180 protein-coding genes, 1 tRNA gene, 2 pseudogenes and 3 riboswitches (1 of these 186 cut by a window edge) are annotated in these 212,608 nt (G+C 45.1%); of the genes and pseudogenes, 91 read left to right on the top strand and 92 right to left on the bottom strand.

From position 1 onward, the window contains the following. The first annotated feature begins 514 nt into the window (after positions 1-514). From rpmH to AC0VYI_RS25290, 5 genes are all read left to right on the top strand, one after another. Positions 515-649: a 50S ribosomal protein L34 gene (rpmH, locus tag AC0VYI_RS25310; RefSeq protein ID WP_013663328.1), complete on the top strand. Its 135-nt coding sequence runs from the start codon at positions 515-517 to the stop codon at positions 647-649. Between the two features lie 8 nt (positions 650-657). Continuing rightward, the gene (gene rnpA, locus AC0VYI_RS25305) at positions 658-1,056 is read left to right on the top strand and encodes a ribonuclease P protein component (RefSeq protein WP_199476574.1); all 399 of its coding nucleotides are present in this window, start codon (positions 658-660) and stop codon (positions 1,054-1,056) included. A 94-nt stretch (positions 1,057-1,150) separates the two neighbouring features. Further along, the gene (yidC, locus tag AC0VYI_RS25300) at positions 1,151-2,812 is read left to right on the top strand and encodes a membrane protein insertase YidC (RefSeq protein WP_475446392.1); all 1,662 of its coding nucleotides are present in this window, start codon (positions 1,151-1,153) and stop codon (positions 2,810-2,812) included. A 158-nt stretch (positions 2,813-2,970) separates the two neighbouring features. Then, positions 2,971-4,350: a tRNA uridine-5-carboxymethylaminomethyl(34) synthesis GTPase MnmE gene (mnmE, locus tag AC0VYI_RS25295; protein ID WP_475446390.1), complete on the top strand. Its 1,380-nt coding sequence runs from the start codon at positions 2,971-2,973 to the stop codon at positions 4,348-4,350. A 322-nt stretch (positions 4,351-4,672) separates the two neighbouring features. Beyond that, positions 4,673-5,377 carry an SDR family NAD(P)-dependent oxidoreductase gene (locus AC0VYI_RS25290; protein WP_475446388.1) on the top strand — a complete coding sequence of 235 codons (705 nt, stop codon included), beginning with the start codon at positions 4,673-4,675 and terminating at the stop codon, positions 5,375-5,377. Positions 5,378-5,641: 264 nt separating this feature from the next. Here AC0VYI_RS25290 and AC0VYI_RS25285 read toward each other — a convergent pair whose 3' ends face one another. Next, entirely contained in the window at positions 5,642-6,676 is a 1,035-nt protein-coding gene (locus tag AC0VYI_RS25285; protein WP_475446386.1) for a virulence RhuM family protein, read from the bottom strand. A gap of 75 nt (positions 6,677-6,751) precedes the next feature. Further along, complete coding sequence (locus AC0VYI_RS25280; RefSeq protein ID WP_475446384.1) at positions 6,752-7,660, bottom strand: AraC family transcriptional regulator; 909 nt, start codon at positions 7,658-7,660, stop codon at positions 6,752-6,754. Positions 7,661-7,872: 212 nt separating this feature from the next. Here AC0VYI_RS25280 and AC0VYI_RS25275 point away from each other — a divergent pair, with 212 nt between their 5' ends. Continuing rightward, positions 7,873-8,607 (top strand): SDR family oxidoreductase, encoded by a 735-nt coding sequence (locus AC0VYI_RS25275; protein ID WP_475446382.1) that lies wholly within the window; start codon positions 7,873-7,875, stop codon positions 8,605-8,607. 27 nt (positions 8,608-8,634) lie between these two features. Here the strand turns inward: AC0VYI_RS25275 and AC0VYI_RS25270 are convergent, their stop codons facing one another. The 4 genes from AC0VYI_RS25270 to AC0VYI_RS25255 form a co-directional block, all read right to left on the bottom strand. Then, positions 8,635-9,861: an MFS transporter gene (locus tag AC0VYI_RS25270; protein WP_475446380.1), complete on the bottom strand. Its 1,227-nt coding sequence runs from the start codon at positions 9,859-9,861 to the stop codon at positions 8,635-8,637. Between the two features lie 231 nt (positions 9,862-10,092). After that, a complete protein-coding gene (locus tag AC0VYI_RS25265) occupies positions 10,093-10,887 on the bottom strand; it encodes a metal ABC transporter permease (RefSeq protein WP_475446378.1) in 795 nt (264 codons plus the stop codon). Next, positions 10,880-11,647 carry an ATP-binding cassette domain-containing protein gene (locus AC0VYI_RS25260; protein ID WP_475446376.1) on the bottom strand — a complete coding sequence of 256 codons (768 nt, stop codon included), beginning with the start codon at positions 11,645-11,647 and terminating at the stop codon, positions 10,880-10,882. The genes AC0VYI_RS25265 and AC0VYI_RS25260 overlap by 8 nt, the downstream gene beginning before the upstream one ends. Beyond that, positions 11,648-12,511 (bottom strand): metal ABC transporter solute-binding protein, Zn/Mn family, encoded by an 864-nt coding sequence (locus AC0VYI_RS25255; RefSeq protein ID WP_199476565.1) that lies wholly within the window; start codon positions 12,509-12,511, stop codon positions 11,648-11,650. 396 nt (positions 12,512-12,907) lie between these two features. On the opposite strand from AC0VYI_RS25255, the gene AC0VYI_RS25250 reads away from it, so the two are divergent. The 4 genes from AC0VYI_RS25250 to AC0VYI_RS25235 are packed head-to-tail and all read left to right on the top strand — an operon-like array spanning position 12,908 to position 21,784. After that, positions 12,908-14,119 (top strand): MdtA/MuxA family multidrug efflux RND transporter periplasmic adaptor subunit, encoded by a 1,212-nt coding sequence (locus tag AC0VYI_RS25250; protein WP_475446374.1) that lies wholly within the window; start codon positions 12,908-12,910, stop codon positions 14,117-14,119. Continuing rightward, the gene (locus tag AC0VYI_RS25245) at positions 14,116-17,214 is read left to right on the top strand and encodes an efflux RND transporter permease subunit (protein WP_475446372.1); all 3,099 of its coding nucleotides are present in this window, start codon (positions 14,116-14,118) and stop codon (positions 17,212-17,214) included. The genes AC0VYI_RS25250 and AC0VYI_RS25245 overlap by 4 nt, the downstream gene beginning before the upstream one ends. Continuing rightward, positions 17,211-20,354, top strand: coding sequence for an efflux RND transporter permease subunit (locus tag AC0VYI_RS25240; RefSeq protein ID WP_475446370.1), 3,144 nt, complete (start codon positions 17,211-17,213; stop codon positions 20,352-20,354). The genes AC0VYI_RS25245 and AC0VYI_RS25240 overlap by 4 nt, the downstream gene beginning before the upstream one ends. After that, positions 20,351-21,784: an efflux transporter outer membrane subunit gene (locus tag AC0VYI_RS25235; protein ID WP_475446368.1), complete on the top strand. Its 1,434-nt coding sequence runs from the start codon at positions 20,351-20,353 to the stop codon at positions 21,782-21,784. The genes AC0VYI_RS25240 and AC0VYI_RS25235 overlap by 4 nt, the downstream gene beginning before the upstream one ends. 151 nt (positions 21,785-21,935) lie before the next feature. Here the strand turns inward: AC0VYI_RS25235 and AC0VYI_RS25230 are convergent, their stop codons facing one another. Beyond that, a complete protein-coding gene (locus AC0VYI_RS25230) occupies positions 21,936-22,337 on the bottom strand; it encodes a hypothetical protein (RefSeq protein WP_475446366.1) in 402 nt (133 codons plus the stop codon). Beyond that, on the bottom strand, positions 22,316-23,683 hold the full coding sequence (locus AC0VYI_RS25225) for an MFS transporter (RefSeq protein WP_475446364.1): 1,368 nt from the start codon (positions 23,681-23,683) through the stop codon (positions 22,316-22,318). Before AC0VYI_RS25225 ends, AC0VYI_RS25230 begins: the two co-directional genes overlap by 22 nt. A 104-nt stretch (positions 23,684-23,787) precedes the next feature. Here AC0VYI_RS25225 and AC0VYI_RS25220 point away from each other — a divergent pair, with 104 nt between their 5' ends. Next, complete coding sequence (locus AC0VYI_RS25220) at positions 23,788-24,678, top strand: LysR family transcriptional regulator (RefSeq protein ID WP_199476555.1); 891 nt, start codon at positions 23,788-23,790, stop codon at positions 24,676-24,678. Positions 24,679-24,985: 307 nt separating this feature from the next. On the opposite strand, the gene acuI is transcribed toward AC0VYI_RS25220, so the two are convergent. The 3 genes from acuI to AC0VYI_RS25205 form a co-directional block, all read right to left on the bottom strand. After that, positions 24,986-25,969 (bottom strand): acrylyl-CoA reductase (NADPH), encoded by a 984-nt coding sequence (acuI, locus tag AC0VYI_RS25215; protein WP_475446362.1) that lies wholly within the window; start codon positions 25,967-25,969, stop codon positions 24,986-24,988. Between the two features lie 73 nt (positions 25,970-26,042). Then, the gene (acuR, locus tag AC0VYI_RS25210; RefSeq protein WP_475446360.1) at positions 26,043-26,714 is read right to left on the bottom strand and encodes an acrylate utilization transcriptional regulator AcuR; all 672 of its coding nucleotides are present in this window, start codon (positions 26,712-26,714) and stop codon (positions 26,043-26,045) included. A 109-nt stretch (positions 26,715-26,823) separates the two neighbouring features. After that, positions 26,824-27,717, bottom strand: coding sequence for an AraC family transcriptional regulator (locus tag AC0VYI_RS25205; RefSeq protein WP_475446358.1), 894 nt, complete (start codon positions 27,715-27,717; stop codon positions 26,824-26,826). Between the two features lie 170 nt (positions 27,718-27,887). On the opposite strand from AC0VYI_RS25205, the gene AC0VYI_RS25200 reads away from it, so the two are divergent. The 14 genes from AC0VYI_RS25200 to AC0VYI_RS25135 all read left to right on the top strand — a co-directional run bounded on the left by AC0VYI_RS25200 (position 27,888) and on the right by AC0VYI_RS25135 (position 41,322). Further along, on the top strand, positions 27,888-28,943 hold the full coding sequence (locus AC0VYI_RS25200) for an NAD(P)-dependent alcohol dehydrogenase (RefSeq protein ID WP_475446357.1): 1,056 nt from the start codon (positions 27,888-27,890) through the stop codon (positions 28,941-28,943). Positions 28,944-29,719: 776 nt separating this feature from the next. Beyond that, entirely contained in the window at positions 29,720-31,609 is a 1,890-nt protein-coding gene (gene mnmG, locus AC0VYI_RS25195; protein WP_475446355.1) for a tRNA uridine-5-carboxymethylaminomethyl(34) synthesis enzyme MnmG, read from the top strand. A gap of 38 nt (positions 31,610-31,647) precedes the next feature. Next, on the top strand, positions 31,648-32,274 hold the full coding sequence (rsmG, locus tag AC0VYI_RS25190) for a 16S rRNA (guanine(527)-N(7))-methyltransferase RsmG (RefSeq protein WP_475446353.1): 627 nt from the start codon (positions 31,648-31,650) through the stop codon (positions 32,272-32,274). Between the two features lie 4 nt (positions 32,275-32,278). Then, on the top strand, positions 32,279-33,061 hold the full coding sequence (locus AC0VYI_RS25185) for a ParA family protein (RefSeq protein ID WP_199476549.1): 783 nt from the start codon (positions 32,279-32,281) through the stop codon (positions 33,059-33,061). A 46-nt stretch (positions 33,062-33,107) separates the two neighbouring features. Continuing rightward, positions 33,108-33,992 carry a ParB/RepB/Spo0J family partition protein gene (locus tag AC0VYI_RS25180; RefSeq protein ID WP_199476548.1) on the top strand — a complete coding sequence of 295 codons (885 nt, stop codon included), beginning with the start codon at positions 33,108-33,110 and terminating at the stop codon, positions 33,990-33,992. Between the two features lie 301 nt (positions 33,993-34,293). Beyond that, complete coding sequence (locus tag AC0VYI_RS25175) at positions 34,294-34,662, top strand: ATP synthase subunit I (protein WP_199476547.1); 369 nt, start codon at positions 34,294-34,296, stop codon at positions 34,660-34,662. A 32-nt stretch (positions 34,663-34,694) separates the two neighbouring features. Then, positions 34,695-35,564: a F0F1 ATP synthase subunit A gene (gene atpB / locus AC0VYI_RS25170; protein ID WP_199476546.1), complete on the top strand. Its 870-nt coding sequence runs from the start codon at positions 34,695-34,697 to the stop codon at positions 35,562-35,564. Between the two features lie 46 nt (positions 35,565-35,610). After that, positions 35,611-35,844 carry a F0F1 ATP synthase subunit C gene (gene atpE, locus AC0VYI_RS25165; RefSeq protein WP_067011741.1) on the top strand — a complete coding sequence of 78 codons (234 nt, stop codon included), beginning with the start codon at positions 35,611-35,613 and terminating at the stop codon, positions 35,842-35,844. 43 nt (positions 35,845-35,887) lie between these two features. Further along, a complete protein-coding gene (locus AC0VYI_RS25160) occupies positions 35,888-36,358 on the top strand; it encodes a F0F1 ATP synthase subunit B (protein WP_199476545.1) in 471 nt (156 codons plus the stop codon). 11 nt (positions 36,359-36,369) lie between these two features. Beyond that, positions 36,370-36,906 (top strand): F0F1 ATP synthase subunit delta, encoded by a 537-nt coding sequence (locus AC0VYI_RS25155; RefSeq protein ID WP_199476544.1) that lies wholly within the window; start codon positions 36,370-36,372, stop codon positions 36,904-36,906. Between the two features lie 37 nt (positions 36,907-36,943). Beyond that, the gene (gene atpA, locus AC0VYI_RS25150) at positions 36,944-38,488 is read left to right on the top strand and encodes a F0F1 ATP synthase subunit alpha (protein ID WP_199476543.1); all 1,545 of its coding nucleotides are present in this window, start codon (positions 36,944-36,946) and stop codon (positions 38,486-38,488) included. 88 nt (positions 38,489-38,576) lie between these two features. Further along, entirely contained in the window at positions 38,577-39,437 is an 861-nt protein-coding gene (atpG, locus tag AC0VYI_RS25145) for a F0F1 ATP synthase subunit gamma (protein WP_199476542.1), read from the top strand. A 28-nt stretch (positions 39,438-39,465) separates the two neighbouring features. Next, complete coding sequence (atpD, locus tag AC0VYI_RS25140; protein WP_067011731.1) at positions 39,466-40,842, top strand: F0F1 ATP synthase subunit beta; 1,377 nt, start codon at positions 39,466-39,468, stop codon at positions 40,840-40,842. 60 nt (positions 40,843-40,902) lie between these two features. Continuing rightward, positions 40,903-41,322 carry a F0F1 ATP synthase subunit epsilon gene (locus tag AC0VYI_RS25135; RefSeq protein WP_067340578.1) on the top strand — a complete coding sequence of 140 codons (420 nt, stop codon included), beginning with the start codon at positions 40,903-40,905 and terminating at the stop codon, positions 41,320-41,322. Between the two features lie 220 nt (positions 41,323-41,542). On the opposite strand, the gene AC0VYI_RS25130 is transcribed toward AC0VYI_RS25135, so the two are convergent. The 7 genes from AC0VYI_RS25130 to AC0VYI_RS25100 all read right to left on the bottom strand — a co-directional run bounded on the left by AC0VYI_RS25130 (position 41,543) and on the right by AC0VYI_RS25100 (position 46,161). After that, positions 41,543-42,886, bottom strand: a complete 1,344-nt coding sequence (locus tag AC0VYI_RS25130; RefSeq protein WP_475446348.1) for an IS1182 family transposase — start codon at positions 42,884-42,886, stop codon at positions 41,543-41,545. An 87-nt stretch (positions 42,887-42,973) separates the two neighbouring features. Then, positions 42,974-43,426: a hypothetical protein gene (locus tag AC0VYI_RS25125; protein ID WP_475446347.1), complete on the bottom strand. Its 453-nt coding sequence runs from the start codon at positions 43,424-43,426 to the stop codon at positions 42,974-42,976. 27 nt (positions 43,427-43,453) lie between these two features. Then, entirely contained in the window at positions 43,454-43,894 is a 441-nt protein-coding gene (locus AC0VYI_RS25120; protein ID WP_475446346.1) for a hypothetical protein, read from the bottom strand. A 249-nt stretch (positions 43,895-44,143) separates the two neighbouring features. Beyond that, on the bottom strand, positions 44,144-44,365 hold the full coding sequence (locus AC0VYI_RS25115; protein ID WP_475446345.1) for a hypothetical protein: 222 nt from the start codon (positions 44,363-44,365) through the stop codon (positions 44,144-44,146). A 15-nt stretch (positions 44,366-44,380) separates the two neighbouring features. Then, positions 44,381-44,806, bottom strand: a complete 426-nt coding sequence (locus AC0VYI_RS25110) for a hypothetical protein (RefSeq protein ID WP_475446343.1) — start codon at positions 44,804-44,806, stop codon at positions 44,381-44,383. Positions 44,807-45,145: 339 nt separating this feature from the next. After that, entirely contained in the window at positions 45,146-45,319 is a 174-nt protein-coding gene (locus AC0VYI_RS25105; protein WP_475446342.1) for a hypothetical protein, read from the bottom strand. A 101-nt stretch (positions 45,320-45,420) separates the two neighbouring features. Continuing rightward, positions 45,421-46,161, bottom strand: a complete 741-nt coding sequence (locus AC0VYI_RS25100) for a TrmB family transcriptional regulator (protein ID WP_067011727.1) — start codon at positions 46,159-46,161, stop codon at positions 45,421-45,423. A 114-nt stretch (positions 46,162-46,275) separates the two neighbouring features. Here AC0VYI_RS25100 and tcdA point away from each other — a divergent pair, with 114 nt between their 5' ends. Beyond that, on the top strand, positions 46,276-47,055 hold the full coding sequence (gene tcdA, locus AC0VYI_RS25095) for a tRNA cyclic N6-threonylcarbamoyladenosine(37) synthase TcdA (RefSeq protein WP_475446340.1): 780 nt from the start codon (positions 46,276-46,278) through the stop codon (positions 47,053-47,055). A 129-nt stretch (positions 47,056-47,184) separates the two neighbouring features. Then, positions 47,185-47,631, top strand: coding sequence for a hypothetical protein (locus AC0VYI_RS25090; RefSeq protein WP_475446338.1), 447 nt, complete (start codon positions 47,185-47,187; stop codon positions 47,629-47,631). 1,045 nt (positions 47,632-48,676) lie between these two features. Here AC0VYI_RS25090 and AC0VYI_RS25085 read toward each other — a convergent pair. Both AC0VYI_RS25085 and AC0VYI_RS25080 read right to left on the bottom strand, forming a co-directional pair. Further along, positions 48,677-49,072, bottom strand: a complete 396-nt coding sequence (locus AC0VYI_RS25085; RefSeq protein ID WP_475446336.1) for a SufE family protein — start codon at positions 49,070-49,072, stop codon at positions 48,677-48,679. A 2-nt stretch (positions 49,073-49,074) separates the two neighbouring features. Further along, positions 49,075-50,292 carry an aminotransferase class V-fold PLP-dependent enzyme gene (locus tag AC0VYI_RS25080; protein ID WP_475446334.1) on the bottom strand — a complete coding sequence of 406 codons (1,218 nt, stop codon included), beginning with the start codon at positions 50,290-50,292 and terminating at the stop codon, positions 49,075-49,077. Between the two features lie 184 nt (positions 50,293-50,476). On the opposite strand from AC0VYI_RS25080, the gene AC0VYI_RS25075 reads away from it, so the two are divergent. Then, on the top strand, positions 50,477-52,261 hold the full coding sequence (locus AC0VYI_RS25075) for a GntR family transcriptional regulator (protein WP_475446332.1): 1,785 nt from the start codon (positions 50,477-50,479) through the stop codon (positions 52,259-52,261). A gap of 157 nt (positions 52,262-52,418) precedes the next feature. Here AC0VYI_RS25075 and AC0VYI_RS25070 read toward each other — a convergent pair whose 3' ends face one another. Continuing rightward, on the bottom strand, positions 52,419-52,892 hold the full coding sequence (locus tag AC0VYI_RS25070) for an Lrp/AsnC family transcriptional regulator (protein WP_199476532.1): 474 nt from the start codon (positions 52,890-52,892) through the stop codon (positions 52,419-52,421). Positions 52,893-53,042: 150 nt separating this feature from the next. Between AC0VYI_RS25070 and AC0VYI_RS25065 the strand changes: the two genes are divergently transcribed. Continuing rightward, positions 53,043-54,272, top strand: coding sequence for an aminotransferase class V-fold PLP-dependent enzyme (locus AC0VYI_RS25065; protein WP_475446330.1), 1,230 nt, complete (start codon positions 53,043-53,045; stop codon positions 54,270-54,272). A 103-nt stretch (positions 54,273-54,375) separates the two neighbouring features. Here AC0VYI_RS25065 and eptA read toward each other — a convergent pair whose 3' ends face one another. Both eptA and AC0VYI_RS25055 read right to left on the bottom strand, forming a co-directional pair. Beyond that, positions 54,376-56,007: a phosphoethanolamine--lipid A transferase EptA gene (gene eptA, locus AC0VYI_RS25060; RefSeq protein ID WP_475446328.1), complete on the bottom strand. Its 1,632-nt coding sequence runs from the start codon at positions 56,005-56,007 to the stop codon at positions 54,376-54,378. 176 nt (positions 56,008-56,183) lie between these two features. Then, the gene (locus AC0VYI_RS25055; RefSeq protein WP_475446326.1) at positions 56,184-56,810 is read right to left on the bottom strand and encodes a DsbA family protein; all 627 of its coding nucleotides are present in this window, start codon (positions 56,808-56,810) and stop codon (positions 56,184-56,186) included. A 114-nt stretch (positions 56,811-56,924) separates the two neighbouring features. Continuing rightward, positions 56,925-56,996: riboswitch (Fluoride riboswitch) on the top strand. Between the two features lie 84 nt (positions 56,997-57,080). Here AC0VYI_RS25055 and crcB point away from each other — a divergent pair. Both crcB and AC0VYI_RS25045 read left to right on the top strand, forming a co-directional pair. Further along, the gene (crcB, locus tag AC0VYI_RS25050; RefSeq protein ID WP_199476528.1) at positions 57,081-57,464 is read left to right on the top strand and encodes a fluoride efflux transporter CrcB; all 384 of its coding nucleotides are present in this window, start codon (positions 57,081-57,083) and stop codon (positions 57,462-57,464) included. Between the two features lie 54 nt (positions 57,465-57,518). Beyond that, positions 57,519-57,836 carry a DUF190 domain-containing protein gene (locus tag AC0VYI_RS25045; RefSeq protein WP_199476527.1) on the top strand — a complete coding sequence of 106 codons (318 nt, stop codon included), beginning with the start codon at positions 57,519-57,521 and terminating at the stop codon, positions 57,834-57,836. Between the two features lie 54 nt (positions 57,837-57,890). Here AC0VYI_RS25045 and AC0VYI_RS25040 read toward each other — a convergent pair whose 3' ends face one another. Together AC0VYI_RS25040 and AC0VYI_RS25035 are read right to left on the bottom strand one after the other, a co-directional pair. Further along, the gene (locus tag AC0VYI_RS25040) at positions 57,891-59,087 is read right to left on the bottom strand and encodes an amino acid aminotransferase (RefSeq protein ID WP_475446323.1); all 1,197 of its coding nucleotides are present in this window, start codon (positions 59,085-59,087) and stop codon (positions 57,891-57,893) included. A 477-nt stretch (positions 59,088-59,564) separates the two neighbouring features. Next, a complete protein-coding gene (locus AC0VYI_RS25035) occupies positions 59,565-59,759 on the bottom strand; it encodes a PA3496 family putative envelope integrity protein (RefSeq protein WP_199476525.1) in 195 nt (64 codons plus the stop codon). A gap of 186 nt (positions 59,760-59,945) precedes the next feature. On the opposite strand from AC0VYI_RS25035, the gene uvrD reads away from it, so the two are divergent. From uvrD to AC0VYI_RS25015, 4 genes and pseudogenes are all read left to right on the top strand, one after another. Beyond that, the gene (uvrD, locus tag AC0VYI_RS25030) at positions 59,946-62,159 is read left to right on the top strand and encodes a DNA helicase II (protein WP_199476524.1); all 2,214 of its coding nucleotides are present in this window, start codon (positions 59,946-59,948) and stop codon (positions 62,157-62,159) included. Positions 62,160-62,308: 149 nt separating this feature from the next. Further along, positions 62,309-62,422 (top strand): annotated as a pseudogene (locus AC0VYI_RS25025) (helix-turn-helix domain-containing protein); the annotation flags it as partial. 75 nt (positions 62,423-62,497) lie between these two features. Beyond that, positions 62,498-62,818 (top strand): 2TM domain-containing protein, encoded by a 321-nt coding sequence (locus tag AC0VYI_RS25020; RefSeq protein WP_475449847.1) that lies wholly within the window; start codon positions 62,498-62,500, stop codon positions 62,816-62,818. A 165-nt stretch (positions 62,819-62,983) separates the two neighbouring features. Then, positions 62,984-64,042, top strand: coding sequence for a Gfo/Idh/MocA family oxidoreductase (locus AC0VYI_RS25015; protein WP_475446321.1), 1,059 nt, complete (start codon positions 62,984-62,986; stop codon positions 64,040-64,042). Between the two features lie 129 nt (positions 64,043-64,171). Here AC0VYI_RS25015 and AC0VYI_RS25010 read toward each other — a convergent pair whose 3' ends face one another. From AC0VYI_RS25010 to AC0VYI_RS25000, 3 genes are read right to left on the bottom strand one after another with little or no spacing between them, the layout of a single operon-like run. Then, a complete protein-coding gene (locus AC0VYI_RS25010; RefSeq protein ID WP_199476616.1) occupies positions 64,172-65,659 on the bottom strand; it encodes a tripartite tricarboxylate transporter permease in 1,488 nt (495 codons plus the stop codon). Between the two features lie 2 nt (positions 65,660-65,661). Next, the gene (locus AC0VYI_RS25005; protein WP_475446319.1) at positions 65,662-66,099 is read right to left on the bottom strand and encodes a tripartite tricarboxylate transporter TctB family protein; all 438 of its coding nucleotides are present in this window, start codon (positions 66,097-66,099) and stop codon (positions 65,662-65,664) included. 17 nt (positions 66,100-66,116) lie between these two features. Then, positions 66,117-67,094, bottom strand: coding sequence for a Bug family tripartite tricarboxylate transporter substrate binding protein (locus AC0VYI_RS25000; RefSeq protein WP_067340610.1), 978 nt, complete (start codon positions 67,092-67,094; stop codon positions 66,117-66,119). A gap of 131 nt (positions 67,095-67,225) precedes the next feature. Between AC0VYI_RS25000 and AC0VYI_RS24995 the strand changes: the two genes are divergently transcribed. The 4 genes from AC0VYI_RS24995 (at position 67,226) to AC0VYI_RS24980 (ending at position 76,879) form a co-directional block, all read left to right on the top strand. Further along, positions 67,226-67,894, top strand: a complete 669-nt coding sequence (locus tag AC0VYI_RS24995; protein ID WP_199476520.1) for a response regulator transcription factor — start codon at positions 67,226-67,228, stop codon at positions 67,892-67,894. Beyond that, positions 67,881-69,266: a sensor histidine kinase gene (locus AC0VYI_RS24990; protein ID WP_475446317.1), complete on the top strand. Its 1,386-nt coding sequence runs from the start codon at positions 67,881-67,883 to the stop codon at positions 69,264-69,266. Before AC0VYI_RS24995 ends, AC0VYI_RS24990 begins: the two co-directional genes overlap by 14 nt. After that, positions 69,266-70,303 carry an ABC transporter substrate-binding protein gene (locus AC0VYI_RS24985; RefSeq protein WP_475446315.1) on the top strand — a complete coding sequence of 346 codons (1,038 nt, stop codon included), beginning with the start codon at positions 69,266-69,268 and terminating at the stop codon, positions 70,301-70,303. Before AC0VYI_RS24990 ends, AC0VYI_RS24985 begins: the two co-directional genes overlap by 1 nt. Before the next feature lie 246 nt (positions 70,304-70,549). Then, complete coding sequence (locus AC0VYI_RS24980) at positions 70,550-76,879, top strand: AAA family ATPase (RefSeq protein WP_475446313.1); 6,330 nt, start codon at positions 70,550-70,552, stop codon at positions 76,877-76,879. A gap of 84 nt (positions 76,880-76,963) precedes the next feature. Here AC0VYI_RS24980 and AC0VYI_RS24975 read toward each other — a convergent pair whose 3' ends face one another. The 4 genes from AC0VYI_RS24975 to AC0VYI_RS24960 all read right to left on the bottom strand — a co-directional run bounded on the left by AC0VYI_RS24975 (position 76,964) and on the right by AC0VYI_RS24960 (position 83,094). Next, complete coding sequence (locus AC0VYI_RS24975; RefSeq protein ID WP_199476516.1) at positions 76,964-77,647, bottom strand: 1-pyrroline-5-carboxylate dehydrogenase; 684 nt, start codon at positions 77,645-77,647, stop codon at positions 76,964-76,966. Positions 77,648-77,671: 24 nt separating this feature from the next. Beyond that, positions 77,672-80,794 carry a bifunctional proline dehydrogenase/L-glutamate gamma-semialdehyde dehydrogenase PutA gene (gene putA, locus AC0VYI_RS24970; protein WP_475446312.1) on the bottom strand — a complete coding sequence of 1,041 codons (3,123 nt, stop codon included), beginning with the start codon at positions 80,792-80,794 and terminating at the stop codon, positions 77,672-77,674. Between the two features lie 309 nt (positions 80,795-81,103). Then, positions 81,104-81,874: an AraC family transcriptional regulator gene (locus AC0VYI_RS24965; protein WP_475446310.1), complete on the bottom strand. Its 771-nt coding sequence runs from the start codon at positions 81,872-81,874 to the stop codon at positions 81,104-81,106. Between the two features lie 245 nt (positions 81,875-82,119). Next, positions 82,120-83,094 (bottom strand): NADPH:quinone reductase, encoded by a 975-nt coding sequence (locus AC0VYI_RS24960; RefSeq protein ID WP_475446308.1) that lies wholly within the window; start codon positions 83,092-83,094, stop codon positions 82,120-82,122. A gap of 470 nt (positions 83,095-83,564) precedes the next feature. On the opposite strand from AC0VYI_RS24960, the gene phoU reads away from it, so the two are divergent. Together phoU and AC0VYI_RS24950 are read left to right on the top strand one after the other, a co-directional pair. Then, on the top strand, positions 83,565-84,284 hold the full coding sequence (phoU, locus tag AC0VYI_RS24955; RefSeq protein WP_475446306.1) for a phosphate signaling complex protein PhoU: 720 nt from the start codon (positions 83,565-83,567) through the stop codon (positions 84,282-84,284). Positions 84,285-84,418: 134 nt separating this feature from the next. Then, entirely contained in the window at positions 84,419-84,919 is a 501-nt protein-coding gene (locus AC0VYI_RS24950; protein WP_199476511.1) for a GAF domain-containing protein, read from the top strand. Between the two features lie 22 nt (positions 84,920-84,941). Here AC0VYI_RS24950 and AC0VYI_RS24945 read toward each other — a convergent pair whose 3' ends face one another. The 8 genes from AC0VYI_RS24945 to AC0VYI_RS24910 all read right to left on the bottom strand — a co-directional run bounded on the left by AC0VYI_RS24945 (position 84,942) and on the right by AC0VYI_RS24910 (position 93,562). After that, the gene (locus AC0VYI_RS24945; protein WP_475446304.1) at positions 84,942-85,295 is read right to left on the bottom strand and encodes an Hpt domain-containing protein; all 354 of its coding nucleotides are present in this window, start codon (positions 85,293-85,295) and stop codon (positions 84,942-84,944) included. Between the two features lie 47 nt (positions 85,296-85,342). Next, a complete protein-coding gene (locus AC0VYI_RS24940; protein ID WP_475446302.1) occupies positions 85,343-87,115 on the bottom strand; it encodes a sensor histidine kinase in 1,773 nt (590 codons plus the stop codon). Positions 87,116-87,121: 6 nt separating this feature from the next. Beyond that, the gene (locus AC0VYI_RS24935; RefSeq protein ID WP_199476508.1) at positions 87,122-87,634 is read right to left on the bottom strand and encodes a putative pterin-binding protein; all 513 of its coding nucleotides are present in this window, start codon (positions 87,632-87,634) and stop codon (positions 87,122-87,124) included. 340 nt (positions 87,635-87,974) lie between these two features. Further along, on the bottom strand, positions 87,975-88,979 hold the full coding sequence (oppF, locus tag AC0VYI_RS24930) for a murein tripeptide/oligopeptide ABC transporter ATP binding protein OppF (protein ID WP_475446300.1): 1,005 nt from the start codon (positions 88,977-88,979) through the stop codon (positions 87,975-87,977). Further along, positions 88,976-89,968 carry an oligopeptide ABC transporter ATP-binding protein OppD gene (gene oppD, locus AC0VYI_RS24925; RefSeq protein WP_475446298.1) on the bottom strand — a complete coding sequence of 331 codons (993 nt, stop codon included), beginning with the start codon at positions 89,966-89,968 and terminating at the stop codon, positions 88,976-88,978. The genes oppF and oppD overlap by 4 nt, the downstream gene beginning before the upstream one ends. Before the next feature lie 9 nt (positions 89,969-89,977). Further along, complete coding sequence (gene oppC / locus AC0VYI_RS24920) at positions 89,978-90,904, bottom strand: oligopeptide ABC transporter permease OppC (RefSeq protein WP_199476505.1); 927 nt, start codon at positions 90,902-90,904, stop codon at positions 89,978-89,980. Positions 90,905-90,915: 11 nt separating this feature from the next. After that, a complete protein-coding gene (oppB, locus tag AC0VYI_RS24915) occupies positions 90,916-91,836 on the bottom strand; it encodes an oligopeptide ABC transporter permease OppB (RefSeq protein ID WP_199476504.1) in 921 nt (306 codons plus the stop codon). A 103-nt stretch (positions 91,837-91,939) separates the two neighbouring features. Further along, positions 91,940-93,562 carry an ABC transporter substrate-binding protein gene (locus tag AC0VYI_RS24910; protein ID WP_475446296.1) on the bottom strand — a complete coding sequence of 541 codons (1,623 nt, stop codon included), beginning with the start codon at positions 93,560-93,562 and terminating at the stop codon, positions 91,940-91,942. 323 nt (positions 93,563-93,885) lie between these two features. Between AC0VYI_RS24910 and cysZ the strand changes: the two genes are divergently transcribed. Beyond that, on the top strand, positions 93,886-94,641 hold the full coding sequence (gene cysZ / locus AC0VYI_RS24905) for a sulfate transporter CysZ (protein ID WP_199476502.1): 756 nt from the start codon (positions 93,886-93,888) through the stop codon (positions 94,639-94,641). 25 nt (positions 94,642-94,666) lie between these two features. Beyond that, positions 94,667-95,509 carry a response regulator gene (locus AC0VYI_RS24900; protein WP_475446294.1) on the top strand — a complete coding sequence of 281 codons (843 nt, stop codon included), beginning with the start codon at positions 94,667-94,669 and terminating at the stop codon, positions 95,507-95,509. 156 nt (positions 95,510-95,665) lie between these two features. Here the strand turns inward: AC0VYI_RS24900 and phoR are convergent, their stop codons facing one another. The 8 genes from phoR to AC0VYI_RS24860 all read right to left on the bottom strand — a co-directional run bounded on the left by phoR (position 95,666) and on the right by AC0VYI_RS24860 (position 103,675). Next, positions 95,666-97,027: a phosphate regulon sensor histidine kinase PhoR gene (phoR, locus tag AC0VYI_RS24895; RefSeq protein ID WP_475446292.1), complete on the bottom strand. Its 1,362-nt coding sequence runs from the start codon at positions 97,025-97,027 to the stop codon at positions 95,666-95,668. A 9-nt stretch (positions 97,028-97,036) separates the two neighbouring features. Continuing rightward, the gene (gene phoB, locus AC0VYI_RS24890) at positions 97,037-97,729 is read right to left on the bottom strand and encodes a phosphate regulon transcriptional regulator PhoB (RefSeq protein WP_067012923.1); all 693 of its coding nucleotides are present in this window, start codon (positions 97,727-97,729) and stop codon (positions 97,037-97,039) included. Between the two features lie 84 nt (positions 97,730-97,813). Then, positions 97,814-98,671 (bottom strand): 4-hydroxybenzoate octaprenyltransferase, encoded by an 858-nt coding sequence (gene ubiA, locus AC0VYI_RS24885; protein WP_475446290.1) that lies wholly within the window; start codon positions 98,669-98,671, stop codon positions 97,814-97,816. 48 nt (positions 98,672-98,719) lie between these two features. Then, entirely contained in the window at positions 98,720-99,250 is a 531-nt protein-coding gene (locus AC0VYI_RS24880) for a chorismate--pyruvate lyase family protein (protein ID WP_475446289.1), read from the bottom strand. A 212-nt stretch (positions 99,251-99,462) separates the two neighbouring features. Continuing rightward, positions 99,463-100,242 carry an amino acid ABC transporter ATP-binding protein gene (locus AC0VYI_RS24875; protein ID WP_475446288.1) on the bottom strand — a complete coding sequence of 260 codons (780 nt, stop codon included), beginning with the start codon at positions 100,240-100,242 and terminating at the stop codon, positions 99,463-99,465. Between the two features lie 22 nt (positions 100,243-100,264). Next, positions 100,265-101,365: an amino acid ABC transporter permease gene (locus AC0VYI_RS24870; RefSeq protein ID WP_475446286.1), complete on the bottom strand. Its 1,101-nt coding sequence runs from the start codon at positions 101,363-101,365 to the stop codon at positions 100,265-100,267. A gap of 11 nt (positions 101,366-101,376) precedes the next feature. After that, a complete protein-coding gene (locus AC0VYI_RS24865; RefSeq protein WP_475446284.1) occupies positions 101,377-102,552 on the bottom strand; it encodes an amino acid ABC transporter permease in 1,176 nt (391 codons plus the stop codon). Positions 102,553-102,652: 100 nt separating this feature from the next. Next, positions 102,653-103,675, bottom strand: coding sequence for an amino acid ABC transporter substrate-binding protein (locus AC0VYI_RS24860; protein ID WP_199476495.1), 1,023 nt, complete (start codon positions 103,673-103,675; stop codon positions 102,653-102,655). 514 nt (positions 103,676-104,189) lie between these two features. Here AC0VYI_RS24860 and lrp point away from each other — a divergent pair. After that, positions 104,190-104,666 carry a leucine-responsive transcriptional regulator Lrp gene (gene lrp, locus AC0VYI_RS24855; RefSeq protein ID WP_199476494.1) on the top strand — a complete coding sequence of 159 codons (477 nt, stop codon included), beginning with the start codon at positions 104,190-104,192 and terminating at the stop codon, positions 104,664-104,666. Here lrp and recG read toward each other — a convergent pair. Beyond that, positions 104,663-106,744, bottom strand: a complete 2,082-nt coding sequence (gene recG, locus AC0VYI_RS24850) for an ATP-dependent DNA helicase RecG (RefSeq protein ID WP_475446282.1) — start codon at positions 106,742-106,744, stop codon at positions 104,663-104,665. The genes lrp and recG overlap by 4 nt on opposite strands. A gap of 8 nt (positions 106,745-106,752) precedes the next feature. Beyond that, positions 106,753-107,658, bottom strand: a complete 906-nt coding sequence (locus tag AC0VYI_RS24845; RefSeq protein ID WP_199476492.1) for a hydrogen peroxide-inducible genes activator — start codon at positions 107,656-107,658, stop codon at positions 106,753-106,755. Between the two features lie 122 nt (positions 107,659-107,780). Between AC0VYI_RS24845 and AC0VYI_RS24840 the strand changes: the two genes are divergently transcribed. From AC0VYI_RS24840 to AC0VYI_RS24805, 8 genes are all read left to right on the top strand, one after another. Beyond that, positions 107,781-108,635 carry an NAD-dependent epimerase/dehydratase family protein gene (locus AC0VYI_RS24840; protein ID WP_475446280.1) on the top strand — a complete coding sequence of 285 codons (855 nt, stop codon included), beginning with the start codon at positions 107,781-107,783 and terminating at the stop codon, positions 108,633-108,635. Positions 108,636-108,909: 274 nt separating this feature from the next. After that, positions 108,910-110,055, top strand: coding sequence for a UDP-4-amino-4-deoxy-L-arabinose aminotransferase (gene arnB / locus AC0VYI_RS24835; RefSeq protein ID WP_199477675.1), 1,146 nt, complete (start codon positions 108,910-108,912; stop codon positions 110,053-110,055). Between the two features lie 5 nt (positions 110,056-110,060). Continuing rightward, complete coding sequence (gene arnC, locus AC0VYI_RS24830; protein WP_067011633.1) at positions 110,061-111,047, top strand: undecaprenyl-phosphate 4-deoxy-4-formamido-L-arabinose transferase; 987 nt, start codon at positions 110,061-110,063, stop codon at positions 111,045-111,047. 1 nt (position 111,048) lies between these two features. Beyond that, the gene (gene arnA, locus AC0VYI_RS24825) at positions 111,049-113,028 is read left to right on the top strand and encodes a bifunctional UDP-4-amino-4-deoxy-L-arabinose formyltransferase/UDP-glucuronic acid oxidase ArnA (RefSeq protein WP_475446278.1); all 1,980 of its coding nucleotides are present in this window, start codon (positions 111,049-111,051) and stop codon (positions 113,026-113,028) included. 6 nt (positions 113,029-113,034) lie between these two features. Further along, positions 113,035-113,952: a 4-deoxy-4-formamido-L-arabinose-phosphoundecaprenol deformylase gene (gene arnD, locus AC0VYI_RS24820; protein ID WP_475446277.1), complete on the top strand. Its 918-nt coding sequence runs from the start codon at positions 113,035-113,037 to the stop codon at positions 113,950-113,952. Further along, complete coding sequence (gene arnT, locus AC0VYI_RS24815) at positions 113,933-115,588, top strand: lipid IV(A) 4-amino-4-deoxy-L-arabinosyltransferase (protein WP_199477678.1); 1,656 nt, start codon at positions 113,933-113,935, stop codon at positions 115,586-115,588. Before arnD ends, arnT begins: the two co-directional genes overlap by 20 nt. Continuing rightward, positions 115,585-115,908: an SMR family transporter gene (locus AC0VYI_RS24810; protein ID WP_475446276.1), complete on the top strand. Its 324-nt coding sequence runs from the start codon at positions 115,585-115,587 to the stop codon at positions 115,906-115,908. The genes arnT and AC0VYI_RS24810 overlap by 4 nt, the downstream gene beginning before the upstream one ends. Beyond that, a complete protein-coding gene (locus tag AC0VYI_RS24805; RefSeq protein ID WP_199477680.1) occupies positions 115,905-116,303 on the top strand; it encodes an EamA family transporter in 399 nt (132 codons plus the stop codon). The genes AC0VYI_RS24810 and AC0VYI_RS24805 overlap by 4 nt, the downstream gene beginning before the upstream one ends. A 116-nt stretch (positions 116,304-116,419) precedes the next feature. Here the strand turns inward: AC0VYI_RS24805 and AC0VYI_RS24800 are convergent, their stop codons facing one another. The 4 genes from AC0VYI_RS24800 to gmk all read right to left on the bottom strand — a co-directional run bounded on the left by AC0VYI_RS24800 (position 116,420) and on the right by gmk (position 120,018). Beyond that, positions 116,420-116,806 carry a RidA family protein gene (locus AC0VYI_RS24800; protein ID WP_475430230.1) on the bottom strand — a complete coding sequence of 129 codons (387 nt, stop codon included), beginning with the start codon at positions 116,804-116,806 and terminating at the stop codon, positions 116,420-116,422. Positions 116,807-116,934: 128 nt separating this feature from the next. Then, on the bottom strand, positions 116,935-119,049 hold the full coding sequence (locus AC0VYI_RS24795) for a RelA/SpoT family protein (protein WP_199477682.1): 2,115 nt from the start codon (positions 119,047-119,049) through the stop codon (positions 116,935-116,937). A gap of 62 nt (positions 119,050-119,111) precedes the next feature. Then, on the bottom strand, positions 119,112-119,336 hold the full coding sequence (gene rpoZ, locus AC0VYI_RS24790) for a DNA-directed RNA polymerase subunit omega (RefSeq protein WP_199477683.1): 225 nt from the start codon (positions 119,334-119,336) through the stop codon (positions 119,112-119,114). A gap of 58 nt (positions 119,337-119,394) precedes the next feature. Beyond that, the gene (gene gmk / locus AC0VYI_RS24785; protein ID WP_199477684.1) at positions 119,395-120,018 is read right to left on the bottom strand and encodes a guanylate kinase; all 624 of its coding nucleotides are present in this window, start codon (positions 120,016-120,018) and stop codon (positions 119,395-119,397) included. A gap of 449 nt (positions 120,019-120,467) precedes the next feature. On the opposite strand from gmk, the gene AC0VYI_RS24780 reads away from it, so the two are divergent. The 3 genes from AC0VYI_RS24780 to AC0VYI_RS24770 all read left to right on the top strand — a co-directional run bounded on the left by AC0VYI_RS24780 (position 120,468) and on the right by AC0VYI_RS24770 (position 126,306). Beyond that, complete coding sequence (locus AC0VYI_RS24780; RefSeq protein WP_475446273.1) at positions 120,468-122,681, top strand: bifunctional diguanylate cyclase/phosphodiesterase; 2,214 nt, start codon at positions 120,468-120,470, stop codon at positions 122,679-122,681. A 30-nt stretch (positions 122,682-122,711) separates the two neighbouring features. Then, on the top strand, positions 122,712-124,547 hold the full coding sequence (locus AC0VYI_RS24775; RefSeq protein ID WP_475446271.1) for a sensor histidine kinase: 1,836 nt from the start codon (positions 122,712-122,714) through the stop codon (positions 124,545-124,547). 127 nt (positions 124,548-124,674) lie between these two features. Beyond that, on the top strand, positions 124,675-126,306 hold the full coding sequence (locus tag AC0VYI_RS24770) for a methyl-accepting chemotaxis protein (protein WP_475446269.1): 1,632 nt from the start codon (positions 124,675-124,677) through the stop codon (positions 126,304-126,306). 145 nt (positions 126,307-126,451) lie between these two features. Here AC0VYI_RS24770 and AC0VYI_RS24765 read toward each other — a convergent pair whose 3' ends face one another. Then, a complete protein-coding gene (locus AC0VYI_RS24765; RefSeq protein ID WP_475446266.1) occupies positions 126,452-128,464 on the bottom strand; it encodes an LTA synthase family protein in 2,013 nt (670 codons plus the stop codon). A 240-nt stretch (positions 128,465-128,704) separates the two neighbouring features. Here AC0VYI_RS24765 and AC0VYI_RS24760 point away from each other — a divergent pair, with 240 nt between their 5' ends. Next, positions 128,705-129,565 carry an AraC family transcriptional regulator gene (locus AC0VYI_RS24760; RefSeq protein ID WP_475446264.1) on the top strand — a complete coding sequence of 287 codons (861 nt, stop codon included), beginning with the start codon at positions 128,705-128,707 and terminating at the stop codon, positions 129,563-129,565. A gap of 20 nt (positions 129,566-129,585) precedes the next feature. Here AC0VYI_RS24760 and AC0VYI_RS24755 read toward each other — a convergent pair whose 3' ends face one another. Continuing rightward, on the bottom strand, positions 129,586-130,788 hold the full coding sequence (locus tag AC0VYI_RS24755; RefSeq protein WP_475446262.1) for an MFS transporter: 1,203 nt from the start codon (positions 130,786-130,788) through the stop codon (positions 129,586-129,588). Positions 130,789-130,824: 36 nt separating this feature from the next. Here AC0VYI_RS24755 and AC0VYI_RS24750 point away from each other — a divergent pair, with 36 nt between their 5' ends. After that, positions 130,825-131,688, top strand: a complete 864-nt coding sequence (locus AC0VYI_RS24750) for an AraC family transcriptional regulator (RefSeq protein ID WP_233407896.1) — start codon at positions 130,825-130,827, stop codon at positions 131,686-131,688. 95 nt (positions 131,689-131,783) lie between these two features. Here the strand turns inward: AC0VYI_RS24750 and AC0VYI_RS24745 are convergent, their stop codons facing one another. Next, positions 131,784-132,872, bottom strand: a complete 1,089-nt coding sequence (locus tag AC0VYI_RS24745; RefSeq protein ID WP_475446260.1) for a methyl-accepting chemotaxis protein — start codon at positions 132,870-132,872, stop codon at positions 131,784-131,786. Between the two features lie 586 nt (positions 132,873-133,458). Next, positions 133,459-133,635, bottom strand: coding sequence for a kynureninase/PvdN C-terminal domain-containing protein (locus AC0VYI_RS24740; RefSeq protein ID WP_475446258.1), 177 nt, complete (start codon positions 133,633-133,635; stop codon positions 133,459-133,461). A 137-nt stretch (positions 133,636-133,772) separates the two neighbouring features. On the opposite strand from AC0VYI_RS24740, the gene AC0VYI_RS24735 reads away from it, so the two are divergent. Further along, on the top strand, positions 133,773-136,913 hold the full coding sequence (locus AC0VYI_RS24735; protein WP_475446256.1) for a DEAD/DEAH box helicase: 3,141 nt from the start codon (positions 133,773-133,775) through the stop codon (positions 136,911-136,913). 184 nt (positions 136,914-137,097) lie between these two features. Here the strand turns inward: AC0VYI_RS24735 and AC0VYI_RS24730 are convergent, their stop codons facing one another. The 8 genes and pseudogenes from AC0VYI_RS24730 to AC0VYI_RS24695 all read right to left on the bottom strand — a co-directional run bounded on the left by AC0VYI_RS24730 (position 137,098) and on the right by AC0VYI_RS24695 (position 143,355). Next, the gene (locus AC0VYI_RS24730) at positions 137,098-137,610 is read right to left on the bottom strand and encodes a DUF6795 domain-containing protein (protein WP_475446254.1); all 513 of its coding nucleotides are present in this window, start codon (positions 137,608-137,610) and stop codon (positions 137,098-137,100) included. 340 nt (positions 137,611-137,950) lie between these two features. Continuing rightward, positions 137,951-139,096 carry a lipase family protein gene (locus AC0VYI_RS24725; RefSeq protein WP_475446252.1) on the bottom strand — a complete coding sequence of 382 codons (1,146 nt, stop codon included), beginning with the start codon at positions 139,094-139,096 and terminating at the stop codon, positions 137,951-137,953. A gap of 26 nt (positions 139,097-139,122) precedes the next feature. Further along, positions 139,123-139,635 carry a DUF6795 domain-containing protein gene (locus tag AC0VYI_RS24720; RefSeq protein ID WP_475446250.1) on the bottom strand — a complete coding sequence of 171 codons (513 nt, stop codon included), beginning with the start codon at positions 139,633-139,635 and terminating at the stop codon, positions 139,123-139,125. Positions 139,636-140,152: 517 nt separating this feature from the next. Continuing rightward, complete coding sequence (gene hepT, locus AC0VYI_RS24715) at positions 140,153-140,575, bottom strand: type VII toxin-antitoxin system HepT family RNase toxin (RefSeq protein ID WP_475446248.1); 423 nt, start codon at positions 140,573-140,575, stop codon at positions 140,153-140,155. Further along, a pseudogene (mntA, locus tag AC0VYI_RS24710) lies at positions 140,572-140,850 on the bottom strand (type VII toxin-antitoxin system MntA family adenylyltransferase antitoxin); the annotation flags it as partial. The gene hepT and the pseudogene mntA, both read right to left, overlap by 4 nt. Positions 140,851-141,023: 173 nt before the next feature. Further along, complete coding sequence (locus AC0VYI_RS24705; RefSeq protein WP_475446247.1) at positions 141,024-141,230, bottom strand: hypothetical protein; 207 nt, start codon at positions 141,228-141,230, stop codon at positions 141,024-141,026. Positions 141,231-141,662: 432 nt separating this feature from the next. After that, positions 141,663-142,577, bottom strand: a complete 915-nt coding sequence (locus AC0VYI_RS24700) for a nucleotidyl transferase AbiEii/AbiGii toxin family protein (protein ID WP_475446245.1) — start codon at positions 142,575-142,577, stop codon at positions 141,663-141,665. Between the two features lie 4 nt (positions 142,578-142,581). Beyond that, positions 142,582-143,355, bottom strand: coding sequence for a type IV toxin-antitoxin system AbiEi family antitoxin domain-containing protein (locus AC0VYI_RS24695; protein ID WP_475446243.1), 774 nt, complete (start codon positions 143,353-143,355; stop codon positions 142,582-142,584). Positions 143,356-143,955: 600 nt separating this feature from the next. Between AC0VYI_RS24695 and AC0VYI_RS24690 the strand changes: the two genes are divergently transcribed. The 5 genes from AC0VYI_RS24690 to AC0VYI_RS24670 all read left to right on the top strand — a co-directional run bounded on the left by AC0VYI_RS24690 (position 143,956) and on the right by AC0VYI_RS24670 (position 147,693). Then, positions 143,956-144,279 carry a helix-turn-helix domain-containing protein gene (locus AC0VYI_RS24690; protein WP_475446241.1) on the top strand — a complete coding sequence of 108 codons (324 nt, stop codon included), beginning with the start codon at positions 143,956-143,958 and terminating at the stop codon, positions 144,277-144,279. Next, positions 144,269-145,624, top strand: a complete 1,356-nt coding sequence (locus AC0VYI_RS24685) for a type II toxin-antitoxin system HipA family toxin (RefSeq protein WP_475446239.1) — start codon at positions 144,269-144,271, stop codon at positions 145,622-145,624. The genes AC0VYI_RS24690 and AC0VYI_RS24685 overlap by 11 nt, the downstream gene beginning before the upstream one ends. 12 nt (positions 145,625-145,636) lie before the next feature. Then, on the top strand, positions 145,637-146,641 hold the full coding sequence (locus AC0VYI_RS24680) for a YecA family protein (RefSeq protein WP_475446237.1): 1,005 nt from the start codon (positions 145,637-145,639) through the stop codon (positions 146,639-146,641). 216 nt (positions 146,642-146,857) lie between these two features. Next, entirely contained in the window at positions 146,858-147,163 is a 306-nt protein-coding gene (locus AC0VYI_RS24675) for a transcriptional regulator (RefSeq protein WP_475446235.1), read from the top strand. Further along, on the top strand, positions 147,160-147,693 hold the full coding sequence (locus AC0VYI_RS24670) for a HipA N-terminal domain-containing protein (protein WP_475446233.1): 534 nt from the start codon (positions 147,160-147,162) through the stop codon (positions 147,691-147,693). Before AC0VYI_RS24675 ends, AC0VYI_RS24670 begins: the two co-directional genes overlap by 4 nt. Positions 147,694-147,726: 33 nt before the next feature. Here AC0VYI_RS24670 and AC0VYI_RS24665 read toward each other — a convergent pair whose 3' ends face one another. After that, positions 147,727-148,593, bottom strand: coding sequence for a YicC/YloC family endoribonuclease (locus AC0VYI_RS24665; RefSeq protein WP_475446231.1), 867 nt, complete (start codon positions 148,591-148,593; stop codon positions 147,727-147,729). A 183-nt stretch (positions 148,594-148,776) separates the two neighbouring features. On the opposite strand from AC0VYI_RS24665, the gene rph reads away from it, so the two are divergent. Beyond that, the gene (gene rph, locus AC0VYI_RS24660) at positions 148,777-149,499 is read left to right on the top strand and encodes a ribonuclease PH (protein WP_475446229.1); all 723 of its coding nucleotides are present in this window, start codon (positions 148,777-148,779) and stop codon (positions 149,497-149,499) included. A gap of 83 nt (positions 149,500-149,582) precedes the next feature. Here the strand turns inward: rph and AC0VYI_RS24655 are convergent, their stop codons facing one another. The 6 genes from AC0VYI_RS24655 to AC0VYI_RS24630 all read right to left on the bottom strand — a co-directional run bounded on the left by AC0VYI_RS24655 (position 149,583) and on the right by AC0VYI_RS24630 (position 155,681). Continuing rightward, the gene (locus AC0VYI_RS24655) at positions 149,583-150,014 is read right to left on the bottom strand and encodes a 5'-nucleotidase C-terminal domain-containing protein (protein WP_475449846.1); all 432 of its coding nucleotides are present in this window, start codon (positions 150,012-150,014) and stop codon (positions 149,583-149,585) included. Between the two features lie 6 nt (positions 150,015-150,020). After that, a complete protein-coding gene (locus AC0VYI_RS24650; protein ID WP_475446227.1) occupies positions 150,021-151,199 on the bottom strand; it encodes a metallophosphoesterase in 1,179 nt (392 codons plus the stop codon). Between the two features lie 187 nt (positions 151,200-151,386). Next, complete coding sequence (locus AC0VYI_RS24645; RefSeq protein WP_475446225.1) at positions 151,387-152,496, bottom strand: ABC transporter ATP-binding protein; 1,110 nt, start codon at positions 152,494-152,496, stop codon at positions 151,387-151,389. Positions 152,497-152,563: 67 nt separating this feature from the next. Beyond that, positions 152,564-153,448, bottom strand: coding sequence for a carbohydrate ABC transporter permease (locus AC0VYI_RS24640; RefSeq protein WP_475446223.1), 885 nt, complete (start codon positions 153,446-153,448; stop codon positions 152,564-152,566). Continuing rightward, positions 153,438-154,361 (bottom strand): carbohydrate ABC transporter permease, encoded by a 924-nt coding sequence (locus AC0VYI_RS24635; protein WP_199477702.1) that lies wholly within the window; start codon positions 154,359-154,361, stop codon positions 153,438-153,440. The genes AC0VYI_RS24640 and AC0VYI_RS24635 overlap by 11 nt, the downstream gene beginning before the upstream one ends. A gap of 69 nt (positions 154,362-154,430) precedes the next feature. Next, the gene (locus AC0VYI_RS24630; RefSeq protein ID WP_475446221.1) at positions 154,431-155,681 is read right to left on the bottom strand and encodes an ABC transporter substrate-binding protein; all 1,251 of its coding nucleotides are present in this window, start codon (positions 155,679-155,681) and stop codon (positions 154,431-154,433) included. Positions 155,682-156,186: 505 nt separating this feature from the next. On the opposite strand from AC0VYI_RS24630, the gene AC0VYI_RS24625 reads away from it, so the two are divergent. Genes AC0VYI_RS24625 through AC0VYI_RS24615 form a run of 3 tightly spaced genes read left to right on the top strand, consistent with a single transcriptional unit; the run spans position 156,187 to position 159,800 of the window. Further along, on the top strand, positions 156,187-157,668 hold the full coding sequence (locus AC0VYI_RS24625; RefSeq protein WP_475446219.1) for a sensor histidine kinase: 1,482 nt from the start codon (positions 156,187-156,189) through the stop codon (positions 157,666-157,668). Further along, entirely contained in the window at positions 157,661-158,089 is a 429-nt protein-coding gene (locus tag AC0VYI_RS24620; RefSeq protein ID WP_475446217.1) for a response regulator, read from the top strand. Before AC0VYI_RS24625 ends, AC0VYI_RS24620 begins: the two co-directional genes overlap by 8 nt. A 25-nt stretch (positions 158,090-158,114) precedes the next feature. Beyond that, on the top strand, positions 158,115-159,800 hold the full coding sequence (locus tag AC0VYI_RS24615; RefSeq protein ID WP_475446215.1) for a putative bifunctional diguanylate cyclase/phosphodiesterase: 1,686 nt from the start codon (positions 158,115-158,117) through the stop codon (positions 159,798-159,800). Here the strand turns inward: AC0VYI_RS24615 and AC0VYI_RS24610 are convergent. Continuing rightward, a complete protein-coding gene (locus tag AC0VYI_RS24610) occupies positions 159,797-161,245 on the bottom strand; it encodes an ATP-binding protein (protein ID WP_475446213.1) in 1,449 nt (482 codons plus the stop codon). The genes AC0VYI_RS24615 and AC0VYI_RS24610 overlap by 4 nt on opposite strands. Then, the gene (locus AC0VYI_RS24605; protein WP_199477708.1) at positions 161,238-162,011 is read right to left on the bottom strand and encodes a response regulator; all 774 of its coding nucleotides are present in this window, start codon (positions 162,009-162,011) and stop codon (positions 161,238-161,240) included. Before AC0VYI_RS24605 ends, AC0VYI_RS24610 begins: the two co-directional genes overlap by 8 nt. A gap of 282 nt (positions 162,012-162,293) precedes the next feature. On the opposite strand from AC0VYI_RS24605, the gene AC0VYI_RS24600 reads away from it, so the two are divergent. The 7 genes from AC0VYI_RS24600 to AC0VYI_RS24570 all read left to right on the top strand — a co-directional run bounded on the left by AC0VYI_RS24600 (position 162,294) and on the right by AC0VYI_RS24570 (position 171,460). Beyond that, entirely contained in the window at positions 162,294-163,265 is a 972-nt protein-coding gene (locus AC0VYI_RS24600; protein ID WP_475446211.1) for a carbohydrate kinase family protein, read from the top strand. 415 nt (positions 163,266-163,680) lie between these two features. Next, positions 163,681-165,042, top strand: a complete 1,362-nt coding sequence (locus tag AC0VYI_RS24595) for an ABC transporter substrate-binding protein (protein ID WP_199477710.1) — start codon at positions 163,681-163,683, stop codon at positions 165,040-165,042. 106 nt (positions 165,043-165,148) lie between these two features. Then, positions 165,149-166,159, top strand: a complete 1,011-nt coding sequence (locus tag AC0VYI_RS24590) for a carbohydrate ABC transporter permease (protein WP_199477711.1) — start codon at positions 165,149-165,151, stop codon at positions 166,157-166,159. A gap of 1 nt (position 166,160) precedes the next feature. Then, the gene (locus AC0VYI_RS24585; RefSeq protein WP_475446209.1) at positions 166,161-167,303 is read left to right on the top strand and encodes a carbohydrate ABC transporter permease; all 1,143 of its coding nucleotides are present in this window, start codon (positions 166,161-166,163) and stop codon (positions 167,301-167,303) included. A 90-nt stretch (positions 167,304-167,393) separates the two neighbouring features. Beyond that, positions 167,394-168,494: an ABC transporter ATP-binding protein gene (locus tag AC0VYI_RS24580; RefSeq protein WP_199477713.1), complete on the top strand. Its 1,101-nt coding sequence runs from the start codon at positions 167,394-167,396 to the stop codon at positions 168,492-168,494. A 93-nt stretch (positions 168,495-168,587) separates the two neighbouring features. After that, positions 168,588-170,210, top strand: a complete 1,623-nt coding sequence (locus AC0VYI_RS24575; protein WP_475446207.1) for an alpha-glucosidase family protein — start codon at positions 168,588-168,590, stop codon at positions 170,208-170,210. Between the two features lie 167 nt (positions 170,211-170,377). Beyond that, positions 170,378-171,460, top strand: a complete 1,083-nt coding sequence (locus AC0VYI_RS24570) for a LacI family DNA-binding transcriptional regulator (protein WP_199477715.1) — start codon at positions 170,378-170,380, stop codon at positions 171,458-171,460. Positions 171,461-171,517: 57 nt separating this feature from the next. On the opposite strand, the gene AC0VYI_RS24565 is transcribed toward AC0VYI_RS24570, so the two are convergent. The 11 genes from AC0VYI_RS24565 to AC0VYI_RS24515 all read right to left on the bottom strand — a co-directional run bounded on the left by AC0VYI_RS24565 (position 171,518) and on the right by AC0VYI_RS24515 (position 184,881). Then, positions 171,518-172,255, bottom strand: a complete 738-nt coding sequence (locus tag AC0VYI_RS24565; RefSeq protein ID WP_233407898.1) for a 3'-5' exonuclease — start codon at positions 172,253-172,255, stop codon at positions 171,518-171,520. Beyond that, a complete protein-coding gene (locus AC0VYI_RS24560; protein ID WP_475446205.1) occupies positions 172,256-174,112 on the bottom strand; it encodes a DUF294 nucleotidyltransferase-like domain-containing protein in 1,857 nt (618 codons plus the stop codon). A gap of 28 nt (positions 174,113-174,140) precedes the next feature. Further along, a complete protein-coding gene (locus tag AC0VYI_RS24555) occupies positions 174,141-174,704 on the bottom strand; it encodes a TMEM165/GDT1 family protein (RefSeq protein WP_199477717.1) in 564 nt (187 codons plus the stop codon). A gap of 5 nt (positions 174,705-174,709) precedes the next feature. Then, a riboswitch (yybP-ykoY riboswitch) is annotated at positions 174,710-174,893 on the bottom strand. Between the two features lie 98 nt (positions 174,894-174,991). Next, positions 174,992-176,581 (bottom strand): BCCT family transporter, encoded by a 1,590-nt coding sequence (locus tag AC0VYI_RS24550; RefSeq protein ID WP_475430173.1) that lies wholly within the window; start codon positions 176,579-176,581, stop codon positions 174,992-174,994. A 315-nt stretch (positions 176,582-176,896) separates the two neighbouring features. Beyond that, positions 176,897-178,075, bottom strand: a complete 1,179-nt coding sequence (gene hemW, locus AC0VYI_RS24545) for a radical SAM family heme chaperone HemW (RefSeq protein ID WP_475446203.1) — start codon at positions 178,073-178,075, stop codon at positions 176,897-176,899. Further along, positions 178,072-178,680, bottom strand: coding sequence for an RdgB/HAM1 family non-canonical purine NTP pyrophosphatase (gene rdgB, locus AC0VYI_RS24540; protein WP_475446201.1), 609 nt, complete (start codon positions 178,678-178,680; stop codon positions 178,072-178,074). The genes hemW and rdgB overlap by 4 nt, the downstream gene beginning before the upstream one ends. A gap of 114 nt (positions 178,681-178,794) precedes the next feature. Beyond that, the gene (gene metW / locus AC0VYI_RS24535; protein ID WP_199477721.1) at positions 178,795-179,385 is read right to left on the bottom strand and encodes a methionine biosynthesis protein MetW; all 591 of its coding nucleotides are present in this window, start codon (positions 179,383-179,385) and stop codon (positions 178,795-178,797) included. Continuing rightward, complete coding sequence (gene metX, locus AC0VYI_RS24530; protein ID WP_475449845.1) at positions 179,386-180,543, bottom strand: homoserine O-succinyltransferase MetX; 1,158 nt, start codon at positions 180,541-180,543, stop codon at positions 179,386-179,388. A gap of 208 nt (positions 180,544-180,751) precedes the next feature. Beyond that, entirely contained in the window at positions 180,752-182,638 is a 1,887-nt protein-coding gene (locus tag AC0VYI_RS24525; RefSeq protein WP_475446199.1) for a methyl-accepting chemotaxis protein, read from the bottom strand. A gap of 324 nt (positions 182,639-182,962) precedes the next feature. After that, complete coding sequence (gene rsmD / locus AC0VYI_RS24520) at positions 182,963-183,568, bottom strand: 16S rRNA (guanine(966)-N(2))-methyltransferase RsmD (protein ID WP_199477723.1); 606 nt, start codon at positions 183,566-183,568, stop codon at positions 182,963-182,965. Then, the gene (locus tag AC0VYI_RS24515; protein ID WP_475446197.1) at positions 183,565-184,881 is read right to left on the bottom strand and encodes a peptidase M16 family protein; all 1,317 of its coding nucleotides are present in this window, start codon (positions 184,879-184,881) and stop codon (positions 183,565-183,567) included. The genes rsmD and AC0VYI_RS24515 overlap by 4 nt, the downstream gene beginning before the upstream one ends. A gap of 173 nt (positions 184,882-185,054) precedes the next feature. Between AC0VYI_RS24515 and ftsY the strand changes: the two genes are divergently transcribed. The 4 genes from ftsY to rpoH all read left to right on the top strand — a co-directional run bounded on the left by ftsY (position 185,055) and on the right by rpoH (position 189,156). Next, positions 185,055-186,344, top strand: coding sequence for a signal recognition particle-docking protein FtsY (gene ftsY / locus AC0VYI_RS24510; RefSeq protein ID WP_475446195.1), 1,290 nt, complete (start codon positions 185,055-185,057; stop codon positions 186,342-186,344). Between the two features lie 137 nt (positions 186,345-186,481). Next, entirely contained in the window at positions 186,482-187,153 is a 672-nt protein-coding gene (ftsE, locus tag AC0VYI_RS24505) for a cell division ATP-binding protein FtsE (protein ID WP_199477726.1), read from the top strand. Then, complete coding sequence (gene ftsX / locus AC0VYI_RS24500) at positions 187,154-188,158, top strand: permease-like cell division protein FtsX (RefSeq protein ID WP_199477727.1); 1,005 nt, start codon at positions 187,154-187,156, stop codon at positions 188,156-188,158. A gap of 131 nt (positions 188,159-188,289) precedes the next feature. Next, entirely contained in the window at positions 188,290-189,156 is an 867-nt protein-coding gene (gene rpoH / locus AC0VYI_RS24495; RefSeq protein ID WP_199477728.1) for an RNA polymerase sigma factor RpoH, read from the top strand. Between the two features lie 105 nt (positions 189,157-189,261). On the opposite strand, the gene AC0VYI_RS24490 is transcribed toward rpoH, so the two are convergent. The 6 genes from AC0VYI_RS24490 to metK all read right to left on the bottom strand — a co-directional run bounded on the left by AC0VYI_RS24490 (position 189,262) and on the right by metK (position 195,635). Next, a complete protein-coding gene (locus AC0VYI_RS24490) occupies positions 189,262-190,122 on the bottom strand; it encodes an energy transducer TonB (protein ID WP_475446192.1) in 861 nt (286 codons plus the stop codon). Positions 190,123-190,128: 6 nt separating this feature from the next. After that, positions 190,129-191,082 carry a glutathione synthase gene (gshB, locus tag AC0VYI_RS24485; RefSeq protein WP_475446190.1) on the bottom strand — a complete coding sequence of 318 codons (954 nt, stop codon included), beginning with the start codon at positions 191,080-191,082 and terminating at the stop codon, positions 190,129-190,131. Between the two features lie 296 nt (positions 191,083-191,378). Beyond that, positions 191,379-191,993 (bottom strand): OmpA family protein, encoded by a 615-nt coding sequence (locus tag AC0VYI_RS24480; RefSeq protein WP_475446189.1) that lies wholly within the window; start codon positions 191,991-191,993, stop codon positions 191,379-191,381. After that, complete coding sequence (locus tag AC0VYI_RS24475; RefSeq protein WP_475446187.1) at positions 191,984-193,513, bottom strand: TolC family outer membrane protein; 1,530 nt, start codon at positions 193,511-193,513, stop codon at positions 191,984-191,986. Before AC0VYI_RS24475 ends, AC0VYI_RS24480 begins: the two co-directional genes overlap by 10 nt. Before the next feature lie 128 nt (positions 193,514-193,641). Then, positions 193,642-194,373 carry a 16S rRNA (uracil(1498)-N(3))-methyltransferase gene (locus tag AC0VYI_RS24470; RefSeq protein WP_199477732.1) on the bottom strand — a complete coding sequence of 244 codons (732 nt, stop codon included), beginning with the start codon at positions 194,371-194,373 and terminating at the stop codon, positions 193,642-193,644. Between the two features lie 98 nt (positions 194,374-194,471). Continuing rightward, entirely contained in the window at positions 194,472-195,635 is a 1,164-nt protein-coding gene (metK, locus tag AC0VYI_RS24465; protein WP_199477733.1) for a methionine adenosyltransferase, read from the bottom strand. Positions 195,636-195,712: 77 nt separating this feature from the next. Further along, positions 195,713-195,788, bottom strand: a riboswitch (SAM riboswitch). A 218-nt stretch (positions 195,789-196,006) separates the two neighbouring features. Here metK and tkt point away from each other — a divergent pair. The 13 genes from tkt to AC0VYI_RS24400 form a co-directional block, all read left to right on the top strand. After that, a complete protein-coding gene (tkt, locus tag AC0VYI_RS24460) occupies positions 196,007-197,998 on the top strand; it encodes a transketolase (protein WP_475446184.1) in 1,992 nt (663 codons plus the stop codon). Positions 197,999-198,112: 114 nt separating this feature from the next. Further along, entirely contained in the window at positions 198,113-199,132 is a 1,020-nt protein-coding gene (locus AC0VYI_RS24455) for a type I glyceraldehyde-3-phosphate dehydrogenase (protein ID WP_475446183.1), read from the top strand. A gap of 47 nt (positions 199,133-199,179) precedes the next feature. Further along, the gene (locus AC0VYI_RS24450) at positions 199,180-200,343 is read left to right on the top strand and encodes a phosphoglycerate kinase (RefSeq protein ID WP_475446181.1); all 1,164 of its coding nucleotides are present in this window, start codon (positions 199,180-199,182) and stop codon (positions 200,341-200,343) included. A gap of 276 nt (positions 200,344-200,619) precedes the next feature. Further along, the gene (gene fba, locus AC0VYI_RS24445) at positions 200,620-201,687 is read left to right on the top strand and encodes a class II fructose-bisphosphate aldolase (protein ID WP_199477737.1); all 1,068 of its coding nucleotides are present in this window, start codon (positions 200,620-200,622) and stop codon (positions 201,685-201,687) included. A 121-nt stretch (positions 201,688-201,808) separates the two neighbouring features. Then, positions 201,809-201,893: transfer RNA gene (locus AC0VYI_RS24440), tRNA-Leu, on the top strand. Positions 201,894-202,118: 225 nt separating this feature from the next. After that, entirely contained in the window at positions 202,119-203,270 is a 1,152-nt protein-coding gene (locus AC0VYI_RS24435) for a substrate-binding domain-containing protein (protein WP_475446179.1), read from the top strand. After that, complete coding sequence (locus tag AC0VYI_RS24430; protein ID WP_475446177.1) at positions 203,264-205,852, top strand: hypothetical protein; 2,589 nt, start codon at positions 203,264-203,266, stop codon at positions 205,850-205,852. The genes AC0VYI_RS24435 and AC0VYI_RS24430 overlap by 7 nt, the downstream gene beginning before the upstream one ends. After that, complete coding sequence (gene mtnN, locus AC0VYI_RS24425) at positions 205,845-206,540, top strand: 5'-methylthioadenosine/S-adenosylhomocysteine nucleosidase (protein ID WP_475446175.1); 696 nt, start codon at positions 205,845-205,847, stop codon at positions 206,538-206,540. Before AC0VYI_RS24430 ends, mtnN begins: the two co-directional genes overlap by 8 nt. 125 nt (positions 206,541-206,665) lie before the next feature. Continuing rightward, the gene (gene trmA, locus AC0VYI_RS24420; protein ID WP_475446173.1) at positions 206,666-207,763 is read left to right on the top strand and encodes a tRNA (uridine(54)-C5)-methyltransferase TrmA; all 1,098 of its coding nucleotides are present in this window, start codon (positions 206,666-206,668) and stop codon (positions 207,761-207,763) included. 217 nt (positions 207,764-207,980) lie between these two features. Further along, positions 207,981-209,210, top strand: a complete 1,230-nt coding sequence (gene serA / locus AC0VYI_RS24415) for a phosphoglycerate dehydrogenase (protein ID WP_199477742.1) — start codon at positions 207,981-207,983, stop codon at positions 209,208-209,210. A 265-nt stretch (positions 209,211-209,475) separates the two neighbouring features. Further along, a complete protein-coding gene (locus AC0VYI_RS24410) occupies positions 209,476-210,585 on the top strand; it encodes a substrate-binding domain-containing protein (protein WP_475446171.1) in 1,110 nt (369 codons plus the stop codon). Between the two features lie 86 nt (positions 210,586-210,671). Continuing rightward, complete coding sequence (locus AC0VYI_RS24405) at positions 210,672-211,751, top strand: ABC transporter ATP-binding protein (RefSeq protein ID WP_475446169.1); 1,080 nt, start codon at positions 210,672-210,674, stop codon at positions 211,749-211,751. Next, positions 211,744-212,608 carry the 5' portion of an ABC transporter permease gene (locus tag AC0VYI_RS24400; protein ID WP_199477745.1) on the top strand. Its footprint extends 23 nt past the window's final position, so only the first 865 of its 888 coding nucleotides appear in the window; it begins with the start codon at positions 211,744-211,746; the stop codon falls past the right edge of the window. Before AC0VYI_RS24405 ends, AC0VYI_RS24400 begins: the two co-directional genes overlap by 8 nt.

Here is a 212,608-nt window from a genome sequence, read left to right as displayed (position 1 = left end):
TTTAGGCGTACTCCCTGATTGAGTGACAGATAAGAAGCGGATTTTACCTTTCTCACAGCAAGTTATCCACATATAAATAGACAAAAATCCAAAACGCTTCAAGATACGTCATGATTGTTGATAACAGTCAAGGTTATACACACCTGTAGGTAAACGACTCTTAATGTGCATAAAACAACTACTTATGCACATATTAACCGCACCTTGTCTGAAAGGTTTTGCACAACCTTAAATGTTAGTAACTATTTGATAGTTATACACATAATTAGATTTACTTTAGCTTATGTGTATAACTTTTTAAGGATAAAATATTTTTATCCACTAAAGATGTACAAGCTTGTGAGTAAAAGGTTAATCAAATGTGTGGTTAATTTTTTAACAATAGATGGTGGGTAATCATTGAATTCATTGGCGAAAGGCTCTAAAATCCGCGCCCTGATTTCGTATCAATTGTCGAGGCTTGGCGAATGCTAACCCTCAAAACTCAAACACTGCATTCAGTGAGAGAATTAACATGAAAAGAACTTTTCAACCTAGCGTTCTAAAACGCAAACGCAACCATGGCTTCCGTGCTCGTATGGCAACTAAAGGCGGACGCCAAGTGATCGCTCGTCGTCGTGCTCGCGGTCGTAAGGCTCTAAGCGCATAAGCACGCTGATGACCGAATATTGTTTTCCTCGGCATGTCAGATTACTGAATGCCGAGGATTATCAATCCGTCTTTAACGACACCTCCTCCAAAGTCTTCGCAGGCGAATTCCTTTTATTGGCACGTAAACGAGAAGATGATCAAGCTCGCTTGGGTCTGATTGTGGCCAAAAAAACGGACAAACGTGCGGTAGGCCGGAATCGTATCAAACGTTTGGTACGCGATTCCTTTCGCCATAACCAAACCTTATTAGCCGGTATGGATATCATCTTTTTATCTCGTCAGGGAATCAAAGAGTTAGATAACCCAACGCTGCATAAACGCTTAGCTAAAGCTTGGGATCAATTGGCGAAGAAGTCGAAAAAAACGACCTCAAACCAAAAACGCACGCACTCAACACAGAAATAAGCTGAAAAAACCGTCAAAGGCTGGTTTAATAGCGCGTGTTTTTTAAAAGGGTTCTGCGAACCCATTGTCCAACCAAACAAATTAGTTGAATACCATGGATTTCAGACGTTACTTTTTATGGGGTGCGCTTTTTATCACTGGCTATCTACTGTTTTTACAGTGGAACCACGATTATGGTCCTCAGTCCAAGCAAAGCGCAGCTCAAACAACTCAGCAAACCGCTGAAACAATCAAGCAATCAGAATCAGAAACTGATTTACCAGACGCTCATCACAATGCGAATACGGACAGTAGCAAGATACCAGACAATGCAACGAAAGTTGCACCCGGTAAGCTCATCCATGTGCAAACGGATACGCTAAGTGTCGATATTAACCCTGTTGGTGGTGATATAGTCGGTGCCGCTCTGCTGAAATACACAAAAGTACTGGGCAAACCAGCTCCTTTTGTAATTCTTGAAGACACGCCCGAACATGTCTACGTCACACAAAGTGGGTTGATCGGACCGGATGGTCCGGATGCCTCACCGAAAGGACGTCCTGTTTACACAACAGATAAAACGTCTTATACCCTTGAAAAAGGCCAAGACGCTTTAAATGTGAACCTTTATTACACAGGTGCGAACGGGGTGAAATACACCAAAACCTTCCGTTTCACCAAAGGTAATTATCGCATTAAAGAGATGATGACCATTGATAACACCACGGACAAAGTATGGCGTGGTAACCTATTTGGCCAAATCAAACGTGATAATTCACCGGATCCAAGTCAATCCACTAATATGGGCTTACATCCATATTTAGGCGGTGCCATTTCTGATAACGATACCAAATACAGCAAAGTCTCTTTCGAAAAAATGAAAGACGAGCCGGTCAAAGTCACAGCAGATAAAGGCTGGGTAGCGCTGTTACAACACTACTTTGTGACCGCATGGGTACCTGAACAAGGTCAGAATTTCACACTGCAAGCACGTACCAATGGTGACTTTAACCTAATCGGCTTTGTTGGCCCACAGGTCGTCGTCGAGCCAGGTAAAAAAGACACCTTAAGCTCCACCTTCTATGTTGGTCCAAAACTCGAGAAGCATCTTGAAGCAACCGCAGCAAACCTTGATCTAACGGTTGATTACGGCTGGTTATGGTTCTTGGCGAAACCGATCTTTAGCTTGTTGTCCTTTATCCATTCCGTTGTGGGCAACTGGGGCTTCTCGATCATTCTTATCGTATGCTGTGTAAAATTGGTGTTCTTCAAACTGTCAGCAGCAAGTTATCGCTCTATGGCGAAAATGCGCAAGTTTGCACCGGAAATCGCCAAACTAAAAGAGCAGTACGGAGACGATCGTCAGAAGATGTCGCAAGCCATGATGGCGCTGTACAAAAAAGAGAAGATCAACCCGCTGGGTGGTTGTTTGCCAATCTTAGTGCAAATGCCCGTTTTCTTGTCTTTGTACTGGGTATTGATGGAATCGGTACAGCTACGTCATGCTCCGTTTATCTTCTGGATTCATGACTTATCTGTCATGGACCCATACTTTATCCTGCCAATTTTGATGGGTCTAAGTATGTTCGGTCAGCAAATGTTGAACCCAACTCCGCCAGACCCAATGCAAGCGAAGATCATGAAGCTAATGCCAATTGCATTTACCTTCTTCTTCTTGTGGTTCCCAGCGGGTCTTGTCCTTTACTGGGTAACCAACAACAGCTTGTCGATCTTGCAACAGTACATTATTACCAAGCGAATCGAACGAGAGGGTTAATCGACCCATTCGAAAAGCAATTGCACAAAAATGAGACAAAAAAGGCTTCCCTCGGGAGGCCTTTTTTACGTTTAGATTGCCATCACTCTACGGCTAATGGACAATGGCACTATTCTTGTCTTTTCTATTTTCCGACGTAAACCGTACCGAGTTTTATTATGACCGACTTTCAATACGCCATTGACCAAGACACCATCGTAGCGCAAGCGACCGCACCAGGCCGTGGCGGCGTTGGCATCATTCGTTTATCAGGCCCCAAAAGCCTAACCATTGCGAAACAGATCGTCGGATTTGACCCAAAACCTCGCTACGCCCATTACGTCCCCTTTAAAGATGCGCAGAACGAGCAACTTGACGAAGGCATCGCCTTATACTTTCCAGGACCAAACTCCTTCACAGGTGAAGACGTTTTCGAATTACAAGGCCATGGCGGCCCTGTCATCATGGACATGTTATTAACTCACTGTGTCGCCTTGGGCGCTCGTCTTGCCCGCCCTGGTGAGTTCTCCGAACGTGCCTTTATGAACGACAAGATGGACTTAACCCAAGCCGAAGCCATTGCCGACCTAATCGACAGCTCCTCTAAACAAGCCGCTAAATGCGCGCTGCGTTCATTACAAGGCGCTTTCTCAAAACGCGTAGACGAACTGGTGGAATCCTTGATTCATCTGCGTATTTACGTGGAAGCCGCCATCGATTTTCCCGAAGAAGAAATAGACTTTATCGGTGACGGCAAAGTCGCCAGTGAACTGGCTGAGATTCAAGCCAAACTCAAAGCTGTGCTACAAGAAGCTAATCAAGGGGCTTTAATTCGTGAAGGCATGAGCGTGGTGATCGCAGGCCGTCCTAATGCAGGCAAATCCAGCTTACTTAACGCTTTGTCAGGCAAAGAATCTGCCATTGTAACCAGCATCGAAGGCACCACACGGGACGTACTAAGGGAGCATATTCATCTCGATGGCATGCCACTGCACATCATCGACACCGCCGGTCTTCGTGACAGCCCAGACGAAGTCGAGCGCATTGGTATTCAACGTGCTTGGGATGAAATCGCCAAAGCCGATCGCATCCTCATGATGGTCGATAGCCAATCTATCGATAGCAAAGATCCTAACGAAATCTGGCCCGAATTCATGGAAAAGCTTGGCGATACGAAACACCTGACTTTAGTACGTAATAAAGTCGACTTAACCAAAGAAGCCACAGGAATGGAAATCGTCTCAGATGTCCCTGTGATCTCTCTATCCGCGAAAACAGGTGAGGGTGTCAGTGATCTAACAAACCACTTAAAAGCCGTTATGGGCTTCGACAGCACCAATGAAGGCGGTTTTATCGCCCGTCGTCGTCACATCGAAGCGCTTAACAAAGCTAACCGCTTCCTAGACGCTGGCAACGAACAACTTAACGGTTATGGAGCAGGGGAATTGCTAGCAGAAGACCTCAAAGAAGCCCAACAAGCCCTTAGCGAAATCACTGGTGCCTTCACCAGCGACGATCTTTTAGGGCGTATTTTTGGGTCTTTCTGTATTGGGAAGTAGAATTGGTTATCCCCATTAGTGGCAGAAACATCCTCTAATTCAACGGGCTACAGCGAATAGACTTCAATAAGATTAATATAGTGAGACCTTTGCACGATGTCACGAGCGACGCCAAAACGCGGCAAAAACAGACGAGAAAGCGGAGTTTATAGCTATAAATGAGCATTTTGAGCCTGTTTTTAACTAAGTATTGGCAAGCGCAGTAGTCGTGCAAAAGTCTCATAGTGCATAGTATGCAGGTTATATGTGCAACCCATGCGTCTTCCGCAATGATCAATCGCCTCCTATAGTGATTCTTTCTGCCAAATAAAGGAAAATCACTATGAAAACTCAAGCAAAAACCCTTTTGATTATCGGTGCTTCCCGTGGCTTAGGTTATGCCATGGCCGAAGAGTTTGTATCCAAAAATTGGAACGTAATAGGTACAGTACGAGACAACAACAAGCCTAGTTTATTGCATGACCTAGCCAAACGATATCCGGACCAAGTTAGGATCGAAACTTTGGATATTACCTCCCAGGAACAAATCCGTACTCTGCATGAACGCCTTGCTGGGCAAAGATTAGACATGCTGTATTGCAATGCAGGCACAACCACTCAGGATCAGATGATTGCTATCGGCAAAGTCAGCACAGAAGAATTTAACCAAGTAATGTTGACCAATGCCCTAGGTCCCATGCGGGTTCTTGAGGCCTTTGAGGATCTAGTACTGACTGATGGCCTGATTGGCGTTATGTCTTCCGGACAAGGGAGTATCAGCAACAACCAAAAGGGTATGCGGGAAGTCTATCGAGCCAGTAAAGCCGCCCTTAATATGCTGGTGAAAAGCTTTTCCGTCCGAGAGCAGAACACAGCCAGATCCATAGTACTGATGGCCCCAGGCTGGATCCGTACAGGCCTGGGAGGCGATCAAGCCCCCTTTACCCTAGAGGAAACGGTGCCGGATATTGTCAATGTACTGCTCGCTCAGATCCATAAACCCGGACTAAAATATCTAGATAGATTTGGGAACAGTGTGCCCTGGTAAGGCCTTGACGACTTAGCCCAATAAGGCGGGTTTATCGCCCGCCGTCGTCATATCGAAGCACTTAACCAAGCCAGCCGATTCCTAAAAGCGAGTAATGTACAACTTCATGGCTAGGACGCAGGGGCACTACTAGTGCCTCCACCAGCGACGACTAGGACGAATTTTAGGCCTTTCTGCATTGGGAGTAATTTTAAGGGATTTGTCGATTCTTACGACACGTATGATCCAGAAAAGCATTTTGGATCGCATACCTTGATATGACAGCTATTTGTCTTTTTTCACCATCGTTTTAAGCGCGGCAATATTAGCTTTTTCACCTTCGACTTCTTTCAAACGACGACGCTGTTCTTCGAAATTATCAAACGCCAATTTTGCCTTATCATCTGCGTCCTTTTTGGAGATTTTTCCAGCACCACTTAAAACATTCCGATCATTAAAACTTAAAAACTGGTCCAGCTTATCGGCCCAGTCTTGCAAGAATACTTGCTTACGGCGCAGCGCTTGATCTTCGGCATAATCGAGCCACATATTGACAATGCGATTGAGCTCTTTAATTTCATCTTCATGCAAATAGTTCTTTGCTATGGTGACGTCTGTCTTGCGGACCTCATCGCCTTTATAGTTGGTCAGGCCCATGTCCGGTTTACTGGCATCCACACGACTGGCAATAAGCTCAGCGGCCGTCATATGCGTACAGGCGTAATGCAGTTTGTTCTGAATAATTTGGAAGAAGCGAGTAGTCTCTTGATTAGATGGCTCGTAATCAGCAGCCATGGTAAAGATTTCTTTCACCCGCAGATAAACACGCCGCTCACTGGCTCGAATATCGCGGATACGTTCCAGCATTTCGTCAAAGTAATCTGGAACTGCAGAGTGGCCAACAGGCGGGTTTTTTAGACGCTCGTCATCCATGGCAAAGCCCTTGATAAGATACTCTTTCAGGACTTGTGTCGCCCATTGGCGAAACTGTGTACCACGTTGCGAACGAACCCTGTAGCCAACCGCCAGAATTGCATCGATATTATAGTGGTCTATTTCACGAGAAACTTGGCGGGTTCCTTCTAATCGAACTATCCGGAATTTCCGGATGGTTGCGTTTTGTACAAGCTCACCTTCATTATATATGTTGACTAGATGCTCATTAATCGTGCGAACATCTTTATCATAGAGTTCAGCCATTACCGCTTGAGAAAGCCACAACGTATCGGACTCAAAACGACACTCAACGCGGGCTTGACCGTCCGCACTGGTAAAAAGAACAAACTCGCCTTGAGGAGCAAGGGGGATGTTATCAGTCATTCAATCAACCTCTCTGCGTTATTGGAAGTCGCTACTTCGCAGCTTCATCATGACAAAAAAATGGCAAGTAATCTCTCAACCATAGAATTCTTTAGGTAGTCCCCCTCGAGCATCTTGGCGAAGCGTTCTGATGTCGCGAGCAGGGGGCGCGCCAAACAGCCGAGAGTATTCACGACTGAATTGTGACAGGCTCTCATAACCAACCGATAAAGCGACAGCGGCGACACCTCCAAGTTCAGTGAAGAGCATTCTGCGAGCTTCATATAATCTAATCTGCTTTTGATACTGAAGAGGTGACAAGCCAACCGTCGCCTTGAAACGTCGATGAAAAGCGGAAGGACTCATATTCACTGTCGCCGCAAGCTCCTCCACTCGGAATGCCGTCGCGTAGTGTTTGCGAATCCATGTAATAGCATTCCTGATTTGGTAAAAACGATCATCGATACCGGCTATTTGTCTGAGCACCGCACCTTGTGGGCCGCGCAGCATTCGATACAGAATCTCACATTCGATTAGAGGTGCGATTAAGGCGATATCATCCGGGTGATCGCTAAGGCGAACCATCCTGAACCATGCATCAGCAAGATCCTCACTCACTTGGTCAATGCAGAAACCTCTCGTCTCAGACAGGCTCAAAGGGCTATCCATATTACACAAAATCTCTGTGACTAAAGCTCGGTCGAGAGATAGGCGTAAAGCCAGATAGGGAGAAGTCGGACTCGATTCTACGACTTCGCCAATCACGGGTAGCTCAACGGAGGTAATAAAGCTTTGTCCCGCACGATAGTTGACGACTTGATCGCCGATGACAATCCTTTTGCTCCCTTGCAGGATCAGGCTAATCAGGGGTTGATAGATCTCAGGAAAAAGCTCGGTCGGTTGGCAAACCCTGAGAATATCCAAACGAGGTATCTGTGTTTGGGTAAGAACGGATTTAGCACGTTTCTCGACAAGCGATTTTAGTTTTTCAAGGGGGTTATTCATATCATTCTTTCTAGCATAGCTTGTATTGAGTATCAACGTATTAAGCAGAAATGTGCATTTTATAGACTGAAATAGACACGCGATAGTGTAGGCACCTTGTTATAAATAGTGACGGTCCAGTTGGACTCTTCAATGGACACGTTAATGGACTCTCTAGAGTACATTTTTGTTTATTTTCACAACTTCACGTCTTTTCAGAAAGGAAATACGCTATGGACATTAAAAATTCAGTCGTCCTCATTACAGGAGCTTCATCCGGTATTGGTGAAGCAACAGCCCGTGCGGTCGTGCAAGCTGGTGCTCGTGCTGTGTTATTAGCGAGGCGCCAAGATCGGCTCGACGATTTAGCGAGAGAGCTGGGGGATGATGTTCTGGCTTTACCCTGCGACGTCACCAATCCAGTCGAGGTTCAAAAGGCAGTCCAAATCGCGCAAGAGAAATACGGTCGAATCGATGTTTTGATCAACAATGCTGGGCAGGGGCTATATGCCGCGATTGAAGACATCGGCATTGAAGATTTTCGAGAACTGCTAAATATAAATACAGTTGCGCCACTGATTATGATGCAAGCGGTGATCCCCCTTATGCGCAAACAAGGAGCCGGATGCATCATCAATGTTAGCTCGGGTGCGACCCTAGCGACTTACCCAGGTTCAGCCGCTTATACGAGCTCAAAGTCAGCACTCAACATGATCTCAAAAGTGGCACGGCTTGAGCTAGCGGATGCAGGCATCAGCGTATCTTTGCTACACCCCTTCATGACAGCGACCGAGTTCTATGGTGCGGTGAAATCCGGCCTAAACACCTCAAAAGAACAAGAAGCAGGAGCAGCATCCATCGCTCAACCACCATCATTGGCCGCGCAAATGATGGTCAACCTTATCCGCACTGGCGAAGAAGAGACGGATCTTGTTCCGAAAGAATACGGTGGAAGTTTTGAGGGCTAGTGTCGAGGGCTAAAAGAATAAGATATATCAAACCGACTGCCGTTGTTTTTCCCGATACAAGACATAAAGGGCCACGAAAGCCGCCGCAAAGCCTGAGGCAGCCCCGATGCCTAGGGCCCAACGCGGGCCAAAAATATGGGCTACAGACCCCACAAGAGGGCCGCCGACCACGGAGCTGCCAAGGGCAATACTGACTCGCAGAGCCATCATTCGCCCCCGCATACGGCGCTCTGTGCTCAGTTGTATTAAGCTCGTCACGGAGTTGGTGAAGGTGAGGGCGGAAATACCCGTAACGACTAACGCGGCGGCAAACAACCAGTAGTTCGGTGCCAGTGACGCAAGAAAGCAGCTAATGCCAAAGGCGAAGGCACTGCTTAATAACAGGGTAAAACGAGGTTTTTCTCGGCGTGCGCTAAGCAAGGCCCCCGATACGGTACCAATCGCCATAAAGGACATCAGCAGTCCATAGCCTTGTGCACTGGAATGAAACTCGCTCACCGCCATGGTGGAAATAAAGATCGGAAAATTGAGCCCAAATGTCGCCACTAATAACAGCATTAGGAGAATGGCTTTCAGGTCTGGACGCTGCCACATATAGCGTAATCCTTCGCTAAAGGTGCCTTTCACTCGCTTATCATCCGTCCCAGAATTCAATTCGCTCACCCGTAAAAAGAACAATGACACTAATACCGCAAAGAAGGACACGCCGTTGATCACAAACGCCCAGCCAGTATTGGTGGCGGCGATAATCAAACCAGAAATGGCAGGGCCAATCATACGCGCTGAGTTAAAGGAGGTGGAGTTAAGCGCTACGGCGTTGTGAAGATCCTCTTCATTGACCACGTCCCCAACAAAAGAATGCCGTGCAGGCGCATCGAATGCCGCCGCTGAACCAAACAAAACCGCAAAAATATACACTTGCCACAATGTGATCATCCCCGTTAACGTCAGAACGCCCAGCAGCAGGGATAAGGCGCCCATGGTTAACTGCGTTACCATCAATAACTTACGTTTATTAAAATAGTCAGCAGCTGAGCCTGTCCAAGGTAACAGCAAAATCTGAGGTCCGTACTGGCAGGCCATGACCCAACCAAGGGCCGATGCATCGTGTTTTGTCAGCTCCGTTAATACCAGCCAGTCTTGTGCCGTTCGCTGTATCCAAGTACCACTGTTGGAGATAAGAGCGCCAATGAACCAAATCCGATAATTTACATTGCGAAGAGACCGGAACATACCGGTAAAAGGCGATTTCATAAAAGGTCAATTACATCCTGACTAATGCCAGTGTCACTGATGCGGGGAAAGGTCTTGACGACCCAAAGGGGATATCCTGCGCCAGATCCGCACGGTTTGCTGTTTGATGAGGTTATCTGTCAAAGGCCGCTACACGATGTTGGAATAACGGCCTCTGGTAAATCAATATACAAAATAGACAGTGAAAGGATCAAGCGAAACTGTGTTTTAGCACACAAAAAAACGCAGCCGTTACTGGTGTTTTTTCGAGCGGTACAGTCGAGCTAATGCGTAACCCAAGCAACTCAAGGACGTAATCGTAAAGCTCACAGGCCAATCACTATAATAAGAAATAGTAATACCGCCTAGCCCATACACTAACGCCAATATGGCGCTCAGAATTAAGCCGCGCTTTAGATGACTGCTTAACTGCAATGCGGCGGCCCCTGGGGCGATCATTAGGGTAAATACCAACAATGCCCCAACAATTTGGCTACAGGCGGCCGTCACCAAAGCACAGATAATAAAGAATACAATGCTGTAACGACCAACAGAGTAACCTCGGCTTTCGGCGATATCAGGCTGTAAGGTGGTCAGCAACAAGGGACGCGATAACAGCAAAAAGGCCCCTCCACATAGCGCACTGAGGATTGCCAAGCGAATCACCATGCTATGACTAACAGCCAATATATTACCAAATAGCAGGCTATTGGCTTGGGTCGCGAATTGCGTATAAAAATGCAAGGCCAATAAACCAATCCCCAATGCCATCGTCAGGACGATACCAATGACAACATCGCGGTGTTCTAATCGATTGCCCAGATAACCAATGGCAACCCCTCCCATCACCGTGGCAATCAGCGCGCCTGAAAAAGGGGTGACACCCAAGAAAATAGACGCGCTAGCACCAGTGAAACCAAGGTGAGCCAGAGCGTGACCCGCAAAACTTTGACCTCGTAATACTAAAAAATAGCCGATAGGCCCAGCCAACAAAGAAATAACAATGGTGGCTAACCAAGCGTTTTGCATGAATGAATATTCAAACATATAAATCAGAATCCGGATGGGCAATTAAATGTTGACGACCATGGTGCATCACCACATCAAGGTGACAATGGTACAGCTCACTTAGAGTTTGGCTGGTAAGGAGTTCTGTGGCTTTTCCCTGTCGTAATTTCTGCTCATGAATCAACAAAACCTCAGTAAAATGATTAATAAAGGGGTTCAATTCATGGGTAGAACAAACGATGGTCATACCTAGATGTTGCTGTAAGTGGAGAATCAGTTCCACCAATTGGTATTGTCGACTCGGGTCAAGCCCCACCAGCGGCTCATCCAGTAATAACAACTTTGGCTCATTCAGTAGGGCTTGTGCCAGCATTAAACGCTGATATTCACCACCTGATAGGGTGTCCATAGGTTGCGAAGCAATCTTTTGCGCGTTGACTTGGACAATGGCATTGTCGATGCGGCGTTGCCATTCTTTAGCGCTTATGTTCCGTGGTCGCCAGGTTTCAAACAGGGACTGCGCACATAACGCAAGTCGGCTACTATGGGCTTTGAGCTGGGGTAGATAACTAATGGACGAGGAGCCTCGTTTACAGGGGGCATCCATAATATTCAAAGTGGTGTACTGTGCTTTTTGCAATCCTAGCAGGGTTCGTAAAAAAGTCGTCTTACCCACGCCATTACCGCCCAGTAAGCCGACAAAAGCACCTTGTTCTATGGCAAGCTCATCACATTCAAACAGCAAGCGAGGACCTAAGCTGACGCGTAGGTCCGTTGCAGAAATAATCAATTTTGTCATTTATTTCTCAAGTACGTTTTGCACCCCAGTCAACTCTTGATTAATCCAGTTTTGATAGTGAGTGCCTTTAGGCATTGTTTCAGTGGCCCCAACGATAGCAACTTTATGTTTTTCCGCAAGCGCCTTTAACTGATCTGTCATGGGGTCAGTCACTTGGTCATTATAAAGTAAGAAAGCCACTTTGTGCTCAGTCAGATCGTTGTGCAGAGCTTTTATTTGACTCGCCGATGGATCAGTATCGTTCATGACGGCCATTTGGAATCCGAGATTACGCACTTTAAAGCCCAGTTCTGCGAACATGTAGCCAAATACTGGCTCAGTCGCTGTCACTTCTGTTCCCGCGTATTTCTGACGCAAGGTATCAATACGCTGCCAAATAGGGTGTATGGATTTAACAAACGCTTGCCAGTTATGCTGATAGGCGGCTTTGTGAGCAGGATCCAGTTGGCTGAGCTCCTGTTTAATCGCTAAAGCCAGCAACAACATAGTGTGTGGATCATACCAGATATGTGGGTTATCCCCATCTTGATGGCCCGTCATACTGGCCACATCGATTTTGACTAAATTGTCATGGCCAGCCAGCAGTTTAGCCATCCAGTCATCGTAGCCAATGCCACTGTAAATTGCGATCTTCGCGTTGGAAATAGAACGAGCGACTTTCGGGCTGACTTCGAAAAGGTGTGGATTATCATCCGGATTGGACAGAATACTCGATACTTCTACATGATCGCCACCAACTTGCTTAGCGACATCCGCATAAAAGTTCTCTGCGGCAACAATATGAATAGGGGCAGCAAGCGCATAACTACTGACTAAGCAAACACTTAGCGCAAACACTCCCGATACAAGACGGCTCAGTGACATGAATCTCTCCTAACAAATAGTTTGTAAAAATATGACGTATTAAATAGTTGTTAGGTTATAACATAATATTTGAATTCAGAAAACTGTTTTAGTTACTAAAGAGTCACATGGTGTTACTAAATAGCAACAAACAGTTACTGAAGAGCAACACGACAAAGACTCAGAGCCTCATTCGTATGACCCTTCATATTTGCCCTTCATTACATGAAGGTTCCATCGATATATTGCTCATTCTTATGTAAATAAAGGTAAAAAATATTGTCGATATTTATATAATCCATACACTGCTTTCTTAAAGATAATTGGGATTGTCACGATAAGAACGAGACCCAGCTCAGTAATCTAACCTACCTTATAGTTAAGAATCATCACTCTAACATGGCTGTTTAATAGAAAATGACGACTCGTTCTAGCATCAAATTTCGACTCTTGTTAACGCTCCTGATTGCTATCGTGGTGGCAGGAGGTTGGTATGGCTGGCACTATCTGCAAACGCCGGAGAAAAAAACGTCTCAATCAGGCTCCCATGAGGGAGGCTCAGGAAAAAAGGCGGGCAAAGCAGGCCATCATTTTGGTGGTAATAGAACCACACCGGTTTACGCAGGCGTGGCAAAACAGGCGGATGTTGCCGTGTATTTGAATGCATTAGGTACTGTGAAAGCCAATGCGTCAGTAACGGTCACCAGTCGAGTCACTGGTGAATTAAAGAAGGTGTACTTTCAAGAAGGCCAGTACGTTAAACAAGGCGAACTCATTGCACAAATTGATGATCGCAGTTATCAGGCGACCTTAGCACAAAACGAAGGCGCCTTGGCACAGAACGAAGCCCTGCTACACAACGCAAAAACCACCTTGGCACGTTATCAAAAACTCGCTAAAGAAAATTCTATTTCGGTACAAGATGTACAAGAACAAATGGCCACGGTTGGTCAATATGAAGGCATTGTCGCCACCGCTAAAGCGCAAATAATGTCGGCAAAACTGAATATTGCATACGCAAAAATCAAAGCGCCTATTAGCGGCTATATTGGTCTGTTAGAAGTGGATCAAGGAAACTTGATCAGCAGTGATTCCACGGCCATCACCACCATCACGCAAACCAATCCAATCACCGCGACCTTCAGTATTCCCCAACAGCATCTGCAGGAAGTGTTGCAAGGGTTACGTCGTCACCAAGAGTTTCCCGTTACTTTGTTTGATCAAACAGGTGCCAAGACGCTGGCAACGGGCAAGCTGACCAACATCAGCAACAGCATTGATAGCGATACAGGGACAATCAAATTAAAAGCGCTTTTCAGCAATGACAATGAAGCCCTTTATCCTAATCAGTTTGTGAATGTTCGCTTACAGGTTAAGGAGCTAAAACACGCCATCGTTATACCTAAGGCAGCGTTGCAGCTTAATGACAATGGTGACTTTGTTTTTGTCATTGGACCTGATAATAAGGTGAAAAAGCACATGGTAGAGGCAGGCCCCGTTGATGGTGTCGATTGGGTAGTCATTTTATCCGGCGTCCAAGCAGGTGATAAATTGGTCACCACGGGCATCGATAATTTAAGCGATGGCAGCACGGTGAAAATTATCGCAGCAAACAAGGATGTTCAATGAACCCATCTCGTCTCTTTATTGAGCGACCGGTTGCCACCATCTTATTGATGGTTGGGGTATTATTGTCGGGCTTGTTCGCCTATACCTTATTGCCTGTTTCAGCATTGCCAGAAGTAGACTATCCCACTATTCAAGTCAAAACCTTGTACCCAGGTGCCAGTCCAGAGGTCATGGCGATTGCCGTGACGGCACCTTTAGAACGCCAACTGGGGGAAATGTCCGGTCTCAGCCAGATGTATTCCACCAGCTCAGGCGGGGCCTCGGTGATCACCCTGAAGTTCAACCTGTCGTTGTCCTTGGATATCGCCGAACAGGAAGTCCAAGCGGCCATTAACTCGGCTAACAGTCTCTTGCCCAAAGATTTACCCTATCCACCCACTTACAAGAAAGTGAACCCGGCAGACGGTTCCGTACTGACGATTGCTGCCACTTCCGACACTCTACCGTTAACCAAGGTACAGGATTGGATTAACTCCCGAGTGGCCCTTAAGTTGTCACAAGTCTCTGGGGTTGGATTGGTTACCTTGGCTGGTGGCCACCAAGCAGCAATTCGTATTCAGGCCAATTCTAAAGCTTTAGCCGCCCACCAGCTCACACTGGAAGATATCTATACACTGATTAACGCCAGCAATGTGAATGGCTCAAAAGGAGGCTTTAATGGTAAATACCACTCCATCAGCATTGATGCTAATGACCAATTACGAGATGCCAATGAATACGCTGACCTCATTTTAAAATACGAAAATGGCGCGCCCCTGCGCTTAAAAGACGTTGCCAAAGTTATTTCCGGCAGCGAAAACCAATATATATCGGCCACAGCAAATGGTAAGCCCGCCATCATCATCCAAGTGCAACGTCAGCCTGGGGCCAACGTCATTGAGGTGGTGGATAGTATTAAACGCCGCTTACCAGCACTGCAAGCATTGCTACCCGGCAGCATTAAACTATCGATTTTGTCTGATCGCACACAAACCATTCGCTCATCGATCCATGACGTTACATTTGAGTTAATACTGTCCATTGCTTTGGTGGTGATGGTGACATTTTTATTCTTGCGCAATATCGCGGCCACATTAATTCCCAGTATTGCGGTGCCATTGTCACTAATTGGTACCTTTGGCGTCATGTATTTAGCAGGCTTTAGCATTAACAATTTAAGCTTGATGGCCCTGACCATCGCAACAGGCTTTGTTATTGATGATGCTATTGTGGTGGTGGAGAACATTTCACGACACCTAGAAGAAGGTGAATCCCCCTTTCAAGCCGCGCTCAAAGGCTCAAAGCAAATCGCCTTTACGATTATTTCGCTGACCTTTTCGCTGATCGCCGTACTGATTCCGCTGCTTTTTATGAGCGATGTGGTCGGTCGACTGTTCCGTGAGTTTGCCATCACCTTGTCAGTCTCGATCTTGGTCTCGATGATCATTTCTTTGACCTTAACCCCCATGCTGTGTGCTTATTTGCTACGCCGCATACCAGAAGAGAAGCAAAGCCGCTTCTATAAAAAGGGAGGGCAAGTCTTCGATCAGGTTGTCTCCATTTACAATGGCTACTTAACCAAGGTATTGAATCATCAAACAACGGCTTTATTGGCAATCGTCGGTATCTTGCTGCTCACCATAGGACTCTACATTGCCCTCCCTAAGGGCTTTTTCCCCGATCAGGACACTGGCACGATACGTGGCATTACCATCGCCTCGGACAGTGTCTCTTTTACGGAAATGGGTAAGAGACAAGAGAGGGTCATCAAGCAGCTGTTAAAAGACCCTGATGTACAAAGCATTACCTCCAGTATTGGTGTAGATGGACAGAATGAAACCTTAAACCAAGGAAGGTTACAGATTAACTTAAAACCCTTTGATGAGCGTAGTGACCGCGCCCCAGCCATTATTAAACGACTGAATCAAGAAGTCGCTGATGTACCAGGTATAGAGCTGTATTTGCAATCACAACAAGATTTGACGGTGGACGATCAGGTCACCCCCAGCCAATATCAAATGACATTGGACGATACAGACAGCCGACAACTGGCCATTTGGACACCAAAATTGGTCAATGCCCTAAAAGAGCAGCCCGCTTTAACCAAAGTTGTCAGTAACTTACAAGATCAAGGTCTCGTGAGCTACGTCACGATTCATCGTGATGTGGCAGCACGCTATGGCATCACCGTCGCCGATGTAGACACGGCCTTATATAACGCGTTTGGACAGCGTTTGATCTCAACGATCTTTACCCAATCCAACCAATACCGTGTTGTCTTGGAGGTACCGGCCAATAAAGATCAAGCCGTCTCGACCTTAAATGATATTTATCTGGCCGGTAAATCTACCACCGGCTCAGGGGTTACCCCCATGGTGCGTTTAACCGACGTGGCCACGATCAGCCAAAGAACAGGCTCATTAATGAAAGCCCGACTTGATCAGATTCCGGCGGTGACACTGTCGTTTGATGTGGTCGACGGTTATTCCATAGAACAAGCACAACAAGCCATTAGCAACACCATTAGTAAGATAAACATGCCCGCCAGCATCACCTTAAAATACCAAGGTTCCGCTGCGGCTTTTAGTCACTCGACGAAAAACACCTTATGGCTGATTCTCGCGGCTTTGCTGACCATGTATGTGGTATTGGGCATTCTTTATGAGAGTTTTATCCATCCGATAACCATTCTATCCACACTACCAACCGCCGCCGTCGGTGCCTTTTTGGCTTTATTAATGAATGGCACGGAATTCAGTTTGATTGCCTTAATCGGCGTCATCTTGCTGATCGGTATTGTGAAGAAGAACGCCATTATGATGATCGATTTTGCCTTGGAAGCAGAAAAAACACAGCATCTGAGCCCTCGTGATGCCATTCATCAAGCCTGTTTGTTACGCTTTCGTCCCATTTTAATGACCACCATGGCCGCCTTATTTGGTGCCTTACCATTGATGTTAGCCCAGGGCTCTGGTGCAGAGCTACGCCAACCAATGGGGTTGGTTATCGTTGGAGGACTGATTTTAAGTCAATTGCTGACTTTATTTTCCACCCCCGTCATCTACCTGTTCTTTGATCGGCTCTTAAAACGTCGTCGACAACGAGCGCAACGATGAACCTATCAAAGACATTTATTTTTCGTCCGGTCGCAACATGGTTAATCACCATGGCATTGATGTTATTGGGCGTTTTAGGGTTTCAATGGTTGCCAGTCTCCAGCCTGCCCGCCATGTCGATTCCGGTCATTGTAGTCAGTGCGAATGTGTCCGGTGCCAGCCCAGAAACTATGGCCGCCACCGTCGCCACGCCACTGGAGCGAGCATTAGGGCAAATTTCAGGGGTCAATGAGATGACCTCATCCAGTACGTTAGGCTCTACCTCCATCGTGCTTGTGTTTGACGGTAAGCGTGATATTAATGGTGCCGCAAGGGATGTCCAAGCGGCCATCAATGCCTCGCAAAGCTTATTGCCCAGTGCCATGACCTCCTTGCCGACCTACCGTAAAATCAATCCAGCGGCGGCGCCTATTTTAATGATGTCACTGACCTCAAAGTCGATTCCCGCCAGTGTTTTGTATGATTTTGCCAGCAATCAGTTAGAGCCACGGATCGCACAAGTCAATGGGGTGGGGGACGTGACGCTATCAGGTAGCTCCTCACCAGCGGTACGCATCAACCTTCATCCTCAAGCCTTGACCCATTACGGCATTTCCTTGGATACCGTCCGTAAAGCCATTGTGGCCGCCACCAATCATGGACCCAAAGGGGTGATTCAAGGCGATAAAAACACCCTGATGGTCAACAGCAATGATCAATTACTGCACGCCAAAGCGTTTAAAAACATCGTCATTCTCTACCAAAATGGAGCGGCTATTCATTTATCCGATGTTGCTGAGGTCAAAGAAGGGGTGGAAAACCAGTACAACGTCGCCTACTACAATAATCAGCCCTCCGTTAATATTCGTGTCACGCTAGCTTCTGGCGAGAACATGCTGTCCACCATTGATGGCATAAAAGCGCAATTACCTGTATTTAAAAAGCTCCTACCAGGTGATGCGCAATTGCACATTACCCTAGACCGTTCTCCTACGGTGCGTTCCGCCTTACATGAAACAGAACGCACCTTATTGATTGCCATGGCTTTAGTCATTGCCGTGGTGTTCGTCTTTTTACGTAATGGCCGAGCTTTGTTTATTCCAGCAATGGCATTACCCGTTTCTTTATTAGGTACCTTTGCAGTGATGTATCTGCTTGGGTACAGTTTAGATAACTTCTCATTGATGGCTCTCATCGTCTCCACGGGCTTCGTCGTGGACGACGCCATTGTGGTACTGGAAAATATATCCCGCCACTTGGAAGAGGGCTATGGGCCTGTCAGAGCCTCGTTGCGAGGCGCGAAGGAAGTCGGCTTTACCGTGCTGGCGATGACCGTCTCTTTGGTGGCGGTGTTTATTCCATTGCTCTTTATGGGCGATATTATTGGTCAGCTACTACGAGAGTTCGCCGTCACCTTGACGGTGTCACTGTTGATCTCAATGTTAGTCTCCGTGACACTCACGCCCATGTTGTGCTCGCGCTTATTACGTCGTCAAGCACAAAACCGCCCTAAAAACCGCCTCTATATTGGGATTGAAAGCGCCTTCGACCTGCTCAATAAAGGTTACAAAGTGTCTTTGGATGTTGTACTAAGACACAAGCGCATCACCCTGTTGACGCTGATTGCGACCATTGCATTGAATGTCCACTTGTACGGCAGCATTCAAAAGGGCTTTTTTCCAGAACAGGACACTGGCATTCTCTACGGTGCCTTACGCGCGGATCAAAACACCTCCTTTGACGCCATGGAACCCAGGCTACGCCAATATACTAAGATGATTCTTTCCGATCCCGCTGTTGCCAGTGTGATGAGCTCCATCAGTAGTTCACGCCGTGGCGGTCAAAATTTAGGCCGCTTTTTCGTGCGACTCAAGCCACTTGATGAACGACAGGCAACCGCTGCGCAAGTCGCTAACCGTCTCTACCAAAAATCCCAAAGTATGGCTGGGGGAAGGCTATTTTTACGGGCCGCGAGTGACCTTCATATTAGTGGACGCAGTGCCAATGCCAGCTATCAATTAAGTCTCCAATCAGACGATTTAAACCTACTACGCAAATGGGCACCCAAAGTCCAAACGGCATTAAGTCATTTGCCAGAGCTTAGTGGGGTCGATTCGGATTTAGAAGAGGGTGGCCAAGAAGTACGCATCATTATTAACCGTGATGCCGCTAAGCGTTTAGGTGTCTCAGTCAAAGATTTAGATACTTTGTTAAGCAATGCGTTTAGCCAACGCCAAATTGCCACTATGTACCAAGACACAAACCAATATCATGTTGTCATGGGGTTAACCAAGGATTACACCAGCAACAGTAATGTTTTAAAATCCATGAGCATCGTGACGAATAAGGGCAATATTGTCCCTATCAGCGCATTTACCACGTTGGAAAGCGGAAACGCAGCTTTATCCGTCTCACACCAAGATCTCTCCGCTACGGTTACCATCGCGTTCAATACAGCCGATGGGGTCACGTTGGAAGAGGCCCAACAGGCCATTAAACTGGAAATAGCCAAATTAGCCATGCCAAGCAGCATTGTGGCGAACTACGCAGGGGATGCTAAATTTTCTATCAGTTTTGCGCACAATATTCCTTGGTTAATCTTGGCCGCCCTGATTACGGTGTATCTTGTCCTTGGTATGCTTTATGAAAGCTTTGCTCATCCACTCACCATTTTATCAACCTTACCCTCGGCAGGTCTTGGGGCCTTGCTACTCATGCAAATCACCAATACGCAGCTGACCATCGTCGCCCTGATTGGGATTTTGCTGTTGATCGGCATAGTGAAAAAGAACGCCATTATGATGATAGATTTTGCGTTGGATGCCCAACGAAAGCAAAATCTGTCATCAGAACAGGCCATTCGAGAAGCCTGCCTAAAGCGTTTTCGACCGATTTTAATGACATCGTTTGCTGCGTTTTTTGGTGCCTTACCAATGGCTGTTGGGCAGGGTGGTGATGCGGATTTACGCAGTCCGTTAGGCATTGCGATCTGTGGTGGTTTGGTGGTCAGCCAATTGCTGACGCTGTATACCACCCCTGTAGTTTATCTCTACATGGAAAAGATTAGCCAAGGGACTCGGCGGTTTTGGTCACGTCATATTCGCCAGGAAGATTGGTCGGCCAGCGACCCCTCTATAACCAATGATAAAAATGGATCATGATGAATAATCGAATCATTCAATACATGTGTATCAGTCTATTCGCTACGATACTCAGTGGGTGCGCGGTGGTTGGGCCAGATTATAAACGACCAAGCGCCCCACAAAGTCCACCATTTAAAGAAGCCAAAGGTTGGCAAAAGGCAACACCACTAGACCAAGAGCCCAAAGGTGCTTGGTGGAAAGTCTATCAAGACCCAGTGTTGTCTAAACTGCTCGCCCAAGTACAGATAAACAACCAAAACGTCGCCGAATATGCGGCTCAATATGAAAAGGCCAAAGCCGTTGCCGAACAAGCAGGCGCCAATCTATACCCATCAATCAGCGGCTCAGCGAGTGCTACACGCTCTGGTACACAAAGCCAAACCAGTAATAGCTTCTCTGCAAAGAGCAGTGCCAGCTGGGAACTGGATCTATGGGGAAAATTACGCCGTACTCGTGAAGAAGATCGCGCCAGTGCCATGGCAAGTGCCGCTCAACTCGCCAATGCGACCCTCAGTGCGCAATCCAGTTTGGCGCAAGATTATTTTCAATTGCGAGTGATGGACGAGCAAATAGCGCTTTACCAACGCAACATAAAAAACTATACCCAATATCTAAAAGTCGTTAACAATCAATACAAAGCAGGGAACATTTCTCGTTCCTCTTTGGCCCAAGCGCAAACCCAATTACACACCACTCAGGTTTCTATGATTAATCTCAAATGGCAACGGGCCCAGTATGAACACGCCATCGCGGTATTAATTGGCAAACCACCTGCAGCGTTTTCATTGCCTGCTGAGCCGTTGACCTATCATTTGCCCAAGATCCCTACTGAGCTTCCCTCTGCGTTGTTACAACGTCGACCCGATATTGCCTATGCAGAGCGTAATGTGGCCGCTGCGAACGCCGCCGTCGGCGTTGCCATTGCCGGGTATTATCCCGATTTAACCTTGTCAGCCAGCGCAGGGGTTGAAAACTCCACCTTGAGTGACCTGTTCGAATTGCCTTCAAGAGTTTGGTCGATTGGGCCTTCTCTGAGTGGTAATATCTTCGACTTCGGGGCCACGAAAGCGAAAGTTCGCCAAGCAAAAGCCGCTTATAACGCCAGTGTCGCCAATTATCGACAAACCGTACTGAGTGCCTTCCAAGAAGTGGAGGATTATCTGGTGGCCATACACGGGCTAAACGAGGAAATGGCCGTGCAAAAACAAGCCACCGCATCCGCCAGAGAGTCCGCGAGGGTAACCTATAATCAATTTAACTCCGGCATGATCGATTACTTAAACGTCGCCACAACAGAAGCCACCAGTTTGAGTCAACAACAGAATGAATTGAATATCATCAAATCCCAACTCATCAACAGTGTAAAATTGATCGTCGCTCTAGGCGGCGGCTGGAATGTGAGTGATTTACCCTCCGCAACGCCACCGAAAAAGAACACAGCAAAATAAGGCCCCCCTAAAACCCAATAGTGCAGTCTGTTAGACTGTACCTATTGGGTAGGTTACTTAGCCTACTGTTACTTTGTCTTTAGGACTGTCAAAACGACTGTTTTAGACGTGCGGCATACCTCCATTTTTGCATCTGGTATAGACTCAATCTTTACAACGCCTCAGCCGTTTCTTGTAGATATCGCCATAGCGGATTACCGCTATGCATATCAATAATCACTACGGACCAGCGAGAAGAACCTTTATCTTCTTCCTGATGTATTTCACGATAGCGTATAACAATGCTGTCTTGTGTTTCTAATAGCGTTTCACATTGCTCAATTGTAATGGACAAGGATGGGCGACTTCCTATGTTCTGCCGAAATAGCGCTTCAACCTGTTGTAGACCGACAAGATTCCCAGAAACTGGGACCATGGAAAAAGTCGGGCTGAAGCTATTCAGTAGTTTCTCTAGAGACATAGAGTGCTTTGAATCACCAGTAAATACATCTTGAATCCATTGATGAAGCTCGATAACGCTGTGATGCGCGACTAACTCTCTTTCGGATAACATAACGAGTCCTTTTTCTGGGTGAGTTTTTTAATCAGTAGCAAGGGGCTAAGCCCAACAACTGAGGCTATTAAAAATGTCAGTTGGTAGGCTGACATATCCGTGGTGTACTGTTGCAACAAGTTAAAAACTAATGTGAAAAAAGCAGCACCGATACTGAAGGACATCTGACGATTCAGATTCCAGATAGTACTGGCTCGAGTAAGTTGCTCTTCGTCAAAATCCATCATCGCCGTTGTCTGGGCTGTATTGGCACTTATTCCTCCTCCCATGCCCATCAATAGGTAGGCGATAATCAATAATGGCAGTGTGAGATTATTTCCCGCTAAAGAGAGAACCGCGATCCCAGAGGAGTGTAATAATAAACCAGATAGAAATAATGGCTGTGCACCAATACGATTATAGAGTCGGCCACCCATTACCATGGCAAAAAATGACCCTGTCGCATAAAGTATCATCAATGATCCAGTTTGCTCCGCCGACCAACCCAGCTCATCTTGAAGAAAAAATATACTCAATAGGTTCACTCCTGTGAAGACACCAGGAACCGCATGGTAAATCAGCACAGAAAATCGCATATGAATATTATGCAGCATTTTGAGATCAAGAATGGGGTCAGACTTATCCTGATAGTACTTCAAGTAAGCCATAGCAAAAACAAAGCCGATGATAAGAAACAATAATGACTTCAGTTTTGAACCAGCATCGGCGTAAAGAGAAAGCCCTATGAGTATTGTGGCCAATGAAATACTAACCAACATTAGCCCCTTTAGGTCAGGGCGTTTTACCATCGTTTCCTCAGAGCGAATCCATAGTAGGGCTAATAAAGCCGTTAATAAACTAAAGGGAATATTGCATAAAAATACCCAACGCCAAGAAGCATTGTCAACAATGATACCACCAATAGTCGGTGAGATAGCGGGAGCAATCAAAGCGACCGCCATAACAAGTGTTGATATTTTTGCTCGTTCTTTATTTTTAAATAAATTAAAGGTGAGAGCTTGACCAACGGGAATAAGCAGGCCACCACCCACGCCTTGAATAAAACGAAAAGTGACTAAAGAATAAAACTCATTTGTTGTACCAGCTAATAATGCACCCAATGAAAATATAAGCATGGATGCTACAATGGTTAATCGAGTGCCAAATTGACTGGCCAACCAATTACTAATAGGAATAATCAGTGTCAGGCCAAGAATATAACTATTTGCAACCCAAACAATACTAGACGCTGATACAGATAATTCTCTGGCAATATCAGGAAGAGAAATTGCTGACATAAATATATTTATACAGTCAATAAAAAAACCGATCAAAAAAATGAGAGCAATTCGGTAGCGATAAACCATGAGCAACCTCTGACAAAAATTTTATGGCCGGAATACTATAGAGTTTGACGGAGGGTGACGAGCTGTTTAGACTAAACACTAAGTTTAATGAGATTTAACAATGTATGTTTAACAATCTAAAACGTATCCATATTTTCATCACTGTCGTTGAAAGTGGCTCATTCTCCAAAGCGGCGGATCGACTATTCATCAGCAAAGCGATGGTCAGCATCCATATCAAATCCTTAGAAGACTCTCTGAAAGTTCCACTATTAATCAGAAACTCCAGAGGCTTTGTGATGACTGAAGCGGGTGAATTACTCTATAACGATTTTAAAGAGACATTTTCAAATATTCAGACATCATTAGAAAATGTTGTTGAGAAGCATCATTCTCTCACTGGAAATTTAAGAATTTCTTCCACTGTCGAATTTGGAGAGGTGTTCTTAATACCTATTATTGCTGATTTCTGTCAATCTCACCCAGATATTACAATTAGTTTTCATGCAGATTCTTCATTAAATAAATTAGTCAATGAGCAGATTGATTTAGCGGTTAGGTTGGGTACATTGCATGATTCGTCTTTAAAAAGTCGAAAGATCGCCCATTATAATATTATTATGGTGGCTTCTTCACAGTGGCTACTAAAAAACCCTCTTACTTCATTAGAGGATGTTAACTCAGCCCACTGGATTGCTAACAGTAATCTAAAAAATCCGACACAATGGACTTTTCATAATAAAGATAATCATGAGTTCAAAGTGAATGCTACCGCAAAATTTAGTACTAACTCATCAATATCTATAAAATCTATGGTGAAATCCAACCTGGGTATCGCCATATTACCCGAATGGATAATCAAAAAAGAATTAACAGACGGGGATTTTGTTCATTTATTTCCAGACTGGAGTCTTCCTAAACAGGATATCAGTGTTGTTTTTACAGGAGACCACCGTGTTCGTCTTAAATGCAGATCATTTATCGATCATCTAGTACAACATATAAATGATTTATAATAAATAAAAGCCATCTTCTAAATGAACCTAAAAATAGTGTGATACTCCCTATCCCACGGTCATTTTTGCTTTCGGGTAGGCCAAAAAGTCGGCTAATGTAAACGACCAATAAATATTAAAAAGAGGTAAAAGCACTAGCGAACTCTGGATAAGCAAAAACCACTCGTAAAAAAGCATTGGCTTGCGTCAGCTACCATACCTTGTGCGAGTTGTCCAAAACGGGAACAATGGGAACAATGGGAAGTATCCTACTATAAACCGCTCCAACTGGAACAATTTATAGTAGGGCAGGTAACAGCCATTAAATCTAGGGTTTCATATTCACAACAATACGGCCACGAACCTTGCCATTCATTAGAGCATGGGCCGTTTCAACCACCTCATCGAGGGTAATCTCATGGCTAATCGTCGCGAAGTCTTCCGATTTTAATAGTTCACCTAAACGTTCCCATGCCTCGATGCGGTCTTCAAGTGGACGCATGACACTATCAATACCAATTAATTTAATGCCGCGTAAAATAAACGGGGCAACCGAAGCCGGAAAATCCATACCTTGGGCAAGGCCACAGGCGGTTACCACACCACCATATTGGGTACTGGCACACACGTTTGCTAGCGTATGACTGCCAACACAATCGATAGCACCAGCCCAACGTTCTTTTTGCAGCGGCTTTCCTAGTTCAGACAGATAATCCCGATCAATGATTTCATTCGCACCTAAGCTTCTTAGATAATCACTTTCTGCCATTCGACCTGTGGAGGCTACCACGCGATACCCCAAACGACTTAATAGACGAATCGCAAAGCTGCCAACCCCGCCATTTGCACCAGTGACTAAAACTTCTCCAGACTCCGGCGTTACTCCCTGTTTTTCCAACGCGAGTACAGACAGCATGGCAGTGTAACCGGCCGTACCAATGGCCATAGCGTGTTTGGCTTCGATTGTTTTAGGAAGTGGGATTAGCCAATCACTTTTTAAACGGGCTTTTTCTGATAGACCTCCCCAGTGTTTTTCACCAACACCAAAACCATTGAGAATGACCAAATCCCCTTTGGAAAAGCGCGGAGAATCACTTTTCATGACTTGTCCAACCAGATCAATCCCCGGCACCATTGGAAAGGAACGGATAATGGGACCCTTTCCAGTGATCGCCATACCGTCTTTATAATTTATCGTACTGTAGTGAACATCGACTAGAACATCACCCTCGGGTAACTGATCTTCATTTAGCTCAACGATGGATGCCAAGTTTTTCTTGTCTTCTTGCGTGATCAATAAGCCTTTAAACATAAACCCTCCAAATTTAGACTGATCGTCTAATTAAATAACAAAAAAACCAAGTATTGATACTTGGTTGGTATTTTTAATACGTTTTAGATTGAATTGCTTTGATAAAAAATGCCATAAACAGGCTCAAGGGTTGAATGCTTTTTATCAACCTAGCCCGATGAACCGCACCTTCCCAACCAATCCAAAATGCTTGAGACGTCTGTTCAATACTGACTTGTAAATCCATTTCACCTTGCTTTTGACTTTCTAATAAACACTCTGCTACCCGCGCCTGCCAGCTTTGATAGGTCGCTTGCAATTGTTCTCGAAAAAATTCAGACAATAGGCTAGATTCTTGTTCTAAATTCCCCACTAAACAGCCACGCTTAAACTCATGACGGACAATGCCATCCTGAGCGTCCTTAGCGAAACGTTGTAATCGTTCCAGCGGAGAGAATGCCTCATCTAGTAAAAAGCCATCTAGTTTCGCTTCAAAATAGCGTCGGTAACGCTCTAAAACGGCCAATCCAAAGGCCTCTTTACTAGAGAAGTAGTGGTAAAAAGATCCCTTGGGTACGCCAATCGATTTTAGAATTGGCTCAATACCACTGCGGGTAAAACCAGATTCCGTCAATATCAACATACCAGCCCGTAACAAGGCTTCCCGAGTATCCTGAGAATCTGATGATGACTTTTTAGGCCTCCCGCGACGAGGCTTATTTACTAAGTCAGTACTGGATTTAGATTCATCTAGAGTGTGGAGCACATTCTTATTCCTAGTAATTGAGTGTCATAGGTATTAATTTAGACCACTCGTCTATTAAATTCAAGAAAGTTAATTCAACCATTAAGAATCCGATTGACCCATATCGCTTTTATAACACTGCATTTTCTCTTAATTTATCTTTGGTAGGAGACGCTCCAAAGTAGCGTTTATAGTCGCGACTAAATTGATGAACACTCTTATAGCCCACCTCGAAAGACACCTGTCCAACCCCCAATATCCCCTGATTTAGCAACATTTGCGCCTTGAGAAGGCGTAAACGTTTTAAATATTGCAAAGGGGAAGAACCCGTTATACTTTTAAAATGGTGGTGAAAGCTCGACGCACTCATATTGGCATTTTCTGCCAATTGCTCAACCCGTATTTCCTGATCCAGCTCGGTATGCATTTGCTTGAGCGCCAACACAATACGAGAGAACAATCCTTGATTGGCCACCAGCGCCCGAATGGCATCTCCTTGAGAGCTTTGTAATGCTTCAAAAATCACTTCTCGCACTCGGCTAGTCCCCATAATTTTTGCCGTGGTTTCATCATGTAGCGCACGTACAAGCCGTATAACGGCTTCTTGCATTCCACTACTCATGGCCACAGACGCCATAGGCGAACAAGAAGCATTTTTGTGAGGGTCGATTTCCACAGGATCCACTACCAGCTCTGCTAACATAGCAGGATCAATATGGATGGATAAGCCTAATAGGGGTTCATCTTCGGTAGCAAAGGTTTCGCATTCAAAAGGCAAAGGCAGGGTCTGTACCAAGTAGTGTCCCGAATTGTAATGAATCTCTCGCTCTCCTATATATCCTATTTTTTTTCCTTGCGCGATGATGGTCAAACTCGGTTGATACATCAGGGGGCTACGAGGAATCGTTCTAGAGCATTTTATCAAACGCACCTGATCAATAAGGCTGCTTCTAACGCCTTCCAAAGAGGCAATAGGTCGCAGTAAATCCACTAAACTGCTCTGTTTTTCTGGAGTTATCATCATTTCGGGTCACTTATATAAGATATCGGGCAAACATTGTGTAGGAAATAAAGAGTTCGGCCTTTTTGTAGGAATAGGCAAAATACTACCAGAATTGCATAACAATAATCTCCTCTATTTACCCTACACTGAGAGCACATTAAGACATTCACTAACAGATTAGGAGTTAAGTAATGAGTCAAGCAAAAGCTTATGCTGCGACATCCGCAACGACACCTTTAGCACCTTTTACTTTTGAACGACGCGCATTACGTGAAGATGATGTGAATATTGATATTCTTTACTGCGGTGTTTGTCACTCAGATATCCATACCGTTGAAAGTGATTGGGGACCAAGTGAATACCCTGTCGTACCAGGTCATGAAATCATCGGCAAAGTCACGGCAGTCGGCAATAAAGTGAGCCAATATAAAATAGGCGACATTGTCGGAGTAGGCTGTATGGTCGATTCTTGTCAGCATTGTGCCCATTGTGCCGCAGACCTGGAACAATATTGTGATAATGGCGCTGTGGGCACCTACGGTGGCCATGATTTAATTGATGGCACACTCACTTATGGCGGTTATTCTGACCACATTGTAGTACGAGAAAAGTTCGTTTTGTCCATTCCAGAAACCTTAGAGCTAAGTAAAGCAGCCCCTTTATTATGCGCAGGCATCACCACTTATTCACCACTTCGTCATAATGGCATCAAAGCAGGGGATAAAGTAGGGGTCTTGGGCATGGGTGGCTTGGGTCACATGGGGGTGAAATTTGCCAAAGCCTTCGGTGCTGAAGTCACCATTTTTACTCGCTCCGAAAGCAAAATCGCCGAAGCAAAAAAACAAGGTGCCGATCACGTCATTGTGTCAACCGATGAAGAACAAATGAAAGCCGCTGCGCTGACGTTTGACTATTTGTTGGATACCATCCCAGTACAGCACGATCTCAACCCTTATCTTAGTGTCTTAAAAGTCGACGGCACACACATTCTTGTCGGTCTTATTGAACCTGTTGAACCACCGGTTCACGCCGGAAACTTGGTCATGAAGCGCCGAATACTTACGGGGTCGTTAATCGGTGGTATCGCTGAAACACAAGAAATGTTGAATTTCTGTGCGGAACACCAGATTGAGTGTGATGCGGAGATGATCAACATCCAAGATATCAATGAAGCTTATCAACGTATGAAAAAAGGCGATGTGAAATATCGCTTTATCATTGATATGCAAAGCCTGAAAAGCGCTTAACATCTAGCTTTATAACGTCTTATAGTCAAAAAGCGCCTAGTTGGCGCTTTTTTTTGGCCTTGTTTCTTATTAATTGATGCTTCTCCTGCTTACCCTACCAGACAAGTCATTAACAGGCGCCTGCGAAAATGACGAAGTTACCCACAATTTCAATATTTTGGTCCGTGAAAAACTTTATACACAGCTCAAACTTATCCCATGTCAACCTGTTGACAGCAAAATTATTCACATTATTTTTTTGAGCAAATGTGAAAGTTAAAATTTTTTTCTTTTTTTCGCTTGTGGACTATTTTTTACTAACAGGCCAAAAACCCCCTGTGCACTACTATAAAAAAACCTTTAAAAACAAATAAAAACAAATAAAAAATACATTTTTTCCAACTGTTGATAACTATGGTGATAGATAAATAAGAAGTTTTGCACAGTTTTTAACAACTCAGAAAGAAAAAGACACTAGTGTATAAGTACTCAAGTTATTCACAAGTTCAGTCTGTTCATATCACAGGTAAGTAGACCATACATCAACAAGATGTGAATTCTATAACTAAATGAAATATAAGGATTTTTATTGGTTGTTAACAAAAATAGAGGTTCTACATAAACATAACTAACATAAAAACCCTATATACATAATGATTTTATTAATATTGATGACCGGGGAATAGTCGTTTATCTCTCTTTCTTTTTCAAAATTAGCCGATATACTAGGCCACCTTATCGAATCTGTTCGTTTTTTATTCATTAGTCATTTATTTATTAGCAATACCGAGGTTCCCGTGGATTTCCCAAGTCGCTTTGATGTGATTGTGGTTGGTGGTGGTCATGCCGGCACAGAAGCCGCTTTAGCAGCAGCTCGTATGGGTGTGAAAACACTTTTATTGTCACACAACATTGAAACATTAGGACAAATGTCCTGTAACCCAGCCATTGGTGGTATTGGGAAGTCGCACCTAGTAAAAGAAATTGATGCTTTGGATGGCGCGATGGCACTTGCTACTGATAAAGCGGGTATTCAGTTTCGTACATTGAACTCTCGCAAGGGGCCTGCTGTTCGAGCCACGCGTGCTCAAGCTGACCGTATTCTTTATAAAGCAGCCATTCGTTATCAATTGGAAAACCAAGAAAATCTTTGGTTATTCCAACAATCAGCCGAAGATCTGATTGTTGAAAATGGTGCGGCTCGGGGTGTCATTACGCAAACGGGCATTCGTTTTAATAGTAAAACCGTTGTGTTGACAGCGGGCACTTTTTTAGGTGGCGTGATTCATGTTGGTTTACAAAACCATTCTGGTGGTCGTGCTGGTGATCCTCCATCCATTGGCTTAGCAGAAAAATTGCGTGCTTTGCCATTTCGAGTAGACCGTCTTAAAACGGGGACACCCCCACGAATAGATGCGCGCTCGGTCGACTTTAACCAAATGCAAGAACAACCTGGTGATGATATAACGCCTGTGATGTCTTATATGGGCGATCGCTCAATGCATCCACGTCAAATCAATTGCTTTATTACCCATACCAATGAACGCACCCACGATATCATTCGTGCAGGTATGGATCGTTCGCCTATGTATACCGGAGTGATTGAAGGGGTTGGGCCACGTTACTGTCCCTCTATTGAAGATAAAATTGTGCGCTTTGCGGATAAAAACTCCCATCAGATTTTCATTGAACCGGAAGGCTTAACGACCCACGAACTGTATCCGAATGGCATTTCTACTTCTTTGCCATTTGACGTACAAATCGAATTGGTGCGTTCCATGAAAGGTATGGAGAATGCGCATATCATTCGCCCAGGTTATGCGATTGAATACGATTACTTCAATCCACAAGACTTGAAATATTCCTTAGAAACCAAGCACATGCCTGGTTTGTTCTTTGCTGGGCAGATTAATGGCACAACGGGTTACGAGGAAGCGGGCGCTCAAGGTTTATTGGCGGGCTTAAACGCTGCTTTATTAGCACAAGACAAAGAAGCTTGGACACCTCGTCGTGACGAAGCTTATTTAGGCGTGCTTGTTGATGATCTGATTTCAATGGGAACAAAAGAACCCTATCGTATGTTTACCAGCCGTGCGGAGTATCGTTTGATTCTTCGTGAAGACAACGCGGATATGCGTTTAACTGAAAAAGGTCGTGAACTTGGTTTGGTATCGGATGAGCGTTGGGCGGCTTTTTGTAAAAAACGTGAAGCCATCGAATTGGAAACTCAGCGTCTTAAATCCAACTGGATTGTACCCAATTCTCCTGAGGCTGAAGTTATTAATCCAAAATTGGAAACGCCAATTTCTCATGAGTACAGTTTGTTGGATTTATTGAAGCGTCCAGGGGTGGTGTATGCCGACATTGCTCATCTGAAAAATGCACCTGCCGATGCGGTTGATGAACAAGTGTCCGAACAAGTTCAGATTGCTGTGAAATACGCAGGTTATATTTCCCGTCAAGCGGAAGATATTGAACGTTTGCGTCGTCAAGAGAACACGCCGTTACCGGAAGATTTGGATTATTCTAGGATGGAAGGTCTGTCCAATGAAATTAAGCAAAAGCTGACTCAGGCACGACCTGCCACGCTTGCTGCGGCGTCACGCATCCAAGGTGTGACCCCCGCTGCGGTGTCCTTACTATTAATTCACTTGAAAAAACGTGCGATTACACGCAAAAGTGCCTAGAATCTACAGCCGATAACGCCGATTAATTGGATTCGACTGTGACACATTTTGCTGCCATTCAAAAAGGCGCCCAACAAATGGGCGCCCATTTATCTGATAAGACCATTCAGACTCTAGTAGACTACCTTGCCATGTTGCAAAAATGGAATAAGGCATACAACCTCACGGCAATCCGTGATGTTGATCAAATGATCTCATTGCATTTATTAGACAGTCTGGCCACACTGCCTTTTATTAAAGGTGAACGTATTATTGATGTGGGGACAGGACCAGGGTTACCTGGTATGGTGCTTGCTATTTGTTACCCTGAAAAACACTTTACTTTGCTAGATAGTAATGGCAAAAAAACCCGTTTTTTAACCCAGGTAAAAATGGAGCTAGGCATTAATAATGTTACGGTTGCAAATGAGCGGGTTGAAAAACATGCTCATCAAGGTGAGTACGATCATGTAATTTCACGGGCCTTTGCCTCATTGCAAGACATGATAAACTGGACCTTGCCACTACCAAAGGACACAGGTAATTTTTTAGCAATGAAAGGGGTACACCCAGAGAAAGAGCTTGCCGCTTTGCCTTCTGAAGTGGAAGTTGTTGATATTAAATCGCTGAATGTACCGAATATACAGGCTGAACGTCATATGGTCATTATGGTGCGTAAAGGATAATAGCATGGCGAGAATAATCGCAGTCACGAATCAAAAAGGGGGAGTGGGTAAAACCACGACCTGTGTAAACCTCGCCGCCTCATTGGCCGCGATGAAGCGACGTGTGCTTTTAATCGACCTTGATCCCCAGGGGAACGCCACGACAGGCAGCGGTCTCATTAAAGAAGAGCTTGATACGAGTGTCTTTGATGTTTTAGTGGGAACCCATGGCGTTAAAGAAGTGATGAAGCCCGTCATGGAAGAGACGGCTAATCCTGGTAAATATTGGGTGTTGCCCGCCAATGGGGATTTAACCGGGGCAGAAGTGGCTTTGTTGGACTTGCCCAGTAAGGAAACTCGTTTAAGAGCGGGGTTGTATGAAGTAGATAATGACTTTGATTTTATCCTGCTTGATTGCCCACCGGCGCTGAACATGTTAACCGTCAATGCGTTGGCCGCTTCCCAAGGGGTGTTAATTCCGGTTCAATGTGAATATTATGCCCTAGAAGGGTTGACGGCGTTATTGCAAACCATTGACCGTATTACCCATGCCTTAAATCCGTCACTAGAAATTGAGGGGATTCTGCGAACCATGTATGATCCTCGCCCTAGTTTGACCCATGATGTATCGGGTCAATTACAAAAACATTTCGGTTCTAAGGTGTATGATACGGTGATACCTCGTAATATACGCCTTGCTGAAGCGCCAAGTTATGGACTGCCTGTTTTACATTATGAAAAAGAGTCCCGTGGTGCCATTGCTTACCTTGCCTTAGCAGGTGAATTTATCCGTAAACGCTCTGCGTGATAATGCGCAAAGACAAGTAAGATCTGATTTCAATTAGGGTTAAAACATGACGATGAAAAAAAGAGGCTTAGGTCGTGGTCTGGACGCTTTACTGGCACCACAAAAAGCGCCGACCGATAGTGTTGAGTTATCTGAGCACAGCGAAGCCATCAAAGGCCTGACTTATTTACCGGTTGAGTGGCTTTCTAAGGGCAAATTCCAACCTCGTCGTGATATGAACCCTGCACACTTGGATGAATTGGCAATATCAATTCGTAACCAAGGCATTATGCAGCCTATTGTGGTACGCCCCAACGGTACTAACCAGTATGAAATTATCGCTGGTGAACGTCGCTGGCGTGCTGCCAAATTAGCTGAGTTAACTCAAGTCCCGGTCATTATTCGTCATGTAGAAGATTCCGATGCCGTGGTGCTTGCCCTCATTGAGAACATCCAACGTGAAGACCTCAACCCTGTTGAAGAAGCGTTAGCGTTGCAACGTTTGATTGAAGACTTTCATCTGACTCAGCAAGAAGTAGCTGATACAGTGGGCAAATCTCGCTCTACGGTCGCCAATTTACTCCGCTTACTTGGTTTGTCGCCAGAAGTTCGTCGCTTATTAGAGCATGGCGATATTGAAATGGGGCACGCTAGAGCGTTATTGCCTCTAGAGCAAGACAAACAAATTCAAGCCGCTTCACAAGTTGTTACAAAGTCCTTATCAGTGCGTGAAACCGAACGCTTAGTCAAAAATTATCAATCGCCTATTAAAGAAGATAACGCCGCTCCTGAGCTTCCTGACTTGAGTGCTGAAGCAGAAAGAATTAGCCAAAAAATCAATGCTTCCGTCAAAATTCAGCCTTCAGCAAAAGGAAAAGGTAAGGTGGTGATCGAATATCGTAACCCTGAACACCTTGAGTTATTGATAAGTGAACTGTTCTCGAAAAAATAAATTGGCCCGATTATCGTCCGCAAGATTGCCAGAACTTCTTAATCAGTGAGTGTTTTTTGACAGCGGTTTAAGTTGATCATCGTTTGTATTACCCATATAATGCGTCGGATTTTAATTGTGCATTTACTTATCCTTAATGTTTGTGACATGAATTCATATGTCTTAACGCTTTGGTACAAATGTAAGGTTAGTGTAAGCAATAATTAAAGATTGACCCTATTGGTTATCGAACTATAATGGCGCATGTTTGTCTCATCATGGTGCAATTGCAACGACTCACTGCGAATGGTGCTAAAGCCTGATGGATAGAAGATTAAATACGACGCTTATCAATAAGCTACTGGTTACTCAGGTATTAGTCTTAGCCGTATTGGCCGCATTGTTTTATGGGGTGCAAGGGACAGAAAACGCGCTGGCGGCGATTTTTGGCGGCTCAATTGCCATAGGAAATGCGCTGTTGCAGAAATGGCATCTTATTCGCGCTGCAAAAGCAGACAAATCGGATCCAAGAAAAGATTTAAATAAAGTATACCGCTGCATGATTGAGAGGTGGTGTTGGACCCTCGCCATGTTTGCATTAGGATTCGGGCTGTTGAAACTAACAGCCTTTACTTTATTGGCGAGCTTTGTAATAACACAAGCTGTGTTATTTTTTTTACATAAAAATTGAACAATTGCTTAGAAGAATTTGAGGTTTAGTAAATGGCGAGTGAAACAATTAGTTCTTCAGGTTACATCAAACATCACTTACAGAACCTGACTTTTGGGCAGCATGCTGATGGCTCTTGGGGCTTTGCTCACACTGCTCAGGAAGCTGCCAATATGGGATTTTGGGCAATCAATGTTGATACCATTGGGATGTCTGTTCTTCTTGGCGTATTGATGATGTGGTTTTTCCGTCGTGCTGCGAAGAAAGCAACATCTGGCGTGCCTTCTGGCTTAGTCAATTTTGCTGAATGGATTGTCGAATTTGTCGATGAGAACGTTCGTAGCTCCTTTACTGGCCGTAACCCTCTTGTTGCTCCTCTTGCATTGACCATTTTTGTCTGGGTTTTTCTGATGAACCTTGTAGACGATGTGATGGTTGATTTAATACCTCAAATTGCGGTGTTCGTTGGTGAACACGTATTTGGTGCGGATCCTCACCATGTTTTCTTTAAAGCGGTTCCGACAACGGATCCCAATGCGACGTCTGCTATGGCACTGGTTGTATTTGCTTTAATGGTCTTTTACGGCATCAAAGTAAAAGGATTGGGCGGGTTCTTAGGTGAGTTAGCGTTCCAGCCGTTCCCTAAATGGTTATTCCCAATTAACTTGGTATTGGAATTGGTATCCCTGATCTCCAAACCTGTTTCATTGTCATTACGTCTATTTGGTAACATCTATGCTGGCGAAATGATCTTTATCTTGCTTGCAATCATGTTCGGTGCTGGATGGATCCTTGGTCCTCTTAGCGGCCTGTTACAGATTGGCTGGGCTATTTTCCACATTTTAATTATTGCATTGCAAGCTTATGTCTTCATGATGTTGACCATTGTTTACTTGGATATGGCTCATCAGAAACATCACTAATTTAGGTTTTTATTTGTACTTTACGTTGAGTTTATAGGAGAGAAAAATGGAACAATCGTTGTTGTTTATTGCTGGTGCTCTAATGTTAGGCCTAGGTGCTCTAGGTGCGGCAATTGGTATCGGTATTCTAGGTGGTAAATATTTGGAAGGGGCTGCTCGTCAGCCAGAATTAATTCCTTTATTGCGTACACAGTTCTTCATCGTAATGAGTTTGGTTGACGCGGTTCCTATGATCGCAGTCGGCTTGGCTATGTACGTTCTGTTCGCCGTGGCTGGTTAAGATTTTAATCCCCCATTAGCGGACAAACATACGAGGTACAGGCATGAATATCAATGCAACCATTATAGGCCAAGCAATCGCTTTTGTGATTTTTATCGCCTTCTGCATGAAATATGTATGGCCACCTATAATGCAAGCGCTCGAAGAGCGTAAGAAAAAGATTGCGGATAGTTTTGAAGCAGCAAACCAAGCAGCACGTGAGTTAGAGTTGGCTGAAGAAAAAGCCGCTCAAACGTTACGCGAAAGCAAGGAACATGCCGCCCAGATTATCGAACAAGCTAACAAACGTGCTAACCAATTGATCGATGAGTCGAAAGAGCAAGCAATTGCTGATGGCAAGCGTCTTCGCGAAGCGGCTCAGGCTGAAATAGAGCAAGATGTTGTGCGTGCCAAAGAAGCATTGCGTGCACAAGTTTCTGCTCTTGCTTTTGCCGGTGCCGAGAAAATTTTAGGCGCCACTATTGACGAAAAAGCACACAGCGAGATCGTTGAACAGCTCGCCAAAGAGCTTTAAGCGAGGATCTAATGGCTGAACTTAAAACCGTCGCGCGGCCATACGCCAAAGCAGCTTTTGAAGTCGCTCGTGAGCAAGGTCATGTTACAGAATGGGCTAATATGCTGAGCATATTAGCTACTGTTACAAAACAACCGAAGCTTAAAACAGCACTTGGAAACCCTGCTTTTAGTGCGCAAGAGAAAGCGAGCGCTCTGGCACAGGTTTGTGAAGAAATAACCACTGAACAAGGTAAAGCATTTTTGCTTAACCTTGCAGAAAACAAGCGTTTACTCTTGTTACCTGCGATTTCTGAGTTATTTCAACAGTTCAAACTGAATTATGAAAAAGCCGTCGATGTTAAGTTGACGTCTGCTTTTGAGTTGTCAGCAGAACAAGCACAAACATTAGCCGATTCGTTAGCGAAGAAGTTGGATCGTAAGATCAACTTAACTAACGAAACAGACGCAAGCCTGATTGGTGGCGTGGTTATCCGTACCAGTGACTTAATCATCGACGGCTCAGTTCGTGGTAAATTGACGAAACTGGCCGAGGCGATAAACTCCTAGTGTTTCTTAAATTGAAACCAGGGTTGAGGAATGTAGCATGCAGCAACTGAATCCATCTGAGATCAGCGAGATTATCAAGAAGCGCATCGAGAACCTTGATGTCTCTTCAGATGCCCAAAATGAGGGCACAATTGTCAGCGTGGCAGACGGTATCGTTCTGATTCACGGTTTGGCAGATGTTATGTACGGGGAAATGATCGAATTCCCTGGTGGTATTTTCGGTATGGCCTTGAACCTAGAGCGTGACTCTGTAGGTGCGGTAGTACTGGGTCAATACCAAGACCTTGTAGAAGGTCAAAAAGTAAAATGTACAGGTCGTATTCTGGAAGTTCCAGTGGGTCCTGAATTGCTTGGTCGTGTTGTTGACGCGTTGGGTAGCCCAATCGACGGCAAAGGTGCGCTCAATGCAAAAATGACAGATAAAGTCGAAAAAGTCGCGCCAGGCGTTATCGCTCGTCAAGGTGTTGATCAGCCTATCCAAACAGGTTACAAGGCGGTTGACTCCATGGTTCCGGTTGGTCGTGGTCAGCGTGAGTTGATCATCGGTGACCGCCAAGTGGGTAAAACAGCACTGGCAATCGACACCATCATCGCGCAAAAAGACAGCGGCATTAAGTGTGTGTACGTTGCGATTGGTCAAAAACAATCGACTATCGCTAACGTTGTTCGCAAGCTTGAAGAAGCAGGCGCAATGGCATACACCACGGTAGTTGTGGCGGGAGCTTCTGATCCTGCAGCAATGTTGTATTTAGCACCGTACACAGGTTGTACTATGGGTGAATACTTCCGTGATCGCGGTGAAGACGCATTGATCGTATACGATGATTTGACGAAACAAGCTTGGGCTTACCGTCAGATTTCGTTGCTACTTCGTCGTCCACCAGGTCGTGAAGCGTACCCTGGTGACGTATTCTACCTCCACTCTCGTCTTCTAGAACGTGCATCTCGTGTTAGCGTTGATTACGTTGAAAAATTCACCAACGGTGAAGTAAAAGGTAAGACGGGTTCTTTGACGGCATTGCCTATCATTGAAACACAAGGTGGTGACGTATCTGCTTTCGTACCAACCAACGTAATCTCCATCACAGATGGTCAGATTTTCTTGGAAACGAACTTGTTTAATGCGGGTATTCGTCCAGCGATGAACGCGGGTATTTCCGTTTCTCGTGTTGGTGGTGCAGCACAGACTAAGATCGTTAAGAAACTAGGCGGTGGTATTCGTCTGGCCTTAGCTCAGTACCGTGAATTGGCAGCGTTTGCTCAGTTCGCATCTGACTTAGACGAAGCAACTCGTAAGCAGCTAGAACATGGTAAACAGGTTACTGAACTGATGAAGCAAAAGCAGTTCTCTCCTATGCCTGTAGCGGATATGGGTATTGTCCTTTACGCTGCCAATGATGGCTACCTTGTGGATGTTGAAACAAGCAAGATTGCGAGTTTTGAAAGTGCGTTGATTAGCTACATGAACAGCGAACATGCTGAACTAATGGCTGACATCAACAAAACAGGCAATTTTAACGGCGAGATTGAAGCGACATTTAAAGCGGCAATCGAGAAGTTTAAAGCGACACAAACTTGGTAATAAGCTTGGTGATAGGCTCTTCGCTTAGTCCATCACCAATGTTACTTTGCAGTTTGTGAAATAACATTCTCACAAGGGCAGTTCTATTATGGCAGTCGGAAAAGAGATACGTACTCAGATTTCGAGCATTAACAATACGCGTAAAATTACTCGTGCTATGGAAAAAGTAGCCGCCAGTAAGACGCGTAAAGCTCAGGATCGTATGGCCGCTTCTCGTCCGTATGCGGAACGAATTCGCCAAGTCGTTGGTCATTTGGCCAACGCGAATCCTGAGTATAAACACCGTTACCTTATCGAGCGTGAGGCGAAGCGTGTTGGTTATATCGTAGTCTCTTCTGATCGTGGTTTATGTGGTGGTTTGAACGTTAACGTGTTCAAAGCCGCACTAAAAGAAATGAAGCAGTTTTCTGATTCCGGTGTTCAGGTTGATATCTGTGCAATTGGTTCTAAAGCGGTTTCATTCTTCCGTAACTACGGCGGAAACGTAGCAGCCGCTTTTACTGGGTTAGGTGATACACCTAAAGCTGACGATCTAGTTGGTAGTGTAAAAGTAATGCTAGATGCATTTGACGAAGGTCGTCTTGACCGTTTGTATGTGGTTTCTAATGAGTTCGTGAATACCATGACTCAGAAACCCAAGGTTGATCAACTTTTGCCATTGCAACCAGAAGAGAATACAGAGTTAAAGCACCATTGGGATTACATTTATGAGCCGGAAGCCGTTGATATTTTGAACGAGTTATTGGTTCGTTACATAGAATCTCAGGTATATCAAGCGGTTGTTGAAAACATTGCGTGTGAACAGGCCGCTCGAATGATTGCCATGAAAAACGCAACCGACAACGCAGGCGATATCATTGATGAATTGCAGTTGGTGTACAACAAGGCTCGTCAAGCAGCGATTACTCAGGAAATTTCTGAGATAGTTGGCGGCGCGGCAGCGGTTTAAGGTATTTAGGTATTAAGAGGATCCGAACATGAGTAGCGGACAAATCGTACAGATTATCGGTGCGGTCATCGACGTGGAATTCCCACGTGACAATGTGCCAAAAGTATACGACGCCCTCACTATCGAGGGGAAAGAGTTGGTGTTAGAAGTTCAACAGCAACTAGGCGACGGTGTTGTTCGTACCATCGCCATGGGCTCTACAGATGGTATGAAACGTGGTTTGACAGTGGATAACACTGGTCATCCAGTATCGGTCCCTGTAGGTACCAAAACACTAGGACGTATTATGGACGTTCTAGGTAATCCTATTGATGAAAAAGGCCCTATCGGTGAAGAAGAGCGTTGGTCTATTCACCGTCAAGCACCTTCCTACGATGAACAGTCTGCTAGCAGCGAATTGTTAGAAACAGGTATCAAGGTAATCGACCTTGTCTGTCCGTTCGCGAAAGGTGGTAAAGTTGGTCTGTTCGGTGGTGCCGGTGTAGGTAAAACCGTAAACATGATGGAGCTTATCCGTAACATCGCCATCGAGCACAGTGGTTACTCTGTATTCGCCGGTGTAGGTGAGCGTACTCGTGAGGGTAACGACTTCTACCATGAGATGACTGACTCGAACGTAATCGATAAAGTATCTCTCGTATACGGCCAAATGAACGAGCCACCAGGTAACCGTCTACGTGTTGCTTTGACAGGCTTGACCATGGCGGAAAAATTCCGTGATGAAGGTCGTGACGTACTTTTCTTCGTCGATAACATCTACCGTTATACGCTTGCTGGTACCGAAGTATCTGCATTGCTAGGTCGTATGCCATCAGCGGTAGGTTATCAGCCGACGCTTGCGGAAGAAATGGGTGTTCTTCAAGAACGTATCACCTCTACTAAGACAGGGTCTATTACCTCTGTTCAAGCGGTATACGTTCCTGCGGATGACTTGACTGACCCATCGCCAGCAACAACCTTCTCTCACTTGGACGCAACGGTTGTATTGTCTCGTGACATCGCTTCTTTGGGTATCTACCCTGCGATCGATCCTCTAGACAGTACGTCTCGTCAGCTTGACCCATTAGTTATCGGTCAAGAGCACTACGACGTAGCACGTGGCGTACAGATGGTATTGCAACGTTATAAAGAATTGAAAGACATCATCGCGATCTTGGGTATGGACGAGCTATCTGAAGAAGATAAACAAACGGTTAACCGTTCTCGTAAAATCCAACGCTTCTTGTCTCAACCTTTCTTCGTTGCAGAAGTCTTTACCGGCGCACCAGGTAAATATGTTTCTTTGAAAGACACTATCCGTGGTTTCAAAGGCATTCTAGACGGTGAGTTTGATGACTTGCCAGAGCAAGCGTTCTACATGATTGGTAGCATCGACGAAGCCGTCGAGAAAGCTAAAAAACTTTAACCATCACGCATAGTAAGGGCGCGACGCGCTCTTACTGAGCCTGACTAAGAGAGGCAACTTATGGCTATCACAGCAGTACACTGCGATATCGTAAGCGCTGAGCAAGAGATCTTTAGCGGAGTCGTTAAGTCTCTTTCGGCTGCAGGCAGCTATGGTGGCCTAGGCATTATGCCAGGGCATTCTCCATTGCTGACAACGTTGCAACCAGGTCCTGTTCATGTGGTTAAAGAAAATGGTGATGAAGAGTTTATCTTCGTGTCTGGTGGCTTCTTAGAAGTTCAACCGAACAGCATTACCGTTTTGGCTAACACAGCTATTCGTGCAAGAGATCTTGACGAGGAAGCGGCACTAAAAGCGAAGCAACATGCGCAAGAGCTTTTAGCGAACCAAAAACCAGACGTCGATTATTCTCGTGCAACAGCGGAATTGGCAGAAGCCGTCGCGCGCTTGCGTACTATCCAGCAGTTCCGTCATAAATAAAAGGGACGTGCTGGAATCTGAAATCAAAAAAGCAGCCGAATGGCTGCTCAGGTTACTGATAAACCCCAGTTTTTTGCTGGGGTTTTATTTTTCTGAGTCTTTTGCTCACATTCCTTCCTAAGTGACTCAAGATATCTCATTAGTTACTTAGAGCTCTTTGAGGCCTTTTATTAAGGCTCTGACTATCGATTTCGTCATTTTTTTGAACAAATAAAAGCCTCTAGCTAAGCATTAAGGCTATCTTTTTCATATTTTGGGCGGCTGCCGTTAATAGACATTGAGAAGCTACTTTATCTGTTCCTCGAAATCGTGCATATCGATAGCCATGCAGCTCTTTTGCGTCGGCAAAACTTCGTTCCACGGTTTCCTTTCGTCTGGCATAAATGACTTTGCCTAATGGGGTTAGCCGATGGGCATTGATGCGTTCTTTGCTATCTTCCCAAACATGACGCGTAATGGTTTTGACCGATTTTTTGTTTGTGGTGCAGCGGTGCTTTTCTGGGCAGTTCGCGCAGATCAGGCTATCTGAGTCGTAGTGACGGTAACCTTCTCGAGAAGTGGTTTTGTAAATGAGTTTTTCACCTTGCGGACAGAAGTAGACATCTTGTTCCCTGTCGTACTTGTATTCGCGTTTATAGAAGAAGCCTTTCTTGTGATTAGGACGACGATAGCCCATCACGGCATAGATATGTCGTTCTTCTAACCCATGACAAACTGCTGAGGTAAAGTACCCCGCATCGACTCCGACCGATGTGATGAAAAGCTTAAAGCGTTCTTTGATTCGGTCCAATCGCTCTAAATAAGGGACAGCATCGTGGACATTGCCTGCGGTGACGTGTACGTCAGTAATAATGTTGCAACGTGCATCAACCGTTCGGTGATCTAAGTAGAAGAACCCTTTGGGCTTAGTATCTCGTACCATATAGCCACTCTCTGGATCCGTCGTACTCTGCTTGATTTCACGACTCTCCACCTTGTTTTTTTCAGGTGGTAAAGGCTTTTTTCCATGAACGAGTCGATCCTCCTCAACGGCCTTATCGAGCTCATCCATATACGCCTGTCGGGACTGTTCAACCACTACTTTTTCAAAATGCTTTTTGTTCGCATTGGCTTTAAGGTGTGTGGAGTCCGTATAAAAGGTGTTTCCGCCAACTAACTTGTTTTTTATAGCCTGGAGTACGATCTCATCAAAGATCTTTTGATAGATATCGGATTCCTTAAAACGACGTGTGCGGTTTGCACTCAAAGTGGAAGCATCGGGAATTTTGTCAGTCAGGCCTAAACCTAAGAACCAACGATAAGCGACATTAACTTGAACCTCTCTAATCAACTGACGTTCACTACGAATACCAAAAAGGTAGCCAATAAATAGCAACTTAAACATGAGAGTAGGATCGAGAGCGGGACGACCGTTATCCGCGCAATAAAAATCCTTCACAAGATCATGTAGAAAGGAAAAATCAATAATTCGATCAATCTTGCGAAGCAAGTGATCACTGGGGACGAGCTCGTCGATGGAAACAAACTCTAAAGTAGACTGGGTTTGAGGGCGTTCTTTAAGCATGCCGTTATTATAAAAAATCCCCGCCGAATGGCGAGGACTTTATCAGCAGTCTGAGCAGCCGAATGGCTGCTTTTTTTATGCTTCTTCCTAAGGGAAGACAAGTGTCTTATAGCATGCTTGGGGTGGATGAACATAAACGATTTTATGGATATAAAGCCAATTTCTGGATGCAGCTTCACAAATTTGATAGCCATTATTGACTAAATAATGGTTTGATAAGTAATAAATAATATGAGGAAGTGAAAAGGTCAAAATGATACTAGCAATCAACATGTAGCTAATTACTTTTCGCCATAAATCATTAATAGTTCTTTTAAACCATTGATCCCATATCAAAACAGATGAGAGGCTTAATAAACCTAATGATGCTCCGCACATATAATAAGAGCCTTGGTTAATTAACACTACCTTATTATGTATATTTTTTGATAAATAATATAGACTGTCAATAAAATAATATAAGCAAATCACTGTTATGGCTAAAAAGCATATAGGTCCAATGTATTTTTGTACAATAATATGGTCCATATCTATTTTCATCTTTTATTCCATTAAATTTTCTTAGCACTAAGGGTAAACAAGCGTTTTATAACATTCCTGAGGTGGATGTACATAAACGATTTTATGGATATAAAGCCAACTTCTGGATGCAGCTTCACAAATTTGATAGCCATTGTCTACTAGATAGCTGCTCACAAAATAATTAATAATATGGGGTAATATAAATAATAAAATAAAACCAAATAAAAATATTTTCTGTATTAAATTTGACCAATATTTACTGATAGATTTTTTAGACCATTGATCTAATATAAAAAGTGAAGAAAGACTTAATAATCCAATAGATGCTCCAAGCATATAATAAGAACCTAGATTAACTAAAACAATATTTTCATTTATTTCTCTTAATAGTTTGTAAATACTTTGAATAAAAAAATATAAAGAAATGATTCCCGAAGATAAAAAACAAAATGGGGTTATATATTTTTTAATTAGAGCACTTTTCATATCAATATTCTTTCAAAGCTATGGATAAACAAGCGTCTTATAGCATGCTTGAGGTTGATGAACGTATACTGTATTATGAATATATAACCAGTTTCTTGATGCTGATTCGCAAATGTTGTAGCCATTATTTATCAAAGAGTACTCTACATAATAATAAATAATATAAGGTAGAGAAAAGGTTAGAATAAAGCCGACAATAATTAATCTATTCCCTATTTTTATCCAATAATTATTAATAGGTTTCATTATCTATTGATCAAGTATTACCATAAAAGAAATACTAAAAAAAATAATAGATGCTCCTAAAGCATAATAAGCACCTTGATTTACTAGAATAACGCTTTTATTAAAATTAATGAATAGGGAAAATAAATTGCTTACGAACCAATAACCCCCGCCTATTCCTGCTATTAAAAAACAAAACGGACCAATATACTTTTGAACAATAACTGGATTTTCATGCTTATCCATATAATATAGTCTCGCCTAGATTTTTGGTAATATAGAAAGTGCATTATTTATACTTTTTCTTATAAACCTTAAAGTGATTTTTTCACCTTTATTTATAATATGATACATAGACTCATTAAAGTAATTTGCAAATTCTTCTTTTTCTCTATCTAATAAAAAATTGATATTATAAATCAAGTTTTTTCTATTTTCTTGTGCTAATTTAACTAAGTGATTTATTGACTCTATCACTTGATTTGTGATATTAAATTCACTATCAAACTTATCTAATAACGTAGATGTAAAGGCACCTATAGCAATAACAATAATCAGTAGCCCTATTGCAAAAGTAGTAAAAGATAAACCTGTCAAAAACATTGCAGCACTGATTGACACACCAGTTGCTATGCCAATTTTTACAATATCTTTTGCAAGTGTGCCGACTAACTGTGTTAATGTCATATTATCTGTCAGAAAGTAGTCTAATACCCTATAAGCGGTAACAAGATAAATCGTTAGTATCCCTCCATCTTTAATACCATTTATTAAAGGAGCGCGGCCTAAACCAAGTTTTACTATTCTCGCGTCTTTTAGTTTATAGACTCTTTTAGATAAGGTTTTTCGAAGCTCAGGATTGCCCTTAAATATAATATGAGGTTTACCTTTATAGTTTCTAATTTGTACTTTAGCCGCTATTCCGCCAAGTTCCCCAACAATTTTAGTGACAGTGATTATGTTTTCACTTGTGTCGTAGTAGTTTGCTGATTTTTCAGCAACCCATTTAATTTTTTTCCAAAGATCTTAGGAAATTTTTTTGCCTGATTTCATGGCTGATTCAACGATTTTATCCATTTCATATAATGAAATAATATATAGCTCATATTTATTTCGAAACATGGTGGATTGCAGTCTTTGAGCCTGTTGGCTGGATAGGGCTTGTGGGTAGGCAGCTCTTCGTTCACTTGGCGATAACATAAAAAATCCTTTTTCAGAAAGGTCCCTAGAGTAAGTGTTTTTGATTGTCTGATGGTAGCGGAAAATCACCTTTATGTAAAAGAGTGTAACTGACCAGATACCTAGAGCATCTTCCAAAGGGTATCAAAGATAATTTGTTGGGCGCTGGCGATGTCTTTAGATTCTAAAACTACGGCCGATGGAAAGTTTTTGCTGACAAGAGAGATGATGGCACATTTTGGTGGGTAGATAGCAATGTAGCTGGCATCCACGGAGCCTTCGGTTTTAATCCATTTTCGTTGTGATAGTTCCGCCTCTTCTCCCCCTTCTCCAAGGGCAATCACTTTTACGTTGATGCCTAGTTTCACTCGCTGTTTTGTGTAGTTAGGAAAGGGGCGATATAAGTAAGGTCGAATCGGTTTGGAGGAAAACACACAATATTCTTTGTGGTCTTGTTGCGACACGACGTTTAAAATATCGCGTAATACCCATTCGATGCCATCGTCCCCTTCATAATAGCGTACATTAGTGTGATGATACTCGGGCTGTTGCTGATGTAAGTTGGGAATGATGGTGGTTTTGAGAGTTTCAATGGTTTTGTCCAAACGATGACGCCGATCTTCCGCAAGACTGAGTAAAATCTCTGGGTTTTCTGCTGTAAAAAATCGCCTTTTCCCTTTCGGGAAATAACTGACGACTCCTTTGCTTTGCAATTGCTTAAGTGATTCGTAGGCGGTACCACGGTTAATGCCGCTGTGTTCAGCAATGTCGCGGATAGAAGAGGGGCCTAATTTTAATAGGGTTTGGTACAGTAGAGATTCTCTTGGGGTTAGGCCGAGTTGTTCAAAGGTTTGCTCGATCATATCGCTCACAGTTGGTTAATGTTGATGTTTATCACGACAGACGTCATATCGAGTTAAAGAATACACGTATTGAAAGAAAAAAGCGCAGAACGATCTGTCTGTGAGGAGTGAAAAGTGACAAATGATCAACGATTTGGGGGCATTCGCCGTTTGTATGGCGATGCCGCTTACGACGTTTTTTCTAAAGCGAAAGTGTGTGTCATTGGCATTGGTGGAGTGGGGTCCTGGGCAGCTGAAGCTTTGGCTCGCTCTGGCATTGGTCATATTACGCTGATCGATATGGACGATGTGTGTGTTACTAATACCAATCGTCAAATCCACGCTCTTGATGGCAATATAGGCAAGCCCAAAGTGGAGGCTATGGAAGAGCGTATAAAACTGATTAATCCTGAATGCCAGGTAACCTGCATTGAAGACTTTATCACGCCTGACAACATCCCTGAGCTACTGTCCGAGAAGTTTGACTATATTGTGGATGCGATTGATAGTTTAAAGCCTAAAGCAGCACTTATCGCTTGGTGTAAACGTAATAAGCACAAGATCATTACAGTGGGTGGAGCGGGTGGACAAACTGATCCAACGCAAATTCGTATTGCCGATTTATCCCGTACTGAGCAAGACCCACTGGCGGCCAAGCTGCGCAATTTTCTACGTCGCCACTATAACTTCTCTCGTAATCTTAAACGTCGCTTTGACATTGAGTGTGTGTATTCGTTGGAGCAACTGAAATACCCTCAGCTGGATGGTACTGTGTGCGAGCAGCGTCAAAAAGGCGATAGCGAAACCAAAATGAACTGCGATACGGGCTTTGGTGCCAGCACTGTGGTGACCGCAACTTTTGGCTTTGTGGCGGTGAGTCGGGTGTTGGAAAAACTGGCGCAGAAGGCGAATTGATAGTGGACTTAAGGAAAATAGCGGTGTCTGGCGAGTTACCCAAAGGAAGCAATTTGCGGCTTTTTGACGTTGAACATTAAGAGAATTTTTTAAGCACTATAAACAAGAGGAAATAAGGTGGTAGATTCAATGAATGCAGATCACAAAGAGACGATTATTTACGGCGAACGAGGCGCGAATATCTCATTTCGAATCCTTCGTTATGCGTTGATGTCTTGTATTCCTTTGCTAGCAGTTTGCGCTTACATGAACAATTACTTTGTATTGCTGCCAGTGCTATTTTTGTTGGTATCTCGTTATATGACGGCGAAATATTGGCAAAACACGCCCTATGTTGTGTTTAAGGATGATCTTTTTACGATTAAACCCTCTAAAATGGTGGCAGAAAAATCGATACCTTATGATAGTGTGGTGCGCATTGAAGAGCAGAAACGAGCTTGGGTCGTGAACTACTCTATTGATGGCAAAGAAAGACAGCTTGTTATTGTTCGCTTCTGGTTAACCCCAGCAGGTGAGGACACCATAAGAACCGAATTTAAACGTTATATGCCTTCTGTTGTGATTGATGCGGAGTGAGGAGAGCTTCTAAGTACGTTAGATAACAATGGTGGCGGCCCTGACTTGATAGGGTGAGTGTTATCCTCGTTTGGCTATTTACTTTTTACTACATATTTCTATTTAATTGATAATGTTTACTATATAACGATTAATTTTTCCTATTTTTTGAATAGGAAAAAATGGTTTGTTTACTTTTTATTACTAGTCTTATTTTTTACACAAAATGTTTTAATTACATACAATATTGCTTTGATGGTAAAATTTATTTGGAATAGTCATTTTATCTACATGAGTTTGAATAGAAAATTACTGTTTTACATTTCAATTAGTTATTTTGTATACAAGGCGATTGATTTTATACGTTTCTAGCAGAGTTTTTGTCTTGGCTGGAGTGATAAAAGTGTTACAGAGAAATCCTATTTTTTCTTTATTTTTCATTTGGTTAGTGGATTCATAAAGGTGCTAGTAGAAAGAAATTCATTGCTACTGTATCGGCTACTCTAATCAGTTTTTACTGAGTCTTACCTCTATTCCCACTGTATTATGCATAATGAAAATCATAATATAACAGTTAGTCCCCGTGTCTATAGAACAGAGTTTTTATATCAGAACTCTATAGTGACTTATTTTTAAATAATTGTAACAAAATGTTACAATTATTATAGCCATAGTCTCACTCTTGCGCTGTATTATTGTTTTCATAATGACATTCAGTTTTTGGCTTTTTAGCCATCTGGACATTATGGAGGAAGGTTATGTGGATCATTTGGATGGGTCTGTGTCTAAATTCACTGATAACTGGGTATGTTTTTTGGGCTTCTTCGGCACCATATTATATGGTGCCTAATGTGGTTTCTTGGATCATGCTGTTGCTGCTTTTCGTAGCCTTTATTGGTGCCGCTCTTCTTTATACCCCCAAAAAAATATTGGGCATGTACTTGATGATAGCAGGCTCCTTTGGGTGCTTTCCTATCGGACTAGTGATTGTCTTTGGGGCATTGAAGCTGAGAAAAAAACACTATCGGAAGGTATATCATTTTACGTGATAGCGCTAGGATGGCGCTCATTTCTTGATTTTTTCTATTATCGCTAATATCCCATTCGCTCTTGATTGAGTAAGATAGCTACCTAAGTTCAGCGATTCCAGTTCATCTTTCAAATCCATTTTTTGCCTTTCCGTCTTCGTTTTTCCTTGTACTAAACTCAGTATCGCTACCAGTACGCCGCGCATAAGTTTGGCGTCGCTGTCTGCTTTGATAGAGTAGGTATCATCCTTGTTATCAATAATCAGCCAGACGGCACTTTCGCAGCCTTTTACTCTATTCTCTTCGGTTTTCTCTTCAGCGGTTAAGCGGATTAAACGTTTACTCAGGGCGACCAAGGCTTTGAAGGTTTCTTCTTTACTGCGGCAGGCCTGCAGCTGCTGTTTTATGCTGTTGTAGGGAGGTAAGTCAGTCATTGCTATTCATCAGTTAGTAAGTCTATGGCTTCTAGGAGAACATCACAGAAGCGGTCTGCTTCTTCTAGGGTATTGTAACAGGCAAAGGAGGCGCGTAGCGTTCCTGCCACACCTAATTGTGACATAAGTGGATGGGCACAGTGGCTACCTGCACGTACGGCGATGCCTTGGCTATCTAGATAGGCATTTAAATCTAAAGTATGGATATTGGGCACACTTAACGAGACTAGAGTCGTGTGTTTTTCTGGAGAATAAATAGCTACGTGACTTTCTTTATGGAGGCGGGTGTAAACGCGATGGGCCAGAGATTGCTCCCAAGCAAGTAAGGCATGGCGATCTTGTTGAGTGAGAAACTCACAAGCGGCAGCCAGTCCTATGGCACCTTCAATGTGAGGGGTTCCGGCTTCCAATCGATAAGGGAGTGTATTGAATTGTGTTGATTGATAGGTTACATGTTGCACCATTTCCCCTCCCGTTTGATAGGGAATTAATACTTCTAGGGCATGAGACTTCCCATATAACACCCCAATGCCAGTTGGCCCATACATTTTGTGACCTGAGAACACATAGAAGTCGCAGTCTAGTGCTTGTACATCAATGGGATAATGCGCAACGGCTTGGGCACCATCAACCAAGGTAAAGGCGTTGTGCTGCTTAGCCTGCGTTAACATTGCTTTCAAGGGGGTGTGAACACCGATGGCATTAGACACTTGAGTGGTCGCAAAAATGCGTGTGCGATCGGTAAAATAGCTTGCGTATTCGTCTTCCCATTCGCCTTGCGATGTTAAAGGTAAAATTCGTAAACGGGCGCCTGTACGAAAGGCCAATTGCTGCCAAGGGACGAGGTTGGCGTGGTGTTCTAAGCTGGTAATAAGAATTTCATCGCCTTTTTCGAGCAGATGTTCAAGACCGTAGGCCACCATATTGATGGCTTCTGTGGTGCCTTTACTCCAGATGATGTGGCTTTGCTCTGGTGCATTTATAAAGTCCGCGACGGTATCACGCGCTTGTTCAAAACGCGTGGTGGCTTTGTCACTTAAATAATGCGCTCCCCGATGGACGTTCGCATTAAAAGAGCGATAGTAATCCTGAATGGCATCCAGCACGCTCAATGGTTTTTGTGTGGTCGCTGCGTTATCAAGATACACCAGTGGGTGGTCATAAGCCTGTTGTGACAAAATAGGAAAGTCTTGACGCAGGGAATGGGGATCAAAAGCCATAAAGGGTCTACTGTTTGTCGTTCGTTATCGTAAAGGGTGATATACCCAATGTGTTTAAATGCTTGAAAGCTAATCATAGCGTCTTAGCTGCTGAGAAAAAACGCCGTTTTGCTTGCCTTTTTCTCAATCCCGCTTACTCTTTGATAACAGATGATAAACAAATACACAGAGAAGGTACAAAGCGGTGGCGGATTTTTTATATAAAGGGGTAGTGGATTGGTTTTTGGATCAAATGTCACAGGATGTGCTATCACCTGGCGACCGTATGCCGTCTTTGCGAGCGTTATCAAAGCAATTAAAACTAAGTTTGAATACCATTATCCATGGCTATGAGTTATTAGCTGAGGACGGTTGGATCGAGTCACGGCCTAAATCAGGGTATTTTGTTTGTCATCGAAGTGAAGCGAAACCGGCCTTATTAATGCCTGGAGAGGCGCTGCGAAAGCTGGATAATCTTGGCGCCAAAATGGCTTGGTCTTGTCTGGCCCATCGTGGAGCTTTGGTCGATCAAAGTGATGCGTTTTTAGCCCCTAACACTCGTACGGAAGAGGTGGATTTTCCGGTATTGGGTAAAGGTCACCTAGCGGTAAGAGAGGCGGTAAGTACTTATCTTAAAGGGCTGGGTATCAAAAGCCATGCCTCACAATTATGGCTAGGTCGCTCCCCTTTGGCGATGTTTTCGAATACGGTGTTGTCGCTAACGCAGCGAGAGGATGCTGTATTGGTGATCACACCCTGTGACCCGCGCCTTCCTTCTACTTTGCAAAGCTTGGGCCGCAAGGTGATCAGCATTGCGTCGGGAGAGCGGGGTGTCGATTTGGATCTTGTTATTCGCTGTTTTAAAGAAGAAGCCATCAAGTTATTGGTACTGCCTGGTCAGTTTGCCTTTCCTGCAGGGCAAAGCATCAGTAATTTAAGCTTGCGTCGATGGTTAGCCATTATTGATGAACTGCAATTACCCACCATTGAATGGGATTTGTGTTCTCATTTGGCCCACCGTGCGGGATCGGTTATGACGTATAAATCCCTCGATTCATCGGATCACATTGTCTATATCGGAGGGGTAGAAACCAAGGGGGTGGATCGATCCGCCAGTTGGTGCCTGCCAGGTCGCCATAGCACTCTGTTGGAAGGGGGATTTTTATCAGTGGATATGGCGTTAAGTAATGTTCAGCAACAGGCGCTGAGTGATGCTTTAGAATCCACGGGTAAACGTTCTTTACGACGTCGAGCACGACAAGTTTGGGCGAATTCAGAACGAATTAAGGCGCATCTTGAGACCCATCTAAATGATCAAGCCTGTTTTGCGCCCAGTAAAGGGGGCATGGGGCTGTGGTTACGTTTGGAGACACCGTTGAGTCAAGATGATATGACGGCTTTATTGGCAAGCTTTCGTCATGCCATTGTACCGGGGGAGTTAGTGAGCCATGAGCCAGATGCCAATCATTGGTTAGCTATCAATACCACCTTGGATGATGTTGAGCCCTTAGCAAAAAAACTCGCCGAACGTTTATCTCTTAAGACAGTGGCGTCTCTTGATAAGGAGATAAGTGAAGAAACGGCTATCAAAGAATCGATTAAAGAACAAACAAATGTCCTAGTCGATGATTCTGCTCTAGAAGAAAAGGACGAAGAAGCCGTAATAGATCATCAAGTAGAAGTCGATTCAGATATCTTGGAATCACATACCATTGAATCAGACAGTGCTGAAAGCGTCTCTCCCGATGTTGAACCGCTAGCGCCTGTTGAGTCAGAAGAGCTTTTGGAAGCAATGATGGAAGAAACGGGGGTTGAGTTGGTGCCAGACGACACCTCTACAAACCACGAACAGACGGAAAAGACCCCCGCTATTCCGGATGATGACCAAGAAGGGAATACCGAAAAAACACCACAAAAAGTACGCCGAGATGCGTCGAAAGACCCGTTGTATAACCCCATGTTAGATCTGATTAACCATGACTTTGGCTAACCGAGACTTTTGCACGACTACTGCGCTTGCCAATACTTTGTTAAAAACAGACTCAAAATGCTCATTTATCGCGATAAACTCCGCTTTCTCGTCTGTTTTTGCCGCGTCTTGGCGTCGCTCGTGACATCGTGCAAAGGTCTCTAACCATTTATCGGCTTTAAGGGCGTCCTAGAGGGCTGCTGTTTTGTTTGGCTGTGTCTAAGCGAATATAAGATTTTGTGCTGATCACATTGGCATGGGCATAGATCTGCTTCACCACTAAATCGGTGAATTGGGTCATGTCTTTCGCGCAAATTTCTACCATTAAGTCCACATCGCCCGTGACGCCGTACACACCAATGGCGGCGTTTTGCTGCTGTAAAAATTCCATGACATCGTCCCGGGCATTCGGCTCTTCTTTACTGACAGTGACGAGTGTCCAAGCCATCACACTATAGCCCAATTTTTGGTAGTTTATATGGGCTTGGTAACCGCTAATAATGTCCATTTCTTCTAATTGACGTAGTCGTCTTAAGCATTGTGATTGCGATAAATTAATGGTCTGAGCAAGTTGTGTATTGCTGATACGGCCATTTTGTTCCAATGCTTTGATTATGTTGTAGTCTGTTCGATCTAAGATAATTTCTTTCATATTTTATTGTATTCACACAAAAATCTTGTATTACATTAGGAAAGTTTTGGTTAAATAGCAAACAACTTGTGTGGCTTATTCTTTATACTCTGAGTCTGGTTACTTGCTTTTTTAAGGGTAAGTTAAGCGTTTTATATGGAGAGAAGTGATATGCCGTCGTTAGATTTGGAATTTGTTCGCGCTCAGTTTCCTGCGTTTCAAGAGCCTTCATTGGCTGGGCAGGCATTTTTTGACAATGCTGGTGGCTCCTATGCTTGCCAAGCTGTCATTGATCACCTTAATCAATATTATCGGCAGACCAAATTACAGCCCTATCACCTGCATCCTGCGTCGCAAAAAGCGGGCGCACAAATGGATGAGGCTTATCAGCGTTTAGCGTCGTTTCTCAACGTGGCAACTGATGAATTGCACTTAGGGCCTTCGACGTCACAAAATACTTATGTGTTGGCTCAAGCGTTCGCTAAGATATTGGGCGAAGGGGATGAAATCATTGTCACCAACCAAGATCATGAAGCGAACATCGGCGTATGGCGGAGGCTAGAGGCCCATGGCTTGGTGATTAAAGAATGGCAAGTGAACCCAGACACAGGGTTATTGGATATAGCCGATTTGCCTGATTTATTGTCGGAGCGGACGAAGCTGTTAGCCTTTACCCATTGCTCTAATTTGGTCGCTCATATTAATCCGGTCAAAGCCATTTGCGACCAAGCCAGAGAAGCGGGAGTTTGGACGGTCGTCGATGGAGTGTCCTATGCGGGTCATGGCTTACCAGATGTTAGCGCGTTGGGCGCCGATATTTATTTGTTCTCTCTTTATAAAACCTTTGGGCCTCATCTTGGCGCCATGGTAATCCGCTCTGAGGTGGCCGAAAAGCTAGGGAATCAAGGCCATTATTTTAACTCAGCCTTGAAAAACAAATGGTTTGTACCTGCGGGACCAGATCATGCTCAAGTGGCGGCTAGCCGAGGTGTTGTAGACTATTTTGAAGCACTTCATGATCATCATTTTTCGACAACGGGCACCCTTCCAGAAAAAGCTCAGCGGGTAAGAGACTTGCTACACGCTCACGAGCACGCTCTATTGGCCCGTTTGCTTAGTTATGTATCACTACATCCTAAGCTGGCGTTGGTAGGGCCGCTCGACCCTGATAAAAGAGCCGCTACCGTATCGGTTATTCCCGTTGGTCAAACACCTCAAGCGCTGGCCCAGAAATTGGTTGATCAAGGCATTATTTGCGGTGCTGGGCACTTCTATGCGGTGCGTTTGTTAGAAGCGATGAAGGTGGATCCAAATACAGGCGTAGTGCGTTTATCATTTGTTCACTACACTCAGGCGGATGAGGTGGAGAAAGTGATTCAAGCCCTTGAACAGGCTCTTTAAAAGGGGAAAGCAACGGGAAAAACGTCTCTGCTTATCCACTCACCAGACAAGCCTGACTTGTCTGGTGGTGTTGCTGAACTAAGGGGACTAGTTGTTGGCTAAACTAGGGTGTTTTTGCCTTAGCAAATATATCTAAGTCTTTATTATAAATAGGGCTTCTCATATCAAATGCCCCCATCACGCTGTGAAAGACATTGTCTTGAGTTGTTTTTGCTCTGGCTTTTAGTTTATCGACAGAAATATGCTGCTGCTTGATAAAGTCCTGTGACATCCAAACCAAGAAAGGAATGGTATATTGTTGCTTCGGCGCAATGGAGTAAGGGGTGCCATGCAAATAGACACCATCTTCTCCTAGCGACTCCCCATGATCAGACACATAAAGAAACGCACTCGCGGTATTAAGACCCTTCAAAATGGTTCGTAATTGATCCAAAAAATGGTCGTTGTATAAGATAGTATTATCGTAAGCGTTGACCAATTCTTGATGAGTACAATTGCTCAGTTCAACGGAACGGCAGACCGGTTTAAACACTTCAAATGCTTTTGGGTATTTGAGGTAATAAGTGGGTCCGTGGCTGCCGCTTTGGTGTAAAACAACAAAGATCTTTTGCTTTTTCGATGCTTTGATTTGCTCGGCTAAATGACTTAACAGGACACCATCGTAATCACATTCATCGCCTTCACAGTTTTTTTCTAAGTCTTTGGCGTTTATATAACTGGCTATTTTCAGTGGTGGCTCGCCCCAGTTGTGACTGCGCCAAAACACATCGATGCCTTGCCGTTGTAAGTAACTGGGTAAAGGCTCGAAGTTCTTTCCAAAGAGGTTACTTGTGTTGGTGTACGACAGGATACATTTCACTGAAGCGGTGGTGTAGGTCGCACAAGAGGTCGCATTTTTTAGGGTAATAACGTCTGAATTACTGAGTAACGGGTTCGTTGGTCTTTTATAACCGTATAGAGAAAAATCTTCTGCCCGTGCGGACTCGCCAATCACTAGCACGACGACCGTTTTTTTATTCGAACGGAAGGTGGCGTTGGGGAGTGGTGTTTGTTCGACATTCTCTTCGTCTTTTTGGATTTGAAAACGAATTGAGTTTCCCACATAAGACCAGGGCATGGTTATGCCACCCAGTTGTTTGGCATGTTTGTCCACCCACAGCCACGTACTACCCGAAAACCAAACCCAAGTGACACTGATAACGATGGTAAGGATAAGGTGGAGAGATAAGCGTAATCGAGAGGTTTTTAGCACGGATGTTCGAATGATGAGCCAAGCAGGAATCATGCCCAATACCACAAAATAGATGAACATCTTGCCGCTTAAAAAGGGAGATGCTTCAGAAAACTTGGTATTAAACACATTGCCCATCATGGAGGTGCCTAAAATGACGTTATAGGTCACGACAAAATACACGGCTAATGAGTTGGCTAACGCCAGTATCACGCAAAGGGTTTTTCCAAGTCGTCTTGATATCAAAAACAACAGATAAAGAGCGAGCGCAGTTTCCAAATAAATAACGACAAATACCGTGAAGATGGTATGTAGGCTATTGAGTGTCAAACCATCAAGGTTGTTGATGGAAAAAGACAGCAGGGGCCAGTTATAAAGAATGGCATTTAACAAGGCCACTATAATAATAAAGCTTGAGGTGCTGCGCTTTGTTCTAAAACCATTCTTGATATAAGCGCTTAGGCTGATGGTAGAACGAGGCAAATCTGTATGGGGACTCTTCATAGGGCGGAGTGTTTTCCTATTAACCTGCTGACATTGAGTGCGTCAACGGTGCTATAAAATAATAATCTGCTTATTTTATGCGTTTTTTATCAATTGCGTATATAAAATGTTTTTAAAGTAAGGAATAAGACTCATTGCGGATGGAAGAGAATGTCGTTCTCTGTGGTAAAAAAGCGCTATGACAGCGCTTTTTTAATGGCCGCTAACATGGTTAGAGGGTCTTGATAATCCAAAGGGATGGAGGTGAGTTGATCGCCTTTTAAAACGGCTAATGAAGGGAAGGAGTTTAAGCCAAGTTGTCTTGCTTGGTCGATTTCTTTTTCTAATAGACCTTCTGACTTGATATGGTCCATGGCTTTCAGAAAACCTTCCGCTTTTAAGCCGATGTGCTCCGCACACTCAACCAACGTCTCTATATTGGATGGATTTTTCGCCTGAAGGTAATAGGCTTGTTGAATAGCATGGTACATTTCATCTTCCGATCCGGCATCCCTTGCAACCAGACAGGCTCGGCATGCGGGATAAGTTGAGCGACGTGGTTGGTTGACTCGCCAAAAGTCAAAGTTAAAGTCGGTGCCTAAGTCGGTTTGGATTCGTTGCCATGTATTTTCCAATTTGGTCTTCATTTCCTCAGACATGGGGTTATCTGAGTCAGTTGCTAACCCACCTAACATAGGTTGGATGGTCAGTTTCTTCTCATCGATCAGTGGTTGTAAGGCTTTTTGTAGTCTGTTCCACGTCGGACGAAACCCCCAACACCAGCTACACATAGGGTCATAACAGTAAAGTAAAGTGGCCGTCATTTATTAATCCCATTTCGCTAAGTGACAAAGAAAGCATTCAAGGTTACCAGCCTGTCGCTGCGCTGGATAGTGCTCTTAACGAATGCTTGTAGAGTTTTAAAAAATTTGTTAGTTTAAAGAAAAGGAGATGACATTCCTCCTCTAACCGCTTTGAAGTCATTCAAAGCTAATGATGTCTACGCATCGAACCTGGAGACAGGAGACGTAGATATGTCTGCAATTTCTTAATCTAGGCTCGTTATTTTTACATTAAATTAGAGTCTCAGTTCTATGTTTTTTTCTATTTTATCGGTATGTATAGGTGCCTCTTGTGGTGCGCTATTGCGCTGGTTTTTAGGTAATCAATTTAATTCTCTTTTCCCCACGTTACCACCCGGGACGTTGATCGCAAATTTAGTTGGTGGGTACCTAATTGGTCTTGCTATTACTTTTTTTGGTCAGCAGACATCGCTTCCACCAGAGTGGCGACTCTTGATTATTACAGGCTTTCTAGGGGCTCTTACTACCTTTTCGACTTTCTCTGCGGAGGTTATAACCTTGTTTCAAGAGGGGCGAATATTATGGGCTTGCGGTGCAATTGCTATTCATGTCATAGGATGTTTGGTTATGACCCTTTTAGGAATTGCTACCATGTTTTGGCTACGATCAATATAGCTATCTGGTCAATCACAAGTATTTTTATCAATTGATGGTTAAAGGTAATTCATTATGAAAGGGTATCAGATTACATTTTTTACACAGCAAAGTCGTCATCATAAAGGACAATTGGTGTCTGAATGGATACTGAATCAGGCTAAAGAGCTTGGACTAAGAGGAGGGACAAGCATTATTGGCTCTGAAGGTATTGGACATAAAGGAAAGATCCATTCGAGCCATTTCTTTGAATTAAGTGATCAGCCCGTAGAAGTGTCAATGATCGTCACGGAAGAAGAGGCGGAGAAGCTATTCAATAAAGTTAAAGAAGAAGGTGTCTCCATTTTTTATGCTCAAAGTCCTGTTGAGTTTGGATTTTTAGGAGAGTCATAGCAATGAGGCAAGTAAAACCACCATTATGGTGGTTTTACTTGCCTTTAAGCTTAATTAGCTTTTAAGAATTTCTGCAATGGCCTCGCAAAGGGGCTCCATATTTTCATGAGTCATACCAGCCACGTTGATGCGACCAGATCCCACAATGTAGATAGAAAACTCTTTGCGTAGACGCGACACTTGTTCGGGGTTCAAGCCAGAAAACGAGAACATGCCGTTTTGTTTGGAGATAAAGGAGAAGTCTTGATCAACGCCTTTCGCTCGCAGTGTATTCACAAATAAGCTGCGCATTTCGTGGATACGAGAACGCATACTTTTGAGCTCCATTTCCCACAAGCTACGTAGTTCTTTCGAATTTAAAATCTCGGCAACAATGGCTGAACCGTGAGAGGGTGGGTTGGAGTAGTTAGTACGAACAGCACGTTTAATTTGTGTAAAAGCGGCCAGTGCTTGATCTGCATTATCACTCACAATGGTTAAGGCACCGACTCGTTCATTGTACAAACCGAAGTTTTTTGAGAAGGAATTGGCAATCAGCATTTCCGGTACGTAATTTAAGAAAGTACGTAACCCCTGCGCATCTTCTTCAAGACCTGCCCCAAAGCCCTGGTAAGCAAAATCGAATAACGGCAAAAAGCCTTGTTTGCTACACAGCTTCGCTAATTGATACCACTGCTCTGGAGTGGGGTCGATGCCTGTCGGGTTATGGCAGCAAGCATGAAATAGAACCACATCGCCAGCGGGTACTTGGGATAAACTGGCGAGCATGGACTCAAAGTCTAAGGACTTGGTATCCACATCGTAATAAGCGTAGCTACCTACTTCTAAGTTAACGGATTGAAAAACCGCTTGGTGATTTGCCCAAGTTGGGTTACTGACCCAGATGGTTGCGTCGGGTAGATGTTTACGTACAAACTCGGCAGCTACCCTTAGTGCACCAGTACCACCAGGGGTTTGAACCGTTTGGGCCAGTTGTTTACTGATGATCTGACTGTCCCCACCAAATAAAAGCGTTTGTACAGCCTCTCGGTAAGCTTGTGACCCTTCGATGCTAAGATAGCTTTTGCTGGTTTCTTGGTTTAACAAGCGTTCTTCGGCTTGTTTAACGGATTTTAAAATGGGCGTTATGCCTTGTTCGTCCTTGTATACACCGACGCCTAAGTTGATTTTCTTGGGGTTTGGATCGTTGCGGAAAGCGTCATTCAGGCCGAGAATAGGATCGGATGGCGCAGCTTGGATGTGTTCAAACATAGTGACTCCCCAAAAGGGTTATTTTACTTATTGAGACGTTTGCGCGACGGCTGGTTTTACCAATATATAGTAAAAAATAGACATAAAGTACTGATTTATAAACGGTAACCTTATCATTTTGATCTATTTTTGCCGTGTCTTGGCTTGACTCCTGTCTTCGTTCAAAGGTCTCTTATTATGTAGTGATTAGAAAAAGATCATAATTCAGTTGCATATGGTACTCCAACGAGGAAGTAACCGCTATAAGAAGACACGGAATGGCCCTATAGAAAGTAGGGGACTTATGTTGATTTATGTTAATGAGAAGGGACTTTTTGTTGGACAAAAGACTGCCATGCTCCATGTGTAGACCTAGTAGAGTCGTTAAAAAGGCGCACAACAACACTTAAGGCGGTTAGCGCCTAATTAAAATCGTTTTTTTACTCTTATACGCTTGTATAGTCGGTATATAAGCGCGTGTCTTTGTTTCTGAGTGTATTATTCATCCCAGCCATTTGAGATGGCGTGGTGTAAACGTTTTTCCTCAAGGTGTTTCTCGATAGCCCGGCGTGCTTTGAGCATGCGAATGCTGTCTTCCTTTTGGTTGCGTTCTTTTTTTTCATTCTCCAAACTGATCGAAGCATGAAGAATGTCGGTTTTTACTTCAGTCAAGGTTTCAGAAAAATTACTCATTGTTATACCCTTCTGGCTAATCTCGATGACACTCAATGTGATTGATCACTGTCATCAATGGATGAAAAAAGTCAAAATAGACAGACAACTTGTTTCAGGTTTATAAAAAACGCATATCGATCAAAAATCAACCTCTTTTTAACGCGTTTTTATGACAAACACATTAAATTAATACGGCGGAATGCAATGGATGTTTCTTTTATCCTCGACTCGTTAAATGATAAACAGCGTGATGCAGTGGCTGCGCCATTGCAAAATAGCCTTGTGCTAGCGGGAGCGGGGTCCGGCAAAACACGCGTCTTGGTGCATCGTATCGCTTGGTTGATGCATGCTTACCAACTGTCGCCCTACAGTATTATGGCGGTGACGTTTACCAACAAAGCCGCGCGTGAGATGCAAGGGCGAATTGAAGAGCTTGTGGGCGTTCCTCCCCAAGGTATGTGGGTGGGGACGTTTCACGGTCTGGCCCATCGTCTGTTGCGCGCCCATTGGCGTGATGCGGGTCTCAAAGAAAACTTCCAGATTATGGACAGCGATGACCAGCTACGATTGGTAAAACGTATTATGCGAGAGATGAATATCGATGATACGCGCTGGCCGCCTAAACAGGTGTGTTGGTTTATCAATGGGCAAAAAGATGAAGGCCGGCGTGCTGCCCATGTGCCTGATAGTCACGACCCTTTCTCTAAAGGTATGCGAGAGCTGTATTACCACTATGAGGAGGCCTGTGAACGTTTGGGCATGTTGGACTTTGGTGAGTTGCTATTGCGTGCTCACGAGCTGATGCTCACTAATCCGCCTTTGTTGCGCCATTATCAAGAGCGTTTTCGTCATGTGTTGGTGGACGAGTTTCAAGACACCAACACCATTCAATATGCTTGGCTACGCGTTATGGTGGGCGATCAAGGGACAATTACCGCCGTGGGGGATGATGACCAGTCTATCTATGGTTGGCGTGGAGCGAAAATTGAAAACATTCATAACTTCACTAAGCACTTTAAAGACGTTCAAACCATTCGCTTAGAGCAAAACTATCGTTCCACTGGTCACATACTGAATGCGGCTAACGGTTTGATTAAAAACAACGATGACCGTTTAGGTAAAGAGCTCTGGACTGATAGCGGTGATGGTGAGCCGATTTCCCTCTACGCGGGGTTTAACGAGCAGGATGAGGCTCGGTTTATTATCGGCATTATCAAAAAGTGGCGTGATGAAGGCGCCGGGTTGAAAGAGATGGCGATTCTATATCGTTCTAATGCCCAGTCTCGGGTGATTGAGGAATGCTTAGTTAGGGAACAGATTGCTTATCGAATTTATGGTGGGCACAGATTCTATGACCGTTTAGAGATTAAAAATGCCTTGGCTTACGCCCGATTGGCGTTGGATCCAAATGACGATGGTGCCATGGAGCGGGTGATTAATGTGCCGCCTCGCGGTATTGGCGAGCGCAGTATCAGTACACTGCGGGAAATGGCACGGGATCAAGGCTGCTCCATGTGGCAAGCGGCTCAACTTATTGTTGATCAATCCATCATGCCGGCAAGAGCGACCAACGCCATTAAAGGCTTCCAACAAATCATTGATGATCTGATGACCACCGTTCAACAACCGGATTTAAGCTTGGGTGACATCTTTGAGCAAATTATTAACGATGCCGGTCTGATTCCTTTCCATGAAAAAGAGAAAGGAGAGAAGGGCGAGGCGCGAGTCGAGAACTTAAAAGAGTTGATCGGTGCCGCCGGAGGGTTTAGTTGGAACCCCGAAGACGAAGCCTTTAGCTCGCCATTGATGGCTTTTCTTGATCAAGCGGTATTGGATGCTGGTGATGCGCAAGCGGATGAGTACCAAGATGCGGTTCAGTTGATGACACTGCACTCTGCGAAAGGACTGGAATTTCCATTGGTGTTTCTAACAGGCGTGGAGGAAAACTTATTTCCCAGCAAAATGTCGTTTGAAGAGCCTGGACGTCTTGAGGAAGAGCGACGCCTTTGCTATGTGGGCATCACCCGTGCCATGAAGAAACTCTACATTACCTACGCGGAATCCCGTCGTTTGTTTGGTAGCGAATCTTTTAATAGTCCGTCGCGTTTTATCAAAGAGATCCCACCACAGTGTTTGGAAGAAGTTCGCCTTCGCTCACAAGTGAGTCGTCCGGTCTCCATGCAGCGACCCGATTATCAAACGGAAAAAGCCCGTTTGCAAAACAGTACGGTTTTGAATAATTTTAAAGCGCCAGAAGTGAACGTCAGCATGGGGGATCGTGTTAAGCATCCTGTGTTTGGTGAAGGCTTAGTAATTAACTATGAAGGACAAGGGCCACAAGCCCGTGTGCAGGTTAATTTTGATGATGAAGGCAGTAAATGGTTGGTGTTGTCCTTTGCGAAATTGGAGGTCTTATAATGCACTCAAGATCCCATGCAAAGGTCTTTATTCGTGTATAAGTGATTGATTTTTAAATAGTGTCATATTGGTGTCGGTGATATGTCGTCACGCACCCGTGTCGTTTTTAATAGGCTAAGTGCTCATTAAGAAAACAGCATGTAGGGATAATGAGAATGATCGTAAAAAAACTTAGACTTCAAAGGGGCTGGTCGCAAGACCAGCTTTCTCAACTGAGTGGATTGAGTATCAGAACGATTCAACGTATCGAAAAGGGTCAAAATCCAGGACTTGAATCGTTGAAATCTTTAGCAGCTGTTTTTGAACTTCCTATTACAGAACTGCAAGGAGAGACTGATATGACTACACAAGATAGAGAGGAAAAATCCGTTTATACCATTGCCGATCATACCATTAGTGTCGAGGAGCGCTTGGCATTTTATCGAGTACAGAAAATGAGAGGTTTTTATATACACCTCACTCAGTATTGCATAATCATTCCCATATTGTTTGCCATCAATTTGTTTACTAATCCTTCCTATATTTGGGCGGCTTGGTCCATGTTGGGATGGGGAGTGGGCTTGGCTTTTCATGGCTTACGCGTGTTTAACGTGATTAAGTGGTTCGGCCCTGAATGGGAAAAGCGACAAGTGGAAAAACAGCTCGGTCGCAAGCTTTAAGTGATCATTTTACCCAAGAGCAAGTGCGATAAATAAAGAAGTGTTGAAGCGATTTTTTTATCGTGCTTTCTTGGAACTTCCTTTGAGTTGCCATTAAAACTTGCAAAATGGTTTGAGTTCAAACTATTATTTATCTATGAACTTATAGCAGATGAGGAGTGGGTGATGACAATCAAGGTTGGCTTAATTGGGTTTGGTTTATCCGGACAAGTATTTCATACCCCTTTTGTGATGAATGACCCGCATATGGAAATGACTCATGTATGCAGTTCTAAAGTAGAGGCGGTCCATGCCGTTTTACCGAATGCCGTCGTCTTACAATCGGTCATGGAAATGTGCCATACACCGAGCATTGATTTGGTAGTCATTACCACGCCCGATAAATTGCACTTTGAACAAGCCAAGCTGGCTTTAGAAAGCGGTAAGCATGTTTTATTGGAAAAGCCATCCGTCACTAGTATTCAACAAATAGAGTATCTGTGTCGCATTGCAAAACAACAGGGAGTGGTGTTTTGCGTGTATCAAAATCGCCGTTTTGATGGGGATTTCCAACGTTTAAAAGCATTAATTGGCAGTGGTGAAATGGGCGAGCTGAAGCATTTGGATTCGCGCTTTGACCGTTTTCGCCCAGTGGTACAAGATCGTTGGCGAGAGCAGCCAGGTCCTGCTACAGGTGTATTATGGGATTTAGGGTCGCACTTATTAGATCAAATGTTAGCGCTGCTCGGAGCGCCAAAATGGCTGCATGCCAGTATTGATACCTTACGAGAGAATGGAAAAACCCACGACTGGTTTGAAATTGAATTAGGTTATCCTGGTAAACGTATTCGCTTGGGGGCGACCCCCTATGAGGCTGGGGAAATGCGCCGCTTCAATGGCCGATTTACTCAAGGTAGTTGGCAATGTGTTGGGTTAGATCCACAAGAGCCAGCGTTACGGTCAGGACAAATGCCATGGCATGAAGGATTTCCCTCTCAAGCGCCACAACAGACGCTGACGCGCTTTTTAGCGCACTCACAAGATGATATTGAAGTCATCGCTGAATCCTCAGTCCATGGGGATTATGGTGCCTTCTATGCGCAGCTAAGAGAGGCTATTCTAGGGAAAGGAAGCGCCCCAGTGTCTATGGATCAGGCCTGTCAATTAATCTATGGTTTGTGTCTTGCGGAGCAGTCTTCTGAAACCGGACAGCGTATGTCGTGGGACTATAAAGCAAACTATTAATTTACTGACAAGGCATAGGCCTCACACAGTATTTAGAAAGCTATACCCTATTAAAACGCCCCATTAGATTGACATATCTAATGGGGCGTTTTTTTGCAATAGCTTGAACTGGTGCAGAAGGAATAAGGGTTATTTTTTTCTTAACTTCATGACTTTCGGAAGGACAATGGCTAATACGGTGGCAATGGCCAACACATAAGTAATGGCACCATCGAATAAAATAAACCAATCACCTCCACTGATAGAAAGAGCCCGTCGAAGGTTTTCCTCTAAGACTTTACCCAGTACGAGCCCAAGAATCACAGGCGCCAATGAAAACCCTAATTTACGTAAAATGAAGGCAAAAACGCCTAACACAATCATAAAAAACAGATCAAAGGTGTCACCGTGAATGGAGTAGATACCGACAAAGGTTAACATCACAATCACGGGTACAAGGTAAGATTGTTTAATCGAAAGCAGACGAACGAACAAACCAATGAGTGGTAAATTCATCACCAATAAGGCGATGTTACCAATAAACATAGACGCAATGAGTCCCCAGGCAATATTAGGTTGTTGTTCAAACAACAGAGGACCTGGGGTGATGTTGAACATCAATAGGGCGCCCAATAAAATAGCCGTTGTGCCGCTGCCTGGAATTCCCAATGTTAACATCGGCACCATAGAGCCTGCTGCAGAGGCATTATTGGCGGCTTCTGGTGCCGCTAGGCCACGAATATCACCTTGTCCGAAGTGTTCTTCTTTGCCTTCGGCAAAACGTTTCTCTGTACCATAAGCCACAGCACTAGCAATGGAAGCGCCTGTACCAGGCAGTACGCCGATGAGAAAACCAGAAATCGTGGAGCGGAAAATGACCCATTTCACGGCCATTAGGTCGGCAAAAGAGACAAAGCTTTTGCCAACAGGCGTGAGTTTTAAATCATTGCGAGCCCAGCTTTCTAACAGTATTAACACTTCACTAATGGCAAACATACCAATCACAACAACCAAAAAGTCGACCCCATCAAACAAATTGGGGATACCCATGGTAAAACGCAAAATACCTGTGCCAGAGTCGATGCCCACGGTCGCTAGTAACAAGCCGATGACCACACCAACTACGGTTTTGATGGGCCGTTTACCGACCATCGTTGCCAAACAGGTAAAGGCGAAAATCATCAACCATACATACTCAGATGGACCAAATTGAATGGCCAATTTACTCAGTAATGGGGCAAAAATCACCATAAGAAGCAGTGCGCCCATGCTACCAAAGAATGAGGAAACTGCAGAGAGTGCCAGCGCTCGTCCCCCTTCTCCTCGCTTGGCCATCGGGTAGCCATCTAAAGTGGTCATAATGGCTCCGGCATCTCCAGGAACGTTGAGTAGGATACTGGAAATACGGCCACCGTATTCTGCACCGTAATACACACCAGCGAGAAGAATCAGCGCCGATTCAGGCGGCAAGCCAACGGAATAGGCTAAAGGTAATAAAATGGCCACGCCATTGATGGGGCCAATTCCCGGTAGTGAGCCGATTAGGGTACCGATGAAACAGCCAGCTAATACTAACCCTAAGTTGAGTGGGGTGAGGGCAACAGAAAACCCGAGTGCTAAGTAATGGAAAACGTCCATCATTACTCTCCGAATAGAATGCCGACAGGGACATTAAGTTGCATTAAGTCTGCTAATAAGAAATAGCTAATAAGACTGAGAACGAGGGCGTACAGGAAGGCTTTAAGGAGCTTTTCACCAAACAACCAGCTAAAAATGGTGCCAACAAATGTGGTTGAAATAATAAATCCTGCTTTTTCAAACAGTGCAGCGTAAAGCACCATAATGCCTAACCCTGAAAGGATTTTTACCCATACTTCTTTGGTGGGGTGCCAAGTATTTTGACTCGGCTTGATAAACAGCCAAACACTGCATAGTGCTGCAATGCCGGATAAAATAAGGGGAAAGGCTTTTGGCCCCAAGGGTTCATACTGAAACGGGACATTAAAATGGTAAGCTGTCCAGGCAATTAGCCCAGACAGTACCAAAAATGCACCCGCAAAAATGCGGTCATATAGCATGTTATCGCCTCAATTCACTAGTTAATTAAGCCCGCTTCTTTGGCTAAGCCACGCATATAACCAACACGTTCTTTAATGTAACTATCTAGTGTTTTACCTGACATGTTGAAAGGAACGAGGTTTTGATCGACTACTGTTTTTTCGAAGGCAGGGTCGTTGTAGGCTTTCTGAAATTGATCGGACCAGTAGTTATAGGCTTCATCGGATACTTTAGGCCCTAAGTAATAACCACGAATAATGGTCCATTCTGCATCATAGCCTTGCTCTATGGCCGTTGGGTAGTTCGAAAATTCACCTTTGAGGCGTTCAGGTGACATGATCGCCAAGACTTTTACCTTGCCTGATTCCACCAAGCCTTTCATTTCGCCAACATCACCTGGGTAGACCTTAATATGCCCACCTAAAAGGGCGGCCAATGCTTCACCACCCCCTTCGTATGCGACGTAACGCATTTTCTTAGGGTCAACACCTGAGGACTTCATCAGAATGGCGGCTTTCATCCAGTCTTGGCTGCCAACACCTCCCCCTGCACCAAGGACGAATTTACTTGGGTCTTTTTTAATGGCATCTACCAATTCGCCCAGTGTATTCCAAGGCGCATCAGCGCGAACCATAATGGCACCATAATCCACACCAGCGGTGCCGACCCAACGTGCATCATTTTCATCTAAGTTGCGGCCAAATTTGCCTTGGGCAATATTCAGTAATGAACCAGAGCTAAAAGCGACCAATTTATTGGGATCATCGGGGTCCGTTGCGTTGATGTAGTTATAGGCAACTGCACCAACGCCCCCAGGCATAAAGGTTACGGCCATTGGTATTTTGGTGATTCCAGCTTTGGCAAAGCCTGTAGACAGAATACGACAGGTTAGATCAAAGCCACCGCCAGGCTTGGCTGGGGCAATACAGCTGGGTTTATTGGGTTCGAATGCGTGGGCTGCTGAGGCAAGTGTCAATCCGCTCGCTAGTAATAATGTGGCGATACGTGCTTTCATAGAGTGTCTCCAGTTTAGCATTATTGTTTTTGTTGTATGTCTCTTTGAGAACATATTTTTAAAAAGTACACCATAAAGCTGACATCTTCCTGACATGGTATAATAATGTGTCATTTATTAAGGATATCGTTATGCGGATGCTGTTAATTGAAGACAACGATAGTCTTGCCCAATCTATCCAAGTGTATTTCCATAATGAAGGCCACCCCTTGGACTGGGTAAACTCGGTAGAGAAGGCGAGAAGCAGTGTCTCGTTAGAGTCGTTTGACTTATTGATCCTCGACATTAATTTGCCCGGGGCCAGTGGTTTTCAACTGCTACAAAGTTTACGAGCAAACGGTAATCGAATTCCGGTATTGGTATTAACGGCGCGCACAGAAATAGACGATCGTGTCAGTGCATTGGATTTTGGTGCGGATGATTATTTGGCGAAGCCGTTTGATTTTCGCGAATTAGCCGCTCGCTGTCGGGCTCTATACCGTCGTGAAAGAGGTAAAGCCAGTAACGATATTCTATGTGGAAATTTGGTTTACGATTTGGCGACGCACTCGGCCACAGTGAATGGTCGCCTTTTGGAGTTACGCCAGCGAGAGAGACAGTTGCTAGAATTGTTTTTGAAAAATCTAGATCGAGTGTTAACCAAAGACGATATCTCTAACCGACTTTATGATTTCAACGAGGCCTATACGCCCAATGCAATTGAGCAAACGTTGACTCGTTTAAGAAAACAACTGGCTAACTCTTCTCTCATCATCAAAACCATTCGTGGCCTTGGCTATCTCGCCCATGTCGATGATTAGTACAAGCTACTCCTTGCGTCGACGTATGTTGGTACGTAGCGCCCTTTTGCTGTTGATCGTTTTTGTTTTGTTGAGCATTGGGGCTTGGCACTATGCCAAGCAAGCGGCGAATTACTCCTATGATCGTCTGTTAAGAAGTGCCAGTTTATCAATGTTGGAAGGGGTGCATGTCACTGGGGCCAATGTCGATATAGACATTCCTTACGCATCATTTGAAATGATGCAACTCAGCAGTGAGGATAAGGTGTTTTATCGTGTGCAAGGACCGCAAGGCAACTTCATCACAGGTTATGAAAATTTTCCTTTGCCCAATCAATCACTTGGTAAAGAGCGGACACTATTCTATGACGCCAATTATTTATCTGAACACATTAGAGTGGTCGTGCAGCGTAAATGGCTGTCAGAACCTGAAGTATCGGGGTGGGTGAGTGTGTATCTAGGGCAAACCCTCAACGCCCGAGATCAGATGAGAAATGATATTTTAGTCCGTAGCTTGGCTACCCTATTGGGCATTATGCTGTTGGTTTTGTTTGTCTTATGGTGGTCGATTAATCGCGCATTAGAGCCACTCAGCACCATATCAAAGTCGCTTTTTACACAAACGTCTTTCTCAGAAACCCCGTTAGACAAAACGTCAATACAGGAGGTGGCACCATTAGTGGATGCCATCAATGAATATCAAACTAGACTGGCGTCAAATCTAGACGGGATGAAAACCTTTATTGCTGATGCAAGCCATCAAATCCGTACAGTACAAAGCGCGACACAAGCCCAGTTAGACATCGCCAGCCAAAGCCAAGATCTGAGTCAGCTGCCAGCTCATCTTGGTCGAATTCGAGAGGAGCATCTACGTCTTACCCGCTTAACGAATCAACTACTTTCCCATGCCATGGTTGTGCATCGCGGTGATACCAGAATAGTTGAGGATGTGAACATGGAGTCTTTGGTCAAGCAGCTGTTAACGGAATGTGTTCGAGATTATGCCCATACTGAGATTGAGTTTTCTTATCATTGTGATGGGAGGATAGGCTCGGTTCAAGGGGATTGGATTGCGCTGAAAGAAGCGTTTAGGAATTTGCTAGAGAACTCCCTTGTCTATGGTCCAGCGAAAAACCAAATTGACGTGAGTCTCACGCAAGAGGCGGGCCATGTGAATGTCATCATTGATGATCAGGGACCGGGGATTCCACAAGCGCAACGAGAACAAGCTGTGCAGCGCTTTAAGCGATTAACCACACGCAAAGAAGGGTCTGGTTTAGGGTTGGCGATTGTTAGCAGTGTTGTGGAATCCCACGAAGGACGTTTCTTTCTAGAAGACAGTCCATTAGGGGGCTTAAGAGCCCGCGTCCAGTTAAGAGTAGGGGAAAGCTAATGCGATACTACTTTATAGGCTTATGGATTGTGTTTTCATCTGCTTTGTTTGCTGCCCCTAAAAGCAACTCAAATGCACTTGATATATACAGTGCCACTGACCTGCGGGCGATTAAGCCGTTGTTAGATGATTATCGAGCGCGTCACCCTGATGTTCAGGTGAATTACCATGAGTTTAATACACTACAGCTCTATCAGACTATTAAAAAACTGCCCTTAGACCAGCAGCCAGATGTAGTGATCAGCTCTTCAATGGATTTGCAAGTTCGTCTGGTCAATGATGGCTATGCTCAGCCGATTAAAGATCCCGCGTTAGAGGCTTTGCCTGATTGGGCCAAGTGGCGTAACGAGGCCGTTGGTTTTACCTACGAACCCATTGTCTTTGTGTATAACAAACAGGGTTTTAAAGGGAAAACCATCCCTCGTACCCATGAATCTCTTGCGCTTTCTATGCGCAGTAATGATGCTTTTTACACTCATAAAGTCGGGTCTTATGATGTGCGACGCTCGGCTTTGGGCTATCTGATTGCCACACAAGATGAAGTGGCGTCAAGCATTAGTGGGCGTTTGCAGGAAAGCCTTGGCAGAACGATTACGCAAGTGTACTGCTGTACATCGCAGATATTGGATGATATTGCCAGTAATAAGCTTGTACTTGGCTATAACATGCTTGGCTCTTACTCCCTGGCGAGAGCAAAACATGATCCAAGAATTGGTGTCGTGATCCCTGAAGATTATACCTTAGTGGTCAGTCGGGTAGCGTATATCAGCAAGGCGGCGAAGCATGTTGAAAACGCTCGCTCTTTTGTGCATTACCTTATTTCTAAACATGGGCAACAGGTGATGGCGGATAAAAGTGAGTTGATTGCCTTATACCCGAGCCTTGATCCTTTGACGGATAGATTACTGTCAATTAAACAGACCATTAACTTTCATCCCATTCCATTAGGGCCTGCCTTGATGGTGTATCTGGACCAGTCGAAGAAAAAACGTTTTATTCGATCGTGGGAAAACGCATTGTCACCCTCAAAACAATAGGCTTGATTATATCAAACCGTACGTATTTGATGTGCTGTCCAATTCTGGCAATTGAATTTTTAATTGTACTTTTAATTGTAATAAAAGTTTATTTAGATGTTCGTAAGTTATCAGCAAAAAGCATGTTTTGTATTTAAAATGTACATAATTCTGATTTAGCAACAATACTGTTAATAGATGTAGATGAAATAAGCGCCTTTGAAAGTGTGTTACTGTGTCTTGAATGATGTAGGGTGGGAATAAACAATGATCTTAGTTTCTGGGTATACAACTCAGTCTTTATTGTTTGATGGCAGACACTCGTTAGTACTGCGTGGGGTGAGAAACCGAGATGCTCTCCCTGTCATCATCAAATTACTAAAGCAGGAGTTTCCAAGCGTCGAGCAGTTGAATTGTTTTCGAGAAGAGTTTCTTCTGCAGCAACGTTTGTCCCATATTGACGGTATTTGTCGTGTGCTGTCTCTAGAAAAACTGGGGCACTCATTGTTTTTAGTCATGGAAGACATTGGTGGCGAAAGTATTGCTCAGATATTACACTCCGCGCCACTGAAGTTAGAAGAAACGCTTCAGTTGACCTATCAACTGTCGAATACCTTGGAGGCGATTCATCAAGCGCAAGTTGTTCATGGTGATATCAATCCAAACAACGTGATTTGCAACCGAGAAACCGGTGAGTGTTGCCTGATTGATTTTGGTATTGCCAAGGAGTTGTCCACCGCGATAGACAAGGCGATTCCTGTATTTAGTTTGTCGGGTTCTTTAGGCTATATTTCCCCAGAGCAAACGGGGCGTATGAACCGCATGCTTGATTATCGCTCAGACTTTTATTCTCTGGGAGCCACTTTATACGCGTGTTTGACGGGGGAGCCACCGTTTACCCATCATGATCCTATTGAATTGATTCATAGTCATCTAGCCATTTCCCCGATACCCCCTAATCAAGTCGACCCGCGTATTCCACAAGTGGTTTCAGACATCATTTTAAAACTCCTTTCCAAAAGCATTGAAGAACGCTATCAAAGCGCACGTGGTTTGGGATGCGATATTGCCTATTGTTTACAACAGCTACAAACAACGGGTGAGATTGAGCCTTTTCCATTAGCCCAGAAGGATTTGTTTCCCCAGTTTCAGGTGCCCGAAAAACTCTATGGCAGGGAGAAAGATATCGCCTACCTTGATGCGGTTGTTGAAAAAAGTATTTCTGGTAGTGGTGAGCTGTTTCTTGTCTCGGGGTACTCTGGAGTCGGGAAATCGTCTTTGGTTGAACAAGCCAAACAAGCGTCACAAACCCATCTCGGTTTTTTTGTTTCTGGTAAATTTGATCAGTTTAATCGCGATGTGCCGTATTCGGCCCTGAAGCAAGCCTGCCAACAGCTTGCGCATCTGTTGCTCGCGAAAGAAGAGGAGAGTATTGACTACTGGCGCACCCAACTACTGAGTGTGCTGGGAGAAAATGGCCGTGTTATTACCGATCTGGCGCCGAGCTTTGAGTTAATTATCGGTGAGCAGCCAAAGTTGATCGAGTTGTCGGCCATGGAGTCGCAAAGCCGTTTTAATTTGATCTTCCCAAAATTCATTCAGTTATTTTGTTCACAAGACCATCCGTTAACCCTCTTTTTTGACGATCTGCAATGGGCGGACAGCGCGTCTCTTCGATTGATAAACAGTCTGATCACCAGCAGCACTGCCCACCATTTTTTGGTGATTGGAGCCTATCGAGATAATGAGGTTGGCGTGACGCATCCTCTGTCTTTGATGATAAAAGAGCTTAGAGAGAATTATGCCAATGTGAATGAGCTGAAGTTACTGCCACTCACAGAGCAAGATGTCGACGCCTTAGTTCGAGATAGTGTGCATCGGGACGATGAGCAACAAGCGCACTTAGCGGCGCTTTGCTATGGTAAAACACTGGGTAATCCATTCTTTCTAAAGCAGTTTTTAGGGGAACTAAGCAGTGAAGGCTTGATCTATTTTGATTCACAGCAAGGCTTATGGCATTGGGATCAAAAGCAAATAGAACGCCTCGATGTGGCCGATCATATTGTGGATCTCATGGTACGAAAAATCGAGCATCTTTCGCTGGATGCGCAAGCGTTGCTGAAAACGGCTGCTTGTATCGGTAATCGATTGGATACCAACATTCTGTCTTTACTCACAGATCAAACTACTGAGCAAACTGCAGATTTGCTTGCAGAGATTCTCGATCAGGGTTTAGTTGTCCAATTGGATGCGTCAACGCAGACATCATTATCCGAACTTGGGGTATCGTGCTATAAATTTCTGCACGATCAGGTTCAGCAAGCGGCTTACTACATGTTGCCGGATGCTGAGCGTCAGGTATGCCACCTGACAATTGGTTTGGCCTTCCAGCAGCAAGAGGGGATTTTCCAACTTAGCGAAAGTCTTTTTAGCATCGTCAATCACTTGAATTTGGCTCTCGCATTACTCGAAGACGAAGAGAAACGGCGAGAGTTAGCCGAGCTTAACTTACTGGCTTCGCAACGAGCCAAAAAAGCCAATGCCTACGAGCATGCACTGCACTACATTCAATCCGCCATTGCTATTCTTGAGCACAAGGGGTGGGAAGATTATTACCCACTGACTTTGTCCTGTTATAAAGAATGTGCCGAAGTGGAGTTGCTGTGCGGCAATGTTGAGGCGGGCCATCAATATTGTGCGCTCTTATTGGAAAAATCGAAGACGGTGATGGAAAAGGTCGAAGTATATGCCCATCAGGTTGAGCTTTATGCAAACCACGGGCGCTTCCAAGAAGCCCTTGATGTGGGGTGTGACGCCATTCGTCTACTGGGGGTGGAGTGGCCAACAGACACTGAGGAAATCGAGCAAGCCATGCTCAGTGAGTCGCAGATCATCCAATCTTATCTAGAGCAGAACACGGTAGAGTCTTTGCTCAACTTGCCTGTCATGCAAGCGGCAGAGAAGCGCATGTTATGCCAGTTGCTGGGGATGATTTGGGGGCCAGCAATTAACGCCAACTTACCCATGAGTACTTTAGCTGTGGTGAAGCTGGTGGCCCTGTCTATTCAGTATGGTAATACAGATGTGTCACCTTTTGGCTACACCTGCTATGGCTCTATGCTGAGTATTTTTTACGGGGATTATGAAACTGGCTATCGCTTTGGACAGTTATCTGTCGACCTAGTCGATAAAACAGATAACCATAAATTGCGTTGTAAGGTATATACCATGTTTGCTGTGACCAACAGTCCATGGTCAGCTTCCCTTCACGACAGCATCGCTCTGCTTAAGTCAGCATTGAGTGCGGGTATGGATGTGGGGGACCGCATTTTTATCAGCTACAGTGCGTTCCATATTTTAAAAATCATGAAGTTAGCCGGGCTTCCCCTTACGGATGTGATAAAGGAAAACCAGCATATTCGTCCCATTTTGGAGAGTATCGGCGATCCCAATACCTTAGAGATATTGGAAATCTTGGAAAGGAATACCGCTTTATTGCAAGGCCATAGCGATTCAACACAAAGCTGGAATGACGAGGACTTTAATGAACATGCGTTTGTGAAGCATATGGAACAGCAGAAACACGCTTTGTGTTTGAACTACTATTACCTGAATAAAATGCAGGAATGTTTTTTATTTGGTCGCTATCAACAAGGAAGCGACATGGCTGAGAAAGCCGCTGTGACCTTAGATGCTACCTTTGGTTGGTTTACCAATGCGGACTATTATTTTATGCAGGGGCTTATCTTGGCTTCCTTGTGTGACGAAGAAGAGTCCGAGGAAGAAAAGCACGCTATTATCTCAAAGATCAATGTGTGTCTCTCGCGTCTCACGGACTGGGCAACGAACTACCCTGATAACTTTGCCAATAAAGTGTACCTGATTCGTGCTGAATTAGCTCGCTTGCGTGGTGAGCATAAACAGGCCGTTGATTTACTTGATTTAGCGATCGAGGAGTCTGATAAGCAAGGCTTTTTACATCAAGCGGGAATAGCAAATGAGCTGGCGGCTCGCTATTGGATGCGTCGCGGTAAAAGCAAATTTGCAGGACTTTATTTAAAAGAAGCCCACCACAACTACATGAGATGGGGCGCGCAAGCCAAAGTGCTTGCACTTGAGTTGGCGTTTCCTGAGTTGGTTCGTTCCCGAGAAAGTGTGGATGCTCACAGCACTCAGATGAGTTTAACGACAGCGTCGAATAGTCTGGATTTATTATCCGTTGTCAAAGCCAGTCAAATTATTTCGGAAGAGATTGTGCTTGAGCATCTTCTAACCAAATTGATGCGCACCATTTTTATGGAAGCAGGGGCGCAACGGGGAATGTTGGCGTTAAACATCAATAGCGAATGGCTCATTGAAGCGCAAGGGGAGCTGGATAAAGGGGAAATGACCGTGTTACAAGATATTCCCCTGACAGACAATGCTAGTTTGGCTTACCCATCGTCTATTTTTTCTTATGTTCGTCGTACGTTAACCCCTCTGATTATTGATAATGCACGACAGAACGCTTCCTTCGTTAAGGACCCCTATATTGCGAAGTATCAGCCTAAATCCGTACTCTGTTATCCGATAGTGAAGCGGGGTAAAGCCCTTGGGCTTTTGTATCTTGAAAACAATTTGGTAGCATCGGCCTTTACGCAAGAGCGTTTACAGGTCTTGGCTATTTTGGCTGGGCAAGCGGCCATTTCTATCGACAATGCCTTGGTCTATGCGACCCTTGAAAAGCGCGTGGCAGAGCGTACGGAACAATTAAGCTACGCTAAACGTCAAGCGGAAGAAGCCAATCGTGCGAAATCGATGTTTTTAGCTACCATGAGTCATGAGATTCGAACGCCTATGAATGCCATCATTGGGATGGGTAAGCTGACGCAAAAAACGCCGCTTAGCGCTAAACAGAGAGGTTTTGTCGATAATATTCTCGTATCGGCCGAAGCCTTGATGGGGATTATCAACGATATTCTTGACTACTCTAAGATTGAAGCCAAGAAAATGACCATTGAAACCACGGCATTCTCTCTTAAGCAGGTTATCGACCATGTCTTGATGGTGAGCTCCATCAAGGCTCAGGAGAAGCACCTCAAGCTGGAGATAAATATTGCAGATCAAACCCCTGTTGATTTGCTAGGTGACCCACTGCGTATTCAACAGGTGCTGATTAATTTAGTGAATAACGCCATTAAATTTACCGACAGGGGGCACATTACAATCACTGTGTCACCCCAGCTCTTGGCGGATGGTGAAGAAGTATTGAGCTTTAGTGTGCAGGATACTGGCGTAGGGATGACATTAGAGCAGCAAACATGCTTATTCCAGCCTTTTACTCAAGTCGATGACTCGATCACGCGCCGTTATGGTGGATCTGGCCTAGGCTTAGCCATTTGTCATCAGTTAGTGGACTTGATGCATGGCCGTATCTGGCTGGACAGTGAACTGGGTCATGGCTCCACATTCCATTTCCAAATCCCCTTACAACGCAGCGCTCAAAGCCGTGCTTGGCAGCATGACGTTGAAGCCGTTTCTGAGGTGTGTGTATTACCTGCTAGTGCTAATGCTAGGGTGGAGCATAAACGCAGCCAATCTCGATCTCTTGCGGGTAAAACGCTGTTGTTGGTTGATGACAATGCCCTGAATCGTCAAATTGTTGTGAGCTTTCTTGAAGAGTTGGATGTCGATATTGATATTGCGACAAACGGTGAAGAGGCTTTGCAAATGCTGAACCCTGATAGACACCAGCTGTTATTAATGGATTTGCAAATGCCAGTGATGGATGGCTTTACGGCCACTCGCAGCATTCGCCACAGCTATCCAGATCTGGACCTTCCCATTATTGCGATGACGGCCAATGCGGGGCTGGAAGACCGACAGCGTTGTCTGGATGCGGGTATGACGGATTACATGTCCAAACCCATTAATCCTGAGGTTCTTCTAGATATGGTGTCGCGCTATATGACGCTGGAGGAGACCGTGATGCCTGCGAAACCGTCGCAGCAAAGCTCACTCGTATTTGATGAGCTAATCGTGCGTCTCAATCAAGACGTCGGGTTGAACACGGATCTTGCTTTGCCGAGAATTTCAGGAAGACAAGAGGTCTATAAACAGATTATTCAGGACTTCATTCAGGACGGTTTGACTAATATGGTGTTGCTCAAGCAGCTTGAGGCATCGGGTCAGCTTGACGATTTAAGAATTTGTGTTCACTCGCTTAAGTCTAATGCGGCGTATTTAGGTGCGACACAATTGGAGGAAGAGAGTCGACAGCTAGAGAAATGCCTAGAAGATCAGGCCCCTTATATCGACCTCTTTGATTGTGTCTGTGAGACCTTATCAACCTTGCTAGAGAAGCTTTATACCGTTATCGATGACGCTGAAGCGCCTGTTCCTGAAGCACAAGAGGTTTCTATTGAATGGTTGTTAGAGCAAATCGAGTATTTGCTATCGATCTCTGATTTCCAGGTGGCATCCTCACTGTTGCGGTTGAAACAGCATCCTGATGCTGCAAACTGGGTGTCACAAGTGGACGAGATCATCAGCTTAGTTGATGACATAGAGTTTGAAAGGGCTAGAGAGAGGATCTCTAAGCTAAGATCCCAGAGCTAGTGTTTGCTTTTTGACAAAAAAAAGCCCTCTTTTTTAGAGAGAAAGAGGGCTTAAAAAATTCAATAGCAGGGATTATATTGAGACTTATTCTTCCATACTGCCTAGTGCCAGTAGGGTCGCATTGCCGCCGATCGCGGTGGTGTTGATTGAAACGGCACGTTCTGTCACAAAACGTAAAATGTAATGTGGAGTCGCAATTTTGCCTAATGTGTCTAGATTGGTTTCTTCGACTAGTTGGCAAATCAGACCACTTTTGTCAGCCAAGCGTTTACTCAAAGACTGTGCCTTGTCGGCATCGCATAAAATGGCGACACCAGCAAGATGATCCGCTTCAATTAATGAATCAACGGCGGACTCGGCGACGTTTTGAATAATACCTTCTGGCACGGCGTCCAGAATGGCATCCATGATTTCCTGGCCCATAAGGCCAACCGTGATAACCGGGTTACCAGCGACCAGCGCTGCAAAAATTTGCCCCACTAAGCCTACTTTGGCATTGTCTGTCTCAAAGTCCGACAGGCATAGGAAAGGACCACGACCTTGGGTCGAAAGCTCGTTTCTTTCCCCTGTTGGCCCTGGCATCACTAGGGTTTCTGCAATTTCGTGTTGGGCATTATTCAGTTGCCAAACTGCCATTTTTCGCTGTGCTTCTGGCAATAGGGTCATGGTGCGAGCTAAGCGCTCAACGCGGCCATTTACTCCTAATGAATCCCAGGCTTCGAAGGCGCTTCGAGCAACATCAATTTGAATAGGTTGTATGATTGTCATTACCATGTCTCCTTATACGCCGACTTAAAGATATTGTTCAGTCGCGAAACGCTGTAGATAGTGTGGACCACCAGCCTTTGGACCGGTACCAGATAAGCCTTGACCACCAAAGGGTTGTACGCCAACAACGGCACCTACTTGGTCGCGGTTGATGTACAAGTTGCCGACACGAGCACGTTGGGCAATGTGCGCGCAGGTGGTTTCGTTACGGCTGTGTACGCCCATGGTTAAACCAAAACCTGAGTTGTTGATGGTGTCGATGATCTTATCCATGTCTTTTGCTTTGTAGCGCACGACGTGAAGGATTGGGCCAAATTTTTCATCGGTTAATTGATCAATGCTGGCAATTTCAAAAGCCGTCGGCGGAACGAATGTGCCTTTATCCGCAAACGCTGGCAATGTCGATTGAGCAATCAGTTTGCCTTCTTTTGTCATGTGTTCTATGTGATCGAGCAACATCTTTTGTGCTTTTTTATCAATGACTGGACCCACATCGGTACTGTGAAGCGCTGGTAAACCAACACTTTGCTCGGCCATCGCCCCCTTGATCATAGGAATGACACGATCAGCGATGTCTGCTTGAACAAACATGACTCGCAGGGCAGAGCAACGTTGTCCAGCAGAAGCAAAAGCAGAGCGAACCGCATCACGAACCACTTGTTCTGGTAACGAAGTTGAGTCGATTAACATGGCATTTTGCCCACCGGTTTCGGCGATGACTGGGACTGGGGCAACGCCACGGCTTGCCAAGGTACGGTTGATCAATTGAGCCGTACCAGTTGAGCCCGTGAATGCTACGCCAGCAATCCGCTTATCGCTGGTGATGGGGGCACCAACAGAGGCACCATCACCCGGTAAAAGGTGAAGTACGTCGCCTGGAATACCTGCTTTGTGGAGCATTTCAACGGCACGAATGGCGATTAAGCTGGTTTGTTCTGCGGGTTTGGCAACCACAGTGTTGCCCATCACCAAGGCGGCGACCACTTGGCCTGTGAAGATCGCCAATGGGAAGTTCCAAGGACTGATGCAGGTAAAGACGCCACGACCATTCAAGAGCACATTTTTCTCTTCGCCAAGAAAGTCGGTGAAGGTGGTGGGTGTTGTGAAATGGCTACGTGCTTGTTGCGCGTAATAGCGGCAAAAATCCGCAGCTTCACGTACTTCATCGATGCTGTCTTGGATGGTTTTACCCGCTTCCCGATGACACAGCGCCATCAACTCTGGGTAGTTTTCCTCCATCAAGTCCGCCATTTTCTCTAGACAATCCGCGCGCTCCGACGCAGGACGAGCGGACCAAGCGGGAAAAGCGGCTTCAGCAAGGTCAATCGCTTTGGTGACGGTTGCTTGATCTGCCCAGTCAAGTTGACCTGCGGTCTCGTCGTGGTTGTATGGGCTCTTCACACTGTGTGTATGGCCAGTATGCACGGGCTCGCCACCGACAATCGGGTAGCCGCGCCATTGAGTGTCTTGGCTCATAAAGGTGTCGATTTTCGACTTGAAGGGATACCACTCTGATTCGATTTCAATGTTTGGACCGAAGGAGTTTTTACGGTCTTCAAACATATTGATGGGTAATTTTATGAACGGGTTTGCCAAAGTTTTGCGACCTTCCAGTGTGGTCACCGGGTGGCCAACCAATTCAGAAATTGGGCAGCGAGCGTCAACCAAACGGTGAACGAAAGAGCTGTTTGCACCATTTTCTAATAAGCGACGAACCAAGTAGGGAAGCAAGTCTTTATGGCTACCAACAGGTGCGTAAATACGGACGCAAATGTCGCTGTCTTTGATGAGGCTGTTATAAAGGGCGTCGCCCATACCATGCAAACGTTGGAACTCGAACTCTTGGTTCGTTGCTCCTAACTCTTTTGCCAGGCAGCCGATGGTCGCAATAGTGTGCGCATTGTGGCTGGCAAACTGTGGGAAAATATTCGCTCGGGTATGCTCGCTTAGTAGGAAGCGTGCACAGGCCAAATAAGACACATCGGTGGCTTCTTTACGAGTGTAAACAGGGTAACCATTAATGCCTCGTTGTTGGCAAAGTTTAATTTCTGAGTCCCAGTAAGCGCCTTTTACTAAACGCAATGGAATACGGTCACCTTGCTCTTTCGCTAGGGCTGCAATCCAAGCCAGTACTGGTAAGGCTCGTTTAGAGTAGGCTTGAATCACTAGTCCGAACAACCCCCAGCCTTGAGTGACGTCATCGCGGTAGAGTTTTTCGAACAATTTGAGAGACAGTTCCAGACGATCGGCTTCTTCTGCATCAATGGTGATGCCAACATTCAGTGAACGAGCTTTGCTAATCAGACGTTTTACACTGTCAAACAGCTCTGTCATGACACGTTCTTCACAACCCACTTGGTAGCGTGGGTGAAGGGCTGACAATTTGATCGAAATCGTTGGTCGATGGCCTTTTCCGTAAGTGTCTTGGCCAACGGATTCGATGGCTTGCATATAAGATTGTAAGTATTTTTCTGCATCCGATGCGGTCAAGGCGGCTTCACCTAACATGTCGAAAGAGTAGGTGTAGCCTTTGTCTCGATAGCTTTTACCACGAGAAAGGGCTTCTGAAATGCTACGACCCAGTACGAATTGGTGCCCCATGATTTTCATGGCTTGGTTCATCGCTTTACGTATTACCGGTTCGGACACACGGTTGATCATGCGATTCACTAAGTTCGCAGGCTTACCATCTTTTTCTTCATCCATGGTGACGATTTTGCCGGTTAGCAAGAGTCCCCAAGTGGACGCATTGACAAAGAAAGAGTCTGAGTTTTTGGCGTGGGATGCCCAATCCGCCACACTTAAACGGTCTTTGATAAAGGCATCGGCGGTTTCTTTGTCGGGTACGCGCATCAGGGCTTCAGCGAGACACATCAACAAGATACCTTCTTTGGTATCAAGGCTGTATTCCAACAACAAGGCGTCGATCATGGACATGCTGTCGTCGTCTTTACGAACTTGCTCAATCAAGTGCGTCGCTGCATCCGTGCAATTTTTTAATTCAATATCAGTTGGTTTTGCCAAGGGTAACAATTCATTCAACCACGCCTCTTCATCCGCTTTATAAAGAGGGGATATAAGTTGCCATAACTCATTAAGTGGCCGCTGAATGAAGGTTGGTTCTAACACTTCAATTGCTTTAAACATGGTCGGATTCTCCCGCGACAATACAAAAAAACAGTTCGATTTTCTTGCTTGGACCGTAAGTTGTTACAGAGCACTGTCCCGTTTTTTGGTGTTTTTATTGGTCTCAACTTTTCAAGAAACGGGACGACTGGATTGTGAACACACTTTAGTGACAGAACTAAGAAACTGTCTTTCGAAAAAGTCGGTTTTTTTTATAAGAAAGTCCGACTAATCTCCCTAAAATTTACAAAAGACTTGAAAATGAGCGCAAAATAGAGGGATACGTCGTCAATGACCAAAAACAGGGCAAAAAAGTACGGCTCTCATGCCCTAGGAAAACTGTTTTTGATAACGCAGTGGCGTAATCCCTAATGTTTGAGAGAAAATGTTGGTCATCGCACTTTGGCTAGAAAAACCGCACATTTCAGCAGTCTGAATGGGGGGAACGCCTTCGCTCAATAATTTTTGTGCGCGCTCTATACGTTTACGCATTAAGTATTGGTGTGGCGTGATGCCTGTCCGTTCTTTAAAGCGTTCGTGAAACTGACTGACACTTAAAAAACAAAAATTAGCCAATTGATTAATGTGTACACGACGAGATAAGTTCAACTCAATAAATTGATCCAGTTTACCAATGTCGAGATGGTTACTGCGCTGCCGAACATCTTTGTTGTTATTAAGTTGGTGACGGATGGCGCTTAATAATGTGTTGCCGCAGGCGCGGGCTAAAATAGGATCGTTTGGGTATTGTTGAAGTTCGCCCGATAGCGCAGAAGCTAGAATTTGTAATCGAGGATTTAATTGAAAATAGGCGGCTTTATCGAACAAACGGGAGACGATTTCGTATTCTTCGTCGGTAATCGCTTTTTGTGGTGGAATCGGCAAATTGACCACCATGATTCGATTCTCCCCAAGCCCAGCAAAGGCATGATTATCCGATGAGGGCAGAATGCATCCACCACCTGTTTGCAGTTCTCTGCTGTTACCTTCGATATCGAAGTCGGTGCTGCCGTCCACGACCACAACCAGTTGGTGGTAATCGTGATCATGGGCATCGGCTTCGTTAGGTAAGCTGAACACATCGGAATCAGAAGGAGTCAAAATTACGAACCTATGATACGAGTAATAATATTTTAGTATAGCGGTCTTATAGAGTCTTGAGTAGGGGTATTCTAAGGATATCCCTTTTATCCAGCGAAATGGTTAGGATCATTTTTAGACGGAATGGGAACGAGTTACTTCATATTCCTCCATCATTGGAATGCCTAAAAAGCCAAGGCGTCTTCACATTGTCTCTTGTCTTGGGCTGCAAAGGCGCTTTGGCATGTAGAGGATAAGGCCGCTGACTATTGATGAAAGCCTGATTTTACTTTGACCACCAGATTACCAAGGGCGCCTGGAAGCAAGACATCTTCGTGGGCTTGGCCTAAATCGCTTAAGGCATAGACTTTGCGGATCACCGGTTTGAGTTCACCACTTTCAAAGTGTGGCAGTAAGGATGAGGCAATCAATGCTAATGCTTCAGGATTTACATTAGCTAAGGCAACACCAACGACTGAGGCATCTCGAGCCATCAGGTCACGAGGGTTGATCTCGACGGTGCCTCGATTGCCAACAATCGCTACGCAACCTCCTAAGGTTAGAGCTTTTAAGTCTTCTGATAAGTTATGGTTGGCGAGCATCTCGATGATCACGTCAAAGCCATTTTCTAGGTTTTGGAAAGGGGCTAAGTAGCCTTCTTCGTTATGCATAATCACATGGGTAACACCCAGCTGACGCAATAACTCTGCCCCTGCAGGTGTGCCTGCACTGGCAAAAACCTCCATGCCGTTTAATAGCGCCAATTGCACGCAGGCGGTGCCCACAGCGCCGGTTGCCCCATGAATCAGGACCTTATACCCCGTCTGCGCTTTAGCTCGACCAAACAAAGCACGGTGGGCGGTAGTAAAGGGAATACCGATACAGGCACCTTCTTCAAAACTTAAAGCATTGGCTAAAGGGAAGGTATGAGAGGGTAGACAGGCCGCAAATTGGGCCGAAGACCCTGTCAGATTACGGGTAAAATACACCCGTTGCCCCAGCTCAAAGCCTGTCACGTTTTGGCCTAGCTGTACAATGGTGCCAGCACCGTCAGAACCTGGTGTGTGGGGAAAGGTCGTTGTGTAGTTATTGGTGCCAGAACGAATATAAGTATCAACAGGGTTAACACCTGCAGCACAGACTTCTACCAGTATTTGATCGTCATTAATACTGGGTTGGTTGACGTTGTTAAGCGTTAAGTCGCTGGCTGGACCATAGTCCTTGATTTGCATTGCTTTCATTTGATGATCCTAAGACTATTTATAGATGGCTTGAGAATAAGGTCTATTCGCTTCATCAGCAAGGTTGTTTATGTCATGAAGATAAGATGATACTGTGACAAAAAGTCAGGCGACGCAGAAAAACTGATTTTTAAATGGGCGGTTTTGTTTCGAGCTGTCTCCTTCGCAATACGGTTGTTTTCACAAGAGAATTTTATGTTAGCAAGTGTGCTGTCATATTTTTGTCATGTGATCACTTTATAGTCTTGTAAAGGAATGCGTTATGATTGGTCGTGCCGATCAGTCAAACCCTCCCGTAGTCGTCTTGATAACCTGTTGATGAAAAGATATCAAAACGCATTAGGGAGTCGTCAGACTCAAGGTATGCGATACCCGACTGACTTTCTTTGGCGATACGACCCCTTGTTTACCAAACAAGTAAGCAAACAACTGACTGACACCGCTAACGCTAGGCGGAGGGTATAAATACTATGAAAGAGTTAACCACAGATCATACTTCGCAACAGTTTAATCATGAACTGGAAACCTTGCGCCAGCACTTTCTGACGATGGGAGGTGTGGTAGAAGAGCAAGTACAGGATTCGCTGCAAGCCTTTTTGGATAGCAATGGCTCACTCGCTCAAGACGTTAAAAACAAAGATGTGACGGTAAATGAGTTAGACGGCATTATCGATGAAGAATGTACTCGGATCCTCGCTAAGCGTCAGCCTGCCGCTGGCGATTTGCGTATGATATTGTCTATCAGCAAGGCGGTGAGCGAGCTTGAACGTATTGGTGATGAAGCGAAAAAAATTGCTAACCTGACTATGCAGTTGATCGATGAAGGGGAATCTCCTCGCGGCTATGTCGAGATTAACCGTATCGGCACCATGGTATCGAAAATGATCCATGATACATTGGATGCCTATGCCCGTTTAGACATTGATGCAGCCGTTAAAGTGGCTAAGCAAGATCGTACCGTGGACCTGGAATACAAAACGGCATTACGCTCCTTAGTGACCTACATGATGGAAGACCCACGCAGCATTACACGGGTTTTTCATGTGATCTGGATTTTACGTTCTTTAGAGCGTATTGGTGATCATACTCGCCATGTATGCCAGCATCTTATTTTCTTGGTGAAAGGGATTGATGTACGCCATATGTCGATGGATAAAATCGACAAGCAGGTCACAACGCAATCTGAATGATTGTCTACAAAGGATGAGATTCTATTGGAAAAGCCTAGCGTTCAAGCCGCTGGGCTTTTTTTTGTTTTTTTATCATTGGCTCTTGGCGTCGCTTTCTCTATGATCGGGTTTTATTTATGGACTAGGTGAAAACGATGTTTGAGATAGAAATCGATTCAAACACCCCATTAGACGTATTTTATGACACCCTAAACAGTCAGTTAGCGTCCTTGTTAGGTGGCGAAAGGGATTTGATTTGCAACGCGGCGCAGTTTTCTGCTTTTGTGATGCAAACCTTGCCAGAACTTAACTGGGCTGGGTTTTATTTTGCTCGGGATAAGCAATTGGTACTTGGTCCCTATGTTGGAAAAGTCGCTTGTACCCGTATCCCATTTGGTCGGGGAGTGTGTGGGGCGGCGGCACACAGCCAGAAAACGCAACGAGTGGAAGATGTGCATGCCTTTGCTGGGCATATTGCTTGTGATTCCGCTTCAGCGTCCGAAATCGTGATTCCCATTGTTTATGAAGGGGATCTTATCGGTGTATTTGATATAGACAGTCCTAAAGTCGGACGTTTTTCCCCAGCGGATCAAGAGGGCTTAGAAGCTTTAGTCACGACTTTTATTGAGTCAACTGACCTAGAGTGGTCATTTTAGTGGGATTGGAGACGAATATCGATCAAGGCATCTGCTGAAAGTAGGTGTTGAGTTCACTGAGTGCGCTGCTGACATGGGCTTTGATAGCGTTTAGGTTATTTGCTAGCGGTAAGTGTTCGATATGGGCTTTTCTCGCGTCTTTCTCAAGCGTCTCAAAGTTTTTTGACAGGGAAAGTAAAGCGAGATTTCCCGAAGAGGACTTGAGCGCATGGCAGATCTCTGCAACGGTAACGAGGTCTTGCTGCAGCCAGGCGGATTCTAGCGAAGCCATTTTTTCTTGGCAGTCTTTCTCAAACACGAGGCGTACCTCATTCACCATGTTTTTATCTAACATGGTAATTAGGGTGCTTAAAGTATCTTGATCGATTTCACTCACCATCACTCCTTGAGTTTTGCGTTGGCAGACTGCCCTGAAGCCGTGTGTTAACTGTAGCGTACAATCAATCTTTCCAGTTTGCTTTGTGTCAATGGCGAGGATAAGGCCTCTCCATTGCCATCAATTTGCTCTTCTTCTGCGGACGTCAATGTGTCGCACAGTACAGGTTTTCCACTGTCCCCCCACTGTTGAATGTCGTTTTCCATTTCTTGTGATAGGGTATCACCGTGGGCGATGATGACATCAAAATCCTCTTCTGATGGGTAATGTTGAGGGTCATATAACATGGCCTCAATATTCATTTTAGACAGTTGTAGCACCAATGTGTTGGTTAAAATGGGGTCTGTTTCAAACAGTAGCGCCCGTTTGATGGAATGGCTTTGGGGCGGCATTGGCAGAGGTTGGCTATCGCTGGTGAGGTGATAGGGAATATCGATCCAAAATTCGCTGCCATGGTTGGCTTCACTAGTGAATTGAATGTCGCCTTGCATATGTTCAACCAGCTTATAGCAAAAAGCCAAACCAAGGCCAACTTCCTCATGGAAAGGGGATTCTTCTTTACTTGGAGAGAAGGGGTTTTTGCTACGTAATGCCGTTTGTATGCTGTTTGGCATGCCGATACCATTGTCTTGCACCACAATGCGCATCATTCGTTGGCCCGTTTGGGAGGAAGGCGTTTCGTGATCGGATGGACGAATTTGGACACTGATACTGCCACCTTGTGGCGTATAGGTAATGGCATTTTGCAGCAGAGCTGAGAGAATGTCATTAAAACGCTTGAAGTCTAATGAAATCGTAGATTGAATAAAAGGGTCAACATACGTAGCGAGTCTTAAGCCTTTTCTATCAATCTGCGCTGCCATAGACAGAACACGACTCTCTATAAACTGTTCTAGGTTATCCGTTGTGTATTTGAAATCCAGCTTATTTGCTTCCAGTAAGGCAATATCGGTGAACATATTGAGTGTGGTCATCAGTTGCTGGCTTGACTCTTTAATATGATTAGACATTTGCACCTTGCTAGCCTGATGATCTGTTTTGATAAAGTTTTCAGATAAGGTGGATAACGCCTGAATAGATGGGCGCATCTCTTGTTCTATCATAGCGAGTTTTTGGGCTTGTTCTTCCTTCATATACAAACCCCGTTGGGTTAATTGCTGGTTTTCTTTGAAGGCTTTTTTGTACTGTTGGTAACTCTTAATCAAACAAATTAAAAGCAAACTTAATGAGAGTAAAAAGCCGCCAATCATCCATTGAATATGTTGTAAGTTATCACCAAGATGACGCCGTTGTGTTGCGATGTATTTATTGGTGTCTCGGCTGACCAATACCGTCAGTTCGTTGACTTGTTTGTCGAGATGGTGCATGCGATTCACCATACCGTCTAAGTAAGACAAGTCGCCACTTTCTACTTTGGTCAGGTTGAGACTGATGAGTTCTAATTCTCCGGTGATGATATTGAGAAGTCGTAATGTTCTTCCGCCAGTAATGCCTCGAATCAAGTAGCCCACGTCCCCATTTCGTAGTAAGTCAAGCCGACTCATGAGCAGCTCGTATTGATCGTATGCTTGGCCTTTAAGAGGTAAATCTGAGGGTTTGATTTGAATTAGGTAATTAACAAAGCGATAGGATTGTAACTGAAACTGTAAGGCATTCCATAAAGAGCTCTCGTAAATGCGCTGTTGCGTCGCTTTGGTGCCTTCGGAAGCATAGAAAAAAATCCCGCCAGCAAAGAACACAATGCTGAAAAGCAATGAGATAAAACTCAGTAAGCACCACTTTTTAAAGGGCAATTTCTCACGGTTAAATTGGCGTAACATGCGCAATTAGTCCTGTGGGGTTGAGAGGATTTCGATGTATCTTGCTTGCCATATGGAGCGCCAATAATAGACCTCATTTTGTAGATTGGGGTGATCATCAAAAGGATAGATGACTAGGATGGGCCCTAAATCCCGAATACTAATGGGGTGACCATTTTTTTCAATCGCAAAAATGGCGCCATGTTTGGCAAAGTCGCTCACAGGGATATCGATAATATACTGATTAAGGGCTGTGATTCTTAATAAAGTTCCTTTGCTATCGACTTGTTTGAGTAAATCAGTAGCGGAAAAGCCTGTGTAGGTATCTTTTTTATTGGTCCAAGGGGCGCTGGTGGTAAAACTTTTTTGGGGGAGTTTTTCAAGCATTGCCATATCGAAATTGGCTTGTTGATCGCCATTGGTCTTTTCTAGGATGCCAGACAACGATAGCACGACAGGGCCTTTTGGGGATTCTAATGCTTCAGCTGTTGGTAAATAACACGTGGCTGTGAGGCAGACCAAGAAAAGGAGGAAGCGCATATTAAATCCCTTAGAGTGTACTCATTAGAAAATCTTGCTCGCGACTTCGTGCAACGTTCCCGATGCCTCATAAAGAGCATCGCAAAAAGATAGCAAAAACGTATTCAAGCATCGCTGAATGATCAGCTTATAGTGTAGTGTTATATTCTAAATCAATGTCAAGATTTTCTAAAGATATAGTGGTTCATGGCGTCGTTTTCCATGAAAACCTAATCTTATAGAGGGTGTAATCTTGCTCATTGTCAGGGTTAAAGACATGATCGTGGTTGGAAATATAAAAAACTGCACCTACTCCGTAAGTACAGTTTTTTCAGGGCCTCGTTATGCCGTTAAGAGCAAGTTAGGCAATCTCTGCTAGACGCAAGCAGGCAGCCTGGTGTTCGCTGGACAGGTTTTCCAAAACCGGTTTTTGGCTCGCGCAATCTTCATTGGCGTGAGGGCAACGAGTACGGAAAACACAGCCCGAAGGCGGATTAATCGGTGAGGGTAAATCCCCTGCGAGTAGCTGGATCTTTTTACCACGCTCATGTTGCGGATCGGGTACCGGGACAGCAGACAATAGAGCTTTGGTGTAAGGATGGCGTGGTGTGTCATACAGCGAGTGCTTGCTTGCCAACTCCACCGCGTTGCCTAGATACATCACAAGGACACGGTCTGAAATGTGCTTTACCACACTTAAATCGTGGGCGATGAATACCAAAGATAGGCCCATTTCCTCTTGTAGCTCTTTTAGCAAGTTGACGACTTGGGCTTGGATAGACACATCCAACGCGGATACCGGTTCATCACACACCACAAGTTTCGGCTTGAGAATCAAGGCGCGAGCGATGCCGATGCGCTGACACTGACCACCGGAGAACTCGTGTGGGTAGCGGTTAATCACGTTGGGGAGAAGGCCAACACGATCCATGATTGCGCGTACTTGATCTTTGACTTCTTGCTTAGACAAATGGGGCTTAAATGTGCGTAGCGGCTCAGCGATGATGTCCCCAACCGTCATGCGAGGGTTTAACGACGCCAATGGATCCTGAAAGATCATTTGCAGTTCTTGGCGCTTATCTCGCATTTGCTTTTTATCTAGGTCGGTTAAGTCCTGTCCTAACCAAACCACGCTGCCATCGGTAATGGGCACAAGACGTAATAGGGCCCGAGCAAGGGTGGATTTACCACAGCCGGACTCTCCCACCACACCAAGGGTTTCGCCTTCGTAAATGGTTAGGTTGACGCCATCAACGGCTTTTAATGCTTGTCCTGGCGTCCATGGCCAAGCGTTGTCTGCTTTGATGTTGAAGTGAACTTTTAAGTCTTTCACTTCCATTAATACGTTGTCAGTTGCTGTACTCATGACGCCACCTCCCAATTCACCGGTTTGTGACAAGCGCGTAATTTCCCAGGTTGATATTCTTCCAAAACAGGCGATTCTTTACGGCAGCGATCTTCTGCGTATAGGCAACGCTCTTGGAAGGGGCAACCCGCCGGAAGGTTGAGTAAATTGGGTGGGTTACCCGCGATTGTTGCTAGCGCGCCACCATCGCCATCAAGACGAGGAATGGCTTCCAATAACCCTTTTGTATAAGGGTGTGTTGGGCGATAGAACACATCTTCTGTTTGGCCGTATTCCATGGTACGACCAGCATACATGACCAACACTTTGTCACATAAACCAGCCACCACACCCAAATCATGGGTAATCATAATGATAGAGGTGTTAAAGTCGGCTTTTAGCTCGTTCAATAGCGTTAAAATTTGCGCTTGCACCGTCACGTCTAATGCTGTGGTAGGCTCATCGGCGATTAATAATTTTGGCTGGCATAACAAGGCCATAGCGATCATGACACGTTGACGCATGCCGCCTGAAAACTCGTGAGGATACATATTCATACGCTTGCGGGCTTCTGGCATTTTTACCGCATCGAGCATTTTTACCGAAGCTTCAAAGGCGTCCGCCTTGTTCATACCCTTATGCAGAAGCAACACTTCCATTAACTGCTTGCCGACCTTCATATAAGGGTTCAAGGACGTCATTGGATCTTGGAATATCATGGCAATTTTTTCGGAGCGAATATGGTTCATGGCCTTTTCGTTGAGGGTCAGAATGTTTTGCCCTTCAAAGCGGGCTTCGCCTTCAATCACGCCATTGCCTGCCAGCAGGCCCATCAAGGCAAACGCCGTTTGGCTTTTTCCTGAGCCAGATTCACCAACGATGCCCAGCGTTTCCCCTTGAGCAAGGTTAAATGTTAAGTCGTTGACAGCCGTCACGAGGCCATCTGGTGTTTTAAAATTAACACGGAGATTATCGACTTCTAAAATATTTTCTTTCTCTACAGTTGTCATACGATCCTCCTAGCGGTCTTTTGGATCTAGAGCGTCGCGTAAACCGTCGCCTAGGAAGTTAAAACAAAACAGTGTGACCACCAAGAAGCCTAAGGGCCAGGCTAATTGCCAGACAGCTACGTCCATGTTTGGCGCCCCTTCAGAAATCAACGCCCCCCAACTGGTCATTGGCTCTTGTACCCCAAGGCCTAAGAAACTAATAAAAGATTCCAGAAGAATCATGTTGGGGACCAGCAAGGTCGCATAAACGATAACCACACCCAGTACGTTTGGCACGATGTGACGGATAATGATTTTCGGCGTTGACACCCCACAAGCGTAGGCGGCTTCGATGTATTCTTTGTTTTTCAAACTCAGGGTTTGACCACGGACAATACGTGCCATATCCAACCAAGACACGGCTCCGATCGCCACGAAAATCAGCAGAATATTACGACCGAATACCGTCATCAAGATGATCACGAAAAACATAAAAGGGAACGAGTTTAGAATCTCTAGGAAACGCATCATTACGCTGTCCACTTTGCCACCTAAGTAGCCTGATGTGGCGCCATAAAGGGTGCCGATAATCACCGCAACAAAACTACCTAAAATCCCGACCATCAAAGAGATCTGACCCCCTTGCATGGTGCGCACAAAAATATCGCGCCCTAATGGGTCGGTCCCAAAATAATGGCCATTGGCAATACTGGGTCGTCCCAGAGTAGAGATATCAGACAACGCACTCCAGTCGATGTCAGCGTAGTTCCAGCGGCTTAATAGGGGACCAAAAATGGATAAGGCAGCAATAATTATCAATATTATTAGACTGATTACTGCGGCTTTATTAGTGAAGAAGCGACGGCGAGCATCCTGCCACAAGCTGCGACCTTCCACTTCGACAACTTGTTCGGCAAATTTTTCGACTGCCGCAACTTTATCTTTATTGGTTATCATAATGAAATGCTCTAATAACGAATTTTAGGGTCAATGAAGACATACAGAATGTCGACAATGGCGTTAAACAAAATGGTCAAGGTACCGATCAAAATCGTCACGCCCATGACTAAAGAGTAATCGCGGTTAAGCGCACCATTGACAAAGTTTTGGCCGATACCGCCAGTACCGAAGAATTGATCAACCACCACCGAGCCTGTGACGATACCGACAAACGCGGGCCCAAGATAAGAAACCACTGGCAACATGGCAGGACGCAGAGCATGTTGGATAACAATACGTGCTTTCGGTAAGCCTTTAGCGCGAGCGGTACGAATAAAGTGAGAGTGCATGGTCTCGATCATGCTGCCACGGGTAATACGGGCTATCTGCGCAATATAGCTGGTGGACATGGCGATGACAGGCATGATCAAGTATTGCCAAGCGCCACCATTCCAGCCGCCTGCGGGTAACCAATGGTGTTTAATGGAGAAAAACAGAATACACAAGGGCGCAATCACAAAGTTAGGCAATACCATTCCGATATTGGCGAAGGTCATCACGCCATAATCGAGAAGAGAGTTCTGGCGTAGCGCGGCAAAGACACCACATATCACGCCAAGGGAGACCGCAACCAGAAAAGACCAAAAACCGATTTCGGCCGAAATGGGGAAGCTCTGTGCGATCAACTGGTTAATCGTATAGTCACTAAAACGGAATGAGTAACCCAGATTACCGTGCAATAAATCCCATAGATAATGGAAATATTGATTCATTAACGGCTCGTTCATATGATACTTGGCTTGTAGATTTGCCAATACCGCCGCTGGTATACCTCGCTCTGAGGTAAATGGACTACCTGGGGAGAAACGCATTAAAAAGAAAGACAGTGTTACCAACGCCCACAGTGTTGGAATGGCTTCAAGCAAGCGTTTAACAATAAATCTGAACATAAAAAATACCTGATTAGGTCGCCGCTAGGCGGCTAATACAAGGGAACCATCAGTGGAAATAAACCCCAGCGCATCACTGCGCTGGGGTAAGTAAGAGACAATCTTAATGCTTGATGATGTACATATCACGAGTATAGATATTGTCTTCAAGATTTGGCATGTAGCCGCCAACATAAGGCTTGATTAAACGCTTGGTGACGTATTGATAAATAGGCGCCACCGCCATGTCTTGATCAATTGCTAGGTTTTCTGCTTTTTGATAATAAGGGGCAGGGTTATTAACTTTCGCTGCCTCATCCATCAGTTTATCGTACGCTGGATTATTGTATTTTGCGTTGTTTTGACTAGAACTAGAATCTAATAAACTTAAGAAAGTCGACGCTTCGTTATAATCACCAAACCAACCGTCACGGGCTACTTGGTAGTTACCTAGCTGACGAGTGTTAAGGAAGGTTTTCCACTCTTGGTTATCTAGGGTCACGTTGACCCCCAAGGTTTTTTTCCACATGGCGGAAATTGCGATGGCAATTTTCTTGTGGTTTTCATTGGTGTTGTAAAGCAAAGTGAAATTCAGCGGATGGCTCTTATCGAAGCCTGCTGCTTTTAATAGCTCTTGGGCTTTTTTATTACGTTCTGCCTGGGTCCATTTCTCGTATTGAGGTTCTTTGGCTTTAAAGCCTGACACATCTGGTGGTGTAAAAGAATAAGCAGGGATTTCACCAGTACCCGTTACATATTTGGTGATGATGTTACGGTCAATAGCGTAAGACAAGGCTTTACGAACACGCACGTCATTAAAAGGTGGCTTTTGATTATTGAAGTCATAATAGTAAACCGCCAAAGCAGGAGAAACTTTTACCTGGTTAGGAACGGTTTTTAACAACTCATGGTAACGGTTAGTTGGAATGCCCTGGTTAGAGGTCATGTCCAAATCGTCCGCCATGTAACGGCTGTATTCCACACTTGGGTCGACAATGGGTAACACAACCACTTTGTTGATAACGGTTTTCTTATCGTTCCAGTAGTCATGGTTACGAACAAAGACCATTTGTTGGTTGACGACCCAGCTTTCCAGTTTATAGGCACCATTGCTGACGATATGCTCCGGTTTGGTCCAAGCGTCTCCCCATTTCTCAATCATTTTTTTAGGCGCTGGGAAAAGGGAGGTGTTCACGGTCATTTTGACAAAATACGGCACGGAATGGTCCAAGGTGACTTGGAAGGTGTGGGCATCCAGTGCTTTTACGCCTAAAGAAGATACTTTATCTTTACCGTCAATGATGTTTTGTGCGTTTTTAATACCTGCTAATGCGGCATAGTAAGAATAGGTTGAGGCAGTTTTTGGATCGACAAGACGCTGAAATCCGAAGACAAAATCTTCTGCGGTAACAGGGCTGCCGTCTGACCATTTCGCATCATGGCGTAATTTGAAGGTGTAAACGGTGTGATCTTTGTTAACTGTGTAGCTTTCGGCGACACCTGGCACTAACACGCCATCTTTACCTTCACTGTATAAGCCTTCAAACAGGTCACGGTCACGTAGCGATCCCGGTGTACCAGAGACTTTCTGTGGATCAATGGTTTGAGGTTCGCCTTCGCCCCCTTTGACTAGAACTTGATTTTTCGCCAGTTGAACACCCGCAGGCACATTGGCTGCGTATACTTGCATGGCCCCAAAAGATGCCGCAAGAATGGCGCTGGCGATTAACGTTTTTGTCTTCTTCATAATAATCGTTACCTTAATTAGTTAGCTTTTGTGAGGTCTTTTATTCTTGTTGACGATAAAGTCATGAGACGAGCGAAACTAAGCTCAGCCTTCATAGTTAATCAATTTACAAAAGGTCACAATCGAAATTCCGTATCAGGTTATGCGTCTAATAAAGGTAAAAGTTGTTAGGCTTGCTTCATTTTTGTGAAAGTGACAAGGAGAATCATGATTTTTTAAGTCGTTTTATGAGGATACTGACTAAGGAAAAGCGGATGACATGGAGCCAATAATCCGCTCATGCTATGCTCTTAGCTATTATGATTGATTAGGAATAAATAAGAGTGATTACACAGCCTTTTAAAGCCGCCGGTGCGTTTCTGAAAGCCTTACCTTTAATTGTTTCCCCTGGGTTGCGGATTTTTATCTTAGCGCCTTTAGTGGCGAATGTGATCCTCATGGCGTTATTGTACATGGTGGCTCTGCATTACTTTGATGATTTGATTAATATGGCGATGGGCTATTTGCCCCATTGGCTCGCCTTTATGCATTGGCTGTTTTACATCATCTTTGCCGCCATTATTGCTGTGTTGCTGTTTTATAGTTTTTCTATTGGGGTGAACATTTTGGCGTCGCCTTTTATGGCCATCTTGGCGGAGAAGGTAGAAGAGAAGCAAACGGGTAAAGTGTTCGATGAAAAAATGACCACGAAAGTGGTGATTGCTATTATTGCTCGCAGTGTGCAGCGTGAATGTCAGAAATTATTCTATTTCTTACCACGTTTCATTTTGTTAATAGTGCTGTCTTTTATCCCCTTGGTGAATGTCGTTGCTCCGGTTTTGCTGCTATTATTTTCAGCATGGATGTTGTCACTTCAATACATGGATTACGCATTTGACAATAACAAAGTCGCCTTTTATGACATGCGTATGGCGTTGCGTACTAAGCCGCTATTGTGTTGGACCTTTGGCGGTATTGTCATGGTCTGTTTGACGATTCCTTTTGTAAATTTAGTGATCATGCCGATTGCTGTGTTGGCTGCCACGCTTCTGTGGGTCTCGGTTTTCCAACCTGTGCATGGTAATGGCACTTCCTTGTAAGATTGCTCTAGAAAGAGGCTTGTGAATGTCGATAAAAATACTGGTGGTGGATGATGCGTCTTTTACGCGCGATTTAATTCGTCGCACATTGCGTAAGGAATTTCCAGCCGCCATATTGGAGGAAGCCGTTAATGGCCGCAAGGCCCAACAATTGCTATCGAAAAGTCAGTTCGATATGGTGCTGTGTGATTGGGAAATGCCCGAAATGACCGGGGTGGAACTTTTGCAGTGGTGCCGTGAGCAGCCTGAATACAAAAAAGAAAATATTCCTTTTGTGATGATTACCAGCCGTGGCGATAAAGACCATGTGGTGGAGGCGGTCAAATCCGGTGTGACCGATTATTTGGGGAAACCGTTTTCCAGTGAACAGCTGGTGAATAAGGTGATGAGCGCTGCCAAAAAGCATAATATGCAAAGCAAGCTGACCTCGCAAAAACCTAGAAGTGCTTCGCCTGCTGGTGGTGTCGCATCGGCATCATTGGATGTTTTGATGGGGGGAAAATCATCTCGTAAAGTCGAGGCGACGAAATTTATCAACCCTGATGCCCCTGTCCCCACAGTGAAAGATGTGAAAATTCCCACTATGGTGCGTTTCGAAGGCAAACAGTTTCGCTGCATGGTGATTCAATTTAGTAAACAAGACGCCACCATGCTGATAAAAAGCGATGACGTGATTCCTCAAGTATTGGGACAATCCGTTTTGGATTTAGAGTTTGAGGGCAAGGTCAATCGCCTGAATTATTATGTCCAATCTGTCGCCACCACGGAGAAGAAACATGATTCAACCTTTTTAACTGTTGGTTTGGGGCTGATTGACCAAGATGCTGAAAAAGAAGCGTTTATCAGTAAGCTGTTTGATAGCTTATAGTGTTATGTATTGAACCCTTATAACCCCCTCCCAGCCTCCCCCTTGGCAAGGGGGAGGAGCCGACAGTTCCCTCCCAGCTCCGTTGTAAGGGGAAGGGGTTGGGCTGAGGAATGTCTTGTTCCCTCCCCTTATTTAAGGGGAGGGTTAGGGTGGGGTTTATTGGTCTTTTACAATAGGCTCTTTGTCATCCTCAACATTTTTTTCTATTGCAGAAAACGCTGGAATATCATCCGTCCGTACTCGGTTGGCTGGGAAATGACAAGAGAAGCGACTGCCACGGTTGAGTTCGCTAAGGATCTGTAACTTAGCATCATGGTGCATGAGCACATGTTTGACGATGGCTAAGCCTAAGCCCGTGCCGCCCGTTTTGGTACTACGACCCTTATCGACTCGGAAAAATCGCTCCGTTAAGCGCGGAATGTATCTTGGGTCTATGCCTAAGCCGTGGTCGGCAACTGAAAACACGCCACTGAATTCATTAGACTCCCATTTCACTTTGATTTCACCGCCATCTGGTGAATACTTGATGGCGTTTACCACCAAATTAGAAAACGCACTGTAGAGTTCGTTGTAGGCGCCGTACAGACGTGCTTTTTCTGGAATATCAATGTCTAAAGAATGTTTTTCAGTAAGTAGAGGTGACGCAATTTTCTTAATGGCTTCCGTCCAAGAAGACACCTCATGCCAATGTTCTTCTTCTCGTTTATCGTTGCTTTCTAAACGCGATAATAGCAACAAATCTTCGATTAAATGTTCCATGCGCTCCGACTGCTCAGACATATTTGCGATGCCTTTTTGCATGCTGGCGGGCAGGGAATCTTGGAACATTTCTAACGTTTCTAAATAACCTTTAATGACCGTTAAAGGGGTTTTTAGCTCATGGGAGGCATTGGCGACAAAGTCTTTGCGCATTTCTTCGAGCAGGTGCAGTCTTGTGACATCGCGGATAAAAATCAAATGATCATTTTTATCGTACAAGGTGGTTTGGACTTCTAAATAAACGCCCTCTTTGGCCGGTGACTTAATCACCAGCGGTTCTCCAAAACGTTTTTGGGTAAAGTAACGAAAAAATTCTGGGTTGCGAACAATATTGGTAATGGGCTGCCCTCGATCAACTGGGCGCATTAGGCCTAAAAAGTGTCCTGCCGAGTTATTCCACCACTCTAAGTTGCCTTGGTTATCGGCCATAATGACGCCTTCTTTTAGGGCGGCGGTAGAATTCTCGATACGATTCAGAGCTTGGCGCATACGGCGCTTCGATTTACGCTGCTTTTTCTGCAAACGGTAGACAACATCGAAGATATCTCCCCAGATACCATCCGATTCAGGGGGGGCGCCTCGCCCAGAGTGACGTAGCCAATAATGAAATTGGTAAAGTTGATACAGCTGCCAATACAATGTTCCCAATAAAAACAAAAGTACGACGGCTTGTAAGTGGTTTATGATAAAACCGATGACGATGCAGGCCAAAAGCCCTAAAGACCAGCGAATTATTGCTCTTCGCCAAACTGCTTTCATATTATATGACTAAGTCCTTTTGGGAGAGAATCGGTAGCCAGTCCCTCGAACGGTTTGAATCAAAAAGTCGTGACTGCTACCAATGGCTTTTCGTAAACGGCGAATATGCACATCAACGGTACGTTCTTCCACATAAACATTACCGCCCCATACCTGATCCAATAATTGTGCCCGTGAATAGGCTCTTTCTTGGTGAGTCATGAGAAATTTTAGCAGACGGTACTCCGTCGGCCCCATATCTAGCGGCTTATTGTCAATGGTAACGCGTTGGCTAATAGGATCAAGGGTTAACCCTTCGATTTCAATTGGCTCATCTACCCCTTGAGGCGTGGCTCGACGTAGCACCGCTTTCAGTCTGGCGACTAATTCTCGTGGCGAGAAGGGCTTGGTAATGTAATCGTCAGCACCGACTTCCAGCCCTTGAATTTTGTTGTCTTCCTCGCTTTTTGCCGTCAACATAATGACGGGGATTTCCGCTGTTGCACTGTCTTTTTTTAGGCGACGAGTCAGTTCTATGCCGCTACTCCCTGGCATCATCCAGTCGCAGAGAATCAAATCAGGTCGATGGTCGACAATGATTTCGTGGGCTTGTTGGCTATTTTCTGCTTCCATATATTCGTATCCCGCCATTTCTAAGGCGACGGCGATCATTTCGCGAATGGAAGACTCATCATCAATGATTAATACTTTTTTACCGGTCACAGGATCTACCCTCATCTCAGGAACGGTTTAATTAAAACGTCTTAGTATGACAGTTATATGAAAATGTCACATATTCGCCATATATTACATAAATAGTAAGCTAGCAGCGATGCCAATAAAGATACAGTAGCCAATTCGGTTATTATCTAAGAAAGCATGGAAGCAGGCTTGTCGGTCACGTTCTTTGGCTTTTTGGTATTGCAGCCCAAATAATCCCAAACTGATGATAAGCGACACAAAGTAGATCCAGTTAAGGTGGGCCAGTATCCCGATCCAGACCAATAGGGATAACGTCAGACCTTGTAGACAGAGAATAACAAGTAAATCGTATTTGCCGAAAAGGATCGCGGTGGATTTAATGCCGACTTTTAAATCGTCGGGTCGGTCTGTCATGGCATAGTAGGTGTCATAGGCAATGGTCCAGAAGCAATTTGCCACAAACAGCATCCACAACTTGGGGTCTAGCAGATCCCCGCCTTGGGCGCTGTATGCCATGGGAATCGCCCAAGAGAACGCCAAGCCAAGAAATAACTGGGGCAGGTGGGTGTAGCGCTTCATAAAGGGGTACAGTGCGGCTAATCCTAAGCCGACGAAAGACAGCAAAATGGTTCGTAAATCGGTACACAGCACCAACAAAAAGCTCAATACGACCAAAAAGGCGAACAGCCCCAGCGCTTCTTTTTCGGACACACGGCCAGACGGTAAAGGACGATTTTTCGTGCGCTCAACGTGTCCATCGACTTTTCGGTCAGCGTAATCATTGATGACACAGCCGGCAGAACGCATGCTAAACACTCCCAGAACAAAAATGACAATAAGGTGCCATTGGGGCCAGCCATCGGCCGCTAGCCAAAGGGCCCATAGGGTCGGCCACAGCAAGAGTAGGGAGCCAATAGGACGATTAAAACGCGTTAAGTCGGCGTAATCTTTAAGCTTGTTCATGGGAGTCCATTGATTTAGTCGTCAGAATTAGGCGAAGCCGCCTTTATGTTATGCCATTGTCTCGAAAAATGCTTCACTGACCAAGATACCAGAGCCAAATTGTTGGAAAACAGAGCGTCTTGCCCAGACTTTAGTATGGTGATTGGTAAATAAGCCTTTGGGAAGGGCCGCTACCTCAATAGGGCTGCGTTTAAGTGCCCTATGTTTAAACAAATAACCGCCTAATGGTTTATTGTGCAAATGTTTCACTTGTCGCCAATGACCTCGTAAGGCGTTGGCTGGGATAATGGAGCGGGCGTATATAACGGTTCGACCATCGACTTTTAATAATACCGTGCGAACACGCGCAGCATCGCGTGGCTTCATGTTGAGTCGTCGTTTTTCACGCGGTGTTGCTTTCCCCCAACCATCCTCAATAACCTCTACCGTGAGTTGGCCTCTTTTTTTCAACTCTGCGGTGATGGATTGACTGGTCGTGAGCCAAAACCAAAGTGACGCTGGAATTTGCTGTTTGTTAATTTGTTTTAAGGGTTGCCAACGGTAGTGCAGGGCAAGTGTCAGATGATGATTTAATTGCATGTTAGGCCAATCGTTTAGAGCCCTTTTATCGACACTGGTGTTTCTGCCAGTGCATAAAGGTCTCGATTAGTGACATGGCTATTATATTGAGGTTTCGCAACCTTGTCCCATAGAACAATGCATAAAAAAGCCTCGCCTTTATGTCCAACGTCATGGTGGAACATCAAGGTGAGGCTGTTGATCCGATTTGTTTAGTTAACAGGGAATCAGTATCAATGGTTCAAAATTTGGCTTAGGAACAATTGTGTACGGTCATGCTGTGGATTATTGAAAAACTCTTGAGGCTCATTGGCCTCCACAATTTCTCCAGCATCCATAAAGACCACGCGATCCGCCACGGTTTTAGCAAAGCCCATTTCATGGGTAACACAAACCATGGTCATCCCTTCTTCTGCCAACTGCACCATAACATCGAGCACTTCTTTGATCATTTCTGGGTCAAGAGCGGAAGTGGGCTCATCAAATAGCATGATGCGTGGCTGCATACACAGGCCACGGGCAATCGCCACACGCTGTTGTTGGCCCCCGGAAAGTTGCCCTGGGTATTTTAATGCTTGGTTGGCAATTTTCACGCGTTCCAAATAATGCATGGCCAGTTCTTCTGCTTCTTTTTTGGGCATTTTACGTACCCAAATAGGAGCTAGCGTCAGGTTTTCAAGAATGCTTAAGTGCGGGAACAAGTTAAAATGCTGGAACACCATGCCGACATCTTTACGAATAGTCTCGATGTTCTTCAAGTTATTATTCATCTCGATACCATCGACGGTAATGATGCCTTTCTGATGCTCTTCAAGGCGATTAATACAGCGAGTCATTGTCGATTTTCCCGATCCCGATGGACCGCAGACGACGATTCGCTCCCCTTTTTTGATGCTAAAGTTGATATTTTTTAGCACATGAAATTCGCCATACCATTTGTTTACGTCTTTAAACTCAATGATTGCTTGTTCGCCTTGCTCCAATTGAGCCAGTGCCATATTTCTATCTGTCATTATAAAAGCCTCAAATTCTTGACTAATTCCGCTTATGTCCAGTTTCTAATTTACGCTCTAGTGCCATGCTGTAACGGGACATACCAAAGCAGAAAGCCCAGTAAACGAAAGCAGCGAAAACATACCCTTCGACGGTGGTGCCCAACCAATTTGTATCGTGGTTAGCGGCTTGAATACGTCCTAAGAAATCAAACATACCCACGATGTAAACCAGAGTTGTGTCTTTAAATAAACCAATAAAGGTATTGACGATGCCAGGGATAACCAATTTTAAAGCCTGGGGTAAAATAATGAGCGACATAGATTGCCAATAGGTCAGCCCCATCGCATCTGCAGCTTCATATTGACCTTTCGGAATGGCTTGTAACCCACCTCGAATCACCTCCGCCATATAAGCGGATGAGAAAAGGACAATACCGATTAACACTCTTAACAGTTTGTTAAAGTTTAATCCATCAGGCAAAAAGAGTGGGATCATCACCGATGCCATAAACAAAATGGTGATCAATGGGACAGCACGAATGGTTTCGATAAAGATAACACAAACGGCTTTGGCAACAGGCATATTAGAGCGACGTCCTAAAGCCAGCAAAGCACCCAATGGAAACGATGCCACAATCCCAATAACACCCAGCAGAATGGTTAAGAAGAGACCACCCCATTTGGCCGTTTCGACAGGCTCTAAACCAAACGCACCTCCAGAAAATAAATAGTAAGCTAGGATAGGGTAAGGAAGGATAATAACCAGTGTCAGGTAAAACCTATTGATTTTTTTAATGGCAAACATGGCCACTAAAAGTATCAAAATCACCAACGCTAAGTTGACTCGCCATGTTTGGTCAGAAGGGTAAAAGCCATACATGAACTGTTCAAAGTAGGAATTTATAAACGCCCAACAGGCTCCGCTGCCAGTACAAGCTTTATTGGAAGAGCCAGTCCATGTGGCATTGATTACGCCCCATTCGATAAGTGGTGGAATAAGCAAATACAGAATGTACAGGCTGAAGATTGTCAGAATAATATTCAATGGGGAAGACAAAAGGTTATGTCGAACCCACGCAACAGGTCCCACCGCTGTGGATGGTGGTGGGAGGCTGGGTGATGGTTTAAATTCAATAGCCATGTGTGCCTCTCCTAGCGCTCAATTAGTGACATTTTTTTGTTATACCAGTTCATAAACAAAGAAATACTTAAGCTCAATGAACCGTACACCAGCATACATAAGCCGATGGTTTCAATCGCTTGGCCAGTTTGGTTTAGCGTGGTGCCCATGACGACAGACACCAATTCAGGATACGCAATAGCGGCTCCTAATGATGAGTTTTTAGCCAAGTTTAGGTACTGACTTGTCAAAGGCGGGATGATGACGCGTAATGCTTGAGGCAAAACAATGAGTCGCTGTGTCAAGCTGTCGCGTAGTCCTAGAGAGCGAGCGGCTTCTGTTTGTCCCCAATTTACCGACAAAATACCAGCACGAACTATTTCTGCAATGAAAGAGCCTGTATAGGTCGACAAGGCAACCAATACTGCGACAAATTCAGGGGGTAACACCATGCCACCACTAACGTTAAAGCGAGTTTTGTGAGGCAGGTTAAATTCCAAAGGAAAACCCGCTGCCGCAAAGGCTAAAAAGGTAATGACGACAATAATGCCAAGAGATGACCAATAAGCGGGAAACCATAAACCCGTTCGAGTTTGGCGTTTTTTGGCCCAGATGATTAAAGCAATAGAAATCACAATGGAGACAATAAACCCTGCTACTGCGATGCTAAAACCTTCTTGAGCAATCGGACTGGGAGAATAGATCCCACGCTTATTCAATAAGAAGTCGGCAAATTCATAACTGTTTCTGGGCGTAGGCAGTGCAGCGAGCACGGCGAAATACCAGAAAAACATTTGTAGTAGCAGCGGAATATTACGCAATGTTTCAATATAAACCGTTGCCAAGCGGGCGACTAGCCAGTTTCTAGACAAACGGGCTAGTCCCATTATCACGCCAATAATGGTGGCTAATATAATACCCAGCAAGGAAATGACAAAGGTATTGATTAAGGCTACAAGGAAGGCACGTCCGTATGTATCTGCCTCAGTATAACTAATTAGGTGAATAAGAATAGGAAAGCCCGCAGGCTCGTTTAAAAAAGCAAAGCCAGTGGTTATGCCTCGGCTGTCTAAGTTGGCTTGTAGGTTACTAAATAGGTAATAGCAAACGTATATAACGATAGCCAATAGCACGACTTGAAAAACAAGAGAACGTGTTCCTGCATCGTACAAAAAGCTTTTTTTACTAGGATCTTTTATATCATTCATCTTGGTTCAGGCAATAACTGCTCATCAGATGTATAGGAAAAGAGGAAAGACACCCAGCCGCAGATTTAGGCGGCTGGGTAATAACCCGAAGAGAGTTATATTAACGAACTGGTGGCGCGTACATGATACCGCCATTGTCCCATAGGTTGTTCAAACCACGAGGTAGGTCAAGTGGTGAGTCTTTACCCACGTTACGGTCAAACTCCTCGCCATAGTTACCCACTTTGGCGATTACGTTATAAGCCCAATCGGCACTTAGACCAAGGTCTTTACCCATATCACTATCAACACCTAGCAGACGCATAATGGCGGGATCTTTCGTTGTTTTTTTGATTTCAGCAACGTTTTTAGAGTTGATGCCCATTTCTTCTGCATTAACTTGTGCAAATAGCACCCAAGTCACCAAATCTTTCCACTGTTCATCACCTTGGCGAACCACAGGGCCTAGAGGCTCTTTAGAAATGGTTTCAGGAAGAATGATATTGTCTTTTGGGTTTTTGAGTTTGGTACGCCAAGCGGCTAAGCCAGATTTGTCTGTGGTGAATACGTCACAACGGCCTGAGTCGTAAGCCGCAACAGCCTCGTCTGCCTTTTGGATAATAACTGGCACGTAAGACATGTTATTTTTACGGAAAAAGTCTGCCATGTTTAATTCGGTTGTGGTGCCTGATTGCGTACAGACGGTCGCACCGTCTAGGTCTTTTGCGGATTTAACCCCTAGCTCTTTATGAACCATAAAGCCTTGTCCGTCATAAAAGGTAATAGCGGTGAAATCGAGGCCAAGAGATACGTCACGAGTAAACGTCCAAGTAGTGTTACGAGAGAGCATATCGATTTCGCCAGATTGCAATGCCGTGAAACGTTCTTTAGCGGAAAGCGGTGTGAATTTTACTTTGCTAGGGTCGTTGAAAATAGCTGTAGCGACCGCGCGACAGGCATCCACATCAATACCAGACCAGTTGCCTTTATCGTCTGCGTTTGAGAACCCCGGTACACCTTGGCTTACGCCGCATTGTAGATAACCCTTCGCTTTCACATCGTCAAGTGTGCCTGCAGCTGCTCCCGTGCTGATGACTGCAGTAATTGCGGCTGTTGAGAGTATTTTGCCAACGTTCGATTTCATCTTTTCGCCTCCCAGGCATATTCATATTTTAGTATGTTGTTCTCAAAAAACTTACAATATCTAAGATTTCGTAAGGATTATGCAAAACAGTTGCCAACATTTAATTATATTTTTCGAAAAAAAAGCAGCACATTTACCTGAAAAGTGCTTACTACACGGTATAGAATGCCTCTTTCACTGGCCCAGTCAAGGATAAAATGACAGTATTCCAACAAAATTTGCATATTTTTTACTTTTTTTGGTGCTCCATACTGTTAATTGGATAGGTTGAAAATGCGTCGTTATGGGGCAAGCAAGATCGCAAAAATGATGAGGAAAACAAAAACTGATACAAAATGTATCATTACTGTGCGTTTTTTAATTTTTGCTCTTTATTGGTGCGTGAGAGTTATCTTTCCCATTAAAGCACGCATATTTTATTCTTGTTCTATTGATAAAAAGCGTTTCCCATAAGTTGCCATCTCCATGATAGACTTAAGAAAACTTTAGTGTGATGTAAGGAGATCCATGCAAAATGGACAACTCAACCAAACCGCTTGATCGCTTAGACAAAAAGATACTGCGAGAATTACAAGATAATGGTCGCTTATCTAACGTTGAACTTGCCAGCCGAGTTGGGCTGAGTGCAACGCCTTGCTTAGAACGGGTACGTCGCTTAGAGCGTAATGGCTACATCACGGGCTATTGTGCTCTAGTCGACCCGAAAAAAGTGGACGCTGGACTACTGGTATTTGTCGAGATTCGTCTGAAAACCACGTCTCCCGAGGGATTTAATGAATTCAAAGTGGCGGTCTCTGAGATTCCAGAGATTCTAGAGTGCCATTTGATTGCGGGGGATTTTGAATATTTATTAAAAGCTCGCGTGTCTAATATGGATACTTATCGTCAATTGTTAGGGGAAACCTTACTGACCTTGCCCCATGTTCGAGAGTCTCGAACCTATGTTGCGATGGAAGAAGTAAAAAATACCACGGTGGTGAATATTCGTTAAACATTCAGATAACGGGTGTGGTCAGGCAGCCAGCGTGACAGGATGGGTGGAATGCGCTCTGGGTAACGCTGATGTAATTGCACGGCCGCTTTTTGCACATCATCGAGTAGGGCTTTGTCCCTTTGTAAATCGGCGACTTTGAATTCCCACAACCCTGTTTGTCTGGTGCCTAGTAATTCTCCTGGGCCGCGTAACGCCAAATCTTTCTCGGCAATTTTAAAGCCATCGTTGGTTTCTCTCATGGTCGATAGTCGAGCCTTGCCCTGTTCACCAAGTGGTGCTTTATAAAGTAGCACACAATGGCTGGCGGCTTGCCCCCGACCAACTCGGCCGCGTAATTGATGAAGCTGCGCCAAACCGAGGCGTTCTGGGTTTTCGATGACCATTAAACTGGCATTCGGTACGTCCACGCCCACTTCAATAACCGTCGTTGCGACGAGTAATTGCAGCTCGCCAGCCTTAAAACGGGCCATAATGTCCGCCTTTTCTTGTGCCTTGAGGCGACCGTGTACCAAGCCAATTTTTAGATTGCCCAGTTGTTCTTGTAGCAAGATCGCTGTGTCTTCAGCTGCTTGGCATTGCAAGGCTTCTGATTCTTCTATGAGAGTACATACCCAATAGGCTTGTTTGCCTTCTTGGCAGCCCTGTTTGACGCGTTCTATGACTTCACTTCGGCGTTGATCGGATACCACAATGGTATTGACAGGGGTACGTCCTGGCGGTAATTCATCAATAATGGAACAGTCAAGATCGGCATAGGCCGACATGGCTAATGTGCGAGGAATGGGCGTCGCGGTCATGATTAATTGATGAGGCTGAAAGCCCTGTTTTAGACCTTTCTCGCGTAATGCCATGCGCTGGTGCACACCAAAACGGTGCTGCTCATCGATAATCGCCAGAGCGAGACGATCAAATTCGATACTGTCTTGAAATAGGGCATGCGTGCCCACGACAATTTGTGCGGCACCAGAGGCTATATCAGCCAGTTCACTTTCCCGGGCTTTGCCTTTTACCTTGCCGGCCATCCAGGCGACTTTTAAACCCAGAGGGGCGAACCATTGAGTAAAATTCGTTAAATGCTGCTCGGCAAGAATTTCGGTTGGCGCCATAATGGCCACTTGGAAACCCGCTTGAACGACGGCGGCCGTTGCTAGGGCGGCCACCAGTGTTTTACCGGAGCCAACGTCTCCTTGTACCAAACGTAACATAGGGTGGCCTGAGGCAAGATCGTGCAGTATGTCTTGAAAGACGCGTTGCTGAGCATTGGTCGGCGAAAAGGGGAGCTGACTGAGCAAGCGTTGCGCCAAGGTGCCGCTTTCTGTGACTTGAATGGCTTTATCTGCTTTGGCCTTGATCTTCTTTCCGATCAGAGACAATTGATGGGCCATCAATTCTTCAAACGACAGGCGATATTGGGCTGGGTGCGCTCCCGCTTTAAGCTGCTCTAAATTTGCATCGGTAGTAGGGTGGTGCAAAAATCGAATGGCGTCCGCTAAGTTGGGGAGGCTGAATGACTGGCGAATTTCGTCTGGTAACCATTCTTTCAAATTATATGGTGTTAGGCGTGCTAAGGCTTGTTCGCATAATTGGCGAATTTTTGGCTGTGTGAGTCCGTCTGTCAGGGGGTAAATGGGAGTGAGTTGGTCTGACTCACTATATGTTGATCCTTCGTCAACGAGCTTGTATTCCGGATGATACATCTCAAAGCCTGTACTGCCGCGACGCACTTCGCCAAAGCAACGGATTTTTTTCCCCGATTCGAGTTGTTTCTTTTGCGCTGCAGAGAAATGAAAAAAACGCAGACATAAAGAGCCCGTTCCGTCTTTCAGACGGCACAACAGACTACGGCGTTTTCCCATTTTGATTTCGCAGCCCGTGACCACCCCTTCTATAACGGCTTCATCACCAAAACGTAACTGCCCTATAGGCACCACGCGAGTGCGATCCTGATAGCGAATGGGCAGATGAAACAGCAAATCCTGCACCGTATTAAGGTGCAGTTTCGCTAGTTTTTCGGCCATTGCATTGCCAACGCCTTTGAGTTCTCTGACATCTTGCGTGTCGAGATCATCCATCATAAGCGTACTTAGAGCTCAAGTTTTTTGCTGGCTTCACGAATGGATTGGCTGACCGCGTCAATAGCATTTGGGCGCGGAAAGCTGGCACGCCAGGCAAGTGCTACGGTGCGTTTGGGGACAGGGTCCGCAAAAGGGCGTATTTCCAGCAGGCTATTATCGATATTGGTCACCGCTGATTTTGGTAACACAGTGACGCCCAGTCCAGAGGCAACCATGTAGCGAATGGTTTCCAAGGAACTACCGTTGACGATAGTACGTCCTTCGCCGAATTCGTCTTCTTTGACCATGGGACAAGCTTCTAATACTTGCTCGCTAAAACAATGACCTTTACCTAACAACAATAGGTTATCGGTTGACAGTTGATCGGTATGGATGTGGGATAATTTTGTCCAAGAATGATCTTTAGGCATCAACACCACAAACTCTTCTTCATAAATAGGCTGTGTTACCACATCTGGCTCTCTAAAGGGTAAAGCGATGATGATGGCATCTAATTCACCGTTACGCAGCTTAGGGCGCAGGTTTTCCGTCAGGTCTTCTTCTATGATTAAGGGCATATCATTGGTGATAGAGCGCAATGTAGGAATCATAAAAGGAAAAAGGTACGGTGCAATGGTAAAAATGGCTCCCACTTTAATCGGGCCTTTTAGCTGGTTATGACCGGATGAGGCTAATTCTTTGATAGTATTCGCCTGTTCCAAGACACGTTTTGCTTGCGCGACAATTTGTTCGCCCAGTGGTGTAATGTACACAGAGCTTTTGCTACGCTCAAAAATGGCGGCACCCAGTTCCTCTTCCAATTTTTTCACTGCAACACTTAATGTTGGTTGTGACACATAGCATTTTTCAGCAGCATGTCCAAAATGCTTTTCCTGTGCCAACATAACAACGTATTTTAACTCTGTTAATGTCATCGCGAATCCCTCAACCTATTCATTGTTAATAACTATGATAATACAAAATTTGATAAGGTGTATCGGTTAATCCTGTTTGCGCTTTTATTACTTGAATTGTGTGGCTTATTTTAGGAGGCTCTATGATAACGAAACGTATTTTGATCGCCGGATGTGGGGATTTAGGGACGGGTATCGCGCCAGCCCTTGTGGAGCAAGGCCATCAGGTGAGTGCGATCCGTCGTACGGGTCTCTATTTCCCATCAGGCGTCCATGGCATAACGGGTGATCTCACGCAATTTAGCGATGAACAGTTTCCCGATGTGGATCTGATTTTTTTGATCATGACACCTCAAGAGTATAATGAAAGCGCTTATCGTACCGCTTATTATGAGACGGCAACCCGTATAGTAGAACGGTATCGTGCGACTCAGCCGCGAGTATTCTTTGTGTCGAGCACCAGTGTCTATGGACAAAATCAGGGGGATTGGATCGACGAGCATACGGAACCTCAAAGACCTGACTCTGCGTCTTCACGATGGATTCTGGAAGCAGAGCAAGTACTGGCAAAAGCATTATCCTCGGTTGCTGTGCGTTGTTCGGGGATTTATGGCCCGGGTCGTTATCGTTTGCTACAAAAAGTGATGTCGGCCGAGTCTTGGGATAAAAATAGCTGGACCAATCGGGTTCATCGGGATGATGTGGTGCGAGCGTTACTGCATTTGGCGAACTGTGCGCTCCAAGGTGAGACATTGTTGACCCATTATGAAGTGACAGATCATACTCCCGTTTCCATGTGGGAGGTCAAACTCTGTATTGCTCACCTATTGGGTGTTCCAGCGAATATTCCGGATAATGCTCAAGCCTTTTTACCAAAAACGGGTAAACGTATTAGTAATAAATCGCTTGTTGATACGGGCTTTCGTTTTCAATACCCCAGTTATGTATCGGGCTACTTGCCATTAGTTGAACAATACCGACACGAAAGGTCTGTCTGAAAATTATTTTTTCTATTTATAAATAAAAATAACACGGATGCTTTTCTTGTAGTTTGCTTTTTCTTTACATAGATAATAAAAAGGGGATTCTTATTAGAGAGGTGCACGATCATGCGCATTTACATGATAAAATAGTGAACTATTTGTTTTATAATTGCGCTTTAGACCATTTTTTCATAATTTATTGACCATAAATGCGTTATAAAGAGTCCTTGTCGATTATATTGTATATGGACTGATATTTTCTTAAGCAATTCTATTGTGGAGCTCAGGAATGCCTTCGTTAGAGTTTTTGCCTTTTTCCCGTCCTGCTATTGATCAGGATGATATTGCCGCCGTTGCAGAAGTGTTATCTTCTGGCTGGATTACAACAGGTCCTAAAACCAATGCGTTGGAAGAGGCTTTTTGTGATTATTTAGGCTGTCGGCATGCCATTGCCATCTCTTCAGCCACTGCAGGCATGCATTTGACGCTCTTAGCCTTGGGGGTTGGTCCTGGCGATGAAGTGATTACGCCATCACAAACCTGGGTTTCGACCGCCAACATTATCTGTCTATTGGGGGCGACTCCTGTATTTGTGGATGTGGATAAAGACACATTGATGATGACAGCTGATGCGTTAGAACAAGCGATTACTGCAAAAACGAAAGCCATTGTTCCTGTTCATTACGCTGGTGCTCCCGTTGACCTGAATGCACTTAACGCCATCGCCAAACAGCACAATATTCCCTTGGTGGAAGACGCTGCCCATGCCATTGGTACCTATTATCATGGTACGCCAATTGGCCAGACTGGCACGGCAATATTTTCGCTTCACGCGATTAAAAATGTCACCAGTGCAGAGGGTGGTGTGATTACCACTGATGACGATGCCTTAGCTGAACAATTAAGAATGCTGCGTTTTCATGGTTTAGGAGTCGACGCATTTGATCGTCAAATGCAAGGTCGTAAGCCTCAGGCAGAAGTCATGATCCCAGGTTTTAAATACAACTTGCCGGATATGAATGCGGCGTTGGCGCTAGGTCAGTTCGCCCGTTTGGCTAAGTTAAATCAACAGCGTGCGGATTTAGCAAATTTCTACCTTGAAGGCCTGAAAAAAACACCTCTTAAGCCTTTGGCGCTGGTAGATTACCCTCATGTTCATGCTTGGCATTTGATGATCGTGCGTATTGACCCTGAGACATGTGGTCTCACTCGCGAGCAGTTTATGGCAGAGTTGAAAGAACGTAATATTGGCTCTGGCATCCATTTTCGTGCTGTGCATTCACAACATTATTACCGTCAACGTTTCCCTGAGATTTCGTTGCCAAATACAGAATGGAATTCAAGCCGATTGTGTTCTATTCCGCTTTTTCCAGATATGACGGAGCAGGATGTTCAACGAGTTCTGGATGCTATTAATGACATTTTGGAGAAATAACAAAAGTGCATAATAAAACAGACATTTCGAATGTCGCCATCGTTATTCCAGTCTATAACGAAGAAGAGAGCTTGCCGGAATTAATCCGACGTACGGACAGTGCTTGTCGTCTTATAGATCGCGACTACGATATTATTTTAGTTGATGACGGCAGTCATGACCGTTCAGCCCAACTGATTCAAGAGGCGTCTGACCAACCCGATAGTCATATTGTGGGTGTCTTGCTGAACCGTAATTATGGTCAGCATGCGGCCATTATGGCCGGTTTTGAAATCGTTGATGCGGATCTGGTGATTACCTTGGATGCGGATTTACAAAATCCGCCGGAAGAAATTCCTCGTTTGGTTGCTAAAGCCGACGAAGGTTATGATGTGATTGGGACAGTGCGTAAACGCCGTAAAGATTCGCTTTTCCGTACATTGCCTTCGAAAATTATCAATGGCGGTGTGCGCCGTGCCACTGGAGTGCAAATGAGCGATTATGGTTGCATGCTTCGCGCTTATCGCCGCCACGTCATTGATGCGATGTTGCAATGTCACGAACGCAGCACCTTTATCCCGATTTTAGCCAATAGCTTTGCAAGAAAGACCACAGAGATTGATGTGGATCATGCCGAGCGTGAATTTGGCGATTCAAAATACAGTGTGATGAAACTGATCAACTTGATGTTTGACCTCATTACTTGTATGACAACCACGCCACTACGTCTATTGAGCATTGTGGGGTCATTAATTGCTGGCGCAGGTTTTTTCTTCGCCTTTTTATTGATTATTTTACGTCTCGTTCAAGGCCCTGTTTGGGCGGGCGATGGTGTGTTTACCTTATTTGCTGTGCTGTTTATTTTTGTTGGCGCGCAATTTATTGGTATGGGGCTGTTGGGTGAATACATTGGCAGAATGTACAACGATGTTCGCGCTCGCCCTCGTTACTTTATTCAGAAAATAGTCCGTTCAGGATCTTCTACTTCGCCATTTTTAAAAGAGAAAGAATAATATGAAAGCCGTTGTTTTTGCTTACCACAATATTGGATGCACCGGAATTAGCCAGCTACTTGAAGCGGGCATTGAAATCCAAGCTGTGTTCACTCATACCGACTCCCCCAATGAACAGCAGTTTTTTGCTTCGGTCGCTCAATTATGTGCTAAACATGATGTGCCTGTGTTCGCGCCTCATGAAGTGAACCATCCATTATGGATTGAGCGCATCAAAGCGATGGAACCAGACTTCCTTTTCTCTTTCTACTACCGTGACATGTTAAGCCAAGAACTGTTGGATTGCGCGAAATTGGGTGCCTTCAACCTACATGGCTCTTTGTTGCCAAAATATCGTGGTCGTGCGCCGATTAACTGGGCATTGGTGAACGGTGAAACGCAAACTGGCGTCACGCTTCATAAAATGACTGCTCGCCCTGATCAAGGGGATATTGCCGGCCAGCAAATCGTCGACATTGAACAAGCGGATACAGCTTACACACTACACAAAAAAATGGACGCGGCAGCAGCAACTTTGCTTGCCACTACATTGCCTGCACTCGTGGCGGGTACGCTAACCTTTACGCCACAAAACGATGCGGATGCCACTTACTTTGGTCGTCGTACCCCTGCGGATGGTGAGTTGGACTGGAGCAAGAGTGCGCAAGCGCTTTATAACCTAACCCGTGCGGTTGCACAGCCTTACCCAGGCGCATTCAGCTATATCGGTGATCGCAAAATCATTGTTTGGGAAGCGAAAATCGTCTCTCAAGAAACCACACAAGCCGCTGGTACGGTTTTGAGCACAGAACCTTTCCAAGTAGCCTGTGGTAGTGGTGTTCTGCAAATTGAAACAGGTCAATCTGAGCAAGGTTTGTTCCTAAGCGGCGCGCAATTGGCACGTGAAATGAGCTTAACGCAAGGTATGCGTCTTGGGCCAAAAGCGAGTTTGGCCTTGGCGGCGAAAAAACGTGTCAAAGTGTTGATCCTGGGCGTAAACGGCTTTATCGGTAACCACTTAACCGAACGTCTTCTTAAAGACGATGGTTACGAAGTATACGGTATGGACATCAGTTCAAGCGCGATTGATCGCTTGATGGATCATCCGCGTTTCAACTTCGTAGAAGGGGACATCAGCATTCACAGTGAGTGGTTGGAATACCACATTAAGAAATGTGACGTGATCCTTCCTCTAGTTGCGATTGCCACCCCTATTGAGTACACCCGTAACCCACTTCGTGTGTTCGAATTGGACTTCGAAGAAAACTTAAAAATCGTTCGTTACTGTGTGAAATACAACAAACGCATCATCTTCCCATCTACCTCTGAAGTTTATGGTATGTGTGATGACGAGCGTTTCGACGAAGATACTTCTCGCCTAATCGTTGGTCCAATTAACAAGCAGCGTTGGATCTACTCTGTGTCTAAGCAGCTTCTAGACCGTGTTATTTGGGCATACGGTGCAAAAGATGGCTTACGTTTCACACTATTCCGTCCTTTTAACTGGATGGGCCCTCGTTTAGACAGCTTGGATTCAGCGCGTATCGGTAGCTCTCGTGCTATCACGCAATTGATCTTGAACCTGATCGAAGGGACGCCTATTCAATTGGTTGATGGTGGAGCGCAAAAACGTTGTTTCACAGATATTGAGGACGGCATCGAAGCCTTGTTCCGCATTATTGAAAACCGCGACAACAAGTGCGATGGCCAGATCATCAACATTGGTAACCCAGATAACGAAGCCAGCATCAAAGACATGGCGCAAACCTTGCTGGAAAAATTCGAAGCGCATCCATTGCGTGGCAATTTCCCTCCATTTGCTGGCTTTAAAGCGATTGAAAGCCGTAGCTTCTATGGTGATGGTTACCAAGACGTTTCTCATCGTCGTCCAAGCATTGAAAATGCCAACAAGTTGTTGGATTGGCACCCTGAGATTCACATGGATGAAACCATTGAGAAAACACTCGACTTTTTCATTCAATCGACGGTTTCTCAGGACTAATTTTCAATGAGAAAAATTGGCTTACGAATAGATGTCGACACGCTGAAAGGCACGCAAGTCGGTGTCCCTAAGTTATTAGAAATACTCGATAAGCATGATATTACAGCGAGTTTTTTCTTTTCCGTTGGGCCAGACAACATGGGGCGCCATTTATGGCGTCTCATCAAACCCAAGTTTTTGATTAAAATGTTGCGCTCCAATGCGGCAAGCTTGTATGGGCTGGACATCTTACTGGCGGGTACTTGCTGGCCTGGTAAGGTGATTGGTAAACATGCCGCGACGCCCATTCGAGACTCGCAAAAACAAGGTCATGAAATTGGTTTGCATGCTTGGGATCATCATGGGTGGCAATTGAATACTCAGCGCTGGTCTGATGCCAAAATGTTAGACCACCTTCAGCAGGGGTATGACCGTTTAGGTGATATCTTAGGTGAAGCGGTGCGTTGTAGTGCTGCGCCTGGATGGCGTGCGGATGCTCGTGTGGTTGAGTTAAAAGAGCGTTTTCATTTCGATTACAACAGTGATTGCCGTGGTAGCGCGGCATTCTATCCACGTTTGCAAAATGGACAAGCAGGGACGGTTCAAATCCCTGTCACCGTACCGACCTTTGACGAAGTCGTTGGAACGGCTTGCGATATGGACGGATTTAATCAATATATCTGCGATGCTCTGGAAAAACAGCCGTTTCCCGTTTATACGATTCATGCGGAAGTGGAAGGCATTGTGATGACAGAACAGTTCGAGCAATTATTAGCGATGTTTAAAGCACGCCAATGGCAACCTGTGACGTTAGCGGATTTATTGGCAGAACAGCCTGCAAACATCGTCACTGACGTGAAGCGAGACAGCCTATTTGGGCGCGAAGGTTGGGTTGGTTGGCAAGACTCTAAGAGCGAGGAAGTGTATGCGCCCAGTTCCCTATAAATGGATTTTAGTATTTGGTTTTGCGTTATTGTATTTGTTACCCCTTGGTTGGCACCCATTGTGGATGCCAGATGAAACCCGCTATGCGGAAATCAGCCGAGAGATGCTCGCCAGTGGTAACTGGGTGGTGCCGCATTTTATGGGCCTGCATTATTTTGAAAAGCCGATTCTCGGTTACTGGATGAACAACATCAGCCAGTTGCTATTTGGTCATACAAATTTTGCGGCCCGTTTTATGCCCGCGTTATCCATTGGTTTAGCGGCGCTGATTACTTACCAATTTGTTAAAATTGTTCTGAAAGATCAGCGCAAAGCGTTTTATTCTGCGTTGGTGTATTTGTCCTGTCCTTTGGTGTTTGGGGTGGGGACTTATAATGCACTAGATGGCCAGTTAACTTTTTGGATGGCGGCGTCTTTTGCGAGTTTCTATTATGCGACCCAAGCACAGACTCGTCAGGCTTTAGCATGGCGCTATTTGCTGTTTGGGGCGTTTGGTGGAGCCGTCTTTTTAACCAAAGGTTTTGTCGGGCTGGCACTATTAGTGATTGCGCTTGTGCCTTTTATGATCCTGACTCGCCAGTTTAAGCAGGTACTTGTTTATGGCTTGTTGGCGATTTTAGCTGCCGTTCTCGTTGCGTTACCCTGGAGTTTGGCCGTTGCACTTAAGGCGCCTGATTACTGGCACTTCTTTTTCTGGAATGAAAATATTCGACGTTTTGATGCCTCGAATGCCCAGCACCTCAGGCCTTTCTGGTTTTACCTTCCTGTATTGTTGTTGGCGGTTTTTCCTTGGACGTTTTTGGCTCCTAAAGCGATTCTGCGCAATTTTACTGATAAGACTCATAAACACTTCTTCTTGTATCAAGTGCTTTGTTTTGTCTTGCCGTTCTTATTGCTCTCCATCGCCAAAGGCAAACTACCTACCTACATTGCGCCCTTGATGATGCCACTGGCCATCTTGATGGGTTGTGGTTTGGTTGAGTTGTTAAAGGAAAAGCATCGAGCGATTAAGTTTTCCGTGTGGGGAAATGCCTTAGGATTTGGTGGATTTGGTCTCGTATTGTTGCTAATGCAATTCAATGTGGTTGGCAAGGTAGAAGGCTATGGCCCCCATGAAATAATGCGCTTTTGGCTTGGCATGGCGATTTTGTTTGGCTGTGCTTTGGTTCCTTTGTTGGGTCTTATTAACATCAAGAGAGCTCCCATGCTTTTGGCGTTGGCGCCCATGGCATTGTTTATTTTGCTTCCGCTAGCTTTGCCTATGAAGGTGGTAAACAGCAAATTGCCAGAGGTCTTTTTCAGTCAATATGTTCAAAAAGTGCAACCAGATGCTTGGGTACTCTGTAACTCTGTTGCGCTTATCGGAGGAATTGGCTGGGAATTAAAACGCAGTGACATTGACCTGCTAAATGGCACGGGCGAATTGAGCTATGGTTTGGATCACAGTAGCAAAAAACGTCGTTATACCTATCAGGAATTCCGCGATGATTTGCCGAAAAAACGTCAATCTCAACAAGTTGTTTTAGCTTTGGAGACTGATAAAGACAGTGCGAAATTGTTAGCGAGACTGCCAGTGCCGACGGAACAGTATCATGCCGGAAGGTTTTACCTGCTAGTGTACGCGAAACAGCCATGATAGTGGTGTTAATGGCGCTGACGTTACTGCTGACTTGTATTGGTCAGCTGTTGCAAAAAAGCGTTGCGACCCGCACAGATCATAGCCATCAAGTCTGGTGGCTATTGGCGATTATTGGTTGTTTAGGCTTGGGGGCGGTCTTTTGGTTGCTGGTGTTGCAGCGTCTCCCAGTTGGTATTGCTTACCCTATGTTGAGCTTGAACTTTGTGTTGGTGATGGCGGCTTCGCGCTGGTGGTTTAAAGAAACCGTGAGCCCTCGCCAGTGGTGTGGTGTGCTCTGCATCATCCTTGGGGTAAGCCTATTGGGAGGCTATGCATGAGGTCTTGGTTCGCGATCATTGCAAGCCTATTGCTGGTGACCCTCGCACAGTTGTTGATGAAATCCGGTATGAGCGGCATGCCTGTGGTTTCCCTCAATTGGCTCCTGACGGAGGGGAACGGCGTTGCGTTGTTGCAAAGTCATCTTTCTAACCTTGTCCGCGTGTTTTTTGGCCTGATGTGTTATGGACTGTCACTGGGTTGCTGGATGTTGGCATTGAAAAAAATCCCCCTATCGGTGGCCTATCCATGTTTAAGTATCAGCTATGTGTTGGTGACATTATTGGCTCACTTCGTGTTTGCCGAGCCATTATCCTTAGTTGTCTTGCTGGGCAGTGTATTGATCATGCTCGGGGTCAGTCTGATTACCTACAAACCTGGTCATAGGGCGCACTAGGGAAATATATTTCGCCCAATAGCACTAAAAAAAGACGCTGCGGCGTCTTTTTTTAGTGCTATTGGGCATTTGATGTTAGCCTAGCTCTTAGCCGACTAGGGTCATAAACAAGACGCTTAGTCTTCTAATACCATAATGCCTTCGATTTCTACTTGTACGCCTTTTGGTAGGGCACGAACGCCCATTGCGGCACGAGCAGGGAAGGGTTGTGAAACGAATTGCGTCATCACTTCGTTCACTGTGGCAAAGTTACCCAGATCTGTCATGAAAATATTGAATTTCACCACGTCTTTCAGGGAGCCGCCAGCGGCTTCACACACGGCTTGCAAGTTTTTGAAGACTTGAGTGGTTTGTTCAACGATGTCTTCGCTGATGATTTCCATGGTCTCTGGGACTAACGGGATCTGACCAGATAGGTAAACGGTATTGCCAGCACGAACAGCTTGTGAATAAGGGCCAATGGCCGCAGGGGCGTTTTCAGTATGAATGATTTGCTTTGCCATGTTTTCGATTCCATTTCAAAATGAGTGGAACTGCGGCATTGAATTCAGGCCGCAGACGGTTTAAAAAGCGTTATTTGTATTCTACTTTATTTGAATAAAGAGTGAGAGAAATAGACGTCTCACCTTATTCAACGACCAACGATGGTTTCTCTAGAGACTTTTTCAACACAGCGCACAGCCTTGATACGGCGCATCACATCGGCCAAGCCGACACGACTTGAAATAGTGATATTCAATCGTAGTCGACTAATACGGCCCCGTTCAATAATGTCTAAGTTGGACACTTGATAATCCGTGTCTGTGATCGAGCTGGCGATTTTGGCGACCGCACCACGTTCGTTAACATAACTGACGATCAGACTGATATTCAACTCTTCTTCAATATCTTTACTCCATGCCATGCGGATGAAGCGTTCTGGACTCGATAGATGGTCCTGAATATTGGGGCAGTTTAAATGGTGAATGATAATCCCTTTATCCACTTGGACATAGCCGACAATAGGGTCACCAGGGATGGGCGAGCAGCATTTCGCATAAGAAATCAGCATGCCTTCTGAGCCGTTCACCTTGAAGGATTTTGGTGTCACCAAGGTGTTTTCATCATAGTCGGGGAATAATTGTCGTGCGACTAAGTAACCAACGTGTCGGCCTTTGCCTATCGACTCCAATAAGTCATCCATAGAGGCAAGTTGATAGTTATCTAAAACCTGGGCTATTTGCTCTTTGGTTAAGTCTTCAATGTTGGTTTTAAATGCATTGAGAGAGCGTGTTAACAAACGATAGCCGATGGAAATGGCATTTTCGCGTTGTTTACCTTTCAAATAATGACGAATATTGGTACGTGCTTTCCCGGTAATCGCAAAGCTTAACCAAGCCACATTGGGTTGAGCATTTTTGGCGGTGATGATTTCGACCGTTTGCCCACTTTCTAGCTGAGTACTCAGGGGGGCTAAGCGACGGTTTATACGACAGGAAATACAGGAATTACCGATTTCAGTATGGACGCCATACGCAAAGTCGACAGGCGTGGCACCAGAAGGCAATTCGATGATTTTACCATTCGGTGTAAAAATATAGACCTCGTCTGGGAAGAGGTCACTTTTCACGTTATCGACAAATTCGATGGCGTTGCCTGCTTTTTGTTGGATTTCCAGTAGGCTTTTTACCCATTTTGTTGCACGGTCATGATTACTTGGGATCGCTGAGTTACCGCTGAACTTATACGCCCAGTGGGCGGCGATACCATTGTTGGCAACTAGATCCATCTCCTCGGTTCGTATTTGCACTTCCATCGGCAAGCCATTGCTACCTAAGACCGTGGTATGCAACGATTGATAGCCATTGGATTTCGGGACGGCAATGTAATCTTTAAAACGCCCTTCAATCGGTTTAAAAAGAGAGTGAATCACGCCTAGAATGCGGTAACAACTATCGTGGCGATCCGTGACGACACGAACTCCTAAAACATCCATGATCTCCCCCAAAGAACGGTGTTTTTTATCCATTTTTTGGTAGATGCTATAGATGTGTTTTTCGCGGACACTAATGGTCGCTTCGATGTAATCGGCTGCCAGCTCAGATCGAATAAAGTCTTCAAGCTTTTCCGTGTCTTTGGTGCGTTGACCATATTTTTTATGAATGGCACGCTGTAGCATGCGAGCCCGCATAGGATAGTAAGCTTGGAACGCAAGAGACTCTAAGTCGACACGCACATTGTACATACCAAGTCGATTGGCAATCGGGGCGTATATATCCAATGTTTCACGGGCGATGCGACGCTTTTTATGGGCTGGCATGGAATCTAGCGTGCGCATATTGTGGAGCCGGTCTGCCAGTTTCACAAGAATAACGCGAATGTCATCCGCCATGGCCATGGCCATTTTTTGGAAGTTATGCGCTTGTTTTTCGATTTGGCTGTTAAATTCTAGGTGGGTTAGTTTACTAACACCATCAACGAGGCTGGCAACGCCTTCGCCAAATTGCTCAGTTAAGGCTTCGCGGCTAATGCCCGTGTCTTCAATCACGTCATGAAGCAGGGCCGCCGTCAGGCCGTCACAATCCATACGAAGATCAGCAAGGATCTGCGCAACAGCAAGAGGATGAGTAACGTAAGGCTCGCCGCTTTTACGCCATTGGCCGTCATGGGCCTGTTCTGCGTAATAGTAGGCGCGTTTTACTTGAGCAACTTGCTCATAGGGTAAATACTGACTTAGGGTCAGCGCTAATTCTTCAATGGTATACATCGCTCACCTTACAACAGCAAATAATAAGCACGACAGCAGTGGTATGAGCGACACCATAAATTCTAGAACTCGTGGATAGGTTGCTTTTGCTTATCAACGTTATGTGCGTTGATCAAATTTTCAGCTATCTCACGCAGTGCAACAACGGTCATTTTGTCGTCTTCAATGGCAACTTTCGCCTCTTCTCCACCAGTGGCAAGCTGACGTGCACGTTTGGATGCCACCATCACTAATTCAAAGCGGTTATCAACGTTCTCTAAACAATCTTCTACGGTAACTCGAGCCATATTGACCTCTAATGTGCGGTTATCTAGTTATAGATATGTCATTCTACTTAAGGGCTTCTTATAATGACAAGAGGTCATTAATGAGATTGCCATTTTTTTGTTCGATTAGACGGGTTTTAGCGCGCATTGCCATAAAAATGGCTTGCATGGTCGCTAAAGCGCTATCGAAATCATCATTAACGATGACAAAGTCGTACTCTTGATAGTGAGACATTTCATTGACCGCTTTGCTCATACGGCGAGAAATGACCTCTTCTGAATCGGTTCCTCGTCCTTTTAGCCTTTCTTCCAGTACGCTTAAAGACGGTGGTAATATAAACAAGCCTATGGCATTTGGATACAAATTGCGAACTTGTCGTGCCCCTTGCCAGTCAATTTCTAAAATGACATCTAAACCTTGCTCTAGCATATCAAAAACAGACTGTTTTGAGGTGCCATAAAAATTATCAAAGACTTGAGCATGTTCAAAAAACGCCTTCTGCTCAATCATGACATTAAATTCATCTACACTGGTAAAGTAATATTCGCGGCCATGCTCTTCTCCTGTTCGAGGTGCTCGGGTTGTGTGAGATACCGAGATACGCACCTTGTCGTCTGCCTTTAATAAGGCTTTGTATAAAGACGACTTTCCGGCCCCAGAGGGGGCTGACAAGATAAATAAATTTCCAGTATGTTGTTCCATAGGAGGTAATAGAAACTCTTCTTTTCGGTTTAAATGGATTAATGAATCAATGGGTTAAGGAAAGTTCGCATAGGGTGTTTTGGAACAACCAGAGTGCTTACAGGAGTGTCCGTCATTAGGACTCTGTCAGAGCCATCTCACGTCTCATAACTTGTCCATACCTAATTTAAAGTACTATACCATAGAAGCTTCTTTGCTAGGCCTATTGTGTACGATTTATCCATAATTTTTTGTTACCGTGAGTGCTGAGCTTGAGTTTTTTTGTTTTCTCAAATGCGCGATGAGCTTTTTACGCCACAGCGTTTAGAGAGTGGCATAGAGCCTTTTTAATAAAGACTATGGCTGGCTTTACTGTACAAAAGTTAAGCATTTCACGCTGGACAATCATCATTTGCCGTCTATGCTTTTTCTAGTGCCACTACTTTTGTGTCTTGAACAAGGACTGTTTAATGGGTGCCTTACATAATGACCTAACCTCTACTTTTCAGGAAACATTACCTTATTACAAAGTGTTATCCGTAGAGGACGATCTGGATTATCAAGCGGCGTTGCTGACTCCTATGTCGTCATTGAAGTTCAATGGTAAGGGGGTTCAAATACTGACCGCAAACTCGGCAGTCAGTGCCGCAACATTGTTAGCGCAGCATTCAGATATCAGTGTGATTCTTCTGGATGTGGTGATGGAAACCGACACAGCGGGCTTGTGTTTGGTCAACACCATTCGTCAAGAGTTGGGGAATCATTTAGTCAGAGTCGTGTTGCTAACGGGTCAACCCGGCATGGCACCGGTTAAAGACATTATGAATGAGTATGATATTGATGACTGCTGGAGCAAATCCGAGCTTACTCATGATCACTTGCAAACCATTATATTAAGTAATTTACGCACTTGGCATCATCTTAATACCCTGCGTGAAGCGCGCCAAGGGTTGCAGTTCTTGGTGGAATCGACACAACGTTTGGCCAAACGACAGGATATGATTCCCTACATTCAGTCCGTTCAAAAAGAAATCACCCAACTCTTTCCCTGCCATAAAGGCTGTGTAGTTTGTGCTTCTAATGTGAAGAATCGCCTGCATCTTGACCAGGCCCTAGTGATTGCTGCCTGTGGTGAGTTTGAATCCTTTTTGCACCAGCCTTTAAACCGTATTTCTCAGAATGAGGCGCTATTGGCGGGCATGAAGCAGGCATTTGAAACACGCTCTCATGTGTTTCTTGAGGATAAGTGCGTGTTGTATTTTGCCAATGAAGAGCTGGGTGACGATGAATACATTATCATCGTCACGTTATCGCGTCGCCTTGCAGGTAATGAGACGACGTTACTGAAGGTCATGAGTGAAAACATCAGTGTTGGCTTTCGTAATGTGGCGCTGCATGGAAAGTTATCCGAGTTAGCTTACTTCGATATCTCGTCTGGTATGTACAATAAAAACTGGTTAGCGCGAGAGTTACGCCATATGTCTGAACTGGATAAGCAGAGTGCGCAGCTTGTGATGTTTCAAGTGGACGACTTTGCTCATAAGCAGACCGCATTTGGTTTGGCGTTTGGACAGCAACTCATGCAGATGCTGTATCTACATCTGTGTGAGCACTTTACTAAAGGGGTTGAAATCGCACTTACCGAACGGGATACCTTAGCCATTCTGATTCGGCGTTATCCTACGTTTGATGAAACCTCTCTAACCCCGATAGTGCATGCGTGTTTTAACTTTAAAAGCAGCCTTCATACCGTGGACATGATCGCAGGGCTGGTGAAACTAGCAGATTTTCCCCATTTTACCCCAGAGCAACTGATTAACGCGGGAGAGTGTGCTGTAGAGCATGCTCGTCAAAATGGTCGTCACTTTTTGGTTTTCAATGAAAAGCTGGCGTCATCCATGGTTAGGCGTTATGGCCTGTTAAATGATTTGCGCCAAGCTATCCTTGATAATAAGATCAGTATTTTTTTACAACCTAAAGTCTCTTTGAAAGACGGACGTTTAGTGGGGTTTGAGGCTTTGGCTCGTTGGAAACATAAAGATGGGTATTTCGTTCCCCCTGATCAGTTTATTCCCCTCGCAGAAAGCTGTGGTTTGATTGGCAAACTGGACCATTGGGTGATGCTTTTGTCTTGCCGTGCGGTATTATTTTTAGAAGAAAATGCCATTCATTTGCCCATCTCTGTGAATGTTGCGGGGAGTGAATTGTTAAGAGCGGATTATTTTGATCGGTTGATTGCGCTGTTAGAACAAGAAAAAGTACCGCCAAACTTAATTGAATTAGAGATTACCGAAACTCAACTTATTCAAGAAAAAGTATCGTTATTTCCACGTCTGGAGTCCCTGAAAAACTGCGGTATTCGCATTAATGTAGATGACTTTGGTACGGGCTACTCCTCCCTAGCGTACCTATCCTCCTTACCCGTTTCCACATTGAAGGTGGATCACAGCTTTGTTTGGAACATGGATTACTCCGAGAAAGATCAAAAAATACTTAAAATGATCATCGACTTAGGCTGCTCTCTCGATCTGAAGGTCATCGCGGAAGGTATTGAAACGCAAGAACAATATCAGAAATTGCTAACGTTAGGTTGCCATGAAGGGCAAGGGTATTTGTTTTGCCCTCCTTTGCCCATCTCTCAGGTGGTGAATTGGGCAAAAAGTTATATGGCGTCGCAACAGTAAATGAGGTGGGGGACGAAAAAAAATTATTATTTGCTGACCTGTTGGGCCTTTCTTCTGCTCATTATTATCGTGATTGCATGGCGTAACTACGAATTATTAAAAAACCAATATATTAGCCAGATTCGCCTAGACGAGACGGAAATTTTGTCCCGGGGCAGTAGCCTGTTTAATCGAGAATTAGGGCATTTAAAAAATGTCACATTGTTTCTACGCAACAGTGTGGAAGCCAAATTATCGTCAATTGATCCAAATGATACGCCGTTATGGCGTCAGTCGGTGATTGATACTTTTTCTCAATTCGCGAATATGTCACCCCTGATTTCTCAAGTGCGTTGGCTGAGTCTGGATGGGCAAGAGCGCATCCGAGTGAACCGGGTAAACGGAGAATTATCGGTTGTTAAAGAAGAATACCTTCAGAGTAAAGCAGGTCGGTACTATTTCCAACAAGTCAAGAGGGCGACAGGAAATCATGTTTATATCTCGCCCATCGATCTCAATATTGAAAATGGTCAGATTGTCACGCCCATTGAACCAACCGTTAGGGCCGCGATTATGCTGCAACCGCAATATAAAGGGATGTTGGTGGTGAATTACCATTTACGCAGTTTGTTTGACAGTTTGCGAGCTTTAGCCAATAACCGTGTCTTTTTGGATGTGGTGAGTCCCACAGGCGAATGGCTGATTAGCCAAGAGAAACCGCTTGAATGGGCTCAGACACTGAATTCGTTATCATTAGAAAAAAGTATGTCATCTCGATACCCTAAGGCATGGAACACCTTGACGACTGACGGCTTTTTTGCCAGCTTCATCTATGCAGAGCAAGTCTGGAGTGGCATGAAGGTTCTGACAGACGAGGATCCATCGTCGGTGACGCAAGATGAGTCCAGCTACTTATATTTCATCGCCCGTTCTTGGCCACAAAATTTGATGGTCAAGAGTCATACTTTGCTCGCTTATACCTTTGTGATTGGTTTTTTATGCTTTGTGGTGTTAGCTGGTCTGGCTTGGTGGCAAATAGAAGCCTATTACAAACGCCAAGCACTGCTTTTGGCCTTGGAAAGTGAAAAAGTCCATTTAAAAAATACCAATAAAGAGCTTAATACGGCCAATCAGCGCTTGGTTTTATTGCAAGATGAACTGGTTGAAAACAGTCGACTTTCCTCTTTAGGCATGATGGTGGCTGGGTTAGCCCATGAAATGAATACCCCATTAGGTGGTGCTAAGATGGCATTGTCTTCTTTACAAGCTCTGTTGACGCGAGACGAAGCTGATTTCGCTCACTCAAACTACCGTTCGATGATTCATTCACTGCAGATTACGGAAAAGAACCTGATGCGAGCTATTGAGCTCGTCTCAAGTTTCAAACGCCTAACGTCCAACCAAGCGGCACAAGAGAGTGTTTCCTTCCAACTGCATCAAGTATTAAACGACTTTATGACGACCTTTCGTCCGAGTCTAAAACAACATTCTAATATTAAAATTGAGGTGGACTGTCCTCAAGACATTCGTCTGCAAAGCCATCCAGGCGTATTAACGCAGGTGATACAAAACCTAGTCGATAATGCATTAAGTCATGGGTTTGATGAAAATATGACGGGGACAATTCTTCTCAAGGCGCGTTGTCAGACCGGGTTGCTCATCTTGATGGTGCAAGACAATGGCAAAGGCATTGCCCCAGAGATGAAAGAAACGCTCTTTAATCCGTTCGTGACGACTGGCCGTTCCCGTATGCACACAGGACTGGGACTGTATTTGGTGCGTCAATGGGTTTATAAATTATTGAAAGGGCGTATTGATGTCACCTCAGAGTTGGGCAAGGGAACCTGCTTTACTCTCACCTTTGGGTTGACTGGGGAAGAGACATGAGGCGTTTGTGTCAATTTGTACGCATGATATAAAAAAACTATAAAAGCAATTTTTATAATTTCATTTCATAATCTATAAGGTTTCTTGATAATCGCTCCCATTATCAACGTCGCGAGGGGAAGCGATTATGTTATCAAGAATATCCATTGCCAGAGCCATGCAATGGGGCTTTGGTGTCGCCATTACCATGGTGTTGGCTTTAGGCATCTATCTTATAGTCGTGATCAGTAACGTTCGCGATCAATTTAATACTTTGGTCACACATAACTTACAAGTGCAATCCGTTCTCTCGGATTTGCGCTTTTACACCGTCACCTATCGGCGCTTTGCCTTGGATTATGGGCTAACAACCAGTGCTAGTGCACATAAAGACATTCAAAAAACCATCGATGAAAATGATGAGAAGGTTGATGCGTCTCTGGATCGTTTCAGCACAGTAGCGGATACACCTGACATGAAAGCCTTTATGGAAACGGTGAAGTCTCGCATTAATGCGTACCGGGGGATGCAAAACAACTACCTTTCTTTAATTGACCAAGGGAAAATCGATAAAGCTCGAGTGGAAATGCTAGGGCCAATGCTCGACCCGTTTAACACAATTGTGGACTCTCTTAGTGAGTTACAAGAACAGTTACTAACGCAAGGTCTCAAGATGAAAGAAGATGAGTCCCGGGCCATGGGGCGGGCCATCTTTACTGAAGCGATGGTTGGGGGGATTGTGTTGTTGTTTTTGATGGTGTTTGGCGTCTTGCTGACTCGCAAAGTGAACAAACCTTTGGGGCTGCTGGTTGAGCAAATGAATACGGTTGAAAACGGTGACTTGCGCACTCGTCTGGACTTAACACAATTTGCTGACGATGAGTTAGGTCGTGCCGCCCATTCATTTGATCAAATGCAACAAGGCATTTATCGACTTGCTGAAGGAGTGCAACATAACACGCAGACCGTCGAGCACATCAGTCAAACCATGCTAGAACGGATGTCCAACACCACAATACGTTTGGAGCAGCAAAAAAGTGAAATCAGCTCAGTGTCATCGGCTATGTCTCAATTACAGAGCAGCTTTGCTGACGTCGCCCAGCATACGGTGACCGCCGCGCAAAGTGCCGCCGATGTGAAAGAGCATGCGACCAATAGCCGAGAGGTCATTCAAGCCTCTTTGAACCAAACAGAATCTTTGTCTAATGCGATTTCGCAAGCGTCTGTGGTCACTCAAGCGCTGAAAGAAGACAGCGCTGGGATCGAAATGATTTCTCAAGTCATTCGTAACATCACGGATCAAACCAACTTGCTGGCACTAAATGCCGCCATTGAAGCCGCCAGAGCCGGTGATGCTGGACGAGGTTTCGCCGTCGTTGCGAATGAAATTCGTTCTTTGGCGCAAAAAACGCAAGATTCTATTGATGAGATCAACAAGACCATTGAGGTGATTGAAAACCATGCTGAGCAAGCCGTTAGCACAATGGAAGTCAGTCAAACTCAAATGCGTTCAGGGTTAGAAAAAGCCCGCAGTAGTCAAGAGAGCATTGGACATGTGATGGCCTCTTCGACAACCATTGATGGTATGGGCCAGATGATTGCGGCTGCCACCGAGCAACAATTGATTGTGGCGAAAGAGTTGACGCACAGTATCAATGAAATCCACCAAGTGTCTCAGGACATTCACCGCAGCGTCCATGACACTGAGCGACTCAGTGAAGAACTGAAAGAAGCCAGTGTGAGCTTAAGCCGAGTGTCTTCGCGCTTTCGACTAAGATAACGGGACTTAGAAAAAGACAGAGCTTGAGAAAGATAGAGCTTGGGAATATAGGATACCCAGCGGTTAATTTAATGACCTTGTCATATAAAACCCCCAGCGACTTATATGTCGTTGGGGGTTTTTAAATGCCTTTTAGGGGCATTCTCTAGTGCTTAATCGGACTGCTGCTCTTATCCGTAAACCCTTTAACCTGTGAGTTTAATTGCCAGCGTAATAACTCAGGCAAGGCCTTTTGGCGCTCCTGCTGTTGCTCGCTAGGCACCATGCTCTTGGTTTTCGTTCGTAGCCCAGTGGCCGTAGCCCACGGATAAAAAGCAGGGTTACCGCTCATCGGGTAGGCACCATTTTTATCGATCCATAAGGTGACGTTGTAGCCAAACGCACGGCTTGGGTCGTCCACTGGCGCCAGCATATTTCGACCTGCAATGGCTTGATAGGGCGTATCCGATAAACTGAGATTGTACAGTGTTGGGAAGATGTCTTTATGAGAACCTACCCGATTCGGATCGTACGTCCACTTCGTATGGGCAAGAATCGGCTTGGGGACATGCAGATAGAATGGCACCGCACGATCAAGCACTTGCTCTTGTGGATAGAAGGCATTCAGACGCCGCATCTGGTGATCCCCAGTGCTGGCGATAATAGTATGGTCGCCAGCCGGAGACGCTTCTACTGCGCTGACAAACTGACCAAAGGCATCCGCCGCAAACTGGTAGGTTTCCAGTATATTTTTTTGCGACGCTTTAGTATCCGCCGAGTGTTTTAGCACTTCAGGGGTGAGTGCATAGGGCGCGGGATGATAGCGTTTCGGTGTCTCATAGGGGGGATGGTTGGTAATGGTCAAAATGGTAATAAACAGCGGCTTTTTGCTTTTTTCGCTGAGTAATTTTTCTGCCAAACGGAAAGCGTAATCATCCGGTACGCCCCACGCTCCCAATTCTGAGGCTGATTGTGGGTACATTTCCATTAGCGTATTTTGATCATACACCTCATCGACGCCTTGTCTTGGTAAGTAGTTCACCAAATTACGCCACGCCATGTTGCCCGGGGAAATAAAAATGGTTTTATAGCCGGCTTTTTTGTACACATCGAATGGTACGCCGTGCAGCGTCACTTTTTGTTCCGAACTGTGGCTGATGTTTTCAAATGGGCTGTGAAACAGCATCGCGGCCAGAGAGGGGGCTGTGCCATTGTCTTCGGATAAAAAGCGTTTAAAAACAAAATCTTCTTTAAAGTGTGGACGCAGATGGCCGAGCAAATCATTCACTCCAGGTTCATCAAAGTCCAGCATGTTACTACCGAAGCTTTCCATCACTGTCATTACCACATTGGGCTTGTGTTGCGCTAACCAAGGGTTAACTGGAGTCCGTGCATCCAGCCCACTAATGCCTAGTTGTGCCTCTAGGGCTTTTCCTCGTTCATGACTGACAGGCGCGAAAGACTCGTCGGCCTTTTTATCATTAATGGCCCAATCCAGTGCCATAAAACCATTTGGAGATAGTTTATTCAGAATCAGTAACTGGGACACCTGGGCATTACCACGGCGTAAAGGAAAGGTGCCGACACTACCTCGAGACGCAATGGCAAGTACGATGGTGGCAATGAGCAGGTAAATAATAAAAATCCCCGTGTGCCAATGCTGTCGTGCTTTATCTCGCAGGGTGTGTTTGGCAAGGCGAAAGGAGATATAAGCCAATAGCAAACCGCACAGCACAGCGCGAATAACAGGGTAATCCTGCCAAATAGTCAGTAAGACGTTTTGCGTGTCATCATTGACGATACCAAAAGCGAAAATATCAAAATGGTTATGGTAGGTCTGGTAATAGTAAAAGTTACTGATAGTGACCATCACCACAAGAAACATAATGAGCCCCATCAAATAGGGGCTGATGGCCTTTAGCACTCGCCATGTGAATCGATTCGCACAGAATAAGAAACCAACTAACAAAAAAGGCGACATGAACAGACCACCAATACGCAAGTCGTAGCGAACCCCAATGGACCACATGCGGGTAACATCGTCACTGTGTTTTGCTAACTCAGCAGGGACGGCGAAATAGTGAAGCATAAAATAACGCCCCGTCATTAATACTAACGCGATAAAAATGACTTGGATCGCTATTGTGACCAATAATGGCCGCATTCGACTCTGATACATCGTTGTGACTATCCTAAAATACACAAATAAGGGCCGATTATACCACTCAATAAATGGACCGTGCCGAGATAAAAAGTCGCTAGCCGTAGCGAAAATCTTGCTTCTTGCATATTTAAAGCGAAAATTACGCAAAATGAGCGGTACTATTTTGATCGGGCATGATGTATCAAAATACGACATACTTCTCACCATAACAGTGGCTTATAACAGCAGGTGATGATCAATCGAAGGAGTGAGGGAGTGGATGCGAAGGCGCGTTATGAAAAACGTATGCAGACGGTGTGTCAATATATATATCAACATCTTGATGAGGTGTTAACGGTGGAGATATTAAGTGAGGTCGCGCATTTCTCCAAACATCACTTCCATCGACAATTCTCTGAATACATGGGCATCAGTGTATTTAAATTCATCCAGCAATTGCGTTTGAAACGGGCCTCCTATGAGTTGGTATTTCGCCCTGAAAAGCGCATTGTGGACATTGCCATGGACGCGCAATTTGATCATCCCGAATCCTTTTCCAGAGCCTTCAAAAAAACCTTTGGTCAGTCGCCGAGAGCGTTTCGCCAAGAGCCGAATTGGCTCAACTGGCGGCAGGAGTGTCCAGTGACTGACAACCAGATGGAGCAATCCACGCAGGTGAATATTGTCGAATTTACCGAAACCCCCGTAGCGGTATACGAGCACCGTGGGCCGTTCGGCCAAATAGTGGCCTCGTCTTCTGCCTTTCAAGCCAGTTTGAAACGCATTGGCATCAACCCGTTACTAAAAGGTCGTTCGTTTGGTCTGGTGTACAACGACCCAAAAGAAGTGGCCCCGGAAGATTTTCGTTATGACCTTGCCGTTAAAGTAACGCAACCGATTATTGAGAACGACGAAGGCATCGTCAGAAAAGTTATTGCGGGTGGGCGCTGCGCGGTATTGCGCCACTTAGGCTCTCGGGACAACCTTGATGACAGTGTTCGAACCCTTTATGGAGCGTGGTTGCCAAACAGTGGTGAAGAGCTTCGCGACGCCCCCTGTTTTTTCGCCTTCTTGAACTCCTTAGCGGACGTTGCCGAACACGAACTGATCACTGATATTTACTTACCACTAATATAGACGTTGCTAATACTGCTAATCTAGCCATTGTGCTTGGGGCTTGCCATCCAGCCTAATCCCATCCAAATCAAGCCAATCATCAGCATGACATAGAGAGGCGCGGTCCAAGCTTGCTGCCAGTCGTAAAGGGCACCTATCAACACTGGGCCAATCGCCGCCAGTGTATAGCCAATTAACTGAGCCATGCCAGACAGCGCCGCGGCTTGTTTGGGGCTGTGGGTTCTTAAACTGACAAACGACAAGCCTAGAATAAAGCCCATACTGATACCAAACCCGAAAGACACCGACCACAGGCCAGACCAGTTGGGCGCGAACAACAAGCCGGTCAGACTTAAGGTCGTTAGCCCCGTGGCCAATAAGCATAATCGTCTATGGCTTCCTAAACGATGGATAAATGGCGCCAAAATCAACGAAGGCATGGCCCCGGCCAACTGCAAATAGCCTTGATAGAGTCCGGCGGTTGCATCGCTATAACCATGACTCATTAAAATAGTCGGCACCCACGCCACGACAATGTAATTCAACAACGAGTTGACCGCTAAAAAGCCGGCCACTTGCCAAGCCGTAATAGAGCGCCAAACGGACGTTGAAATATCCACCGGATTAGCTTGCGGTGTTTGGTGTTGGGTGATTTTACAACTAAACCACACCACCAAAGGAAACAGAATCAACAGGCTTTGACAGCCTAGAGCAAACGACCAGCCACTCATAGGCAAATCGAAAGTAGGCTGCTCCGCATACAAACTTAATGGCACGGCAAGGCTCGACATCAAAAAGCCACCGATACTCATCATCAATACGTAGATCGCCGTCAGTTGAACCACATAATGAGGAAACTCACGTTTTAGCAAACTCGGTAATAGTACATTGCCGATGGCAATCCCCGCACCAATAAATATGGCTCCGATATACAAGGTACTGATCGAGCCAAAGGTACGAATGATCATGCCAATGGCGATTAACCCCACGCCTGATGCCAAAATACGCTCAATCCGGAAATGACGGGTCAACCAAGACGCCACTGGTGCAAAAAAGCCAAACGCTAACAATGGCAAGCTGGTGAGCAAACCAGACTGGGAGCTACTTAAATGCAGATCGGCACTGATTTTGTCTAACAAGGGTGGTAACCCCGTCACCGGTCCGCGCAGGTTTAATGCCACCAAAAAAATAAATAACAGTAAAAAGGCCGCATCGTGCTGGGCTAGGCGTTGTAATCGTTTCATGTGTCTATTCAAAAGCAGAGAGGGAAAGATTGTTGATTGGCTATTATATGGGTTACTCTGCTTGCAGAATTGAGACGTTTGGACAATAAATTGCGAAATACAGACAAAACCATTTTTGAATCCTTCACCGATTTGAGCTTTGCCGATCACTATCCTCATCGTGTTTTGGTATTGCGCTCCCAATCTGTGCCCCATCGCGAAGAAACCCCTTGGCACCAGCACCAAAAAGCGCAGCTAGTCCTACCTTTAACGGGGGTTGTCACCAGCTTTATAGAAGACAAAATGTGGCTCGTACCGCCCCGCTGTGCGGTCTGGATTCCCAGCAATGTGATGCATCGTAATCAGATTTCCCCCCATGCTGACGTCTGTATGCTCTTTGTCGACAGCACCGATTTAGCTTTACCTGAGGCCGCCTGCACCCTGACGGTGACGCCTCTGGTTCGTGAACTGATATTACACCTACATAGACAACAAGATGATGACAAAACGGATCCCGCCACCGATCGACTGATTGACGTCTTACTCGATCAATTGATCCAATTAGAGCGAGAAGAATTTGATTTTCCCATCCCCGACGAACCGATCCTTAACCGACTCGCCCTAGAGCTTATTGCCAGACCCAGCGAAAAACGCACCCTAGGTGAATGGGCCAGTGACTTTGCCATGAGCGAACGCACCTTAGCGCGTATGATCAAACGCCACGTACAACTCACCTTCGGCCAATGGCGCAGCCAACTCCATATTGTCCTTGCCTTACAAAAACTCGCCACCAACATGCCCATCCAAACCCTTTCCGAAGAACTTGGCTACGACTCCGTCAGCGCCTTCATTACCTTCTTTAAAAAAGCATTGGGCAAATCACCAAGACAATATCGGATCGAGCGATGGGGGAGGGAGTGACGTTGTGTCAGGGCGTCACTCCCTCATTTAAGTAAGGGGAAAAGTCTGTCTTGAAACGACTGGGCTTGCTCGCTTTTGAGACATCTTTTTAAAGGTTAATGCCTTTCAACTTTCTGAAGCAAGTATTGGGTCACTGCGTCTAAGTCTTTGAGAATATTGCTAATAGTTGAATCCATGGTATGGATTTTATCTAAGTAGACTTGGTGATGTGTATTGCTTGCTTGCTGCTGAAAGGCGTCTTCAAACAGGGATTGGCCCTGTTGAAAGAGTGCCGTTAGGTCGTGTCCTGTTTGTTTGAAGTGGTTATTGTTTCGGAAGTCGTACTCATTATCTTCACCGTCAAAATACCACTGGCCGAACTGGCTCTTACGGGGATCGAATTCATCAGGGGAGGGCGTTTGATTATTGAGGTACATTGCCGACCATCGGTGTTGCAGTTTTACCATTTCTAATATGCAAGAAGAGAGGTGTCCATAGGCCATGGCTTTGTAGGCAGAATGAATGATGTTGCTGGTTTGCTCGGTAGACTGCTCAAAAGAGCGCGTCACAGTAGAAGAGGTGTTGTGAAGGGATTCGGTTCGTTTGCTTAAGTCGTCGATGCTTTCTTCTACTTCTTCGGTGCTGACTTGAATGCGCTGTACCAGTTCGCTAATTTCTTCGCTGGATTCTCTAGAGCGTTTGGCCAATTCTCTGACCTCGTCAGCTACGACGGCAAAGCCTCGTCCGGATTCACCGGCGCGAGCCGCTTCAATGGCCGCATTGAGCGCTAATAAATTCGTTTGCTCGGATATTTTATTGATGATGCTGGCAAAGTTATTGATTTCGACGGCCAGGGATTTCAGCTCTTTTACGGATTCTAGGCTATTGGTCGCTTTACTGGAGATCTCAACAATGGAAGCATTCAATCCTGCTAACTGAGTACAGCTGTGCTCAAGCTCATCGCTGGTGCCTGCACACTCACTCATGGGTTCAAAAAGTTCCTCTGAAATCAGCTGAACCCGTTGCCCTAGCATGGTTAATTGATCTGCCGAGGACGTTACTTGCCCCGCTAAAATGTCTTTTGAAATCGATGCATTGGATGGCGAGACTTGTGCTGACAACTCTGCTATCTGTTGATCTTTTTCTCGTAATGCTTGGTTTAACGCCTCATTGCGCTCTTTTAATAACTCAAGCTCATTGTTCATGTCCTGATGTTTCTTTCGGGATGTGTTCCAAAACATGGCGGTATCCTCAAGCGAATAGTGTTAAAGCCGAAAAGGCTCATTATGCACATAACGAGGAGGTCTCTTTTGACCCCTCAACTATATGACGGTTATAAAGGGAAAGCGCTTAACAGATTTTTATTGGTAAATGTGAACATTTATTTTTAAGCATTATTTTTATTATTTGAGAAAGACTTTCATTTATTGTGCTATATCATTGTAATATTTTTTTAATATTATCAATTTATACTGGAATGTAGCGTGTTTTGGAAGAGTCGTTTGACCTGTTTTGCGCACGTTGAACAACGAAGGAAGCGCTTAGGCTAAGTAACGAGTCTGCAAACACTTGGTATATAAGTGATTATTCACCTTGACGGTGTTATTTGCAATGGCAGTGATATGAGAAAGAAGAGCGGGCAGATCCGATCACTTGTCTTAACCGCTATTCTAATTGCAAATATTCGTGAACATTTCGGTGGGAAGGGCGTCAATACATTTGCGTTATGACGGGTTCTGGAAGCCCCATTTGCGGCTGCCAGACTTTGAAAACACTGTTTGGATGAATAAATCAGGTCACCGCCGTCAGCTTTTTAAACTCGAGTCGATCCCATTCTTTTTGCTCCATGATATCTTCCAATACTTCAATGCAATCCCAAATATCGACGTAGCGAAGATACAAAGGCGTGAACCCAAATCTAAGAATATTCGGTGCTCGGAAGTCACCAATCACATTGCGAGCGAACAAGGCTTGCTGATGGCAAAGCCTTGTTCGTGCACTAAAGACACCTGACTGCCTCGAATGGATTCATCTGGTGAAACAAGCCATAACGTCGAAAATCATTTGGTGTTATTGTATATCGAAGAATTATCAAAAGGGACTTTATGCAGCAGTCAGGTATATACGAGCAGCTGATTACTCAGTTGGTAGCAAAGCGTTTAGACCGGAATCGTTTTTACGTGGGGGAACGCGAGTTATCAGCTGCTGAAGCATCGGTTTGGCTATCGCGTTTTCTCGGAAATATCTTGAATTATGCAATTGGCTTGGTTCCATTGGGAGATCAGCAGTTACAACAGCAAATCGAGTTATCGAATGAGTTATTGCTTTGGTTAAAAGAACGTTTACAAGATGATGGCTTAATCGAAGAAAACCTCCTTGATAGCCAAGGCAAAATTCTGACTGCTTTGTATGAACTGGAGAATCCTGTTGCTGCAAATTTAAAACAATATGTGGAAGACATCTTTCCTCTCACCGGGCTGACGCAAAGTGAATTGTTTTGTGGCAGTAACGCAGGCCTATCCCTTGAGTCTGAATTGAAACGAGAGATCTTGTCTGCGGATAAGATCTATTGGTTGGTTTCGTTTATCAAGTGGGCGGGGGTTCGAATCTTCCGCAAAGAGCTTGAGGAATTCACTGCCAGCGGTCGAGAGCTAAAGGTCATTACAACGTCCTACATGGGTGCTACCGATGCAAAAGCGGTGGAGTATTTGGCGAGTTTGCCCAATACCGAAGTAAAACTGAGCTACAATACAGAGCGTGAACGCCTTCATGCTAAAAGCTATTTGTTTCTTCGCAATACCGGCTATCACACAGGTTATATCGGCTCTTCTAACCTATCCCATTCCGCATTGACCAATGGCTTGGAATGGAATCTAAAAATCACTTCACAAGAAATCCCCCATATTATCGACAAATCGTTGAGCACGTTTGAGACCTATTGGGCGTCGAATGAATTCGAGCGCTTTGATGGCGATGCGAGCAGTTCGGAAAAATTAAATCAAGCGTTACGGCAGCAACGTACGGGGAATGATCAAGACACCTCTCATTTTTTTGATATCACGCCTTTCCCTCATCAACGTGAAATTTTGGAACAGTTGACCGTAGAACGAGAGGTACATCAGCGCTTTCGCAATCTTGTTGTGGCCGCAACCGGTACAGGAAAGACACTGATTTCCGCTTTTGATTTTGCTCGTTTTGTGAAGCAAAAACCAAATGCGACCTTCTTGTTTGTGGCGCATCGAGAAGAGATTTTGAAGCAGGCGCGAGTAGCATACCGCGGCGTATTACGCGATGGCAGCTTTGGTGAACTTTGGGTTGGTGGTCATTCTCCAGCGCATTATCGTCAGTTATTTGTTTCGATTCAGACGCTCAATAACCAATTGGATCAGCTCAAACTTACATCAGACTTTTACGATTACATCGTGATTGATGAAGTGCATCATATTAAAGCGAATATCTATCGTACTGTGTTGGACTATTTCCAGCCGAGCTTATTGTTGGGCTTAACGGCGACACCTGAGCGTCATGATGGCGGTGATATTTTGGCCGACTTTGGTGATGTGATTGCTGCTGAGCTACGTTTGCCGGAAGCCATCAATCGCCGTCATTTATCTCCGTTCCAGTATTTTGGTATTGATGACGATACGGATTTAAGATCGATCTCTTGGAGTCGAGGTCGCTATGATATTACTCAGCTCACCAATCTTTATACTCACAACCAAGCTCGTTTTGACAAAATACTGCTGAGTTTGCAGGAGATCGTTACCGATATCAGCCAAATGAAGGCATTGGCGTTCTGTGTTAGCCGTGAGCATGCAAAGTATATGGCGAGCCAATTTCTACTTAAAGGCATTAAAGCGGATGTACTAACCAGTGATAACAGCGATGAGCGTCAACAGAAGCAACAGGCGATTCGTAGCGGAAAAATTAATGTATTGTGTGTCGTGGATATATTTAATGAAGGGGTCGATATTCCAGAAGTCGATACCTTGCTGTTTTTACGACCAACGGAAAGTCTCACCATCTTTTTACAGCAGCTTGGCCGTGGTTTGCGCCTAGCTGAAGGAAAGGAATGCTGTACGGTATTAGACTTCGTTGGAAACTCACGACCAGAGTACGATTTTGCCAACAAATTTAGAGCGTTGGTCGGTAAAAGCCCGAAAGCGATCAGTGAGGAAATCAAACAAGGCTTCCCTCATGCGCCGTTAGGTTGTCGAATTGAGCTGACGAAACGCACCCAAGAGATGGTACTGAGCAACATTCGACAAGCAACACTTACTAAAAGCCGTCTGGCGGACATGATTCGCCAATTCCCACAGTATTCTACCTTGCCGCTGACGTTGGCGAACTTTCTCGCACAGCATCTGCATATTGATGTCAATGAGCTCTATAAACGCGGTAGTTGGCTAGAACTAGTGGCGAAATCCAAGGATGAAGTCAAAGAAATAGGTGCAGATAATGACGTTTTCAAAATGCTTAAAAAGGCCATACACAACCGTATCTTAGGGTGTGATGATCATGCGTATCTGGGCTTTTTGAAGCAGCTATGCCAAAGCAATTTTGCAATCACGGACACTGCAAATCGGCAGGAGCTAATGTGTCATTATGATTTCTGGCAAAAAACGGGACCAGATGCAGGCTTCGAATCAATTGAGCAAAGCTTGAAGGTACTGCACCGCGTGGGCGTTACAGATGAACTGCTCGATGTAGTGACTTGGCAACAGGCACAAACCAAACATGAGCAACCTGAAATGCCGGACCTTGAACACGTGCCGCTGAGGCTTCACGCCCGCTATGCCCGCGAGCAAATATTAGTCGCGTTCGGCGCAACCACATTTGAGCGTCAACCGCCTGCACGGGAAGGCGTGTTTGTGATCAAAGAACAAAACATCGAGCTGCTTTTTGTCACGCTCGACAAAAATGAAAAGCAATTTTCACCGACTACTATGTACCATGACTACGCCATCAACGAATCGCTGTTCCATTGGCAATCACAAAACAGCGCAAGACCTGATCGCGGACGTGGTTTGGAATATATCCAGCATCAAAAAATTGGCAAGCGTCTATTTTTGTTTGTGCGAGAACAAACCCAAGACGAATATGGCCGCACCATGGGCTTTGTTAACTATGGAGAAGTGGAATACGTGTCTCACACCGGCTCACAACCTATGAGCATTACATGGAAACTGCAAACACCCATGCCACACTTTATGTGGCAACAGGCCGCGAAACTGGCGGTGGGGTAGGGTGTTCATTGAGAAGGCTACTCTAATGATGGCCTTATTCTATATTTGGACTTGCTCTATGATTTACTCAATCAGAGCTTTCAGCTCCACACGCGGCTTTGGATAGTCCCGACGACGATAGGTTTTGACGGTAGAGTGTTGGCTTCTTGATTGAGTTCTTTTCATTCTTTAAATATATTGTAAATTAATCATAAAACTCATCATTATTGAATTTTTCTAGGATTTTCTCTCCAGACCAATCACAGATGCTAATAACCATTTGCTCATTTCTTACATTATATGCTGATGTATCGATACTGTATTCAAATTCACTATTTTTTAGGTCTGCATTTAATTTTAACATTAAAAGGCCTAATGGAGGGACTGGACTGTGGTCTTTACTTACTCTCCATAGGTAATAAAATGGTTTTTCTTGATTCTTTTCATTATTAAGATAAATTCTTTGGGAAATAGGAATGTTCTGACCAAAGATATCTCCCTGGGCACGAGATTTAATGATTTTTTCATCAAACTCAAATTCGCCATTATCATCGGTAATAGTGTAATCATAGAGGCTTTTTTCTTTATCATAGCCAGCGTAGAAAAGCTCGCGTACGACTTCAACACCAATGACGGGCTCACCGTTATCTGTGATTCTGCCTTTTACTGGGGGCGACAATTCCACGTCATAACGCTTTAAACCAAAAAAGCTGACCATAGCTTAGCTTCCTTATTAATCTTTTTAAGATATTGCTAAAGCGAATAAATACAAAGGGATGGGCTGATTAAGTCATCAAGAGAGCTATCCATCCTTAGATATGAATACATTCCTTTAGCATATAGGGTTAACGAATACTAACAAAATAGCGAGTCATTGTTCTATTTTGTAATGTGTAAAAATCACTCAATATCTGAAACCTCATTTTTAAAACAGAACTTTCAGTTAAACGGCACTTTGGATGGTTTCGAAGATAGGATGTTTACTTTGTGGTTGCACTTTTATTAGAGAGGTAAGTCAGGCCAACAGAGTTAGATAGCTAGGCCTGACTGATTGGCTATTAAGCAATTGATTGCAATGCAATTTTGGCTGCTTTAAGTAGTCTAGCGATGGTATTTTCAAATACCCATTTTATAAAAGAATAAGTAAGCTTGGTTGGTATGCCAACAGCTAGCCCTGAGAAGACGATCATATGTGCTAATAACCCTCTGACTTGATCTTCAAAGCCCACCATGGAAGCGATTTTTACTACTGCCTGTGCCATTAAGTCATATACGGTACCGATGGCGGCTGCCCCGGTTTGTAAGGAGCTCACTAAGGCTGTGAAGCCGCCATCATGCAATAGCGTTAGTAATGCGGCAGTGATTTTATCGGCCCAGTGAGTGGAATAGTAAGCATTTAGACGGTCTTCATAGTTGAGCCTAACACGCTGATAAACAGACATGCCTTTCTGGCTGAAGATATCGCTCCAACTGCTATGATCTGCTGTATTAATATATCCAGGGGCCGTTGCCATTGAGTGTGTTGCTGGACTAATGTTCACTGCTCTTAATGCTGTATATTCTTGACCGCTATTAGGTGTATGTACAAAGGGCCAAACAGGAACTTTAGTAACAGGGTCGGACGCATGCACACAGCGAAATATTTGATCTATACGTCCGCCACTAACTTCTGCAAAGCCTTTTTTGCCAACGCGAGGGCTGCCAAAAGTATATAGGTAAACGGTTTTGTCATAGGTTGCTTTAATCCAATCTGCAACCAGTGTGGCGACTGCACCGCCAAGGCTATGGCCGACACAATGGATGGCCCCATTACCATTTAGAACCTCTGGTTGTTTCATATAACTAGCGATGCCCTCCCTAAGAGAAGCAAAAGTAGATTGAAAGCCTTTATGAACTGGCATGCCAGAGTCACTATTTTTACAATGACAGGTTATATCGGTGATGGCATCCGCTTTTGTATTGGTTCCTCTAATCGCGATAACATGATCATTATTATATAGTTCGCTATGGCCTTTTCCTATTAAGGCAAAACCAGTATCTTGTCTCCAAAAAAAGCCGCCGGTACTACCTGTTTTTACATTATTTAAATTAAACTTAAAATGCTTCCTGATACCTCTTGGTATATTAATACTTGTAGTTTTTTGCTCTATTTGATATACAAGTAAAGCTAGTTGTGATGCGATTCTGGGAGATAACTCAGTCATATTTCATCCTTTAAATATATTATAAATTAATCATCAAACTCATCATTATTAAATTTTTCTAGGATTTTCTCTCCAGACCAATCACAAATGCTAATAACCATCTGTTTATTTCTGACATCATATCCAGATGTATCAATTGTGTATTCAAATTCACTATTTTTTAGGTCTGCATTTAATTTTAACATTAAAAGGCCTAATGTAGGGACTGGACTGTGGTCTTTACTTACTCTCCATAGGTAATAAAATGGTTTTTCTTGATTCTTTTCATTATTAAGATAAATTCTTTGGGAAATAGGAATGTTCTGACCAAAGATATCTCCCGGGGCACGAGATTTAATGATTTTTTCATCAAACTCAAATTCGCCATTATCATTGGTAGTTGAAGAGTCAAATAGAGCATTCTTTTTATCGTAGCCAGCGTAGAAAAGCTCGCGTACGACTTCAGCTCCAACGACTGGCTCACCGTTATCTGTAATTCTGCCTTTTACTGGGGGCGACAATTCCACGTCATAGCGTTTTAAACCAAAAAAGCTGACCATAGCTTAGCTTCCTTATTAATCTTTTTAAGATATTGCTAAAGCGTATAAAGATATAAGGAGGGGCTGATTAAGTCATCAAGAGAGCTATCCATCCTTAGATATGAATACATTCCTTTAGCATATAGGGCTAACGCATACTAACAAAAGAGCGAGTCATGGTTCTATCTTGCAATGTGTAAAAATTACTCAATATTTGAACTCTGTTCTCTCATTTGTTCAATCAGAACTTTCAGCTCCTAAGTTCTTTGTGGCGTTTCGATGATAGGATGTTTACTTTGTGGTTGAGTTTTTATTGGAGAGGTAAGTCAGAATATCTAGTTTGATTGCTCTAGCCCGTGTACTCGACCTAGAGTTGTTTGTCGCACCTAAAAAGTCTGTTCCTGCCATCAAGTCGATCATTCGAAGTTGCCAAGGTATAAATCATAATGGGGTATCAAGGATGAAGGTGAGCAATCGACTTAGACGAAAGCACATTGGCTTCAGAGCGGAATCCTAGCTTGAGGCGGTCTAGAGTTCTTCATATGAGATTGGATAGATCGAGGCTTTTAATTGCTTTAACAAATTCTTCAAAATCACTAAGTCTATGTTCTACAACATGCTTTACTATTTCTAAGTTAAGGGTCTGATAGTCGAGAACAGCGACATTGCGCAGCCCGACCATTTTTTGCAAGTTTAAAGCAAGCGGCGCAGAGATGAGTCCAGCTTGTTTGAGTAGTTCAAAACTGTCTCGGCTACTTTGGGGAATCCCCGTTTTATGCTGTTTATTAATGATGTTAGCGGTATCAATGCTGGCTTCACAGGCCCGTTGAAGGTTCAGAACAATAGAATCTTGGCTGGTATAGTCGGTTTCGAATTCTTCTTTTGATAAAGCATAAACGTCCCGAATACGCCTCAAGCCGTGCTCAATGGTTGCTAACTTATTTAGAATCGAGTCGTTCATTTTAAAAACTCCCGCAGAATATCCGCTCGCTCTTCATTTAAATGCTGATACATAGACATAACCTGCATTTCAAATTTGGTTTGCTCGTTTTCACTACCAAAGAGTCGCTCACCGTTCATGATGACTTGGTTCTGCAATACAGTTGATGCCGTTAGTAGATCGACTAAATCCACGTCTTGATTGAGTTCGATGGCGAGAGTTTGTTCAAGGTCAAAGCGTGCTACGGGATCCATTTTTTTCTCCAGTAGCACGGCGATGTCGATATCACTAGAGGGGTCGAGCTGCCATCTGCCTGTGAACCGAACAAGTAAATCAGCCTGACACTAGGCATCAGCAGCTTTACCGCTTTATCTAGCATGGTTCCTACAGATCTTCGCCGAAAGTGTTGTAAGGCTGCTCTGCTTGCTAGGCCATGTTTAAACTTCCAGTCTAAATCGACATATCAATTTTATGTGTCGATATTTTTCTGTTTTTTCGACATAACACTTTTCTGTGTCGATACACTCGACATATCAAGACTCAATCCACACGACTCACCAAAACAGGGTTTTGAGTAGGAAACTTCAAAGTAGTACGCCATCCCTTGGGCATTTTGGGCTGTATGGGCGAAAGAAAAAGCGCATTTACCGCTTACCAAGTCGATGATTGAAGCCATCGAGACACACTTGCGAAGCATATCGCTGCGCTAAAATGATAACCGACGCGTACTGCAATGCAGCGGCGTCGGTCATATTGGGTTAAAACATTCTTGGACGGGTAACTTTTTACCTAAGAACCTATTCGATGTTTGGATCTGAATAATTGATTGAAATAAAAAACAATTAAAAATCAATTTTTTAGGTTGTTTTTGTGCGTTTATTTTTTCGTGTTACCCACCAATCTACTCACCCTTTAATTCTTTCAAAAATTTACGAATTAATTTTAAAAATCCTTATTTCAAGGCGGGGATAGTTGGGATTATAGGCCTTTTCTAAGCTTATTGAATCCCTGAAGTTTTTCAATGAGTGTATTTTGAACCAGACTTTTTGTCGCTATGAAAAACGCCGGATACCTAAGCTAAAAGTTTTGTAGCCATGCACAGCAATATTTATATTTCTAATATGTGTTGTAGTCGATGGTAAGCTTCTTCATGTTTTTCTGGGTTCATTTTGGCCAGTTTTTGCATTTTCCAACGAACAGCAGGCAACTGGTTGATTCCTGAAAGTTCCAAAAGAGACCAGTCGGGGGTACGATTTTTGAAAGACAGTAAAAATGATCGCTCTTGAGGCGTCAAAGACGAGTTTATGAGCCTCACCGGCTGTTCGCGAATTGCTTCGAGTTCCGCTTGGGGAATGTCTTGATCGGCCATATTCTGAAACTCCCCTTCATAAACGCCTGAAATGTCCTTGAAGTTTGGTCTAAGTAGTTCGGCAATAGGACGTGGGTGGCTAATAATATAAACCAATAAGGCTTTGCGAAGCTCATCGATGAGGCCCTCGTTATCAAGTAGTTGCTTGACGTCGAAAAGATCCCTTGGGTGTTGACGATCCAGTGCGGCACAGATTTTTCCCGCGTATAAATCGGCAAAACTTACCACTGGCATCTCTGCAAAACCAAACTCATCTTCAACAGCTCCACTTACTGGCATGACTTGGGGGGCGTAAACCGTACCGCGTAGTACAGGGGATAGTTCAATTTTTATTTGAACGTTATCTCGCTCCACCAATAAACGCAGAGCATCTGATTTATCCTGGAAGGCGCGGACAACACGAGTATTGTCGATGTTAGCCGTGATCGTGGTGGCTAGGGTTTCTAGGTTGCTCTTGATGGTCTGTAGGGCTTCATTCCGTTCCATCATGGGCAGAAAAACTAAGTCGATATCAACCGAAAGTCGAGGAAAGTCACGAACGAACAAATTGATAGCGGTTCCACCTTTGAGAGCGAAACAGTCGTGCTGCGCAACAAAAGGAATAATCCTGAGTAGTAGCTGCACTTGTCGGTAGTAGTGGCTTTGTCTATTCATGTTTTCACATATCCTTAGGCACTGTTATTTGCCAAGTTGGCTCTAGTTTGCCACCTTTAGCGAGCAGTCGTTTACCAGTGCCCAGTGCATACTGTTCTGGTGTGAGGTGCTTAAGCCAAGCGTGTTGATGTCTTCCTGCCAGCCAGAGAAAGAGTCGCTTTGCTTTGATACTACTACAGGCTTTCAGCAAGGCATTCAGCTTTCGAGGCGATAGGTTGTGTAATCCTTGCATAAGTTGGTCAGCATGTTCAAAGCTGATGGTATTGGGCACTATAGCTAAAAGCTCCAAAATGGCTTTCTCTGGACAGGAATAATGTAATGAAGGAAGTGATGCTTGCCAGCTATCTTGCCTCAGGTACTGGTTGTCTTGCATTAGCGTCTCTGGCCATAGGCGACGAGTGCCATGCCACTTAAATTGTGCTGGCGCATCGATTCTAGCCAGCCATCTAGGCAGCATCTCAGCAGAATAGAGGTGAACCTTGGGTTTGTTTCCTTTGGACAGGTAATGGCCAAGTCCTTCCAGCTCTAACGCTGTCAGACCTCCAACATGGACAGGGACATCGGTCATACGTTGCAACGAAGCAACGATTCCTTTCCAGGATAGCTTCGCTTCTTGCCTAGTGTAAACACCGGCTGCGACAGGGATCAGCGTTTGGCTCCGTACTGCATTGTCCAGAAAATGCAGGTTGAGTCCTTGCGTCTCCAGCCATGATTTGGTGGCGATCATATCCAACGGCAGCAGTTTCTGTAGTCGCTGTCTGGCTTCAGTGTTCAGCATGACTGCTCTCATCTTGGTTTATAAAAAATAAAATACACGTTGATTATTGACGTGATTTTTAGATTTTTCAAACTATTTGAATTTTGGGTTTGTAAATTTGTAATTTCACGTCAATTATTGCCGTAAAAATTGTAATTTAAAAACCACGTCAACACTGATAATTGAAGCTGGGCATTCATAAGTTACAGTGTTGTATTGCTCACCAGTTAACTCACCAGAAAGATGAAACAACATGAAACGGGTTAGAATATACTGAAATGAAAAAAACCTGTTAAATCAGGGCTTTGGTGAATATTAGAAAGTGTTGGAAAACAAGAGAAAATTATTCAATATTCGAATCTGCTCATTGAGTAACAGGCTATAACCTATCAAACTCAATAACTTACCGAAAAGAAACCGTTCAAAAATGTCTGTTTGCCCACCAAACTGCCTATGGCTTTTACTAAATCTTAGTGGTTAGCAATGGAAAAACAGTGCCGTTTTTATGCTGCTGTTAGGGCTAAAATATAGCAGTTTAGAAAGGCTTTATCGAGTGATTTTATCAACAACGCATCCAGAAATGGACATGATAGTATCCATTTTCTGTTTTATTTCGCTATAATGGATATAACTGTATCCATTTGGTCTTTACGGATGAATTTTACCTTACTTGATGATACCGATGTAAGCCAAGCCTATGCGGCTTATTTACGTGAGTTACGCCAACAAGCAAAGTTGTCACGAGCGGCGCTTGCTGAGCGAAGCTGCGTACCTGCGGCCACCATTAAGAAATTTGAGCTGACCGGGCAAATTTCATTTCGCCAATTGCTGCTGCTATGGCAGACCCTCGACTCGCTTGGGCGTTTATATGAGCTCACACAACCTAACAAAGAGCGCGCCGCTATGCCCTCTAGTATTGATGAGGTACTAAAAGATGAGTTTTAAACCCATTCAGAAACTCACTGTAACTCGTACGTTAAGCTCAGGTGAACAAATATCTGTTGGAGTCTTGGCGCAGAATCGGCAAGGCGTTTTTTTTCAGTATGCAGACAGCTATTTGCAACAGTTTGGCAATTTATCACCTTTTACCTTGCAAGCGAATGCGCAAGTTCAAGCCGCACCTAAAGCGCCGCACCAAGGTGTACATGGCGTATTTGGAGATTGTTTGCCCGATGGCTGGGGCATGCTGTTGCAAGATCGTATTTTCCGGCAAAAGGGCATCCTGCCTAATCAATTAACGGCGATGGATAGACTGGCCTTTGTCGGTGATAAAGGCATGGGAGCGCTGTCATTTTCTCCGGTGTCTGAGTTTTCAGCCTCCACGCGGGCGGATATTGATTTAGCTACTTTAGGCTTAGAAGCACAAACGCTGTTCGATTCTTCAATGTCAGATTATAAAGACGACAACCACGATGAGTTAGATGGGGATACTCAACAAGTGTTGACCGCATTAGTCGCCGGAGGGAGTTCGGGTGGGGCAAGGCCCAAGGCACAGATTTATATGCCTGCTGGGGGAGCTCAGCATTGTCGAACCTTTGCTCAGCCTGGAGATGAAGCTTGGCTGATTAAGTTTACCTCGAAAAATCTAGCGCTCGGCCATGAAGAAGGTTTGTGTGAGGCGGTTTATTTGCAAGTGGCTGAGCAAGCAAAGTGCCAGCCGCCAATTTGGCAGCTCATTGAAGCACCACCTACAAGCGGTGCGCCTGCTTGGTTGGCGCTCAAACGTTTTGATTATGTCACTGAACAGGCCGACTTAGGCAGCAAGCGCAGTGCAGGTCGATTGCATATGCACAGCGCTTGCGGGCTGCTGGATGCAGACTTTCGAACGCCAAGTTTAGATTATATTGACTTGATAAAAGCCAGCCGTCAGTTGTGTAAATCTCCCGCTGCTGGACAACTGCAATTTCGCCGTGCCGTTTTTAACCTGCTGTTGTCCAACCAAGACGACCACAGTAAAAACTGGGCGTTTTTGCAAGCGGATGACGGTCAATGGGATCCTGCACCTTTTTATGATGTTACTTACAGCCCACATCCATTCAACGAACACGCCACTGCGTTCGGGGGTTATGGCAAAGCGCCACCGATTAAGGTGATGCAAAAGCTAGCGACCAGTGCGGGCTTTGCGAATTGGCATGATGCCAGACAAGTCATTGAAGAAGTCGCAGAAGCCATCAGCCAATTTACGTATCTTGCACAGCAACAAGGGATCAGTAAAACGACAGTGTCTGCGATTGCTAAGACATTGGATCAGCGCAAACAGGAAAATGCAGCGCTTTTTCTACAACAATAAGAAGGAGGAACAATGAAGCTTGGTCGTAACGATCCTTGCCATTGTGGCAGTGGTAAAAAATTTAAACATTGTTGTATGAACAGCGCCTCCAAGCAACATGCCCAAGTTTTCGATGATGTGGAAGCCATGCTGGCAATGAATCCAAATTTGAGCCTTGATGAGCTCAACGCAGCTTTACAGCACAAAGTGCAGGATCGCAATAATCAACCTCATCCCGATTTTTGTGGCGTGACACCCACGCAAATGGCCAATTGGCTTTATGCGCCTTTTGATGAATTACAGTGGGTGACAATCAGCACACCAGACGATCTTTCTGCCAGCCCTGTGATGCGTTATCTAGCGCTCATTCTTAATGAGGCCATGGCACAAGACGGATCATTCAAAACCACGAGTAAAGGCAATTTACCGACTAAGTTGGTCAAACAGGCCAGTGAATTATTGCCTGAGTTTGCTGTTGCTCAATTCGAACGTGATATAAGTATCAGCGAGTTTGCGGGCAGTAACGAAGACAAATTCAATGCCTTGCACTACACCAGAGTGCTAGCCGAAATTAGTGGCATGATTTATCGGCGCAGCGGTCGCTACCATGTAAAAAAATCAGCGCAAAAACTGTATCAAGCCCTAGGCATACAGGCATTTTTTAAACCTATGTTAGAAGCCGCTATCAGCAAATATAACTGGGGTTATTTGGACGGTTTTGAGTTCGATGTCGACTTGCGTACCTTTTGGTTGTTTATGTTGTGGCGCATTCAGAGCCACAGCAGTGTAGAACAGCTGATTGAAGAGGTGAGGACAGCTTTCCCCGATTTACTACTAGCATTCCCTACTGATGACTACTTCTCACCAGAAAGAAACTTAAGCATGTTAATTGAATCACGATTTATTAAGCGATTTTTACAGTTTTGGGGATTTGTGACCATTGATTCAAGACGTTATTTAAACACAGAACCTGTTGGTAGAACGGTACAGGTACAGCCTTTATTAAATCAAACTTTTCAATTCACAATAAATACATAGCAAGGTCATCGTCTAGATGGGTATTTAGATGCTAAAGCGCGCCAGGCACTCAGAGCCATCCGAGATCAGCGCCGTCCTTTCAGGTGTATTTTGGTGGCTTGTGGCAGTCAGGCCCTCGTGTCATTGGCTTAGATAACGCACAAGCCAAACCTAAAAGCAGGATATTAATCCAATTATATTCGGTAAAATGGGAATATAGTCCCTTTGGTTGGTGATATGGCTAAGCGTGATTTACACAATGTATTGTTTCCAAAGCAGCGCAAAATCCTGACTCATTTTGGTGAGGACTTGTTGTTGGCGATGAAACGACGTGGTTTTACAAAAAAGCTGCTGTGTGAGCGCACTGGCTTTGATCATAAAACCGTGAACAAAGTCTTCGCAGGTGATCCGGGCGTTGCCATAGGCACTTACTTAAAGGTAATGGCCGTACTTGGCATGGAGAGTAATTTTGAAGAAATGGCCGCTCACGACGAAGTGGGTATCAAGCTGCAAAACATAAAATTGCTGGAAGGTTCAAGATGAGCCGTGAAGTCGTCGAAGTCTATGCCGACTGGCAGCCAATTGAAGCGCCTTTGCCAATAGGGCAGCTTGCTTACAGCGACTCAAGTCGAGGTGGCGTGTTTAGTTTTGCCTACGATAAAGCGTTTCTAGCCTCAGCCTATCGCTTGCAAATTGATCCTATGTTAACGCTTCATTCAGGTGAGTTTTACAATGATGAATCAGATAAAAACTTCCGTGCATTCCTAGACTCTTCGCCAGATCGCTGGGGACGTATCTTGATGCAGCGTCGCGCTGTTATTGAAGCGAATAAGGGTATTCGACCTACAAGTCGACTGACAGAGCTGGATTATCTACTCGGTGTGCATGATTCCTATCGCATGGGCGAAATAAAACGGGTCAGAGTAAATTTAAACAATGAATCGCCGCTCGTTGGTAAAGCCGTTTTCGAATTGAGGAAAGGTGCGATACACCTCTTCGATACGTTTGACAGCATGCTCAATAGAAGTAATTTTATGAACAATAGCTTCAGACATCATAAAGGCCCCTATTGAGCTTGGAAGATAGGTTGATAAGCTATAAATGCCTTATTCGATGTTTTGAATCTGCTCTCTCATTTGCTCAATCAACACCTTCAATTCCACAGCACTTTGGGTGGTTTCCACGACGATGGATTTTGACGAAAGGGTGTTGGCTTCGCGGTTGAGTTCTTGCATAAGGAAGTCGAGTCGGCGGCCGATGGGGCCGTTTTGTTGTAGCTGACGACGCACTTCTTTGGTGTGGGTGGCGAGGCGATCCAGTTCTTCGGCAACGTCGGCTTTTTGTGCCAATAATACGATTTCCGCTTCGACACGCATGGGGTCGAGGTCGACTTTTGCGGCTTCCAGTTTGTCGAGTAGGTTTTGTTTTTGTGCGGCTAGAATCTCTGGCAATTTGGCTTTGACGTCTTCGACGATGTGGTCAATGGCATCAAGGCGCTGTTCGATGATGTTTTTGAGCTGCGCGCCTTCACGAAGTCGTACTTGGATGAGTTCGTCAATCGATTGGTTAAAGAGTTCGACGACGGCTTTTTTGATGGCTTCAAAGTCGCTGCCTTCTTCGCTTAGGATGCCCGGCCATTTTAAGATGTCTAACGGATTGGCTGGATCAAGGTCTTTAAACCAGGTGCCAAGTGTATCGATAGCCTTCGCTAGGGCTTGGGCGTTGCTTGGGTTGATGCTCAAGCTGGTGGCGGCTTTGTCGACGCCTTGAAAGCGCAATTGGCATTCTAGTTTGCCTCGGTTGATTTTTTTGCGCAGCACATCACGAAAAGCAAACTCAAGCTCACGGAAGTTTTCCGGTAGGCGAAAACTGGGTTCTAGGTAGCGTTGGTTCACTGAGCGTACTTCCCAGCTGATGGTGCCCCAATCGAATACGGCTTCTTGGCGTGAGAAAGCGGTCATGCTTGCTGTCATCTTGAGTACCTAACAATAAATAGAAAAAGAAATAAAGAGAAAAACGAAGGGCTTATTGTAGCTTAACGGGCTCTGCTTCGACAGTTTCGTAGATTGTTGGTTTTTCCCATCACTGGGGGCGCAATTTTATCTAAGATCATTATAATTGGGCCTTTAAAAATGGTTATGACAGAGAGAGCAAATATGCGTCCAAGCGGAAGAGAAGCAGATCAGTTACGTTCCCTGAAGATCACACGCAACTTTACTAAACATGCCGAAGGGTCGGTGTTGATCGAATGTGGCGATACTAAGGTTATTTGTACTGCGACAGTGGTCAATGGCGTGCCTCGTTTCTTGAAAGGCAAGGGCCAAGGTTGGATTACCGCAGAATATGGTATGTTGCCTCGTTCTACGCACAGCCGTATGGACCGCGAAGCCGCACGAGGCAAGCAAGGCGGTCGCACGGTTGAGATTCAACGCTTAATTGGTCGCTCTTTGCGTGCCGCGGTGGATTTAAAAAAATTAGGTGAGAATACGATCACCATTGACTGTGATGTCATTCAAGCCGACGGCGGCACTCGTACGGCCTCTATCACCGGTGGTTTTGTGGCGTTGGCCGATGCCATGCGCGTGTTGGTGGAAACGAAAAAAGTAAAAGAAAATCCTATTGTGGCACAAATCGCGGCCATTTCTGTGGGGGTTTATCAAGGTGTGCCCGTACTAGATTTGGATTATCTAGAAGATTCCAATGCCGCAACCGATATGAATGTCATCATGAACGACAAAGGAGGTTTCATTGAGATTCAAGGAACGGCCGAAGGCGAAGCCTTTAGTGATGAGCATATGATGGGCATGTTGGCAGTGGCGCGTAAAGGTATTTCTGAAATCATGGCGCTGCAACGGGATGTATTGTTTGAGAAAAAATAAGCGTTAGCACGGCTTATCTTTTGAATAAGACCAGCCCCTGATAGACTGCATTACATCCTATAAGGGGCTGTTTTTTTTATTGGCTATGGCTCCCGTTGAATGGCCCCTGTTGGGGCGTAATCGTCTGGATTCAGCGGTGAGTGCTGTTTGATGTACTTTGCTAATAGGTCCGCATCGCTGTCGCCTGTGTTGACATAGCTTGGTAGATCGGTGAGTTTCGGGTAGCCGTCACCACCGCTGGCGGAGTAGTTGTTGGTGGCAAGGCGGTAAGTGCGACCTTGTTCAAGTGGCTTACCGTTAATGAGTATGTGGGTGGCTTTGCCATTTTTCAGGGTGAGTGATACCCCTTGGAATTGGGCAAAGGCCCCAGTGCCTGGCGGCATACTGGCCACCGCCGATAAATAGTCTGTGAGCTGGTCGGCGTTAAGCGTGACATACGCTAAGGTGTTTCCAAAAGGTTGGACTTTCAGCACACTTTTATAGGTGATAGCACCTTCTGGGAGGCTGTCACGAATGCCGCCTTAGTTCATTACTGCGAGGTCAGCGTGAGCGGCTTCTTTCATCGTGCGGGCAATTAAATTACCTAAGTTGGTTTCTTCATGACGAATTTGGTGTCGATCCCCGATAAAGTCGCCTGTTGCCTTGCCGATTTGGGTATTGAGCGCTTGTTCGCCCTTTTCTTGATAAGGGGTCAATAAGTTGATCATGTCCGGGTCTTGTGGAATGTCATCCTCAATCAATCGGTCTTTGCTGTGTTGGTCTGACGTATTTTTCTTTAAGTTCACTGGGATGAGCTTATAGGAATAATGCGTAATTTTGCCGTTTTCATAGGTCAGATCAAGGCGCCCCACGTATTTACCCCACTCGTGAGCTTGTAGAATCAAGGTGCCATTTTGCACGTCGGGTTTGAATAAAGGGGTTTGAGAATGACCGCCGACAATCACGTCAATACCGGGTACCGCCCGAGCTAAGGACACGTCGCCAGGTGCATTGCCGCCATGGTTGCCATTTTTATAATGGCCCATGTGGGTGATGGCGATAATAATATCCGCCTGCTTACGCAGTTTTGGGATCAGGGTTTTGGCCACCTCAATGGGGGATTTGATCTCCAAGCCTTTGAGATATTCTGGGTTACCAAGCTTGGCAGTATCGTCTGTGGTGAATCCGACGACAGCAATTTTTAGGTCCCCTTCTTTGAAAATTTTATAGGCCTGAAACAGTGGTTTGCCCGTTTTTTTATCGATGATGTTGGCGGAGAGGAAGGGAAATCCTGCCCATTTTTGCTGTTGCTCCAGTACCGCTCGGGGATTGTCGAATTCATGATTCCCTAGGGCCATGGCATCGTAGTGAAGCATGCGCATACCGAGAAAATCTGGCTCGGCGTCTTGTAAATCGGACTCTGGAACGCCTGTATTAATGTCGCCGCCGGATAGCAGCATGGTGTAGCCATCGTTTAGCGCGACTTCTTCGCGAATATTATCGATAAGGGTTTTACGAGCGGCTAGGCCATATTCGCCTTGCTCATTCTGCCAGAAGCGACCGTGGTGGTCGTTGGTGTGTAAAATGGTCAGATGATAGATTTTGCCCGGTTGCCAATCGGGTTTCGCAGGTGGGGTAGGTGCAAGGCTTGCACAACCCACCATGACGAGGGTGAGTAGGCTGACTAGGAGATAATTAAGAGATCGACGATACCATTTCATTTAGCCATTCCTTTGAGTTTTCGTTTGCCAGAAAGGTAGCTTATATCGGCGATAAGTTCGAGAGTTTGTGTGAAAAGTTTGCCTCTTTCTCTTGTAAATGAACAGTCTTGTCAATGCACCGTCACACCATAAAAAAGCCAACCCGAAGGTTGGCAAAATACAATGAAGGGAGTCCCTGATAGGGAGGTTAAACGTCTAAGCGCTTGCCTGACTTCGCGTCGAATACCACAGCTTTAGAGGTATCGAACATCATGTTGATGACATCCCCAGGTTTGGCTGGGTAGGCAGGGTTCGAGCGACAGTTGATCTCGGCGTCGTTGATGCGCGTGAGGATCATGGTGTCGGCGCCCATTGGCTCAGTGACTTCCACTTCTATGCCCGTTGTGACGACGAATGCTTGGCCTTCTTTGTGGGGCTGGGGTTCGGTGATCATTTCAGGGCGTAAACCAAGTAACACTGTCTCGCCGACATAAGCTTTTAATGAGTCTGGGTTAGGGAAAGGCAAGGCTGTTGTTTCACTGGCATTCAGCTCTAGCATCGGTACACCGTTCTGCTCGACGATTTTCGACGGTATAAAGTTCATTGCAGGGGAGCCCATAAAGCCCGCAACAAATAAGTTTGCTGGATTATCGTAGATTTCCTGCGGTGTACCCAATTGCTGCACTTCGCCATCTTTCATTACTGCAATGCGGTCGGCCAGAGTCATGGCTTCGATCTGATCATGGGTCACGTAGACGATGGTGGTGCCAAGTTTCTTGTGTAGCTTTTTGATTTCGGTACGCATTTCCACACGCAATTTGGCGTCTAGGTTCGATAACGGCTCATCAAATAGATACAGCTGTGGACGACGGGCCAAGGCTCGGCCCATGGCCACACGCTGACGCTGACCACCGGACAGTTGCGCGGGTTTACGATCCAATAAATGGCTGATCTGTAACAGCTCTGCTACCCGTTGAATTTCCACATCGCGTTCTTCTTTTGGCACTTTGCGCATTTCTAAGCCAAAAGAGATGTTTTGTGCCACCGTCATGTTGGGGTACAGCGCATAAGATTGAAACACCATGGCGATGTCGCGATCTTTTGGGCTGGTGTAGGTGACGTCTTTGTCCGCGATGAGAATACGACCTTCGGTCACATCTTCCAGCCCAGCGATGGAATTCATCAGGGTGGATTTACCGCACCCAGAAGGGCCGACGAGAATCAAAAACTCGCCCGCTTCAATGGCAATGTTAATGCCTTTTAAAATTTCTGTTTTGCCGTAGCTCTTTTTTACGTTGTCTATGGTTAGGTTTGCCATCTTGTTGCTCCAAATTCTCTGTGAATCGCTCGCATGGTGAAAGAATGAATAAGTGCGAGCGTCGTTCTTAACCTTTGACCGCCCCCGCAGTCAGACCGCGGACGAAGTATTTTCCTGCAAATACATACACGATAAGCGTTGGTAAAGCGGCGATGACGGCAGCGGCCATGTCCACGTTGTATTCCTTACCACCAAAGCTGGTATTAACTAAATTATTCAAGGCAACTGTCACAGGCTGTGATTCAAAGCCAGAGAAGGCCACACCGAATAAGAAGTCGTTCCAGATTTGGGTAAATTGCCAAATCACGGTGACAACGATAATGGGTGTGGAAACCGGTAAAATAATACGATAGAAAATAGTGAAGAAGCCGGCACCATCCAAACGTGCCGCTTTGATCAATTCCCCTGGAATCGATTGGTAGAAGTTACGGAAGAACAGTGTTGTGAAGGCCACACCGTACACCACGTGAACAAACACCAATCCCGTGGTGGAGCTAGCGATGCCTAGCCAACCTAATGTACGCGCCATTGGTAAGAGCACTACTTGGAAAGGGATAAAACACCCTAGTAACAAAGCTGCGAAAAATAAGTTGCTACCACGGAAGCGCCATAATGAGATGACGTAGCCGTTGATGGCACCAAGAATCGTCGATATAGCTACAGCGGGGATAACGATTTTAAAGGAGTTTATGAAGTAGGGTGAAATCCCATGACAGCTACTGCCTGTACAGGCACTTGACCAGGCTTTTTCCCAAGAATCGAAGTGGATGTAACTGGGTAAAGACAATAGGGTGCCATTACGTACTTCTTCAGCGTCTTTCATGGAGGTAATCAACATGACGACCAGTGGCATCAAATAGAAGCCTGCCACGAGAATTAATGTTGCGTACAAGGCAATGCGTAGGGCTTTATCTACGCCAGACGTCTTACGACCAACGACATTATTTTTCACTGCGCTCACCTCGTAATTCAGAGTACAAATAAGGAACGAGAATCGCCAAAATACACCCTAGCATGACCATGGCAGAGGCAGAGCCCATACCAATTTGGCTACGCGAGAAGGTATAGGTGTACATAAAGTTTGCCGGCAAGTCGGATGCATAGCCAGGCCCACCATTAGTTAACGCTTGTACTAGGTCGAAACTCTTGATTGCGATGTGCGCAAGGATGACTAGGGCGCTGAAAAATACTGGTTTAAGCGACGGTAAAATAATACGGCGATAGGTGGTAAAGGTGCTGGCGCCATCTAGGTGAGCGGCTTTGATGAGGTCGCCGTCGACGCCACGAAGCCCGGCTAAAAATAACGCCATTACAAAGCCAGAGGCTTGCCAGACAGCGGCGATGACCAAACAGTAAACCACCATATGAGGGTTGATCAGCCAGTCGAATTTAAAATTGACAAAGCCCATGTCGATCATCAGCTTTTGGATACCGTTGGTTGGGTTTAATAGCCATTTCCAAGCGGTACCTGTGACGATAAAGGAGATCGCCATAGGGTAAAGATAAATGGTACGGATCACGCCTTCAGCGCGAATTTTCTGATCGAGGAAAATGGCTAGCATCACGCCTAAAAACAAACAGATCAGAATAAATAAGCTGCCGAATATGCCTAGGTTAGTGAGGGCGACCATCCAGCGGTCATTGTTAAACAGACGCTCGTATTGTTCCCAGCCGACAAATTTATAAGACGGCAACATACGAGAGTTGGTAAAAGAGAGCACGGCCGTCCAGATCATGTAGCCATAGATGCAGACAATGGCGATGACCATGGTGGGGGCCAGTACGATTTTCGGCATCCAGTCGGTAAGACTGAAGCCTGAAGGGCGAGCTGACTTAGACCCAGAGTGGGGAGTGTTAGTATTCATAATTAATACGTCACGACAAAGGAAGAAACAAAGAGGCTAACCTAGGGGGTTAGCCTCACGAGCAGTCAATTACATGCTGGCAGCTTTAACCGAGCGTGCTAGCTTGTCTGCCGCTTGTTTTGGTGTCATTGAATCGCTGTTGAAGAAGTTGGTGATGACATCAAACATCGCGCCTTGGATCATGGAGTTCACTGCCATGCCGTGGGCCATACTTGGGACGAGATCACCTGTTGCTGAGGCCGCGTTGAAAGCGTCCATAGAGGAATCAGCACAAGCATCAAACTTGTCACGAGGCATGCCTAAACGAACCGGAATAGAGCCTTTTTTCAAGTTAAAGACTTCTTGGAATTTTGGTTCCATAACCAAACGAGCCAAGTCACGTTGTGCTTTTTGAGTGTCTTTACCACTGACTTTAAACATGGCGAGTGAGTCGATGTTAAAGGTAAATTGACCACTTGTGCCTGGTGCTGGAATACAAACGTAATCGATGCCTGGTCGTTTGCCAGCAGCGGTGAATTCACCTTTCGCCCAGTCTCCCATGATTTGCATGGCCGCTTTGCCATTAATGACCATAGAAGTGGCGACGTTCCAGTCACGACCGGAGAAGCCAGGATCCACATATTGACGCATTTTTTTGAATTTCGTTAAGGCATCAACCATTTTGGGGCCTTTTAATGCGTTGTCTTTTAGATCGACGAACGCCGCTTTATAGAAGTCGGTGCCTTCTGATAGGGCAATGGCTTCAAATAGTGTGGCGTCTTGCCATGCTTGGCCACCATGAGCCAGTGGAATGTAGCCTGCTTTTTTGATTTTGTCGGCAGCAACGAAGAATTGATCCCATGTTGTCGGGATGGAGGCACCCGCTTTGCGGAAGACTTCAGGGTTGGCCCAAAGCCAGTTAACACGGTGAACGTTAACCGGTACGGCAACATAATGACCGTCGTATTTCATGATTTTACTGACGACAGGTGGCAGAAGTTGATCCCAATGACCGGCTTTAGCCACGTCATCGATGTTTTCTAGGAAGCCTAGATCACCCCATTCTTGAATAGTGGGGCCTTTGATCTGTGCGGCAGAAGGTGGGTTACCAGCAATAGCGCGAGATTTTAACACCGTCATGGCCGATTCACCGCCACCGCCCGCTACGGCAAAGTCTTTCCATGTATCGCCTTGCTCTTTCATCTCTTGTTTCAATACATCGATAGCGGCTGCTTCGCCACCGGATGTCCACCAATGTAGTACTTCTACTTGACCAGCTTGGCTGGTGGTAGCAGCAAGAGAAAGTGCAACTGCGGTTAGGCCTAAAGCAATTTTCTTCATGATAATTAACCTTTGTTATTGTTATGGTGCCCGAACAGTTTGCTCGGTAAGTTGTCTTTATTATATGTCGTTGAGAGTACAGAGATGTCAGACGGATCGTTTCTATACTAACTCGAGTTGCAATTTAGCAAAGCTTGACAAGCTAAGTGGTAAAATAGAGCAACCTAATGTAACAAAGTCTTGCATAAGATGATTTTCTTTTGTCCATTGTGTGCACTTTGTTGGCAAAGATTTATATGTTAGAAAGGATAAGTGTTTTTGGAATCGTCTGTCCTTTCGCCACGATGAGCTTCGGAGATTGTCCGATTGTTGAACGGAAGGTCTGTCGTACTGTATTTTTCTCGCGCCTGACTATACTGAAAAAGGAAAGGAGTAGAGGATTGGTACGACGAGTCTCTTAGAGGCTGCTCTATGGTGGATATTGGCTGTCTTTTGGAGTATGGATTGTTATATGGAACAGACGTTATATAGGATGGAGCATGCTTCTCCCCTTTGGTGGCCTCACATGCAATTGTTTAGTGGGGTTATTTTGTGTCTTTTTTGCGTGTTTGCTTCATTTTGTTTCTTTTGCATCGCGAAACAACAAGCGACAACAGCTCGGTTGAGTTGTTTGGCGTTGTCTGTTTGTTTATTCGCTCAAGCGTGTCTTTCTTTTCTTGGCGCTGTTGTTTCTGATTCCATCTCAATGACGGTTTATCTAGTGTTGAACTGTGTGTTTGTCATCGCGGGTTTGGCGGCATTGTATTTTTACCGCTCAGTGTTGAGTTCGGTCTTTTTTGGTAGCCCAGATAAAGCCGATTTTGAGCCGCAAGGCGACCAGCCCACACCAGAATTAGAAGCGACTCAAAAAGAGCTGGAACAGGAAATTGAAGCCGCTAATCGAATGCGCCAACGCATGCAGAGTATTTTTGAGTCGGCGCCTAATGGCATGTTGGTGGTGCGTAAGGATGGCTCCATCGCTCAAGCCAATACCTTAGCAGAAAGTATTTTTCGTTACCCTGAGGGGGGCATGGTGGGTTTATCAGTGGAAGAGCTGGTTCCAAAAGAGCATCGTCCTCAACATTATGGGGATCGAAATAATTATGTGAAAGCCCCTACCAAGAGAATGATGGGGGATCGTAAGGATCTTTATGGTGTTTGTTTGGATGGTCATAAAGTGCCTGTGGAAATTGGTTTAAACCCGATTGAAGGCAGTTTTGACCAAGAAATTGTGGCAACGATTGTGGATATTAGTGAACGCAAAAAATATCAGCGTTTTATCGAAAGCCGTAATAATGAACTCGAAAACTCGAACCGAGAATTACAAGAATTTGCTTTTATTGCTTCCCATGATTTACGGGAACCGTTGCGTAAAATCATTGCGTTTTCTCGATTATTACAAGGGGAAGATTACGGTACGTTCACAGCAGAGGGAAAAGAATATTCTGGATACGTAGTGGATGCGGCGGAACGCATGCGAACCTTATTGGACAGTTTGTTATCTTATAGCCGAGTGACGTCAATGGCGAACTCTTTCGAGAAGACAGATTTAAACGCTTTGATTGAGGATGTCTGTGCGGATTTGCAATTGACCGTGGAAGAAAATCAAGCTGAGATCACGGTGTTGCCTTTGATGAGTATCGAAGTGGATGCCAGTCAGATGCGTCAAGTGATGCAAAATCTGATAGGGAATGCCATTAAATATCGTCAAACGGATCAGGCGCCTAAGATTGTGATTAGCGGGGAGCAGCAAGAAAGTAAGTATCTTTTGACGATTCAAGACAATGGCATTGGTTTTGAAAGTGAATATGCAGAGCAGATATTCGAAGTTTTTAAGCGTTTGCATGGGCGAGATCAATATCCAGGCACCGGGATGGGCTTGGCCATCTGTCGTAAAATTATTATCCGTCATCAGGGGCGGATTTGGGCAGATTCAGTAAAAGGTGAAGGAAGTACTTTTTATATTGAATTGCCTTTAATAAGGCAGGAAGAGCAACTCAATGAATGATTGCATTATTATGGTCGATGATGACCCAGAAGACGTTGTTTTAGTGAAAACCGCATTAAAACGTATCGGTTTACCCGTTTCGTTTTTATCCTTTCCAAGTGGCGAATTGTTGCTAGACTTTATAGTGTCCCAAACACCGTATTCTCATCATGAATCGGTTGATGAGCAGACGAATTATTTGGTGCTACTTGATCTGAATATGCCCAAAATGGATGGGCGTTTGTGTTTGTCAAAACTTAGGAAGACTCAGTCCTTTAGCCAGTTGCCTGTGGTGATTTTTTCGACATCAGATGCCCATGAAGATGTTAAGAAAAGTTATGAAATGGGTGCGAATTCATATATTTATAAGCCAGATAATATAAAAGAGCTAGAGAAAATTATGAATTCTATATATCACTTTTGGTTGTTTAAAAAACATTGATGGCTTCAAATCGGGGAATAATCTCATGAAACGACAAGTCTTGAAGTTATTGGTAATTGAAGACGACCCGCAAGATTTTATTTTGTTAAAAGAGTGCTTAAATAAAAGCCAACGGTCTTCCTATGAGATTACTCATACTCAGCGGTTTGATGAAGCCATTGATTTATTATTCACTCAACAGTATGACCTTGTTTTATTAGATTATTTTTTAGGCGGACATACTGGCATCGATTTATTGAAGCACACCAAAAAAGTTGGCCTAGACACTCCGGTGATTGTGATGACGGGGCATTCGAAAATTGAGTTGGATGATGCCCTGATGCAGCAGGGAGCAGCGGACTTCATACCTAAAGACGAAATCAGCGCAGGTTTACTAGAACGAAGCATTCGTCATGCCTTAGAACGTAAGCAAGTAGAGCGACAGATTGCAGAGATGCTTAAGCGGGATCCCTTAACTGGGCTGGGGAGCCGGATTCTGTTTGAAGAGCATATTAAACTGGTGATTGCTAAAGCAGAAAGAAATAAGAGTCAGTTTGCGGTGATTTTCATCGATTTGGATCGTTTTAATGAGGTGAATAATACCCTTGGTCATCATATTGGTGACTTGCTCCTGACGCTGGTGGGCTATCGATTATTAAGTGTGGTGCACAACAATGATGTTGTAGCGCGTATTGGTGGTGACGAATTTACGCTGTTACTCGAAAATATACAGGATGATGACAGTGTTATAATCGCCGTGGAAAAAGTGTTGAGTGAGGTGATGCAACCGGCGATGTTAGGCACGGTCAGTTTGGATGTGTCGGCCAGTGTGGGTGTTGCCATGTATCCAAAACACGGCTCGGATGGTACCACGCTGATGCAAAAAGCCGATATGGCCTTGTATGAATGTAAAAAAAATCCTTTCGAGCGATACGCTTTTTACACTGACGAGCTGCAGCTGAAATTAAAACAGGCGATTACTCTGGAAAAGGAGATTCGGTTAGGCATTCAAAACAATGAATTTGAACTGTACTATCAACCCCAATTAGACCTTAGGACGGGCAAGTTATTGGGGGTTGAGGCTTTGATTCGTTGGCCGCAAGCGGATGGCTCCATACGCATGCCAAATGAGTTCATTCCCGCCGCCAATAAAATGGGGTTGATTGTACCCCTTGGAGAGTGGGTGATTGATCACGTTTGTCAGCAATTGCATTTGTGGTTGAGTCATGATGCTTGCCCCGTGATTGCGCTGAATGTCTCCCCAAGACAGCTTAAGTCGCCGAGTTTTAAAAGCTATCTTTTGGATGCGGTGAAACGCTACAACTTACCACCGGACATGCTGGAAATAGAGCTTACCGAAGACGCATTTATTGACATCAGTGCGGTCAATATGAGTTTGCTAGAAGACATTCGTCAAGCGGGGATTCGCATTTCTATTGACGATTTTGGTACGGGTTATTCTTCAATGCGCTATCTAAAGGCCATGCCCATTAATAGTATTAAAATTGATCGAGGGTTTGTTTCTGGTGGTCATGGAAAGGATTTGTCGGATCCCACCATTACACAAGCGATTATTTTTCTGTCTAAGGGGTTATCACTAGAGGTGATCGCCGAAGGGATTGAGACTCAAGAGCAATTGGATGCGCTTGTGGGCTATGGCTGTACAATCGGTCAAGGCTTTTTCTTGCATCGGCCTATGTGTGCTCAAGAATTGAATCGTCTGTTTTTTTAGTGCCTCGGCAGCCAAACGATGGCTTCCAACCCCTTTGTCTCTCTATTACTTAATGTTACCTCGCCACCGTGAGCGCGGGCAATATTGCGAGCAATGCTTAAGCCTAATCCCATGCCGCCAGGGTGGCTATTAGCATCAGAGGTAAGGCGTGTATAGGGTTGAAAGACTTTATCAATTTTTTCAATAGGGATGCCTGGACCTTGGTCGCAAATACGAATGGTTAAACCTTCCTCGCTGTCTTCAAGGATAATCTGCGCCACCTTGCCATAGTACAACGCATTATCGATCAGATTTCCTAAACAGCGCTTGATGGCCAATGGCTTTCCTATATAAGGTGATGCCAGTTCGCCGCTGATGGTGACCTTGGTTTCTCTGCTGTTGACTGAGCTTTGTATGTCCCTCAGTATTCTGAGAATGTTGATTTCTACGCGGTTTTCGTGAATATCGGTTTCTTTCACGCTCTGTAAGGCGCCCTTGACCAGCATGTCTAAATCTTCAAGATCACGGATCATGGCGTCACGGGTGTCGTCTTCGTCCAGCATTTCTGCCCGTAAACGTAAACGTGTAATAGGGGTTTTTAAATCGTGAGAAATGGAGGCAAATAAGCGCTCCCTATCATTTAAATAACGCTGAATGCGTGCTTGCATGTCGTTGAAGGCATGGGCAGTGTTACGCACTTCGATACTGCCCACTTCGTCTATCGGTTTGGCGTCCCCTTGCCCAAAGCGCTCTGCCGCTCGCGCCAGTATGGCTAATGGGCGTGTCAATCGTCTGAGAATTAATAAGCTTAAGATGAGGACGGTGATCACGGAAATGGCCATGGAAAATAGTCGTTCAGGGCTGAGGGCTGAGCCGCCTTCTAAAAAGTAGGGCGCAGGCATGAGCGTGGCGAGATAAAGCCAGTTTTTCCCTTTGTTGATCGGAATTTGGATGACAATGATCGGTGGCGTCAGTGGTTTTATTAATAAACTGTGGGCTCCCCAATGATCGGGCAAATCGGTTAATAGGGTGTGATTGTTAATAACATGCAGGTCCGTTGGACTGGAAAAGGCAATCTTGGCATTGCGAATGCCCAGTTGATTAATAAGGGTTTCTTGTATTTGGTTTTTGACAATGTCTTTTAAGGTGGTGTCGGGTAACGCGTTAATGCGGATTTCTTCATGATTGAGGGTAACAAAAAAACGTGTGCCCCCCATGGATTGCAATTGATCGATCACGATATGGCGATAAGCCTGTGGTAACGAGGTAAAGTAACTGACGGTGGCGGCAATACGAAAGGCCATGTGTTTGGCCACTTCCGTTATGTTCTTTTGGGTATCTGACTCTACCTGTTTTAGCCAAATGGTTGAGCTAATAAACTGGGCGCTGGCGACCCCTAATGCCATGATGATTAAGATTTGCCCCGTGAGTGATTGGGACCAGCGTTTCAGGCGAGCTTTAATCATTAGCATCCGATAAGGCCATGCTGGAAAGAGTACTGGACTCACTGTCTGTGCTGAGGACGTTTGCGGTCAGAATGTAACCCTGACCTCGCACGGTTTTGATTAATTGCGGGTGACGAGCGTCTTCTCTTAAGCGTTGGCGCAAACGGCTAACATGTACATCGATAAAACGATCCAATGGGGCGCTTTCTCGGCCTCGGGTATTTTCGGCGATTTGTTCGCGGGTCAGTACTTCACCAGGGTGGGCTAAAAAGAGCATTAGCAAATTGTAATCCGCTCCAGATAAGGATTCCTTTTCGCCCTGAAAAGACAACTCTCTGGAAAGGGTATCTAAAGTAAAGGATGCGAAATGGTAGTAGCGCTGGGCAACGTTCTCTTGTTCCATGACGTCAACGTGTTCCATGCGCCGCAAAATGGCTTTGATGCGGGCTAGCAGTTCCCGTGGATTGAAGGGTTTGGCAAGGTAATCGTCGGCTCCCATTTCGAGCCCGATAATGCGATCCATTTCATCTGAGTTAGCAGTGAGCATAATCACGGGAACATGGGACAGTGCTCTGAGCGATCGACAGACGGAAAAGCCGTCTTGGCCCGGGAGCATAATATCTAGTACAACCAGATCCACATGGCTATGCTGATGAAAGTCTGCCAGAAAGGCTTCACCTGATTCGGCGGTAAACACTTGAAACTGTTGTTTTTCGAGGTACGTTTTTAACAAGGTACGAATGGCGTCATCGTCATCAACAACATAAATGGATTTGGTGTTTGTCATGGTGACTCTCAAGAATAGTGAAAAATAAACAGCAATGTTTCAGTCTAGCAAGAAAGGCTGAGGGAACCAATTAGCGAAATTAGCGGATTTCGTACAGATAATTAAATAAATTAAATTGATTTAATAGGGGCTCGCCGTCATACTTTCTCGCCAGTGCGGTGGTCATGGGGTGTTACATCATGGCGATTGATTGCAAAATATAGCTACCCGTGATGCATTGGCATGACAAACAGGTGGTGGTAATAGACACAGAGCATTTCTGATTAAAGAGAGAATAATAAGATGACAACAAAAGTAATGGCCTTTGGCGAAGCCCTTATCGATTTCCTTTCCAACGGTGCGACCCAATCGGGTGAGCTGGAATCTTTTACCAAGTACCCAGGTGGCGCTCCGGCGAATGTTGCGGTAGCGGTCGCTCGTTTAGGCGGGAATAGCCATTTTGCAGGTCAAGTAGGCGACGATGCTTTTGGTCATTTTTTGAAAGACTCTTTAGACAGTTATGGTGTGAATACCAGTAGTATGTTGATGACGAAAGAGGCTAAAACCGCACTGGCGTTTGTGAGTTTGGATCAGTCTGGTGAGCGCAGTTTTGAGTTTTATCGCCACCCTTCTGCGGATATTTTATTTCGTGAAGACAACTTTGATGCGGCGTGGTTTGCCGGTAAAGGTGTGTTTCACACTTGCTCCAATACGTTAACGGAAGACGCGATTACACAAGCAACGCTTGCGGGTGTCCGTATGGCCCGAGAGGCGAATTGGATCGTCAGTATTGATGTGAACCTGCGCATCAATCTATGGCAAGATCATAAAGTGAACACTCAGCGTGTTATTGACTGGATGCAAAGCGGTGATGTGGTGAAGGCCAGCCTCGAAGAGCTGGCTGTCTTGGCGTCAGACCCCTTGGCATTGATTGATGAGTCCCTTGCGGCTGGCGTGTCGCTGTTTGTGTTGACCGATGGGGGGAATCCCATTCGCTATTTTACGAAAGCTTATGGACAAGGGGAGATCATCACTCCTAAGGTGGATGTAAAGGACACCACGGCGGCCGGTGATGCGTTTGTTGGTGGCTTGCTTTATCAACTGTCCCAACAATGTGAAGATCGTTCCAGCCTGACGGGATTAAGCCAAGAGGCTCTATTGGATATTATCCGTTTTGCGGCGGCGTGTGGTGCAGATTCTGTCACTAAACTGGGGGCTTATCCCTCATTACCTTCTTTTGAAGAGGCACAAGCTCGTTTGGCAATGTTCTCTTAAAAAAGAAGAAAAAACGACTCTTTAGACCATTGGGTTAAACGATTTAGAAAAACGCGGCATGCCGCGTTTTTTTATGCCAATTTGTCAATAAATGTGCAAGATTAGAGTGATGGCGGTTGTCTCTATTTGTTTGATTTTCATACAAAAAGTATTGTTTTTTTGATGAAATAGTGAGTTTTCAGCTTAAATTCATATAAATGTTATTAAAAATAAGCCTCTGGACTTTTCTCGGCGTGAAGTTGTGATTAAGACAATATTAAGCAAGTAGAGTGCTTGAATCTGGGTTCTTTATTGTGAATAATCAAATATCTTCTTAATCCTTATAGAAGATCGTTTTTAATACAGCATAGACTTACGATAATAAAAACAAAGGCCTGCATTAGGAAGCGTCCGAGCATGCCTGTAAGGAGTCCACATGAAAAAATCGCTTTTAGCAGCAGCGCTTGCGTTGTCCTTCTCTGCCCATTCTGTTTTCGCCCAAGACCTCATTATTCCGCCCGGAAAAGATCCCCGTTTTAACTGGGCCAGTTACGATGCTCTGAAATCAGAACATCTACAGGGTAAAAAAATTACCGTATTTGGCCCTTGGACAGGGGATGAAAAAACCAAATTCGAAAACGTTATTGCCTATTTTGAGGCGGCGACAGGGGCGGATGTTGTATATGATGGCTCTGACTCGTTTGAGCAGCAGATTGTGATTGATACGCAAGGCGGCAGCGCACCGAATGTTTCCATCTTTCCCCAGCCTGGATTGGCCGCAGACTTAGCCGCTAAGGGGTATTTGACACCGCTTAGTGAAAAAGCCAAAGAAGGGGTGTTAAAGGATTACGCAGCAGGTAAATCTTGGGTGAAATTAGCCACCTTCAAAGGCCCAGATCATAAGGATCATTTTTATGGCGTGTTCTATCGCGTGGATTTGAAATCACTGGTCTGGTATTCCCCCGATAATTTTGCGGACGCAGGCTATCAGGTTCCTAAAACTATGGAACAGCTAAAAGCACTCACTAAGCAAATTGTTGCCGATGGTGGTACGCCTTGGTGTATCGGTTTGGGCTCCGGCGCAGCAACAGGCTGGCCAGCAACCGATTGGGTGGAAGATTTATTATTGAGAATGCAGCCACCTTCCGTTTATGACGGTTGGATAACCAATAAAGTGAAATTTAATGATCCACGTATCGTTGATGCGATTAAAGAGTTTGGCTGGTTTGCCCGAAATAATAAGTTTGTCTATGGCGGTACCTCGGCGGTCGGAACGACTGATTTCCGAGATAGTCCAAAAGGATTATTTACCTCTCCACCACAATGTTACATGGTAAAACAAGCGTCGTTTGTGACGGCCTTTTTTCCAAAAGACGTGAAAGTTGGAGTGGATGCTGACTTCTTCTACTTCCCACCATTTGCCTCTAAAAAAGACCTTGGTCGACCTGTTGAAGGGGCGGGTACTTTAGCCACCATTACTAATAATTCGAAAGGCGCACACGATTTCGTGAACTTCTTACGTTCACCGATTGCCCAAGAAATCTGGATGGCTCAGGGTGGCTTCTTATCGGCAGATTTGAAGGCAAATCCAGCTGTCTATTCTAATAATACCGAGCGCCGTGAAGGGAAAATTTTGCTGGATGCAACCACTTTCCGTTTTGATGCGTCGGATTTGATGCCAGGCCGAATTGGTGCAGGGGCTTTCTGGACAGGTATGGTCAATTACGTCAATGGCGAATCCGCTAAAGACGTTGCCAATGATATACAGAAAACTTGGGATGCATTGAAAAAGAACTGATCTATCGATGATTAGCATAAAGCGTGTCGACCTCTTCTGAGGCGACACGTTTTAATGATGACGTCGAAAGGCTCGCTTCGAATTTCCTGTGATTGTTGGAGATCTTATGGAACAGCTCGCTTCCGCATTAGTGTACATGGTAATAGGCGTATCAGTATGTGCCTTTTATTTTTACGGTTCTAACTTTTTGTTGGATAAACTCTTTCCGACCAAAAACCGCGCTGTTGATATTGTTGCACGGAATCTGCGAATCACGACTCGTATTCGGCCTTGGTTGTTTTTGGGCCCTGCGATTGTTTTTTTAACGTTTTACCTGTTTTACCCCGTTGTCGACTCGATCATTTTGTCCTTCTATGGTCGTGCGGGCAAAGAGTTTGTAGGGTTATCGAATTATTCTTGGTTGTTTGGCAACGACGAGTTTTTAGAGTCGTTTCGTAACAACATGATGTGGCTCGTGGTTGTGCCAACATCGGCTACCTTTTTAGGGTTAGTGATTGCGTCGATGACCGATCGGATTTGGTGGGGAAATATTGCGAAGACATTGATTTTTATGCCAATGGCTATTTCATTTGTTGGCGCGTCGGTGATTTGGAAATTTATCTACGATTATCAAAGCGCTGGCAATACACAAATTGGTTTGCTTAATGCCATCGTGGTGTTTTTTGGTGGAGAGCCACAAAACTGGATTTCCATGCCATTCTGGAACAACTTCTTTTTAATGGTAATTTTAATCTGGATACAAACGGGCTTTGCTATGGTGATTTTGTCTGCTGCCCTGCGAGGTATCCCTGATGAGACGATCGAAGCTGCCGTTTTAGATGGCGCTAACGGGATACAAATTTTCTTTAAAATTATGGTGCCACAAATTTGGGGAACCATCGCCGTTGTCTGGACGACCATTACGATTTTAGTACTCAAGGTGTTTGATATCGTTCTGACCATGACCAACGGACAATGGGACACGCAAGTGCTTGCGAATCAAATGTTCACTTGGATGTTCCGCGGGGGTGGTGACTTTGGCCGTGGTGCCGTGATTGCCCTGGTGATTATGGTACTGGTGACTCCTATTATGGTATGGAACATCCGTCGAGCCAATCAAGAAATGGAGGGGCATTAATATGATACGTTCATCAAAACGTTCACCTCTGATTTACTTGACGCATGCCACTGTGCTGTTTCTAGTGATTCTTTGGACCATCCCGACGGCTGGATTATTTATCTCCTCATTGCGAGATAAAGATCAATTGGCAGTGTCTGGCTGGTGGACTGCATTATCAGCTTCTACTCATATGGTTGTAGACCGGGCTGAGCCACCATCGAGCCAAGTGCAAGAGGGTGATCATTTTGTTATTAAAGGCAATATTTTGCATGGGCAATCTGGCAAGATTTCAAAGTTTGGCTATAGCTCTTTGCATCCACAAGCTTATAAAGCGGGTGAAGTGGCATCGATTCGCAATGGTCAAACCATGCAAGTCATGTCCAATGGGGATTATGTGTTGTCGTCACCGACCAAGTGGCTCGGACGAAATGGCAAACGTATTTTCTACACGGCGGAAATGCCACCACACTTTACTTTAAGTAATTACAAAGAGGTGTTGGGGGCCGATGGGTTAGGGCAATCGTTTATCAACTCTCTGACGGTTACCATTCCTGCCACGGTGATTCCTATTTTGATCGCGGCGTTTGCGGCCTATGCCTTGGCTTGGATGCGCTTTCCTGGACGGGCTATTTTAGTCGCCTGTGTGGTCGGTTTATTGGTTGTGCCGTTGCAAATGTCATTGATTCCTTTGCTAAAAAGTTATAACTGGATTGGGGATCTGTTTGGGGTGAGTTCGAAAACCTATGTGGGGATATGGCTGGCTCACACGGGCTTTGGTTTGCCTTTGGCGATTTACCTGCTGCGCAATTACATTGTGGGGTTGCCTCGAGAGATCATCGAATCTGCTCGGGTGGATGGTGCGTCGGACTTTGATATTTTTAGGAAAATTATTTTGCCTTTGTCCTTTCCTGCCCTCGCGTCTTTTGCCATTTTCCAGTTTTTATGGGTATGGAATGACTTGTTGGTGGCGATGGTTTTCCTTGGAACCAGTCCTGATCACATTGTGTTAACGGCTCAATTGCGGCAATTAATGGGGTCTCTAGGAGGGGATTGGGGCATTCTTACCGCCTCTGCATTCGTTACCATTATTATTCCGTTATGTGTGTTCTTTGGGCTACAGCGTTTCTTAGTACGAGGGCTGCTAGCAGGGTCGGTGAAATAACCAAGACGCACAACCTAATAACAATAAGCGAGCGGGTGAGTTGAGTGTACTCCTCACCCAAGATTCGAATTCTAATTGAGGCAAGTATTCATGGCTGATGTAAAGTTAACCCATGTGAAAAAGATCTACTCCAACAAGGTTGAAGTGCTTCACGATATTAATCTGGACATTAAACAAGGCGAGTTTATCGTCTTTGTTGGCCCATCTGGCTGTGGTAAATCCACCTTATTAAGGATGATTTCTGGTTTAGAGGATATTTCTGGTGGCACGCTAGAAATTGATGGTAAGGTGATGAATGATGTTCCGCCTGCGCTACGTGGTATTGCGATGGTCTTCCAGAGTTATGCTTTGTATCCACATATGTCTGTCTACGATAATATGGCGTTCAGTTTGCAGATCGCCAAAGCAAGTAAAGCGGACATTGATAAACAGGTGCGAAAAGCTGCGGAAATGTTGCAATTGACCCCTTATTTAGATCGATTGCCAAAAGCCTTGTCCGGTGGGCAAAGACAGCGTGTGGCGATTGGTCGAGCCATTGTTCGGAGTCCACAGGTATTTTTGTTTGACGAACCTTTGTCGAACTTGGATGCAGCGCTACGTGTGGCGACACGTATGGAAATTGCCAATTTGAAAGACAATATGCCTGACTCAACCATGATTTATGTGACTCATGATCAGGTTGAGGCGATGACCTTGGCAGATCGTATTGTTTTATTATCTGGTGGGAACATTGAGCAAGTTGGTTCACCACTGGAGTTGTATGAACATCCTGCCAATGTGTTTGTCGCGAGGTTTATTGGTTCTCCTTCCATGAATATTGTGCCATGCCGTATTGAAAAAACTGGCGAATCCACCCGTGTGTCTCTGTCTTCTTCTGAAGTCGTAGAGGTTCCCATTGTGACCGAAGCGAGTGAGCAGACCAAAGAGGCTTTCTTTGGTATTCGACCAGAAGATTTAAGGGTGGTCGATAGCAAAGAGCAAGGCTTTATTTCTGGAGAGGTCGCCTTTGTTGAATCGCTGGGTGAGGCAACCCTGCTGCATTTGCAAGTGAAAGGGTGCAAGGAAATGGTTATTGCCAAGCAGCCTGGTACCTTAATTTCCCAGCGTGGTGATTTAATTCATTTGGCGGCTGCGCCTGACAAAATGCATCTATTCAATGATAAAGAGCAATCCTACGCACGTTTAGGCTAGTTCTAGGCTCGTTGCCTCAGCGGAACCTGTTTTTAGGACGGGAGGCTGAGGGAGAAGCATGACAGACAACTTTATATGGTACGGAGAGAGGACATGACTCGGAATTTGAATTGGTGGAAAGGCGGCATTATTTACCAAATTTATCCACGTAGTTTTATGGATGCCAATGGCGATGGTATTGGCGATTTGGTTGGTATCACCAGCAAATTGGATTATGTGGCATCTCTTGGTGTGGATGCGATTTGGTTATCGCCTATTTTTACGTCGCCAATGAAAGATTTTGGCTACGATGTGTCTGATTATTGCGATATAGATCCGATGTTCGGCTCGCTAGCCGATTTTAAAGCTTTGGTGGATCGCGCCCATGAATTAAACCTGAAAGTGATGATTGATCAGGTGATCAGTCATTCATCGGACCAACATCCTTGGTTTGAGGAAAGTCGCCAGGATAAAACCAATCCAAAAGCGGATTGGTATGTTTGGGCCGATCCAAAGCCTGATGGTTCCCCACCAAACAACTGGCTATCGATTTTTGGGGGAAGTGCATGGAAATGGGACAGCCGACGTTTGCAATATTATTTGCATAACTTTTTGGAGTCTCAGCCTGACATGAACTTCCATAACCCGGAGGTACGTAAAGCGCATTTGGATTGCATGCGTTTTTGGCTGGAGCTTGGGGTCGATGGTTTCCGCTTGGATACGGTTAACTTCTATTTCCACAGTCAAGGTTTGGAAGATAATCCGCCTGTGCCAGCGGGTGAACCAAAAACCATGGGGGCGCCAGAAGATAACCCATACACTTACCAGCGTCATGTTTATGATTTAAGCCGTCCTGAAAATCTGGATTTCTTAAAAGACTTGCGCGCCTTGATGGATGAATTTCCTGGCTCGACAACGGTTGGGGAAATCGGTGATGACTTCCCTCTAAAACGGATGGCCGAATATACGTCAGGCGGTGATAAACTGCATATGGCATATACATTTGATTTGTTGAATAAGCCTCATTCACCGGATTATATTCGGGGTGTATTGAGCAATATGCAAAACATTGTAGGAGATGGTTGGCCATGTTGGGCTTTATCCAATCACGATGTGGTGCGCTCTTGTACACGTTGGGGGGCAGATGAAGATCAAAAAGCTTATCCTTTAATTGCCATGGCATTGATTTTATCTCTACGGGGGAGTGTGTGTTTGTATCAAGGGGAAGAGCTTGGCTTACCGGAAGCGGAAGTCCCTTTTGAACGCATTCAGGACCCATATGGCATTCCTCTATGGCCTGTTTTTAAAGGACGTGATGGTTGCCGCACACCAATGGTATGGGAGAACACTAACCAAGGTGGTTTTTCGACCGTTGAGCCTTGGTTACCAGTGGAAGAGCGCCATCTTCCGTTAAGTGTGGCGGAGCAAGAAGCGGATCCAGATTCCTTGTTACATAAGGTGCGTCAGTTGATTCATTGGCGTCAAAAGCAGCCCACGTTGATCAATGGCGAGCTTGAGTTGGTGGATGTCAAAAATGATCATTTGATTGCCCTGATTCGTGAATACGAGGGACAACGTGTCTTGGTTGTGTTGAATATGACGGGACAGGCCCAGATGGGTGAGTTATCTGTGGCAGTCAAGCAGACTCTGGAAGGTCATGGTTTTGTTTCCTCGTTAGAGGGGAATACGTTAATCTTGCCAGCGTATCAAGCGTATTACGCTGTGGTATCTCAGTAAGATAAAGGGTAAATGTTAAATAACAATAATAAAATAAGACCTTTGCGTGCCTTACCTCTTTACTGTGTAGCGCCGTTTTTTTATCTGAAGGACGGCGAATAGGAGGTGAAGAGCCGGGGTATTAACCGGTTGTGCATTACGATAGGCCAGTGTCTTGAGAGTGTTGTATGAAAAAACAATTAAAAAAATTAACGCTAAAGGATGTGGCAAAGGCGCTAAACGTCTCGACTGCCACGATTTCTAATGCCTTTAATCGCCCTGATCAGTTATCTGCCAAGCTTCGCGATAGTATTCTCGAAGCCTGCGAGAAAATGGGGTATTTTGGCCCTAATGCGGCGGCGCGTAGTTTACGAACGGGGCGTACTGGGATTGTTGGTATCGTATTGTCGGACTATTTAAGTTATAGCTTAACAGATCCCGTGGCGAATCAATTTTTGCAAGGCATGGCCGAAGTGTTTCAGGATAATGACTACAATATGTTGTTATTATCTGTGCATGATCACGAACCTCAAGATGCACAAAGTCGTATGCAATCGTCTATGGTAGACGGCTTCGTCGTATATGGTCATAGACCTCAGCAATGCAGTAATGCGCCTTGGTTAATGCCCAACAAAAACATTATTACCGTGGATAGCTTTATTCCAGGCACCACCTCGGTCAATGTTGAAAACTATAAGGGGGCTTACGAGATTGCCGTTCATGCCCTCTCTCATCGTCCTAAGAGTGTTGCCATTCTTGGTTTGAGTTTATTAGATACGAACCGTGTCTGTCGTGCACAAGAGGATGAGCTATTTGATGTGTCCGCATCGATTTCGATTCAACGTTTACGTGGATATTTTGATGCCCTCGATGAGCATGGTTTAAACGTGCCTTATGAGCGCATATGGAATATTCCGCAAAATACCCACAAGATGGCTTATCAAGCGGCGCGCGAAGCATTGACAATGGCGGACCGTCCTCAGCTACTCTTATGCATGAGTGATCGTATTGCCATTGCGGCGGTACAGGCGGCGTTGCAAATGGGTTTAAGAGTACCAGAAGATCTTCAGGTTGTTGGCTTCGATGGTATTTCCGAAAGTGAGAACTTTCATCCTTCGATTACCACTGTGCATCAGCAAACCGTGGAGAAAGGGCGAATTGCGGCACAAGTCTTTTTGGGGCTCAGAGAAACCAAAGATGTGGTGTTGGAAACGGAGTTGATTATCCGTGAAAGTTGCCCAAAAACCTTGGCTCGCTCGTTATCCGCATAGATGTTATGTTTCATCGCGTCCTTGTCGAGAGTGAGTCTTAACAAGGACGTATGGCGACTAAAGCCAATACTTTGAGATCGGGTCGTTCGTTGCGTCCATGTGATAGGCGATCTGCGCTTGTAACAGTTCCGCAGAGGATAAGGCATCCGTTAATGCGTGGTGCGCCTTATAGCGAGGCAAATGGTAATATTGGCGACAAGCGTCTAAACGTAATGACGGTTTTTTCCCCAGGATCTGTTTCCACCAGGGGAGTTTTGTATGATAACGGCGCTCGATATCCATGGTATCTAGGACAGGGAAATACAGCGGGAAACCGTATATTTTGAGAGCGGCTTCCAACAAAAACTGTCGTTCGATGGCAACACAATGGACCACCACCACTTTGTTGCTAAGGGTCTCAAGTATGTTTTCGAAAATATGATGAAGCGGGGGCGCTTCTTCTAATTCTGTATGCGTAATTTCGTGAATGGTCACTGACTCAGGATTAAGTGAGCATTCTGGTTTTGCCATCCAGTAACCCGAGCCATTACAGCGAATAATACGATGATCCATTGGCACACTGCCCACACTAATAATCTCATCAGTATGCGAGTCTAAACCGGTTGTTTCTAGGTCCAAAGCCAGCATAGGCACGTCTTTTAAGGGTGTATCCATGGGGATGGTGCCAGCTTCATAGTAACGTTTGAGGGGCCCTTCTGGTGCCTCTTTTGCCCAGTCCCGAAACATGGCTTGCCAATCTTGAGGGAGGGTCGTCTCCGGCTTCGTTTTCATGAATTGCATTAATTGTTTGGGCATTTAACTGCGTTTCCCTGCATAACGGAATTTAATGAACTCTTGTTGACGAGAGACAATGTGAAACGCATCCCGTAAGTGGCGCTTCTCAAAGGAAGATAAACGCTCCGGGTTCACATGATTGGTGGGCTCTTCGCCATTTTCGATCTGATCTTTTTGGCTACTAATCCGCACCATACCGATCATTTCGAGGGCTAAGGCGAGGTCTTTTGCTCGTCCATCGGGCAAGAGTTTGGCGGCTTCTATATCGGCAATACGCTCAATGGTATTGAGTTTATCACTGCCACAGGCGAGGGCATGCACTCGAACAATGTCGATAATGGGCGCAATACCTCGCTCCTTTAGGTTAAAAGTACGTGATTGTTTACCTTCACCATCGAGGACAAACTGACGGAAAAAACCTAAAGGGGGTTTACGCTGATTGGCGTTACGTGCCATGTAAGACAGGAAGCCTGAATTATTCTTCGCTTCTTGACGAATGTGTTTATTGAGTTCATTGGCTAATAGTTTGTCGCCATAGATACCACGTAGGTCGAAAAAAATGGACAAGTGTAATAAGGCCTCGGCTTTGGGCTCTTGAATCCACTCACTAAAGTAGTTTTTCCAGACACTTAATGGTTGCCGCCAAAGCGTATTCGATGCCATGACATCGCCTGTACACAGAGGGTAGCCACATTGATCCAAGCCTTGGCAGACCCAGTGGCTTAATTGCTCAAAATATTGGCCGTGTTTTTCCGGGTCGTAGCGATTACTTAAAATGATGGCATTGTCTTGGTCGGTCTTAATGGTTTGTTCTTCCCGCGCTTGGGATCCTAGGGCAATAAAGCAATAGGGGACAGGTGGTTTGCCAAACTGCTCTTCACCCAGTTGCAGTAAGCGTTTAACAAACGCCGTACCAATGTGGGACATCGCATTACCAATCATCTGGGTATTGGCGTCGGCCACGACCAACTGGGTAAAGGTATGCGTCATTTTGCGACTGATGGCTTTTAATCCGTCAACGTCGGTTTGTTTTAAAATGTCACTGATTAAATAGATACTGCCGTGGCTTTCTTTTTGGATAATATCCCCTGTACTGAGTACGCCAATGGTTTTGTGGTCCTTGACGATGGGGATATGGTGAATGTTTAACTCCATCATTTTTAATACGGCTTCAGCTGCATAATCGCCACTGTCCATAACAGTTGGATTTTTGGTCATGATGGCTTTGATCGGTGTGTCGTAGGCTAGCCCTTCGGCAACGGCGCGGGTGCGTAAGTCGCGATCAGTGACAATGCCCACTAGTTGCTCGTTTTCCATGATCAATAAACTGGAGACGCGATGCTCCGTCATCATTTGCGCAGCTTGGCGTATACTTTCACCCACATCAATGCCAATTGGATCCCGGCGCAGTAAGCTTTTGATTGGACAGGTCATTAAGGACACATCGGAGGTTTGGGAGTTCATCGCCGCTTTCAGTCGAGTCTCTCTATCGAGCTCGAAAAAGTCGGAGAAGGTATCGCTTTCTTCATACAGTTTTAGGAACCAGCGAGCTGGAATGCGATAAAACAGACTGTCTTCTATGGCGCGCATAGACTGGGATGATTTCCCACCCCGCAGTAGGGAACCATAACCGAACAGCTCGCCTTCATTCATACGTCGAATTAACTTGCCGTTTTTATTGAGCACTTCCACCGCGCCACTGCGAATAAAGAAGAGCGTGTTATTTAAGGTGCCTCTTTCAATAATCCATTCCCCAGTACGTACGTACTGTATCTCGACCTCTTTGACCATGTCGTTAAGGCTAGGATCATCGGCAATTTCGTTAAACGGAGCATGTTGGCAAAGCGCTTCGACTATTTCCGTTAATTCGACGTCCATAAGTGGCTCCTTTTTATTTGATTAAGCGTTAAAGCATAGGCGATATTATGGTCAGCAAGCCCATTATAATAAATAATAAGCAGGCCAATCGACGGGTTAGAACGGGGTTGATACGTTCCATAATCCAATTGCCAGCAAATACAACTGGTACATTCGCAAGCATCATGCCAATGGTTGAGCCGATTAATACCGGAAGTACTGAGCCATAATGTGCGGCCAATATGACAGTGGCGATTTGAGTTTTATCACCAATTTCTGCGAGAAAGAAGAGTGCAAAGGTGGCCACAAAAGCACCGTATTTCAGCAAGCCTCCCTCTTCACTGTCGTCTTTGTCAGGCACTAATAGCCAGAGACCCACCGCGATAAAACTTAACCCTATTACCCAATTGACCCACTCGCCAGGGATCCAGTTGGCAACTTCCACTCCAAACCATGCCGACAGGGCGTGATTGAATATGGTTGAGAATAACATACCAAGAATGATCGCGGTTTTAGACGGAAATCGAGCGGCAAGAAACAAGGCAAGTAGTTGTGTTTTGTCGCCCATTTCAGCAAGAGCAACGGTTGATATTGAAGTCAGTATGGCTTCCATTATGCAAATCCTAGGTGGGCGACAAACGAAAGACAACAACCTGTGCCCACCTGAGCCAAGTTACTGTCTTAAGTCTCATCAATTCGAACGACGATGTTCAAACTTCTTTGCCATGAGCATGAGGCTCAATTATGTTGACAAAGAATCTTTGCACAATGGCAAAGCCGATTACTCCCCTAAGAGGCTTCGTATTCTAAAAGACTTAGGCGAGAAAAACAATTCACAAAAAAATAGGAGCGGTTAATACCACTCCTATTGATTCAGTGAACTAGATATAGTGACTTTTTCTAGGCCTGTTTGTACAACACAAGGTCGCCTCTTAGTCCCTTCAGCAAGCCAATACACATAATGAGCAGGAGCAAGGTAAAAGGAAGGCCTGTGGTAATCGCTGCAGCTTGAATGGCAGAGAGTGCATCTTTACCACCACCGACTAGCAAGGCAATCGCTATAACACCTTCTAACACTGCCCAGAAGACACGTTGTACTAATGGTGCATCGGTTTTACCGCCAGCGGTAATACCATCGATAACCAATGATCCTGAGTCGGAAGATGTCACGAAGAAAACCAAGACAAGAACAATACCAATGAAGGATGTAATAGATGTCAGAGGTAGATTCTGTAGCATCTGAAACATGGCTAGGGAGACACTTGTCAAACCGCCCGCTAAAGCGCCTACTCCATTTTCAATTTGTGCAATAGCGGAACCACCGAAGGTCGCCATCCACACCATGGAAACAACGGTAGGAACAAGCAATACAGCGGTTAAGAATTGGCGAACAGTACGGCCACGGGAAACGCGTGCGATAAACATACCAACAAATGGAGACCAAGAAATCCACCAAGCCCAGTAGAACACGGTCCAGCCATGGTAGAAAGTTTGGTCAGTACGATCAATCCAGTTACTTAGTGGGATGATGTTTTCTACATAGCTGACGAAAATAGTTCCGATAGAACCAAAGATCGCGCCAGTGTTACCTACTATGATAATGAATATGGCAAAGACGGCAGCAAGCAACATGTTGATGTTACTGAGTAGCTTCACACCACCTTCAAGCCCCCTTGCCACAGAGAAGATTGCGACACTGGTAACACCACAGATAACAACAATTTGGGTGGTTAGTGTATCTGGGATATTAAAGAGAAAGTTCAAACCACTGGAGGCTTGCTGTGCACCTAAACCTAGGGAGGTGGCTAAACCAAATATGGTGGCAATTACCGCAAGGACATCAATGCCGTGACCAAGCCCCCCCCAGACACGTTCGCCTAAAAGAGGATAAAAAGCAGAACGAATGGTAAGAGGTAAGCCTTTATTGTAGGCAAAGAACGCAAGAGATAAAGCAACAACTGCGTAAATGGCCCATGGGTGAAGACCCCAATGGAACATGGTTGCCCCAAGAGCGAGCTTCGCAGCGGCTGGTGTATCTGGCTTGACGTTTAGAGGTGTGCCATACCAATCGGTATAATAGCCAACAGGCTCTGCCACACTCCAAAACATCAAACCAATCCCCATACCTGCGGCAAATAGCATAGAAAACCAGGTAATGGTGGAGTGTTCAGGTTTTGCATCCATACCACCTAAGCGTATTTTACCTAGGGGGGATAGGATTAAACCAATACAAAATATAACGAAAATGTTGCCTGCAATCATGAAAAACCAGTCAAAGTTAGCAATAGACCAACCCTTTGCGCCCAGCAAAACAGACTTTGCTTCCTCAGGGAATATGATAGTTCCAATGATAAAGGCAAGGATGATCAGTGCACTGGTACTAAAGACCGGATTAAGGATATCCATTCCTAAAAAGCGAATATTGTCTTGCCCCACTTTGTAGGAGGTATTGTATTCCAGCCGGCCATTGTCCGGCACATTCTTACTCATAAAATTCTCCCGAATTAAATTGACACGTCGAACTTGCTTAAACGAACACACTAGCTTTTTTAATGTTTAACATTGTAATGTTAGACAAATAGTCGGAATGATTTGTTCTTTATGCGACAAGAACGGTTCTATTTTCCCCTTTGCTTTGATGGCAAAGGCCTATAGCAGCTTGTTTTTCGATTAATGCGACAGTGAAGAGCGGATAAAATACTCTTTCCAAACAATTAGGTGGAGCAATTGTTGTCCACCTAGATATGCGGCTAAGATTTACATGAATTTACTTAGATGTCAAACTAATATGACGAAAAGGCGCTTTTAAGGTAAGAAGAGTTCGAGGAATTCGTTGAGAAAAAGTTTGCCTTTTTCAGTGGTCTGGATACGACGTTGCTGCCAGTCCTTTTCATGTAAAAAGCCTTTTTTTACGGCGATTTCACAGGCTTTAGTCAGGCTTTCAGGGATAGATTGATCGCAATAGTGTTGATATTCCTGCAAATCGAAGGCTTCAAATAAGCGTAGGCGGTTCATCATAAATTCGAGCGGCCGGTCTTCTTGTTCAATGGCCTCTTTAATGACTAAAGTCTCTGGCAAGGTGTTCAGATAGTGATTTGGGTGTCGAGTCTTTCGTGTACGAAATATTTGACCATTACTTAACGTTAGCTTGCCATGGGCACCCGCTCCGATGCCCAAATAATCCCCAAAACGCCAATAATTGACATTGTGTCGAGCTTGATAATTGGTTTTGGCGTTTGCTGACACCTCATATTGGCTATAACCATGCTTATCCAATTTGGCCTGTCCTGCATCTTGAATGCTCCAAAGGGTATTGTCTTCAGGGAGAGTGGGCGGACGACGATAAAATTCTGTATTGGGTTCGATGGTGAGCTGATACCAAGAAAGATGCTCGGGATCTAATTGTATGGCTAACGAAAGGTCATCCATGGCCATTTCCAGACTTTGATCAGGCAAACCATGCATCAAATCCAAGTTGATATTATCGAACCCGGCTAGACGGGACTTATCCACAGCCTGAATGGCTTCTTCACGGTTGTGGATTCTTCCTAGGGTTTTCAACAGGTTTGGTTGAAAGCTTTGTATGCCAATTGAAAGACGGTTGATGCCTGCTTGACGAAAATGGCGAAACTTTTCTTGCTCAAAAGTGCCAGGGTTCGCTTCCATGGTGATTTCAGCATTGTCTGCCCAAGAGAGTTTATCTCTTAAGGCATCCATTAAGTGATAGTAAAAATCTGCACTCATCAAACTGGGGGTGCCACCACCAATAAAGGCGGTTTGAATGGTGCGCCCTGCCACGTAGGGCAAATCGGCGTCCAAATCGGCCAATAATTGTTTTAGATAGGCTTGCTCCGGCAACTTACCGTCTTGAGTAAAACGATCTGACTGATGTGAGTTGAAATCGCAATAAGGGCATTTGCGGACACACCAGGGTAAGTGAATGTAGAGACTAAGTGGTGGTAAATTGTTCGTGAGTTGGCTCATAAGCGGGTTGGCATCTCTTGAAAAGCCGAGAGTAGCTGCTTCAGCGCTTTGGCTCGATGACTGATTTGGTTTTTAATGTCTCTCGGAAGGCTAGCGGCACTGCAGCCACATTCAGGGACATAGAATAAAGGATCGTAGCCAAAACCTTCTTGGCCTTCAGGATCGGTGACAATGCGTCCTTCCCAAATACCGTGAAACACCAACGGCGTTGGATCATCCTTGTGTCTTAGGTAGGCTAATACGCAGTGAAAGCGTGCAGTTCGCTCAAAGTCGGGCACTCCCTCAAGCTTTTTGAGTAATAACGCATTGTTGGCTTCGCTGTTGCCATGATCCCCTGCAAAGCGCGCAGAATAGATGCCTGGTGCACCCTTTAGATAATCTACTTCAATACCAGAGTCGTCCGCTAAGGCGGGCAGCCCAGTATGAACACACGCATGTCGTGCTTTTAAAATGGCATTTTCGATAAAGCTTAAACCCGTTTCATCAGCATCCTGTACATTAAATTCGCTTTGTGGTTTTACGTCGAAACCAACATGGCTAAGCAGGGCATTAAATTCTTTGATCTTGCCTGTGTTGTTGCTGGCTAAGACGATGGTTTGACTCATCTTGGTTCCCCTTAGGTAAAATGACGGCTTAGGTTTCTCGACGGCTAAGCTTGTCGATGTGTTTTGGATAAAAAAGGCGACTCAAGGTCGCCTTTAACCTAGTGCATTGGGTTATTAGCGGCTAACATGAAAAACGGCGGTTTCGCTAAAAATATTGGGCATAGAGCGAATCCACCAGTGATCTTTTAGTTGCCCATCCACCGCTGCCCAGCGCAGAATTTTGATGTTTTTTTCATGACAGAGACGTTCAAAATCATGAAACGTACAAAAGTGGATGTTGGGCGTATCGTACCAATTATAGGGTAAGAAATCAGAGACTGGCATTCGCCCTTTGAGCCCAAGATGGATACGGTTGCGCCAATGGCCGAAATTTGGGAAGGTAATAATACACTCTTTGCCAATGCGTAACATTTCGTCTAAGAGTAAATCAGGACGACGAAATTGTTGCAACGCATGGGTCATGACGACGAGATCAAAACTTTGATCCTCAAAGTTGTGCAGTCCTTCGTCGATATTTTGCTCCAATACGGGAATCCCTTTTTCGATACAGATATTCAGGTTGTCCGGATCAATCTCCAGACCATAGCCGTGTACCTGCTTGTTGCCTATTAGATGCTGTAATAACTCACCTGGGCCGCAACCTAAATCCAGTACACGGGTATTGGGTTGAATCCATTCATCGATCATCTCTAAATCAGAACGCATCTATTTGACCTCCGTGGTTAAGCGCTTGGCGACTCGCGTCAAAAAACTACTGAGCGCATTCATGTATCGAGGTATGGGGAATAAAAACGCGTCGTGTCCTTCAGCCGCTTCGATTTTGGCATAGGAAACATGTTTACCTGCTTTGACTAGGGCGTTGACAATTTCTTCACTGCGTTCTGGGGCAAAGCGCCAATCCGTGGTGAAGGACACGAGTAAAAATTCGCACTGGGCACGACTCAATACGGCGGCTAAATCGCCATTGGTTTGGGCGGCTGGGTCAAAGTAGTCAAGCGCTTTTGTCATTAACATGTAGGTATTGGCATCGAAACGCTTGGTAAAGGCTTCGCCTTGGTAGCGTAGATAACTTTCTACTTCGAATTCAATGCCGTAGTTATACTGGTATGCATCATGACGCATTTGCCGACCAAACTTGGTGCCCATCGCATCATCGGACAAATAGGTAATGTGACCTAGCATGCGGGCCAATCCAAGCCCATTGGTCGGAACCGTCTTTTGATCAAGGTAGTTGCCATCATGAAACTCAGGATCACGACGAATGGACTGACGGGCGACTTCGTTAAAAGCAATGTTTTGTGTGGAGAGTTTGGGAGCAGACGCGATGATGGCGGCGGCTTTTAATCGATCCGGGAAACGGATACTCCACTCTAATACCTGCATCCCACCTAAACTGCCGCCCACAATAGCAGCAAAGGTTTGGATTCCTAGCTGATCGGCTAAACGGGCTTGGCTTTCCACCCAATCTTCTACGGTGACAATGGGGAAATGCGCTCCCCATATCTGATTGGTCTCAGGGTTGATGGAAATGGGCCCCGTACTGCCACAGCAGCCCCCAAGATTGTTTAGGCTCACAACAAAAAACAGGTTGGTATCAATGGCTTTGCCTGGGCCAATGGCAGAATCCCACCAACCAGGTTTTTTGTCTGACATATCATGGTAGCCTGCAGCGTGATGATCGCCACTTAATGCATGACAGATCAAAATGGCATTAGACGCCTGTTGGTTTAGTTCACCATACGTTTCATAAACCAATTGATAGCTGGATAGGGTTTGGCCGCAAGAAAGCGTCAGCGGAGTATCAAATTGTGCGATTTGTGGCACAACTACACCAACGGAGTTGGTAGGAAGAGTGTCCGGCATAGGCTTTATATTTGTCCTAGTGAAATAAATCGACGTCCCGTGAAAATAGGGGAATTCATCTTGTGAATAATGGAGCAACAGTCTAGCGTTTGCCGCCAGCCCCATCAAGAGAGAGTGATGAAAAACCACGTCTATGGCAAATGGTGCGGGATTATTGCTCATAGACATGGTGTTTTAGGTCGCTATTGGTTTTGCTTAAAGTACTTGTTTAACTCAACGTAAAGACCTTCGTTTTCTGGGATAATTCCGCAGCAGACGTTTTAATGCTTTGCGTTTTGTCTGCGAGGGTTTCAATGGAGCCTGTATCATGGCTGAGTTGCTGAGCGATGGTGTCCATCTCGGCACTCATTTGAACGGCGGTGCTGGCGACATCCTGAATGTCTGAGGCCATTGAGTCGGCAGATTGGGCGCTGGTTAGAGCTTTGGATTCGATGGTATGAATGGCCGTTTCCGCCTTGCTGCCGTTTTCCTCAATGACTTTTAAGCTGTCTTGACCGCTTGCCATGGTGGAAATGGCCCCTTGGGTAGAGGTCTGTATCACATTGACAATATCGGTGATCTTGGCGGTCGCATCCACGGTTTTTTCTGCCAGGGAGCGAACCTCATCCGACACCACTGCAAAGCCTCTTCCTGCTTCACCAGCACGAGCCGCTTCGATTGCCGCATTTAGGGCTAATAAATTGGTTTGGCTAGCAAGATCGTTAATCATGCCGATAACATTATCGATATTGTTTGATAAACGTCCTAATTCGTTCAGTTGGTCACCTGTGGAATTGACCACGTTGATGGTGGTCTTCAAGTTGTCGAGTACCATTCGTATGGTTTGCGAGCCCATTTTTGCCGATTCATAGGTCTCACTAGAGTGGGCGCGTAGCGTATCGGTGGTGGTAGAAAGTTGGGTAATGCGCTTGGAAATGTCGTCTGTGGCGCTGGCGAGAGATTGGGTTCTGTTATTAATGGCTCGATTACTGTTGGCGATTTCCCCTATTGTGCCACTGATGTCTGTTGCCATGTCGTTGACAGTATCGGTGGTGTTGACCACTTCTTTTAATACATGATCAAGGCCCTGTGTCATTTCATTTAAAGAGAGGCTGAGTGAATCAAACTCATCGTTACGACGCTCGTTGACGACCGATTTGGCCGTCATGTCGCCTGCTTTTACTTTAATTAAATCACTCATAATACGTTTTAATGTGTTATGAACGTCGCGGCCTATGCTCATGATCAATAATGCCACGATGAGTGTGACCACGATACTGACTACCCATAAGCTGATGTTGGCTTGCTGTGAGTGTTGCTTGGCATTTTCTTCTGCTTTAAGAACGATGTTTTCAATGAGTTTGGCGGTTGCGAGTTGGCTTTTATTAAATTGAGCTTTTTGTTTAGAGAAGGCTTTATCTGCGGCGTTTAGAGCAACGTATTCTTTACCGTATTGAATAACGGCATCGTGATAAATCTGAGCCTCTTTTCCATAAGTGTCTTCAAAGCCAAAGTTGTTAAAACGGGTATTGAGTCGATCATAACTTGTGTTGAACTGGTCAAGATATTCTTGGGAGGGGCCGAATAAATAGCTGGCTTCCGCTCTACGTACATTGGTGAATTCGCGACGTAATAAGCTCAAGGAGTGAATGTCTTGCGCGATCTTACTCCCCATTTGATCGATTTTACCGCGTAGGCCTGAGTTCGCGTCAAAGCCAATGATATGACGCTTTTTAACAAGGTTGAGCAGGGCGTTGCTGTAGTGGTTGATGTCTGTCTGCGTGCTTTTTAAAATGGTTTTCAGCTCGGAAGATTGACTGCGTTCGATATTGGTTTGGATGACCTTATTATTTTTGTCGATCTGTTGATTCAGCGTCGCGAGGTAACCTGGGTAGCGTTTATCGTCTAAATCACGAAGTTGGTCAGCGATTTCCAGCATATTGATGCTCAGAGCATCGTTCGAGTTTTGGATTTTTGACAAGGTTCTTAAATGGTTGTTGGCAGCTTTTTGGGATGCGGATCCTTGCATGGCCACAAAGGTCACAATCGCAAAGCCAGAAATAACGGTGATGAGCAGCAAAATTAATTTGGTGCGGAACATGAGATTGCTAAGCATAGAGCCCTTCCATATAGCAATGAATCGACGGGTCGCTCTTTGATTGAGCGGTGTCGTCGGTTTAGTTAAGAAACGATACTTTGTTTATGCAAATTTTGTGCACGTTGTGTTATGTGTTATCTATAAAAAGAATCGTGGATGAGGTAGTGTAAGATTGCACCGATAGGGGGCATTGCACAGACAATAAGGTCATTAAACCTATTAATGGAAGGGCGAACACTTCCTGATTATAACCTCAGGACTTCATGATCGGCTGTCATGATGTCCTGAGGCTCGATAAAACCATTAAGAATGCGGTGTGTTATCGTTGATCCATGGTGCTTGTTAATGGTGCTTGTTTATCTCGAATAAACGGTAAACTAATTGTCCAGCGGCTTTTTCTTTTAGTAGCGTCCAGTGCTCGGGTAAGGACGGAAGCATGGCTTCTTTTTCCATTTCAATGTACACCATCGCATGATCTGCCAGCCAACCTCTGTCCAATAGCGGCACAATCTGTGACATCCAATCTTTTCGGAAAGGGGGGTCTAGAAAGATCAAATCCATCGGTATGGGAGTCGCTGCCATTAAAAAGTCTTTGGTATTTTGTTGAATGACCGTCGCATTCTGAGCTTTCAAAGTATCTAGGTTGATTTGCATTTGACGCGTTACCACTTTTGAGTTGTCGACAAACAGTGCACTTTTGGCACCCCGTGACAGGGCTTCTAAACCTAGGGCGCCAGAGCCACAAAATAGGTCCGCACATTGTGCGCCAGGGACGAAATGATTTATCCAATTAAACAAGGTTTCACGCACGCGATCTGGGGTGGGGCGTAAACCTTCGATATCAGGAATGGGCAACTGCCGAGAGCGCCACTCACCGGCAATAATGCGCAATTTTGCCGTGGATTTTTGACTGGTCTTAGTGGTTGTTTTACCGGGCTTTTTGTTCATGGTATAACCTGATTTTCTTGGTAAGATGAGGTGATAAATAGGTATTTCAGTGCTGCTTGATAGTTTTTTTGCGTGAAGGTATCAATGGCATTTTGGTAGTGTTTCGCAAAGTCTGAAGGCGTCAATGCACTGTTTGGTGGTGTTACTTCGGTTGCCATTTTGATCCACCAGTCGGGTGAGTGAGACTGTTTGTTAAGCTGTTGCTGGAAAGACGTGAACAGGGTTTTAAAATGCTTGTTCTCGGTGACAGAGGGGAGCGTATCCGTATTAATGGTGTCTTTCATGCTGGCAAGGGGAAGAGGCTTCGACTCTTGACTGTGCTGTACTCGCCACCAAGCCCATGGGAGTCGTGGAGACAAGATGAAATTGAGCTGAGCATATTGCGTGGTGCTCTGTTTATTTAGAGTGTCGATCACATTTGCCCCCCATAATTGTAAGCTAATCCAATCCTGTACTGAACGGAGTGGTCTGAGGGCGATACCTTGTTGAGTTAGGCCTTGCTGCGCTTCTTCTTTACTTAATAGATGGCTATGCGGGTTGACCTTGAATGGCAGGGGCGACAGAGAAGGGGGATGACGAAAATGCTCTGTTATGCGGTTCAAGCTCGCAGTAACCGCTTGCTTTGTCGCTTGGCTCATATTTCCAACAAGGGTAATTCGACTTACATGCTGGGTAAGCTGCTGATAATAATCGGAGACCTGCCCCTGAGTTACTTGCATTTTTAATTGCGCGTAGTTTTTCTCGGATGGTGTTTCGGGAGATTGATTGACTGGAATGAACAGTGCTTGTTGCATCGTGAACAAGGCAGATAGGTCGGGGTCTTTAATGTTTTGCCAGCGATAAAAAGAACGGGCCTTAAATATGGGTTGTGTTAGCCATTGAGTCAGTATATCCAAGGTTGGTTTGAGAAAAGACGCGGTGCTATTCGCTGTGATGTAGAGTGTCTGGCCTTCATGATTGTAGCCACTGCTGACACTAGCAGTCAGAGGGGATAAGCGTTGGTTGATGGTCGAGCTAATTAAGGGTAAAGGGTCATCGAGCATCATGGATAAGGTGGCATCGGTTAACGCAAGATTATGCTCAGGTGCATTGAAAGACAGACTAATGTTGAGTTTGTTGCTGCCTTTCCAATCGTCTTGAGTGAGCCACACAACAGGAATGCCTGAATCCGTCTGCCACGTTTCAATGGTCATTTTTGGATAAGATATGGGCTTGGGAGCTGTGGAGTTGAGTGCCCAAATGGCCAAGGTGGAAAAAATCATAATGCCGGCCAGCACAGGCTTACTAAAAAGAGGTTTTTGACTGTTAAACATAAGGAACCATAGGAAAGACAGACATTGGATAATTTTCCATAAAACTAGACCTGCTTGCTAATCGGAATGATGATAAAATCACCGCTTCTAGGGCCAACTTATCTGGCTTCTATATGAATAATAGCACTTCACTGATGCAAACCGCATCAGTCTACATATAAGAGATTAATTTGATGGAATTTGTTAATCAGTTCATTGCTTTTTTAACGCCGTATTTTGGGGAGTATGCTCGTTATGCTCCGATGGCTATTGGCGCCATATTGGCGATTATTGCGGTGGTCATTCGTCGCCGTGTTCTAAAACAAATGAGAGCAAGAAAACGATCTGAGCAAAAACAGGGTACAGATACGCAATCAGCAACCGTATCAGAACCCACCTCAGAAACGTCGGCACCTACAACAGCTAGTGACGAACAGGTAAGTGAAGCCAGTATAGAGGCGGCCTTGTCTTCTTCAAATGAACAGACGAGTGTGGTGGCTTCGGTTGAAGAAGAGCACACGATTGAACAGCAATCCCATCCAAAGGAGGAAAAAGCCTCCACGCTTTCTTGGTCACAACGGATCAAGTCCGGGTTATCCCGTACCCGACAAGGGTTAGGCGGTGGTTTATCTTCCATTTTGGTGGGCAGTAAAAAAGTTGATGATGATCTGTTAGAAGAGCTGGAAACACAGTTATTAGTCGCGGATGTGGGGATTGATGCGACGAGATCTCTGATTGATGGCCTAACAGAAAAGCACAGCCGTAAAGAGCTCAAAGATTCGAATGCCCTATTAAACAGTTTAAAAGGCGAAATGAACGACATCCTGAGTGGTTCACAAAAGGCGCTCGATCCAACCAAAAAGGATGGCCCCTTTGTTATTCTAATGGTGGGCGTGAACGGGGTGGGTAAAACCACAACCATCGGTAAGTTGACAAAAAAATATCAAGCAGAAGGCAAAAGTGTGATGTTGGCCGCTGGCGATACGTTCCGCGCTGCGGCGGTAGAACAGTTGCAAGTTTGGGGCGAACGCAATAATGTGCCTGTCGTGGCTCAACATACTGGAGCGGATTCAGCGTCGGTTATTTATGACGCCATTGAATCGGCGAAAGCCAAAGGGGTTGATATTGTCATCGCCGATACCGCTGGTCGTTTGCAAAACAAAGCCAATTTGATGAATGAATTATCAAAAGTGGTTCGTGTGATGAAAAAATTGGATGTCGAGGCGCCCCACGAAGTGATGTTGGTATTGGATGCAGGCACAGGGCAAAATGCGCTTAGTCAAGCGAAGCTCTTTACTGAAGCGGTTGGTGTCTCTGGTATCACTTTGACGAAGCTTGACGGCACGGCAAAAGGGGGAATTATCTTTGCTATTGCCAAACAGTTTGGTTTACCGATTCGTTATATCGGTGTTGGGGAGCAAGTGGATGATTTACGTCCTTTTGTTGCCCAAGAATTTGTTGATGCGTTGTTTGATAGTGAGTAAAAAAGAAAACGATAGCAAGAATGAATAACTTCTTTACTATGTAGTGGCGGCTCTTGTGTGGCCATGGTGTCGCGTATGTGATCATCGTGTAGCGTATGCGGTCATAGTGTAACAGCGAAAAAGGAAACATTGACAGCGTGGAAATCGAATTTCAGCGAGTTGGCAAAAAGTATGACAGCGGGCAAGAAGCATTGTCACAAGTGAGTTTTCATTTAAGACAGGGTGAAATGGCGTTTCTTACTGGTCATTCTGGTGCAGGGAAAAGCACCTTAATGAAACTCATGATGATGATTGAGCGTCAAACATCGGGCCAGATTCTTGTGGATGGCGTGGATCTTCGAACCTTGAGTCGCCGGGCCATTCCTTACCATCGTCGCCGTGTCGGTGTGGTCTTTCAAAATCACCAGCTGTTGTTTGATCGTAGCGTATTTCACAATGTAGCGCTGCCTTTGCAGGTAAGTGGCACGGATCCGGAACAAACGGCAAAGCGGGTACGTGCGGCGCTGGATAAGGTGGGGTTGTTGGGGAAAGAAAAATACAATCCGATGGCTTTATCCGGTGGTGAGCAACAAAGAATAGGCATTGCCCGTGCGGTCGTTAATAAACCACAGTTGCTGCTTGCAGACGAACCGACAGGAAACCTTGATCCCAAATTATCGGCGGAAATCATGAACCTTTTCCAAGAGTTTAATAACGTCGGTGTGACGGTGTTAGTGGCCAGTCATGATCTGGCTTTGGTGGCACGAATGCGTCATCGGGTGTTGACCTTAAACCAAGGACGCATGGTGAACGATGGAGGGTTTGCTTAAATGCCACAGAAAAACGCTCGCCGTGGTGCCACTCGTCAATCGGTTAAAGCCACGAAACATCGTTGGTCGAAACGATCATCATTTAGTTTAAAGCACTATTTACGTCAGCATCAAAGCACACTGACAGAAAGCTTTATGCGTTTGTTGAACTATCCTTTGGCAAGCGTTATGACCGTGATGGTGATCGCTATCGCGTTGACGCTCCCAGGCAGTTTGTATGTACTCCTCAAGAACGTGCAATCGATTACCAATAATTGGGATAAGCAATCGGCAATTACCCTGTATTTATTTCCACAGGTTGACGATACACAGGCGTTAGCCTTGTCGCATCGACTGTCGTCGCGACCAGATGTGGCATCGGTAGACTATATTTCGAAAGAAGAAGGTTTGAGGGACTTTGAACGTTGGAGTGGCTATACGCAGCTTTTATCCTCTTTACAGGGGAACCCGTTGCCGATTGTGCTGAAAGTCATTCCGAAAATGGTGGTGTCTGAGCAAACGTTACCAGCATTAGAAACATTACGTGAGCAATTGGCCGCGCAAGGTGAAGTGCAAAATGCTGTATTAGATGCTCAATGGTTGGAGCGTCTTGCTAATATTTTGAGTTTTGGGCAGCGTTTGGCCTATGCATTATCAATATTACTGATTGTGGCGGTGTTGCTGATAGTCGGTAATACCATTCGTATGGCCGTAGAAAGCCGGCGTGATGAAGTGCTGGTGATGAAGTTAGTTGGGGCCACAGACAGCTATATCCGTCGACCCTTTTTATACATGGGATTGTGGTTTGGTATATTGGGCGGCTTTTTTGCCAGTCTGTGTATTCTCATATTAAGCTGGTGGGTTAGTGTACCTGCCGAGCATTTGATTGAGTTGTATGGCTCGCATTTTAAACTGCAGACATTTAATGCAGATGAGATCGTTTTGTGTTTAACTATTAGCGCATTCGTTGGCGTTAGTGGCGCATGGATAGCGGTTAATCGCCATATCGCCAACATTGAGCTGTAGAGAGTTGAGGGAATGTCGGTTTAAATTTATACTTAAAAGTATATTTATCCACATTTTTGTCACACATAAGCAAGATTAACTTGCTAGTATCAATCTACATTAAGCATGAATCTACAGAGGTGGAAATAGAGATGGGTAAAGCTCTGCAGCCTATAGATATGATGATTCCAGGTCAGAACCTTGAATCTTACATACAGGCAGTTAGCACAATTCCAATTTTGTCAGCCGATGAAGAAAAGGCGCTGGCGGAACGTCTTTATTATAAAGAGGACTTAGAAGCAGCCCGTACGCTGGTCATGTCTCATTTACGATTTGTTGTTCATATCGCAAAAAGTTATTCAGGCTATGGATTAGCACAAGGTGATTTAATTCAAGAAGGCAACGTTGGCTTGATGAAAGCGGTGAAGCGCTTTAATCCAGAAGTCGGTGTGCGTTTGGTATCTTTCGCCGTACATTGGATCAAGGCTGAGATCCATGAGTTTATCTTAAAAAACTGGCGTATCGTTAAAGTGGCGACCACTAAAGCACAGCGTAAGATGTTCTTTAATCTGCGCAGCGCTAAGAAGAGCTTATCTTGGTTTAGTAACTCGGAAGTGGAGTCTGTTGCCAGCGATTTAGGGGTAACGCCAGATGTAGTGCGTCAAATGGAAGGTCGCTTGAGTTCATCGGATATGGCTTTTGATGCTTCTGCAGATGACGATGATGAAGCGGCTTACCAAGCGCCGTCTCAGTATCTGGAAGATCATCGCTATGATCCTGCGACCATGCTGGAAAATGGAAATTGGGAGGCGGATTCAAACCACCGTCTTGAGGTTGCTATGTCCGATTTGGATGAGCGTAGCCGTAATATCCTTGTACAGCGTTGGTTGTCTGATGGTAAGTCGACATTACATGAGTTAGCTGATGAATATGGCGTGTCAGCGGAACGTATTCGTCAGTTAGAAAAGAATGCAATGAAAAAGATTCGTCAGGCGATGGGTGATGGTCAGTTTGACTGACTGCTGAATGAAATGACTATCGGTATGGATTGATCATTTTTTAATCCTTGAACCGTGTTCTAAAACCTCTTCGGAGGTTTTTTTGTGCCTGATGCATACTGAAAGCTAGCGACTTTGTAGCTCGTCACCGGGTAAAAATTGCCAAGTACGAATGATTTCTAACTTATCGGCTTCTTTTTTAAGGGCCTTTGGAAAGGGTTCAAATGGCTCGGCGAGGCGCACAATGCGCATGGCGGCATCATCTAGGATACGAATGCCTGAGGAATGCAGTACTTCTATGCTATCAACATAGCCATTGGGCTTGATCATGACCGCTAAGCGTAATTGTCCATAGAGGTGATTACGTTTGGCTTCTACTGGGTAATGGCTATTCCCTACACGTTCAATTTTTCGGCGCCAATCGTCTAGATATTTGGCATCGACGGCAGATTTAGCTGAGACAGATGTCAGACGGCGAATACGTGGGCGTTTGGCATAGGCTTGGCGTTGTCGGTCTAGTAAGGCTTCTAGGGTAGAAATATCGCTTGATAGATGGTCGGGTATTTGTGTTTCTCCCCGAAAGCGTTCTTCGAGTGTTTTTTGTCGTTTTTCGGGCCGAGGTTTGACCTTAAAGACTGAGTCTTTGTCTTGTGTTGTGATCAGCTGTTGTTTGTTGGATGGTTTGTGGGAGGCAATTTGAGGTTGCACAGGTGGCGTCACATCTTGAATGTTATCCGATAAAAACTGAGCGGTTTCCGTGGTGGTTAACTTATGTTTGCGAAGTTCAGTGCCGCTGGCTTGTTGGTTGGCTTGGGCGATAAAGTCTGCCTCTTTTGGGGCTTTTGAAGTGTGGCGAACCAGGGTGACTTCTAATGTTTTGGGTTTGGTACTGGGCAATGAAAAATTAAAGCCAATAGCCACCACCAAAAGCACATGAATGCTAATGGCGATGAATAAGGCAATTAGAAATCGATCAGTAACCCGCACAATAAATCAGTTATTGGCTAGTCGTGCTTCGATAGCGTCCATTAATACCATGGCGATATTAAGGTCAAACTGCGTGTCTAATTCGCGGACGCAGGTTGGGCTGGTGACATTGATTTCGGTAAGGTAATCACCGATAACATCCAAACCGACAAACAGGAGATTCTTTTCTTTCAAGGAGGGAATGACTTGATCGCATATCCAGCGGTCACGATCTGTCAGGGGGCGTCCTTCACCGCGGCCGCCTGCGGCTAAATTGCCACGGGTTTCACCAGAGGCGGGAATACGAGCAAGAGCATAGGGAATAGGTTCACCATTGACCACAAGAATGCGTTTATCACCTTGTTTGATTTCAGGGATAAATTTTTGCGCCATTATCTGTTCAGTGCCCATGTTAGTAAGTGTTTCGATAATCACACTGACATTGGATTCATCTGGTTTGAGACGGAAAATAGAAGAACCGCCCATGCCATCCAGCGGTTTGAAGATCACATCACCATGTTTTTTATGGAAAGCTTTGAGTAAGTCGCTGCGGCGTGTGACGAGGACTTCTGGGCAGCATTGTGGAAATTGCGTAGCGAACAGTTTTTCGTTGCAGTCACGAAGGCTTTTCGGGTCATTGACCACCATGGCGCCATCCCGTTCAGCTTGCTCTAAAATCATCGTACTATAGACGAACTCGCTGTCGAACGGTGGATCTTTGCGCATCAAGATGACATCTAATTCACCAAGAGCCATTTTGGTTTCTTCCCCTAGGTCATAAAAATGCTGAGGATCTTTATATATTTGTAAGGGGCGGATCATGGCAAAGGCTTTGCCATTTTCTATAAATAAGTCTTTTTGTTCCATGTAAATCAGATCCCAGCCTTTCTCTGCGGCAGCCCAGAGCATAGCCAAGGAGGTGTCTTTTTTGTAGTTAATGGATGAAATCGGATCCATTACAATGCCAAGTTTGATGGTCATGTTGTTTTTCCTAGTGCGATCTCGCGAAGGTAAATCTTGTGTGAATTAATATAAAGATGATGCTATAGAAATATAAGGGTACTGAGAAGAAAAAACACCCTTAAATAAGAAGATAAATCGGAATACGGGGTCTGTCCTAATAAACACTTGGTTCCCCGTGTCACTCGAAGGCAGGTTGTGAGGCAGATGTCTGCTTTTGTTTCTATTTTTGCTAGGCTTGCGCTCTACAAACACTTTCTGTGTTTGCCATTATAAGGTGCTGCCTTTTACTGTTTTCAGGTTAAGCCGCGTGCCCCTTACTGTATGCTTTTATCAACACTGTAAATAGTCCACCTGAGTTCAGCTTCAGTTTTATCAGCGGTGACATCGGCAATGACCCGGCGGTTTTTAGCTTGTCCTTCGGGGGTATCATTCGGCGCAATGGGGTCGGCTTCGCCATAGCCTTTAGCTGTGACTCTGTTCCTATTAATTTTAAAGATATTAACCAAGACATCGGCAATGGCAGAGGCTCGTTTTTGAGAGAGTGTCAGGTTGTCTTGTGCTAGTCCGTTGCTGTCGGTATAGCCTTTGATTAACACCTGACTTTTGGGGTGTTTATTAAGAAAGTCAGCAAGGCGTTTAATCTGTTTATAGAAACGAGGCTCTACGTCGTATTTGCCAGAAGCAAATAAGACCTTTAGGTCTAGCTTTAATAGGGAGGTGGTGACGATAGGGCAGCCGTTATTATCGACCTTTACCCCAGGAGGGGTGTTAGGGCAAAGGTCGCGCTGGTTGATAACCCCATCATGGTCGTCATCATTGAGGGTCTGAGGGTTAAAGCGATTTCCAAACAAATCATCGCCATAGGCAACTGAGCCTATGCCCATGCCCATGACGATAATACATATTAACCTTAAAAAAATTACTGCCAAGGACTATTGTCTCCGTCAGAGTTTATGAAAAGTGAATCGTCTGAGCTCTTTTCGTTTGGAGTAGATAACGTATTTTGGCCACCTACTTGTGTATTGTTGTCGCTGTTAGTGGAAGGTTTGGCATCCGTTGCTGCCTTTTCTGTCTGTTGTAACTGTTGTATTGGCGTGACAGCAGTACGTACTTTTTTGTCTTGGGTAAATTTATCCGAGAACCCCAGTGCTTCAGGACGATAAATTCTGAAGGCTTTTAATAACTCACCTTTTGCATTAAAGAGGCGGAACTCAGAATACAGTTCATCAAAATCTGTATTCACATAGTCTTGGCGCGCTTGAAATAACTCGTTTTCACTATCGAGCACATCAAGCAGGGTACGGCGCCCTAAGCGGAACTGCTTTGCATACGCCACTTGTGACTCTTTTGTGGCAATAACATATTCTTTGAGGTAACCCTTTTGGTCTTGAGTGGCTTGATATGACGCCCAAGCTAAACGTACCGCTTGCTGTGTTTCGCGAATTGTATTACGACGAATTTCAGACGCTTGGACGTTTTGTTGAACCGCTGACTCTTTTTTACGTTGATGACTGCCACCGTTATATAGGTTGTATTTTAAGCGTATCATAGCTTGAAAATCGGCGTCAGGGCCAGGGGTACCATCGATATTGTTGTTCCACTTACGCTCTAGCGTAAAATTGATGCTTGGATAATTTTCCCCGTTAACGGACTTAATAAAGTTTTCTGTGGCATCGACATCCCACTTAGAGCCAATGATAGCTGGATTCTGTTTTAATGATTGATCAACGGCTTGTTGTAAGGTTTTTGGTAATAGCGTGCGGTCGGGTACTGGATAGATCATGTCTTTAGGCGGCAGCTTCCCTACCACCTCTAGATAATTCGTTTCGGCATCTGAAAGGTTGTTTAACGCCGCAGAGCGATTCGCTCGAGCTTTTGCTAAACGAGCAGTGATTTGGCTTAAATCTGATTCACGACCTATACCTGAATCGGTTTTTAATTTGATTTGCTTGTAGATACGTTCGTGTGAGGCTAAGTTTTGATCAGCCAGTTCCAAAAGCTCGCGATAGCGTAGAACGTCGGTATAAGCTTTTGATACTTTCAGAGCAGTGTCTTCAACTTTGATTAAAGCCTGCCAGCGGTCTGACTGAGCCTCGCTATTTAGGCGTTTCACATCGTAGGTGGTAGAAAAGCCATCAAAAATTGGCTGTGTTAATGAGAGCACCGTTTCTCGACGTGTCAGACTGATATCACTGTTGCGCGTATTGTCTGCATAGGATGTTTGGCGTCCAATGCCCGCATCTAGATCTATGCTTGGATAAAACCCCGTTCGATCAGCCTGCTCTGCGTTTTGTATATCTTCTCGATATTTAGCCAGTGCTTGACGTACAGTGGGGCTATTTTCAATGGCTTGGTAGGTTGCCTCTTCCAAGGTAATAGCAGATACCTGCATTGAAAATAAAAAAGCACTAAGGTACGTGACTTTGAGCATGAGGTTACGAACAAACATGAATGTGTTCCTTTAAGACTTATATGATCCTACGCATTAATTTCGCTAGAGTATGTTGACACTGTGTACAGTAATGAACAATTCATGCATGATTACATTTGGCGTTTTTTTGTTATTTAGCGTTAAGCCTAGATATCGCCCCAAAGTAGATTGATGGCAGTGAGCGCAACAATCGGAGCGGTTTCGGTTCGTAGGACTCGAGGGCCCAAAGATATCGCGCTAAACCCTTGATTTTTTGATGCTTTTACTTCCTCTTCAGTGAGGCCTCCCTCGGGACCAATTAAGAGAGCGACGGCATTATTATTGGGCTTTTTAAACTCGGTTATGGGTTTTGCACTGTAATGGTGTAATGTCAATTTTAACATTTCGTTACAATTCGCAATCCAGTCAGTGAGCTTTATAGGAGGGTGGATGGTTGGAACGATGCCTCGGCCGCATTGCTCTGCTGCGCTGATGGCAACTTGTTGCCAATGATTTTGTCGCTTTTCGGCTCTGCTATCATCCAGTTTCACTTCACAGCGCTCGCTAAACAAAGGCTGAATCTCATACACACCACTCTCCACGGCTTTTTGAATAGCATAGTCCATGCGTTCACCACGGGAAAGTGTTTGCCCCAGTGTGACTTTTATTGGGGATTCGTTATTGAGTGGTTCGAATTCGCCAATGGCCACATTGGCAGAGCGCTTCTCCAAATCGCATAAGGTGCCGTGGTACTGACCGCCTTTACCATTAAAAAGACGCATAGGATGGCCATTCTTTAAGCGTAGAACCTTACAAACGTGTTGAAAAGAGGTGTCGGGTAACCTAATGGTTGAGTGTTCGGTCAGTTCTACATCGACAAAAATTCTGGGAATACGCATGTCTTATCCTATGCTAAGGTTTTTAATAAAATGGCCAAAAAAAGCCCTTCTCGACCTCTACGAAGTCGGAAGGGCTTTTATAAAGGAAATGGCCGAGATTATAAACCCGCTGCGCGACGTAACGCGTCTGCTTTATCAGTTTTTTCCCAAGTAAAGTTCTCGCCTTCGCGGCCAAAGTGGCCGTAAGCTGCTGTTGGTAAATAAATAGGGCGTTTTAGATCGAGCATTTTGATCAAGCCCGCTGGGCGTAACTCGAAGTGTTCGCGAACGAGTTGAGAAATCATATCGTCGCTCACCTTACCTGTACCAAAGGTATTGATACTAATGGATGTTGGCTCAGCCACGCCGATGGCGTAAGAAATTTGAATTTCACAGCGATCCGCAAGACCCGCTGCGACAATGTTTTTCGCCACATAGCGACCCGCGTAGGCGGCAGAACGGTCCACTTTTGATGGATCTTTACCGGAGAAGGCACCACCACCATGACGTGCCATACCGCCGTAGGTATCAACGATGATTTTACGACCTGTTAGACCACAATCGCCTACTGGCCCACCAATGATGAATTGGCCTGTTGGGTTGATGAAGTACTTGGTATCTTTGGAGAGCCATTCTTCAGGAAGCACTGGTTTGATGATTTCTTCCATTACCGCTTCACGCAAGTCGGCCTGTTTAACATTGGCACTGTGCTGTGTTGATAGGACAACGGCATCAATGGCACACGGTTTGCCATTTTCATCATAACGGAAGGTAACTTGGCTTTTTGCGTCTGGGCGTAGGAAGTCTAACGTACCATTTTTACGAACCTCTGCTTGGCGTTGTACCAGACGGTGAGCGTACGTAATGGGGGCAGGCATTAATACATCGGTTTCGTTGGTGGCAAAGCCAAACATCAAGCCTTGGTCACCCGCACCTTGCTCTTTTTCGCTGGCTTCATCAACACCAACGGCGATGTCGACCGATTGTTTGCCGATGGCGTTCATAACGGCGCACGATTCCCAATCGAATCCCATATCGGAACTGTTGTAGCCGATTTCGCGAATAACGCCACGGGCGATTTCTTCAATGTCTACCCATGCATTGGTACGGACTTCACCCGCGACGAGAACCATGCCTGTTTTGACTAAGGTTTCGCAAGCGACGCGCGCTTCTGGATCTTCCGCTAAAATAGCATCAAGGATGGCGTCGGATACTTGATCCGCAATTTTGTCTGGATGGCCTTCAGATACGGATTCTGAAGTAAATAAAGAGTATTCTGACATGTTCAGTGCCTCTATCATCATGATGGATAAGCGCCAAACAGGCATAAAAAAACCCGCTTAGCAAAGTAAGGTCGCTAAACAGGTGATTTCGCTTCTGTTTAGCTGATTTTATATAGCGTCCGCAAGCCGAAACAAATCGACGCTTATTAAGTGCGTTAAATGATCGATCATCTTTGGTGAAATATCAAGTCACGATGGTTAGTTTTAGGGGTAAATGACATTCTTTTTTGCTAGGATGGTCTTAACTTAGTGCTGTTTCATCTTCTTTGCTCAATCTTAGTGCGCAATGTCAGTGAGAAGATTGCAAGGCTGAGTCATAGCATGGAAAATAGATTTTTATCGTTCGTTCAGTGATCAGGAGTGGAATAACAATGCCGTCTCGTAAAGAACTTGCTAACGCCATACGTGCTTTGAGTATGGATGCTGTACAAAAAGCCAAATCAGGTCATCCTGGAGCACCAATGGGTATGGCGGATATCGCGGAGGTGCTATGGAACGATTTTCTAAAGCACAATCCAAATAATTCTAAATGGGTAGATCGTGACCGTTTTGTGCTTTCTAATGGCCATGGTTCTATGCTGATTTATTCTCTTCTCCATTTGTCTGGCTATAAACTGCCAATGGAAGAGCTGAAGCAGTTCCGTCAGCTCCACTCAAAAACCCCTGGTCACCCAGAATATGGCTACACAGACGGTGTCGAAACTACAACTGGCCCATTAGGTGCTGGTATTAGTAACGCTGTCGGTATGGCCGTTGCAGAAAAAACGCTCGCGGCTCAGTTTAACCGTGAAGGCCACACGGTCGTTGATCATCATACTTATTGCTTTATGGGCGATGGCTGTATGATGGAAGGTATTTCTCATGAAGCATGCTCGTTAGCCGGTACTTTAGGCTTGGGTAAATTAGTGGCGTTTTGGGATAACAATGGTATTTCTATTGATGGTGAAGTCGAAGGTTGGTTTTCTGACGATACACCAAAACGCTTTGAAGCTTATGGTTGGCATGTTATTGCCGATGTGGATGGCCATAATCCTGAAGCCATCAAAGCGGCTATTGAAGCGGCCAAAGCAGAAACCAGCAGACCCACTTTGATTTGCTGCAAAACCATCATTGGTTTTGGCTCACCAAACAAATCAGGTAGTCACGATTGTCATGGTGCCCCTCTAGGGGATGACGAAATTGCGGCGGCTAGAGAATTCCTGGGTTGGAAATACGCACCTTTTGAAATCCCTGCCGATGTTTATAAAGGTTGGGATGCCAAAGAAGCGGGTGCAGCACGTGAAGAAGCTTGGACAAAACAGTTTAACGCTTACAAAGCGGCCTACCCAGAATTGGCTGAAGAATTTGAACGCCGTGTAGTTAAAGGCGAACTGCCAGCGGACTTTAGCGAAAAAGCGGATGCTTTTATCAAAGCGTCTCAAGAAAAAGCGGAAAACATTGCGAGCCGAAAAGCTTCCCAAAATGCGATTGGGGCCTTCGGTGCGATTTTGCCCGAGTTGCTGGGTGGGTCTGCTGATTTGGCAGGGTCTAACCTAACGCTTTGGTCTGGCTCGAAGGGCATCCAAGAAGATCCTGCGGGTAATTACATTTACTATGGTGTCCGTGAGTTCGGTATGAGTGGCATCATGAACGGCGTGTCTTTGCATGGTGGTTTTATCAACTATGGTGCGACCTTCTTGATGTTTATGGAGTACGCTCGTAATGCGGTGCGTATGTCGGCCTTAATGGGCATTCAGAATATCTTCGTTTATACCCACGACTCTATCGGCCAAGGGGAAGATGGTCCAACTCACCAAGCGGTTGAGCAATTAGCGAATCTGCGTACGACACCCAATATGTCTGTATGGCGTCCAGCGGATGCGGCCGAAACGGCCGTTGCTTGGAAAGCGGCGATTGAACGTCGTGATGGCCCAACCTCTCTTGTTTTCTCTCGTCAAGGTTTGCCAGCACAAGCTCGTAACGATGAGCAATTAGCCAATGTGGCGAAAGGCGGTTACGTACTGCTAGATAGCACTGGCACACCAGATCTGATCCTAATCGCAACCGGTTCCGAAGTGGGCTTAGCGATGGATGCGGCGAAAGTATTGGCTGAAAAAGGCAAAAAGGTGCGAGTAGTGTCCATGCCATCGACAACGGTATTTGATGAGCAAGATGCCGCTTACAAAGAGTCTGTATTGCCTCGTGCTGTAACGAAACGTATTGCCATTGAAGCGGCCCACAAAGACTTCTGGTACAAATATGTTGGTTTTGAGGGCGACATGGTGGCGATGACCACTTTTGGCGAATCGGCTCCTGGAGCGGATGTCCTGAACTACTTTGGCTTTACGGTTGAAAATGTCGTTGCTACGGCGGATAAACTGTAATTGACTAGCGTAATTCGTCTAAAAAGACAGGCAAATGATTTGCCTGTCTTTTTAGTTTCTCTTCTTTTTTATAAAGAATGCGTTTTGCGTTCTTCGTGGTGATGAAGTAAGGCTATGTTGCGAATCGCAATTAATGGTTACGGCAGAATTGGACGTTCTGTGCTGCGTGCTTTGTATGAAAACGGTCATCGTGATCATTTTCAAGTCGTGGCAGTCAATGAATTGTCTGATATTGAGACGATGAGTTATCTGACTCGTTATGATACGACCCACGGCCGTTTCCCTAGACCTGTCAATATTGAAGGGAACTGTTTGCTCATAGGTGATGACAGCATTCAGTGCTTTTCCTGTGCGGAACCTGGTGATTTGAATTGGTCCGAGTTGGATGTGGATATGGTGCTAGAATGCTCTGGCAGCTTTTCTGAGCGTCAGCGGGCGCAAGCATATCTGGATGCAGGCATCCCCAGACTGTTGTTGTCGCAACCCGCCGCAGCGGACATGGATGCGACCATTGTTTATGGGTTTAATCAAGGAGACATCCGCTCCGATCACAGGATTGTCTCAGCGGCATCTTGTACAACGAATTGCTTGATTCCCATTTTGGATACACTGACGACGTTTGCTGGAGTGGAACATGGTGTAACGCAAACGATCCATTCCGCCATGAATGATCAGCCTGTGATCGATAGCTATCATACAAAAGATTTACGCCTTACTCGTGCGGCATTGAGTTCTATTATTCCTGTGGACACAGGGTTATCGCGTGGTATTTCTCGCTTAATGCCCGAGCTAGAAGGCAAAATTGGTTGCAACGCCGTACGGGTTCCCACTTTGAATGTATCTGTGATTGATTTGGTCATTCGTACGCAAAGAAATGTCACAAAAAATGAAATTAACCAAGCCTTGCAAGAGGCGGCGACCTTAAAATACTTAGGTTTGATGGGCTTTACTCAAGAGCCTCATGCATCTGTCGACTTTAATCACGATCCACGCTCTGTCATTATCGATGGAACACAGACCCAAGTGATTGATGGCCGGATGGTGAAGTTACTTTGTTGGTTTGATAATGAGTGGGGCTATGCCAACCGAATGTTGGATGTGGCTAAGCATTGGGCTGATTTAATCAGTCACTAGACGATTGGATTGATACATCGGACCGTTATAAGACGAGGATAGTGTGCATGACTGTAATTAAGATGAAAGAGCTGGATCTGGCAAACAAACGTGTGCTGATTCGTGAAGATCTCAATGTGCCTGTGAAGAGTGGAAAAGTGACGAGCGATGCCCGTATTCGTGCGGCCTTGCCAACGCTTAAGCTGGCGTTGGAAGCTGGGGCAAAAGTGATGGTAATGTCGCATTTGGGGCGTCCAACGGAGGGGGAATACGAAGCGGATTATTCTTTGCAGCCAGTGGCGAGTCATTTATCCGTTCTACTAGGACAGAACGTTCCGCTGGTGAAAGACTGGTTGGGTGGTGTTGAGGTGGAAGCTGGTCAGATAGTCTTGCTGGAGAATGTGCGTTTCAATAAAGGCGAAGGCAGTGATGACGAAACGTTAGCCCAAAGCATGGCCGCTTTATGTGATGTGTTTGTTATGGACGCATTTGGTACCGCTCATCGCGCGCAAGCCTCGACTCATGGCGTGGCAAAATTTGCTCCTATCGCCTGTGCTGGTCCTTTGCTATCGGCAGAGTTAGAGGCTTTAGAAAAAGCCTTGGCAACGCCTGCACACCCAATGGCCGCGATTGTTGGTGGCTCTAAAGTATCGACGAAATTAACCGTGCTAGAGTCTTTGTCCGACAAAGTGGATCAATTGATTGTAGGGGGTGGCATTGCCAATACCTTCCTAGCCGCTGCAGGCTTTCCTGTGGGCAAGTCGTTATATGAAGAAGATTTGATTCCTCAAGCAAAAGCGTTAATGGCAAAAACGAATATTCCATTGCCAGAAGACGTTGTAGTGGCCACGGAGTTTTCCGCGAATGCGGAAGCCATCATCAAGGATGCCAAAGAGGTGGGGCCTGATGATATGATTTTGGATATCGGGCCAAAAGCTTCGGCTGCGTTTGCTGCTTTGCTTGAGAATTCCCAGACCATCATTTGGAATGGTCCTGTCGGTGTTTTCGAGTTTGACCAGTTCGGTAGTGGCACCAAGGCGCTTGCAATGGCCATTGCTAAGAGTAAGGGGTTCTCTATCGCCGGTGGTGGTGATACGCTGGCTGCTGTCGATAAATATGACATTACAGACCATGTCTCTTATATTTCAACTGGGGGCGGTGCTTTTCTAGAATTTGTTGAAGGAAAAGTACTTCCTGCTGTTGCTATGTTGGAAACTCGTGCGCAAAATTGAGATAAGAGGGCGACGCTAGATCGCCTCATATTATAATGGCGTAAGCCAATCACGCCGACCGTGTTGGTCTACACCAATAATGAGTCGGCGGACATAAAACTAGAGAGTGACCTATTGGTGTTGGTTATATTAGGCTTTACACTAGGAATGACAATAAATGATAAGGCGTAAGCCACATGGATGCTTAGCATCTATGAATAAATAAACCAGAGTGAAATACCATAGCTCAGCCTTCTGTGAAAACCATAGAAGGCTCCATTGTCAGAGGAAACTTTTATGCCTTTAATTAGTATGCGTCAACTGCTAGATCATGCTGCCGAGCACAGCTACGGCTTACCTGCTTTTAATGTGAATAACATGGAACAGGTGAAAGCGATCATGGAAGCGGCGGACGAAGTTAATTCTCCTGTTATCATGCAAGCTTCTGCGGGAGCGCGTAAGTATGCAGGATCCCATTTCTTACGTCACCTAATCGCGGCCGCCATAGAAGATTACCCACATATTCCTGTTGTTATGCATCAGGACCACGGTACATCCCCCGCTATTTGTCAGCGTTCGATTCAACTTGGTTTTTCGTCTGTGATGATGGATGGCTCTCTAATGGCCGATGGTAAAACCCCCGCCAGTTACGATTACAATGTGGATGTGACGCGTCGTACGGTGGAGTTTGCTCATGCCTGTGGCGTTTCGGTTGAAGGGGAACTGGGCTGTTTAGGCTCTTTGGAGACAGGTCAAGCAGGTGAAGAGGATGGTGTGGGAGCGGAAGGCACCCTAGACCACTCTCAAATGCTGACAGATCCCGATGAAGCGCTTGAATTTGTGGAAGCAACAGGCATTGACGCCCTTGCTGTTGCGATTGGTACCAGTCATGGGGCATACAAATTTACTCGCCCACCCACTGGTGATATCTTAGACATCGAGCGAATCGCTACCATTGTGGAGCGTCTGCCTAACACTCATATTGTATTGCACGGCTCTTCATCGGTGCCACAGGATTGGTTAGCGATTATCAATGAATTTGGCGGTGAGATTCCTGAAACGTATGGTGTGCCTGTTGAAGAGATTGTCAAAGCCATTCGTTATGGTGTTCGCAAAGTGAACATTGATACTGATTTGCGTTTGGCAGCGACTGGGGCTATTCGCCGTAGCCTTGCTGAACACAAAGGCAACTTCGATCCGCGTAAATACTTAACAGAAAGTATTAAAGCGATGAAAGCGGTGTGTATTGATCGCTATGAAGCGTTTGGCAGTGCTGGTCAAGCATCACGTATCCATACCATCGACCTTGAGGAAATGGCCGTTCGTTATGAGCGCGGTGAGTACAAAGGTGGCCGTACTTTCTAAGTACAAACCTAAGAAAGAGCGAGCGCGTAGGGTGGAAAAAACTTTTTTTCATTTTTTTGTGAAAAACTCGAAAAAACAGTTGACCAAAAAAATGAGTTCCCTATAATGCTCGCCATTCCTTGCGGGAGTGGTGGAATTGGTAGACACGCTGGATTTAGGTTCCAGTGCTTCACGGCGTGAGAGTTCGAGTCTCTCCTTCCGCACCAAATTTAAAAAAAGCTGACATCATGTCAGCTTTTTTTATGTCTGAATTTTGTTCTTCGACCATTGTGGTTCGCTTTTCTCTCCCATTTACTTGTGTTGCTGTGTGATACGGCTTATCTTTTTGGCTTACTTTATAAAAAGGCGTTTGCACGCTTGTTTATCTGACTTTTTAATCGTGCAATGACGTCTAAAGATTGCTTCTGTCCGAAGTGCCAGCGGATATCATCATGCGACGACTGTTTTGTATTAACCTTTTTGCTCTTTTTCTTTTAGGTGTGTGTTCGTCCGCCCAGGCGATGAATGTGCTGCCCTATGTTATGAGTAGCCAGGATTTTTATCGTGCTTGGCCGGATCAGCGCCCATTAAGTGAACAACTTGCCGCTGTGGTTAACTCCCCCGCAGACCCTATAAATATGATGCAGATTTCTCCGGTACGAGTCGCATTTTTGTTGTCTGGTACGACGTCATCCATTAGAAACAAATCCCTATTACTAAGTTTTAAGCGGCGTATGCAAGAGCTTGGCATCGCCTATCAGATTACTATCTACGATAATCTGCAGAACCTTCAGGCAACGAGTCCTTTTGCTTTGATTAAAAAAGAAAAGCCTAATTATCTAGTCGCCACGGATTTGGATGTGATGCAAAGTCACGTAGTGGAAAGGGTGTTACAACAAGGTAAGACCAAGGTGATTTTTTTTAATTTATCGACGCCGCTGAAAAACTGGAAATACCAGCCGCCATTTATGTATGTAGGGTTTGATCAGTTGAAAGCCGTGCAAACACTGGCGAGCTATTTGGATCGGCAGTTGCCAAAGAAGACAAAACTTGCCGCTTTGGTGTTGTCATCTGGTTATATGAATGATTTACGCTGTAATGGCTTTTTGGATGCGATGGCAAGTCGTAATCGCCATATTGGTGATGTACAAACGGTGGCAGATAACGCGGAAGCCGCCTATGTGGCTGCCCAGCGAATCTTGAGAAAAACACCAGATGCTTTTATTTTTAGTTGTACGCAGTCTATTTCTAATGGCGTGGTAAGGGCGATCAAGGCCTACCATAACACCCATGCCCATCAAATAAAGGAAATGGCTGAGAGTAAAACTGAAGAGGATGGATTATCTTCGGCACAGACCAATAGCTGGGGGTTATCGGTGAATGAGGTGGATCATCTGATTAATGGGCCGGTGATGGTGAGTAGCCTGTTTATGTGGGATGACCTGGCTATTGCGGTTGCCGAAGGAATTAAAGGAGATATGGAAGGAAAAGCAGAACCCATGTTGTATGTTGGAAGAACAACGATCATGTCGCCAGAGCAGGACTCGACGAGTTTGCATTTGATGATTCAACAGGCCTATCGATACTCGGCGGTAATATGGTAAACGCGACAATGAGTCTTGAGCGTCGTGCCTTTTATCGCATACTGGCGCTATTTTTATTTGCGTTTGCAGTGGCATCGGCTGCCTCGTTTATTGCTTTTGATGCACGAGAAAAAAATGAACTTCAGTCCAGTCTAGTATTGAAAAAACAGATAGTGGAAGAAACCTTTGAAGCGTATTTAAATCGAGCTGAACACGAGATGAACTTTATCAGCCAAGATTTGTTACTCGGACATTACGCGCCTTCGAAAGCTTTGGATATGCTGTTTGGCCATCATGATTTATTATTCTTTGGTGGGTTGGATTTTTTTTATATTGATTGGGCGAATCGTCCGCCGGCGATCGATCCACGGGCACGTTTGTACACCAAGGATGATATCGCGCCCTTGTTACGTCAGGGTAAAATCAATCGTTGGGTAAAAGTGACCTCTAAAGATGGCGCCATATTTTTGCTTTATAAGAAAAAGTTGGTGGGGAAAGAGGGAATTAATGTCGGCTATTTGTACGGCTTTGTATCATTAAATGAAAACTTGACGTTAGCCAGCAAACTATTGGATGCGGCGAAAGTCGATATGGTGCAGATAAAAGATGCCTCTACTGGCGCTATTTTGCTCAAAGAAAAACGTAATTCGTTGGAATCTTCTAGCAATAGTGTGCAATTCACCAGTGCGTTTTCCTCTTCTGTTTATGATAGCCATTTCGAACTGGAGGTGGTAAGCAAGTCTGTCATATCTTCCGGTTCTCTGTATCACTGGGGGCAGTTCGTTTTTTGGCTCTTTATGGGGTTGGGGATTTTGTTTGTCTTATTGGTGATGCTGATTCGGCGTTTGGTGTTTTCGCCCCTAGCGTTTGTCGTAGGGCGGACGAGTGAGGAGTTTTTGCCTTTTTCGGAGTTGCAGCCATTACAGGTACAAGGCGATCAGTATCGTCAATTTTTGCAGGCGAAAGAGCGACGCTTTCAATTATTACTCGACTCGACCAACAATGCGGTGATGTTCTGTAATGAAGTGGCATGCGTCGATGCGATGAATAAAGAGGCTATGCGACTTTTCCCCAATAATCACCATGCTCGCAGTGTGTTTGATTTTACGCCCATTTCTGTTCACCAAGCGATTCAGGATGCTTTGAAGGGAGAGGTGGGTGTGAGTTTTGAGTTAACGTTGTCGCATTTAAATGTGATCTATCACTGGTGCGCTTACTCCTTCACCAATGAGAATGGCTTTCGAAGTTTATTGCTTGTAGGGCGTGATATAACGAATGAAAAACGCCTTTCTTGGCAGCTTGAGCAGCTAAAACCATCGTCATTACAATTGCATCGACACATAGACATTGATGTCTTGTTAAAGGAATTAAGTTTATTACCTCGTTGGCCCGATAATATCTCCAGTCAATATTTCCGTGGCTGGTTAGCCATTTTGCTGGCGTTGCTTGACGATCTTAAATCAGAAGAAACTCAGGCTGAAGACTTGCCTATTGGCGAATTGCTTGCCCGTGAGTGTGAATGGCTGACCTCGCGCTTGGGGGTCGCGCCCTACGATGTGCAAGTCGATTGTCCCGTGGATGTTGGTTCTATGATTGTTACATGTGACATTAATCTAAGAAACTTGTTGCGAGTCTTGCTTATGCTGGTGGTTTCAAGTGATGTATCACAGCGTCAGTTAACGCTTCGATCCGGTATTGATTTAGAAATGACGATCATCAGTGGAGCGGAGTTAAGACCCTTTTGGCATTGGATGATCAATGCTTTACTGCAACCGCTAACGGGTCGTCAACGTCAATTACGCAATAATGCTTTTAAAGTGGAATTGCCCTTGACGATAAAAGGCAATGAGCCTGGGAATGAAAAAGAAAGTTTTACAGTGGCTTGGGTGTGGAATGACTACCTTGAGGCTGAGCGTATCAAAGACAGCTTGGAACGGCTGGGTGGGCAGGTAGAAAGCTACTCCTCAACGGATGCTTTTTTTATGCAGGCAAGTGCTGTATCTCAATTCGATGTGGTCATCATGGGGAGCGATCATGATGTTCAAGCGCCCCGTCATATGATTAAAGCCCTAAAGGGACAACAAGATCGAGAAGAACTACCGATTATATGGCTAAGTACACAGCATAATGAGCACTTTGATTACGGGGTACTGGGGTTGTCTGGTTGTGTATCTGATTACCGTTTACAGAAGGTAATTGCTAAAGCGCGTCAGTATGAGGGTATTGTTCCCATGCGCTTGAGCGGCCGCAAGCGAGCTTGGATTGTGGTGGGAGGTAGCCGTGTCGCAAAAGCTATTTGGTATACTGAGCTTGAGCGTTTGTCTATTTCATCTCAGTGGTTGTCAGGGCTGGAAGAGTTTGAGGCGATTTTTCCCTATCATTCTGATGCAGTTGTGGTGCTATTGGAACCGCAGCCCAAGGACTTGTTAATGTCTGTTGTGCAACGTTTCCCTAGTATACGTTTTTACGCCGTACAAAACGGGCCCGAGATGATGGATAATGTACAACTTTATGAAATGTATCTTCCCTATACTGGGGAGCAAATTTGCGCGTTGCGAGACTATGTGCAAAGTACAACGGATTTAGGAGCAGAGAATGAGTAAGGTGATAGGTCTAATTGGTGCGATGGATGAAGAAGTCTCCGTTATTAAGGCGTGGATGACGGGAGTTGAAAAGCAAAGTATCGCGGGTTGTGATTTCTATACTGGGCAGTTTGAAGGTCAGAACGTTGTGTTGCTTCAATCTGGTATCGGTAAGGTCAATGCTGCGGTCTCTACGACATTATTGTTATCAAAGTTCGCGCCAGAATATGTGATCAATATCGGCTCTGCAGGTGGATTTGATCCCGAACTAAGTGTGGGTGATGTGGTGATTTCTGACCATGTTGTGCATCATGATGTGGATGTGACGGCGTTTGGTTATGCTATGGGGCAAGTGCCAAGTATGCCTGCAACCTATGCCTCTGATCCGGCTCTTATTGAAAGGGCCAGTGCCGCAGTAAGAGCGGTTGACCGAGTCAAAGCCAAAGTCGGTTTAATCGGTACGGGGGATAGTTTTATGAACGATCCCATTCGAGTGGAAGCTGTACGCGCGATTTTCCCGACCATGATCGCCGCGGAGATGGAAGCGGCTGCAGTGGCGCAAGTTTGCTTTAAATTTTCGACACCGTTTGTGGTGGTACGTTCTTTATCTGACATTGCTGGCAAGGAGTCGCCACAAAGTTTTGATGAATATTTGAAAGTAGCCGCGGAGAATTCCTCTTTGATGATTCAGCAAATGCTGAAAGCATAATGAGTTTGCTGACGCAGGGTAGCATATAGCTGTTATCGTCTGCGTCGGATTAGATTTGTCGCACTGGAACTCGTATAATGCCGCCCCTAATATGGTGCGTTTCCTTTGTTTAAAGAGTATGAGTCATGAGACCGGATCAAATCCAACCAGAATTGTATGAACAGCAGCTAGGCGACAAGCAAGCTGAATTGACCCGTTTAATGGCTGATTTATCGTTGCCAGCGTTAGAAGTGTTTTCCAGTGAACCTGCTTATTACCGAATGCGCGCTGAGTTTCGTATTTGGCATGATGGAGACGATTTGTTTTACGCCATGTTTGATTCGGCCGATCCCAGAACACCGATTCGGACGGATCAATTTCTTGCCGCTTCACGTTTGATCAACGAGCTCATGCCCAAGCTGATTGACGCAGTGCGCGATGTGCCTATTTTGCGTCATAAATTATTCCAAGTGGATTTTCTAACCACCACTACTGGTGAAGCATTGATCAGTCTTTTGTATCATAAACCGATTGATGATGAGTGGAATGCGGCGGCGCGCTTAATGAGTGAGGCCTTTCCATCCTGTCATTTTATCGGTCGCAGCCGCAAGAAAAAGCATATTCTAACCCGTGATTTTGTCATGGAAACCTTGACGGTGAATGGTCATAAGTACCATTACCAGCAAGTAGAAAACAGCTTTACTCAACCAAATGCTGGTATTAATGAACAGATGCTTGCCTGGGCGTTGGATGTTACCAAAGGTGCCTCTGGCGATCTGCTCGAAATGTACTGTGGTAATGGTAACTTTTCGATCCCATTGGCACGCCGCTTTGATCGCGTCGTGGCGACGGAAATTTCCAAAGTCTCAGTTCATTCCGCTCAGCTAAACATCACGATGAATGGGCTGAATAACGTTCAAGTCGTGAAAATGGCCAGTGAAGATGTTTCTGCCGCGCTCAATGGCGATGTGGCTTTGCCAAAAGCGTTAGTGCAGGCTGGAATGGCGGTGTTAAATCCATCGGTTGTGCTGGTGGATCCGCCTCGAGCTGGGTTAGACAATGCGACAGTAGAGTTGGTGCGGAAGGTGGATCGCATCTTATATATTTCTTGCAACCCAGAAACCCTAAAAGCCAACTTGGAAGCGCTATCCTCCACGCATAAGGTGGTGCGTTATGCCATGTTTGACCAGTTTCCTTATACCCATCATGTGGAAACTGGTGTGTTTTTAGAGCGCATTGACTAACCGCAAAAAGGGAGCCAATAGGTTCCCTTTATTGGTCTCTTTTACTCATAAAGACCATGATTTTTGCTGTCTCAATACGCCGTATAAGTTTTATATGAGTTTCACTCCTAACATAATGAAAGACATTCTAGTATCTTGAATACGACAGATAATGTTCTGTGTTAACATATTGGCGTGAAAATTTTCCCCCCACACTAATAGAGAAGTCGAACGAGCCATGAGCAACACCTCACTAGACAAAGACAAAATTAAAATCTTGTTATTAGAAGGCATTCATCAATCTGCATTAGATACTTTGCATGCCGCTGGTTATACCAACATCGAGTATCATAAAACCGCGTTGGCGGAAGAAGACTTGATCGATAAAATTTCCGAAGCACACTTTATTGGTTTGCGTTCGCGTACTCAGTTGACAGAAAAAGTACTGTCCCATGCCAATAAACTGGTGGCAATTGGTTGTTTTTGTATTGGTACAAACCAAGTGAACTTAGACGCCGCAAGCGAAAAAGGTATCGTTGTATTTAACGCACCCTTTTCCAATACGCGCAGTGTGGCTGAGCTGGTGATTGGTCAGTTGATTTTGTTGTTACGTGGTATTCCTGCGAAAAACGCGGCTTGTCATCGCGGCGGCTGGATGAAATCTGCTGTAGGCTCTTTCGAAACTCGCGGCAAACGCTTAGGGATTATTGGTTACGGAAGCATTGGTACTCAGCTGAGTGTGCTGGCCGAATCCTTGGGGATGGACGTGTGTTTTTATGACATCGTGACCAAGTTACCTTTGGGGAATGCCCATCAAGTTAAAAGTCTGAAAGAGTTGTTGTCTACCAGTGACATTATTAGTTTGCATGTACCTGAGACCGCTTCCACAAAGATGATGATCGGAGCCAAAGAAGTATCACAGATGAAAAAAGGCTCGATCTTCATCAACGCCTCTCGTGGTACAGTAGCCGATTTGGATGCCGTTGCTGCTGCGCTTAAAGCGGGTGATCTAAGTGGCGCGGCGGTGGATGTTTTCCCAGTCGAGCCAAAGGGCAATGATGAAGAGTTTGTGTCACCTCTACGAGGCTTGGATAATGTGATTCTAACCCCTCATATTGGCGGTAGTACTATGGAAGCGCAAGAAAACATCGGCGTTGAAGTGGCTGAGAAGTTGATCCAGTACTCTGATGTCGGGACAACAATTGCATCCGTTAACTTCCCTGAAGTGGCGTTGCCATCACAAGCGGATAATCACCGCATTTTGCACGTTCACCATAACCGTCCAGGTGTGTTATCTAAGATTAACGCTATTTTCTCTGATAATAACATCAACATTACTGGTCAGTACTTGCGTACCACTGAAACATTGGGCTACATGGTGATGGACGTGTCTGCCGAGGCAGGTGAATTAGCGCTTGAGAAGTTGAAAGACGTTGAAGGTACCATTAAAGCGCGTGTTTTATTCTAAACAGAGCGTTAGAACGATCGAAAAAAAACCAGCCTCGTGCTGGTTTTTTTTCGTCCTTTGTCTGTTGTTATGCTCTGGTTGAAGTGGGGCGGTGGTGAAATGTGAATTTAAACTGACATAAATTTGTCATTTTTCTGTAGTATGGTATGTTTATTGAACACTCGTTTAATAAAAAAGTGTTTTATTGGCGTCTCTTGATCAAAAAAGGCGTTTGAAGTGTCTCCGTTTAACGAGACCACATAAACCATCTTAAAGGAGTTTTAGAATGACTCTCTCTCGTCGTCAATTTATAAAAGGCGCTTCCGTTGTCGGAGCCGTTGCCGCTTCCCCTTTCATGATCAACCGCGCAGTAGCCGCCAATAAAGAATTACGGATCTATGCTTGGGCGGGGTATATCACGGATGAAATGCTAAAAGATTTTAAAGAAAAAACAGGCATCAATGCGACCTTTACCCCCTATGGTACCAATGATGAGTTGATGAACTCACTGCGTGCAACCGATGGTACGGGCTTCGACATTATTATGCCGACTGTGGATCGTGTGCCTGGCTATGTTGCTTACGATCTTGTTCAGCCGTTAGATACAACTCGCATAAAATGGGACGGTTGTTTGGATAGTGCCATTTCTGGTTCCAAAGTCGGTGGGGTCGTCAAAGGCAAACGTTATTTCGCTCCCTCTGACTGGGGAACAGAAGCGATTGCTTACAATAAGAAAGAGGCAACAGTCAGTAAAGAATTAAGCTACGGCGACTTATGGCTACCTGAGAATGCGGGTGGTGTTACCGTTCGTGCCCATTCTGCATTGGTTGGTATTGGGTTGTGGCTTGAAAAACAAGGTAAGTTGCCTTTCCCTCTGTTGGACTCTTATAAAACAGAGAAAGCCATGCGGGCTAACTTTGATGTGATTTTGAAAACCGCAGTCAAATACAAAGGTTCTATTGCTCAATTCTGGTCAACTGAAAATGAGGCGCAGGGCGCCTTTCGGACCAATGGTGCCATCATTGGGCAAACTTGGGACAGCACCGCCTTCAAATTGCAATCAGAAGGCGAGCCTATTGTCTATCGTGCACCAAAAGAAGGAGCACTGGCATGGATGGAAGGCTTTGTTGTTCCTAAAAATGCCAATAATGTGGACTCAGTGTATGAGTTCATTAACTGGTATTACACACCAGAAGCGGGAGCTATGTTTGTCAAAGCGACAGGCTATAACTCCACTGCGAAGGGAGCCGAAGCGCTGCTGCCTCAAGCAACGAAAGATTTCTTCAATACCTCTTATACCAAAGAAGATTTGGCAAACCTTTGGTGGTGGCCAATTCAAGAGCCTTGGTACGTGGCGTTGCGTAACGAGTATCAAGACCGTTACTTATCTGCCTAATCCTTATCGAAAAAATCCCTCGTGGCGTTCAGCTTCGAGGGATTTTTTAATGAAACGAATTATTATTAAAAATTGAGAGAGGTAGTATGGACAGCAGTGTTCATCTAGATAACGTCGTGATGCAGTTTGGTGAGTTTACTGCAATTCAAAAAACAGATTTACAGATTGAGTCAGGGGAGTTTTTCAGTTTTCTTGGGCCGTCTGGTTGTGGCAAAACCACCATCTTAAATATGATCAGCGGCTTTTTAGAGCCAACCCACGGTGATGTGAAGATTGGCGGCCAAAGTATGCGTGGTGTGCCCGCTAATAAACGTCCTACCTCGATGATTTTCCAGAACCTAGCTCTGTTCCCATTGATGACGGTTGCGGAAAATATTGAGTTTGGCTTAGAAGTGCGTGGCGTTTCTAAAGCAGAGCGCAAAAAAACATCAGACCGACTGCTGGAGCTGGTGGCTTTGGATGGCAGCGGTTCTAAAAAGGTGACGGAACTATCTGGCGGGCAACGTCAACGTATTGCGATTGCGCGAGCCTTGGCCGTTGAGCCTAGGGTGTTACTGCTTGATGAGCCCCTATCAGCATTAGATTTAAAACTACGTCAGCATATGCGTGCAGAACTGAAAGACATTCAGCGTAAGACAGGCATCACCTTTATATACATTACCCATGATCAAGGTGAAGCGTTAACCATGTCGGATCGTGTTGGTGTTATGTCAGCAGGGCGACTGCAACAAGTGGCCGATCCTATTACTTTATACCGCGATCCTCATACTTCCTTTGTCGCTTCCTTTGTTGGCGAGAATAATGGCATAGAAGGTAAGGTGCTGAGTTTAAATAACGGCATGGCGGAAATGGACTGTGGTCAGTTAGGGCATTTACAAGGACGAGTACACAACACAGTCAAGGCGGGAGATCAAGCAACGCTTTTTATTCGTCCAGAGCATTTTCGCCTGCAAGCGGAAGACAATATGCTGACTATTCCAAGTAAGATCGAAGAGGTGAACTTCGAGGGTGCTTATTTAACGCTAAACGCGAATACAGCCGCTACTAAATTGGCAATTCAGCTGGGTGCCCATCAGTTTTCCGAGTCTCTGGTGGCTGGGGCGGATATATCCTTGTCCTATAAAGTTGAGGATGCCATCATTTTAGGAGCCGCAGAGTATGTTTAACCAACTTAAAGCCCGATTTGGTAGTGGGTTGGCGGTCGGTGTCATTGGCATGATCGCCATTTGGATCATTGCTATGGTGGTGCTACCTCAGCTGTTAATGGTGGATTATTCCTTTCGTCCTAATTTGCTTCCTGCAGAGATTGGGGGGCCGAAAGATGTGTACTCTTTGGTCAACTATCAGACCTTGTTCACCAATAAGATCCACTTGGAGATTTTCTTTAAGACCATTTGGTCGAGTGTGTTGGTGACTGGACTGACATTAATCGTCAGTTATCCCATTGCGTTTTATTTGGCAAAAGTCGCTACCCCCCAAAAAGCCGCATTATGCTTGGTTTTGTTGATCATTCCATTCTGGATCAATGAAATTCTACGGACTTTTGCTTGGTACATTATCTTAGCTTACAAAGGACCATTGAATGCCTTGCTTCTTTGGCTTGGTTTTATCCACCGCCCCATTCGCTTTTTATCCGGTGATGGTGGGGTGCTGATTGGTATGGTGTACGCTTATATTTTGTTTATGATTTTTCCAATTTATAACGCCATTGAGAGTTTGGACACCAATCAGATTAAAGCAGCGCGTAATTTGGGGGCTGGCTGGATTCGTACCCATTGGCGAGTGGTCATCCCTCATGCTAAACCCGGTATTGCCACTGGCTGTATTATGACCTTTATGTTGGCAGCAGGCAGTTACGCAGTGCCTTCAATATTGGGCTCTCCAGGCAGTCGCTGGTTCACGCAGATTATTTATAATTGGTTTTTTGAAGGAGGTGACTGGAATCAGGGAGCAGCATACGCTTTCTTGTTGCTTGTTATCTGCATCGGTTTTATCGCTTTGGTTATGCGTGTCTTTAAGGTTG

Source organism: Marinomonas sp. 63XJN7_9_ISO-PGPR-S23-217 (assembly GCF_056173515.1).
This window is presented reverse-complemented; position numbering and strand designations above follow the sequence as displayed.

Excerpts from the sequence above, each read along its gene's own strand:
- rpmH (WP_013663328.1), top strand. The coding sequence starts at position 515 with ATGAAAAGAACTTTTCAACCTAGCGTTCTAAAACGCAAACGCAACCAT.
- rnpA (WP_199476574.1), top strand. The coding sequence starts at position 658 with ATGACCGAATATTGTTTTCCTCGGCATGTCAGATTACTGAATGCCGAG.
- yidC (WP_475446392.1), top strand. The coding sequence starts at position 1,151 with ATGGATTTCAGACGTTACTTTTTATGGGGTGCGCTTTTTATCACTGGC.
- mnmE (WP_475446390.1), top strand. The coding sequence starts at position 2,971 with ATGACCGACTTTCAATACGCCATTGACCAAGACACCATCGTAGCGCAA.
- AC0VYI_RS25290 (WP_475446388.1), top strand. The coding sequence starts at position 4,673 with ATGAAAACTCAAGCAAAAACCCTTTTGATTATCGGTGCTTCCCGTGGC.
- AC0VYI_RS25285 (WP_475446386.1), bottom strand. The coding sequence starts at position 6,676 with ATGACTGATAACATCCCCCTTGCTCCTCAAGGCGAGTTTGTTCTTTTT.
- AC0VYI_RS25280 (WP_475446384.1), bottom strand. The coding sequence starts at position 7,660 with ATGAATAACCCCCTTGAAAAACTAAAATCGCTTGTCGAGAAACGTGCT.
- AC0VYI_RS25275 (WP_475446382.1), top strand. The coding sequence starts at position 7,873 with ATGGACATTAAAAATTCAGTCGTCCTCATTACAGGAGCTTCATCCGGT.
- AC0VYI_RS25270 (WP_475446380.1), bottom strand. The coding sequence starts at position 9,861 with ATGAAATCGCCTTTTACCGGTATGTTCCGGTCTCTTCGCAATGTAAAT.
- AC0VYI_RS25265 (WP_475446378.1), bottom strand. The coding sequence starts at position 10,887 with ATGTTTGAATATTCATTCATGCAAAACGCTTGGTTAGCCACCATTGTT.
- AC0VYI_RS25260 (WP_475446376.1), bottom strand. The coding sequence starts at position 11,647 with ATGACAAAATTGATTATTTCTGCAACGGACCTACGCGTCAGCTTAGGT.
- AC0VYI_RS25255 (WP_199476565.1), bottom strand. The coding sequence starts at position 12,511 with ATGTCACTGAGCCGTCTTGTATCGGGAGTGTTTGCGCTAAGTGTTTGC.
- AC0VYI_RS25250 (WP_475446374.1), top strand. The coding sequence starts at position 12,908 with ATGACGACTCGTTCTAGCATCAAATTTCGACTCTTGTTAACGCTCCTG.
- AC0VYI_RS25245 (WP_475446372.1), top strand. The coding sequence starts at position 14,116 with ATGAACCCATCTCGTCTCTTTATTGAGCGACCGGTTGCCACCATCTTA.
- AC0VYI_RS25240 (WP_475446370.1), top strand. The coding sequence starts at position 17,211 with ATGAACCTATCAAAGACATTTATTTTTCGTCCGGTCGCAACATGGTTA.
- AC0VYI_RS25235 (WP_475446368.1), top strand. The coding sequence starts at position 20,351 with ATGATGAATAATCGAATCATTCAATACATGTGTATCAGTCTATTCGCT.
- AC0VYI_RS25230 (WP_475446366.1), bottom strand. The coding sequence starts at position 22,337 with ATGTTATCCGAAAGAGAGTTAGTCGCGCATCACAGCGTTATCGAGCTT.
- AC0VYI_RS25225 (WP_475446364.1), bottom strand. The coding sequence starts at position 23,683 with ATGGTTTATCGCTACCGAATTGCTCTCATTTTTTTGATCGGTTTTTTT.
- AC0VYI_RS25220 (WP_199476555.1), top strand. The coding sequence starts at position 23,788 with ATGTTTAACAATCTAAAACGTATCCATATTTTCATCACTGTCGTTGAA.
- acuI (WP_475446362.1), bottom strand. The coding sequence starts at position 25,969 with ATGTTTAAAGGCTTATTGATCACGCAAGAAGACAAGAAAAACTTGGCA.
- AC0VYI_RS25205 (WP_475446358.1), bottom strand. The coding sequence starts at position 27,717 with ATGATGATAACTCCAGAAAAACAGAGCAGTTTAGTGGATTTACTGCGA.
- AC0VYI_RS25200 (WP_475446357.1), top strand. The coding sequence starts at position 27,888 with ATGAGTCAAGCAAAAGCTTATGCTGCGACATCCGCAACGACACCTTTA.
- AC0VYI_RS25185 (WP_199476549.1), top strand. The coding sequence starts at position 32,279 with ATGGCGAGAATAATCGCAGTCACGAATCAAAAAGGGGGAGTGGGTAAA.
- AC0VYI_RS25180 (WP_199476548.1), top strand. The coding sequence starts at position 33,108 with ATGACGATGAAAAAAAGAGGCTTAGGTCGTGGTCTGGACGCTTTACTG.
- AC0VYI_RS25175 (WP_199476547.1), top strand. The coding sequence starts at position 34,294 with ATGGATAGAAGATTAAATACGACGCTTATCAATAAGCTACTGGTTACT.
- atpB (WP_199476546.1), top strand. The coding sequence starts at position 34,695 with ATGGCGAGTGAAACAATTAGTTCTTCAGGTTACATCAAACATCACTTA.
- atpE (WP_067011741.1), top strand. The coding sequence starts at position 35,611 with ATGGAACAATCGTTGTTGTTTATTGCTGGTGCTCTAATGTTAGGCCTA.
- AC0VYI_RS25160 (WP_199476545.1), top strand. The coding sequence starts at position 35,888 with ATGAATATCAATGCAACCATTATAGGCCAAGCAATCGCTTTTGTGATT.
- AC0VYI_RS25155 (WP_199476544.1), top strand. The coding sequence starts at position 36,370 with ATGGCTGAACTTAAAACCGTCGCGCGGCCATACGCCAAAGCAGCTTTT.
- atpA (WP_199476543.1), top strand. The coding sequence starts at position 36,944 with ATGCAGCAACTGAATCCATCTGAGATCAGCGAGATTATCAAGAAGCGC.
- atpG (WP_199476542.1), top strand. The coding sequence starts at position 38,577 with ATGGCAGTCGGAAAAGAGATACGTACTCAGATTTCGAGCATTAACAAT.
- atpD (WP_067011731.1), top strand. The coding sequence starts at position 39,466 with ATGAGTAGCGGACAAATCGTACAGATTATCGGTGCGGTCATCGACGTG.
- AC0VYI_RS25135 (WP_067340578.1), top strand. The coding sequence starts at position 40,903 with ATGGCTATCACAGCAGTACACTGCGATATCGTAAGCGCTGAGCAAGAG.
- AC0VYI_RS25130 (WP_475446348.1), bottom strand. The coding sequence starts at position 42,886 with ATGCTTAAAGAACGCCCTCAAACCCAGTCTACTTTAGAGTTTGTTTCC.
- AC0VYI_RS25125 (WP_475446347.1), bottom strand. The coding sequence starts at position 43,426 with ATGAAAATAGATATGGACCATATTATTGTACAAAAATACATTGGACCT.
- AC0VYI_RS25120 (WP_475446346.1), bottom strand. The coding sequence starts at position 43,894 with ATGAAAAGTGCTCTAATTAAAAAATATATAACCCCATTTTGTTTTTTA.
- AC0VYI_RS25115 (WP_475446345.1), bottom strand. The coding sequence starts at position 44,365 with ATGGATAAGCATGAAAATCCAGTTATTGTTCAAAAGTATATTGGTCCG.
- AC0VYI_RS25110 (WP_475446343.1), bottom strand. The coding sequence starts at position 44,806 with ATGACATTAACACAGTTAGTCGGCACACTTGCAAAAGATATTGTAAAA.
- AC0VYI_RS25105 (WP_475446342.1), bottom strand. The coding sequence starts at position 45,319 with ATGTTATCGCCAAGTGAACGAAGAGCTGCCTACCCACAAGCCCTATCC.
- AC0VYI_RS25100 (WP_067011727.1), bottom strand. The coding sequence starts at position 46,161 with ATGATCGAGCAAACCTTTGAACAACTCGGCCTAACCCCAAGAGAATCT.
- AC0VYI_RS25090 (WP_475446338.1), top strand. The coding sequence starts at position 47,185 with ATGAATGCAGATCACAAAGAGACGATTATTTACGGCGAACGAGGCGCG.
- AC0VYI_RS25085 (WP_475446336.1), bottom strand. The coding sequence starts at position 49,072 with ATGACTGACTTACCTCCCTACAACAGCATAAAACAGCAGCTGCAGGCC.
- AC0VYI_RS25080 (WP_475446334.1), bottom strand. The coding sequence starts at position 50,292 with ATGGCTTTTGATCCCCATTCCCTGCGTCAAGACTTTCCTATTTTGTCA.
- AC0VYI_RS25070 (WP_199476532.1), bottom strand. The coding sequence starts at position 52,892 with ATGAAAGAAATTATCTTAGATCGAACAGACTACAACATAATCAAAGCA.
- AC0VYI_RS25065 (WP_475446330.1), top strand. The coding sequence starts at position 53,043 with ATGCCGTCGTTAGATTTGGAATTTGTTCGCGCTCAGTTTCCTGCGTTT.
- eptA (WP_475446328.1), bottom strand. The coding sequence starts at position 56,007 with ATGAAGAGTCCCCATACAGATTTGCCTCGTTCTACCATCAGCCTAAGC.
- AC0VYI_RS25055 (WP_475446326.1), bottom strand. The coding sequence starts at position 56,810 with ATGACGGCCACTTTACTTTACTGTTATGACCCTATGTGTAGCTGGTGT.
- crcB (WP_199476528.1), top strand. The coding sequence starts at position 57,081 with ATGTTTTTTTCTATTTTATCGGTATGTATAGGTGCCTCTTGTGGTGCG.
- AC0VYI_RS25045 (WP_199476527.1), top strand. The coding sequence starts at position 57,519 with ATGAAAGGGTATCAGATTACATTTTTTACACAGCAAAGTCGTCATCAT.
- AC0VYI_RS25040 (WP_475446323.1), bottom strand. The coding sequence starts at position 59,087 with ATGTTTGAACACATCCAAGCTGCGCCATCCGATCCTATTCTCGGCCTG.
- AC0VYI_RS25035 (WP_199476525.1), bottom strand. The coding sequence starts at position 59,759 with ATGAGTAATTTTTCTGAAACCTTGACTGAAGTAAAAACCGACATTCTT.
- uvrD (WP_199476524.1), top strand. The coding sequence starts at position 59,946 with ATGGATGTTTCTTTTATCCTCGACTCGTTAAATGATAAACAGCGTGAT.
- AC0VYI_RS25020 (WP_475449847.1), top strand. The coding sequence starts at position 62,498 with ATGACTACACAAGATAGAGAGGAAAAATCCGTTTATACCATTGCCGAT.
- AC0VYI_RS25015 (WP_475446321.1), top strand. The coding sequence starts at position 62,984 with ATGACAATCAAGGTTGGCTTAATTGGGTTTGGTTTATCCGGACAAGTA.
- AC0VYI_RS25010 (WP_199476616.1), bottom strand. The coding sequence starts at position 65,659 with ATGGACGTTTTCCATTACTTAGCACTCGGGTTTTCTGTTGCCCTCACC.
- AC0VYI_RS25005 (WP_475446319.1), bottom strand. The coding sequence starts at position 66,099 with ATGCTATATGACCGCATTTTTGCGGGTGCATTTTTGGTACTGTCTGGG.
- AC0VYI_RS25000 (WP_067340610.1), bottom strand. The coding sequence starts at position 67,094 with ATGAAAGCACGTATCGCCACATTATTACTAGCGAGCGGATTGACACTT.
- AC0VYI_RS24995 (WP_199476520.1), top strand. The coding sequence starts at position 67,226 with ATGCGGATGCTGTTAATTGAAGACAACGATAGTCTTGCCCAATCTATC.
- AC0VYI_RS24990 (WP_475446317.1), top strand. The coding sequence starts at position 67,881 with ATGTCGATGATTAGTACAAGCTACTCCTTGCGTCGACGTATGTTGGTA.
- AC0VYI_RS24985 (WP_475446315.1), top strand. The coding sequence starts at position 69,266 with ATGCGATACTACTTTATAGGCTTATGGATTGTGTTTTCATCTGCTTTG.
- AC0VYI_RS24980 (WP_475446313.1), top strand. The coding sequence starts at position 70,550 with ATGATCTTAGTTTCTGGGTATACAACTCAGTCTTTATTGTTTGATGGC.
- AC0VYI_RS24975 (WP_199476516.1), bottom strand. The coding sequence starts at position 77,647 with ATGACAATCATACAACCTATTCAAATTGATGTTGCTCGAAGCGCCTTC.
- putA (WP_475446312.1), bottom strand. The coding sequence starts at position 80,794 with ATGTTTAAAGCAATTGAAGTGTTAGAACCAACCTTCATTCAGCGGCCA.
- AC0VYI_RS24960 (WP_475446308.1), bottom strand. The coding sequence starts at position 83,094 with ATGAAAGCAATGCAAATCAAGGACTATGGTCCAGCCAGCGACTTAACG.
- phoU (WP_475446306.1), top strand. The coding sequence starts at position 83,565 with ATGAAAGAGTTAACCACAGATCATACTTCGCAACAGTTTAATCATGAA.
- AC0VYI_RS24950 (WP_199476511.1), top strand. The coding sequence starts at position 84,419 with ATGTTTGAGATAGAAATCGATTCAAACACCCCATTAGACGTATTTTAT.
- AC0VYI_RS24940 (WP_475446302.1), bottom strand. The coding sequence starts at position 87,115 with ATGTTACGCCAATTTAACCGTGAGAAATTGCCCTTTAAAAAGTGGTGC.
- AC0VYI_RS24935 (WP_199476508.1), bottom strand. The coding sequence starts at position 87,634 with ATGCGCTTCCTCCTTTTCTTGGTCTGCCTCACAGCCACGTGTTATTTA.
- oppF (WP_475446300.1), bottom strand. The coding sequence starts at position 88,979 with ATGAGTACAGCAACTGACAACGTATTAATGGAAGTGAAAGACTTAAAA.
- oppD (WP_475446298.1), bottom strand. The coding sequence starts at position 89,968 with ATGACAACTGTAGAGAAAGAAAATATTTTAGAAGTCGATAATCTCCGT.
- oppC (WP_199476505.1), bottom strand. The coding sequence starts at position 90,904 with ATGATAACCAATAAAGATAAAGTTGCGGCAGTCGAAAAATTTGCCGAA.
- oppB (WP_199476504.1), bottom strand. The coding sequence starts at position 91,836 with ATGTTCAGATTTATTGTTAAACGCTTGCTTGAAGCCATTCCAACACTG.
- AC0VYI_RS24910 (WP_475446296.1), bottom strand. The coding sequence starts at position 93,562 with ATGAAGAAGACAAAAACGTTAATCGCCAGCGCCATTCTTGCGGCATCT.
- AC0VYI_RS24900 (WP_475446294.1), top strand. The coding sequence starts at position 94,667 with ATGTCGATAAAAATACTGGTGGTGGATGATGCGTCTTTTACGCGCGAT.
- phoR (WP_475446292.1), bottom strand. The coding sequence starts at position 97,027 with ATGAAAGCAGTTTGGCGAAGAGCAATAATTCGCTGGTCTTTAGGGCTT.
- ubiA (WP_475446290.1), bottom strand. The coding sequence starts at position 98,671 with ATGAACAAGCTTAAAGATTACGCCGACTTAACGCGTTTTAATCGTCCT.
- AC0VYI_RS24880 (WP_475446289.1), bottom strand. The coding sequence starts at position 99,250 with ATGCAATTAAATCATCATCTGACACTTGCCCTGCACTACCGTTGGCAA.
- AC0VYI_RS24875 (WP_475446288.1), bottom strand. The coding sequence starts at position 100,242 with ATGACAGATAGAAATATGGCACTGGCTCAATTGGAGCAAGGCGAACAA.
- AC0VYI_RS24870 (WP_475446286.1), bottom strand. The coding sequence starts at position 101,365 with ATGGCTATTGAATTTAAACCATCACCCAGCCTCCCACCACCATCCACA.
- AC0VYI_RS24865 (WP_475446284.1), bottom strand. The coding sequence starts at position 102,552 with ATGAATGATATAAAAGATCCTAGTAAAAAAAGCTTTTTGTACGATGCA.
- AC0VYI_RS24860 (WP_199476495.1), bottom strand. The coding sequence starts at position 103,675 with ATGAAATCGAACGTTGGCAAAATACTCTCAACAGCCGCAATTACTGCA.
- lrp (WP_199476494.1), top strand. The coding sequence starts at position 104,190 with ATGGACAACTCAACCAAACCGCTTGATCGCTTAGACAAAAAGATACTG.
- recG (WP_475446282.1), bottom strand. The coding sequence starts at position 106,744 with ATGATGGATGATCTCGACACGCAAGATGTCAGAGAACTCAAAGGCGTT.
- AC0VYI_RS24845 (WP_199476492.1), bottom strand. The coding sequence starts at position 107,658 with ATGACATTAACAGAGTTAAAATACGTTGTTATGTTGGCACAGGAAAAG.
- AC0VYI_RS24840 (WP_475446280.1), top strand. The coding sequence starts at position 107,781 with ATGATAACGAAACGTATTTTGATCGCCGGATGTGGGGATTTAGGGACG.
- arnB (WP_199477675.1), top strand. The coding sequence starts at position 108,910 with ATGCCTTCGTTAGAGTTTTTGCCTTTTTCCCGTCCTGCTATTGATCAG.
- arnA (WP_475446278.1), top strand. The coding sequence starts at position 111,049 with ATGAAAGCCGTTGTTTTTGCTTACCACAATATTGGATGCACCGGAATT.
- arnD (WP_475446277.1), top strand. The coding sequence starts at position 113,035 with ATGAGAAAAATTGGCTTACGAATAGATGTCGACACGCTGAAAGGCACG.
- arnT (WP_199477678.1), top strand. The coding sequence starts at position 113,933 with ATGCGCCCAGTTCCCTATAAATGGATTTTAGTATTTGGTTTTGCGTTA.
- AC0VYI_RS24810 (WP_475446276.1), top strand. The coding sequence starts at position 115,585 with ATGATAGTGGTGTTAATGGCGCTGACGTTACTGCTGACTTGTATTGGT.
- AC0VYI_RS24805 (WP_199477680.1), top strand. The coding sequence starts at position 115,905 with ATGAGGTCTTGGTTCGCGATCATTGCAAGCCTATTGCTGGTGACCCTC.
- AC0VYI_RS24800 (WP_475430230.1), bottom strand. The coding sequence starts at position 116,806 with ATGGCAAAGCAAATCATTCATACTGAAAACGCCCCTGCGGCCATTGGC.
- AC0VYI_RS24795 (WP_199477682.1), bottom strand. The coding sequence starts at position 119,049 with ATGTATACCATTGAAGAATTAGCGCTGACCCTAAGTCAGTATTTACCC.
- rpoZ (WP_199477683.1), bottom strand. The coding sequence starts at position 119,336 with ATGGCTCGAGTTACCGTAGAAGATTGTTTAGAGAACGTTGATAACCGC.
- gmk (WP_199477684.1), bottom strand. The coding sequence starts at position 120,018 with ATGGAACAACATACTGGAAATTTATTTATCTTGTCAGCCCCCTCTGGG.
- AC0VYI_RS24780 (WP_475446273.1), top strand. The coding sequence starts at position 120,468 with ATGGGTGCCTTACATAATGACCTAACCTCTACTTTTCAGGAAACATTA.
- AC0VYI_RS24770 (WP_475446269.1), top strand. The coding sequence starts at position 124,675 with ATGTTATCAAGAATATCCATTGCCAGAGCCATGCAATGGGGCTTTGGT.
- AC0VYI_RS24765 (WP_475446266.1), bottom strand. The coding sequence starts at position 128,464 with ATGTATCAGAGTCGAATGCGGCCATTATTGGTCACAATAGCGATCCAA.
- AC0VYI_RS24755 (WP_475446262.1), bottom strand. The coding sequence starts at position 130,788 with ATGAAACGATTACAACGCCTAGCCCAGCACGATGCGGCCTTTTTACTG.
- AC0VYI_RS24745 (WP_475446260.1), bottom strand. The coding sequence starts at position 132,872 with ATGAACAATGAGCTTGAGTTATTAAAAGAGCGCAATGAGGCGTTAAAC.
- AC0VYI_RS24735 (WP_475446256.1), top strand. The coding sequence starts at position 133,773 with ATGCAGCAGTCAGGTATATACGAGCAGCTGATTACTCAGTTGGTAGCA.
- AC0VYI_RS24730 (WP_475446254.1), bottom strand. The coding sequence starts at position 137,610 with ATGGTCAGCTTTTTTGGTTTAAAGCGTTATGACGTGGAATTGTCGCCC.
- AC0VYI_RS24725 (WP_475446252.1), bottom strand. The coding sequence starts at position 139,096 with ATGACTGAGTTATCTCCCAGAATCGCATCACAACTAGCTTTACTTGTA.
- AC0VYI_RS24720 (WP_475446250.1), bottom strand. The coding sequence starts at position 139,635 with ATGGTCAGCTTTTTTGGTTTAAAACGCTATGACGTGGAATTGTCGCCC.
- hepT (WP_475446248.1), bottom strand. The coding sequence starts at position 140,575 with ATGAACGACTCGATTCTAAATAAGTTAGCAACCATTGAGCACGGCTTG.
- AC0VYI_RS24705 (WP_475446247.1), bottom strand. The coding sequence starts at position 141,230 with ATGGCTTCAATCATCGACTTGGTAAGCGGTAAATGCGCTTTTTCTTTC.
- AC0VYI_RS24700 (WP_475446245.1), bottom strand. The coding sequence starts at position 142,577 with ATGAATAGACAAAGCCACTACTACCGACAAGTGCAGCTACTACTCAGG.
- AC0VYI_RS24695 (WP_475446243.1), bottom strand. The coding sequence starts at position 143,355 with ATGCTGAACACTGAAGCCAGACAGCGACTACAGAAACTGCTGCCGTTG.
- AC0VYI_RS24690 (WP_475446241.1), top strand. The coding sequence starts at position 143,956 with ATGGATATAACTGTATCCATTTGGTCTTTACGGATGAATTTTACCTTA.
- AC0VYI_RS24685 (WP_475446239.1), top strand. The coding sequence starts at position 144,269 with ATGAGTTTTAAACCCATTCAGAAACTCACTGTAACTCGTACGTTAAGC.
- AC0VYI_RS24680 (WP_475446237.1), top strand. The coding sequence starts at position 145,637 with ATGAAGCTTGGTCGTAACGATCCTTGCCATTGTGGCAGTGGTAAAAAA.
- AC0VYI_RS24675 (WP_475446235.1), top strand. The coding sequence starts at position 146,858 with ATGGCTAAGCGTGATTTACACAATGTATTGTTTCCAAAGCAGCGCAAA.
- AC0VYI_RS24670 (WP_475446233.1), top strand. The coding sequence starts at position 147,160 with ATGAGCCGTGAAGTCGTCGAAGTCTATGCCGACTGGCAGCCAATTGAA.
- AC0VYI_RS24665 (WP_475446231.1), bottom strand. The coding sequence starts at position 148,593 with ATGACAGCAAGCATGACCGCTTTCTCACGCCAAGAAGCCGTATTCGAT.
- rph (WP_475446229.1), top strand. The coding sequence starts at position 148,777 with ATGCGTCCAAGCGGAAGAGAAGCAGATCAGTTACGTTCCCTGAAGATC.
- AC0VYI_RS24650 (WP_475446227.1), bottom strand. The coding sequence starts at position 151,199 with ATGAAATGGTATCGTCGATCTCTTAATTATCTCCTAGTCAGCCTACTC.
- AC0VYI_RS24645 (WP_475446225.1), bottom strand. The coding sequence starts at position 152,496 with ATGGCAAACCTAACCATAGACAACGTAAAAAAGAGCTACGGCAAAACA.
- AC0VYI_RS24635 (WP_199477702.1), bottom strand. The coding sequence starts at position 154,361 with ATGAATACTAACACTCCCCACTCTGGGTCTAAGTCAGCTCGCCCTTCA.
- AC0VYI_RS24630 (WP_475446221.1), bottom strand. The coding sequence starts at position 155,681 with ATGAAGAAAATTGCTTTAGGCCTAACCGCAGTTGCACTTTCTCTTGCT.
- AC0VYI_RS24625 (WP_475446219.1), top strand. The coding sequence starts at position 156,187 with ATGCAATTGTTTAGTGGGGTTATTTTGTGTCTTTTTTGCGTGTTTGCT.
- AC0VYI_RS24620 (WP_475446217.1), top strand. The coding sequence starts at position 157,661 with ATGAATGATTGCATTATTATGGTCGATGATGACCCAGAAGACGTTGTT.
- AC0VYI_RS24615 (WP_475446215.1), top strand. The coding sequence starts at position 158,115 with ATGAAACGACAAGTCTTGAAGTTATTGGTAATTGAAGACGACCCGCAA.
- AC0VYI_RS24610 (WP_475446213.1), bottom strand. The coding sequence starts at position 161,245 with ATGATTAAAGCTCGCCTGAAACGCTGGTCCCAATCACTCACGGGGCAA.
- AC0VYI_RS24605 (WP_199477708.1), bottom strand. The coding sequence starts at position 162,011 with ATGACAAACACCAAATCCATTTATGTTGTTGATGACGATGACGCCATT.
- AC0VYI_RS24600 (WP_475446211.1), top strand. The coding sequence starts at position 162,294 with ATGACAACAAAAGTAATGGCCTTTGGCGAAGCCCTTATCGATTTCCTT.
- AC0VYI_RS24595 (WP_199477710.1), top strand. The coding sequence starts at position 163,681 with ATGAAAAAATCGCTTTTAGCAGCAGCGCTTGCGTTGTCCTTCTCTGCC.
- AC0VYI_RS24590 (WP_199477711.1), top strand. The coding sequence starts at position 165,149 with ATGGAACAGCTCGCTTCCGCATTAGTGTACATGGTAATAGGCGTATCA.
- AC0VYI_RS24585 (WP_475446209.1), top strand. The coding sequence starts at position 166,161 with ATGATACGTTCATCAAAACGTTCACCTCTGATTTACTTGACGCATGCC.
- AC0VYI_RS24580 (WP_199477713.1), top strand. The coding sequence starts at position 167,394 with ATGGCTGATGTAAAGTTAACCCATGTGAAAAAGATCTACTCCAACAAG.
- AC0VYI_RS24575 (WP_475446207.1), top strand. The coding sequence starts at position 168,588 with ATGACTCGGAATTTGAATTGGTGGAAAGGCGGCATTATTTACCAAATT.
- AC0VYI_RS24570 (WP_199477715.1), top strand. The coding sequence starts at position 170,378 with ATGAAAAAACAATTAAAAAAATTAACGCTAAAGGATGTGGCAAAGGCG.
- AC0VYI_RS24565 (WP_233407898.1), bottom strand. The coding sequence starts at position 172,255 with ATGCCCAAACAATTAATGCAATTCATGAAAACGAAGCCGGAGACGACC.
- AC0VYI_RS24560 (WP_475446205.1), bottom strand. The coding sequence starts at position 174,112 with ATGGACGTCGAATTAACGGAAATAGTCGAAGCGCTTTGCCAACATGCT.
- AC0VYI_RS24555 (WP_199477717.1), bottom strand. The coding sequence starts at position 174,704 with ATGGAAGCCATACTGACTTCAATATCAACCGTTGCTCTTGCTGAAATG.
- AC0VYI_RS24550 (WP_475430173.1), bottom strand. The coding sequence starts at position 176,581 with ATGAGTAAGAATGTGCCGGACAATGGCCGGCTGGAATACAATACCTCC.
- hemW (WP_475446203.1), bottom strand. The coding sequence starts at position 178,075 with ATGAGCCAACTCACGAACAATTTACCACCACTTAGTCTCTACATTCAC.
- rdgB (WP_475446201.1), bottom strand. The coding sequence starts at position 178,680 with ATGAGTCAAACCATCGTCTTAGCCAGCAACAACACAGGCAAGATCAAA.
- metW (WP_199477721.1), bottom strand. The coding sequence starts at position 179,385 with ATGCGTTCTGATTTAGAGATGATCGATGAATGGATTCAACCCAATACC.
- metX (WP_475449845.1), bottom strand. The coding sequence starts at position 180,543 with ATGCCGGACACTCTTCCTACCAACTCCGTTGGTGTAGTTGTGCCACAA.
- AC0VYI_RS24525 (WP_475446199.1), bottom strand. The coding sequence starts at position 182,638 with ATGCTTAGCAATCTCATGTTCCGCACCAAATTAATTTTGCTGCTCATC.
- rsmD (WP_199477723.1), bottom strand. The coding sequence starts at position 183,568 with ATGAACAAAAAGCCCGGTAAAACAACCACTAAGACCAGTCAAAAATCC.
- AC0VYI_RS24515 (WP_475446197.1), bottom strand. The coding sequence starts at position 184,881 with ATGTTTAACAGTCAAAAACCTCTTTTTAGTAAGCCTGTGCTGGCCGGC.
- ftsY (WP_475446195.1), top strand. The coding sequence starts at position 185,055 with ATGGAATTTGTTAATCAGTTCATTGCTTTTTTAACGCCGTATTTTGGG.
- ftsX (WP_199477727.1), top strand. The coding sequence starts at position 187,154 with ATGCCACAGAAAAACGCTCGCCGTGGTGCCACTCGTCAATCGGTTAAA.
- rpoH (WP_199477728.1), top strand. The coding sequence starts at position 188,290 with ATGGGTAAAGCTCTGCAGCCTATAGATATGATGATTCCAGGTCAGAAC.
- gshB (WP_475446190.1), bottom strand. The coding sequence starts at position 191,082 with ATGACCATCAAACTTGGCATTGTAATGGATCCGATTTCATCCATTAAC.
- AC0VYI_RS24475 (WP_475446187.1), bottom strand. The coding sequence starts at position 193,513 with ATGTTTGTTCGTAACCTCATGCTCAAAGTCACGTACCTTAGTGCTTTT.
- AC0VYI_RS24470 (WP_199477732.1), bottom strand. The coding sequence starts at position 194,373 with ATGCGTATTCCCAGAATTTTTGTCGATGTAGAACTGACCGAACACTCA.
- metK (WP_199477733.1), bottom strand. The coding sequence starts at position 195,635 with ATGTCAGAATACTCTTTATTTACTTCAGAATCCGTATCTGAAGGCCAT.
- tkt (WP_475446184.1), top strand. The coding sequence starts at position 196,007 with ATGCCGTCTCGTAAAGAACTTGCTAACGCCATACGTGCTTTGAGTATG.
- AC0VYI_RS24455 (WP_475446183.1), top strand. The coding sequence starts at position 198,113 with ATGTTGCGAATCGCAATTAATGGTTACGGCAGAATTGGACGTTCTGTG.
- AC0VYI_RS24450 (WP_475446181.1), top strand. The coding sequence starts at position 199,180 with ATGACTGTAATTAAGATGAAAGAGCTGGATCTGGCAAACAAACGTGTG.
- fba (WP_199477737.1), top strand. The coding sequence starts at position 200,620 with ATGCCTTTAATTAGTATGCGTCAACTGCTAGATCATGCTGCCGAGCAC.
- AC0VYI_RS24435 (WP_475446179.1), top strand. The coding sequence starts at position 202,119 with ATGCGACGACTGTTTTGTATTAACCTTTTTGCTCTTTTTCTTTTAGGT.
- AC0VYI_RS24430 (WP_475446177.1), top strand. The coding sequence starts at position 203,264 with ATGGTAAACGCGACAATGAGTCTTGAGCGTCGTGCCTTTTATCGCATA.
- mtnN (WP_475446175.1), top strand. The coding sequence starts at position 205,845 with ATGAGTAAGGTGATAGGTCTAATTGGTGCGATGGATGAAGAAGTCTCC.
- trmA (WP_475446173.1), top strand. The coding sequence starts at position 206,666 with ATGAGACCGGATCAAATCCAACCAGAATTGTATGAACAGCAGCTAGGC.
- serA (WP_199477742.1), top strand. The coding sequence starts at position 207,981 with ATGAGCAACACCTCACTAGACAAAGACAAAATTAAAATCTTGTTATTA.
- AC0VYI_RS24410 (WP_475446171.1), top strand. The coding sequence starts at position 209,476 with ATGACTCTCTCTCGTCGTCAATTTATAAAAGGCGCTTCCGTTGTCGGA.
- AC0VYI_RS24405 (WP_475446169.1), top strand. The coding sequence starts at position 210,672 with ATGGACAGCAGTGTTCATCTAGATAACGTCGTGATGCAGTTTGGTGAG.